We start from the raw sequence: 230,151 nt of genomic DNA, 5'->3' as shown, positions 1-230,151 counted from the left end.
ATCCTCACGCAGAGGGAAATCCTCTCCTATATCACCGAACCCGACCGGCGGGAAAAAGTGAAAGACTGGATGAAGAGGAACCCTTTTTGGATCCGCGATGAATCCTTTGCATATGAAGCACTCTCTTATTTCAAGCATGAAGAAGTCGATTTCGTTCCGATCATGCGGAATGACGCCGTTGTCGGTGTATTGACAAGCACCTCTTTCTTGAATATCCAGGACTCCAACTACCTGGATTTATCGTACCGCATCCAAAAAGCCGTTAAAAATGAAGATCTGGTTCAGCTTGCAACCGTTAAGAGTGAGACGTTCCAGCAATTCATCGGAGACCTCCTCATTCAGGAAAGTCCCGGTTATGACGTGTGTGAGGTCATCAGCAACTACAATGACCGCCTGCACAGGAAAATCATTCAATTGACGGAAAAGGAAATGCGCGAAGAAGGATACGGACGCGCTCCGATCAATTACTGCTTCATCGTCATGGGCAGCCAGGGCCGGAGTGAGCAGGGATTCCACACCGACCAGGATAACGGGATCATCCTTGACGATTACAGCCATTTATCGGACACGAAAAGAGTGGATTCATACTTCCAGGCATTCACTGAAAAATTAAATCAAAAGCTTGATGCATGCGGATTCCCTGAGTGCACAGGGGGGATCATGGCAAAAGAGCAAAAGTGGAAGCGTTCCTATACAGACTGGAAAAAAGCGATCGATGAATGGCTGCATGAAATTGACGCGCAGGAAGTGCAGAACACGACCATGTTCTATGATTTCCGTCCGATCTATGGGGATTATTCAATAGCGGAGGAAATCCGCCGTTATCTCGCCGAAAAATCAAAACGTTCACTCAGCATGCAGCAGCTGTTGAGAAAAGATGCCCTTCGCTTCAAGCTCCCTGTCGGACCACTTGGGAGGGTCAATCTGAAGCCGAAAAACCACTTATTCAACATTAAGAAATCCGGGCTCATGCAGATCGTCAATATGATCCGGATTCACTGCGTCAAATATGGGGTTAAAGAAGTGAACACTATCAAAAGGGTAAATGCCCTGAGGAACATGCAGGCTTTCCACCCCAGGGATGCCGAAAATGTCAAAATGGCCATGCATATCCTGTTAAGCCTGCGGACAAGGCAGAATCTTAAAGAGTTAAAAGAAGGCAAACCGCTCAGCAATGATATTGATGTGCGTGAATTATCAAAAGGTGAACGGCAAAGATTGAAGGAAGCCATCCAGATTGCGAACCGATTACAGCAAGTGATGGAAATAAGCTTTAACAGAAATCGGGTGGTCTGATGAATGATATCGGAATTAATGTAGGCTTTCGGATCATAAAATATTATTTATGGCAGCAGTTTTTCTTCCGTTCCCAGTTACGGGAAGAAAAAGCACGGCCGTCTTACTACAAAATCTCCGAAACCTTGAAAGAATTTGAAACTGAAAAATTCACTTTTCAAAAGAAACACTTAAATGACTGCACGTTCACTATTTTCGACCTTGAGACGACAGGATTTTTTCCCGAAGTCGGGGATGAGATCATTTCTATCGGAGCCGTGAAGATTTTCAATGGGTCTGTACAGGAAAAAGAAACCTTTTATAAAGTCATCGACCCGCTTCAAACGGTGTCCAGAGAAACCAAAAAATTCACGGGTCTGAGAAGGAAGGATTTCAAGCATGCTGTGAAATTCCCTGTCGGATTAAAGCAATTCCTTGAATTCGCCAAGGGAACGATTTTGGTGGCCCATCCAGCCAGTTTTGATATCAATTTTCTCCAAAAGCGCGTAAACAAATGGGAACTCCCCTCGTTCAATCCCGAATTCATCGATTCATTCGCTCTTGCAAATGCATTGATGCGGAGGAATGACTGTTATTTAGATGCGATGGTAGCGAAATTCGGAATCAGGAAAAGGACCCGCCATCATGCACTGAATGATGCCATCATGACAGCTGAATTATTTGAGGAACTGCTGAAGCTTTGCCATCTGCAGGGCGTTCACACTGTTCAGGCATTGCATGAGTGTATTGAAGGCCATAATTGAACTTTTTTATATAAGCAAAAAAGGACTCCCCGGACGTTACTCGGGGAGTCCTGCTTTGTTATTATCGGATTTGACCTGTACCATGCATCATATATTTGACTGTTGTTAATGCAGGAAGACCCATTGGTCCTCTTGCATGTAATTTCTGTGTGGATATGCCGATTTCTGCACCGAAGCCCAATGCTCCTCCGTCAGTGAAACGGGTGGATGCATTATGATAGAGTGCTGCTGCATCGACAAGCGTCATGAATCTTTTAGCCGTTTCTGCATTTTCAGTCACGATCGCTTCTGAATGTTTTGTACCATATTGTTCGATGTGATCTACTGCATCATCGAGATTTTCAACGACCTTCACGGCGATATCAAGGCTTAGATATTCGTTCGCCCAGTCTTCTTCACCTGCCGGCTTGGCACCGTCGAGGGCAGCTGTCACTTTTTCATCTCCGTGGATGGAAACATTATATCCAGCCAGTTTTTCAGTTAATGCATCTTTGTGTTCATTGAACCATTTTTCATGAATGATGACTGTTTCAGCTGCATTACATACAGCCGGACGATCGGTCTTGGCATTGATCAGGATGTTTAATGCCTTCTCCACTTCAGCCTCTTTATCGATATAAATGTGGCAATTTCCTACGCCGGTCTCAAGCACGGGCACTGTCGCATTATTGACGACTGCATTGATAAGGGCTCCGCCGCCGCGTGGAATCAATACATCGATATGCTCTTTCATGGTAAACAGTTCATTCGTTGCTTCACGGTCTGTTGTATTGATGAACTGGACCGCTTCTTTAGGGATGTCTGTCTGTTCCAATGCATCATGCATGACGTCCACAATCGCTTTATTGGAAGTGATGGCATTCGAACCGCCTTTTAGCACGATTGCATTCCCTGATTTCAACGCAAGCCCTGTTGCATCCACTGTCACATTTGGACGGGCTTCATAGATCATTCCGATGACACCCAGGGGTACAGTAACCTTTTGCACCTGAAGCTGGTTCTCCAGGGTCCAGTCTGAAACGACCTTGCCAGTCGGATCTTCCAGGTCAGCAACTTGTCTGAGTCCGTTTGCGAAATCTTCCACTCGTTCTTTTGATAGTGAAAGACGATCCATGAATGCTTCTTCGAATCCTTTTTCGCGTCCTCGTTGAAGGTCTTTTTCGTTTTCATCCAGAATGGTCTGGTAGTTTGCATCCAGGTGGTCGGCAAGTGTGTGCAGTGCTTTATTTTTTTGTTCGGTTGTCAGTAAGCTTAGAGTTTTTGCCGCTTTTTTTGCCATCATTGCCTGTTTTTTTACATCGGTTTTTTCAATTGTTAAAGTCATCAAATGCCTCCTGTTTTAGTTTAAGGAATTCTTGGATATTATATGGTAAACCGCTACACGCCGCTGTTGATTTCCGTGCAAGACTTCGCTTTCCGCGGGTGACCCGTGAGCCTCCTCGGCTTCGCCTGCGGGAAGAAAAGCGAAGGGGCTTTGCTCAGAGGCTTTGTCATAAGGCGAATCGGCCACGAAGGCGTTCTTTGCCTTCTTGGTCGAGTTGACTTATGACATTTGCCTCTAAGCCCTGTAGCTGGACAAGTCTCACATTGGCCACTTTTCCCGCAGGAGTCTTCGTCTTGCACTCCAATCAACAGCTGGGGTGCGGTTGAAATACATAATTGTCTTAAATCAAACGAACAATTGCTGGTGTTTATTGTTATAAAGTTCTTCTTATACCCCAACCGGGATTGGTACTTCGATGTGGCAGACGAGGTGGTCGATTTCTACTGCGATTTGGTCGTCTTTGATATCGGATGGGTTTTTGAGCTGGCCTGAACGGAAGTTGACCATTCCGAGTCCGATTTCTTCGTTGTTACTGTCAAGAATCCGAACGACTGCCCCTTTGTCGAAGCGTCCTTTTACCGTATAGATATCGTTGATTGTCAGGCTTTCTTTTCTTTCAAGGATCCGGTCTTTCGCTTCTAAGTCAATGGTGATTTCACCTTCGGGACCTGAATTGAATGCAATCCACTGCTTTTTGGAATCGAGATTCACTGCATCATCTGCAGATTCGAAATACGTACCTTTCGCTGTATGCTGCACAGCGTCATAGATGATGTTCGTATTGCCTGATTTACCAAGGAATGCAGGGATTCCGGATGCCATCGTAATTTTAAATGCATCAATTTTAGATCGCATGCCGCCGGTACCGACTGAACTTCCCGGTTCTCCGGCCATATCCTCAATGTCCTCGCTGATTTCTGATACACTTTCCAATAATTCGGCTTCAGGATTTTTCCGCGGATCGGAATCGTATAAACCGTCGATATCAGAAAGGATGATCAATTGATCGGCGTCAACCAATGCCGCGACTTTCGCTGAAAGCGTATCGTTGTCTCCGAATTTCAATCGATCCACTGTTACCGTATCATTTTCATTTACAATCGGGATGATACCGCGCTCGAGCAGCACATTGATTGTGTTGCGCGCATTATTATAGCGGTCTTCATCTGAAAAATCACTACGAGTAATCAGAATTTGAGAAGCTACGTATCCGTGTGAAATAAATAGATCAGAATATGCTTCAATCAATAACCCTTGCCCGATTGCGGCTGCAGCCTGCTTCTCAGGTAATGAGCTTGGGCGTGTCAGGCATCCGAGTTTACGGTAGCCGGCAGCGACTGCTCCTGAAGACACAAGTAATACTTCATGGCCGTCATCTTTCAGGCGCACCACTTCGTCTACCAGGCGTTCGAGCTTCCTTCTGCTCATTTCTCCGTGAAGACTTGTCAAAGAACTGCTTCCAATCTTGATCACAATACGTTTCTGCTTGTTTTCTTGGGACATTCAATCACTCCTAGTAAAAAGGTCCGCCCCTCGTCCCTTCATTGTGATGAGGGACGGACTTGTATTTCTGTTAAAGCTCCGTGCATTTATATAAATGGTAATTTTATATTTGAGGTTTTGTTTTTGCTTTTATTAGTTTGTCACGAGTTGACGGGACTGTAATTCAGAGCTGATTTCTTTCGATCTTTTTTCTGCTCCTTTTACAGCTTCTGAGATAGCTTTACCTCCGCCGAATTGTGCAAGTGCATCAAGGCCGGCAGCTGTAGTGCCATTTGGGGATGTTACGTTTTCTCTAAGTTGTGTTGGTGATTCTTCTCTTTCCAGCATCATTTTGGCTGCCCCGAAAATGGTCTGTGCACCGATTTTCCGTGCCATTTGAGGATCAAGACCGGCTTCTGCTCCTGTCTTTTCGATGTGTTCCATTAAATAATAGAAGTAAGCTGGTCCGCTTCCGGCAATCCCTGTGAAAATATCCATCTTGCTTTCATCGATCACATAAACTTCACCGATACTTGATAATAGTTCTTTCGCATTCATCATATCTTCTTCTGAAGTGAATCTGCCGGCACTGATCGCTGTCGCAGATTCTTTAAGCATACTTGACGTATTCGGCATCACGCGGATGACAGATTGACCGCCGGGAAGCTGTTCTTCCATGTGTGATGTCGTGATTCCTGCTAGCACCGACATGATGACTGTATTACTCTTGACGAGATGATTGATCGAATCCAGTGCTTTATCTATATCCTTTGGCTTCATTGCAAGAATCAGTATATCGATTTCGTTGAAGGGAAGTTCATCCTTCAATAATGTGCGTACACCGTACTTTTCATTGATTTCCTGAAGTTTCTCTTTGTTGCTTCGGTTTGAAACAATGATTTGATCTTTTGGGATCTTACCGCTTTGTACCGTTCCGGAAATCATTGCTTCAGCCATATTACCTGCACCAAGAAAAGCGATTGTTTTATTTTTCAACAAAAATATCCACTCCGTTTCTTTCATATTATAATGTTGTTTTCAGTTTTGTTTTTATTTTTAATGTTATTTTTTGTTTTAGATGTTTGTTTTGTTCTGTGCTTTGTTCACAACGTTTATAATCGTAACACGCTGGTAAATGATATCAAGGCGAATTCCGGAAGTAGTAAGGAATAAGCCGAAAAAGAAAGTGGAAGCGTTATCATTCCCATTTATGTCGTTCAAATGCCTTCTGAGGGCTTCAAATCACTAATAATCCGGTATAATCAGAATTATTGGAATGGAAGTTGGGGAATAAGCGGGTTTTTGAGGGGGTGAGTAGTCGGAGAATAGCCTTCTGGTTGGGGAATTTTTTAATTTTGTGGGTTGATCTTCGAATTTTGTGCGATAATCTTTTAATTTCGGCTGATAATCTTTCGAAACTGGCCAATAATCTTTTAATTTCAGCGATTATTCCGTCACTCGGAAAAATACTGTAAAAAAATACTCCCCCTTCACGTCCGCCTGCACACCCCAATCAAGCCCGGCATTCACGCCCCCACACCTCAATCACCTCCCCAAACACAACAAAAAAATGCACACCAGACGAAGAAACCGCCCAATGTGCATTCATTATTATTATTCCGTCACCTCATCCGAACTCTTCCCATTCAGGAAATCCTTCAAAGCCTGGATGTTTGCATCAAAGTCCAATTCGATGACTGAACCGACTCCCTGGTAGCTTGCGAAATCATAGGAGCCCTCAACCGGGATCGTCAGCTTGTCGATTTCAGCCTTGTTGCTTAACAAGACGTCCTTGACGAGCGATATTTGATCGAGTTTGCTCATGTTTGTCTGAATGTATGGCTGGATGGAACCTGCGAGTTTGGGCAGCTTCGTGACACCGCCGACGCTGAGTACCTCTTCCTTCAGAGCGGTGATGACTTTCTGCTGTCTCTCCACCCGCCCAAAGTCACCTTCTGCATCATGACGGAATCTTGCATAGCCCAATAACTCTTTACCGTTCAGCTTCTGTACCCCTGGCTGAAGCGAGACTCCGATGTTTTCAGACATCGCTTTCTCTACGTCCATTTCGATTCCTTCCGGGGCAAGAATATCGACGGATTGTTCAAATCCTTTGAAGTCAACCATCATATAATACTGGATGTCGATATCAAAGTTATGCTTAATCGTTTTGCGCAGCAATTCAGGTCCTCCGAGATAGAACGCTGTGTTCAACTTATAATTCTGGTATCCCGGGATTTCCACATAAATATCACGCATGAATGAAACCAGTTTCGTTTCATTGGTCTTAGGATCGACTTGAGCGAGCATCATGGTATCTGTACGGGATTTCTCTTCCCCTCTGCGGTCAACGCCCAATAGCAATACATTTATCTTGCCGTTTTCGTCTTTCACGCCATTGAATTTATAGTCTTTCATATTTTGTTCGCTGTCGGCCATTTGATAGCCTCTATAAAATTGAAAAGCGGAATAACCTACTAAACAAAAAATGATCAATAATAGCACTAATATGATTTTTCTGCCTCGTTTTTTCTTCGTTTTCTTGCGGTCGAGTCTTGATTCCATTGTTCCACCTTCTTTGCAAAATGAAATGGCAGCAAGCTATTGAAAGATTTTACTCTACATTTCCCGGTAACTCAATACTCAGGTTATGGAGCAGCATGCATGAATTACCAAAGGGACAAGAATATATAGTTTATACTACCATAATTGGCAGTATATTTCTCATTAATTTCGTGTTCAAGCCTCTGTGGTACATTCATGCTCAGAACCTGATCCGTTTATTTGATCCTAGAAGGTATTACCCCTGTAAATAAAGATTAAACCTCCGGCTGCAATAAAAAAACCGAGCCCCTATCCTTAAATAGAGACTCAGCCAACTATTTGCGCAAATCTTTCATGATCTTCCCGCTCTTTTCCTATACGATTCAATAGCTTTCTTCGTCGTTTCGAATACACCTTTTCCGATCAGGCGCCCGAGCGGTGTGACGCTCCCGGCAAATGGATAAGTTGTACCCTGGTGGGTCGATGCGATGAGGATGCTGTCAGTCGGTGTCCCCGTGGCAAGGGTGCCTGTCCGGTGATCAACGACATTCTGCTCCTGCATCGCTTTTACTTTCGCTTCGGTGGAAATGACCAGCGCCTCAATAAATGCTTCATCGGAAAGTCTGCCGTTCACGAACACCCATGTATTGACTGTGCCCGGCCTCAGTTCTTGGGGATACTCATGGGCTGCGGTCACATCCACTGCATTCCCTGCGCCTGCTGTCACAACGACAAAGATTGAATGGCCTTCCATCGAATACGAGTCATATGCCACATCTTCGAGATTCACCGCTGTCATCATTCCGACCGTAAAAGATGGATCCAGATCGTTTTCCATTAGGAAATTGATCATGTCCTGTCTGTAATCGGTGCAATCATAGTGGGGGGACACGTATCTGTTCACCACATTTTTATACCATCCGAATCCGGAGCCGGTCACGCCTGAAGACATACACTTCATATGGACTGGCGACCGATAGGTGATCATTTCAGGTGTAACATGCAGGAAAGCCTCCCCCGGCTGAGCTGCTTCCGCTGCCGAACTGTCTTCAGGAAGGATGACGATCTGCGGTTTGGCCACTTGGGGATGGGCTTGCTTATGTACTTCTGTATCGTATACTTCCCTGATATTTTCTTCCTTTAAAACTTCTTCCGGATGATCGACTATTTTCGTCTCACCCTTATTCAGCATGATGAGGCGGTCGCAATAAAGACTTGCCAGGTTCAAATCATGGAAAATCGAGATTACGGTCAATCCCTGGTCTTTTGTTTGTTTTTTCAATAATTCCAGTAAATTCTTTTGATAGGAAAGGTCCAAATGATTGGTCGGTTCATCGAGCAGGATGACTTTCGGTTCCTGTGCAAGCGCCTGTGCGAGATATACCCTTTGCTTCTCCCCTCCGGAAAGTTCGTCCAGCCTCCTGTCCTGAAGGGCTTCGACCCCGGTCTGCCTCAGGGCCTGGTGTACGATTTCTTCATCAAGTGGGGAAACCGACTTGAATAACCCATTTTGATGAGGGTAACGCCCCAGCATGACCGTCTCCTTCACCCTGTATGAAAAAGAGTGCGAGGTAATCTGGGGAAGCACGGCTGCAAGCTTCGCCAGCTCCTTGGGTGAATATTCATTCAACGGTTTCCCGTTTAATTGGATGGTCCCTGCAGTATGGGGAAGGATGCCGGACAATGCCTTCAGAAGAGTCGTTTTCCCGCTGCCATTCGGTCCAAGGATACCGAAAAACTCACCTTTACCGACATGAAAATCAATATTTTCCACAACGGACGCATCCTCATACCCAACGGAAAGTTGCTTTACATGAAGCATATTATCCCCCCTTCTTTTTAATCAGGATATAAGCAAAAATCGGAGCCCCAATCAAGGCAGTGATCACTCCGATCGGCAGTTCAGATGGACTGATGATCGTACGGGACACGAGATCGGCAGTCACGAGGAATGCCCCGCCGATGAGGATTGAAAGCGGCAGCACATGAGAATGATCGTATCCAATGATCCTCCTGATAAAGTGAGGGATCACCAGCCCGACAAAACCAATCGTACCTGATACGGCAACGGCTGCCCCTGTCAGCGTGCTTCCCGCAATCAGGATCAGGTATTTTCTCTTTTGGACCGAAATCCCTATATGACGGGCCTGCTCTTCACCAAAACTCATCCCGTTCAATTCTTTTGCGTTGAACATTAAGACCAATGTTCCCAGAAGAAAAAATGGCAGGACAATGAAAATATAATCCCATCCTCTCATCGATACACTGCCGAGCAGCCAGCCGATGATCTGCCGCAGCTCTTCCCCCGATAAAGCGATCATGAGAGAAATGACAGAGCCAAGGAATGAGCTGAAGATGATGCCTGTCAGTATGATCGTTTCAACCTTCATCGTACGGTCGACCTTCCTTGCAAACGCCAATACGAGGAATACAGTGAGCAGCGACCCAATGATACTGAGTACAGGCAGCGTGAACAAACCAAGAAACGGAAGGCTTATATTAAAAAAGAGAGTGACTACCGCTCCCACCGATGCCCCTGACGACATTCCCAGTGTATACGGATCAGCGAGCGGATTCCGCAGCAGCCCTTGAAAGGAAGCCCCGGCGACGGCCAGTGAGCCTCCCACAAGTAAAGCTAACAGCACACGCGGTAAACGAATGGAAAATACAATATTTGAATGCATGGGATCGACATCCGCAAGAGGGACTCCCGGCAGCCATTCAGCACTGATGATCTTGATGATATCCATGACCGGAACCTTTACAGTCCCGATCGATATCCCCGCCAAAAGCGCCAGGATGAGGATGGCCAGTGCGATCAGATAGATGACCCATATGTTATTCTTTGAAAATCTCCGGATAAACAGACTTGGCAATTTCCTCTACTCCTTCAACCAATCTCGGGCCGGTACGCGTCACGAGGTCAGTGTTGACATCATAAACCTGTTCGTTTTTCACTGCATTGACATCCTGCCATCCGTCTCGGCTCAATACTTGTTCATGATCACCGTACGTCGTGATGATAACATCAGGATTTGCGGAAATGACTTCTTCCTGGTTCACTGCAATCCAGCCTTCCTGATCTTTCATGGCATTTTCCGCATTGATTAGTTCAAGCATTTCATTGATGAATGTATTATTCCCGGTAGAATAAATATCCGGTGCCGGTGCCACCTCTACATATACCTTCTTCTTCTCTTTAATTTCCCCGGCCTTTGATTTTAATTCATCAAGGTTTTTTTTCATGGAAGCAATCAGCTCATTTGCATCTTCAGCCGTTCCGGTCAATTTCCCGATGTTCTCTATGATGGTATATACTTCGTTGATTTGCTGTGTATCACGCACCACATAGACGGCTACACCTGCATCACGCAGTTGATCCAGGCCTTCTTTCGCGCTTACCGCCGTGGACTCATGCGCAAGCACCAGATCGGGATCCAGGCTGATGATTTTCTCCACGTTGAATTCCATTCCGCCGATTTTCTCCTTCTCGGCCGCTTCCTCAGGGTAGTTATCAAAATCGGTCACCCCGACCACTTCTTCACCCAGTCCAAGTTCGAATAGTATTTCCGTATTACTCGGGATTAACGAAACAATCTTCTCAGGTTTTGATTCAAGCGTTATTTCATCTCCCAGGGCGTCTTTCACTGAAACGGACTCTTCGGCAGCTTTCTCCTCGGCACCCTGTCCGCCGTTCTGATTGCCTGGCTCGTTCCCGCAGGCAGCCGTAAATAATACAGACAGCATCAACATTAATAATAGACTGATTCTTTTCATTGTTCTCTCCTACTTTCTGTCATGATAAAAACCGCTTTCACTTTTCCAAATAAAAAAACATCCCCGGCCGTTATGGGGATGCTGTGTAAAATGCATATAAAAACAGATTGAATCCATGTATGCATGTTACACCTTCCTATCCGCGTAGTACCAGTGTCATTAAGATGTCAGGCAGGTCTCCTGGCTCATGGTCATTGCTTGCTGCACCTTCCCGTATTTTCATACAGTGGTTCCTGCAGCTTGCTCCCATTCACAGTGGCGGGACCGCGTTGGAATTGCACCAACTTCCCTTTTAAGAAGCGATGGAATAAGTTCTATTCCGCTTCACCCAAACATTCAACTATGTAATTTTCCGTTCACATGAATTATACAGGAGCATCCCGGTCCGGTAAATATCTTTTTGCCTCACAGATGCATCTTTTTGATTGTCAAACCTCCACGTGAAGTGATAAAATTTGTTCAACCTTAACTTTCTTTACCACATTAGAGCAGCAAACAGCTGCGGGAGGTTCTATAAATGACGAAAGAAATTCAACATGCCACGTTTGCCGGAGGATGTTTCTGGTGCATGGTTAAACCATTTGATGAATTACCCGGCATCATAGAGGTCGTATCGGGTTATTCAGGCGGCCATGTCGATCACCCTTCTTATGAAGATGTAAAAAAAGGGGACTCGGGACATTATGAAGTCGTCCGGATCACATTTGACCCTTCCTTGTTTTCTTATCAGGAGTTATTGGACCTTTATTGGCCCCAGATCGATCCTACTGATGAGGGCGGACAGTTCCATGATCGCGGGGATCAGTATCGCACAGCTGTCTTTTATCATAATGAACAACAAAAGGAAGAAGCCGAAGCTTCCAAACAAAAAATAGCAGACAGCGGAAAATTCCAAAAGCCGATTGTCACAAAGATTCTTCCGGCAGCACCTTTTTATCGCGCCGAAGAATATCATCAAAAATTTCACAAGAAAAATCCTAATGAATATAAACAAGACCGTGAAGTTTCCGGCAGGGATGAATTCATCGACCGCCACTGGCAGCGATAGTCCCGGATGACAAATCCTCCTTTCTTAAGACGGAAAGGGGGATTTTTCGTGAGAAAAGATCATTTGGACAAAGAACAAGCAGTTGGTTTTGAAGGCCCCGTCAATGCAGCTTCTTCGACCCATACCCGGATGAAGACAAAGTGAATGCAGTACAGGGCGAGGAAAGAAAACAAAAAGAATGATTTAGTTTAGCACGCGATGAATAGAATGATACCTTTTGTATAACTTAATGGTAAGGAACCGGGGAAATCCTCCACCAAGAAAAGCCATCAATCGCCAGATTTTCTCGGTTCTGACCTGCTAATCAAAACGTTTTCAGCAATCATCCCATCCATGAATCAAAAAAAGGAGGCGAAAAAATCGCACTCCTTTTTTTCTATTTTTTCAAGTAAGTCCAGCCTTCTTCTTGATAAACCTTGTTTTCCTTCATCAGTTTCCCGATCGCCCGTTTAAAGGAAGCTTTGCTCATATTGAAGCGTTCCTTGATTTCATCAGGCTGGCTCTTGTCCCAGAACGGAATGGCGCCATTACGCTGCTCAAGGTAAGAGAGGATCACTTCGGCATCATCTTGCATCTTTTCCTGTTTTAATGGAAGAAAAGAAACATTCAGGTTTCCGTCATCCTTCACATCAATGACTCTTCCTTCAACAAGCTCGCCGAGTCTCGGCTCTTGTTTCCGTTCATTTTCATGCACGAAGCAGCGATAGCCCTGTTCGGATAAAAAGAATGTACCCACTTTCAATAATCGGTATACCCTGCCCTGAATCTTTGCATTCAGCATTTCCCTTGAAGCTCGTCTCGATACTTGTTCAATGATATTCTCAGTGGCAAGTTTTCCGTAAAGACGGTCCTGCTTGTCGCGGTTCAATGACAAGAACAGTTGATCGCCGGGTTCAGGCCACAGGGAAAGGAACTTTGGAAGGTCGTCTGCGGAGACCAGAATATCCTTAGGGAGCCCTATATTCACGAACACTCCCAGGTCTTCCCGTTTATCCACTACTTCCGCCCATCCGTATGCTCCCACCTGTACCTTTGGGATGCGCATGGTCGCTGTCAGTCTGACATCCTTATCGTGATAAAGGAAAACTTTGACGGTATCCCCTTCTTGAATTTCTTCTGTGATTTCTGAATGATGCAGCAGCACGCGGTCCTCATCATTTGTTAAAAAGAAGCCGTACGGGACTTCCTGGTCGACATATAGTTCTTCAACCGTTCCGGGTTTCAGTGAAGACATGTTCAGATTCCTCCATTCAATTGGTAATAGCAACAGTCCGCTCATTACACGTGTATTGAATTAATATATCTTTTTTTCTTCTATGTGTATAGTGTCTATTTTCCGTAAAAAATAAAAAGTGAATTTTGAAAATACCAACATTTACAGATCAATGATTCAACTTCCGCACCATCTCATCCGTCGGCAGCAGGAATGTCAGCATTCCGAGGAGCGGCAGGAAACTGCACAAAATCATGACGAACCTTATCGAATAAAGATCCGCGAGCCCCCCGAAGAGAACAGCCCCTACTGCACCCATCCCGAATGCGAAGCCGACCGTGAGCCCTGAAACCATTCCGATCTTTTTAGGCAGCAGCTCCTGTGCATAGACAACGATGACACTGAAACTTGAGGAAATGATGAATCCTATGCAGAAGATGACGGGAAACACGATCTCAAGCGGCAGATATGGAAGCGCCAGGGTCAACGGGGCGGCACCCAGCATTGAAAAGAAGATGATATTCCGTTTGCCGAATCTGTCCGCTAACGGACCTCCAAGGAACGTACCGAGTACACCGGCAAACATAAAAGCGAAAATATAGGCCTGCGCCTTCTTGATGGATAACCCGTAATCTTCTATTAAATAAAATTGATAATAGTTCGACAGTCCTGCCCCATACCACGAACGGGCGAATACAAGAAATACTACCAGCACCATCGCCCACTTAATCTTATTGTGGATAGGTGAAGGTTTTGAAGAAAAAGTTTTATTATCACGTATTTTTATGGCTTCCGTCTCTTTCACCCGCTCTGAATACCATTTGGATACCTTCAATAAAACGAGCATACCGAAAATTGCTGCGATTGAAAACCACAGGGCCCCTTTTTGTCCGAATGGAACAAAGATAAAGGCAGTAATGATGGGTGCGAGCGACTGCCCCGTATTTCCGCCGACCTGATAAATCGATTGAGCCAGACCTCTCCTCTGGCCGGCAGCCATATAGGCAACCCTCGATCCTTCGGGGTGAAAGATCGCTGAACCAAAGCCGATGAACAACACAGAAAGAATGATCCATAAGAAATGCCCGGATAATGCAAAGCCTACAAGCCCCACTAAGCTGGAAAGCATACCCAACGGCAATAAATAGGGTCTGGATTTCTTATCCGCATAAAAACCAAAGACAGGCTGCAGCAAGGAAGACGTCATATTCAACGCAAATGCAATCCAGCCGATTTGCGTGTAGCTTAACTGGAGGGACTTTTCAATGATCGGGAACATGGCAGGTACGACCGCCTGCAGGATATCATTGATAAAATGTCCCGAACTGATGGCAAATAAAATTCCGTAAATGGTAGCATTTTGTTTATGTACTGATTTCAAGGCTGCCTGAGCCAAAAGATCTCCCCCTTAATTATTTCGGTATGCTAAATAGTATACCGAATCGTTAAGACACTGACCACCTGAAAAATGACTAATAAAAAAGCCGCCGAGTCTCGACTCGACGGCTTCATTCAGGTTCACCGCTTATTGTTGGCGGTCCGGGAATACTCTTTGGAAAGTAGTGCTTAATTCTTCACCAAGCCCTTTAATCGGTTTCCCATTTTGAAACTTATCGCCATATCCCTTCATTCTGTCAACAAAATCAGGATTGGCCGATACGTATACATTATCAAGCCCCGCATCTGCCTTTCTTACTTGTCCGGCAATCTTTTCTTCGAGGTTCTTACTGATGTTCCCTTTTTCACCATTCGCCAGCGTGACTGCAACATACGAGTTACGTGCCGTTGTGATGACATAGGCCTTATCCACTTCTTTCAAATCAGCCACATGATTGGCAGCTTCTTCTGACAGTGAATAATCTTCAGGCACTGTATCACGCATACCTGTATCATTCACGTTCATGTAATCCCTTGGTCTGTCCTGGTCGTAACCGACTCTTTCAAGGGCCCCATTATCGTAATTTGTGTTCATGCCCTGCTCGTTCATATTATCATTGTTGGTTCCGCAGCCTGCCGCCGCACCTGCAAAAATGACACCCATTAACGTTAAGACGATGTATTTCTTCATTGTGTTTCCTCCTTAACTTTTTTACTTTGAGTCATCCTTTTTACTATCTCCCTATTCGGGATTCTTATTCGCTTTTTCTCCCTTGTTTAAAGGGAAGTCATAATAGGGAATGATACAAGTAATTATTTTGGATCAGAGAAAATCAGCAAGGGGGAATGGAGATGGCACAGGCGGCACTGTGGGGAGGAGTGGCAAGTTTATCGTTATTCCTGGGTGCCTTATTGGGGATTTACTTTAAGATACCTAAGAAAGTCACAGCCTTTATCATGGCATTCGGGACTGGACTGATCATTGGATCAGCTACCTTCGATTTGCTTAGTGAAGCTGGCGGGAATGCCGATATCCTGCATATAACGATCATGTTTTTGGCAGGTGCGGCTGTTTTTACATTGTTTGAATTATGGATCAATAAAAAAGGCGGCAGTCAGCGTAAACGTTCACAGAAGAATCCGCATAATCACTCAGGACTGGCCATTTACATAGGGACACTGATGGATGCCATCCCGGAATCGATTATCATCGGGATCAGCTTCCTTGGCGGCCAGTCGGTTCAATGGGTGTTCATCATCGCCATTTTCATCAGTAATTTTCCTGAAGCATTATCCAGCAGCATCGGGTTGAAACTCGACAGCTACAGTACGAAGAAGATTTTGGTGTTATGGGGAAGTGTAGTGATCGTTTCATCCCTGAGCGCTCTCTTGGGGTACGTGTTCTTGGCGGATGCTCCCGAAAGCACCGAATATATCATCGGGGCATTTGGTGCCGGCGGATTACTCGCGATGGTTTCTTCGACCATGCTGCCGGAAGCATTTGAAGAAGGAGGACCGGTTGTCGGGTTCATTTCAGCTCTCGGCATCATCCTTTCGTTTATCTTCACCAATATTTCATAATAGAATGGCCGGCCCTCAAAACTCAGAGGGCCGGCCACTTATCATTCAGTATGTCATTTTGCCGTTCTCATTTTAAACCGGAGACGCTGCCATTGATAGCGGACGAAACATCCTATGCAGAATCCTGCAAGCGCAATGGAAGCCGCGGCCAGGACCATACCGGAAAACAGATAGTATCCTGTCGCCCAGCCTGCGCCGCTGCTGATAAGGGACGCTCCCAGACAACCCGACGCTATCCCTGCATTGAATCTTTGCTGGGCTGCATCTTCCTGGCGGTATTCAGCCGGGGCTTTCCTCAGAAACAATCTCCCTATCTGTATGACGGGATTATATTTTAACAGGACTCCTGCGAACACGGCCAAAAAAGGAATGAAAAGTATCCACGGCTCCGTCGTGATCCAGGAGATGATAACACTTGCTATAATGAAGATTTGATTGCTATCGACTAAAGGTTTAGGAATCGAATGGGTTGCATTCATTTAATTCATACCTTTCTGATTGGAATTTATGTATTTATAGTTTACTCCAAACGATGCAATTAATCAAAATAAAAAGCTGTCAATCACAGCCCATTTTAAAAATGCCCGCTCCCCCGTTACTGGTGAACGGGTTGACTTCATTCCTTTAAACGCTATCTTTTTGACCCGTACGCATGTTATAATCTTTTAGATTGAGTATTGGGAGGTAGTATGAATGATTCAAGTATCAGATGTAAGCTTACGTTTCGGTGACCGCAAGTTATTCGAAGACGTGAATATAAAATTTACCCCGGGAAATTGTTACGGATTGATCGGTGCGAACGGCGCCGGTAAATCAACATTCCTGAAAATCCTTTCCGGAGATATTGAAGCACAAACAGGGAATGTTTCGATGTCGCCTGGTGAGCGCCTCGCTGTTTTAAAGCAGGATCACTTTGAATATGAAGAATATGAAGTATTGAAAGTCGTCATCATGGGACATACCCGTCTTTATGAAGTGATGCAGGAAAAAGATGCTATATATATGAAAGAAGATTTCTCTGATGAAGACGGCATGAGAGCCGCTGAATTGGAAGGCGAATTCGCTGAACTGAACGGATGGGAAGCAGAATCAGAAGCCGCCATCCTATTGAAGGGCCTTGGAATCGGGGAAGATCTGCATGCAAAGCAGATGTCCGAGCTTACAGGCGGAGATAAAGTAAAAGTTCTTCTTGCCCAGGCATTATTCGGTAAACCCGATGTCCTGCTTCTTGATGAGCCTACCAACCACTTGGATATCCAGGCAATCCAGTGGCTGGAAGAATTCTTGATCAACTTTGAAAATACGGTCATCGTTGTATCCCATGACCGTCATTTCTTGAATAAGGTATGTACGCACATTGCCGACCTTGATTTTGGAAAGCTCCAGATTTATGTCGGTAACTATGATTTCTGGTATGAGTCCAGTCAGCTGGCACTTAAAATGGCTCAGGATCAGAATAAAAAGAAAGAAGAAAAAATCAAGGAGCTCCAGGCTTTCGTTGCGAGATTCTCAGCCAATGCTTCCAAATCGAAGCAGGCGACTTCCCGTAAAAAACTACTGGATAAAATCTCGCTTGATGATATCAAGCCAAGCTCGCGCCGCTACCCTTATGTTCAGTTCAAGCCGGAGCGCGAAATCGGTAACGACGTACTGAGAGTCGAAGGGCTGACGAAAACGATCGACGGAGTCAAGGTCTTGGATAATGTCAGCTTCATCATGAACAAAGATGATAAAATCGCTCTTGTAGGCGCTGATGAAATTGCCAAGACGACCCTCTTCAAAATCCTTGCAGGCGAAATGGAGCCTGACAGCGGTTCGTTCAAATGGGGTGTCACTACCTCTCAAGCTTATTTCCCTAAAGACAACACAGAGCACTTTGAGGGATCTGAGCCTACTTTGGTCGACTGGCTGCGCCAGTATTCACCTGAAGATGAAAGCGAGACGTTCCTCCGCGGATTCCTGGGACGCATGTTGTTCTCTGGTGAGGAAGTGCTGAAGAAGCCGAGCGTACTGTCAGGTGGGGAAAAAGTGCGCTGCATGCTTTCCAAGATGATGCTGAGCGGCTCAAACGTCTTATTATTGGATGAGCCTACCAACCACTTGGATCTTGAGTCCATCACAGCATTGAACAATGGATTGATCGCGTTTAAGGGAGCCATGATTTTTGCATCCCATGACCATCAGTTCATTCAGACGATTGCAAACCGCATCATTGAAATCAAGGATGGCGGAATCATTGATAAGCAGACGACTTATGATGAATTCCTTGAATTGAAAGCTTCTCAAAAAGCGTAAATTCGCATTTATTATAGGCAGGATTAAAAAAACCTGTGAAAACTTAATGTAATAAGATTAGCCTCTAAATACCGCTAATGATTTCCGTGCAGGACTCCGCTTTCCGCGGGTAGCTTGTGAGCCTCCTCCGCTTCGCCTGCGGGGTCTCACATTAGCTGCTTTTCCCGCAGGAGTCTGCGTCCTGCACTCCAATCAAACGCTGGTTAGAGCTAATACCTTCATGTATATTTAAACTAAAAACCCGAACTAATTTCACGAATTGGTTCGGGTTTTTTATTTACACTTTTTAATGCATTCTCTTTTTAGCCAGATATCCTTTGATCTGGAAGTAGGATATTTGGTCGGGCAGTTCTTCTTTTATTGGTTTCAGAGGCTTTTCTCCTGTTTTGTTGACCGCTGATTCGATCAGTGATTCTTCTTCATCGGTAAAGAAGCGGCTCCAGTCATCGAGCAGACCTTCTTCGTAGGAGCGGATGATATGGTTTTCAATCGTTGCCGTACTCATCCCCCGTGCTGAAGCAATTTCTTTAATATCCTTATCTTCGCTGAACATTTTGAACGTGACCATATGGGATGGCTCGTCCGATTGTCCCTTCCCCCTTGGTGATGGGGATTCAGCCGGCTCTTCTTCAATCTTACGGGTATAGTCTTGATTTTCTTCTAAGAAGGCTTGGATTTCCTTCATGAACAATTCACCGTAGCGTTCGAGTTTACTTTCCCCAACTCCGCTGACATTGAGGAACTCAGCTTCATCAGAAGGCTGCTTCAGGCACATATCATGCAGCGTTTTGTCTGAAAAGATGACAAACGGAGGCACCCCTTCCTCTTTTGCGATGGTTTTTCTCAAATCCCTCAAGACCTGGAACAGTTCGTCTTCATTCGATAAAGCTGGAGCAGGAGTGACTTGTTTCTTGCGTGTAACCTGCTTTTCCCCGATTAAGACTTCCCGTCCTTTACTTGAGACTTTAAGTACCGGATAGCTTCCTCCCTCTACATCGATGATGCCTTCTGAAATCAAGTAGTCAATGAAGAGGCCGACTTCCTTTTGCGACTCTCCCTTCAGCAACCCGTATGTCGACAGCTTATCAAATCTGAAATCAAGGATCTTCTTTCCCTTAGAGCCGGTCAGCACGCCGCTGATCATGGAGGTGCCGAAACGTTCGTTCATCCGGATCATGCATGAAAGCACCATCTGGGCCTTGACCGTGACATCCTCCGACTCCCTGTCATCAAGACAATTGCTGCAGTGGCCGCATTCATCCTCTGACTCTTCCCCGAAATAAGAAAGGATATAATTTTGAAGGCAGGTTTCTGTATGCACAAAATCAACCATGTCCCTCAGTTTCTGCAATTCATTATGATGCAGTTCCGGACTCATTACGTTCTGATCGATGATGTATCGCTGGGTCTGGATGTCTTGCGGGGAAAAGAGCAGTATGCATTCACTTTCCACTCCGTCCCGTCCGGCACGGCCGGCTTCCTGGTAGTACGCTTCCATATTTTTCGGGATCTGATAATGAACGACGTATCTTACATTTGATTTGTTGATCCCCATCCCGAATGCATTGGTGGCCACCATTACCATGATGGAATCATTTAAAAATGCTTCCTGCTGCTCGAGCCTGAGGCCATCGGACAGTCCGCCGTGATATTTCCCTGCCGACACTCCCTTTTTCACCAGGTAATCATGAACATTTTCAACTTCTTTCCGGGTTGCACAATAGATGATCCCTGACTGCTGGCTGTTCCTTCCTGCATATTGACCGATCCACCGTTTCCTGTCCTCGCCCTTTAATACATTAAAGAAAAGATTGTTTCGTTGAAAACCAGTCAATACTTTGTTTTCTGGGGGGATATGCAGATGGTTGAGGATATCACGTTGAACTTGAGGGGTTGCCGTGGCAGTCAAAGCAAGTATGACAGGTTGTGAAGATAGTTGATTCACTGCATCATAGATTCCCATATAGCTCGGCCTGAAATCATGTCCCCATTGAGATAAGCAGTGAGCTTCATCCACAGCGACCAGCGGTATATCCAATGAATTGAGATAGCGGATGAATTGCGGGGATTCCAGCCGTTCAGGTGCTATATACAGCAGTCTATATTCTCCGTACGAGAGTTCTTCCATCCGCTCTTCCACTTCGGCTGCACTGAGTGTGCTGTTTATGTAAGTGGCAGGTATGCCCTGGAATGTCAGCGAATCGACCTGATCTTTCATCAAGGAGATCAAAGGAGAGATGACAAGGGTGACCCCCTCAAGCATCAATGCGGGAACTTGATAACAAATTGATTTTCCTCCGCCGGTAGGCATGATGCCGGCTGTGTTCTTTCCTGATAAGACGTTCGAAATGATCACATCTTGTCCTTTTCTGAATTCTGAATACCCAAAGTATTGTTTGAGTATATCGTGAGCCTCTTTCAATCTCTTTCAGCCTCCTTTCATTTTGCTTCCTTTATTGTAATCTACATTTTTCGTTGTGCCAACTCATACACGGAAACAAAACGATCCAAAGGAAACATCGTCTCCCCGGACCGCTGTCTAACCGATTATTTTCAGTTTTTACTGTAAACTTTTTCACCTGAAGCCCATGTCTCTATCACTTGAATAGAATGAAGCTCGTTTTCAGCAACTTCCAGAGGATGCCGATCGAGAAGAAGGAAATCTGCCCTTTCACCAATCGTCAGTCTGCCTTGATTATGCTCCTCGTTCAATTCGATGAGAGTCGGTGTGGAGGTATAGCCGATAAAAGCTTCATCGACGGTAAGCTTTTCCTGGGGCTGCCAGCCGCCTCCCGGGTTTCCTTCAAAGTCAGTCCGATTCACTGCTGCAAAGATCCCTTCAAAGGGATTAAGCGACCCGATTGGCAAATCGGAACTAAGCGTAATGGGAACATTGTGGTTGAGCATACTCCTGAATGCATCACAATATGGCGCAAGCTCTTCCCCTACCCACTTTTCTTTCTTATCCCACTCACTGAGGAGAAATGATGGCTGCGTCTCAATGAATATATTAAGCTTCTCTAAACGGTATAAAAGATCCGGCCCAAGGGTTTGGGCATGAATGATCCTGTGCCGCAGGGTTTCTGTATTCGCCTCAGGCTGCTCAAACGCTGTTATCGCCTGTTCCACTGCCCTGTCGCCTATGGCGTGCACCGCTACCTGCATGCCGTTCTGCCCGGCAAGCGTTACAATATCATTCAGTTCCTGCTGTGAATAGACTGCATTCCCAGTCGTATCCTTTTTATCCCTATACGGTATTCTCATGGCAGAAGTATGAAGCCTTTGAGTTCCGTCAAGAAAAACCTTCACCGCTCCCACTTTTACTTTTTCCGTGCCTTCCCCGGTACGGAATGGATGCGAATCCAGATAGTCTTCCAAATGCTTCTTCTTAAAAATATAGTGATGCAGATAAGCCCTGATCGGAAGCTTTCCTTCCTTTTCCAAAGAAGTGTAGGCACTCCACAGCCGATCGAATGAACCGATGAAGTTCAAATCTTCGGTGTGGATGGTGGTGATTCCATGTTTGAGGAGATGGGGGATTCCGTAATGCAGTGCATCTATTGCATCTTCTGTGCTCCTGCTGCGAAAATGATGTTTGATAAAATGAACAGCCGTATCTTTGAAGCGCCCTGTCCAGTTCCCTTCATTATCCGTCTCTTTAAAGGAGTCAGGTATGTCAGAGAATTCTTCCTCCCGCTCCAGAAGATCCATTACTTTATGATTGACAACACACTCATGCCCGTCCTGATGGAGGAAAAACATATATGTATGAAGATGCAGTTCATCCAGGTCCTTTGCCTCAAGGAGAGAATCGCGGTCGGTGAATGAACTATCATTGAGTCCTCTCCCTACAACCCAGTCACCCTTTTCCATTTGGGGATAATGTGCACGCACTTCCTCCTTCATCTGTTCCCAGCCCGTAACGTGTCTGAGGTCCAATTCCCTTTTCATCAGGCCGTAGCGCAGGAAATGCATATGCGAGTCATGGAATGCCGGGGTCATGACCCTTTCCTTGCCATCCACGACATGCGCGCCTTTTTCCTCCGTCTTTCCTTTATGGATGTCTCTTATCTTTCCTTTTTCAATCACTACATGATGGATCCCGCCATCTTGCTTGAAATCCTGTCCATCATATAGGCGTACGTTATCAATGATCAATTCCAACATTCCTCCTTCGTTCTTCTATAGTTATTTCTACCAATATGAGAGTATTGATAAACATTGCGCGAAGCAAATAAAAACTGCAGAGGGGATAATCTCCTCTGCAGTCCTAAAAAAATCAGAACCACCTGAACTTGGTTTCTTCTGTCTTCTGTTCTTCGGCCTGGGGTCTCGCTTCAGGTCTTTCAAGCTTCCAAAAGCTGTCCCAAATTGAATGTTCATCCTTCTCTGGCATGATCGGCACTTCTTTTTCCTTTTTGTTTTTACCGGACATGGTGCTCCCTCCTTTTACGCATGTTACACTACATACTATTCAGGAACAAAAAAAGCGTTTTAAAATAATAAAAAAAAGAACCAATCAAATGATTGATTCTTTGCTTCATCAGGACGATTTCATCGTTGGGTGGGGATTATCCACTACCTGCAGTACTTTAGTCGATTTCTCCATATCAGCGTTGCAGAGCGGGCACTTAGGTGTGTCTTCGCTCTTGAAGTTATCCCTCATCCACCCTTTGCAATCAGCGGAAGAACAAGCCCAAATTTCCGTTTCCTCAGTTTTTATTTCTTCTTCTACTTGATTTCGACGACCAAAAGCCATTGAATGTCCTCCTTTAAGATAAGCAGGATTTCCATGCCGGGCACGAAAAAACTGATTTGTGGTATTGTAGCTCAAGACAAAATTATGTGGGTATATAATGAAAAGCCGGTTGTTGTGTAGGTATCATTCTGCGATTAATTCCATTATACCATACTTGCTTACATATTAATATATACAGCTGCCCGCTGGACTAGAACGCCACCCGGTGAGATGCATGGATTACTTTTTCTTTTTCGACCGCGATGAATCCGCAGGTGATCCGCCGGGAAGTTCTTTGTTAGTCGTTCCTTGCCCTTCTATCTGTGATGAACCTAACAACGCTTTTGATGGATCTTCTTTCTTTCTACTCATCTATCATCACCTCCGTCCTATATCATTTCCTGATTCTTGCTTTTTTATGTACAGACACCTTCCATTTGATCGGTTTCCACATGAGTAATGTCAACAAAGTGGGGGAATCTAAACTAAAACATGTCTAGGGTGATGGGAAGTGTTCAGACGCAAGAAACCTGACGGTAAAACTGAAGCCGGTGCTGCTCACAGCTATGAGTTAGAGACTTTAAAGCAGGAAATCTCAGCGCAGGTAAGCAGCAGCGATGATTTAATCTTTCGGATAGTGAAACCGGGGGACGAGCAGATCATCGTTATGTATTTCGAAGACCTGGTGAATACTGCAATCTTAAACGAATGCATCATCCGTCCACTTGAAGAGATGCAAGATGAGATTCATGCAGAATCAATCGCGAACAGGGTCAATATTGGAGGTATCACCCGCACCAATCAACTGACAGAAGTTGCCCGGCAGCTGGTGGACGGTCAAGCGTATATATTCCGGGAAAAAGATACATATGGAATCCTGTGTAATATTGAGGATAAAGCCACCCGCGGCTTGGAAAAGGCGGAAACCGAGTCACTTGTTTTCGGGCCGAAAATATCTTTTACAGAGTCCATTTCCAAGAATCTGAATTTGGTCCGTTCGAACATCAATGATCCAAAACTATGTGTAGAAACATACATGATTGGAACACGCACCAAGAAAAAAGTACAGATGGTGTACATCAAAGACATCGCCGACGAAGAAAATGTCAATACGTTCAGGCAGAGAATCACTGACCTTGAGATTGACAGTATAATCGATTCAACAGTCCTGTCCCAAATGATAGAGGATAATTCATGGACAGTGTTCCCGCAGTTTATCACTACTGAGCTTCCGGACCGCCTTACCGTCTCACTTCTGCATGGTAAGATCGGCCTGTTGGTGGACAGAAGTCCAACTGTGATCATCGGACCGTCGACATTCCTCAATTTTTTCGAATCAACAGAAGATATTTATATGAGATGGAATATGGGGACATTCTTGCGGATCATCCGGTTCATCGCGATTTTCTTCTCTGTCTTATTGACACCGGCTTATGTAGCCGTCCTCACATTCCATTACGAAGTCATTCCATCGGCTCTATTGGTTTCTTTGGGACAATCCCGTTCGAACGTACCATTTCCCCCTGTTTTCGAAGCGCTCCTCCTGGAATTTGTCATCGAACTGCTCAGAGAAGCCGGGGCGCGGCTGCCTACGAAAGTCGGACAAACAATGGGTATCGTCGGCGGTATCGTGATCGGGCAGGCCGCCGTCGACGCGGGATTCACCAGCAATATCCTGATCATCATCATCGCGATAAGCGCATTGGGGTCCTTTACCGCTCCAAGCTATGCCATTGGCACGGCTGTCCGGATGATCCGGTTCCCGCTCATTTTGATGGCCGGCCTTTACGGGGGAGTCGGAATTATGTTCAGCTTCTGTTTCATCTTGATTCATCTTTTAAAGATCACCACACTTGGCAGACCTTATCTGTCCCCCATTTATCCGCTCAGGTTTGCTGATTGGAAATACAGTTTCTTCAGGCTTCCTTATCAATTTTTAGTAAGGCGCCCTATGACCAATCATACGAAAGATTCATACCGCATGCCTGTCGAAAAGCATAAAAAGAAAAAAGATGTGGATGAATGATGCCAGGCTTGCCGGGACTGAATGATTAAACTGGAGTGAAGGAAAGGGTGAAATGCATGAAGGTCAATCCGGAACCCCAAAAAAATTTACTGTTCAATGCTTTTCTGGTCGCTTTCATCCTTCATACTGCCCAAGTTGGTGTAGGTATTGCAGGCGTCCCGAGGATCGTCTTCATGGAATCGAAGCAGGATGCATGGATCACCATCATCGCTGCAGGAATCGTGATGACCATCGTGATTTTCATCATGACGAGATTGCTTGCGTCCTATTCAGGTGCAGATTTATTCGGCATTCATTATGATGTATATGGAAAATGGCTGAGCCCTTTGTTTAACAGCGTGTATATCCTCTATTACTTAACAGTGACCTACATCATCATGATGAATTATACAGAAATGGTACAGGCATGGGTATTCCCGAAGATGCCGACTTGGCTCCTGATATCTTTCCTGGTGTTCTTGACGTGTTATGCGGTACTTGGCGGAATCCGGGTCGTAGTCGGTGTCACCTTCATCGGACTTCTGTTAACATTGTGGCTGGTACTGATGATTTATACCCCGGTCAAACATATGGACCTCAATCACCTTCAGCCCGTCTTCACCTCATCATTTAAAGAGCATATAACGGGGTTGTTCAAGCTCAGCTTTTCCTTGATCGGATTTGAATTGATCCTGTTCATCTATCCATATGTCAAAGAGAAAAAGGATGTCTTGAAATATGCGTTGGCCGGCTCCTGGTATAGCGTATTTTTAATGACCCTGGTCACTGCGGTCAGCATTGGTTTCTTCTCTCAGGAATCCCTTCTGAAGACGATTTGGCCGGTGCTTTCGATGTTCAAGATCGTAAGGATACCCAATCTTGAACGTTTTGAATTCATTGCTGTATCTTTCTGGATGCTCGTCATACTCCCGAATTTATGCATCTATTTCTGGACAGCAACAAGAGGGGTCAAGCGGGTATTCAATTTATCCCAGAAAAAAACCATCTATTGTTTCGCGGCCGCACTGATTGCCGGAAGCTTTTTCATTGATGATAGACTCATGATGAATACGTTTACTGACAAGGTGGGGACTGTAAGTTTTGTGTTGACGTTCATCTATCCTTGCATTCTTTATTTAGTCGTTAAACTAAAACAAGCAGTTACCAAGGAAAGGAGTTAAGGATGAAAAGATTCTGCCTGTTGACTTTGTCACTCATCACTCTCTTATTACTCGCAGGATGCGTTGAAAATAAATATCTCGAAAAATTAGGGTTGATCACCGCGGTCGGATATGATGAAAATGACGAAGAGAAATTAATTGGAACGCTGGTTCTATATCAATTCAACCCGGCTATGGAGGATGTTGAGAAGATATTAACCGGAGAAGCCAATACCTCTAAGGGGATTCGGTTAACTGAAAATCTGGATACTGATCACAAGCTGGCATCGGGCCAGCTGAGGATTGCCATTTACGGCAGGGAACTTGCTGAAAGCGGCATCTCCCAGCTGGTCGATACGCTTGAAAGGGATTCTGCAATCGGGAATATGGTATACTTGGCCGTTTCTGACACCACAGCAGAAGAACTGCTGAAATATCCCCTTGCTGAAAAGTATTCAAACAGAGGAACCTATCTTTATAATCTAGTGAGACAGAATGTGGAAAGTGAGCTCATGATCGCCCCCACCCTTCAGGAATTCATCACTGATTACGGCAGCGTCGGTAAAGACCCCATCCTACCTATGCTCACTTCTTCAGAAGGATCACTGGGAGTTGGAGGGTTCGCCCTCTTCCACAGGGATCGATTTGTGAAAGAAATAGACGAGGAAGATATGTTTTATATTAGAGGCCTCATTGAAAATTATCATTCTTCAGGAAGTCTCGAGGCAGGTTTAAAGATGGAAGCCTTTAAAGACCATCTTTCAGAGAAAGATCAATCCGGAATAGAAAAAGCTGACATGGGAGAAAAACTTTATTTCGTTTTTGACAGCATCCATTCCCGGCACAAAATCAAGGCAGCCAAGCAGAAAAAACCCCACTTTACTATAGAACTGGACATGGAAGTGCGTCTTCAGGAAGTCACAGAGAAACTAAAGCTTTCTGATCCCGAAGTGCATGCATTGGTAGAAAGGGAGGCTGCTCAATATATAGAGAAGAAAATCGAGAGTACCATCAAGATGCTCCAGGAAAACAATGTGGACCCGATTGGTTTCGGGATGGAATACAGAACGGTAAGAAGCCATGAATCCCTTACCCAGGAAGAGTGGGACAATCTATATAAAGATGCAGCATTCGACGTAAGCGTTCATATGAATCTCAAGAGGACCGGGGTCACTGATTAAAGATGAACAAGAAAGAAGGAATGCAGTATCGACCTGCATCCCTTTAATCGTTTTCAATCAGGACTTTTAATTCTCCTTTTAATTTTTCATCCACTTTCATCGGCTGTTCATCTTCAAATAAAATGATGCCGTGATAGATTTGCACATCATCGTCACATGCTTCACAGAATTCCATTTCTTCTGGATTCCAAAAGACGATTGATTGATAATTCTTGGTTTTGACATTGGGGAATTTATTTCTCAATCGTGAGATTTCTGTCTTATATTTTTGAATGGCCTCCGATTCCTTTTCATATTCCCATATTTTGACGATATCCTTTTGCCAGTCTTCAAAAAACCACCACGGCTCCGCATCGCTTCTGGTCAGAATCACTTTCCTTATTGGTTCCAATGCTTCACCCTCCTTATTCTTCCCAAACTATTTTACATCACTTCAAATGAAAATCAAGAAAACCGAATGGGTACTCCTTCATATTAATTAGACAAGTTCTCTCCCCTTCATGCATAACAATAAAACAATGGCTGTTCTATACATTTAATAAGGAGGAGAAAGTTTGAAATTTTTAGTGTTGAAGAAATCATCCCTTATCGTTATCTTTTTCACCCTTTTGATTATCAGTCTGGGATCCATCTGGGCTTACAAATCAAATTCATATCCTACGGTTTCAATGGATCCAGCCGATGTACAGACCTTCGAGCTGGTGACAGGGGAATTCAAGTCGAAGACCGACGATGGGAAAGAAATCGAATCCTACCGCTGGGATCCCGGTACAATCGTCGTTGAAAAGGATAAACGCATCCAGCTTCGGATTCATGGTGTAAACGGCAAAGCCCACCCGTTCCACATTGAAGGGACAAACATCAAAGGCACGGTTGAAAAAGGCAAAGAAACAGTTGTCGACGTCACGTTCTCCAAAGAAGGAACCTACCGCATCGTTTGTGAAGCACATACAACGATGGAACAAAGCGGCCCGATGATCGGGTATATCATTGTGGATTAAAAAAAGATACAAAGTCATAAATTAATACCGTTAATGATTTTCGTGCAAGACTAAGCTTTCCGCGGGAACTTTTTCGTCAAAGTGGTAACTGTCCAGCTTCAGGGCTTAGAGCACATGTATAAGCCAAACACCTCTGAGCAAAACCCTTCAGCTTTTCTGATAGGAGTCTTCGTCCTGCACTCCAATCAACCGCTGGATTATACTTAAATCTAAATCTCATTAAATAAATTTAAAACCCGAACCGATTTGCCTTTTATAATGCAAACCGGTTCGGGTTTTACTTTGGTCCCAGCCTTTTTCTTTTTTTCAATACCTGAGACTTCTAATATTCCCGTTCCCGTAATCTCATCATTGAAATACCTGCTATCACAAGGATGATCATATAAAGGAATAAAGGATAAAAAAAGGATGAATACTCCCATTCACTGTGATGATTCGATGCCAGCACCTGCTGTTTTTTATCGGAGCGGTTAACAGCATGCAGCTTGGTGGAAGCAATCTCTTCATTGTCTTCGTTAAATATGGTCAACGTGCCGTTCGTGTCGACCACTTCATTCACCGATTGGTTGAACGGCTTTGTATAATAGAAGTCTGATTGCAATTTGTAGGAGCCGTTTTCTGTTTGAAAGTCACTGTCCTTTGATACAAACGTCCTCGTAAAATGATTCAATCCGTAATCAAGAAGTGAGCGTGTATCCGCATATATGGCCCTTTTACTCTGTGCATCCATCGTTACGGCGACAACCGATACACCATCATTTTCGGCAGAAGTCACCAGGGTATGATTGGCTTCAGGTACAAATCCGTTCTTCCCGCCTGTCACTTCGGGATAAGGCATTTCTCCCTTGACCATTTTATGGTGGTTGTAAAGGGTGGTCTTCCAGCTTTCAGTGGACCATTCCAGAGTATCGATATCAAAGATATCCCTGAACGTCTCGTTTTTCATTGCATAGCTTGTGATCTTGGCCATATCGTAGGCGGTCGTATAATGATTCTTATCATAAAGACCATGGGGATTCTCGAAGTGCGTATCCTTAACCCCGACTTCATCCTTCAGGAAACGATTCAGTTTATCTGTAAATCCCTCAACAGATCCCTCAGTATGCTCCGCGATCGCGACGGCAGCATCATTCCCCGAGTTGACCATCAACCCCTGCAGCAGCTGCTCCATGGATATCCTCTCTCCCGGAAGCAGATAGACAGTGGATCCTTCCGTCCCGGCTGCCCGTTCACTGACAGTGACTGTTTCTTCAAGGCTGCTGTTTTCAAGCGCATATATAGCTGTAGCGATCTTCGTAATACTGGCAGGGTTCATTTTCTTATGGGCACCCTTGGAATAAAGAACGCTTCCCGTTTCTGAATCTATCAATACAGCCGATTTACTAAAAAGAGTATCAGGCTTTTTTGCTGTATTAGTTTGTGCCGATGCCATAGTCGAAAATACCCAGAATAGCATGATGGTCATCAGCAATAACGTTTTCTTCATATCTTCACACACCTGTCCCGTCAATCTACTAAACCATTTTATCAAAAAAATGATACTTTAATCACAAATCGTTCATTTGTTATATAATTGAAAGAATGATGTCAATTCCTTACAAAATAATTGCTTCAGTCCTTTTGGGAAGTATGCCCGTCCCCCCTACTTCTGGTACAATATTAGTAACTGCATGAAACTTTTTCAGTCACTTCAACGTATAAAAGGTAAGCATTCTATTAAGGGGTAGATGAAATGAATACTTTTTTGCACTTTCTCTTGAGAAGTGTTGTCTCCATTACAATCGGAAGTACCAGTTTTGTCGTGTATTTACTGGCGTTTGATATCGGCTTCCCGCTCACGCTGCTTGCAGGGGCCGCGACCGGTATCGCATCCTTTTTTACGATAAAGGAAATTCAGCGGAGCGTATGGCTGAATAAAAAAGGGTTGAGCAGAAAGGAATATCGGTACATCGGCAAGAATTTAAAAGAAGCGAAAGAAAAAGTCAAACGGCTTCAGAAACAGCAGCTTAAGGTGCGGTCGCTTGGCGCTTTCAAGCAGATCCTGGAGATCAACCGGCTGACACGGAAGATCTTCCAATTGGTCTCAAAGGATCCCAAGCGTTATTACTCGGCTGAATCATTTTTCTACTATCATCTGGATTCCGTTGTGGAACTGACAGAGAAATATACATTCCTTGCTTCACAGCCGGGCAAAAGCCAGGATACTTTCCTTTCCCTCCAGCAGACCCGCTCCACCCTGGATGAACTGATTGAATCATTGGAGAAGGATCTGCAGATGGTGGTGGCAGATGATATGGATCACTTGAAAATGGAATTGACTTTCGCTAACAAACATCTTACACAAAATAAAGATTTAAAATAGATGATGGAGGTTTTATGATGGAACAACGTCAAGAGCTTAACGAGCTGGATCAGCTCCTTTCCAATCCCTTCTCTGATGATCAGGATAGAAAAACCGAAACTGCGCCTGCATTATTGGACCGTCTGCCGAAAGAACAGCAGGCCAAGGCCAGACAACTTGCCGAGCAGATCGATTACAAGGACTACGAGGCGATCCTGAAATACGGAACCGCTGCACAAAACCAGCTGTCGAGCTTCTCCCATTCAATGCTTGAGCATGTGCAGAAGAGGGATATCGGGCCGATCGGGGATGTATTGAGCGACCTGATGAAAAAATTGGAGCAGATGAATCCCGATGAACTGAATTCGAAGCAAAAAGGGATCTTCAAAAAATTGTTCAGGAAAGTATCTTCTTCAATACAGGAAGTACTCTCTAAATATCAAAAGATCGGATCCCAGATCGACCGCATCTCTGTAAGACTGGAACATTCTCAGAAAACCTTGCTTGATGACAACAGGCTGCTCGAAACACTCTATGATAAGAATAAGGATTACTTTCAGGCACTGAATATTTACATCGCCGCAGCGGAAATCAAGCGGGATGAGATTCAGCACACCCTCCTTCCTTCACTCAGAAGAAAGGCAGAGGAATCAGGTGACGAATTGATTTTCCAGGAAGTGAACGATACGATGCAATTCCTGGACCGCCTCGACAAGCGGATCCACGACCTTAAACTGAGCAGGCAGATGACGATTCAATCCGCTCCGCAAATACGGTTGATCCAGAATACCAATCAGGCACTGGCGGAAAAGATCCAGGCGTCTATCCTTACAGCGATCCCGTTGTGGAAAAACCAGATCGCGATTGCCCTCACCCTCTTAAATCAACAAAAAGCGGTGACGGCCCAGAAGCAGGTTTCCCAGACGACCAATGATCTTCTGCTGAAGAACTCGGAAATGCTGAAAACAAACAGTATCGAAACCGCAAGAGAAAATGAACGGGGCATCATCGATGTGGAAACCCTCAAGAAAACCCAGGAAAATTTAATCGCCACAATCGAAGAGACATTAACCATCCAGGCAGAAGGACGCCAGAAGCGTCTCCAGGCAGAACAGGATATGGCTGTAATGGAACAGGAGTTAAAACAAAAGCTGATGGAAATCAAAAAATAAGAGGCGCCCGCGGGCGCCTCTTATTTTTCTTCACTAACCGCAATCTCATCGGTAATCGCATCGTACTGCTTTTCTGCAAGGGCAGAAGACAATTCGCTATTGAGCATTTAAACCCCTGTCATCGAATAATAGCTTCTACACACCAGGTGTGCGGCAGCTGCCTAAAGATTATTCGACAAGTTGCTTGAAAAACGGGTGAAGTGGCTCGTATTTTTAAAAAGTGGATTGTAAATCTTGAAAGTGGCTCGTATTTCTTAAAAATGGCTCGTAAATCCTGAAAGTGGCTCGTATTTTTCCTTCTGCAGGAATTTGGATGACTGGTGACCGCTCTTATCCTTCTTTTTAATCCGATACCAGCCCCAGCTTGAAGGATGGTACCCTTTATTCTCAAAAAAAGAAGAAGAGGAAACCAGGAACAGTCCCCCACTGCCAAAAAAGAGGGACGGACCTCATCACAAGAAGTCCGTCCCTCTCCATTTTCTGACAACGTAACGAATCCTGAATCCAGACAGTTCGCCCTTAGAAGAGGACGCAGGATCACGGGCTGCCCGCAGAAAGCGAAGTCTTGCACTCCAATCAAACGTTAGAAAATGAAAATTATGATGGTACCTTACTAAAATAAACCGAACTAATTTGCTTGCCAAAAGTCAAATTAGTTCGGTTTTTTTCAATTAGATATAAGATATTTCTCAGCGTCTGCATCAAGTCAGATGCTTTTATACAACAATTTACGCAGCAGCGGGAATAACACATCCGGCAGTTCCTCGATATCTGAAACAAGGATGCTGTAATTGCCGTAGATGTTCTGGATGGTATTCCGCTGTCCTTCATCAATCGGTCCATTCGATAGGAACACATTGATGACTTCGATTCCCTGCTTCCTTGCATCCAACACTGCTTCATGCGTATCGACGATCCCGTTTTGATCATATTCCATCGCTGCAGGTTCGCCGTCAGAGAAGACTAGGAGGAATTTCTGTTTCTCGTTCCTTCTTAAAATCCGCTCGGTCATCAATCGGATGGCAAACCCGTCCCTGTTGTCTTCTTCAGGCTCGAGCTGCATGATTTCCGCTCCTGAGGATGGCTTTAAAGAAGAAGTGTATTCCAATACAGGTTTCAGATAATTAGGCTGATGTGTCTTTGTTGCCCGATTGGTATCTTCCCAGAACCCGACCACTTCGTGAGGTACACGAACAGACTTCAAAGATTCATGGAATAAAGTGATTCCCAGCTTCGTTTGATCCATTTTATCGAACATTGAACCCGAACAATCGACAAGGAGGGAAAAGACTGCATCAATTTCAGATGATGGATTCTGCTTTTTATAGAACAGTCTCGGATTATCATCTGTCAGAAAGCGGAGCAGCTTCTTGTTCAAGCGTCCGAAGTGCAAATCAGACCGAGGCTGGATCCGTTTATGCTCCAGCGTCTTTTCAATCATTTTTTTCAGTTTTTTCTGTAAGGGAGCAATGGCTGATTTATAATTACCGTAAACACTCTGGTCTTCGGCTGTCGGTATGTCCGGGTAAAGGAAGTAAGGAAGGGCATATCGATTATCCCTGCCATACTTATTTTCCCCTCCGCCCTTCATTTCTTCATGTTCTTTCTCTGCTGCTTTTACATTCTGATATTGTTCTCTTTCGGTCTCTTGAGCCGATCCCTGCACCATCGCCAGGGCCTGGTCGCCATCGTCGCCTTCCCGGACGCCTTCACCCATGAGGTCTGACTGCGAGCCCTGATCCAGATCGAACTGTAAAAAGGATTCACCTTTGTCTTCTGTTTCTCTGTGCCAGGTGCGGAATTCTTCATCGATCACTTCTTCGTCACCAGTGCTTTCTTCCTCAAGGACATCATGGTTCGCCAGTGGATCCTTTCGTTTCATGTCTTCAAAGTTGTCGACAGGAATATCATTTTGTTCATGTGCATCTTCCGGGAGGTGAAAATATTCATTGAGCATATCTTTTCTCACAATCTCCTCGACCACATCAATGACCTGAAGGCAGATACCGGCTACATCGGAAGTCGAATTCGTTTCGTAAAATCTTGTGATTGCTGACTGCAGATACGGCATGGCCAAGTCGATCTCCTCATTTATTGCGGGTGCTTCCTCCAATGGAGACTTGGCATTCAATAATAAAAATAAAGCATTGAACAATGAGTCAGTGAACACACTTTTGGTCAAATTCACTTTTAATTGTGCCTGAAAATACTGCCGGTATAACTCTCTTCTTGTCTCAAATGCCTGCTTTGTCCCCGGTCTTTTGGATTTACAGATTTCCTCGAGGCGCAAATCCTCCCCCATGACAAACAACTGCTTCGCAAACTTGGGAATGGAAGTCTTTTTGATTTTTCGGATATAGTTCCCAACTGCTTCGTAATCAGTTTCTGTCAGGCTGCCGACAGTTCGCAGGTACACATCGCTTTTTAAGCCGTTGACTTCATCCATCCTTTTCCGATGATCCCAGAAATGGCTGACATAGACGATTTGCTGCTTATAATCCACATAAGAATACGGGGCGTATTTCAGTTCCATATCCCCGTTCCTTGAAAGTGTCTTGGCTAAATCCGCCATTTCCATAAATAGAAATGAATCAATGGTTTCATCGTTGAATTGTATGAACCTTTCCATTATCGATCCCTCACTCAAACAAGGTTTCCGCTATATTTTTTATAGCCGCTTTCTCCCTCTCATCTTCCAGCTTATCAATGATACCGCGCTGAATGGCGCGCTTTGCCGGCAAGTACACGGCAAGATCGCATGCATCAAGTAAGGCACGGATGGAAGCAGCCTCCTCGGAAACTTGACCGTTTTTCACCTGAACCAATAAATCAGACGACAGCTCGACGAATGTATGAATCAGCTTCTCATTTTTCAACTGGCTTTGACTTTTAATGACATCCTTCAGAACGTCTCCTTCAATATAAGGGACATCCACAACGACAAATCTGTTTTTCAGCGCTTCATTCAATGGAACTGTCCCTACATACCCCTCATTGATCGCTGCGATGACACCGAACTCAGGAGCTGCTTTTATCACTTCTCCTGTGAATGGATTCGTAATGCTTCTCCGGTAATCAAGTACCCCGTTCAATATAGGAAGGGTTTCAGGCTTGGCCATATTAATCTCATCTATATATAAGAGATGACCTTTCTTCATCGCCTGGATCACAGGTCCTTCAATGAATTCAATTGAGTTTTTCCCGTTCTTTTCAGAAATTGTCTTATATCCGAGCAATGCTTCTGCATCCAGGTCCACTGAGCAGTTGATGCTGTGCATCGGCTGCGAGAATATAGAAGAAAGGGTATCAGACAACTTGGTCTTTCCTGAACCTGTCGGGCCTTTCAGGAGCAAGTTCTTCCCCATTGATAAAGAGATGATGCTGTCTTCAATGATATGGCCCTCACTCGAGGAGTATCCTCCCTCACCGATCAGGAATCCATACTCTGTGCTGTTAAATAGATTTTTTCTTTCATTTATAATTTCGATCACCGATTGCGGCAATACAGTTTCGTGATTCATCCATGACATCCTTTCAAATGGTCTACTAGACACATCATACATGTAATAGCGCTTTCACTGCAAAAAAAGAATATCATTGGACTGCTGGGCATAATCAAAAGCGGAGGCGGCTCGTTCAGGAGCGACAAGCATAAGATGAACTTACCGGAAAGGCGCTCTTTGCCTTTTTGGTAAGTTTAGCTTATGACCTCGAGCTCCTGGCCGCCGCAGCTGGACATTCGAAAAGCGGAGGCGGCTCGCCCAGAGACGACAAGCATAAGACGAGAACCCCGAAAAGGCGCTTTTTGCCTTTTTGGGGTTCTTGACTTATGACCTCGAGCCTCTAGCCGCCGCAGCTGGACAATAAAAAACATCCTTGACGGATGTTTAAAAAGTCTATACCTTAAGGTCCATGCGGGTGAAACTTCGATGAGTGTGCATCCCTGCCTTTTGATAAACGATATTCGCATCTGTCAGGGATTCACTGTCTACGGACAGCGCTGCAGAGGTCATCCCCCTTTCCTTCAGGATAGTGAATGCATGATGCAGAAGGATCGTTGCGTACCCTTTGTTCCTGCAATCTTTCCGCACACCTAAATGGGTTATTTCACCCAACCCCGGCTCATCATTGACTGTACACATAATAAAGCCGATCGGATCAGCTTCTTTTTTCAATAAAAACCAGAGGCTTGGATCAAATGATTCCCTTTGAAATCTTTTCTTGAAATCTTCAAGGCTCGTTGGGTGGTAATCGAAATGATCGGAGAAAACATCTTCAAATAACTCATGCAATAGTATGGTTTCATCCAAACTGAAAGTCGATAACACCGGACCATCCTCTTTATAATGCAATATCCCGTTGTAATCCGATAAGTCCATTTTCATTTGGAACCAGTGCCTGACAGGAGTGAAGCCGTATTCTTCTAGAGTTTCACTTTCGGTTTCAAGATTGGCAGATAAAACGATGACTCTTTCATCTCTCTCGTTCTCTTTTTTACTGACAGCTGAATGAACAAGCTCCTTCAGCAGTTCATTCATCATGTCACCCATCTGTTCTTCAGGGGAAACCATCAGAAGAGACGGCAGACGGTGGTCTTTTACGGTCAAAAGTGAGAATCCGGTCAGCTTCCCGTCTTTCCAAAGGGCTTTACGGTCGTTTTCATCAATGGTCGTCAGGATTTCCCTTACTTCAAATTCGCTTGTCTGCCTCTCTCCGTACACCTTCTCTTCATACTCCAAAAATAACTGAAAGATTGATGGCAGATCTTCAAGCCTTGCAGGCCTGACTGTGTATGTATGCTCTCTCATTACAATCCCCCCAGAAAGTAAAAAGCTGATTCCCGTCCGTTTGAAGAAATCAGCTTTACGAAAATATTATTTTATTTCTTCGAAGTACTCTTTGTAGAAGCCGCCCATTTTGCCGCTTTCATCGATTACAAAATAATAATCTTCAGATTCATTTTTCACTTCGTATTCTTTGCCGATTTCCAGCACATTCGCCACTGTGTATTTCTTGGCATCGGTATGTACACATTTCACTTTTTTCACTGCACTATTTTCTGTCCATGTATGATGTATCATTAGAATCCTCCTAAATGCTTTTGTATTCAGTATATTCTTCCCCAAAGATTTGTTCAACAGCAAACTTTTTGCAGAATCCATTCTCTATTTCAGATTTATCCCCTATCCCCCTGTAAGGAAGCAGCAGGACATGGTATATTATAGGAGAATCCAACTCGAAAGGCGTCATTCAATGAAAAAAGCAATGCAGCAGATTCTTTTTATCGCCCTGCTTTTTCTCGCCTGGTATATGACTACCCACAGGCCGTCAGAAGAACAGTTTTATACCTGGCTTGAAGAGGAATATCAGATCGATTGTAAAGAGAAGGTATCGTGTAAGAGAAAGGCCGATGAAAATTCGGTTTACACCTTGATTGAGACTGGCTCTACGATCAAGAGAGGATACTTACTGTTTAATACAGTAGGCAAAATTTACGAGGATCAAAACGGCGATAGATTCACCATAAAGGCAATCGGGGTTTTTGGAGATTATTTCACAATTGTTGATGATTCATCCCCGCACAGTTAAACCGATTTAACGGATATCGTTAAATCGGTTCATTTATTTCGATACCTGATTCTTTTCCTGAGGAATGAAGGATACTTTTTCTTTAGAAATTTAAGCAGCACGTAAAGCAGGATACATGAAACAAGGACTCCAGCTATAATGCCTGCTTTCAAACTGACTTCTTCCACGATCCGGCGAAAACTCTTCGGAAAATACCTGCCAATCTGGAAGTAAACAAGGGCCCACACAAAAGCAGAAGGGGCGGCAAATACGATGAATTTTATAAGCGTGATGCCTTTCGCTGTGCCCGCGATATAAGGCATCACAAGGCGGACCCCGGGGATGAAATAACTAATGGAAATAGCGAATGATCCATATCTCTCGATCCAATTCTCACCCTTTTCCATGAGGAACTGCATCTTGCCGTTTTTGAACTTCCGGATCATCAGTCTTGTACCAAAGCGGTCACCTGCAAAGTATCCGAATATCCCATAGCTCAATAATCCGCTGTACATGAATAAAAACGAGGTGTAGGGATCGAAATGTCTCCACTCTGAAAGATATCCCGCAAAGGCAGCTGCTATTTCGTTCGGTACAGGTAACCCAAGGAATACGATCCAGCTGAATAGAAACATTGCGATATAACCGTATTGGTCCACCAGCTCAAGTAAGGTTTCCATCATGCACCTCGTTTCCATCCAAGAATGTACTGCATTTTACATGTTTAAAATATGGACAATAGATGCTCCAGAGAACGATGATTCTGTGTGAATCATTCAGAAGTTTCGGGGTCTTTCAACAAATTCCTGACCTGTTCTTCAACCATACCCAAATCAATGAGCTGCTGCTGCAGCTTTGAATGATAGGCTGCACTTACATGGGGAAGGCTCCCTCTTAGAATTTCCCTCGCATAGTGTTCAGGGGGGCGTACTTCATCAAATTTCGTTTTCACGATAAATGTGAGAACATCTTGATAAACCTCTCCGCCTATCACTACATCCACGAAAGCCGCCCTGTACCAGCCGGGAGCCACTCCTTCTCTTGTAAATAGATACTCTACCGCCTCTTGTGGAATATCATAGACGACTCCCTCCATCTTTCCGCCATCTTCTATGATATCTCCGCGTCCGCCGTCATCCACTTTGAAAAGATACTTCATGGAGTAGCCATCCAGGGAGCCCGCTCCCATGCATTTTTGAAAGTGATGATCCACTTTTGCAAGCTTGAAACGGTCGTCGTCCATACAGGATCCATACGCAAAATACAATATCCTTTCTGGCTTTTCCTGAATGAATCGGTGAACCTTCCAATCCCCTGAGGAAATTTCTGTTTGAAATAGTTTTCCTTCAAGTCCGTAGTAAACAAATGCTTCCACCGGCCCGCGGTCCGTATTCACTTGCTGCAGCTGCCGGTTGTACAGGTTGTCCTCCCTGCCTTCTATATAGTCCTCGATCTCGTCGAGTTTCGCGAGGAGCTCTTCATTTATCTTATATATTTCGCCATAAACGGTCCCTTCCCCTTCTTTAAGAGCAGGGTATCCCTTACCGGTGTCATATAATTTGCCTTGGGTCCAGGCTTGTTCATATTGTAATGGTGCATCTTTTAGAAGTGAATGATTTTCCTCGTGCCTTCTTAATGTTCCGTAAACGAAAACGTTCAAGCTGTCTCTCCCCTTTATCTGTAATGAATAGATTCATTTTATCAAATTCTGTTTGATTTTTCAGTGAAATGGTTTCTGCTATAGTTCTGGCTTTGAATACGCTTTTGATTTCCGTGCAAGACTTCGCTTTCCGCGGGTAGCCCGTGAGCCTCCTCGTCTTATACACGGGGACTAACTGCAGTTTCTGGGCTTTGTGGCCCATGTCATAAGTCGAACCGGCCAGGAAGGAAAAGAGCGCCTTCTAAGCCAATTTCTCTTATGCCACACGCCTCTCTTCAAAGCCCTCCCGCTTTTCTGATAGGAGTCTTCGTCCTGCACTCCAATCAATCGCTGGAATCGGTTTTGAATTTGGATAACTACTCAAATAAATCATTTAACTATTTGTAGAGACTTCCCTTAGTACATCTTGCCCTCAAATCAATCGCTATATCAAGCTGCAAGACATAATCAGGACAAAAAAATCCAAACTAATTTGAACCCTAAGATTCAAAATTATAGTTTGGATTTTTTTCGCCTAGCATTCTATTTCCCAATGTCTTCAAGAATGCACTTTAATATTCATTTATCCCTTGGGAGTGATTGCTTGTTGGGCTTGTTCTTTGAGTTTGAATTTTTGGATCTTTCCTGATGCGGTCATCGGGTAGGAATCTGTAAATTCAATGAATCTTGGAATCTTGTGGCGTGAAATTTTTCCGCTGCAGTAATCTCTGATCTCATCGCCGGTTGCGGAATGCCCTTCTTTTAGAATGATCCAAGCCATTACTTCTTCACCGAACGTTTCATCCGGGATTCCGATTACCTGAACATCGAGTATTTTCGGATGCGAGTACAAAAACTCCTCAATTTCACGCGGGTAGATATTTTCACCGCCTCTAATGATCATATCCTTAAGTCTTCCGGTGATCCTGCAATAGCCATACTCATCCATCACGGCGAGGTCTCCGGTGTGCAGCCAATTATCATCATCGATGGCCGCTTTGGTCGCTTCTTCGTTTTTATAATAGCCTTTCATCACGTGATATCCCCTGGTACAGAGCTCCCCCTGTTTCCCTGTAGGTACTTCAAGGTCGGTTCCCGGCTCCACAATTTTCACTTCCACGTTGGGAAGGGCCCTGCCGACTGTTTCCACCTTCAATTCGAGGGGATCATGGGTGCGGGTCTGGGTGATGACAGGCGAGGATTCAGTTTGACCATAAGCGATGGTGATCTCCTCGGCACCCATTTTATTCATGACATCTTTCATTACTTCTATAGGACAGTTGCTTCCTGCCATGATCCCTGTCCTCAGACTTCCGAGGTCATATTGATCGAAATCAGGCAGGTTCAATTCCCCGATGAACATAGTGGGAACCCCATGCAATGCCGTACACTTTTCATCTTGCACGACCTGCAGTACTCCAGATGGATTAAATTCCTGCACGGGTATCATGGCAGCACCGACGGTCACACAAGCAAGCGTCCCCATCACGCAGCCGAAACAGTGAAAGAATGGGACTGGTATGCACAAGCGATCTTCATCGGTCAATCTCATACAGCCGGCTACATTATAAGCGTTATTGACAATATTCGAGTGAGTCAGCATGACCCCTTTCGGAAAACCGGTCGTGCCCGAGGTATATTGCATATTGATGACTTCCCGGGGCGACAGGCTCCCCATCCTTTTATCCAGCGACTCATCATCCACTTCACTTCCCAGTGCCATGATTTCATCCCACTTGAACGTGCCTGGGAAATTCTTATCTCCCATCACAATGACATTTTTTAATTTCGGCAGTTTTTCACTATGTAATTTGCCAGGTTCAGAGTCTTTTAGTTCAGGACAGATCTCATAAAGCATATTGATATATGAGGCTCCCCGGTATTCTTCCATCAAGATGATGGTCGTGCTGTCAGACTGCCTTAATAAGTATTCGAGTTCAGCTGTGCGGTAATTGGTATTGACGGTTACCAGCACCGCCCCCATCTTACCTGTGGAAAACTGGCTTAAAATCCATTCAGGTGTATTTGAAGCCCAAATGGCAACATGTTCACCTTTTTCGATGCCAAGCTTCATGAAGCCCCTTGCTGCCTGTCTGCATTTCTCGTTCAATTCTTTATAAGTCCATCTCAAACCCCTGTCAGCATAAACCACTGCATCTTTGTTCGGCTGTATCCGTGCTTTTTCTTCAAGCAGTTCCCCAATGGTGGTCTCCAGAATGTCCGTCAATTCAAATATCCCCCTTTGAATGGTATCGCTTACATTAAAAAATATTATATGCGTGTATATTATCACAAAAATTTAAATTTTCAAACTAATATAATCTAAAAATCGGCCAAACTATTTCTTTAGACAAATAACCAAATAAATAAACCAATTTCAACATAATCTCTTAAAATGCTACTTTTGAAGGAATTTAATAAAAACTCTTTTCAAATAGGCCGTTTCTATGTAAAATATAGAGAAAATATAGAAAATTCTATATTTTAAACATTCCTAGGAGGTTGGTCATGAAAATCTTAAGTAATGAACAGTTAGTGGCAGCTTATCGAGATGCTGAGAAGCAAGGGAATGATCAAGATTGGATTCAGTTATTAAGAAAAGAGATCCGCATTCGAGGGTTGAAGCCTTTTAGGAAATCATGACAATCGTAAACAAGATAAAATAAAAACAAAAGATTCTCACCCCCTGAGAATTGTTGGTTGACAGACTCCCTTAAGGAGTCTGTCTTTTTCATTCACTACGTGATACTCCGCTTTTTCGAATAATGCTTCTCAAGCTGCTGCATTTGGCTGTAATCGAGTATGCCCATTTTATTCAAGACATACGCATAGTATATCAGTCTCTTTGCATGCCGGTCCTTCACGGCTCCATCCCCCTTTTTTGCCTCAGGAAAAATATTTTCTTATTTCTATATTTTATGCAGAAGGTAAAAATCAGTGAGGCCTGTCAGAAAAAAAAAGAGCCGGTACACATATAGTGTACCGGCAAACACATTCATCTATATTCAATAAGGTAAAACGATTATCCTTCCAGCAGTAAATCTTCAGGATTTTCAAGAAGGTTCTTGATTGTTGCCAGGAACCCTACCGCTTCTTTCCCGTCAATGATCCGGTGATCATAGGAAAGTGCGATGTACATCATTGGGCGGTTCTCCATGTTTTCTTTGTCGATTGCTACAGGTCGGAGCTGTATTGTATGCATTCCCAGGATACCTACCTGTGGTCCGTTTAAGATTGGTGTGGATAATAATGAACCGAATACTCCCCCATTGGTGATGGTGAAGGATCCGCCTTGAAGGTCGGACAGTGCAAGCTTGTTATTTCTTGCTTTTGTCGCAAGCTCCATGATTTCGCCTTCAATTTCTGCAAAGTTCTTGCGGTCGCAATCTCTTACAACCGGCACGACAAGACCATCATCCGTTGAAACAGCTACACCTACATCATAATATTTCTTAAGGACGATTTCATCACCGTCAATTTCTGCATTGACGTAAGGATATTTTTTCAGTGCGGCTGTTACAGCTTTTGTGAAGAAACTCATGAATCCAAGACGAACATCGTGATCTTCAAAGAATTTGTCTTTTTTGCGCTTTCTCAATTCCATGACGGCAGACATGTCAATTTCATTGAAAGTGGTCAGCATTGCTGCTGTCTGTTGTACTTCTACAAGACGCTTCGCAATGGTTTGTCTTCTGCGGGACATTTTTTCACGAACGACCGGCTTTCCGTCATCTTTCTTCGCAGGAGCTTTCTTTGCTTCCTGAGCAGGCTTCGCAGGTGCGGATGCCGGCTTGTTCTCATAAGCTTCGATATCTTGCTTTCTCACTCTTCCAAGCGGGTCTGTAGGTACTTGAGAAAGGTCGATTCCTTTTTCACGAGCAAGCTTACGGGCTGCAGGAGAAGCGATCGGACGATTCTTTTTATCGTCTTTTGATGCAGGAGCTTCTTCTTTAGGAGCTTTCTCCTCAGCTTTTTCCTCAGCTTTTTCCTGCTTAGGTTCCTCTTTTTCTTTGCTGTCTGCAGGTGCCGGAGCTTCCCCGCCTGCTCCCACAATCGCGATGACCTGACCAACCTCTACAGTGTCACCTTCATCGGCTTTAAGTTCTTGAATGGTACCCGCTTCTTCAGAAATCACTTCTACATTTACTTTATCTGTCTCTAATTCTACGATGTACTCGCCTTTTTCAACATAATCGCCAGGCTGCTTCAACCATTGAGCAATCGTACCTTCTGTAATTGATTCTGCCAATTCTGGAACTTTGATTTCTGCCACTGTGATGTCCTCCTCTTTCTTATCGAGTTAACGCTTCGTTAATGATACGTGCTTGTTCTTTTTTGTGTACAGTAGGTTCCCCTTCAGAAGGACTTGAACGTCTTCTGCGTCCTACATATTGAACGTCAACGCTTTCTGCTGCCAAGTCACGCAGTCTTGGTTCAACAAATGTCCATGCTCCCATATTCTTTGGTTCTTCCTGGATCCAGACCAATTCTTTCAGGTTTGGATATCTTCCCAGGATTTCTTCCATATCATTTTTAGGGAACGGATAAATTTCTTCAAGTCTCAGTATATGGAGCCAATCCGTTTCATCCATGCCCTGCAGCTTTTCTTCAAGGTCGATTGCGATCTTACCGCTTCCGATTACAATCCGCTCTACAGCTTCACGGTTTTCTCCCAATCCTTTTTGTTCGAGTACAGAATGGAATTCTCCCTCGGCAAGCTCTTCCGCAGTTACGGATGCGAATTGATTTCGAAGCAGGCTCTTAGGCGTCATGATGACAAGAGGCCTGACTTCTTCCTTTTGAAGGATCGCTGCCTGGCGTCTCAGGACGTGGAAATACTGTCCTGAAGTCGAGCAGTTGGCGACTGTCCAGTTATACTCTCCGCCCAATTGAAGGAATCTTTCAAGACGGGCGCTTGAGTGCTCAGGACCCTGTCCTTCATATCCGTGTGGAAGGAGCATGACAAGACCTGTTTTCTGACCCCACTTGGCGCGGCCTGCTGAAATGAACTGGTCGAACATGACTTGTGCCATATTAGAGAAATCACCGAATTGAGCTTCCCAAAGAACGAGGGTCTCAGGCGCAAAAACATTATATCCGTACTCATACCCGACAACCGCTGTTTCAGTCAAAGGGCTGTTATGGACAACGAACGATGCATTGCTTTCAGCGATATGGTGCAGCGGGATGTATTCATCCCCTGATTTTTCATCATGAAGGACAAGGTGGCGCTGCGCGAATGTACCGCGCTCAGAGTCCTGGCCGGTCAATCGAATCGGGGTGCCGTCTTTAAGGATGGATGCAAATGCGAGTGTCTCTGCATGTGCCCAGTCGATTTTCCCCTTGCCTTCGAATGCCTGGCTGCGTCTTTGCAGGATCTTTCCAAGCTTCTTGAACACATTGAAACCTTCCGGCCATTGAAGCAGCTCATCATTAATATGCTTCAGCTTATCGAATTCCACGGACGTATTAAGTTCAGGCAGACCGTTTGCCACGTCTTCCGGCGGTGCCATGACGGTATCAGGATCTTCATCCTTCGCCGGGACCTTATCGTAGGCGGCTTTCAGCACTTCTTCCACTTCGGAGTCCATTCTGTCGACTTCCTCCTGAGAGATGATCCCTTCAGAAATGAGTTGTTCGGCGTACAGTTTTTTGACATTCGGATGATTCTGGATGATGGAATACATCTGAGGATTCGTCACCATCGGTTCGTCCATTTCGTTGTGACCGAATCTGCGGTAGCCGATGAGGTCGATGACGAAATCCTTGCCGAATGTTTTGCGATATTCATAGGCTAAAACGGCAGCTGCCAGACAAGCTTCGGGATAGTCTGCATTGACGTGCACAATCGGCACTTCAAAGCCCTTGGCCGTGTCAGATGCATATTTAGTGGAACGGGAATCACGGCTTTCCGTGGTGAATCCAATCATATTATTTGCGATAAGATGGATGGATCCTCCAGTATGATAGCCGCGGAGCCTGCTCATATTTAATGTCTCGGCAACCACACCCTGTCCAGGGAACGCTGCATCTCCATGAATCATGACAGCATAGGATGATTCGGGTGATTGAACCGGATATCCGTTTTCTTCACGGTTTTCCTGTGCAGCACGTGTATAACCGGCAACGATCGGGCTCACTACTTCCAAGTGGCTCGGATTATTCGCCAATGTGACACGCGCCCTCGCTGTCGGCATCGCCTGCGGGGAAATCTCCCTGTCTGCTCCCAAATGATACTTTACATCCCCTGTCCATCCGAACGTAATGCCGATGGAGCCTTCTGATGGAATCAGGTCTTTACTTGGTGCATGCTGGAATTCTGCAAAGATCATTTCGTACGGCTTTCCGATCACGTGGGCAAGGACGTTCAGCCTTCCTCGGTGTGCCATCCCGATATTCACCGTTTTTGCTCCCGATTCAACGGAATAGCGGATCATCTCATCGAGCAGCGGCACCATCGTGTCCAACCCTTCGATCGAGAAGCGCTTTTGTCCTACGAATGTGCGGTGGACATATTTTTCAAATCCATCTACTTCTGCCAGGCGTTTCAATAAGGAAACCTTCTGTTCTTTGGACAGAGGTGAAAAATAAGACCCTGACTCGATTTTTTCCCTGAGCCAGTTCTTTTCTTGCAGCTCATGAACATGCGCATATTCGAATGCCAGTTTCTTTGTATAGACTTCTCTCAAGTGATTCACTGCCTGAAGGCCGTCTTTGATGTGGGACGGTGCATCAGGGCAAAGGAAATCAACCGGGATATTCTTCAGGTCTTCCTCGGTCAAGTCGAACTCTGACAGTTCGATTCTCCTTGTATCTTTATTGCGGTCATTGAGCGGGTTGATGTCTGCAGCCAAATGACCATATGTACGGATATTATCTGCAAGCTTGACGGCTGCGACCATTTTGCTGAGCGCAGTAGGCTGTGCAGGCAGGGTGAAAGAAGTGTCTGCTTTCTGAGCACTTGCCATCACTGCAGCATCTTCAGCAGTAGGAGGCCCCCATTGTTCAAATAACTCCCTTAGTTCAGGGTCTACTTCCGATGGATCTTCAAGAAATTGTTCATAGACCTCCATCACGTAGCCCAGGTTTGGCCCGTAAAAGGAATGCCATGGCTCGCCTTGGTTTGTCGATTGCTTTTTCATTTTGAAAAACCTCCAACTATTTGCCAGTTAGTATAATTTGGATATCGTGTATCCTTCCATTTCAACTTCAAACAAAATTGTTATGCAAGAATAATATTATTTAAGCACTAAAACGCTTACAGAGATATTTTATCACTGTGCAGTAGTAAGTTAAAGTCTTTATGTCAAATTTCTTAAAATTTTGTGTTCGACTTCATCTCCTGCTCATTTACTTATATTCCCATAATGATTTGTGAAAAATTTCATATAAAAACGACTATTCTGAAATAACATTTTATTAAGCGCTTTCTTATTCACTCTATTATAAAACGTTACTCCGGTAACTTTTTTCATAAACCATCTTACTACTCTTACTAAAAAAAACCAAATACTTTTTATCAAATTCAGTCTTTTTTATTGATTGTAAAGAATTCTATAGTGCAAGGTTCAATATTCCATTCCCGCAAAACTGAATCTTAATCTTTCTTCACCTGAACTCTTCGCCCATTTCTGCATACGATATATCAACCAATACTGTTTATAATGAACTGTCTAAGTAAGACCTTGTGCGCAAAAGAAAGGTGATGCTTATGTTTCCATGGAGCCTGTTCCCGTTCAATAAAGACATGAAGGAACAAATGAATAATATGAATCCTAAAGAAATTGACTCGTATGTACAGAATATGATGAAAAATATGTTTCCCGGCGGCTGGAGCAGCATGATGAACCCAAATGAAGCTATGAAAGGCCATCAGCCTTTCATTCATCCGATGGACAACGAATCTGCACAACGTGATCAAGCAGCCCCTTCCCAGCATAATCAAATACCCGTCAATATTTTTGAAACCTTTGAAGATGTTTACATCCGGATGAAGATCCCTAATGAAGAGTGGATGAGACAGATGAAGATTTATCACACTTCCAACCAGGCAATCATTGAGAATATACCCGAGCACGGTGACCGGCAGGTACTGACACTTCCTTCACTGGTCAAGAAAAAAGGGGCGGTGGCGCAGTATAAGGATGGGGTGCTTGAATTAAAAATCCCGAGAAGCATCGATATGCAGTACACAGAAATAGACGTCTCAGAAAAATACTGAGACGTCTATTTATCTTATTTGTGCTCTGATGCCCTCTTTAATGAAACACGGATAATCGTTCCGGCTGGATCATTCCCCGCTGCTTCGATCGTGCCGCCATAGTTATAGATCAATTTGGAGGCAATCGCCAGACCCAGCCCGTAACCGCCTTTTTCCCTGCTCCTCGCTTTATCTACCCGGTAAAAGCGGTCAAACACCTTTTGCAGGTCTTCTTCCGGTATTCCGATTCCTTCATCCTTTACTTCAAGTACGAGCTGTCTGTCCTGTTCGTACATCCGAACCTCTACACGGGTTCGTGTTTCGGAATACTTCACCGCATTATCCAATAAGATGACCAGTATCTGTTCCAGATGCCTTTTTAACATAAAAGCATCTGCAGTATCCTTGAGATCATCCTCGAGTGCAAAATCATAGTCCTCGTGAAGGAATGCAAAATCACGGATGATTTTGCGTGAAACCTCTTTTATATTCACTTTGGCGTTTTCATAATCCGCCAGTTCACGGTCGGCCTTTGATAACTCAAGCAGTTCTCCGACGAGGCGTTTGACTCTGTCAAGCTCCTCAAGGGAAACCTGTAATGATTCCTCCAGGATCGAGGGGTCCTTTTTGCCCCACCTGTTCAGTAAGGCGAGATGTCCCTCCAGGACCTGGATGGGGGTCCTTAATTCATGGGAAGCATCTTCCACAAACTGCTGCTGCTGCCTGAATGACCTCTCAATTTCGATCATCATCTTATTGAAGATCTGAGAAAGCTCACTGATTTCATCATGAGCGTTCGTCGCTTCCACTCTTCTTTGAAACCCATTTCGTTCAATGGAGCGCATCGCTTCTGATAATTTATTCAGCGGCCTGATGAAATTCCGTGCCATTAAGTAGCCGAGCAGGGCACTTAATAATAATGCTGCGACGCCGGTGAAGGACATCATCCAGAAGAGATTCTTCATGATACTTTCATAACGATTCAGCGGCTGGATGATTTCTACGTATCCATTGAATTGATTTGAACGAATCGGCGAATGGCCGATAAGGATCTTTTTATCATCAGATTCGATCAACTTGACTTCTTTATCCCTGACAGGCTGAAAAGGAATATAAAAAGCAGGCTCATTTTCCCCTCTGATCTCCAGGGCCTGCTTCCCATTACGGTTCAATATCCTGATTGTTTGATCTTTTTCTGCAATTTGCTTCATGAGGTCTCTGCTGTCATAAATATCCTGCAGTGTCACATTGTCCCCACGCTGTTTGAAGAAGACAGTGATTTCATCAAGGACCCTGCTGAAGTTATTCTCCTCTTCATCAAGCATCCATTTGTTAATGGCATGATATTGAAAGAAGCTGAATAGAAAGAAAGCGAGAAATATGGCGGATCCCGATGCCAAAGCCCATTTGATCTTCAGGGAAGTCGGTTTGATCCACCTCTTTAACTTGTTCATGACCTCATCACATATCCGGTGCCGCGGACCGTCTGGATGATGCTTTCTTCTTCCGGCGAATCAAGTTTATTCCGTAAATATCTGACATAGACGTCCACGACATTGGTTTCGACTTCCGTATCGTATCCCCATACTTTATTCAACAAGACTTCCCTCGTCAGAACAATATTCTTATTTTCCAGGAAGGCAAGCAATAAATCGTATTCCCTCTTAGTCACTTCTATTTCTTTGCCTTCTTTGAATACCTGCCTTGATTCCTTATACACAGTCAGGTTGTTGTGGACATATGAGGTTACCGGCGGCTGCGGGGCATCGATCTGGGTCCTCCGGAAAACGGCGCGGAGCCTCGCGAGAAGCTCTTCGATTGCAAAAGGCTTCACGATATAATCATCTGCTCCGCTGTCGAGGCCGGACACTCTGTCCATCACGCTGTCCCTCGCTGTGATCATCAGGATCGGCGTCTCCTTGCTCTGCCGGATCCTTCGACATACCTCCAATCCATTCAGACCGGGAAGCATCAGGTCCAGCAGGATCACATCCCACTCTTCGTTCAATGCCAAGTCCAGCCCGTCCCTGCCTGTAAACGCAAGACCGATTTCATATCCTTCATATTTAAGCTCAAGTTCTATGAAACGTGATAGGTTTTTTTCATCTTCGATTAATAAGACTCTTTTCATTCACTCACCTGCTATAATCACTGATCCGTTTATTTCTTTGAAAAAAAATCATTAAATGCATGGAAAATCTCAATTCCCTGAAACGTAAACAATGTCAAAGCCGTTATGCTGAAAAACAGGATGGGTATGAAGCGTATGAACATCATCATATCATTACCTCCCTTTTTTGCTCTAAGTTCATCATGCTCTCTTAAAATTAAAATCTGATGAGAAGATGATAAAATTACTCTAAATTAGGAGGTTTACATAATAAATTTATTATCCACTTAATCTCATGATAGTAAAAAGTGATGATGAAATGAATACGATGCAACCCGTGTTTAACTGTTTTCATTAAGTGGTACATATACCCATATACTGTATTATCCTGTTAAGAAAGGAATGATGTCGGTGACTTTCTGGATTTCGTTAGTTGTATCCTTATTAATACTATTAGCCATGCTTGAGGAAATCATTTATTTTATTCTCCGTACAAAAGTCATAAACGATAATCAGCCGGCCAAAGAAGGAAAAATAAAAACCTTTTACGAAAAGGTCAAAATAAAGCTTAGTCCTTCCTAGGATCAAGCTTTTTCTTTTTACTATACATACTTATGATAAGATAATAAACAATTATATTTTCTATAAAAATCGTATAAGAAAGGATGCTTGGGATGAAGATCGATTTGAATTGTGATTTGGGTGAAAGCTATGGGGCTTATACAATCGGGCAGGATGAAGAGATGATGAAGTATGTGGACTCTGTCAATATAGCATGCGGCTTTCACGCAGGTGACCCGCTCGTGATGATGAAAACGGTGGAGCAGGCGCTCTCGCATGGCCTTAAGATCGGGGCGCACCCCGGCCTTCCGGACCTGCAGGGTTTCGGGCGCAGGAATATGACCATCACTCCTCAGGAAGCGTATTCCCTTATTTTATATCAAGTAGGCGCATTGCAGGCAATCGTAAAGGCAAAGGGCGGGACGCTTACGCATGTGAAACCCCATGGTGCTTTATATAATATGGCTGCAAGGGACGCTGAACTGTCCCGCTCCATTGCGGAGGCTGTCCGTGATATCGATGATTCCCTTGTATTATTCGGCCTCTCTGGAAGCGAACTGACGAAAGCTGGGAATAAGGCGGGGCTTACGGTCGCACATGAAGTATTCGCGGACCGCACCTATCAGTCAGACGGCACACTCACCCCGAGGTCGCTTCCTAATTCCGTCCTTCATGACGCAGATAAGGTGGAAGAACAAGTGATGAGGATGGTCGAAAGACAGGAAGTAGTCACGGCAGGCGGTGAAGTCATTTCAATAGAGGCAGATACAATCTGCCTTCACGGGGATAACAGAGAAGGCGTCAGCCTGGCCAGAAGACTAAAGGAAAAATTGAGCTGAATGCTCAAGGAAGGAGATTGACAAATGAAAATAATGGAACTGGAAACCAGAAAGCGGGATGAAATGATAGAAGTGACTGACCGTGTTCAGGAGTTTGTGAATAAATCCGGTATAATAAACGGAGCAGTCATCATCCAATCCCTTCATACGACTGCGGGCATCACGGTAAACGAGAATGCCGACCCCGATGTAAAGACTGATTTTATGAGGCGCCTGGATGAGGTTTATCCCTGGAATCATACAAAGGACCTTCATGGTGAAGGCAATACGGCAGCGCATTTGAAAACGAGCACGACAGGTCATTCACAGACAGTCCTTATTAAAGATGGCAGGTTATTGCTGGGAACATGGCAAGGGATTTATTTCTGTGAATTTGACGGCCCCCGGCATCGGAAAATGGCCGTTCAAATTTTGGGATCCTGACTACTAATTAAAGACCCCGGTAAGAAATATCGGGTTCGGATTTCGAATACACTAATTGAATTAACACACCAAATCAGCAGTCCTATTCACAACTGAATAAGACTGCTTCTTTTTGTTGAAATAAATGGGGGAACAAAAATAAACGGTAAATCGGTCCTCAATTTCGAATCTTTTCAACATAGGGTCCTAAATTTTTGTCAGTAGAAATTCGGATGCTAATTGTTATACCAATTAGTGTGCTGCAAATGAATATTAATTGGCAGGTGGCGGGTGTTGTTTTTTTGAGAGGCGGATGAAGCAGACATTTTTTCATCCTTTATTGTAAATAACATCTGATTGTTTAAATAAGGGGAAATTTTTCCGTTGTCCTGCAGAATCGTACTAGGTTCGGGGGATATAAGAGTAGTTTTTTCCGTTAAGGCAAGGTAAAAGGGTCCTAATTCATGCTATTGGAGTAAATAGGGGGAATGTTTCCCCCTATTTACTCCATATTTCTTGCTAATTCCTTAATAAGAGGAATTTATCCCCTTATTTTGACAGACTATTTTATGAAGATTGCTAACCAGTGCATACCTTTGTAAAAAAATTCTTGGAGTATCTGTCTCCAAGCATTTTCCTATTCTGATTTTCCTGCCAAATTGCTTCTTGGGTTTGAGGCGAATATTTTCACTTTAAAACAGATCCCCCTTATTTAAAAGAACGGGGGCTTTTCCGTTATCATATAAACCTGTCCCGGCTTTCCTTACTCGGGATCATACAGGATTCCTTTCGGCCAAACCACTTGTACCGGTTTGCTGCTATCCACTTATAAACTTTATCCCTGATTGGTTTAGGAATAACCAGAAAAATGCGGAACCATTTCCAAGGCCGATTTAATCGTGATGCTGTCAGGAGTGCAGCCGTTGACTCCATATACACTTTATCATCCATGATCAACACTATGCTGTCGGTGGACGCCGGGATTTTGAACAGCTCCTGATACCTTTTTCCGGTTTCACTTTGCAGCGAAGCGAACTTAAACACCTTTTCGGGATCTCTTTGGATGATGAATTGAACAGAGCTGCTGCATAGATTACAGACACCATCGAATAAAATGACTGCCATTGTCTCATCACCCCTGACTTATTATTTCTCACATTCCATTAAATGTTCCGTTACATTATAATCTTCCACATTCCACATATTCTTTTTGAGACTTATATTAGTCAAGCAGCCATTGAACAACTTGAATTCCTCAAGCTGACTGCCTTCCATATGAAACTTTTTGATGATGGCATGGATCACGGCCCCGTGTGAAACAAGTAAGATTTTTTTGTCAGGGAACTCTGTACTGACAGCCTGCAAGCCTGCTTCGATCCTTCTATCAAGTTCCTCCCTGGACTCCATACCGGGAAAGATAAAGTCCGGATACTTCTCAATCCTCACTTCCCGTGTCAGTCCTTCACCGTCGCCAAAATATCGTTCCTTGAACTCATCCATTTCAATCATGGGCAGGTTCAGGTCTTTATTGATGATTTCAGCGGTTTCTTTCGCTCTCTTAAGGGAAGTCGTAATGACCCCATCCCACTCCATACCTTTAAGGAACTCCCTGCATTCTTCAGCCTGCTTTCTGCCGGTTTCATTAAGGGGGATATCCGTCTGCCCCTGCAGTCTTCCATGTAAATTCCAATCTGTCTGCCCGTGGCGCACGATGCAAATACTAGTCATGTCTTCCTCTTCCTTTCTATCAAAATACCTATTTCACTGATTTTATCATAACCACTACGGTAATGGATGATAAAAAATCAACGGGCATCGGATCATGAAACCGTACATCTCTAAAGGAAGATGTTTTGTTAACCATTTTTAGGGAAAACAAATAAAAAACAAGGAGGCAGTCAATCTATGAGACCAGAAGTCGGAACCCATGATCATAAAAAAGGATCTGAAATCAAAGAAATTTTCACTGATGCCCTGCAAAGGGACCTTTCAAGCGACGAGAATCTCCTGATCAACAAATGGGTGCAGCATTTCAATCAGGAAGAAAGGGCAACGATCATCAATATGATGAAAGAACTGGTAAATAAACATAAACGTCATGATTAAGCTTCCAGAGTCAAAGCCCTGACGTGACAGCAAAAAAGGAAAGTCCAATGTTTGGGACTTTCCTTTTTTTATTAAAGTTTATTAAAATATTTCTCTCATCAAAGATTGTCTGTTTGTTCCAACAGACGGTCAATATCGAATGTATAGATTGGTGAATGGATATCCTCTTGTGCAAGTTCTGCGGTATCTTCCAGTATTTCGTCGATATTCATACTTAAAATACCTCCCGGTTGTTAAAATGATCTTTGTTATTACACTATTCGTTGAAGCATGATCATTTTTGGGGGTGTATTTTAATTTTTTTAAGAAAACTGAAGAAAACTGTTGAATTACTACCAGACTTCTTTTTTGAGAAGGCTTCTGTTCTATGAAATATAATGTTTATCCTTATATTCCTGTACCATTTCTTCATGGCTCCGGACCATGTTTGGCGGCAGGTCATCAAGCGGGAAAAATTTCAAAGAAATGGATTCTGATTTCTCTGCTTTCATATGCCCGTGAAATTCGTTTGTGAAATAGGCGGTGGCAACGACGTAGAATTCATCTCCGTTTTCAGCTTTAATATATTGGTCTTTGCCGGAATAAACGTTTAGTAAGTGCAGTTCCCCCATTTGGAGGTTTGTTTCTTCCTTTACTTCTCTTCGCGCTGTTTCTTCAGTGGATTCTGCCAGTTCCATCAATCCCCCCGGCAATCCCCATTTACCGTTAGGGAATCGCCTTTGCTGCAGGAGTACCTGGTTATGGACATTCAGAATGATCACCACCGCCCCTGGCAGAATTACCGGCCTGGTTCCAATCAGCTTTCTTAAATCCTCTATGTATCCCATCATTTTCTCCCTTTCCAAAAAATAATAACCAATAAGGCTAATCTTATCGGGGTTGTCTCTGAGGTACAAACTTCCAATATTTCATGTAATTTCATTCTATAATTCACCATTTCACAAATTTAAAGTTCGAACTAATCCTCCCTCTTCAAATGCATTTAGTCCGGTTCTTCATTGTCTAAAACTTCTTTTTTATCTCAGCCTCATTTTTAAACGCTGCGTTCAACTAACACCCCGTTAGTTATACATAAAGACTTTCACATTATTTACATATTATATATTTGACGTGACAATATGCCATTATTTCTTACTTCTTTGTTCTAAAAGTACAGGTGCTATATTTAGTAAGATGGAAATAATCGTCAACACCCATAATGCCCTTTCCATACCAGGTACTACATCATCTAAAGCTGCCCAATCTTCCGCTCCTACCCACTCCGATACAAGACTGTATTCTGCACAAAGTGTTAAGGCTGTAAATGATAATCCCATCGCCATAGCAAGCTTATAATCCTTTCCTGTTAAATACATAAAAAAAGATTTATAAAAGTTACTACTATTGCAATGCCCCCTAAAATTACCCACATAACGATTCCTCCTTATGTTTTACTTTTCTTGTAAAAATACTGGTGACATCATCAAATCTTACTGATATTCCATACCTTGCAATAATTGTTCCATCCCGCATCAATCAGGATGTGATTCCTCATAAGTTTTATCAACCATTACGCATAGGACAACTGTGATACCAATAAAAAACACACTGTGGATTTCAAGGTGAAATACAGTGTGTTTTTCTTTGATATATACTTGTTAGCACCTCTGAAGAAAACCCGAAGTAAAATCTTCACTGGGTTAGCAAGTTTCGCGGCCCACCATTAATAATCTGTATTGTCCAGCTTTTGAGTTTGATCCATTCTTTCAAGAGCCTGCAGCAGCCTGCGGTCGTTTTCAGTTTTATGTTTCATGAAACTCATGGCTTTGAAGATGAACACAATCGTCAATACCGTAATAAATAGTGCGATTCCTATATACAAAATACTAAAAAGTCCAAAGAATACCCCGATTCCTTCCATTCCCATGCCTTGATCCATACTATTTCACCTCCCCTAAGTAATATATTGAAAATTCATCCAATAAATCAACTTATTAACAATCGTTATGGGACTTAATCATAACAGGTATTTAGACGGATAGAAAGTGACATACTTCAAATCGGTTGCCGTCAAGGTCAATAAATTCAAAATACGTCACACCATCATCTGCCTGAATTCCCCCTGCTTTCACTTGCCGGTCGATCAGCTTCAGTCTGGTTTCCTCCAGGGCATCGGAGAACAAAATGGTCCGCGTAGATGAAGAATGAACTTCCCCCTCCTGGATGGTGAGCGTTGTTTCACCGGAACCCACTTTGAACACAATATAGTGCCCGGGGTGGAAAATCTCCTCGAGCTCAAGTACCGACTTATACCATTCCCGGGCCCGGGCCAGGTCTTTGACTGAAATATGTATGGTATCTATTCGAGAAAACATATGTACTCCTCCTTGATTATGTTTAATTCTTCAATAATGTGAGGTGCCCTACAATTCCTTTGGCTTCCCATTTATCCATTGGCGGCAATGCTGTGACGGTAAGCGACCCTTTTTGAATCTCCGTCAAGCCGCTGTCACGGATGCTGAAGAATCCAGCCTTCTCAAGTTTCTCCAGTTCAGCTTGACTGCCTTTTAAGATGATTTTTTTCATTCCGGTTTGCAGCCACTCAACGAAATCCGGCTGGCGATCCATGAATGAAGATTTGGCAGAAACCAGCTCCAGGGTACTTAAGGTTGCAGCATGAGCAACTTGTGCAGCTGTTTTCCCCCTTGACATATTCACGTCTTTATTCACTACAAAGTATTGCACAAGGTCTCGTTGTTTATTGGTCATTCATACTCCCTCCTTTGACAAAATGATCATTATATTTATAGTAGCGTTTTTCTCAAAAGATGGGAAATCTAAAGCCATATCATTTTCTCCTGATTTTCACAATGGAATCCTTACTGACCGTCACCTTTACTTTCTCCCCGATCCGGAAATCAGTGTATCTGTCACAATCTACCGGATAAATTTCGCTGCGGTCGGCGTTTTTGAATTCTATTGCACATTTCTTTTGGGTTCTTTTCAAAGCTTTCCCTGAACTGATTCCTGTCAGGACCCCGGGGTTGTTACCGGGATAATATTTTTCTTCTATCGTCATCCATTTCTTCCCTTCGAAGTCATTGAGGACTTTTATCAACAGCAGCAGACTTACCAACAGCATTCCTAACACAACAAATTTCACATGTACTTTCTTCATGAACTCCCGGCCTTTCTGTTAAAATCAACAGAGCCATTATATGAACTTCAATCAGGAAAAATGACAGATCTCTTCTGTTGCATTGACCCCGTAAAGAAGTTACACTTCAGACTAACGAACGGTAGTTAGTTTACTGGAGGTTATTGTTTTGAATCAGAGCAATAAAATTGGAATCAAGAAAGCTGCGTTGCGCTTATTCAGCGAAAAAGGCTACGAAGATACTTCACTTCATGAAATCGCCCTTGCGGTTGGAATTAAAAAGCCTTCCATTTATAATCATTTTGATCATAAAGAGGATATTTTTTGTGCTGTATTGGATGATCTGCTGCTATCTGAAACAACGGAATATCAACATCTTCGGAAGCAAATGAAAATAGATGAGCCGAAAACGAACCTCAGGATGCTGTTTGATCTTTATTGCAAACGATTGATGACAACCGAGGAAGCGTTACTTTGGAAGAGGGTCACCTTTTTTCCGCCCCAGCAGTTCAAAGAAATGATCGAGGAAAAGTTTTTTGAATTTGAGAATGTGGTCACAGAGATATTATCTGGGATTTATAATGATGCCCGGGCCGCAGATATTCTCCGGGATGTGGATGGGGATGAATTTACTGCTTCTTTCTTCTGTTTGGTAGATGGTATATTCCTTGAACATCACTATTATAATGAACAAGTTTTCCGGCAGCGAATGGATGCGGTATGGAAAGTGTACAATCTGGGTATTTTCAAAGGGGAAGGAGAATGATCCATGGGTTGGATTTATGTCATCATAGGAGGCCTGCTCGAAATCGGCTGGGCCACTGGACTCTATTTATCAGAAGGTTTCACAAAACCCCTGCCCAGTGTCATTACAGGCGGTCTGATCCTTGTCAGTTTTTATTTTTTCTCTAATTCGATGAGACTGCTGCCGATTGGCACTGCTTATGCTGTCTTTACCGGAATAGGAGCTGCTGGAACGGCGATCGTTGGAATGACCTTTCTACAGGAGGATATCAATGTGATGAAAATTGTATTTATCTCCTCTCTTATTTTCGGTGTTATCGGACTAAAAATGAGTGATAAAGAAGAATCGGATGACAAGGAGGTTGAAGAATGGCCTGGATGATTTTGATTGCAGCCGGTTTATGTGAAGTGATCATGGTTACTTTTATGAAGCTCTCGGATGGTTATAAAAAATTGGTGCCGTCCATCGTGAGTTTTTCTGCAGGTGCACTGAGTTTTTATTTATTGTCCCTGTCACTTCTTCACCTACCTGTTTCTACAGGGTATGGCATTTGGACAGGGATTGGTTCTGCAGGAGCGGTTCTAATCGGGATGTTGTTTTTTAAAGAAGAAAAAAATCCTTCCCGGTTATTTTTCATCGGTTTGATTATCATCAGCATTATCGGGTTGAAAACTGTGTCATAAAAAAGTGTCCAGATTCTTCTGGACACTTTAATTTATGATCCCATTCCCAATGATTTCTGTTTCGATTTTCGGGGTAATGGTGATTTTCTGATAGTCTTCTTCCCAGTTGAGTTTCTCCCATGTCTTGGGGTGGAATGCAATCAGTTCCCTCCCGATTCCGAAAAGGTCGGAATTGGCGGTTTGGATCGTTTCTATGAGGTTTTCGGCACGCTTCTGCAGATCATGTTGTATTTTTTGGTTGATTTTTTTAACTTTTTTCTTATCGGTTAATTTATCAGCTGGAAATTCTACAATTGCAATGCCGGTTTTCATGCTGATTTCAACTTTTATGTCATAAGGGGAGTCAGAAATAATCTTCATTTTTGACTTGGGTTTTATCAGACTATAGGAAATGTAGTCATCCAGCGAAGACTTATTCTTTGTATCCATTTTCGAAGTGAATCTTGCCAGTTTCGCTTTTTTATTGGCTAGTGCAAGGAATAACGTGGATTGGGCAACACTTAGTTCCCCTGTCATGGAATGCTTATGGAAAAGTGCATTCCCCACTAACTGTATTTCATTGTTCTCGAGCGCCAGCAGGGGGAGCATGAAGTCTTTTCCTTCGTCAAACATGACCGTGCATATTGTTTGAAGATTGTGTTTTTCAGCCTCTGTTGCGCTTTCCGCGCTGCTGATCTGCTCCGCCAGGTATTCCGAAATAAGGGTATTCTTTTGTCCCAAAGTCGAAAGAAGCTCTCCCCCATTTCCTCTCGCAATGGAAATCTTAGATGAAATGGAGCTGGTGGGATCCCTGTAAAACACATCCAGGAACTGATAAATGTCTTTTTTCGCTAAATCCTCCCCGAGTACAAAGACCCTGTTCTTTGAAGGCTCGAAACTCCCATTGATTTTACGGTCCATTTTCATCCTGGTTTCCCTGAGTGTATTGCCGACTGCCTGCAATTCCACGTTGGTGGGGAACTCTCCCTGAAAGTCTCTTATTATCGCTGTCGTTAATATTTTGTTTTCATCTTCCAGATCAAATGCCGATGAATAGACAAGCCTTGAATCCTTCAGCAGCCTTTGATCCCAACAGCCTGTCAGACATACATGAAGTAAAAGTAAACTCATTGCCGCCTTCAGCTTCTTTTTCAAGCTCCCTCACTCTCCTTTTTCTTGAAGATAAACGAAACAGCCAATAGGAAAACGGGGATAACAATAACAAATAAATAAGATAAAATAAGAACCCACTTATTCACTATGTCCATCTCCGATAATTTCCCCGGTATCAGTGCGATACAATAGGAAGTCAGCCCCCAAAACACAGTGCAGTACCCTCTTTTAAGCTTCTTGAACTTCTTGAACAAATGACTGCAGCATTCGGTACAAAGAAATAAGTAACTGGTCAAAGAGGTAATGACGTTCACGACCCAGAATGATGCAAAAAGAAGATCGACCCTCTCCACCACTTGCAGGTAGAGGGATTTAACATAATAAAGAACGGGCTGAGGCACAATTTTTAATTCATCAGGACTGAAAGTGACCGTGCTGACGATTGTCAAGAACGTATATACAAGTGTCACGGACAGATTTGCCGCAGTGGCAGCTTTATAAATCGCCGTGCTTCCGTTATGCTGAAAATAAGGATACAGGATCAACAAAAGTTCAAATCCCAGCATGGAAAAATAAGCTTCCTTTGCCCCCTTCAGTATGGTCAATCCTCCGGATGCACCCATAGGGAACAAATAACGCCAATCAACTGGGTAAATGAACAGGACGACGATCGACACGATGACCAGCAGGACAATCAGGAAAGTCAAGACTACATAGACGTTGCTGATTTCCATTACCTTTTCTTTGCCCAGATAAAACCCGGGGATAATGAGCATTAACATTACGGCCCAGGCGGGTGTGAGAATGAGCGACCAGGATTTTATTATCGCAGTCGAATACATCAAAATGATGATGACGACAAGTACGCCGTAGATGAGGTATCCGAACGTGATAATTGTCGCTGCGAATTTACCGAGCAAGACTCTTGAATAGTCGAAAAGAGATTTCGAAGGAAATCTGCGTCCTAATAGCCAAATGATGGTTATCATCATTTGGACAATAGCACCTGAAACAAGCACCGAAATCCACGCGTCCCCTTTGGAAACAGAGAATACATTAAATGGAAGCCCGAGGATGCCTACACCAATCTGGGTTTGAATGATAAAGATGGATAATTGAAAGGAAGTAAGCTTAATCTGTTTTTTCATCTTTTTTCCATCCCCTTGAGCCTGACGATGCCCTCCATTTGTATCGTGCATTCACATCTTTTGGTCTCGTCTTTATCATCCAGATAGGTAACCGGATTAGAGTATCTTTCAATCTTCCGACATCCAAAGGTGCAATAGGATATAGGTAGTAGTTGCCGAGTGACTTTAATTTTGTCAAATGAATGAAGATGAGCATGAGACCAATCACGATTCCGTAAATTCCAAAGATAGCGGCCATCAGCATAAGAGGAAAACCTAAAATCCTCAGGGAGGTGCTCAGTTCATTCGACGGTATGACGAAAGATGAAATCGCTGTGATCGCCACCACTATGACCATCGTGTTGGAGACAAGGTTCGCTTCCACTACTGCCGTCCCGATGACAAGACCTCCGACTACACCGATTGTCTGCGCAATCGGATTCGGCAGCCTGATCGACGCTTCCCTCAGCAATTCGAGTGTAAGCTGCATGATCGCGGCTTCGATGAGCGGCGGAAATGGAACATATTCCAGAGAACTTTTGATCGAGAAGATGATTTCAACCGGAATGATTTCATAATTAAACGAAATGACTGCTATATAAAAAGCGGGAAGACAGAGCGCAAGAACGAAGCTGAATAACCGGACGATCCGAAAAAATGAACTGATGAACGACCGGTTATTGTAATCTTCTGTTGTTTGTAAAAAGCTGAAGAATGTAACCGGAAATATCAATACAGTAGGGCTCCCTTCCATCACGAGGGCGACCCTTCCTTCCATCAAGTTAGCCGCCACCCTGTCAGGCCTTTCGGTATTTAAAAACTGTGGAAAAGGGGAAAATGAGTCATCCTCCAGGAATTCTTCGAAGAATCCCGGTGATTGTATGGAATCAGCATTGATATAACTGATTCGGTTTTCAATAGTGGCCAGTAATTCTGGATTTGTCAGCTCTGAAATATATACCAGTGCATATTTTGTATTTGTCGTCTCCCCTATGTTTGCATACTTAACAGTTACCCGGGGATTAGATATCCTCTCCCTGATATAATGAATATTTTTTGTAATGCTTTCCTGGAATCCCTGGTGCGAACCCCGGATGACTTTTTCATTGATCGGTTCCTTGGTATCCTGGTCCACTTTAGGCAGGCAGACCAAATGCATGTCTTCAGACCCCTCTGATAAAATCAGACAGTGCCCGTCCACCATTGCACTCAAGGCTTCCTCAATGCCAGATGCTAAAATGATGGCATTGGCACTGATTACATTCTCAAGCTTCCCTTCTCTTTTCTCGTTAACTGGCTGAATGACATAGGTTTGCAAATTCTTATTATCAATGACGGAATCCACAAATAAAATAAACATGGATTTCTCATTGAAAGTTAGCTCTCTAACCTTCAAATCTTCAGTATAATATAGCCCTGATCTTATTTTATCTATCTTTTCATCCAGGGTGATGGTCTGTCCTTCTTCAGAAGGTATCAGCTGTTTCACTTTTCGCTTGTTTTTCTTTTCAAAACCACTCATCATAACACCTTCAATTGGGCTTGTTTCTAAATATTGTCTCCATGAAGGTATCAGTTATGCACTTCAGCCAAATAGACGTTAATCAGTTAAACGCACTCCATATCCATTCCATATATCTTTCAGAATCTCAAGAAATAATTCATTGAATTCTTCTATGTTTCCTGTATGATCCCCAAAACTTTCCGTTATCATATTTTCCAGCCGTTTAAGATCAAACTCCATCGTTTCGATTAAGGAAATGAAACGCTTTTTGTCTATCAGGACCGACCTCTGAGTTTTCAAGTTAAGGATGCATTCAATATCCTCTCTCACAGTTTCACTGAGATCAGTCCGTTTCAAAGTGGCAGAGATTCTGTTGGGAGGGAAGGCTTGCAATTTTGACACCCATAGACATGACAGGAACGGCCTGATGATATGGATATAGTCCTTTACATGATGGAAAGGCTTGTTTTCAAGGTGAATGATATTTTTCTTTGCCATTCTTACATAATGATGCAGCACTTTATATGGTGAAAAACTTTTATCTGCCAGCCGCCTGATTTTGTTGACGGTATCATGCTCGATATAAATGTTTTCCTCGGTTAACCATTCCAGGATGGAAGGATTCGATTTGTGAAGGAGAGTCAGAGCTTTTTTTATATCCCAGCCGGCCAATTCCACCTGAGGCAGCGCCTTTTCTATTACATCTCTTTTATTTTGAAGGGACAGATAATGCTGCACCCGATTTACATAGATGAACCTTACGTCGTAATCACTCGCTTCTGATTCATACCCCCATGCTCTGCTCCCCGCCTCCACTGCATAAATAATTTTTATGCCGTATTGATCTTCCAACTCTAAAAGACTGCTCACTATATGGTCCATGTGCACATCACATCCTCTCACTTGTAACAATTGATAGTAATTTATCCAACATGTGGATGAAATATGGCGGCAAAAATAATTTTATAGAATAATTCATATATATTCGGACATCTTAAGATGGACGGAGGTGATAAACATGACAAACAACAACCAAAAACCACAACAACAAAAAAATGAAGCTGAATTCGCTCAAGAGCAAAATGCAGCTCAACAAGCTCGTAAAGCTGCTCAACAGCAACAACAACAGCAACAACAGCAGCAGCAAAACGAAAACAATAAGTAATCAGACATATAATTCAACATCTGTATACTTAACAAAAGAGCAAGAGACCGGGTTAATCCGGTCTCTTGCTCTTTGTCTTGAGTATTTTCTAAGAAAATTATTTCATAGTGCCGGCATCTTTCACCTTTTTATTAAATGGTCGATAAGCAGCCAAAACAGCTGTACCGGCTGCAATCACATTGATCAAAGTACTTATCATTGGATGACCTGTAAAGCCGCCTTCTTCATAGAAATAGGTAAGTATCAACCCTGTGATGATGCTCAATACAATGCTCGTCCCGACAAAAACTCCTGCAAAGATAAAAAACTTCTTAAAATAGCTCCGCAAAACTCAAGTCACCCCTCTGTTGATATATATTAATGCCAGTAAGTATCAAATAATAAAATTATGTAAACCTCTAAATGTATTCATCAAAAAAACAGAGTACCTAAACGTACTCTGTTTGTAGTTTTACTATTTAATTACTTTTGAACGTTGGCTGCTTGTGGTCCACGAGCACCTTCAACGATTTCAAATGTAACGTCTTGTCCTTCTTCAAGTGATTTGTAGCCTTCACCTTGAATAGCAGAGAAGTGAACAAATACATCGTCTTGACCTTCAACTTCGATGAAACCGAAACCTTTTTCTGCGTTGAACCATTTAACTTTACCTTGTAGCATAAAACAAGTACCTCCCAGTGCAGATGCACATAAAAATATTACTATTCTTGCTTCGATTAAGTTTCAAGACGAATGTTCTTCTGCCCGAACATGATTAACCGAACAAAAATAATTATATATATTATAACAGACTGTCAACCAAAACTCAAGGAACGGATAAATTTATTCAACCATTTCCTTCTCTTTTGTGAAGATTTTTTTGATCATCCGTATTTGTCCGCGGTGATTGATTTCGTCCTCGAACACATGAAACCATTTAAAAAAATTGTTTCCCTTCTTGCCATACCACCAATCACTTTCTTCATACAGCCAGTTTTCCGGCAGATCCCTGAACTTGTTGTAGGTTCTGTCCCGGGTCTCGCTTAATTGCCCGAGATACTCACCGGCTTCCTTCCCTTTGATTACTTCGGCGGCTTTACCAAGGCTCAGTGCAGGTTCCAGCGAATCAGCGTACCGGTCGACCTCTTCATCACTTAAATTTTCAAAGGTAAGCGCCTGATAAATTTTTTCCACCGCATCAAAATGAGCCAGGAGCATCCCGATTGAATTCGCATCTTCGTTTACCCTGTAATCCAATTCTTCCACAGTAAGGCTTTCAACCTCCTGGATCGTAGTCAGTCTCGCATAATCCATCATGGATGCGAGCAGTCCAAAGTCCTTTTTAAGACCCTTTTTTTCCTTGATCAAAAAGATAGTATCGTCCATATCTATATCCCCTTTCTTATCCCACTTCTAAATATTAGATAAAAAGTGTTCAATTCCTTCCTCGATTGGGAAACAAAAGGTTCTTTCTGTAAAATTCCTATCCTCTTATTGAAAATAGTGGTTGGGACAAAACTATCAAGCCAGGGTTTAAAGGCGAACATTTTAGAGTGGAAACTAAACAACGCTAAAGATTTCCGTGCAAGACTTCGATCTCCGCAGCTGGACAAGTCTGACTTTTCCAGCTGCAGGGCTTAGAGGCACCTGTCATAAGACAAAACGACCAAGAAGGCAATGAACGCCTTCACGGCCGATTCGTCTTATGCCACACGCCTCTCTTCAAAGCCCTTCCGCTTTTCTAATAAGCTACTCTTCCCGCAGGAGTCTTCGACTTGCACTCCAATCAAACGATGAAAAGCGCAAAATCTTAAATACATCTCGAACAAATAAAAACCCGAAATAATTCGCCTCTTCCCATGCAAATTATTTCGGGTTTCACTTAGACTATATCACTTTTGTTTCAGCCTCTACTTCGTTTCCACTTTATGTATCACTTTATCATCCAAACGTCCGTTATCGTTAATCACTTCGATCGTGACCACTTTTTCTTCTTTATCCTTTATCGCTTTTATCAACTCATCGATTTTGTCAGGCTGCTTCAATTCGATGGTCGTCTCCACCTCATACTCTTCAGATTTCTTTAAATCCGAATCACTTTTCAATTCCTTATCTGTATAAATCAGATCCTTGCCAAGAGCATTCCTGATTGTGCTCCCTTGAAGGAAAAAGCGTGCCTGAAATGAAGTGTCTGCATCAAGATTACGATCGGTGAGCACCCCTTTGAACGTGACGGTGCGTTCTTCTTCGTCGATGATGACTTCACCGTCCGTAATCATCTCAGCTGCATTACGGTTACATCCTGATAAAATGATCAACAAGATCGTAAAGACTAGTATGTATTTTTTCAATGTTCACTTTCCTCCTGCATATTGTATATTGCTTCATACCTTACCCGTAGGGACGGGGGTTGTTTCTTTTGATTTATTCTATCATAAGATCGCATATGTAACTTCATATATCTTGGGGCATGTGAAAAAGGAGTGGTCGTTTTGGGGAATCAATGAGGAAGAGAGAATTCCATCGGATGCAGATTCATGTATGGTAAGTCAGTAAAATTCTCTCCGGCTGGATTAGTCCGCAGTAGAATAGAATGTTATTTCACCGCGACTTTCCGGGGCTGGTTGGCTTTATTGCAAACCGCCTTCAAAATAAACATTTTTTCCTGAACACTGAGCATTCTCCATGATTTGGCACGAATGATCATATTATTACCTCCAGTCATACATTTATTTGTTTATTATTTACCTCTTTTTAAACGGATGCAAACCAAACAAATGCCGACAAGAACACATGGAAAAATACTTTCTCAGACAAAACTCTTGCCGTAAGAAAGTATATTTGGAATAAGTATGTCCAATTTGGTAATAAAGTGTTGAAAATTATTTATTATCTGATATGAGCTTAATAAAGTGATGAAGAATCCTTGCCGTCAGTCCCCAAATGACTTTGTCCTCATAATAATAAAAATGTTCCTTCATTTTTCTTGCCTGAAAGTCATAATTTTCTCCGCCCGGGATGCTCTTATAGGGGAACCCCTTTTCAGGCTCCATCCGGAATTCAATATTATATAATTCAGGCTCCTTTTTTTGCAGTTCACTCAATGGAGAGGTAAAGATTTGTTCCACTTCCGCCTTGTTCGGGTCCAAATCCTCTACATCTGCATTCAGTATTCCAGCAAAAGGATAGATGATTGTACCAAAGGGGGAAACAAGATAGTCCAGCGGCTGAATACCGGAAATCGATTGTTGATCAATACCCAATTCTTCTGAAGTTTCCCTTATGGCAGCACTCTCTGCATCTCTGTCGGCCCGATCGACCCTGCCTCCTGGAAAGCAGATTTCCCCTGGCTGCCTGCGCATATTATATGACCTGACTTCAAACAAAATATGTGTTTCCCCATCCACTTTTATCAAGGGCACAAAGATGGCAAACTCACTGTACTCTTCACTCCCGAGGATTTTCGGAGTACGGCCCTTGATTGAATGCATGATTTGATCTGCGTCCATTCCTCCACCCCCAATTCACTATTCTCTCATTATAATATGAATCTTGAGGCGGACCAAATGATACGAAACTGCAAACGATTTTAAATGAGCCCTTATCGCTTTTCACCCTGCGTCAGGAATTCAATCAGGATTACTGTTCTCCCACTTCCTGATACCGTCGTCCTCAAGGATGCCAAGAGTTGCATCCGATATATCCGGGTCAGAGGTTAACTGATCCTGTATCACAAATTTAATGTCGTCAGCCTGCGATAACTGAAGACCCCTTTCAAGCTCAAGATACGCTTCAACATGATAATATCTGCCTTCCTGGATGATTCTCATTTTGTATATATCCACTACCTGTTCATGAGCAAGGATCATTTGACCCACTTTATCCTCTACGTCTTTAGGGGCTGCCACTCCGATCAAACCGACCATATTGTCATAGCCCACCCTGAAAGCAACAAATACCATCAGACACCCAATGATGATGGTGACGATTCCATCCAATAATAAAAAGGAGGTATAATAAGAGACAATAACCGCAACGAGGGCAAATACAGCCCCGCTCACAGCCACCAAATCTTCATAAAAGACGAGCCGTGTAGGAGGGGACGCTTTTTTTACATTCTTGAACGCTCCTGGTATGACTCCGAATCCTTTCCTGATATTCCTGGATTCTTCCCCGATTTCTTTCATGACTTTTACTAAAATCGCTCCGTCGATGATGATATTCAGCAGTAAAATGGATACATTGAGCAGGATCCCTTTCACTTTTGCCGGATGACTGATCAAATGGAAGCCCTCTTTAATCGTTTCGTATGCCATGATTGAAACCACAATGACCGCGATCATACAAAACAAGTTAATAACTCTTCCGAAACCTGTCGGGAATTTCTTTGTCGGTTCCTTTTCAGACAGGACACTGCCAATAAACACAAATCCCTGATTGACTGAATCAGCAAGTGAATGCATGGAAGATGCAAACATCGCACCGCTTCCGCTGACAAGATAAGCCCCGCCTTTTGCGATTGCGAGTACCGTATTGCCGATCATGGCATACAAGGAGGACTTATTGCCCTTCTTAACCAACTCCCATACTGATTGCTGTCCCATATCTTTCACCTTCTTCCTTCCAAATAAATATTGCTTCGTTTTTTAATAAGTCAGTTCCCTCATCAGGACAACATTCGTTCCCTCTAGTATCCCTTAAATAGTAAATTTCATTACTGAATTGACGAACGATATATGCTTACTTATACTGAAAAAACAGAGGAATTCTTTAATGAGAAAAACATCCTCAAAAGGAAATGGAGTTCAAAAATGGAGTTCATGATTCAAAATTTATCTTTTTACTTAATCCAAGTCGACGGCAAAGGCGAAGAAGCAGAAAAACATGTCAAACACTTTCAAACCCTGTCATCAGAGCAATACGAAGAAAGCGACCTGAAAACATTCCTGGATGGTGAGTTGACAAAGATCGTGAAAAGAAAGGTTGACCGTCACGCCAAGTCTGACTCAGCCCCTACGAAAATTGGCAGATTCATTGTTGAACCCGGACATGAGTTAACATCCAACCCTAATTACAATTTATTTCATAAAACAAGGTTCGCAGAGGACAAAGAGACATTCAGGGAAGCCTGTGACCAGCTGGCTCAAATGTATATCGAAACCAGCGCGGTCAGGGGCGGGGCACTTGTAATCGCCACCGCCAAACTCACCAAATTTTTCGATGACCCGTTTGTATTCATAATGAAGTGCGACTTCGAACCAAAGGTTGCCAGGATCACCGATGCATCAACACTGATACATAACGTCGAAATGGCCATCACCACTAAAAATATGAAATCGGTCCAATATCCTTTCATGCCGGAAGAAGGGATGATGGATGCCGCCGAACTAAAGATTCACCAGTCTTCCCATTCGCGTTACTTTGAAGATTTCCTGAAATGGGTGGAATTCGAGAAATCAATGCCTGAGATCGTCAAATCCCAGGTTTACGGCATGGTCAAAGAACATATTGAAGAAACATATAATGAAGAAAGTGATGAACGGGTAGAATTCGAGCAGGCGATGGAAGAATGGGCGATCAGTCCGAAACGGGAACTGCAAGAACGCTTTTCCACCGATCAAGTAGTGGAAGCTGCCTCCCAGATCGTCGAGCAGTCGCCCGATGTGGAGCTGAAAGTGAAGCTTGACCATGTATCGGTGAAAGCCCTCCTCTCTGACTTCGGAGACAGCATCCACCTGGCAAAAGTCAACGGCCGGTATATTCTGATGATCGAAAGCGAATCGGTGATGTTCGAAAAAGGATTTTCCCCTCTCGAATTTTTAAAACCGGATGAACTGCATGAAGTGATTCAGCGGATTCAGACGAAAGAATAATTCAATCGTTGATGTACAAAAGTATATTGTTTTTAGATAGACCACAGCTAATTTTGGCATTCAAATTAGCTGCGGTCTTTTATTGAAGAGAAGCATGATTTCTAAATACGAGTGCACATTTAAAGATGTTTAAGGGTGTTGGAAATTGTTGGAAAATCGGTAGTTCGCACCATCAACTGAGGAATATCGCACTTATATTAAAAATTTCGAAATTAAGTAAGAGGTGACCGCTTATAAAATGATTGAATACCCCTGCCAGGCTGAAATATTCCTTCGAATAAAACGCTTGAAGTCAGCAGTGTCAGTCATCGCTATGGGGATTCGACAGTTCGAGCAGAAAAGCTGAGTTTTCAAGCACAAATAACCTGATTTCGAGCACAAAACAACCAGGCTCGAGCAAAAGCAAGAGGTTTTCGAGCATAAAATTGAAAATCGGACCAATAACTCGTGTACATACCCAGCGCCGTTTGATGAGCCCCACTCCACAACAGAAAAAAATATTCTTCAATGCTTTAAGCATCATTGAACGGCCTTTCAACTAAAAGGTTCGCCATTAGGTTATTTATTTTCGTGCCAATCACCATCACTCCAGTTGCGTAACCAAACAGAATCACATAAAATTAGTAAGAAAATTCTATCTTTTAAACAGGAGAGTATTATGCTGAATCAAAATCAACTGAAGGAAATAGTGGCACTACAGAATATCTGTGAAGAACATGAAGGGATAACACTTAAATTAAACTGGGATATGCTTGAACACCGCACAGGTGAAAATGATGACTATTTTCTTTATTCAGGAGAAAATCTGATTGGATTTCTGGCACTTTACGGTTTCGGGGATCAATATGAATTATGCGGCATGGTCCATCCCGGACATAGAGGAATGGGGATTTTTAAAGACTTACTTAAAAAAGCCCTGATCTCTTTAAAATACCGCAATGCAGGGTCTCTGCTTATCAATATACCGGGCACCTCTGTTTCGGGAAAAACATTTGTTAAATCCATTGATGCTGATTATGACTTCACTGAATATGAAATGAAATGGGAGCCTGGAAGCCCGCTGGCACTTTCAGAGAGTGTGATGACCAGAGGAATGACTGAAGATGATATCCCGCTTTGCATATCGCTGGATATCGACTGTTTCGGACAGAGCCGCTCGGATGCGGAAGCCATGCTTAAACAAATGCTCACGGAGCAGGGACAGAAAAGCATGATGATAGAGGCTGACGGCGAGACTGTCGGAAAAATCCGCGTGCAGCGCATCAAGGGGCAAAGCTTCATCTACGGGTTTGCCATCGATCCCAAATACCAACGAAGGGGAATTGGGCGGAAAGCACTTTCTTATGTCGTTTCTGAAGAATCAAAATGGACGGACGACATCTTCCTGGATGTTGCAGCTGAAAACAGCCATGCTCTGAAACTTTATGAATCAAGCGGTTTTCGGACGATTTACAGTCAGGACTATTATCATTATAAGCTGTAAGCGAAGCAGGCTGAGATGTGATGAAACTTCTCAGCCTGCTTACATCAAGAATAAAACTTGTGCTGGATCGACCAGCTCCCCACATGGTCGATTTCCATCATCCCGTGTGAAAACATCGGCATCTTCCGCTTATCAGTGGGTGACCCGGGATTGAACAGCAGCACCCCGTCATGGTATCGCAAATAAGGGATATGAGAGTGACCAAAGATGATCATATCGACTTCATCTTTATTGAAGGCTGCCCTTGCTCTCTTTTCCGTTGTCTTCCCCTTGCCGTCCCCATGTACGATTCCTATCTTCAACCCCTGGATTAAGCATATCCGGCTTTGTGGCAATAAGCCCTTTATTTCCGGGTCGTCGGTATTTCCGTAAACTCCCAATAACTCCCCGAAGTCCGCTAACTCTTTGTAAGTCTCTGCACTCTGAAAATCCCCGGCATGGATGATGAACTCACTTTCCAATATATCCTTAATGAGAGTGTCTGGAAGCTTCCTTTTACCCTTCGGCAGATGAGTATCAGAAAGCACTGTAATTTTCATCGTACTCCCTCCTTGTTTCATGATATAAAAATGTACTGTCCTCTGAAGATGTTTCAATATGTACATATGGTGGAATGATTGTATTATCAATCTTAAAAGAGGAGATCCTATGACTTTTTCACTGCAGAAACAATTTAAACAGCCAAAAGGCATCCTGGGATGGATAATAGGCAAGGTAATGGAAATAGACAATCGTAAAATCAATAAATGGTCCATCAAAAAGATGCCGATCCGGCGGGGGGATCATATTCTTGAAATAGGTTACGGGCCTGGATACTGCATCCATAAAATCATCCAGAAATACCCCGGCTGCACGGTTGATGGCGTCGATATCTCCTCCACCATGAAAGACGCCGCGGGTCAAAAGAATAAGGACGCAATAAAAAAAGGAAAGGTTCATCTCATTGTCGAGGATATTTCTACATTCAAGCTGGATGACGAACGATATGATCACATCTTTTCAGTGAACAACTATCCTCTGTGGTCTGACCCAAAAAAAGCCCTATCCCATTTATATCATATGTTGAAGCCGGGGGGAACGCTGGTGATAACTGTCCAGCCGCGCGGTGATGAAGAAAGGGACAGCAGGGCACGGAGCTACGGCGAGCAAATCTCCAATGAATTAGAACAGGCGGGTTTTACTAATATTGCGATTTCATATAAGAAAGTGCGCCCCTCATTAACAGTTTCAGTAACATGCACAAAATGACGCCCTTTCGTTTTAACCTGACCCGGGGAGCCGGATTCTAATTAAAAAATAACAGCCAGCCCATTATTGGGCTGGCTGCTGCTTTTTACTGTTCTTCACTGGTATCTTCTGCACTATCTTCCGTATTGGATTCTTCGTCCATTTGTTCTTCGGTCCCATTGTCTTCTTCACTGCCGCTGCTGCATCCTGCTGCAAATCCGATGACTGATAATGACACTAAAAACATGACCAACCATTTCTTCATTGATTTCATTTTTCAGCCTCCTGGTAAGATGCATTTGTACTGCACCTCTATCATACCGATATTCCCTGGCTAAAAAAGGACATTTACCATTTATTAACTTATCTTTAGATTATTTTAACACCAATCCAACACAAATTAACTGAATACTGAATAATGACTATCTTTTTACCCCGCTCATTTTGGCCGCATCCATCAAACCCTTCATTTCAGTGAAATTACCTTCCTGAAGGAGTTCAATGATCCTGCTCCCAACAATGACGCCATCGCAGTCACGGGTCATCTCCCTCACATGGTCGGGGGTTGAGATGCCGAACCCGGCGAGTACGGGGACCTTGCTGTATTTTTTCAGTAACTGTAGATGCTTCCCGATGCTCTCATTGACTGCACTTCTTGCACCGGTCGTTCCGTTGATCGTCACGGCATATAAAAATCCTTCCGACAATCCTGCAAGCTCGGAGATCCGTTCTTCGGGACTTGTAAGGGTGGCAAGCTGGATGACCGCGATGCCATGTTCCTCAGCCGGTGAGGAAATGAGGTCCCTGTGCTCCGCAGGGAGATCCGGGATGATCACTCCATCCACCCCCGCTTCTTCACACCGCCTGAAAAAGTGCTGGATCCCGTATTTATAAACAGGGTTGATGTAAGTCATGAACACCAGCGGAATTCCGATTTCCTCTCTTCTCACTGTCAATTCATCCAATACTTGTTTAAGGTTGACCCCATTATCCAATGCCCTCTTGCCTGCCTGCTGTATGGTGGGTCCGTCAGCGACCGGATCTGAAAACGGGATCCCCAGTTCAATTGCGGATGCCCCTGCTTCTTCCAGGAGCTTCAACGAATCTATCAGATTCTCAATACCGCCATCCCCGGCCATGATATAAGGGATGAATATTTTATTACCGCTGTTCAGTTCCTTTTGAAATGCCTTTTCCAAGAATAATTTACCCATTTTGGTGTCCTCCTAACAACTCTTTTACCTGCTCGACATCTTTATCTCCCCTGCCTGACAGGCAAATGACGATCGACTCATCGGGTTTCATCTGTTTTGCCAATTTCACAGCATAGGCAACGGCATGGGAGCTTTCAAGCGCGGGGATGATCCCTTCGGTCTGACAGATAAGCTGGAATGCTTCAAGCGCTTCCTGATCGGTAATGGACGTATACTTCACGCGGTCGATTTCCTTCAGGTAGCTGTGCTCTGGTCCAATACCGGGATAATCGAGCCCGGCAGATACGGAATGGGCTTCCTGGATCTGCCCGTCTTCATCCTGCAGGAGATACATCAGGCTGCCATGTAAAATCCCGGGATTTCCTAGAGTTAAGGTGGCAGCGTGCTTATTGGTATCAAGCCCCGAGCCGGCAGCTTCAACCCCGTACAACTCCACTTCCCTGTCATCGATGAATGGATGGAACATCCCCATTGCGTTGCTCCCCCCGCCGATGCACGCCACGATGGCATCCGGGAGTGTTTGTTCCTTCATGAAGAATTGTTCCTTCGTCTCTTTCCCTATCACACTTTGAAAATCGCGGACCATTTTCGGGAACGGATGGGGTCCAAGCACCGACCCGATGATATAATGCGTATCTTCAACATTTGCGACCCAGTAACGCAGGGCTTCATTCACTGCATCCTTCAGGGTTGCGCTTCCGGCCGTGACACTGACAACCTTCGCCCCAAGCAGCTCCATTCGGAATACGTTCAATTTCTGCCGCCTGATGTCTTCTTCGCCCATGAAAATCACACACTCAAGGTTCAATAATGCACAGACGGTGGCAGTCGCTACACCGTGCTGCCCAGCGCCTGTTTCCGCGACGATTTTTCTTTTGCCCATCCGTTCTGCAAGCAGCGCCTGCCCGATCGTGTTATTGATTTTATGGGCTCCGGTATGATTGAGATCCTCCCTTTTCAGGTACAATTTTGCCCCGCCCAGCCGGCTTGTTAAGTTTTCTGCAAAATATAGCGGGTTTTCCCTGCCGACATAGTCCTTCAAATAATATTTTATTTTCCTTTGGAACGCTTCATCCCGGGATGCTTCCTCATAAGCCGTTTCCAATTCTTTTACCGCTGTCATCAATGTTTCAGGTACATATCTGCCGCCAAATTGTCCGAATGATCCTTTTTGATCCGGTTGTGCGTAAGTCATGATTATTCCCCGCTTTCTTCTTTTTGGATTAATTTTATTTCTTGGATGAAGGCTTTGATCATTTTGCGATCTTTTCTGCCGTCCCGTTCAACACCGCTCGAAACATCCACCATAAAAGGTTTAGTCTTCTTGATTGCTTCCTTGACATTTTCTTTCCTTAAACCTCCGGCAAGGATTAGACGATCTTTATGAGATTCATAGTCCGATAGATATTCCCAGTCGAAAGTGGTGCCGTTGCCTCCCCTGAATGGTCCCTTTCCGCTGTCCACTAAAAGGAGTCCGCTGCCGTATCTCTCCAGGGATTTGAGATCCCTTTTTTCCCTGATAGAGATTGCTTTTATAAATGGAATATGAAGCCCGCTGCAAAATTCCGGTGTTTCATCCCCGTGCAGCTGGACATAGTCAAGCTTCACCACATCCATCGCATGTTGAAGTTCGCTGGTCGATGCATTGACGAACACCCCTATCTTCAAAATATCTTTCGGGAGTGAATCTGCTATGGCAGCAGCCTTCTCGAGCGTGACCCTTCGTTTACTTTCGGCAAATACAAATCCGACGGCATCGGCGCCTGCGTCTGCAGCCCATTTTGCTTCCTCCTGTTCCCGGATCCCGCAAACTTTGACTTTTGTCATCTTCCATCCCCCTTTTTTATCTGCAGGGAAGACAGCACTCTGCCCGTATCATCACTTCTCATTAACGTTTCTCCTACCAGTACGCCATGTGCGCCGGCTTTTGCAGCCCGGATGCAATCCTCCACATGCCGGATCCCGCTTTCGCTGATCAGCACAACCTCCTCATTGTGAATCATTCCAGCCAGCCTTTCCGTCACATCAAGGCTGACTTCGAATGTCTTAAGGTTGCGGTTATTGATTCCTATGATTTTTGCACCGAGATCGAGTGCAGTCTTCATTTCTTCCTCATCATGAACTTCCACGAGAACTTCGAGCCCCTTATTTTCGGCGTAGTGGAAAAGCGACCGAAGAAGAGGGCGTTCAAGGGCTGCCACTATCAGCAGGATGATATTTGCCCCCGCATCCCTTGCGCGGTCAATCTGAATGGGATCAAGAATGAAATCTTTGCAGAGGATCGGAATCGATACTTCCTCCCTTACCCTTGCCAGGTCTTCCATCTTTCCTTTAAAGAAATGAGTATCGGTCAATACCGAAATGGCAGCCGCTCCGGCCCTTTCATATTCTTTTGCCTGTACAGGAGGATCCACCTCTGTCCTGATGTCCCCCTTCGAAGGCGAAGCCCTCTTAATTTCTGCAATCACCCCAAGCTTTTCAGCCCCCAGCAATGAATCATATAACTTGTTAACACCCCGGATATTCGCGTTTTCGTAGCGTTTATATCCTGATTTTTCAAGGCATTTGATTTCTTCCGCTTTCTTTTCTATTATTCTCTGAAGAATGTCAGCCACCTAAATCACCTGCTTCCTTTTCGATTGGCTGTACTCGACGAGTGTCTGAAGGGCGTTTTTCGCTTTACCTGAGGTAATGCTGTCCCGTGCCGCTTTGACGCCTTCGGCAACACTTGACACACTGCCGTGGGCATAAAGCGCAATCCCTGCATTGAATAACACTGTATCCAGATGGGCCCCTTCCTTACCTTCCAGTACATCGCGAAGGATGGCGGCATTCTCGGAAGATCCCCCTCCCTTGATCAAGCTGTTCGGATAATGTGGAAGACCAACCTCTCCGGCTGTCAGTGTAAAAGGCGTGATCCCTCCATCTTCAAGGAGGACGAGATGGTTCTCACCTGCAAGGGAAGCTTCATCCATGTAGTCCGCTCCGTTTAATACGATTGCCCTCTTTCTGCCAAGTTCATTGAGCACCCGTGCCATCGTCTCCAATCGATCTCTCCTGTACACTCCGATTAATTGAGTCTCCAGCTCCACAGGGTTCGTCAGCGGGCCGATCAAATTGAAGATGGTCGGTATTTTCAGTTCTTTTCTGACCTTCATGATCTTCTTAAGCCCGGAATGAATATGCGGGGCGTAAAGAAACGCAATATTGCACTGAGATAGCAGATCATTGATCTCATCTGCCCGAAAATCGAGGGATATTCCTAAATGCTCAAGCACATCGGCACTTCCGGTTCTGCTTGAAATGCTCCTGTTTCCATGCTTGGCAACCTTAATCCCTGCACCGGCCAGCACAAACGCACTAGTCGTGCTGATATTGAAGCTGTGGGAACCGTCCCCTCCCGTCCCGCAATTATCAAGGACGCCTCCCATGCTGCTTCTGACCGGCAGGGCTTTTTCCCTCAGCACTTCGACAAGCCCGGTGATTTCTTCAACCGATTCACCTTTCATTTTCAGCAGTGTCAGGAAACAAGCGATCTGACTTTCAGTCGTTTCCTCATTGAATAGCTGGTGTGCTGCTCTTCTCATCTCGTCTTTTTCTAAAGAATGTCCGTTAGATAGCTTTTGCAGAAACTCTTTCACGGTTATTCCCCTTTCTCATCTCATCTAAAAAGTTACTCAGTATTTTTTTTCCTGTATCGGTTCCGATTGATTCCGGATGGAATTGAACACCGAAAAGCGGATATCGTCTATGCTTGATCGCCATGATCTGGTTGTCATCCATCGAAGTGGCGGTGACCTCGAACTGCTGGGGGAGGGATTCCTTTTCCACAACCAGCGAGTGGTACCTCATCACGGTGAGCGGCTGGGACAGATATTGGAACACCCCATCACCGTCATGCCTGATCAGTGATGTCTTTCCATGCATGATCCTGTCTGCGATCACCACTTTCGCACCGAAGGCAGCGGCAATCGCCTGATGACCGAGGCAGACTCCGAGAATCGGCGCACTAGCGTGAAGATTCCGGATAATTTCGATGCAGATCCCCGCATCTTCAGGTGTTCCGGGTCCGGGGGATAAAATGATTCCCTCCGGCTTTAACTCCTGTATTCCCTCTAAGGTGATTTCATCGTTTCTTTTTATCAGGACATCCTCACCCAGCTCCAGTAAATACTGATACAAGTTGTATGTGAAGGAATCGTAATTGTCGATGAGCAGTATCATTTTCCCACCTCCAATAAAGATTTTGCTTTATTCATCGTTTCCTCATATTCACTTTTGGGGTCTGAGTCATAAACAATGCCTGCCCCTGCCTGGACGTAAGCCGTGCTATCCTTCAAAACGAGCGTCCTGATGGCCAGTGCGAAGTCCAGGTTTCCGTTGATCCCGAGATAGCCGATCGCCCCGGAGTAAACCCCTCTTTTCCTGCCTTCAAGCTCATTGATGATCTGCATAGCCCTTATTTTAGGTGCTCCGCTAACCGTCCCCGCGGGCAGGCAGCTTACCAATGCTTCCAGCGGTGTGATGCCATCCTTCAAGTTTCCTTTCACTTCAGATACAAGGTGCATCACGTATTTGTAACGCTCGACCAGCATATACTTCGTGAGCATGATGGATCCCGCCTCGCACACTTTCCCCAGGTCATTCCTCCCAAGGTCGACCAGCATTCTGTGCTCCGCTATCTCTTTTTCATCCGCAGACAATTCATGCTCCAATCGCAGGTCTTCATCTTCGTTCTTCCCCCGCCTCCTTGTTCCAGCAATCGGATTCGTCGTAATCTTCCTGCCCTGCACCTTGACCAGGCTTTCAGGTGAAGCCCCAAGAACGACATAATCCCCGAAATCTATATAAAACATATAGGGAGATGGATTGGACTGACGAAGCCGCCGGTAAAAAGTGAAGGAATCCCCCTTAAATGCGGCACGCATCCTTTGGGACAGGACAACCTGGAAGATGTCTCCCTTCCTGATATGTTCCTTCGCTGCTTTCACTTGCTGGATATAATCCTCTTCTGAAATCTGGGATTCAAATGTCACCCCGTTTAGCTCGACACCGTGGACATCAAGATGAACATTCGTTATTTCCTTCTCCACTTGAGCAAGCTTATTTTCAAGTTTCTCTTCATCCTCATCCTGTACCACCACAACCATTTTCTGCTCTGCATGATCAAACACGATGACCTTTTCATAAAACATCAGGTGGATATCCGGCATATCCAGTTCATCCTGCGGAACGGGACCGATGTTTTCGTATTGGCGGATCACATCATATCCGAGATATCCGACCGCTCCCCCGGTGAAAGGGAGGTCAAGGTCCATTTGCTCAACATGCGGAATCAAATCCTGGATGATTTTAATGGGATCGCCTTCCCTCTCTTCCCTTTCTCCTGTTTGGTGTTTCAAGATCTCCACCCGGCTTCCGGCCGCTTTACATTCAAGATAGGGATCACAGCCGACGAAGGAATATCTGCCTGACTGTTCATGCTTCAGTGAGCTCTCAAGAAGAAACTTCTTTGAACCCTTCAATGATTGAAAAAGCGATATCGGCGTATATAGGTCACCATTCAATTCCCTCACTGCATAATTGATTTCTCTTTGCTGATTCACTTGCCATTCCTCCATTCGAATTAGAAAAGTTTAAGCACCTCGTTCAGCTCCGGCGAACGCTTCTGAGCTGACCGGTGAAGTCGGTCTTTGACTTCAGAGGGCAGGGAACGTCTCGAGGGGCTTGGCGCTGAAGCTGGACAAATAAAAAAGTCCCCTATAAGCACAATATTATTGTGCTTATAGAGGACGATGCTGACCGCGGTGCCACCTCAGGTTGGAGTAAGAAACTTACTCCCTCTTCTTTTCGAATACGGGGTCATGAAAACCCGATATTCTATCCTTATAACGGAGGAAACCCGTATGACCCTACTGCATTGTTCAAGTCATCTCTCATAAGTCCATTCAACTTAAGCTATCCTGCCAGGGTCTCACCTTTCCCGGGCTCTCTGTAAAGCATCACTTAAGCTTACTACTCTTATTCTGCGATTTACACGATTAAGTTTTTGAAAATAAAAAAGGGCATCCCTATCCTTATAAAAAGGACGGAATACCCGTGGTGCCACCTTTGTTGACTGCTTCCCGCAGTCCACTCTTCCGCATCGAAGCCGGCCGGCTTGAATGCGTGTCTTTTGTAACGATAAGACATTCGCCAAAGCCTACTCTCCCGCAGGATTTCGGTTTGGAGGCTCGGAAGTCCATTCCCTGACGCATCCACACTGGTTCACACCACCCACCAGCTCTCTTTAGTGTCTGCAAAAGGTACTCCTCTTCGTCGAAGCCGTTCGCTCATTGAATTATTGTTTATTATACTAATTTGTTTCTTTGAAAATGTCAACATAAAATAAGAATTCTTTTTGTATTCTTATTTCCGCTTTTTGATTTCCGTGCAAGACTTCGCTTTCCGCGGGCGGTTAGTGAGCCTCCTCAAGCCGGGGGTCTCTCTTGTCCAGCTGCAGTGGTCTGCTCCCGTTTGAAAATTAACCTTAGGCTTTTGAGGCAAAAAGCGCCTCTAAAGCCTAAGAACATTTTTCAAAGGAGCAAAACGCCCACTTCCGCTTTTCTAATTGTCCAGCTGCAGGGCTTAGAGGCACATGTCATAAGCCAAACCGACCAAGAAGGCAAAGAACGCCTTCGTGGCCGATTCGTCTTATGCCACACGCCTCTCTTCAAAGCCCTTCCGCTTTTCTGATAGGAGTCTGCGTCTTGCACTCCAATCAACCGCTGGATATTTCCAGAATTAATTATAAAAACAAGACAAATAGAGTGCAAAGTTTATTTAATATTCACCATTAATGAATCACAGACTGGAACGTATCCGATATCCATGTAAATTTTGTTGGAAGTTGGATTCTCCAGGTCTGTGTAGAGAGTACAGAATTTATAGTCCTCCAGCAGTTTGCTGCTTAAGCCTGCTACGACTGCGGAAGCATATCCTTTTTTCCTGTATGGCTTTGGTGTGTAGACAAAGTTTACGGTGATCCCGTTGTCCGTCCATCTTCCGCCCCTTGCCATGGAAACAGGTTTTCCCTCAGCTTCCCAAAAGTATAGATAATTTTCATTTACGATCATATCTTCAGCACGTTCGAGTGCCTCACTTTCGGTGAGGGGGCGGACTCCGGTTTCTACAGTGAAACGCTGGATCCAATCAGAAAGGAGTGTGAGATGCCCCTCTTCCGGCTGTATTAATCTGCCTTCAGGGAGTTCGATTTCATTGACATGATCCATTTTATAAATGCGCTGATCCATGCCGATTTCGTGCTCGCATCCTTTTAAATTGCACCAGGCCTGCGTAAGTTTTTCTGCAGAAACTTTTTCAGAAACAAACCCGGGTACCTCGATCCCTTCTTCATTGAGCAGTGTATTCAGCTTTTCTGCAAGGGTGCTGTATTCCTCGTCATTTATTTTAAGTACAGACACCATATGATGCGGCGGTGTCATAATGAAAGCTCCTTTTATGCGGCCATCTTCATCCTCTGCGCTGACGAGAAGCGGGTCTTTGTATCTGCTTCCTGATTTTATACTGTTCAACAGTCCAAGCGGCAAATTATTTTCAGCTTCATTTTTCATTAGAAACGGATAGACCGTTTTGTAATACTCATTGATATTCTTGTATTTTGTCAGTTTCATTTCCTCACCCCTCCCTTAAAATTCTCCTTTTCTATCTGGAATTCCTTTTATTCTCAGGAACACCGCTTTTTTCACTTCCCTTCAAGTCCAAAAAAATGGACAGCCTTTTGAAAGACTGTCCAGAAATACACATTAAATAAGTTTTTGTTTCGTCAACAGTGATACTGTAACGTAGACGATAAACGATATCAGGATCGGGATGACGACTGTGTTCATGTCCAGGTAGTCGGGCAGGAAACTGTGGAACAGGATATAGGAGATCATCCCGGACAGCATGGAAGCAAGTGCTCCATAGGCATTTCCTGTCTTCCAGTACAGTCCGAGGACGATCGGCCAGATGAATACGGCTTCCAGACCGCCGAATGAGAATAAATTCAGCCAGATGATCAATTCGGGCGGGCTCAATGCCATAAGGAATACGGCAATCCCGATTAACGAAGTAACCGTCAAACTCATCCTTTTTACCTTTTTTTCATCGGCATTCTTATTGATATAATTCATGTACACATCTTTTACGATGGCTGAAGAAACAATCAAGAGCAGCGAGTCCACGGTGGACATGATCGCAGCCATCGGAGCAGCTAGGACTATGCCTGCAAGCCACGGCGGAAGGACTTCCAGCGCAAGCAGCGGCATGACCTTATCTGCCACTTCCACCCCGGGCATCACCGCCCGTGCCAGCACCCCGATCAGGTGCATCCCGAGCATGATGGTACCGACTACAATTGTCCCGATTACGAGGGCACGATGCATGGAGCGGGAATTTTTATAGCTCATCGCCCTGACAGCCACTTGCGGCAGACCGACAACCCCGACTCCGACCAGGATCCAAAATGACGATATATATCTTGCACTCAGCTCGCCATTCGCTCCATTTGGAGTCAGCAGGTTAGGGTTTTCCGCCTTCAGATCAATCATGATGTTTTCCATTCCCCCGCCTGCAATGATCGTCGCAATCAACAGGATGATCGTTCCTGCTAGCATGACGATCCCTTGTATTGCATCTGTTACAGCCACAGCCCTGAAACCTCCGACGATGACATAAATCAATACGGAAACGGCAAAGAGGAACAAGGCACTTTTATAAGACAGGCCTGTCAACGATTCAATCAATCTTGCTCCCCCTACCCATTGGGCAATCATCGCAGAGAATAGGAAAATGATGATGGCGAGAGCGGAAAGAATGGTTATGTAATGACTTTGATAACGTCCTTGCAAATAATCCACCAGGGTCACGGCGTTATATTTGCGTGACATGATGGCAAACTTTTTACCCAGGACGAGCAGGACGAAATATCCGGTGACCACTTGAGACATCGCAAGAAGGACCCAGGATAAGCCGTATGAGTAAGCTGCCCCGGGGCCTCCTATGAAACTGCTTGCGCTTCCATACGTTGCAATCATGGTCATGGCGAGGATGAAACCGCCAAGCTGTCTGCTCCCGAGGAAATAATCCTGAACGAAGGAATCTGCCTTTCCTATGTTTCTTGAAGAATAAACTCCAACAATAAAAATAATGACTAAAAATAAGATCATTGGCAATAAAGCCATACTATTCATGATATTCCTCCTCTTCATCATCAAAAGGAATATCTGTGAGCATATACCTGACAACGAAAATCACCAAGACCACCATAAGCAGAAAACCTGCTATACAGCTGTAAAAAAACCATGCGGGCATCCCGAAAATCCAATCATATTCTGAAACGGGACCGCCCCCGAGTCCAAACGCAAAGCCGTACCACCATAGAAAATTTATCACTGCCAGGACAATACCGATTATTGCTTCACGATGAGCGATATGAAATCTTTTGTCTTCTTTTTCATTCACTCTTTTTTCACTCCTTTATGATTCCGGCATACGCATCCTTTTACAATTTACGACAGGGGGCAGTGAATTGCAATAAAAAAAGACAATCCCGGATTCGCACTCCGGGATTGTCTTTTTGCAATTTATTAAAGGGGGGTAATCATGAACCATTCTCCAATATAAAAGAAAGAGGGGGAAACTCTTGTTTTTTCATTGAGAATGATTTTCAATATCATTGTAATTCTTATCAACTGCTTTGTCAACACAAAATATTAAATTATTTTTCTTGATTTCGTTCCCTGACCATAAGAGATGAATCTCTTTCATTCCCTCGTCTCCCTCCCAGTCTCCTGAATAATAGATAATTGATCGTAAACACGATCACGGCGGCGATTTCCAGATTGATAATATATACGACGCCATCCCCGAACCATAACAGCGGGGTTGTTCCTTCAGGAGGGCCTGCCAGGAAGAAATAGTTGGATCCGCTGAACTTGTTAAGGATGAAAATGGGGACGGCCAGACAGTTCAGAAGCCCCAGTCCATAAAAGATTGATGATTTCCTTACCTGATAACGATCGTGATAAAACAAAAACAGAACCATTAGAGGAATGGCCATATGATGAAGGAAATATTTGATATATCGATAGTGCGGGAATGAATATGGATTGTCGGGTGTGAGGAGTGCAAGAATGGGAGGGATAAAACCAATATAAAGAAAGAGATAGAAGAATTTGCTGTCACGTTTGAAGTAAAGATAGATGCCGATAAACGTGCTGATACTGCATAGATGAAGAGGCAGTGTTGACTGAATTGTCCAGCTTTCATTGACGAGCGACCATATCTGATAACTGATTTCTGAAGCACATAATATACAAACCAAGACTATACCGATCCATTTACTATTCCTGCTCTTTCCGTACCATTTTATCAAGACCGCGGCTGACAGGAAAAACAGCAGCAGCGTCACTACGTGTGTGAGTGAAAACAGTTGAAAGTCCATCATCTTATCCGGTGAAAACATAAGAACCACTCCCTGCTTTCATAAAGTCATGAACCTTTTTCAAATACGTCGAATCATAGAGCTTAAATCAACCTTCTGGAAGGAAATATTTGGTGTCAACAAAAAGGAATTGTGGTAAAATTCTTAATTGAAATACAAATATAGATAGAGAAAGATTGAGGGGGATTTTGGTGAAAGAAAAACTAAAGTCATTCGGTGTACCTTTATTGATCATGCTTCTGCTGATTGGTGCATTATTTATCCACCAATTACTGGAGGTAAAGAAACAGCCTCAGCCTGATTGGAGCCGTTCGGTACCGCTTGGCTTCACTTCTGAAGAACGCCCGCAGGCATTCTTCAACAAAGATACCCTTTTCCTGACTGACAACGGAAATGTGCATGGGCTGAAATTCGATGAACAACTGAATCTCTTGGAAGATTCTGCAGTGAATACAAAAATCACAAGGGGAAATCCTTTCTGGACTGACGGATCCCTCTTCATCCAGAAGAAATCAGACCGTCTGGTTGCAACTGAAAACAACAAAGATACCGTCATCACGGAAGAAGTGGACGGCATCAGCACTGGAAAGGAACGAGTATATTATTGGAGTAAGAATGAGCTTTTTTCACTGAATCCGGCTGATTTATCCTTCAATAAGGTACACACTTTCCCAAAAGATATAATGGAAGTTTATCAAGGGGATAATGGCAGCGCAATTGTACAGGTCCATCAAAATGATGCAACAGCTGTTCTACAGTATATGGATGAAAAGGATCGAATAGTAGGAAATCCTTTTGCATCGGTCAAAATCTCGACAAATCACCACATCGACGGCCTTACCTATGGGGTGCAGGGTGACGAATTGAAAATACTTTATAATGAAGAATTAAGGGCACAGGGTGTCTTAAGCTATAAGATCGTGAAACTTCAAGGATCATTGGATAAAATCGGAACAGAAACACTCAAACCACAAGGCCTCACTTTCTTAAACGCAGATTCCGGCGAGAAGCTTCAAGGACCCCGCTCTGCTAAATTGGTTACCATTGAAGGCAAGCCTGTTGTGTTATTCACTTCTGAAGGTCATAAAGCCAGTGATCAAAACTCTGTACGCGTGTACCTGGCTCCCTTCGAAGATAAATCACAACTTAATGCAAAAACAATCGGTACCACCAAACATTATTCATACCTGCCTTTCCAGTTAAATTCGAACAGCATTGCCTGGCTGGAATACGGCGGGGATACGTATGAATTATTCGGTGCTTCCAAAGACCCGAAAATGATTTCGGCCAGCGTCGAATTGAATAAAAGAAGTGTGAAGGAAGCTGTGAATAACACTGTAATGATGATCTTCAGCAGTGTCATCACGATTCTGATCTCCTTCTATTGGGTGCTGCCATCTTTGTTCCTGTTGATCCTTTTATATATGTTCAAGCCCAACATCTTTGAAAAAGACGGCATAAACTGGGTCGAATACGCTTCTATCCTGATCTTTTTGATCATGCCCCTTACATTCATGGGCAAGGCATTGAACGGATACTTTTATTTTGCAGCCCCGGAATACCTGACCTTTACCGGGAGCGGATATGTAGGTGTCACGGTCATCAGTCTGTTGACCGCTCTTATTTGGAAGTTTGGACGAAATCCTGACTGGGGGACGTTCGGGGGAGTCTTTTATTTCATGGGGGTATATATCCTTCTTTACGTCTCTTCGTTCGGTCCTTATGTCTTCAATTTATTTTGATTAATCGCTGCAATGAAACTGAAAGAGGTTGGGACAAAACTTTCAAGGCAAGGTCTAGAAGCGAACATTTCAGAGTGGACACTAAACAACGCTAATGATTTCCGTGCAAGACTACGCTTTCCGCGGGTAGCCCGTGAGCCTCCTCGGCAAGCCTGCGGGAAGAAAAGCGGAAGGGCTTTGCTCAGAGGCGTGTGGCATAAGACGAATCGACCAAGAAGGCGTTCTTTGCCTTCTTGGTCGGTTTGACTTATGACATGTGCCTCTAAGCCCTGCAGCTGGACAGGTCTCACATAAGCTACTCTTCCCGCAGGAGTCTTCGCCTTGCACTCCAATCAACCGCTGGGAATAGCTAAACTCCTAAATGCACTAAAAAAACCCGAACTGATTCGCCTTATCCCAGGCAAATTAGTTCGGGTTTCACTTAGATTGAATGACTTTTGTTACAGCCTCTTTTCATTCGTCTATATACTTCCAATCACTGCGTTTATAGAAATAGATATAAACGGACATACAAAGTGTCAGCCAGGCCCCCCCTGCTGTAAATCCCGCGATGATATCACTGGGATAATGCACGCCGAGATAAACCCTGCTCAATCCGATTGATAAAATCAATAGTGATAGGAAAAATACACTGAGCCATTTGTAGATCCGCTCATCCAACGCACGGAAGAGCATAAATGCAGCGGCACCGTAAAAAATGAATGATCCCATTGAATGTCCGCTCGGAAAGCTGTACCCTCCCTGCTCAATCAGCGCTTCTATATCAGGCCGGTCCCGTTTGAATATCCACTTTAGCAGCCAATTGAAAGCAGCTCCAAGGCCGACAGTCAAGGCAACAAATAAAGCCAGTGGATATTTTTTCATGAATAATAAGACAATGACAATCCCGATTGTACAAATGCTCAGCCATTTCACCCCGCCTAAAAACGTGATGGATGTCATCAATGTCGTCAGCTTTGGTGAAATGAAAGAATGGACGATATCGAAGACACCGTTGTCGAAACCGGCAATTTCGTTCTCCTTCCACTCTTCCAGGATCGAAACGAATCCCCAGGTAAATATACTTAAACAAACCAACGAGATGATAAAAAATACTGCCTTTTTCTTCTGCCGTTCCTCCACCTTATATCTCCTGCCCTCTTACAAATATTTATTGTGCTTTTTTCTTTTTGGTTGTTGCTTTCTTTTTTGCGGGTTTCTTTTTTTCTGTTTTCTTCTTTTCCTGTTTTTCCTTTTTATCCGGCTTCGTTGAATCGATTGATGCCTGCAGTGCTGCCATCAAATCCGTCACATTTTCTCTTGGAGCCTTCTCTTTGGCCGTTACAACCTTTTCCCCCGTCTGCTTCGATTCAATCAGCTGACTAAGCCTCTCACGGTATTCATCGTGATAGTTTTCAGGCTGAAACTCGGCAGTCAATTGTTCGATCAGCATGGTTGCAGTCTCCAGTTCCTTTTCTGAAATGTCATCGTTCTCAGGTACATTCGGTACGTCTTTCGACGGTCTCACTTCATCAGGATAATGAATCGTTTCCATCACAAGCGTATTATTATAGACCCTGACTACGGACAGCTGTTCTTTCGATCTCATCGTAATTTTGGCGATCCCGACTTTCCCTGAAGTCACCAATGCTTTCCTGAGAAGTGAATAAGCCTTCTTCCCGCCGTCATTAGGGGAAACAAAGTAACTTCTGTCATAGAAGATCGGATCGATTTCGTCAATTTTAATAAAATCCAATATCTCAACTGCTTTTTCGTCATTTGCTTCTTTTATTGCATTCAGCTCGTCCTCTTCCAATACTACAAATTTCCCTTTTGTCACCTCATATCCTTTTACAATGTCTTTATTATCGATTTCTTTATCACAGACCGGGCAGACTTTTTCATATTTGATGGGTGTGTGGCATTCTTTATGAAGAGATCGAAGCTTAATATCCCGGTCCTCGGTTGCGGAATGCAATTTGATCGGGATGTTTACCAACCCGAAACTGATGGAACCTTTCCAAACTGTATGCATTACAATACCCTCCTTTATTAATAGTAAATCCTGTTAGCTTTATCTTTTAATTACTTCCAGTGCTTCATTCACAAAAACATCTGGAAATAATCAGCGGGTTTCCCGGCAACACTATACAAAAACAGTCAAGGAGATGCCCAATGAGACCGATGCTGCCGACTCTCACAACTGAAGCTCCGCATAAAGGAAAATGGAGCTATGAGGTAAAATATGATGGCTTCAGGGGTATTTTAAAAATTGATGCATCAGGCGTCATTTCACTCACAAGCCGAAACAACAAAAATTTACTGCCTCATTTCCCCGAAATCAAAGCATACATAGCGGATTTGCTTCAAACCGCTTCCCTTCCCCTCCCCCTTGTGCTTGATGGTGAGATAGTCATGCTGCGTTCGGCATTCTGCAGTGAATTCTTTGAATTGCAAATCAGGGGAAGGATGAAAAGCAAACAAAAAATCAAGGATGCAGCAGAAGCGAGACCCGTCAAGTTTCTAGCGTTTGATCTATTACAAAGCGGGGAGAAACGATGGGAGGATTCCCCTTATAAGGAACGGAAACAGGCCCTAAAAAAGCTTTTTTCCGATGAAGGCATCCCGACTGCTCCAGATCCTGCAAACCCGGCTTCCATCCAGATGATTCCCTCCAATAAAGAATGGAGTGAAGTGTGGGGGAATGTCGTAAAAGAAGAAGGTGAAGGGGTAGTAGCAAAGCTACTCAACAGCAATTGGGAAGAGGGAAAACGGAGTCAGGCATGGCTGAAAATAAAAAACTGGAAAAAATGCTTATGTTTTATCACTTCCGTGGATGTGTCAAATGATTATTTTCACATAGGCGTATTTGAAGGAGAAGAAATTAAGAAAATCGGATTGTTTCATTTTGGTATTTCACCCGATGAGAAAAGGACGCTGAAAGAAATCATCAAAGCCAATCATTCCCGTAAAGAAGGCAGTCATTATTATATCGAACCGTCTATATGCGTGGAGGTTCTATATCTGAATTGGCACGAAGATCAATTAAGGGAGCCGCATTTCAACCAATTCATGTTCTCGACCCGGCCTGAAGAGTGTACGATGGAAAGGTTCTTACTGAATGAAGCAAGCCTTCCGTATAACGTAGTCATCACGCATCCGGACAAGCCTCTATGGGAAGAACCGCCTGTTGCTAAACTGGATGTCATCCGGTACCTCCGCCGGGTATCAGCTGTCATGCTTCCTTTTCTGGGCAACCGTCCATTGACTTGTATCCGCTACCCCCATGGGATGTACGGAGACTCTTTTTATCAAAAGAATGTCCCTGATTATGCGCCTGAATTTGTGGAGACATATAGACAGGACGGGATTGAATATATCATCTGCAATGGTTTGGAGACACTCATTTGGCTAGGGAACCAGCTGGCACTGGAGTTTCACATCCCTTTTCAGAAAACGGGGCAAGGGGATGTCAATGAAATTGTATTTGATTTAGATCCGCCAAGCAGGGAGGAGTTTTCCCTTGCAGTGAAGGCAGCCCTTGTCATGAAAGACTTATTTGAGGGCTTGAACTTAAGGAGCTTTGTTAAAACTTCAGGGAACAAAGGCCTTCAGATCTATATTCCGCTGCCGCCGGGTTATTCATGGAAAGACACCGGGGTTTTCACGGAATTCATTGCTCATTACCTTGTATCCAATTATCCCGATGACTTCACAATCGAGAGGTTGAAAAAGAACAGGAAAGGCCGGCTGTACGTGGATTACATTCAGCATGCTGAAGGAAAAACGATCATCGCCCCTTATTCATTGCGGGGGAATGACAAAGCCCTGGTGGCTGCGCCGCTGTGGTGGCATGAAGTGAACGAAGAGTTGACTCCCGAGAAGTTTACGATGAAAGAAGTGTTAAGGCGGTTAACAAAGCTCGGCTGCCCCTTCCGTGAGTTCGACCGTGTTAAGGAGCAGCAGCCCTTTAATGAAGTGATCTCATTCCTGCAAGGCAACTCTAAAAAATAAGCCTGGACGCATCTGTCCAGGCTCACTTCTTTATGCACTTGTGAATATCTTGCGATCGACGACTTTTTTGGCGTGATCTTGAAGAAGTCCATAGGCCGCTTCTTCGTTTAGGTCTGTTTGAGATAATATTTCGAAGTTTTCAGGCTGCGATAAGGTTAATTGGAGTTCAGCTTCGAACAGATAGGTGGCATTACCGATCAATTCCATGAAGTACTCACCGGTTTCTTTACGGTTCACCACCACCCGTACCTTTCCGCCGTTATTATAAACCTCGATTTCTTCGCCTGGTTCATTTCGGCCGAGAAGGCATGTGACAAGACTTGAGGCGGACATTGCTGTACCGCACGCATTCGTGAAACCTACTCCTCTTTCAAATGTACGGACATAGATGGACCCTCTTTCAATCTCGTGAACAAAACTGACATTCACCCCGTCCGGGAAAAGATTGTTTGGACCGTTGACCGTTTCTGAAATCTGTTTCTGTTCATTTGAAATGATGCTGGCTGCCTCCACCATACTGATCAGATGCGGGTTTGGTACGGCCAATACCGTGAATTGAAGACGATCGGATATTTCAGGGATCTTTTGATCGATCACTTGTGAATGCTCCATATTCATCGGTACTTTATCCAGTTCGAAATAAACCGGTGAAATTTCTACATTATAAGTAGGGATGTCGTCATAGATGCTGGGTGCTGATGCAACTTTCAAATCAGCCTTCATCGTTTCGATGACGATTGCATCCCTTCCTGTTAATTCACACACATATCTTCCCACGCACCTCAGCCCATTGCCGCACATGGAAGCTTCAGAACCGTCTGCATTAAAGACCCTCATGACAGCGTCGCACCGCTTGCTCTCAAGAACGAACAGGATTCCATCAGCACCGATCCCTTTTTGCCGGTCACATAACGACAAAGCCAGGTTCTGTCTTTCTTCTTCTGTAAAAGTGTAAGGATTGGACAGTTCATCAATCAGTAAAAAGTCATTCCCGGAACCATGGCATTTAAGTACATTTAGTTTCATCTCGAAGCCCCCCGTTACTTGCAATCTGCCAAACTATTCTTTATCATTTGGATAAGTCTAATGTCGGATTAGAAATCCTTTGTAATCAACAGCTGACAGTGATTTTAAAATAATTTATACTAAGCTTGCCATAAACGAATTCATTTGGCAATGTACTGTTCTATTCTCTATCAGTTTACTAAGTTGAATGCTCAATTGTGAAGCAGGAAGATCATGAGCGGGGTGGAAATGATATGGAGGAATTACAATTCAGATTTCAAGTGAAGCAGGTCAGTGATGCCGGGGATGAGTATGATTCCCTCGACGTTCTCACCTTTTGCAGGATCTTCAACGAAAAAAAAGACCTTCTTCACGAAGGCCTTTTCAGGGTCCGATTTAATTCAATGGGTATATACCCGTTTCCTGCTGACATCGCGAAGCAAGTCAGTTCAAGAAAAATCCAGCGTCTCCTGCTTATGGAGTTAAAGCGTTATATCAAACCGCAGAGGAAATTCCTGAAGCCTGGCGTTTATAAACCTGTCTGGTGAGCGATCAATGGGTAAGTTCATGTGTGAGCAGCTCTTCTGCCCAAAGGCATGCCTGCTGATAGCTTTCTGAAATTTCCTGCTGTGTCAGATTTAACACAGCCATTCTTTCATCAAGGTCCACCCATTCAGCCTTCTCGACAGAAATGACCAATTCAAGCATATCCTTCAACTCATTGGAGTTTCCAATCAATGCATCACATATTTCATCGTTCAATGGCAAATCCTCAAGGATCTTCATCATCGGAACAGATAGGATGGCATCCATCAGGGAGAACATCCCGGTCAGAAAATAGCTTGACGCATTGACCTTGCCCGTTAACTTCTTTGCAGTGAGCTCACACATCTTTGCCCTTATCAGGCATAAGGAAATTACTTCATTCTTCATCTTCTCCCTGCGCGTTGCCTGTTCCCTGACCGCCAGGACGTATATCCACCGTTTTATCTCCATCAAACCGAGCAAAACGATCGCCTGCCGTATAGAATGAATTTTATGCTTCGGTCTATACGCCGGTGAATTGATCAATTTCAACAGTTTATAAGAAAGCGAGAGATCCTGCTCGATCAGGCCGCTGATGACATCGATGCTTGGTTCTGCCATCTCAAGACTCTGAATGATGGAATAGTAGGAATGAAAATATACGGGAACATCATGGGATGCGATGATCTTCGGTTTGCTGAAGAAGTACCCTTGGAAGTAATGATATCCCCTCTCCCTTGCCTCCCGGTACTGCTGCTCGGTTTCCAACTTTTCCGCGATCATCTTATAACCGAGAAGCGGAGACAACACTTCAATCCTTCTTCTCATTTCCCCGGTTGTTGCAAGGAAATCGACCTTGATATAGTCGGCAGCCTTCATAAGCTCCTTGCAATAAGGATTCGATTCGTTGAAGATAAAATCATCCAATGCCACCTTGTATCCCAGTCTTTTAAGTTCCAGACAGATGTCCACTACATTCCTGCTCGGTTCTACCGATTCCAGAATCTCCACCACAATCTGACTTGGATTAAAATATGTAGGTACCTTTAAATTCAATAGATTTTCAGTAAAATTGATAAAACATGGTTTACCCGAAGACAGTGAATCTATTCCTATGTTCAGGAAACTGTTAATGATGACATCGGCTGTTGCTGTGTCCCCATCAATATCAGGAAACATATTCATTTGACTTTGTCTATATAGAAGCTCGTAGGCTGCCTTTTCCTCATTCACATCAAAAATCGGCTGCCTCGCCACAAACACTTCCATTCTTTCCACCCCTGCCTTTATTCACGCTTTGAACCAATATATGTGTTAAAAATGGTTATTTAGATACATTTTCCCTTCATAATATCAAGAAATTTGTGGAAAGTCTACATTATTTGTATATTCACGGGTGTATTACGTGTCCTTTGTCATATAGTGTTGCTTTCTTATTTTAGAAAAGAAGAAAGAGACGACAAGATGCCGTCTCTTTTTTTGGTAATCTATCAATGTATTGAATGAACAAAGAAGTTCATCAGGAATAATCCGGCAATGATGTAAAGCGGAATCGATACTTCCCGCGCTTTACCGGTAGCCATTTTTAAGATCGGATACATGATGAATCCAATGGCTATGCCGTCTGCAATGCTATAAGTGAAAGGAATCATCGCAATGATGAAGATAGCCGGAAATGCTTCCGTCAGATCCCTTAAATCCATATGACGGATATTCTGGATCATTAATCCGCCGATGATAATGAGGATCGGAGCGATCGCATGGTCCGGGATCCATTTCAAATAAGGAATGAACAAAACGGATCCAAGGAAAAAAACCCCTGTCGTCAGAGACGTTAATCCCGTCCTTCCCCCGGCTGTCATCGCTGCTGCACTTTCAACCGTTGCAACGGTCGGACTAGTTCCGAAGAATCCGGATGTAAATGCTGAAAATGCATTTGCCTGGAAGGCTTTCGGATACTTATGAGGCTGACCGATCATATCAACATGACCGTGGATCAGGCCAATATTCTCAAATACCAAAACCATTGTCACTGAGAACACTGCAATCCAAAACGGGATTCTCATGATCGAATCAAATGAAATCTGTCCAAACACCTGCCCGTATTCACTCCAGTGAAATGTGCTGCCGGATATGGACGGCTCGATTCCAAATAGGAAACCAAGCAATGTACCAAAAGCGATACTCCATAAAAACTGTCCTTTTACGTTGCGGATAAAAAGGAAAATCGTAACCAAAAAGGTGAGCACGGTAGCGAGCACCTTAAGTTCACCAAAGTCACCGATCGTGATGAGGGCTGAGTCCCCTCTTTGAATCAGACCGCCTTTTTCAAGGCCGATGAACATTAAAAACATTCCGAGACCGACCGTGATAGCCTCTTTTAATGTTTTTGGGATGGCTTCCGATAATACTTTTGAAAGCTTCGTAAACGCAATGATCATGAAGAGTATCCCGGAAACAACGACGACAGCTAAAGCTTCCTCCCACGTCAAACCTGAAGATTTCACCAGCGTAAATGTAAACATCGCATTGATGCCCATTCCCGGAACCAGAAGAATTGGCGCATTCGCCCAGAAGGCCATCACCAAACACCCAACAAAGGAAGCCAGTATGGTTGCCATAACTGCCCCTTCGAATGGAATTCCAGCTTCAGAAAGAATGAGTGCATTTACTGCGATAATGTACACAATCGTAAAATATCCGATTGCACCGGCCATTATCTCCTGCTTGAACGAGGTACCATGATCCTTTAACTGAAAAATACCTTTACGTTCCTTCATATAATCTTCCTATAAAACTGCCCTCTCCCTACCCGCTCAATCCCCAAAAGGGTGAGCCACAAGATATTATTGTAGCAAAAACGAGGGGGTTTGCCAATAAGAATAATTTGAGGCCGTACTATTATTGCGTATGGAATAATGATATCTTAGTATGCTGTCACACGCCCGTTCCATGGTTTCAATTAGCTGTCCGTCTATGCGGGGCTTGAAGATGTTCAGAATGAATGAAGTTGAATATGATTGTAGGAGACCGCCACCGCTTAGTCCTGACTTGATGACGATAACGTAAAGATTTTTCAATAAGTTGGTAGAAAAATGAGGAAAGTGGAACACATTTTACAAATGTTGCACGTAAATCTGGAAAGTGGATCGTATTTTTCAAAAATGGCACGCAAATGTTGAAAGTGGTATGTATTTTTGAATTTGGAAATATCCAGGTAACACCAGAGGGGTGTTTTCGAGGTGAATCCATCCGTATAGGGAAGATATAGTTCCGTGAACCCGTTTTTTGCTACCGGACAACACCCTACTCACTTCACAAAAAGAAAGCCGGTTCCCAAATGGCACCGGCTTTTTATCAATATTAATTATTTATCTATTTCACGAACCAGATTCGCCATTTCAATCGCCGAAACGGCTGCTTCCCATCCTTTGTTTCCTGCTTTTGTACCTGCACGCTCGATTGCCTGTTCGATCGTGTCAGTGGTCAGTACTCCGAAGATGACCGGGATATCTTCTTGCAGCGCAAGGCCGGCCACTCCTTTGGCTACTTCCCCGCTTACATATTCAAAGTGGGCAGTTGCTCCGCGGATGACCGTTCCAAGTGTGATGACGGCATCATATTTACCGGAACGCGCAAGTTTCTTGGCGATCATCGGGATTTCGAATGCACCCGGAACCCATGTGACAGAGATATCATTTTCTTCGATACCATGGCGCTTCAGTGCATCTTCAGCCCCGCCCAGCAGCTTGGATGTGATGAATTCATTGAACCTTGATACCACGATTGCTACTTTCAGACCTGTACCGACTAAATTACCTTCGTAAATTGTTTTCATTTTTCATTCCTCCATAAATTTTAGAATTAGAATTTTAATAAATGACCCAGTTTTATATGTTTTGTTTTCAGATACCTTTCATTTTCCAGTTTGGCCGGGATCTGTATCGGCACACGATCGACGATATCCAATCCGTACCCTTTTATGCCTGCGATTTTCCTTGGATTATTCGTTAACAGCTTGATGCGCTTTATGTTCAAATCCCTTAGTATCTGAGCACCGATGCCATATTCCCTCAGGTCTGCGCCGAAGCCGAGTTTATGGTTGGCTTCAACCGTGTCAAACCCTTCTTCCTGCAGCTTGTACGCTTTTAATTTGTTGATCAGGCCGATGCCCCGTCCTTCCTGCCTCATATACAGCAGGACCCCCTGCCCTGCTTCTTCGATCTGGGCAAGCGCCGTGGCGAGCTGCGGACCGCAGTCGCATCGGTTCGAACCGAAGACATCACCTGTAAGGCACTCTGAGTGCACCCTTACCAGCACGTCTTCATCTTCTTTCCATTCACCTTTGACGAGTGCGATATGCTCTTTTCCAGTCAGGTTCTCCGTATAGGCAACCGCTTTGAATTGTCCGAACTCAGTCGGCAGTTCGATTTCGACCTCGCGTGTGACAAGTTTTTCTTTGCTGCGCCGGTAGCGGATCAATTCTTCGATTGTAATGATTTTGAGATCCCATTTTTCAGCAATCTTCATTAATTCAGGGACTCTTGCCATTGTGCCGTCTTCATTCATGATTTCACAAATGACACCGGCCGGCTTGGATCCGGCAATCGATGCGAGATCAATGGCTGCTTCAGTATGACCTGCCCGTTTCAACACGCCGCCTTTTTTTGCAACCAGCGGGAATACATGTCCAGGCCGCTTGAAATCATCCGGCTGTGACAAAGGGTTCAGAAGCTGCTGTATGGTTTCCGACCTTTCGAAAGCACTGATCCCTGTCGTCGAAGAGCGGTGATCAATACTGATTGTAAACGCAGTTCCATGTGGATCAGTATTCTCATCCGTCATCGGAGAAAGTTTCAGACGGGTTGAGAGTTCTTCTGAAATGGGAGCGCAGATAAGGCCCCTCCCTTCCTTCGCCATGAAATTTATGACTTCAGGCGTCGCTTTTTCAGCAAGGGCAATGAAGTCTCCTTCATTTTCACGATTTTCATCGTCAACTACGATGACGACTTTCCCGTTTCTCAGATCTTCTACTGCTTCTTCGATTGTATGAAACATCTGAAATTCCTCCTCTGTTAATCAGCAAATCCGTGATTACTCAAGAATTCATAACTGATTTTACTACTTTCTTTTCGCTGTGCCTGTTCATAAAATCGTTGAAAATATTTGGCCATGACATCGCATTCCACGTTGACCTTATCGCCTGTCTTTTTTTGACCCAGGATCGTATCTCCCCGCGTTTGAGGGATGAGTGATACTGTGATGGAATCATCGCTCAGTCCAAATACAGTCAGGGATGTGCCGTCGATCGCAACGGACCCCTTCATAATGAAATAAGGTGAAAGTTCTTTCGGTACAGATATTTCAACATAGACGGCATTTTCAACTTGTTCGAGTCTTTTGATTGTTCCTATACCGTCAACATGCCCATTGACAAAGTGGCCGCCGAAACGTCCGCCTGCTGCCATTGCTCTCTCGAGATTCACACGAGACCCGGCCGTCAAATCCCTGAGTGTCGTCGCCTCGAATGTTTCCGGCATCACGTCGACTTGAAATCTGCTGTCAGTAAAAGACGTTACCGTCAAACATACTCCATTTATGCTTATGCTGTCCCCGATATGGACATCTTTCAAAATTTTGCGGGCAGATATGGAAAGCACCATCGACGCCGCAGCTTTTTTAATTTGATCGATTTTCCCGATTTCCTCTATGATTCCGGTAAACACTTCATCAGCCTTCTTTCATATTGGAGTATTTTTTTGGGTGAGCCGTTATTTTTATATCAGGCCCGAGTGTTTTCATGGAAACGATATTCATTTCAAGACCTTCCGTAATGGCAGATACTCCACTCCCGCCAAAACTGGTATGTGCATCCCTGCCGCCGATGAGCTTTGGCGCCATATAGATGATAAGTTCCTGAAAAGCTTTCTGTTCAAGAAAAGATCCATGGACCGATGATCCGCCCTCTACATATACGGACTGAATTGACTTCTTGCCTAATTCTTTTAATACTGATTGCAAATCGATCCGTTTCCCCGGAAGAGTTATCACTTCACACCCTTCTTGCAGATAAGGGGATTTATCCTCTTCCGTGACGGAATTACTTGTTATGATTATGGTCTTACTTTTTTTATCTCTTACAACATTGGACTCAAGTGGTGTTCTAAGGGTATTATCTAAAATAATTCGAATGGGGTTTTTTCCACCTTGGGGCAAACGGGTGGTAAGCTGCGGGTTATCGCGGATGATTGTATTGACTCCGACTAATATCGCGTCATGCCGGTGACGATCATAGTGGACATCGAGCCTTGATTCTTCAGATGTGATCCATTTACTGTCTCCTGAAGCAGCAGCAGTCTTGCCGTCAAGGGTAACGGCGGTTTTCAGCGTCACATAGGGGGTTTGATTCTTCATATAATGAAAGAAATCTTTATTGAGTTCCAGCGCTTCTTCCCGGCCTTCCCCTATATGAACCTCTACTCCAGCCTGCCGGAGCTGCTCTATTCCCTTTCCGGCCACAAGCGGATTCGGATCTGTCGTGGCAATGAACACCCTTTTGATTCCGCTCTTGATGATAAGCTGTGAACACGGCGGAGTCCTGCCATGATGGGAGCACGGTTCCAAGGTGACGTATATGTCTGCACCATCTGCCTTTTCACCTGCTGCAGTAATAGCATGGACTTCAGCATGTCCTTCTCCGGCTTTTAAATGGGCACCCATCCCTGCAATTTCACCATTTTTAACAACGACGGCTCCCACTGCCGGGTTCGGTGATGTCTGTCCCTTGGCGGCCGCGGCCATTGTAAGCGCAAGCTGCATATAATCTTTTTGTTCCATAAGTATACCTCCTCTCTCTATATAAAAATAAAACCCCAAGAAAAATAACTTGGGGAGATTGGCATGACAAATAAACATATTTAATGATACTATTCAGAAAAATCCAATCACTATGGTTCTCTGCTTTCCCATCAATAAATACTGCCTTTCCTTCTCCCATCCAGACTATCACTGTCGGCTTTGGAGTTTCACCAAATCCACCGTCTGACCTTAATCAGCCGGGTCACGGACTGAGAGCGCTATGCTCATCACCGCCGGTAGGGAATTCCACCCTGCCCCGAAGGAAACCATATTCGATTAACATTATTCTATCATAGTTTTCTTCCAGAGTTCACTCTCGATACTCATATCATTAAAAATTTGGACCATTTGGACCAAAAAATCAAAAAGGAATGTCCCTCCTTTTAGGAAACATTCCTTTCATTTAAATAAGTTTCCTGCATTCCTCGGCACAGTGGAAGCATGCTGCGGCACAGTCCTTGCAATGCCTGTGGTCGTGTGAATCACACTCTTTACCGCATGCCTCGCAGATATCAGCACAAAGTGCAAGGATGCCGGACACAAACTTGCTGCTCCTTTGGATTGCGTTGATTGCATATGAACAAATGCCGGCGCATTCACGGTCGAATTCAATGCATTGCATCATACGCTGTTCTTCCTTTAAGGACGCATGATAGCAGACGTTGCATGCCTCCATGCAATTCCTCAAGGCAGCCAGGCATTCTTTATAACTTGCATTCATATCCTCACCTCCAGTATCTCAATAGGATTCCCAATCCCTTAAAAACGATGACTATGAAGTAAGAAAATAATCTGAATCGACAAGCCATAAGAATACCAGCAGCCAGTCATCCGCTTCTGAATAAGCTTCAAAAAATGTAACATGGCTGTGATGACTGTCGAACAGTCTTTGGAAGCTTTGCGGAAGGAAGCCTTTCTGCAGGGAGAGCCGGTTTTTTCCTTTATAATTCAATATCCACCTCTTATTCCCTTTATACAAAAGGATCGTCTCGCCATTTTCTTCATTTACCCATTCCACCGCTGTCAAACTGTGATATTTGAGTCTGTATTCTATGTTTTTTTCCTCATGGGCAATGATGACCCGTCTGCTCCACTTATAAAGAGTGATAGGCATTTTATCTTTTCGCTGAAAAACATATTGCTTGGGACTATCGATGAGGGAGGTCCTCTGAAGAGAATAACTGGACCAGCCATTTGATTTTAGGTAATAGAAGGCTTCTTTCGTATTTACGCCTATGAGTGAGTGGCTTGAAACCGGAATTTCCTCATAAAACAGGCGGGTTGACTTCCTGATTTCCTTCTTGATGCTGCGGCTTAAATAGAGGTTCGTCATGGCGGGTATAAAAAACAGCAGCGGAAAGTAAAAAAGTTCTTCCACCACCAGGAGCATACCGACGCCAATCAGCAAATACATGATACCATGATAAAGCAATGTGTGCTGTTCGTTCTTGTATATATGATAAAGGTTCATGAATGCTCGTCCTTTCCACGAATCATTACCATATGTATGTTTGGAGAATAAAAAAAAGACCCATAATTCTTCCACTCCAATCAAATGCTGGAGAGGCTGACACCTATCTATACATTTAAACAGACACCCAACCATGCTACTTTCTCATTTATATTCCACACAAAATATTCCTTAACTAAATTAGCCGGAGAACCAGGTATTTTAGTTCGATATTATTCAGTGACTTTCGGCAAGGAACATATTGAAATAAAAAAGAGCGGCAAAATCAATGTGATTTGGCACTCTTTTTCACATGCTATATTTGATTCTACACTCGTCAGCCTAAAGCATGAATCCACAGTTTACGAGCGGATTGCTTCAGCGGGAGCGATTCCGGCCCATTTCAGGATATCACTATGCTTGTTCTTTGCATCCTCATATCCCTGCTCATACAATTCATCCAGCTTATTGGGGTCCTTTTCAATCCTGCTTACCTTTAAAGGCAGCCGGGGCTGGATGATGAGGGCCTTTCCTTCTTTCTCTCTTTCCTCGAGCTCTTTCACCGTCTGGTTGTACACCTGATAGCGATTCATGAGGGTTTTATGAAGTTCCGGGTAATGAGGGTATTTTCGTTTGATAAAGAATGAGAAACGAGACGGCTTCTTGTAATAGCCTCTATTCCGGGTGAGAACCACTATATTTTTCTTGAAACCATCTTCTTCCGCTTTGTGAATGGGGATCGGATCGCTGATTCCCCCGTCAAGGAGATGATATTCACCGTATTCCACAACTGGCGCAAAAAAAGGAAGAGAGCTTGATGCCCTTATGATCGTCAATATGTCTTCCCCATAATCATTTCGTGAAAAGTAACGCGGTTTCCCGCTGTGACAATCTGTGGCGCCAATGACAAACTCGGTTTCACTGGATTGAAAAGCTTTATAATCATAAGGAACCAGTTTATTCGGGATTTCGTCAAAAACATAATCCATACCGAATAATTCTCCGGTCTTCCAATAATTTTTCCAGCTTAAGTATCTTGGATCGCGGATGAAACCTATATTCACCTTCTTATTTCTCCCTGCCTGCCTGGAAATATAGGACGCCGCATTGCAGGCTCCTGCAGAAACGCCCGTAACATAAGGGAAATGCAAATCGTTTTCCAGAAAGTACTCAAGGACCCCTGCAGTGTATATGCCTCTCATTCCTCCGCCTTCAAGCACAAGTCCTGTTTGGTCAATCATCATGAATAATACCTCCTGGTCACTGTTGTAACAGATATAATTTTACTTCCTGCGGATAAAGCACCACATCTTTCAGCCGATGCAGATCAATCCAGCACGGAAGATAAGTTCCTTTACCGGACCGGTATTCTTCCCCTCTCCCACGGCCCAATTCACCTATATATTTTCCTCCAAAAAAATACTTTTGGGAACCATTTTGCTCAAATTCCAGTGCAAGAGAAAGACCTTCCACTCTGATGCCAAGCTCTTCTTCTGCTTCACGCCTGGCAGCCTCTTCGAATGATTCACCTTTTTCCACCCCGCCACCGGGAATGACAAAATATTCATCTTTTCCAATGGTCCTTTTAATAACAGCGATTTTATTTTGCTCGATCATCAGTATTCCTGCCCGGTTCCTCGTCATATAAAGTCCCCTTATTTAGCGATTTACGTAAGTTCTTTCCGTTTAAACAAAATCGGAGTCAGTATCAATAATAACAGACATAATCCCCCGGTACCCAGCATGGCAATGGTAAGATCGCCGGTCCATCCCTGACCGCTCACTATTTCCGGAATGTAGGAAGAAAGCCGTGAAGGAGACCATTTCATCTTATCTGGCAGCGACCCGGATAAAAAGCTGAGGATAATGGAAACCGCTACCGCTGAGAAAGCTGCTGACCCGGATGCTTTAACCAATGAACTGAAGAATAAGAGCACCGTCAACAAGAACGTCAGCCACATGCCGAATACGGCCAGTGACTGAAAGAAAGCCGCCGGGGATATATTCTCAAATAATAAGTTGATATAATACCAGGTGGAAGCGAGACCAAGGATATAGGAAGTCCATATAAGAAGAAGTGCCGCTGCCCATTTCGAGTATATATACGCATGAAAGGACACCGGCTTAACAAGAATCATCGCTGCAGCACCGCTTTTCCTCTCGCCTGAGACAATCCCCATGAAAGCAAGGACGATTACAAGCACTCCCAGCGTATTCATCTGGCCAATGGTGGACATAAGGATTTCTGCCGAAGAAGGAGGCGGGATCTTTATCACTGCTCCCTCGGGCAGATCCCCCAAAGACTTTAGAATATCGGGCAGATAATATGCGGTTAAAGGTTCGGTGACCCCAAACAGGATGAATACGATCGGCATCCAGAGCCACTTGAAATTACGGGCGGATTCAAACATCTCTTTTTTAAATAAAACCCATGCAACCTTCATTTATCTCATCACCTTCATAAAAAGTTCCTCTAAACTTTGATCGCTGCTCTCAAGGCGCACTACCGGCCAGTTCCCTTCGGCAATCAGGCGGAATAACCGGCTTCTTCCTTCTTCCAAATCTTCTACTTCGATAATCAGAGACTCTTTTTCTTCTTTTATCTGTTTGATCCATTCGAACCCCTGAAGAATATTCTTGTAATGTTCCGCTCTTCCTTTGAATTCAAGCTTCATGGCTGACGTCTGATGCCTCGCCTTTATATCGGACAACGGCCCCTGCTCGATCAATTTGCCGTCGTATAGAAAAAGGACATCATCACATACTTGCTCTGCATCATTCAGTATGTGGGTTGAAAACAGAATCGTCGTTTGTTTTTTTAATTCGTTCAGAAGATCCAGTACCTCCCTGCGTCCAAACGGATCAAGTGCGGAAACAGGTTCATCAAGAATCACGAGCTTGGGTTGATGAATAAGAGCCTGGGCAATCCCGAGCCTTTGCTTCATACCGCCTGAATATTGGCTGATCTTTCTGTTTTTTCCTTCATTCAAGTTGACGACCGTGAGTAATTCTTCACTTCTTTGACGTGAATCCCCCTTTGACAGCCCGGTGATTTCACCTGATAACGTTAAATATTCAATTCCTGTCATCCACTCAAAGAAAGAGGGATATTGAGGGAGATATCCAATGATTGACCGGATATCACCAGAATGCTCAGGAGTTGTGATACTCCCGCTTGTCGGCGGCGTCAGTCCCGTCAGTATATTTAAAGTGGTCGTTTTGCCTGCACCATTCGGGCCGATGAGAGCAGTACAATTCCCTTTCTCAAGTTGAAAGGATATCCCTTTGACTGCATGCTTTTCTTTATACTTCTTTTCAAGTGCTTTCACTTCAAGTACGTTCATCCATTTTGTCTCCTTCCAAATATGAAGTAGATGATCGGACCGATCAGGTTTATGAACAATACGACCAGAAGCCAGATCCATTTTGGTCCGTTTGTGTGCTTTATCCTGATCAGGTCGATGACTGCTGAGACCATAAGGATAAGTTGCAATATGATGAGCGGGGCAATCAGACCCCAGTTTATTGTTTGTAATGCTTGTTGAAGTTCCTGCATGTTTGTTTCCTCCTTTTGTTTTTCTAATGATAAGACGCATAGGAGGAAAAAACGTTCAAAGAAATTTCTCACTTTTATACGCAGTTGGTTCCCGTACATGACTTCTCATTCAGCAGGATGCCGGTATGCCTCTCGTCGCAGACGCTCCTACTGGATGCTATAGGGTTCTGTTTTGAGGTACAAAATATGAATGAACATTACTTTTCGTATATTGATTCGCCCCAAAATTAAGAAGCAAGAGAATCAAAATAGAAAAATGCTTGGCGACAGAAGTTATAAGCATTTATTTTCCCAAGATAAGCCCAGGTAGCGATCCTGGAATATACAATAATTTAATCAACTAAATTACTAAAATAAGGAGAGAAATTTCTTTTATTGAGGAGTTAGCAAGAAATATAGAGTAAATAGAGGGAACCATTCCCCCCTATTTACTCCAAAGCATTCAAATGGACCATTTTATCTTCCCTTAACGGAAAAAATTCCCGTTATATCCCCCCGAACATACTCCGATTCAGCAGGATAACAGAAAACACTCCCCTTATTAAAGAAATAGCAATCAGAAATTATTCACAATTTATCTGCCTCTCAAATATCAACACCGCCTCCTGCTGGTTATAAAACATTTGCTGCCACTAATCGGTATAACAATTAGCTTGTGAATAAACCCTCCAATTAAAAAGGGTTCATTCATTGGGAATTTTCCGTATGTTTTATTTATCCCTATATATATCAACAAAAAGAAGCAGTCTAATTCAGTTACGAATCGGACTGCTAATTGATGTGCAATTTAGTTTTTATATTTGAAATCTGAACACGCTAGCGGGATGCAGGATTTTTTAGTTCCCATATAGTTTGTTCATATTGGTTACTTCTTCTTTGACTGTTTGGAGCAGTGAGGGGGGTGAAATCACTCTTGCTTTGGAGCCGAAGTTCAGTATCCAGTTGACGAGTCCGCCGCTGATTCTTGCTTTAGTTGATAAGATGAAATGATCATCATCATACTTACGGATGTCTGCTTCCTTGCCGAATTTATCAATGATCACATTGATCAAGCCGTTATGGAATTTAACTTTGATCCACTCTTCATCGCCGGCAAACATATGAAAAGTGGATTGAACATACTTAGAAACATCAAATGATTCGTATGGAAATGATTCCTCCAGGATGGATACATTTCGCAGACGATCTACCCGATAATGGCGGATTTCGCCCGCCTCATAATAGTAGGCTATCAAGTAATAGAAATCATTTGCCCACGTAAGTGCATATGGCTTTACTTTGTAAAGGCTGCCTTCGTGGCTCAGATTAAAATTCTTGTCAATGTCATACCGGCCGTACTGAAAGGTGATGACACGGCGTTCTGAGATGGCCTGGTGAAGATCGTGAATCGCCAATCTGATATAGGGGCTTTCACTTTTTATTGAAGAATCGACTTGAATTTCATTTTGAAGCATTTTTCCCTGGTGGTTGCTGGTCAATTTTCTGATTTTACCGATCAGCTGACGTGTTTCTTGTTTTGTAATGAATTTTGCGGATACTACGGCGTCGACCAGCATGCGGAGTTCGTATAATTCGAACAGGCGATATTGATGACTGTAGTATTTTGGAAGCCCGTCTTTTTCCTGATTGATGGTGACATCGAATGAGTGATTGATAAGGTGATTGATGTCATCTTTCAAGGAGTTTTTATTCAGCTTTACGTCAGGACCGTAAATTTGTCGGAAACGGTGTATGATTTCATCGAGATTGAGTTCATGGTCTTCGTCTGTTTCCTGGCTGAAGATGGTCATGAGTCTGAGCAGTCTTTCTTTGTTATCGATCCGTGTCATGTTTTTCTTCCCTTCTTCCTTAAGCCTTGGGGTCTATCAAATTATGTATCTGAGAAGTTATTTTTATATAAACTATCAAGTTTAGGTTGTAATTGTCAATAGAATTCCAGATAAATGGGTAAGAGCTCACAGATTTGTGCCCGTGAGCTCTAAGAAAATTAATTTTGCCTTCTTATTCCGCTGTTGATTTCCGTGCAAGTCTTCGCTTTCCGCGGGTGACCCGTGAGCCTCCCTTCCATATTAAGGAGGAGGATCTGTCCAGCTCCAGGGCTTAGAGGCACATGTCATAAGCCAAACCGACCAAGAAGGCAAAGAACGCCTTCCAGGCCGATTCGTCTTATGCCACACGCCTCTGAGCAAAGCCCTTCCGCTTTTCTGGTTGGAGTCTCCGCCTTGCACTCCAATCAACAGCTAGTGTGTTGGAAATAACCATTCTCATTTCTCCCATAAGCAAAGAGTCCGGACGATGCTAAATCCATTACCTACTCAAATTTATTCAATCTGAAACCAAACAACCTACTTAATAAAATGTATGACTGTGGGGATTCGGTAGGTTTCTCCTTGGTAGGCTTTGATGGCGGCCAGGATTGTGAAGATCAGGGCCAGGATTCCTACGATAGGGGCAAGGACGAGTCCGATCAGTACGATCACGAGTATGGAACTGACGATTCCGTAGATTGTATAGGAAATGAGGAAGTTAAGGTATTCTTTCCCGTGGTAATCAATGAATTCGGAGTCATCTCTTTTCCAGAGCCATAGGATGATCGGTCCAATGAAGACTGTGAAAAAGCTTATTACATAAATGAGTGCTGCCAATAATCTTTCGTCTTTCGAGGGCATCTTATTCCCTCCTTTTTAATGATTATAAATGCCTCATCTATAGTTACGTTTTCCCTTTATAAAAGTTTCATCATATGGCGATCTTTTTCATGAAATGCTCAGCTTTTGAATATACGTTAAGTGAGGTGGTTTGTCCAACGTATTTCAAATGAAAGGTTCGATGCCAAAATGGATAAATTTGAAGCTTTTGTGCTCGGAATCATTCAGGGATTGACCGAGTTTCTTCCGATTTCAAGCACCGGACATCTTTTTCTGGGAAGGTTCGCCTTTGGTCTTGAAGAAGCAGGGTTGTTCCTTGATACGATGCTGCATATCGGGACTCTGGTGGCGGTGCTTGTTTTTTATCAGAAAGAACTTCTCCACATGATCAGGCATCCTTTCAGTAAACTGACTTGGATCCTTGTAATCGGAACAATCCCTGCTGTGATCGTCGGCTTGTCGTTTGAAGATTTTTTCGACTCTATATCGAAAAGCGGTTCTACGATCGGATGGGAATTTCTGGCTACTGGATTGATCATGTTCATGGCGGATGGTGTGAAGAACGGTCATAAGAAACTGGATGATATCAGCTATACGGATGCCCTTGTGATCGGAAGCTTTCAGGCGGCGGCCATTTTCCCCGCCTTATCCCGTTCCGGGCTTACCATAGCAGCGGGGCTTTTCCGGAAACTCGACAGGGAAACGGCTGCTTATTTCTCATTCCTTCTCTCAACACCGGCGATTCTCGGTGGAATTGTCTTTCAAGGCAAGGAAATGATGAGCGGCCATGTGGAGGCGATTTCGTTTTCAAGCCTTGCGGTTGGTACGGTTACCGCAGCTGTCTTCGGGTACCTCGCCATTGTTTCGATGGTGAATTTTTTAAAAAAGCATTCTTTAAAAATATTTTCTTATTATGTATGGGCATTGGGAATCCTGATTCTCGTTCTGCAATTCTCAGGAGTCATGTAGGAGGTATGGGATGAATCACGAGTGGTTGACCAATATTTTGACAATGTTAACGGATTTGGGATATATAGGAGTCGCACTTGCCCTCATGATCGAAGTGATTCCAAGCGAGCTTGTTTTAAGTTATGCGGGCTTTATGGTCAGTTCGGGAAAATTCTCTTTTATAGGGGCTTTTATGGCAGGGGTGATCGGCGGAACTGTTGCCCAGCTCTTTCTTTACTGGCTTGGGTATTACGGCGGCAGGCCATTTTTCAAGAAATACGGGAAGTATTTGTTTATATCTGAAAAGCATATCGAATCAGCGGAATCATGGTTCGAGCGTTATGGCACCATCGTCATTTTCACTGCGAGGTTCATTCCGGTAGTGCGCCATGCAATCAGCATCCCGGCCGGAATAAGTCGTATGTCCCTGCCTGCTTTCACTCTGTATACATTTGCAGCCATGCTTCCATGGACACTGTTATTCATGGTCATTGGAATGGAACTTGGAACCCACTGGGAACATATCGAAGTAATCGGGGTCAGATACATAAAGCCTCTCAGCTTCATTGCCATCGCAGCCACAAGTGTGTATCTGCTCTACTCATTTATTCAAAATAAAAAGAAGGCATGACTTCTTTTTTTAGGGAAAATTGATTAAAATAGGAGTAATATACCACTCGGAAAATGAAAGGATTAGCTATGAATTCCATACTATTAGTAAACGCCGTCATCTATCCGGTCACTTCCCAGCCGATCGCAAATGGTTCCATTTACATTTCAGATGGGAAAATCAAGCAAATCTACAATCATAACATCGATGTGCCTCCGAATATCAAAGTGATTGACTGCCGGGGGAAATACGTATTTCCAGGGTTCATCGATTCTCATACCCACCTTGGGTTATACGATGAAGGAACTGGATGGGCAGGTAATGATGCGAATGAAACAATCGAACCCATGACTCCCCACATCCGTGCCTTCGATGGCGTCTACCCGCTCGATCCAGGATTTACGGATGCACTGAAGTACGGGGTCACTGCCGTGAACGTAATGCCGGGGAGTGCCAATGTAATCGGCGGAACGACCTCTGTCATCAAGACACACGGATCCTCCATCCGTTCGATGATGATCAAGGAAACGTCGGGATTGAAATTGGCTTTGGGGGAAAATCCGAAACGGATACACAGTAACGGGAATAATGATTCGATCACCCGGATGGGTATCATGGGCATGCTGAGGGAAGCTTTCTTTTCAGCTAAATATTGTGACCAGCCAGAAGAACTGAGAGTGGCTCCCCTCGTTTCCGCATTGAAAAGAGAAATTCCTGTAAGGATACATGCCCACCGGGCGGACGACATCCTGTCGGCCATCCGCTTTGCGGAAGAATTCAATCTCGACTTGCGGATCGAACATTGTACAGAGGGGCATCTTATCGCCGATGAATTAAAAGGGAAAAACCTGATGGTATCGGTCGGGCCGACTTTTACCCGCCGGTCTAAAGTCGAATTGAAAAACAAGAGCTGGATCACGTATCAAAAATTGACCGGAGCCGGTGTGGGGGTATCCATTACCACCGACCACCCTTATACCCCTATCCAGTACCTGAATATGTGTGCAGCAATTGCTGTTCGTGAAGGTCTCGATGAGCAGAAAGCATTGGAAGGGATAACGATTTCGCCAGCCAGAAACCTCGGCGTCGATGATAGGATCGGCTCTCTTGAGGCCGGCAAAGATGCAGATTTGGTCATTTGGAGCCACCATCCTTTCCACTTCATGGCAAAGCCTGTCATGACCGTGGTGAATGGAGAAATCGCATATCAGAATTTGTAGAAATTTGTTAAAAATTTTTAGCGAAATTCATCATTTTCCCTATTCCCTTTTTGAAAAAATTCATATATGATACAGAAGGATATATATTTCCGATTACATTGTTCTTAAGCGCGATCTATTTATAATAGAGCGATTGTAATGGAGGGAAGGCAAAAGGTGCGCCACCAGTTTCTTGACTGGTCTTAGTGGGTTCGATTCCCACCCCGAAATTTTTTAGTTAACTTTTAAAAATTTCGAGGGTGGATTCGTACGCATGAAGACTGCCCTCAAGGAGGGTCTACTATGATCAAGAAACGTGAATTACATGAGTGTCATACTCTTTATGACCTGATGGTGCACCCGGATGTCTTCCCTTTTGTGCGTCAAAAAGCGTATTCCTATGAAGAATTTCTATTCTTGTCAAAACAAACGATAGAAGCTGAAGAACGCGGCGAATTGATTTCCAGGACCATTTTGGATGAATGGGGCAATGCCATCGGCACGATTAATTTATTCGATATCCAGGAAAACGCAGGCTTCCTTGGAACATGGATTGGCAAGCCGTATCACGGCAAGGGGTATAATCAGCCTGCAAAGGATGCATTCTTTTCCGAGCTTTTCTTTGAACTGGGCATGGAAACCATTTTCATGAGGATCCGAAAGGTGAATACCCGCTCCCAAAAGGCTGCGGAAAAACTCCCTTATGTCGTCAAAGCGAATGAATCGAGGAAATCTCTTTATGATCAATTAAATGCTCAGGAAGAGGTTTATGATTTATATGAAATCCCTAAAGATCTTTACACACTTTATTTATATCAGCTTCAGCAATCTGCCGAGGAAGAGCAGGCGCTTGAGGCGTAAGAAGAAGAAAAAGCAGCTGAACAAAACGCTACTTACACTGTCTTAAGACGAATATTATAGTTATATGCTCTAAACACCGCTATTGATTTCCATGCAAGACTTCGCTTTCCGCGGGTAGCCCGTGAGCCTCCTCGTCGCTTGCGCTCCTGCGGGGTCTCACATAAGCTACTTTTCCCGCAGGAGTCTTCGTCTTGCACTCCAATCAACCGCTGGATAGATTCAATACTAAATATAAGACTAAAAAACCCGAACCAATTTGCCAATTTTAAGGCAAATTGGTTCGGGTTTTACTTACTTTACAATACTCTTGTCCCACCCGCTTTTATTATATGGTTGTCAAAATGAAGCATGGATCATAAACAGTACTGTAAACGTTATGGCAAGTTTAAGATGCCAGCTTTTATCCTTCCTTTTAAAGCGCTTAAAGCCCATTATCATAAGGAAGAAGAGAATGATACTCGAGAGGGTTCCTGTCGTGTTCGTGAAATACCATTGAAAATCTCTGGTTAATGCCAAACACCCGTGCAGCACAACACCTGCAGAAGCGAGCAGTGCAAGCGGGACATGCCATTTCCTCAACAGCTTCCATGTATATTGGATGATGCACTTAAATTTAATACTTCCCCTTTTCATCCTCTTCAAGCCCTTCCACTTCAGCAATAAGAAAACAGGAAAGATGCTGAGGACGGCAAAATATACAATTCTTGCAGCGGACCCGAATTGTTCGAGGAATTCTTCGTAGGATTCTTCATCCATCCCCATAAGGACATCCCTATAAAATGAAATGAGGAGGATACCTGCACCCGCCAAAATAATGCTGCCGGCCAGATAAAGGAGTATCGACTTTCGTTCCCTTGGGTTTGGAATCGTATTGGCTAAAAAAAGAAGAGCGGGTGATTTGTCTGGATTTTGTTGTCATATGCTTACCTCTGGATTCGTTAATACAGTTAATATAATCCGTTAACATGAAAATTAAATGAAAGAAGGTGAAAAAAGTTTTTCCTAATCAAAACAGGAAACATTATGATAACCAACTGAAAAAGTTCTATACGTTCCGAGATGTGGGTTGTTCATAAAAAAAGAACTGAACACACGGCCTATCTGAAAATTCCAGACAAGCACCCCTGCGTTCAGTTCTTATATTTATTTTCATTACTTCTTTTTGGCGATTTTCTCAAAATACAAATTCCGGACAACAAACGTTTTATAGTTTTCCAATTTTCTCTTTTCGATTGGATGATGATTGATTCCCATTTTTTTAAGCTCTTGCAGGTACCATCCTTTTGAAAACTGATATGCCATCTCACTTCTCCCCTTCAACCATTTGTATACTATATGCTTGAAGGGCAGGCAAATGACTTTCTAACGCGCCATTGATGAAAGTTCCTCATACATGTCTTGAATGGTATATGCTTTTTCTCCTCTTTCCATATTACTGATCATTGTATCACTGTTTGTTTCCAATTCCTTGACTTTGGATAAGAAGCTTTCTTCGTTCAACTCTTCTTCTTCCAATGAAAGGGCATAGCCATGCTTCACAAAGCTGTTTGCATTAAGGATTTGGTCTCCCCTGCTCGCTTCCCTTGAGAGCGGGATCAGGAGCATAGGTTTTTTCAACGCCAGAAATTCAAAAATGGAGTTGGACCCGGCTCGTGAAATGACATAGTCTGTCATGGCCAGATAATGCGGGAGGTCTGCTTTTATGAATTCATACTGCCTGTAGCCTTTTTGTTTGTATTGCTCTTCGATATTCCCTTTCCCGCATATATGGATGATCTGGAACTTTAAAGAAAGTTCATCGAGATTCGCTCTTACCGCTTCATTGATTTTTCTTGCCCCAAGACTTCCTCCCATGATCATCAGCACAGGCTTATCATTATAAAATCCTGAAAGTCTCTTTCCTTCCGACGCATCACCTTTGAACAATTCCTCACGAATGATGGCACCGGCACATAACGACTTTTCCGCAGGGAGTGTCTTCACTGTTTCAGGAAAAGTGGTGAAAATCTTTGTAGCGAAAGGAACGGCCAATTTATTTGCCAGACCCGGCGTGACATCAGATTCGTGGATAGCTACCGGCACTTTTGCCATTTTTGCGGCCATTACCACCGGGACCGAAACAAAACCGCCTTTTGAAAAGATGATATCTGGTTTTGTTTTTCTGATGACTGACAAAGCTTCCATTACCCCCTTCATTACCCTGAAGGGATCGGTGAAATTCTTCCACGAGAAATACCGGCGGAGTTTACCGCTCGATATACTTTTGTAAGGGATGTGAGGGAACTGATCCGTGATGATCTCCTTCTCGATCCCTTCTTCCGAACCTATGTAGGTAATTCTCCAACCTTCTTTTTCAAAATGAGGAATCAAAGCTGTGTTCACTGTAACGTGGCCGGCAGAACCGCCGCCCGTAAATAAAATATGCTTGTTCATATATATGTACTCCTATCTCAATATAATCGGTATCATTTTAAACTATCATTATACACTTTATCAAAAATTCGCAGCGGATAGAACAATGAATCATCCATTTCCTTTAATACCCTCTATAAAGTTTCATACACTGGGGAATTTGGAGTTACTCGTGTTCCAGGAATTATGGTACATTATGATAGTGTATTTAAGGTTTATCAAGAAATACTACTTCAGCTGTCGTAAAGAAATTGACTAAGGAGACACTTAATGAAACAGACATACAATATAAAAGGAAAACTGGGACAGCTATCCATCATCCTTGTCCCTATCCTTGTCACCCAACTCGGCATGTTTGCGATGAATTTTTTTGATACGATCATGTCCGGACAATATTCTCCGACGGATCTCGCCGGGGTTGCCATCGGTTCATCCCTCTGGGTACCGGTATTCACCGGTCTGAGCGGGATTCTCCTGGCCGTGACCCCGATTGTTGCCCAACTGATCGGCGGAGGCAAGAAGAAGGAAGTCCCATACACCGTATTTCAGGGTGTGTATGCTGCCATATTCCTGTCCTTGATCGTCCTCATAATCGGATCGGCCGTCATGGATCCGATCCTTGCAGGCATGGATTTAGAAGAGGATGTTCACAGGGTCGCAAGAGAGTATTTGATTGCTTTATCATTCGGAATGGTCCCCTTATTCGTCTACAATGTTTTAAGGTCCTTCATCGATGCACTCGGTCTGACAAGAGTGACGATGTTCATCACCTTATTATCACTCCCTATAAATGTTGTATTGAATTATGTTTTTATATTCGGGAAACTTGGGCTCCCGGAACATGGCGGAATCGGGGCAGGCTATGCTTCAGCCATCACCTATTGGATCATCACGATCGTTGCATTCTGGGTGATTCATACGAAAAGTCCTTTCCGGGAGTTCTTCATCTTTAGGGCGATTCAAAAACCAAGCTTCACAAAATGGAAAGAAATCTTCAAGATCGGTGTCCCGATCGGCTTGTCGATCTTTTTTGAAGTAAGTATCTTTTCGGCTGTCACGTTATTGATGAGTGAATATACAACCGCAGTCATCGCGGCTCACCAGGCAGCGCTGAATTTTGCATCCTTCCTTTATATGATTCCTTTAAGCATCTCCATGGCCCTGACCATTGTCGTGGGCTTTGAAGTGGGTGCCAAAAGACTTAAAGACGCAAAGATATACAGCTGGATGGGCGTTTTGATCGCTCTAATACTGGCTGTGATTTACGGATTGATTCTTTATGCTTTCCGTATTGAAATATCGTACCTATATACAGATGACTCCCATGTACTTGAACTCATTGGTCATTTCCTTTTATACGCTGTGTTCTTTCAGCTTTCCGACGCGGTTCAGGCACCGGTACAGGGTGCTCTCAGGGGATATAAGGATGTAAATATCACGTTTATCATGGCATTGGTTTCTTATTGGGTGATCGGATTGCCGCTCGGTTACCTGCTGGCCAATTATACGGATTTCGGTCCTTATGGATACTGGCTTGGCCTGACTTCGGGCTTGACTGCAGGTGCAGTGACCCTTTCAGGCAGATTGCTTCTTATTCAAAATAGATTCAAAAAGGAATATGTGAAAGAAAAAGCTTAAAAAAGAGATTCGCCCGTTATGGAGCGAATCTCTTTTATTTATGGAATATTTTCCCGAGAACGTCTTTTCCCCCGGTTACCGGGATGATCGCACCTGTAATGAAATCAGATTCTTCCCGGCAAAGGAATTCAACGACCCTTGCCAGGTCTTCACCAGTACCTGGACGGCCGACGGGAGTGGAAGCATCTTTTTCTCTCTGGGCATGTTCGATTTCATCCTCTTTCCAATCACCGACAATATCGCCGGGACAGACCATATTGGCCGTGATCCCATTATGAGCTTCCTCGATTGAAATTGTTTTTGTGAAAGAAGCCAGTCCTGCCTTGGCTGCCGCAAAAGCAGATCTGTATATCCAGCCCGGGGAAGTTTCCACACGGTCGTAACCAAATGTAATGATCCTGCCCCACTTATTTTCCCTCATTTGAGGTATCAACAACCGGGTCAGGTAAAATACGCTGTTCAAATTCCCATTAACTATGTAATTCCATTCATCAGGCGAATACTCATCAAATGTTTTTCGCTCCTTTACATAGGGGCCGGCATTGTGGATCAAGACATCTATACCGCCTGATTCCTGATTGATAAGCTCCGTCATGTTCCTGCACTCTTCAGGATCTGAGACGTCACCCTTGACGGAAAAAACTTCATTCCCGTAAGTGTTCATTAATTGCCTTGCAAAATCATTTGCATGGACTTCATCCTGTCGATAATTTATGAATACTTTATAACCGTTTTTCGAAAATTCTATTGCGGTCCGGCTGCCTAATCCCTTAGCGCCTCCCGTTATAAGAACTGATTTATCATTGTTCACCAAAATCCACTCCACAAAGTCTTTATATTACCATACTAAGAATCATTGCGATGAAATGCAACTATTAGCTGACTCTGTTTTTCCGTACATCAATATTTATTTAATCGGTCTTGACGAAAAGAAAAAGCAGCCCCTTGATAAGAGGCTGCTCAGGTTGTTGATCCTTATTTAGAAATGAATTGCTGTGTCCAGTAATGACCGTCTTCAACGTACCCCACACCAATGTGAGTGTAGTTTGAATTCATGATGTTTTTACGGTGGCCTTCACTGTTCATCCAAGCTTGTACTACTTCTTCTGGAGTAGGCTGACCCATTGCAATGTTCTCTCCTGCAGATGAATATTCGATACCGAATTGCTTCATCATATCAAATGGAGAACCATAAGTCGGGCTGTCATGAGAAAAGTAGTTGTTTGCCTGCATATCGCGGGATTTTTCTTTTGCTACTTTACTTAGTTCAGCATCCACTTCAAGGGCAGGAAGACCTTGTTTTGCACGTTCCTGGTTAGTCAATTCAACCACTTTTTGTTCATACTCACTCAACTGGCCAGTTTCTGCCGTTGGTTCAGCTTGCTGCTTTTGCTCAGCTTGCGGCTGTGCCTGTTGTTCTTGAGGCGCAGGGGCAGCTGCTTCTGGTGCTTCAGCTTTAGGTGCTTGCTGCTCTGGTGCAGGAGCTTCAGCTTTTGGTGCCTCTTGCGGGGCAGGGGCTTCAGCTTTTTGACCCTGTTGTTGTGGAACCTGGCCATTCACACAATCTTGCAGATTGATATTTTGGCCTTGTAGATTGATATTCTGACCATCGACTCCATATTTTGATAGGATGTCTTGGATATATTTATTTAAATCTTCTTGATTACCGTTTAATTGAAGAGTCTGTACCTTCGTTTTTACTTGCTCCGGACTTGCAGCATCTGCACTTCCTGCTGCGAGCGGTGATGCTAATAATGTTAATGCTGTTGCTGCTGATAACATTTTTTTCTTGTTCATAAAGATGAATTCCTCCTTAATGAATGTGTTGTTTTCTTGCTGCACATTCATCATAACACCCTTTTTCTGTTACATTTACGGGAGGAAATGGTAATTGTGTTTGAATTGTTCAGTTTTGAAAAACAATTCATCCATCAAACTCGAAATCTATTATAAATAAAGGAATCACTAGATTAACTTACATTTCCGGCAAATGAATATTTTGTCTCACAGCTCTAAAATTTACCGAAAAATCAATGTTGACACCCAAAAAAAGCAGGTCCTTTTGTAACGGATATTACAAAACCGTTTCAAATACACAGGGTATTTCATCCCATAGACAAGCTTTCCTTGCATGGTTGTTTCCTTACTGCACTTATATATCCCACTACATTGAATCCTAAACTTTTTAATTGTCTCACACTCACATTGCACTCGACAGAAGAACTGCCGATCACGACAAGCGGTCCTTGTGGAATCTCATGATAATAACGCTTTAAGTAGCCGCAAGGGATGGCCAGCGCCTGGTTGCAGTTTGATTTATATGAATCCTGATAATCCCGGACGTCGAGTATAATATGGCAGTCACGCAGTTCCTTATCGCTCATTTCTTTGACACGAACGGGTGCATAACGATAGTACACCATATATATAAGAACGCTGAATATAGCTAAAGTAATAAACAGAAGCATTCTGCATCATCCTTTTTTCAATAATCTATGTTGTATTATATACCTTCAAGGGTATGAAGAAAAGAAAAAAGTCTCGAAACGAAATAATCTGAATTTAAAGGATCTGCAGATGATTACCCTTTCAGTTGATCGATCATTTGTATGTGTAGATCAAGCAGTTCCACCTTAGACTCCGATGATAAGCCGGATTCGAGAATACGTTTGGAAGCGGATATGTATTTTTCTGATATCGGCTTCCTGACACGCGGGTGGCTGTTTTGGTCAAGGAGCTCGCGTTTGATGGCTTCTTTCAGGATTTGTTCCGGCGACTGATTTTCATCAAATAAATCCCTGTTTTTCCAAACGGAACTGTACTCTTTGAGTAAAACTTGATAGGCAGCAGTATTCATGTTCATACTCCTTTACATAAATATTATCCAATTGAACATACTAGAAAAAAACAAAGAAAGGTGATTGTTATGACTACACCATATCGTTGTCCGAATTGCCGGACGAACCGCACTAGGTTCAATATCATCCAGCAAGTTCCGCAAAGCGTGAAACTGGATCCCCAGTCAGGACAAGTTGTCCAGCAATATGAGGAAGGTCATCTTGATCCTTTTCATCTTGCCTATAACGGACCTGAATTAAAGGTACAATGTGCCGCATGCGGACTTGTGGAAGATGAAATGACTTTCAAGAAGTTCGGGGAAAGCAATCATTAAGATGTAAGGGGCAGCCGCATAGCGGCCGGCCCCTTTCATTTTTTTTGAATGTGATCTATCGCTTGGAGTGACTGTAAAATATCTGATTTAGATAATTCTTCACCGATTATCACAAAATTGGTTTTGTATTTCATATCAGCCTGCATAAACAGGGGCATCCCATATGAATATTGAAACATCGCCGGATATTTTTTTCCTTTGAGCGGGATATATCCTTTCATTCTGTAGATGGTATCGGGCTGCTTTCTAACCCACTCCTCAAACTCTTCTCCATCTATTTCCCCTTTGAACGTGTAAACCACCGCCTGCAGGGAAAGATGCTTGCCTATTGATGCCTTGTCATAACCCTCCATTTCTATTTCGGGTGCCGCTGAAAAGATATCTTTCATCGAGACTTTCGCATAGTTGGTCATATATACTTTAGCCCGGTTATTAAGCTGTTGTAATTCGTAAATGAACATTCCCTGCTCCATTTCAGTCAGGAGATCCATTTTATTCGCAATGATAAACTGTGCATGTCGGATCTGTTCCCTCATAAGGTGCAATACTGAAGGACTGAATTGTGAACGTTCCTTCCATTGCTTGCCGTCCACTACCGTTATGATCCCTTTGAACTCAAACCTGTCAGCAAATAATGGGGACAGGATGGAATCCACTACTTCGACGGGGTGTGCGGCTCCTGTTGTTTCAATTATCAGCACATCAAATTGTTCGTTGACCAGAAGATCCTGTAACTGTGCTTCCAGTTTATCTGAAATGGTACAGCAGATACATCCGTCCAGAAGTTCTCTCATGGATGTATCTTCCTCCACGGCATCACTGTCAATCGACACGCTTCCCAGTTCATTCATCAAAACAGCGGGTTTTTTATTTTCATCTTTTAACGCCTGAAGTACATGTTTCAATAATGTTGTTTTTCCACTTCCAAGAAACCCGGATAAGATATATACTTCTTTCTTCACCATTGTTCCTCCCCACTTTTACTGCAATCTACATCCCTCCATTTTATATAAAACATGACCCAAATACAATGACATTGAACTGATTGTTCTAACGGCACACCGGAAAGCTATATAATAGTAGAAAGTGAAATGTCCAGTCTGCATTAACTCCTAATCGAAGGGTGGGGATTTCTTTGTTCTATGAAAAAATTGTACCCATAAAGCTGCGGGATTTCCTGAAGAACCCTTCCCATGAAACACTGAAAGACCTGCTGCTCCTCAACACTGGGGAAACTGATTATGTTGATTTCAAATCCGACTGGATTGAAGTCTCTAAACTTGCAAAACATGTCCTGGCCATTTCCAATTCAGGAGGCGGCTGCATCATCATCGGGGTCATGCAATATGATGATGGTTCATTAAAGTTAAAGGGGTTATCTGAGGAAGAGTTTCTTGACAAGGCGGATGTTGATAATAAACTTCAGCACCTTCTTCCAAAGTATCTTCGATATAGAACGGAAGATTTTATTTTCACCGGTAATATCCATCCCTTTTTAAATATGAAACGGTTTCAGGTGCTGATCATTGATTACGACCCCAGATACGTCCCTTACACTTCAATTGTAACGAGAGGAGAGCTGCGTTACGGAGCTATTTATGTGCGGCAGGGTACCAAAACAATTGAAGCCACAAATGATAAATTGGTAGATGTCATACTAAGAAAAGTGCAATCCGGCGGTTCGGACAGTGAGGAACGCTCCCTCCAAGAACACTTGGAACACTTAAAAATACTTCAATATGAATATGATCAATCTGAAGATGAAAAGTATAAGAACTATTTAAATCAATTGATTGGACGAAAAATGAAACGTATCGAGAACTTCCTGGATCTCGACTCCGCTGATAACTTCCCTCCCTGATCCACCCTTGCATTAGTGACTAAACTCTCTCAGGGCCTGGATATTGGTGGTTTCATCCATTTCCAAAACATCTCCCGCACCAGGTTTCGAGATGCTTTGGTAGCTGCCTTCCACCGGGATCCTTATGGTTTCGACGGAGTCGATCGGATGAAACAGAAAAGATAGTCCGTGCTTCATAACCTGGTCAATCGAAAATGTTGTCTCGACGTTTTTAAAACCATCACGCATCAACTCGATCGCAGTGGGAATACCCTTTCCTGATTTCAACTGCTCCATTATATTTTTTTCAGCAAGTTCAATGATTTCCTGCTGTCTTTCCACCCTCCCGAAATCACTGGATACATCCCCGCGGTAACGAACATATTGAAGTATTTCTCCACCCTTAAGCTTCTGCATGCCCGGTTGTTTATCCCACTTCCAATGACTGATCATCCCCTCGGTTATGGGAACCTGAACACCTTCGGGGAAAATGATTCCCATGATATTTATAAAATCTTGAAAGTTAAGATTCACGGTGTGATTAATTTCGAGATCAAAATTTTGTTTCAGTGATTTCTTTACAAGTTCATTGCCGCCCCACGCATAGGCATGATTTATTTTACTTTTACCGTATCCAGGGATATCCACATAGGTGTCCCTCATAATCGAGATGAGTTTTAGTGTTGGATGATTGGGTACATATTGAGCGACCATCAGCACGTCTGCCCTCTCTGCTTCATTTTTTCTTTGATCAGATCCGACTACAAGCACATTGATGGGTTTGCCTGCCTCTTCTTTACTTATTGGAAAGATGGTATTTGTTTTCTCCGTTTCTTTTGCGCTTTTTACATCTGCTTGCTTTTGAATTTCAGTCATTTCGGAAGGCTGCGTGGACGTATTCGTCGTTGCATATATGATGAATGTAATTAACAATACGATGGGAATGGCGGTCCATTTTCTAAACATTTCGATCACCTCATACTTTGTTATCATCATTGTTGGTCTTAGGGAATTCTTCTATACAAGTAAGTGTGAGGGAAATGTGTGTTCAAAGAAAAAACTTATGGGAATGTCTTTCGTGGTTATGTGCGAGGGAAAGTCCTCAAAAATAAAGGCATATTCTCAACGGAAATATCGTATTTTTCTTTCGAGAAAGGCGGGGGGAAATTCGTCATTTAAATAGGAATAATTTCAGTATAGGTTATAATACCGCTAATGTCCGTGCAAGACTTCGCTTTCCGTGGGTAGCCCGTGAGCCTCATCCTGTCCAGCTCCGGCGGCTAGCCCCTCGAGGTCATAAGCTAAATGGACCAAAAGGCAAAAAACGCCTTTCCGGCCCATTCATCTTATGCTTGTCAGGGCTGAGCAAGCAGCCTCCGCTTTTCTATTGTCCAACTGCAGGGCTTAGAGGCACATGTCATAAGTCAAACCGACCAAGAAGGCAAAATACGCCTTCGTGGCCGCTTCGTCTTATGCCACACGCCTCTGGGCAAAGCCCTTCCGCTTTTCGGTTAGGAGTCTTCGTCTTGCACTACAATCAACCGCTGGGGAGAGCTAAAACTAACTATACACTTGAACAAACAAATTATTTCGGTTTTTACATAGTCTATAAACACTTTTTATCCAAGCCGCTTTTTTTAAAGCTTTCTACCCATTAACGCAAGCAATAGTGGAATACTTTGTCGAATATGTTTATGTCGCAAAATAAATCTTTTATATCTATAGATCACGCATGTTCCAAACAACTTCTTCTCCATTATCTTTCCAGGTACTATGGTGGCGTATGAAACCAATCTTTTCAAGAACTCGAAAGGAAGCAATATTCCAAGATCCCACAGTTGCCCACAGACGTTGCCGCCCAGTAGCGGCCGCAGCTTCTATAATTGCTGATGCAGCTTCCGTTGCATAACCTTTTCCGTGGACTCTTTTAAACAGTTCATAAGCAATTTCCGGCTCCTCTATAGTAGAACGACCAATAATCAATCCACAATATCCAATTATATCTCCTTCATCTTTGCGTCGGATTGTAAGTGCACCTATACCACTTTCCAGTGCTCTATCGCGTAAACTGATAACATGTTTGCGAGCATCTTCAAGAGTCAGCTTATCAACTCCACGTTCCCCAACAAGTTTCCTATACCAAGATGCATCTGATTCCTCCCATATATTCATGTAAAGCCGTTCAGTTATTATTTCAAAATTCATTACCGAGAATCTACTTGTCATCTGATACCTCCTATTTAAGTGCTCATACTGTCACGAGAAACATTTTTTACTTATAAGTAAAAGATGAATATCATTTCACAAAAAGTGGTTCAATTATTAGTATCGAAGCTTAAACTCTATAGTGTCTTTCCCGTCTATTAATAATTCATATTCAATTAAAAAATCATTAACCCTCTTAGTTTAATGATTAAAATAAAGATCTTCTTCAACAATCTTGTACACATCTTTTATAAAAATAAAAACGCACTGTCAATTTCAATGTGAAATACAGTGCGTTTTTATTTGATATTTAATTAGTTGTACCCTGAAGTATACCCGTCAATTAAGATCCAAGAGGTTAAATAAATTATTGTTTATTTAGTACCTCAACCGCTTTTTTGAATTGAGGGTCGTTTTCTTTTAGTTTTTGGCGGAGCTGGTCCATCAGTTTGACGGTTGTTTCGCCTTTTAGTACGCCTGTTGAATCCAGTTCATTTTTTTCCTGGAACTTCTGTACGGCGGCTTTCGTATCTTCATCGTAATAGCCGTCAACATTTCCCGGATTGAATTCGAGGGCATTCAACATTTGTTCTGCCGCCTTCACTGTTTCGGACATGTCACTTTCTTTCAGCTCTTTATCAGGGTTGATATAAGGAAGCTGCGCGTAATCAGGCATCTTCACTTCGTAATCAGGTTTGATTCCTTTTTCATGGATCCAATTCCCTTTTGGCGTCAGCCATTTAGCCGTGGTGAATTTCATGTTCGAACCGTCCTCAAACTCTTCTGCGGTCTGGACAGTCCCTTTTCCGAACGTTTTAGTACCGACGAGCGGGATATTATTGGACTCACTTACAGCGGAAGCCAGAATTTCTGAAGCACTCGCACTTCCTTCATCTACCAGGACCGCGGTTGGGACTTTCACTTTTTGTCCGTCTTCTGCCACATATTTTTCGACTTTACCGTTGTTGTCTTCGACTTGGAAGAGTACTTCTCCCTGGGGCACAAAAAGGTTTGAGATCTTGATTGCCTGATCCAAGAGGCCCCCAGGATTCTGTCTCAGATCCAATACAAGCTTTTTCATCCCTTTATCCTGCATTTCATTCAATGCATTCACTAATTCTTTATAGGTATTTTCAGAGAAGCTTGTAATTTGGATTTCAGCGACACCGTTATCTTTCATTTCTGCGTATACCGTTTCAATCGGAATCTCGTCCCTTGTGATTGTCACTTCCATCGATTCTTCCTGACCTGGACGCTGAATGGTCAATGTTACCTTCGTGCCTTTCTCTCCGCGGATTAAAAGAACCGCCTCGGTAACAGACATACCCTGTATACTTTTTCCATCGACCTTCAAAATCTTATCATTGGGCTGCAGTCCCGCTTTTTCAGCAGGCGATCCCTTGATTGGGGAAACGATTGAAACATACCCTTCCTTCTCTTGAATTTCAGCACCGATCCCTTCAAAAGAAGATGATATGCTTTCCTGAAACTTTTTGGCTTCTTTCTCGTTCATATAATCGGAATAAGGATCTCCCACGCTCTCGAGCATGCCGTTGATTGCTCCGTTGACGAGCGTTTCATCCTTAAGATCCTTATAATAATTTTCATTTAATTTATCATATGCTTCATAAAGCTTTTTAAATTCGGATCTTTCTGTGACACCTACATTAACTGCCTTTTCATCCCCGAACGCCAATGCGAAGGTTGTAATTCCCGCTGTCGCGAATACAAGGAAAAAGAGAAGCATCACAAATTTGAACTTTTTTATTTTCAAATAACTTGTTTGATTTTCTTCTTGAGTGACTGATTGATCTGTTGATTTATCCTGTTCCAAGGTTTTCACCACTTTCATTGCTATGTATCAAAACCGTAAGTGCGATCATCCAGATGGGACAATCAGATAACTTCTTTATTCTATCAGCTTTTATAACTTAGTGAAAGGAATATCCATCACTATCCTTATGATGTGTCAAAATTGTCGTAAAAAAACCTACTGTACTTATTGCGAACAGGGAATATAAAAATGATTCCAACCCGATGATCGACCATCCTATTAGAAGAACCACACTGTCGATAACAAAAATCAGCTTTCCTACGTTGAACCCTGAACTTTTGCCGATTAACTGAGCGAGTAGATCCGTACCACCGGTTGCCGAATCAGCCCTGAGCATCAATCCGATCCCGATGCCGACAAACGCCCCTCCGATAAAAGCGCTTAACAACGGCGGAAGAATGTGCAAATCTTTCCATCTGTGAAAAAAATCAATCATAAACGAGGACAGCCATAACCCGTGGATACTGTTATAAAATAGCGGCCGGTCCTTTATGAAAGCCAAACAATAGAGCGGGATGCTTAAAAGAATGATGGTGAGTCCGGGTTTAAAGCCAAACCAATAGTGGAAAATGAGCCCGATGCCGATCATGCCCCCGTCCAGGAAGTGATGGGGCACGAAATAAAGGTTAATCCCTAAACCGACGAGAACGCTGCCTATTACCAGAATATAAAACCCTTTAAACATCCCTCTTCCCCCCTATCAGGTCCAGTTGGACAGACTCTTTTATTATTGATGTTTATGAGAAAAAGGGATGAAAAAGTCTTTTTATTTCAGCGGGACCCAAATTCCCCTGCAACTTTTAACGCAATAAAAAAACAGGAAGCGTATAGCTTCCTGCCTTTCACTTATATTTCTTTTACATTTTTAAAGTATTCTTCAAGTGACCAGTCATTTTCATATATGACTTTGGCGGCGTCTTTCCCTACGTATCTGAAATGCCAAGGTTCATACTGGTATTGTGTAATATCGACTTTATCTTCGGGGTAGCGGAGGATAAATCCGTATTTATGGGCATTGGCTGCCAGCCATTTGCCTTCTTTCGTTTGTGCAAATTCAATATTCACTTGGAAATCATTGCTTTGGCTTGAGATGTCCATTGCCAGTCCGGACTGATGTTCACTTTGTCCAGGAGGTGCAACGGCCATGACGGCCTTTTCTTTGCCGAACTGCTCAATTTCACGATTCAAGAGCATTTCCTGGTAATCATAAGAACGATAACCTGAAATAGCTGTGAGATAGATTTGTTTTGATTTCGCAGCTGCAAACATTTGCTCCAGGGCTTTTGCAGCTTCCTCACGGAGATGTGCCTTTTCCAGATCTTCGTTTCCGAAAACGAATGGAACTTCCGGACGCACTAAATCTTCCGGTTTGTACTCACCGAGAGCAAATTCCTTATTCACAAGTACAAGCTTATTAGCAGGGTTCTGAATGACCTGCTTGCCATCCACTACCTTCACTTGATTGAAGAATTGTGATTCCAACTGAAGTTCGGGCGGGACTGTCTCTTCCTCCGCGACTTCACCTTCATCCTCCTCACCTGGAGTTACCTCCGGGGATTCATTCATCTCTGAGCTGCTGTTTTCTTCTGTGTCCTTCGTTTCTTCGGACTGTTTTTCACCGAATAAATTCTGGGTCCATTCTTGTGCTTGCTGACACCCGGACAATATGACAAGGGAGCCGGCAATAACCAGTATGACCTTCTTCATACTTTCACCTAGTTTCTCTATATTGTTACAAACTACATATTAACATGGATTTACTGCCATGTAATAGGATAATCCTACTGTATTCAAGATTATTGCATAATAAAACTGCTTACCAAATAAGTAAGCAGTTTAAGAAAGCGTTATCTTTCAGAGTTATTCCTTGATTGCTGCTTCGAGAGCCACTTCAATCATTTCATTGAAAGTCGTTTGGCGCTCTTCGGCTGACGTTTCTTCACCTGTCAGGATGTGGTCGCTGACTGTCAATACGGAAAGGGCGTTGCGGCCATATTTTGCAGCCAATGTATAAAGAGCCGAGGTTTCCATTTCAATTGCAAGGATTCCATATTGAGCCCATTTTTCATGTTCCGCATTATCGTTATAGAACATATCCGCCGTGAATACGTTCCCCACTTTCAGACTAAGGCCTTTTTCTACTCCGCTGTCGTATGCGCGTTTCAGCAAATCGAAGTCAGCAGTCGGAGCATAGTCGATGCCGTTAAAGGTCAACTTGTTCATTTGTGAATCCGTTGAAGAAGTCATGGCAAGGATTACATCACGCACTTTGACATCCTTCTGGATTGCTCCGCAAGTACCTACGCGAATCAAATTCTGCACATTGTAACTTTGCATTAATTCGTTGATATAAATGGAGATGGATGGGACACCCATTCCTGTACCCTGTACACTGATTCTTTTTCCCTTATACGTTCCTGTGTACCCAAACATATTGCGAACTTCGTTATAACAAACAGGATTCTCCAAGAATGTCTCTGCTATATATTTAGCCCTTAACGGATCTCCCGGCAGTAAGACCGTTTCTGCAATTTCATTTTCTTTGGCATTAATATGTATACTCATCTTACAATTCCTCCTATTATAGACTTACTGAAGTACCATTGTAATCCTTTTCTTGAGCTTATGCAACGCTTCGGAGGTTCACGGATAGGAAGCGGAGGACTGGTAAAACTATAGATGGAAGGAGGTATGGTCATGACGAAGGAAAAAATGAGCAAGAAACTTAAGCAGGCCGTCCAGCATGCGAATGAAACAAACCCTTCCACCCGTTCGGGGACTCAGCCTAACTCTTCAAGAACCGAAAGGCTAAAATCTTAAAAAAGCACGGAGGGATCCTTTTGGGTAAAAAGCACCGAAACAGAATAAACTCGCCAAAGAAAAATAATCACATTCCTAAAGAAGCAATCGAGGCCGAACACAATGCCCATGCGAAAGAACATTCAACGGTTAACAGGAAAAGCGGACCCGGCCACAACCTATAATGAAAAAAGGAAAGACTCCATTCCGGGCGTCTTTCCTTTTTTTTCAATCAGTGGAGAAGGATCCGGTTGATCCTTTTCCAGCCGTTTGGCTGCAATCGATAATAGAAATGACCCCTTCTTCCCTCATCTATAAAAATGACATCACGGGTTGCCATATACCTGCCTTTGTAATCTGAGGGCAAGAGATCGGGTACATTAAAAATCCTGAATGTTTCATATAGTGCCTCTTCATGATTATTCGCTTCTATTGAAATCCGGTACACCTTCTGGTAGCCCTTGTCTTCCCCGTATTTTGGAGTTTGAAATACAGTGATGTCATAATTTGACCTCAGCATTCTGGGACGTTTGATTTTTTCAAGTAACAGCATATGAGCACCCCTCCGGTTAAGTAGTAATTAGTAGTATTAAACAAAGGGGCTGTCGAATCCTTCATAAAAAAATGAGAACCTTTGTCGAAACGTCCTAAATGAATTTGTCGATGGCTTCTTTCAGCTTTGAAGATAAGTGAGGCAGATCGCTTGAGCGGATCGTCATCTTTACCATTGATTCGTCCATTTCGAGTGCTTCAGCCAGGAACCCCCCAAGCCCTCTTGCTCTGCGGTCCACTTCAATCAACACATCTGCCTGTTCTTCAGACTGATTAAGGAACATCAGCTCGATTTCATCCAATGAGCGCTGATAACCGCCGCTTACTGGAACGAATTCAAACTCCTGAATGAACGGATATCTTCCCCTGAATCGGCGGGGAGCCTGTTCGCATTCGACCTTCCTTATCCTGAAACCAAGATCTTGTACAGATTGGAGAATGCCATTTATTAAGTTATGGGGAACGATTTCGATATAATCTTTATCTTTTGGATCCACCGAATTTTTTATATCAAGACCCGTTGCCACCCACACCCTTGTATTGCCGTATGTGATTGGCGTTTCAAATGGAAGAGTGAACGAAAACGGGATTTCTCTCTTTTCATTTTCCCCGATTGTGAATGGTTCTGATATTTGAACCTTTTGAATCGGAGCATAATCGGTATATTTTTTATCATCCGACTCACGGATATACGTAGTATAGAGAGTGAGATAAATCGAATCGATCGTCTGGGAAGTACTCCCCCCTTTGATTTCAACAACGCCTTTTGCCATTTCACCTGCTTGATAACTTGATTTTTCCAACTTCGTATCTACTGTTGCTGCACCGATTCCAATAGATGCAAATACTTTATTAAAAAACGACATGCCTATTCCTCCCTTATCATCTTCTTATTATATCTGATTTTCATTAGTTCCATATAAGCTTCTTCAGCATTTTCAAAAGAACCGTCACACCTGAAAAGTTTTTTAATTAATCCCCTTGTATCCGGGCTGATGTCCAGTTCTTCCTCCCAACTCCTTTGTCTCTGTTCAACCGGCTCGTAAGATGAATACAGAAGGAACAACAGAAAATGTCCCAGTGCATACAAATCACTTTTTACAGTCTTTTCCCTCATATATTCCTTGTGGAGAAGAGGAACTTCCGGATTATCTCTTTGAATCCTGCACGCAAGGCCGAAATCGATAATGTTTATGACTCCGCTAGCCCACAAGATGTTCGGGATCCTCAAATCCCTGTGTATATAGCCGCTCTTATGGATAACCATGATCAATTTCACCAATTGAATGCCTAAGTCTAAAGATTCTTCTTCTGAATAGGTTTTTCCTTCCTTAAAAATCAAATCTTCAAACGTCCTGCCATCCATCTTCTCCATAATGAAATAAGGTGTCTGTTTAAACACACCCTTTTCATATATTTCAGGGAACCGGGGATGGTTCAGTTCTTCAAGGACAGCTGTTTCATTATCAATGTATTTCATGGAATCGGAAAACCATTTTTTATAAGGGCGTATCCTTTTCAAGACAGCTTTATCCCCGGTATGGATATGCCTGACATCATAAGCGGTGCCGTAGCTCCCCTTCCCTAAGCAGGCAATGACCTCGAATTGATTGATTCTGTCTCCGTTTTTCCATTCTAATTCAAAGCCGTCAACCATCCTTCGAAACATAGACCAGATCATGATGTGCCCTAGCTGCTGAAAAAGCTTGAAAAGAAACTTTTACTCTTATATTTTTTCTTGTAGTGATGATGACCATAATGTTTATGCTTTTTATACTTCTTCCAATTATCACTTGAACTGTAGTAGTGCGGTTTAGAATGTGATCCTAAAAAACTCTTCAGTATTTTCTTTAGCACCCGAGGTTCCCCCATTCAAATTTATTTTACTGTAGCTATATATACGGTTATATGTTTCCTTTGGTTTCAAAAATAAAAAAGGTCCGCCCCCCGGCACATGTGAATGTGCCAGAGGGACGGGCCTTTTCATTCGAATTTATACGTCCTCTTCCCATTCTTCGTCAATGATGCACTTGGCAATCAGATACTCGAAGGTTATGTCCGCCAGTTCCTCAAGCTCTTCTTCGGAAGGAACATAGCCTCTTTGCACAAGTTCTTTCATGAAGAAGTCGGCAATTTCTTCAGTGTCGATAAAGACTTCTATCTCCCGCATTTGATCGCCCCCTTTGATTCTCAATTTATGATGCTGACAGCTTAGTTATGCCAGGAGAAAAAAGTTTTCATATGAGGTTCAGGACAAGCATACACTTTACCATTAAGATTAGAGGAGCGATTATATATGTTGACATTGATCAAAAAAGGCCGATCCACATTAAAAGATTTTGAAAGCGGCGAAGGGAAAATTGCAGCCTGTATGCAATGGGTTCTTCGTGCCATACTGATATCCTTCTTATTAATAAGTGTTCCGCTATTTTTATATATTATGTGGATTATTCCTTCTCTTTGACTGCCGAGTGAGAATTTGCGTGATTTTTCAACTGCTCAAGGACATGCTCCATTTTCTTTTTATACGTGGGATCGCGAAAGAAAAGATAAAGAGCTTTATAGTCATTATAGTAATCGAGCAGCTGGTCCACCCAGCTTGTTTTATGTGAAGGGGACTTAAGGAGTTTGGTCTTGGCATCCTTTTTATGAGGAAAAACAAAACCATACTTTTTAATAAACGCTTCCGCCTGTTCTTCATCTGCTACAAGAGTGATCTCATCTTCGTCTGCTTCCAGCCATTCCCCGTCGGTTACCCTCATCAATTCGTATATGACGTCTTCCCAGGCATCGTCCTTATAGCGCCAGATTTCAGTCCTGAATCCAACCACTTTAAATAAATCCTCTTCGTACCCCTTTACGATGACAAGATCTCCAAATAAAAATTTATATTCAATATCGATTTGTTCTTGTTCGAAAATATAACCGTCATAAGATTCCAGGAGCTCCAGTGCTTTTTCTTTGAATAGGCCTTCACTATCGTTTACTTCATAAAGGAATTCCCCATCCAGTTTTTTAATATTCGTAATTTTCCCTACTGTACCGTAGATTGTCACGACTACCGTTTCTCCTACCCTGAATTTAGGCTCTTTTCGATTCTTCATTCTCCCCTCACCCTTAATCGCCTTTTTTATATAATATGCAGTAATCACTGTAACGGGATACAAGAATTCGGTTTTCCGCTTCCCTCATCGAATCTGTACTCATACCTACCACCATCCCTTTGGACGTTTGGGGTAAAAATAAAAAAGACTGACTTCAGTTCAAAGATTCACTTCAGTCAGTCTTTTTTCTTATCCTTTTTCTTCTATTAGATATAGATCCCAGGCCCGGTCAAAGATGGTCATGCTCTCCAGGTATGAACCATTCATTTCGAGGTATGAACTGATTTCATCATAATCCCACGATTGTTTCGGGAAGCTGTGATCATCATATGCTTCATTGGCAAACCTCGTTATATCGTCTTTCGCTTGCGGCTGCCTGTGTTTCATTAAATAATGATAAAATGATTTCCTCATCAAACCACCTGTCCTTATAAAACTGTCTTTTTTAAAAGGATAGCGGATGATGGGGCATCCGTAAAGGCGGATGCTAAAACCGGAAATAATTTTTCTTAAGGAATTTTGGAATTTTCAAAAGTTCTTCGTACGTAAGCCGGTCATTGAGCTTTTTGGTGTCAATCAACATTAATTGATCTTCAATTTCATTAATGACATTTTCCTCCTGATATTCCATCCCGCATTTTTTGCAGTTGAGCACAGGGACCTGTTCTATTGTTATCGCCCTGGTGCCGTCCGGAAGCTCCCAGTAGACATTCCCTTTTTCATTCGTTACTTCTGCCTCACCGCACCACTCGCACCTGATTTTATTTTCCATCGGCACTATCTTCCTTTTTGACGGCAGTGTTTTCCATTTTCGCAAGCATGGCTTTATGCTTCTTTTCTTTCAGCTGATCCCGTTTATCCCTGAAGTTCTTCAATGAATGATGGGAAGGATCATCCTCGTACTGCTTTCTTCTCTCCAGCCTTTTTAAACCACTCGGGGTCAAAGAAGCATGTGTGTCATTCATCAGGCCGGCAATTCCTATGGTTGTATCTTTAATTTCTTCATCATGATAGATTTCCTTGAAATATTCATCCGCTTTTCCGGCAATATATCCCTGCGGTTCGGGATACGTTGAAATCACTCCCTCAAAGTTCCTGACAACGACTTTGGAGGCACTTTGGGAGATGAGATAGTTCGGCTGAAGGGATATTTTCCCTCCCCCTCCCGGAGCATCCAATACGAAAGTAGGCACTGCGTATCCAGATGTATGTCCCCTGAGACCTTCCATGATTTCAAGCCCCTTCGCCACAGGTGCCCTGAAATGCCCGATCCCTTCTGAAAGATCACATTGATAAATATAATATGGCCGCACTCGTATCTTGACCAGATCATGCATCAGTTTCTTCATGATAGGGGTACTGTCATTGATACCCGCCAGGATGACAGCCTGGTTCCCTACAGGCACTCCGGCATCTGCAAGCATTTCGCAGGCTTTTTTCGATTCTTCCGTGATTTCGATCGACGTATTGAAATGTGTGTTCAACCAAACAGGGTGATATTTCTTCAGTATTGTGCAAAGATTCTCAGTGATCCGCTGCGGGAATACCACCGGTGCCCTGGTACCGATCCTGATGATTTCAACATGCGGGATTTCCCGGAGGTTCTTCAGGATATATTCCAGGATTTGATCATTGATCAATAACCCGTCCCCTCCCGACAGTAAAACGTCCCGCACTGCCGGGTTCTCACGGATATATTCGATTGCGGCATCCAGCTGTTTTTTCGGGACACCCATGCCGATTTGTCCCGAAAAACGCCTTCTCGTACAATAACGGCAGTACATGGAACATTGATTTGTCACGAGGAAAAGAACCCTGTCCGGATATCGATGTGTCAAACCGGGTACCGGCGAATCCTCATCTTCATGAAGTGGATCCTCCAAATCATATTTTGTCTTATTGATTTCTTTTCCGATAGGAACTGATTGCATTCTTATGGGACATCTCGGATCATTTTCATTCATCAGCCAGGCATAGTAGGGTGTGATATTCAGAGGAATCGTCTTTGTTGAGATTCTTACCCCCTCTTCTTCCTCGGGAGTCAGATTCACTACTTTTTTTAAGTCATCAAGTGTTCTTATTGTATTTGTCAGCTGCCACAGCCAGTTATTCCATTGTTCCTCGGTAACATCCTTCCACAACTCAATATCTTTCCAGTCCCTCTTTGGTCTATATAGGTTCATCTTCAATTCATCCACCAACTTTCATAAAGTTTCACCATAAGAACCATATGATGGCCGGCCCACTCTATCTGCCTGGTCTTTTCACGTTGTTCCAGTTGGATTCAACGCCCTAAATCTTTTTCCCAAATATTCATATCTTCCAACTTATCGTAAATATAACAATTATTTGCGAGCCTTCCCCCATATTGATAGCCTAATTGATGAAATGCAGCATTCATCCCGAAGGAAAGGGCCCTGGCAATGGTATAAACACAGAATATCCCCCGCGACAGCAGCTCTTCCTCAAGCTTCATAATCAGACTCTTCATGAAGCCTCCCTTTCTGTACTGAGGCAGTGTTGCACAATCTGTCACTTCGGCATTATGATGCTGATCATCAATTTCTGCCGATGCAGCGCTGATGATCTGATTGTTTTCACGTATGCATACAAAAATAGTCCCATTTCCCATCGCATCCTTGATGTAATCGGGATCTTGCAGGGGTACAGGATAAACCTGAAAAACCTCTTTATACAGGCTGGCTAACTCAGCTGCATCCCCGCATCCCGCCAGCAAAATGGAATGATCATCGTTCTTTACGAAGGGCCGGACCCCCAGGCTTTGCACGGAGGATAGAATAGCATCTTCTTCACTCCAATGGTTACTTGATCGGCGTTCTTTACTCATAAATCTTGAGAGGAAATGAGCACGGTCCCCGTTGAAATAATGATGGATCATCCCTTCGTGCACAAACCCCTTTTCCAATAACGTCCTGAATTGATGTTCCCTTGCCTTAAATATAATTTTTTCACAAGGAAACGAAGCAGCCTTGCTTTCTACATATGTCAGCAGAGACGTGAGATCCCCCCGTACCATATCAACCCGGATCCTTTTATTCATCTCATCCAGATATAACGCAGCTGAAAGTTTTGACCGCTCGATTTTTTCATATTTCTGCATAAGCATGCACCCTTTTTTATCAACATATGACTCCGTCTGAGAGGATATGAAACAAACATCCCTTCAAAAATGAACAGCCAATCCTCCGTAGTTTATATTTATACCTTTGAATCACAAACAGGGATGGCCGCCCGAAGGTCAATCCTTGCCGTTACACCAATCAATAATGAACAAGGATAAAACCTCCGCGGCTTGAAATACTTTTTCCAATTCGATGTATTCATTTGCATCATGTGCAAGTTCTGTTTTCCCCGGACCAAAAACGACAACGGGAATTCCCCCGCCTTGATAAAGAATCCCGCCATCAGTTCCCCAGGGAGATGCTTCGATCACCGGTTCTGTACTCATGACTTCCTTAAATTTGGCTTTCAGCGAGATCATGATGGGATGTTCGGGTGACAAGTCACTTGGCTGCCACCTCCCGCCAAACCACTCAATTTCAACTGGATGATCCATAAACCAGGGATCAACTTCACCCAGTGCAGATAGGCATTCTTCAATTTCCCTTTCCACGTCATCCATTGTCTCCCAAGGTCCAACACCCACTCTCCCCTCAATCACGGCGAGGTCCGGTACCGAAGAAGGCCACTTTCCGCTTTCGATTTTCCCTATATTGATTGGTAAGGGGATGGGGACCTTTTCATACAATGGATCATGCACCCTCCCATTTCTTTCGCGCTCAAGATTTTTCAGTGCTGTCATGACACTGAACCCCTTTTCAATTGCATTAACCCCTTCGTACCTGGTACCTCCGTGAGCAGCTTTCCCCTTTACGGCAAGCCTGAACCACATCGAGCCCTGCTGCTTGGGGAATATTTTCATATTTGTAGGCTCGGGTATCACGGCACCATCCGCTGTATAGCCCCGCAATAATGCTGAAAGGGTACCGGTACCACCGCTTTCTTCTTCTATTACACTTTGAAAGATGATGTCTCCTTTTAATGGGCTTTCAAGTTCTTGTATAATTTCTATCGCCAATAACAGGGAGGCCGTCCCTCCCTTCATATCAGTTGAACCCCTGCCATATAATTTCCCGTCGATGACAGTGCCGCTGTAAGGGTCAACCTTCCAATCCGTTCTGTCTCCCTCTGGGACAACATCAATATGACCATTCAAGATCAGACTCCTGCCGCCACCGGTCCCTTTCAGAATAGCTGTCAGGTTTGGATTCCCCTTAAAATCAGTGCGGTCACACCGGTAAAAAAGATGCTCTTTCAGTTCGTGGTCCTGTACTTCCCAAATGTCGAGATCCATTCCCAATTCCCTGCATTTTTCAATGACGACGGCCTGAGCCCTGTATTCGCTCCCCCTCGTACTTTCCTCCTGAACCATCTTTTGAAGAAGTTCCACGGTACTTTTCTTTTTTTCATCCAATTTATTCTTTATCAGACGGTGTAAATCACTCACTTTTAGTCCCTCTCCTTTCCGCTTCTTAATCGATATAGAGTAAATCGGGGCTTGTCACAAAATCTGCTTCCGTGCAATCTTTGATTTCTTTTAACGTATAGGGACGGAATATTTCGACCAATATCAGCCGGCCTTGATTTATTGAAAAAACTCCCCTGTCTGTAATAATCATGGACACACACTGTTTAGCCGTTAAGGGGAGTGTACATTCTTTAACAAGCTTGCTGGCTTTATGCTTATCGAGGTGTGTCATTAATACAATCACCCTTTTCGCTTTGGAAGCAAGCTCTGTAGCCCCTCCCATGCCAGGCACTTTTTTACCGGGAATGATCCAGTTTGCCAAATCCCCTTTTTCACTTACCTGCAGAGAACCCAATATCGTTAAATCGATTTTGCCCCGCCTGATCATCGCAAAGGAAACAGCACTGTCTGTATAGCTCCCCCCGTTTACTAAAGAGACCGGGAACCCGCCTGCGTTGCATAAGTTTTCGTCTTCCTTCCCCTTTGGGGGAGCGGAACCTATTCCCACGATGCCATTTTCTGACTGAAAGACGGCTCCATACCCTGAAGGGAGATGATTGGGTACAAGGGAAGGGATGCCAATTCCTAGATTGACAGTCATTCCTTCTTTTACTTCCCGGGCAGCCCGCTTTGCGAGTTTATTCTTTATTCCCATATCCATTTCCAGTCGACTCCTTTAGAGGGTACAATATGATCGACGAATACACCGGAGGTCACGACCTCTTCGGGATCGAGCTCTCCTGTCTCCACTATTTCCTCAGCTTCTACAATGGTGATGTCTGCAGCCATTGCAACCAAAGGATTCGTGTTTCTTGCACTTTTGTCATAAATCAGGTTCCCAAATGGATCCGCTTTTTTTGCAAAGACGATGCCGACCTGGGAGGTTAAAGCGGACTCGAACAAATAAGACCCGCCGTCAAGATTTATCACGCGTTTCCCTTTGTTCAAGTATGGGTCGTCTACTCCGATATCGGTCAAGATTCCTTTAAGCCCCACGCCGCCTGCCCTGATTCTTTCAGCCAAAATTCCCTGAGGGGAAAATTCCACTTCAAGCTTGCCTTCACTCATCAAGGTTCCTGCAATCGGGTTCGATCCTATATGAGAGGCAATCACTTTTTTAACCCTGTTATCAGCAATCAGCTGGCCGATTCCTATATGAGGGAAACCGGTATCGTTGCCGATAATCGTAAGGTCTCTTATCCCCCATTCAAGAATGCACTTTATGAGTGAAGGGGGAGACCCCACACCGCCAAACCCGCCGAACATTAAACACATTCCGTGGAAAAACAGGGGCTGGATCTCTTCGTAGCTCCGTATTTTATTCAGTTTTTCTGACATTACGTACTTCCTCCCGAGTTTTTTCTATCGTCTGCAAGGTAGAACGTAACCGTTTGTATACTTCTTCGAGTTCCCGTTTAGAACTGTTCAACGGCGGAGCCAGTATAATGGCAGAACCCTTCCTGCCATCGATTCCGGCAGCAGCCGGGTACAGCAGGATTCCGTTTTCCACTCCCGCCGACACGACCGAAGAGGTAAAAGAACCCCCTGCTGCTTCACCTATCGGGTCAAATTCGATACCAAGCAATAGACCCTTGCCTCGTATTTCTCCCACAAATGAAAATTCATTTTTCAATTTAACCAGTAAATTTGTTAAATACGTACTTTTACTGTCCACACCATCAATGATCTTCTCAGAATCTATCAGTTTCAGGACAGCAAGAGCAGCGGCGGAAGACAGAGGATTCCCGCTGAATGTATGCCCGCTCATCACAACCCTTGTCCCATTTAAAATCGGATTCATCACACGGTCGGATATGAGTGTTGCCGCAATCGGGGAATAACCTGCGCTCAATCCTTTTCCCACTGCTGCAATATCTGCCTCTACCCCCCATTGCTCAAGGGCCATGAATGTACCGGTCCTTCCACATCCTGTCATGACTTCATCGGAAATGAACAAAATGTCATTCCTTTCACAGATTTCTTTAATGCGTAAGTAATAATCTTTAGGAGGAGTTATGGCGCCCCCTGCAGCCCCGATGATCGGTTCAGCCATGAAAGCGGCAATATTTTCCGCACCAATTCTTGATATCATAATTTCAAGCTGCTCGGCGCAGGCAAGTCCGCATGAAGGATACGTCTTGCCGAATGGACATTTTGAACAATATGGAGGCTCAATGGCCGGCCAATCCCCTATGACCGAATCGAAGCGCTCCCTCCGGACTGGATGACCAGAAGCAGATAAGGCCCCAAACGTGATTCCATGGTAGCTCAGCCACCTTGAAAGGATCCTCCGCTTGGAAGGCATGCCTTTTTCCTGCCAATGCTGCAGAGCAATCTTAATGGCCGTTTCCACTGCTTCGGAACCGCTGTTCACAAAGAAACTCCATGGATAGCCCGTTTTTTCATGAAGGAATGCTGCAAGGTCTTCAGCAGGCTGATTGCTGAACTGCGAACGATAGACAAATGCCACCTTGTTTCCCTGCTCTACTATTGATTGGATGATTTCTTCCATCCCATGCCCCAGATTAGCAGTGACTGCGCCTGAACATGCATCTACATATTCCCGCCCTGACTTGTCGTACAAGTAAATACCCTTCCCATAATCGATCATCGGATAATGATCACCAATCAAGGGTTTGATTAAATGTGAATGAGGCATATTCTCCCTCCCAAGACTAGAGTGTAAGCTCCCTTATCATTCGGCTGTTCATTAGATGAAAGTTCCCATACTTCATTCATATGTATGGAATCCCGAATCTTTCTTTGCATTTCAAAAAATATGAAACTTGATAGACAATCCTGACACAGAACGAAAAATAATACTAAAGTCCCGGTTTAACAGTTGAAATTCGACATAAAGTTACCTAAATAGACTAGATTAATCTGAATATTATAGGTAGAATAATGGTAAGTTCATCCTTTGATGCTACTTTTTTCACGTCCAGGAGGGGGATGCAGTGTTTAATAAAAAAGGTAAAAAACCAACCAAATTGCCTAAAGCGAAGAAAAAGAAAGCGGAAGGGCAAACAAAAAAGAAAGATCGGGGATTTCTTACATATTTCCGTACAATCCGCGGGAAAGTAGTGCTTTCATTTGGTCTATTGACCATCGTCTTATTGATTCTTGCTTCAACTTCTTATTACAATATGATGAAGCTGGAGAGTGAAATCAACACGCTGATACAGTACGACATGAAAGTGGATACGAAAGTGAAGGACTTATCGAAAGTATTGAATGACATTGAAATTGGTGAACAGGGATTTGTCATCACGGGAGCAGCCGGATTTTTGGCCCCTTATGATAATGGGAAGAGAGAAGTTGAAAACCATTTCAACGATCTGGCAAGCCTGTTGAAGGACGACAAGGAACAACTCGATAAAATGGAGAAAATCACCAAGCAATATGAATACTGGATTCAATTTGTTGACAGGGTCATAGAGACGAGGAAGGACGACGGGCTTGAAAAAGCGGCAGCACTGGTGGAATCAGGGACCGGTAAGAAATACCTCGACGGCATCCGCTCTTATGTCGATATGATTGTAGTAGATCAGGAAAAGGATCTTGCAATGAGGATCGATTCATTGAACCAGCAGGTAATGATATCCAAGATTGCGACAATCAGCTTATCCGCATTCGCTGTACTGCTCGCAGCCTTTTTCGGTTTTATTCTTTCTAAGAATATCAAAACCAATGTTAACAAAATCAGCCGTTCCATCCTTGAAATCGCCAACGCCGGCGGTGACTTGACGAAACGGATCAAGGTCAAGTCCAAGGATGAACTGGCCGGACTCGCGTCTGATACAAACCAGCTCATAGAAGGGATTTCCGTCTTGGTCAGACAAGTATCAGAAATGGCTGAAAATGTGTCCGCAAGTTCGCAGCAATTATTGGCATCCGCAGAAGAAACTTCTAGAACCATCACATCGATTGCCGAGACGTCAAGTGAAATTGCTGCCGGGACAGATCAGACAACCCTGAAGATGTCAAACTCATATGAAAAGATGAACAGCCTTGAAGAAGCAGCGCGCTTTCTCTTCGACCAGGCCGAATTGGTTAAACAGACTGCGAATGATATGAGGAGTGTAGCCGAAAAAGGAGGAGACTCCGTGCAGGCCTCCTCAACTAAAATGCAGAATATCGAAGAAACAATGGCCAATACAAGTCAAACAGTAGAAGCTCTTGGCAAGCGGTCCTCCCAGATCACCACCATTATCGGCACGATCACTGAGATTGCAGAACAAACCAACCTCCTCGCACTGAATGCAGCGATAGAAGCTGCCCGTGCAGGTGAACACGGACGGGGATTTGCAGTTGTAGCCGACGAAGTAAGAAAGCTGGCCGAACAATCACAAAAGGCTGCAAAAGGCGTGACGGAAATCGTACACAGTATTCAAGAAGAAGTAGATGAAATCATTAAACAAAACTCAGAAGGTGTGAAAGAAGTCATCGCCGGAGTGGAGATCACAAACGAAACAAATGCTTCCCTTGAAGATATCCTTAATCAGACGAATAAAACGACTGTTGTGGTGAATGAAATGGTGGATCATATACAAGCCACACTCGATCTGAGCCAGGAAGTCGCGAATTCATTTGCACAGGTAAATGAAATTGCTGTGGCAACCGCATCCAACACTGAGTCAACCGCAGCGGCATCCGAACAGGGGTCGGCTGCCATGCAGGAAGTCACTGCAAGTGCCTCTGAATTATCCCAGCAGGCTGAAAAACTTAAAGAACTTGTATCAAGCTTTAAAATATAGTCATCCTGAATAAATAAAAGGTGCCGAAGCAGACTGCTCCGGCACCTTTTGTTTCATCCAATTTATTTACAGTAACATACAGCTCCGATGATAATGAGCAAAATAAACAATACAACAATCAAAGCAAAGCCATTTCCGCAGCCTACTCCGCCAACTGGATATCCATAACCTGGGTGGCATTGAGTATATGCAGGTTCTACAGCACCTTTATACATATCTATCTCTCCTCATTTTTTATTTACAATGACAATGTATGTCAAGTGCCCGGCCACTGTTTGTGCATTTGCCCATTTTGCCCAAAAAAGAAAACGCATCGCTGGGGGAATTCTTAGTTTAGGTCCAAAAGCGAACATTTTAGAGTGGACTCTAAACACCGCTCATGATTTCCGTGCAAGACTTCGCTTTCCGCGGGTAGCCCCGAATGAAAAACTCCTCCATGCGCTAATGTTTTGGTTGGTGAACCAAAAATATTTAGCACCATAGAGGAGTTTTTTAATATTAGCTGAATGCTTTTTAAAAGATGCCTAGACTAGGGTTTTCTTTCCCATAAGAAAAGGGTGTGTCCACAGCCGCCTTGAAGCGGTGTACACACACCCTTTTACGTCTTACTCTGCAGTTATTTCCAACACTTCTTCTATGCCTGCCGTTACAGAAACAGCCTCTTTCTTAACCAGTTCACCCATGTTGTCTCCGTTTGTGAGGATGATAGGGGTAATCGTACTTTTCGCTTTTTCTTTCACCAAGTCCAGATCAAATGTAATAAGGGCATCCCCTTTACTCACTTTTGATCCTTCCGACACATGTGCTTCAAAGCCTTCACCATTCATGGAAACTGTTTCGAGGCCGATATGGATCAGCAGTTCAGCTCCATTTTTTGCTTTGATTCCGACAGCATGCTTAGTAGGGAAAAGCTGCATGATCTCCCCGTCCACCGGTGAAACGACCTTGCCTTCTGATGGATCGATTGCGATTCCATCTCCCATCATCTTCTGGGAGAATACCGGATCCGGAACCTCTTCCAGCGATTTGACCGTTCCTGTCAGCGGTGCAGATGCAACAACAGTTTTAGGTGCTTCCTCTTTTTTACCAAATAGTTTTTTCAGCATAAGACTTTCACCTTCCTATATTAAGTATTTACACATATGTACAGCTGTATAAACATGCAGATTTAATTTTAGCACATATGTGAAAGTACTCACAACAAAACCAGTTACTTAAAATAACTTCTTGTACTTACCGTATCCCTCTTCTTCAAGCTTTTCATATGGGATGAACCGTAGCGCCGCCGAGTTGATGCAATATCGCAGTTTCGCCGGACCCGGTCCGTCATCAAACACATGCCCTAAATGGGAATCAGCTGATTTGCTCCTCACTTCGGTGCGTACCATGAAATGGCTCCGATCCTCTTTTTCCTCAATTTCCGATTCATCGATCGGTTTTGTAAAGCTTGGCCATCCGCAGCCTGCATCGTATTTGTCCTTTGAGCTGAATAGCGCTTCTCCTGAAATGACATCAACATAGATTCCTTCTTTGAACTCATTCCAGTATTCATTTCTGAAAGGCGGTTCCGTCCCATTGTTCTGTGTCACTTCGTATTGGACTGGTGATAACTTTTTCTTGAGTTCTTCTTTATTTTTCATCATTTCTCCCCCCAATGTTCTTTTATAAATGACTTTCTTCCAGAACCATGGCTGTAACGCTCATAATGCACAGGGTTTTTCTTGTAGTAATCCTGATGATAATCCTCCGCAGGATAAAATTCCTTTGCAGGAAGGATGGCTGTTGCGATGGGCTTGTCAAATTTACCTGACGCCCCGAGTTCCTGCTTTGATTTCTCCGCTGCTGCCCTTTGTTCTTCATTATAATAAAAAATGGCGGTCTTATAGGAGTGGCCCCTGTCAAAAAATTGGCCGCCTGGATCTGTTGGATCGATCTGCTGCCAATACACGTCCAGTAATTTTTCATAAGGAAACACTTCAGGATCGAATAAGATTTGTACAGCCTCGTAATGTCCAGTCGTTTCAGAACATACTTCCTGATACGTCGGGTTCCGGGTGGTGCCTCCTGTATAACCCGAGGTGACACTTTCGATACCCGGCTGTTCATCGAAGGGTTTCACCATACACCAGAAACATCCCCCGGCAAATGCGGCCTTTTGTAACGTTTGCTCATTTGACATCCTCATCAACCTTTCATAGTGTTAATTAGACTTTTCCCTTTTTAAGAAATTTTAACTCATATAGGGAAAAAATCAAAAAGATTGACTCTGTAAAGAATCAATCTTTTAAACGTTATTTTAGCTTGCGCTGTTTCCCTATGTTTTTCCATTTTTTCCGTTCCAGGGATTCGAGCCGCTTGTTCCCTCTTCTTTCTGTATAAGCGATTTCCCTCTGAAGCTTGTGGTAATGATCCAATCGATTATGATCAAGCTCGCCTGCCAGGATCGCTTCCTTTATCCTGCAGCCCGGTTCACCTTCATGGGAGCAGTCATTGAATCTGCACGACAGTGCCAGCTCTTCGATATCACCGAATTTAGCAGACAATCCGTCCTGCCCCTGCCATAATTGTATTTCTCTCATCCCTGGTGTATCGATAAGGGAGGCCCCATTTCCCAACAGGAATAATTCCCTGTGCGTCGTCGTATGCCGTCCTTTATCATCACACCCCCTGACCTCTTTCGTTTTCTGCACATCTGCTTCAATGAGAAGATTTGTCAAAGTCGATTTCCCTACACCTGAAGAACCGACTAACGCCACTGTTTTACCCATTTCTAAATAGGGGTTCAACTGTTCGATTCCTTCTTTGGTGATTGAGCTGATGGTGAGGACCTTCACGCCGTATAATTTGTCCTCCACCGCTTTTCTCTTTTCGGCTGCATCTGTACAAGCATCAGCCTTCGTCAATACAACCACCGGATTCGCCCCGCTCTCCCAGCAGAGCAATAAATACCGTTCGATTCTTCCGATGTTCAACTCATCATTCAAGGAAGAAAGGATGAAAATTGTATTAATATTGGCAGCGATGATCTGTTCCTCCGCTTCCAAACCTGCTTTTTTCCTTGAAAATTTGCTTATTCTCGGGAATACTCTTTCTATGATATTACCTTCTTCATTAAGCAATACCCAATCCCCGACTGCAGGAAGACCCTCCCTGCTGACCGCTTCGAAGCGGAATTTCCCGGATATTTTACAAAGCAGGTCATCGGAAAAGGTCATCACCCTGTATGCGCCTTTTTGTTCGGTCACTACCCTTCCGAGCCTGGTTAGGCTTAAGTGTCCTTCCCCCAATGATTCCAGTTTATTCTCAAATAATTGTGTTCTGATCGTTTTCATCAATAGTCCTCCTAAAATAAAAAAATCCATTAGCGCTCTGCACGCCAACGGATTCATTCATAGGGTATAAGAAGACCACTAATTTAAATCACCGGTTAAAGCGGTATGCTGGCATGCAGAGACATATTTATACTGATATGCTTTTTGATTGATCATTTGTCTGCTCATATCTCATCACCCGCTTTCTGTAAGTTAAGTATATTATCGCTCAAAAATTCAGATGATTCAAGAAAAATTTTCTTTTTTTTGAGGAATATGTAAAAATGGGTACTTTCACCATTTTCCTTCATATGCATATTCTAAGGTGTTGAGAAAGATTAAAGGGGAGAAAGCGATGAGAAATCAACAGGATTACCTAAATAAGGCTTCATTATACGATTTACTGGCGGGATACTATAAATACAGTAACCCTTCCATGCATATCCATTATTATCAAAAACATTTAAAATATATGAATCTTGCCCTCCAAGCCCAGCAGAGAGAAATGAATCTTTCCAGCCAGCCAGCTTATGTCAGAGTGCTTCACGCCGTCCCCGATGCACCAAGTGTGGATATATATATCAATGCCAACCGTGTCTTAAGGGATGTGGCATTCAAGGATATCAGTGATTATCTTACGCTGCCTGCGGGCAAATATCACATAGATATCTATCCAGCCGGCACCGGCGTCAACACGCTGATCAGCAAAAAAGTTAAAATTGAGCCGGGCAAGGTATATACACTTGCTGCTGTCGGCTCCTCAAATAAACTGCAGCTGCTTCCATATATAGATGATCCGTCCGTCCCTAACGGGGAAACCAAAATCAAATTTATTCACCTCTCACCTGATGCCCCTGCGGTCGATATAGGTGTTAAAGGAGGAGACACAGTATTCCCGGACATTTCGTTCAAGCAGGCCACCGAATATTTAAATCTGACTCCGATGACGGTTAATCTTGAAGCAAGAATCGCGGGTACAAAAAATAAAGTGCTGGATATACCGGGCGTAAGTTTAAAAGCCAATCAGTCATATACCATTGTCGCCCTGGGATTCGCCGAGGGTGAACCCGGACTCGAAACTCTATTATTAAAAGGATAAAAAAGGATGACCATTTTGGTCATCCTTTTTTATTGAGCCTGATCTACAGGCACTAACAAGCGGAACATGATGTTGTCTTTTTCCAGATCAAATTCCTTTGCACGCACTTTAATATCACTTTTGAGTTTCATATCCTGAAGTGACACGTAAATCAACTCATCACTCGGCTGAATCTTAACCCATTCAGGAAAATTATATGAGTCCCTTATGACCTTCAAAACATATGATACAGGCAAGTTCAGGGCTCCAACTGAAATTGATTTCTGTTTAAGGAGGATATCCCCATTCTCCAGTGCCTTGGGTTCAAAGGTAAGCTTAAAATCCAGGTCTGATGTAAAAACAGGCACAGATCCATGTAATTCTACATCATCTTTTAATTTCACATCGTAGTCAACCGGACCTTTCAGGCCCTCTTCTTCAATATAGTGTTCAATGATGAGATTCAGGTCGTGCTTGTTCGATCTGACATCAAACCCCACTTCTTTGTCTGTATTATCTTTATTTAAGGGCAATTCATCGTTTTCGGCAGGAGCAAAAATCATGACTAATAATATGACGAGTCCTGCAATCAGCGCTCCTGATAAGGCAAAAAACCCTGCCTTCCATTTGTTCTTCATAACAGCTTCTCCTCTTCTGGCTATATATCGTTAATCGGTCAGTCTTGCAATTGTTTCCCCTTGTGAAAGAGTCTCAAACATTCGGTCCGCGATCAATTTATATCCTTCATCATTTGGATGGAAGTAATCTTCATAGAGCAGGGTATCCCCGCTGTCGATAAATAAATCGTCAATCTTTATAAAGAGCGTTTTATCATAGCTGCTCAATACCTGTTCGCTTGCACTGTTCCAATTGGAAATGATTTGATTTACTTCATCTATTTCAGAGAACCATGTATTAAATGGATTATACAGACCGACAAGCACGACCCCGGCATCCGGATTATAGCTTTTGATCGTCTTCATGATTTCAGCAAGCCTTTCTTGATACAAGCGTTTTTCTTCTTGAAAAACTTCCAGACTCAAATGAGATAGATTTTCCCTGAAAATCTTCATGACATCGTTTCCTCCAATAGTGATCATGACGACATCGGATTCTTCGATCGACTCTTTCACTTTGTCTTCTTTCAACCGTTTCAGCAGCTGATCTGTACGGTTTCCCCTAACCCCGTAGTTATGGAATTGTGCATTATTTATACCTTCCATAGATTCAAGGTGATCCTCAAGATAAGGAACATATCCTCCGCTTTTCGTGCTGTCGCCTACTCCCTGTGTGAGGGAATCCCCGATTGAGACGATTTTTAGATTTTTCGGTATGAAGTCTTCGTTTGGGGTCTCTTTATCCCATAAGGAAACTTCCCTTGTCACATGTTCCGCTGCATCTTCCATGGAACATCCCGATAATAGAAGAACAAAAGCAAGCATGAAGAAAGCTATTCTTTTCATCTGCTTCACCTCGCTTACACTTTAATATTATTATATCACGACAGTATATCAGTAAAACCTTTGTTAAGAATACATAAACGAATTGTAAACTGCTTTCTGATCATGAAAGTTCCTATATAGTAGTATATGTTATTAATTGTATATTTGAATCAAAAAGGTATTCAGGATTTTTCCAGTAATGTCAAAAACGGCGAAGGATCTCCCCGCCGTTCTGCGTTTTAATCTGTATAATACATAAACCCGATTGCCCCGATTCCTGTATGGGTGCTGATGACGGGAGTCGTTTCCCCTATCTCGAAATCATCAAACCCGGTCTTTTCTTTTATCTTATTTTTAATATTCTGTGCCAGTTTCATTCCATCCGCATGTACCAGGCCGACACCCCGGATCGTCTTCCCTTTGACGTCATCAACGAATTGGGAAGTTAAGTATTTTACCACCTGAGAATGACTTCGTACCTTTGCAACCGGGGTATACTCACCGCCTGCCAGTGATGCAATCGGTTTGATATTAAGCAAAGAGCCGATCATAGCCCGGCCCTTTCCGATCCTGCCGCCCTTTACAAGGTTTTCTAATGTGTCGACGACAACAAATAGATCTGTGTTATTTCGAATTTCTTCGATCGAGCTCAGGATTTCTTCAAGCGATTTTCCTGCTTTGGCAAGCTTGGCAGCTTCGATGACTTGAAAAGCAAGGCCCCTGGAAATGAATCTTGAATCTACAACCTTCACTTGTGAAGAAGACATTTCTGCAGCAGATTCTGCCGACCTTACAGTTCCGCTCATATTGCCGGTCATATGTATCGAGAGTATGATCGATCCATCTTTTCCTAATTCGTCGTATTTTTCCAGGAAAGCGCCGGCAGGAGGCTGCGAGCTTTTAGGGAGTTCCTTTGAATTCCTCATCTTTTCTAAAAAGCTCGAAGGATTCAGTTCAACCCTATCTAAATATGTTTCCCCATCGATGGTGATGGATAGAGGAACAACATGAATGTCCAAATCATTGATTTCTTTTTCTGTTAAATCTCCTGTTGAATCTGTAACGATTTTTATTTTGCTCAACTTAGCCACATCCTTCTACCATATCCCTTGTATTATAACGTTTACGAGTCAGGAATTAAATAGATTTTATCAATTGATGGTGTTTACGTTCCCAGAAAAGAAAAAGGCTGGATCCAGAGTGGATTCAGCGCAGGTGGTCATGCATTATTTTTCAACTCTGTATTGTGGTAAATTTGTTCATAATCGGACCATTTCATTGTTTTCTTCAGATGTTCCCTGAAACTGAATGCCGATCTGTTCGATTCGTCTTTGGAGATTTTCATTATGAAAGCATTTAATTTCAGATTTACTCTGAAGGAGAGCGGGCTGTCTTCCTTTAATACAGGGACTTCTAAGATTTTGACTTTCCTTCCATACTTTGATTTGAACTCAATGGTTTTTGTCAGCAAAGTATCAATCCTCTTTTATACCCGTTTGTATTCTTATTATACCTCAGGATGAAGCGCATATGATGTCTAATTTTGCAAAACTGAAAAAATTTGTGTTCAAGCAGGGCGGATACATTCTTTACTATCGTTTTTTGGCGAATTTACCATCATCGAAACCTCATAGCTCTTCATTTCATCCCCGGGATATGATCTTAATAGTGTTGAAGCTTCTTCAAACGGATATTTGTCCGTATCCAGCCATTTCTCAATATCATCATTATTTTTCAGCATGACCGGCATCCTGTCATGAACTGGATCGACCACGTCATTTGCCTTTGTCGTAAGGATGGTTGATGTAACCTTTCCATCACTTGTCCTGTCCCATAGTCCGGCAAAAACAAATGGTTCCTCACTCTTGAGAAGGAAGCGCACCGGAATTTTGCCATCTCTCCCTTTTCTCCATTCATAAAATCCATCCGAAAAAATGACCATTCTTCTTTTGTGCACCAATGAGCGAAAACTTGGTTTATCCAATAATGTTTCACTGCGCGCATTGATCAATGGTTTCCAATTATGCGTGTTTGCCCAGCCCGGAACAAGGCCCCACAACGTTTCCCCTGCCTTTCTTACACCGTTCTTGGAAATAAGCGACAGTACTTTTTGGGACGGGGCCACATTGTATCTCGGTGAAGTTTCTTCGATGAATTCATCAATCAAAAACTGGTTTACTAATTCTTCAAGCGGCGTCGAAAGAGAAAACCTTCCACACATAGATTTATCACCTCTGCAATATTTGTTTCTCCTATTACCGTATTCAACATCCCTATTCTTAAAAAGAGAGTAATCCAAACCACTCTTAAAAACAATATCTTTTGCAAAACGGTTGCAGATTTTGGTAAAGAGGATTACGATTAATACACAACATTTACTGTTCGTCAGAAAGGGTGTGTTCTTTTGACATATGACTTTGATTATTCAAATTGGAAAGAGGAACTTGCCAATGCCATCACCCATGGCATCGGCTTTATACTAAGCATCCCTGCATTGGTCATGCTGATCATCATATCCATAGACAGAGGTTCGCCGTGGCATATTGTCAGTTTTTCCATATTCGGGGCATCCATGATCCTTCTTTACTTATTTTCTACCCTGCTCCACAGCTTTAAACCCTCTAAGGCAAAGAACCTGTTCGCCGTCCTTGATCACTCGGCTATTTATATCTTAATTGCAGGGACATATACTCCGTTCATGCTTGTGAGTGTAAGGGGTGCTCTTGGCTGGACCCTTTTCGGGATCGTGTGGGGGCTTGCCGTAGCGGGAGTGGTATTCAAATGCTATTTCGTCGACCGGTATCAGGTGGTCTCCACCCTTTTTTATCTGGTTATGGGATGGCTTGTGATCATCGCCGTAAAGCCGCTTTATTTCAGTCTTTCCGGGGCTGGGTTCTCCCTGCTGCTAGCCGGAGGCATCCTGTATTCGGTAGGCGCCATCTTCTATGTATGGAATAAGCTTCCCTACAACCATGCAATCTGGCATTTATTTGTCCTTGCTGGAAGCGGATGTATGTATTTTTGTATTTTGCTTTATGTTTAAATTAAAAAAGTGCCTGGAACAAAACTAAAATATTCTCACTTAAAGGCCAACAGTTATAGCATAAGCCTTAAATACCGCTATTGATTTCCGTGCAAGACTTCGCTTTCCGCGGGCGGTTGGTGAGCCTCCTCGGCTTTTCGCCTGCGGGGTCTCACCTAACACGCTTTTCCCGCAGGAGTCTGCGTCTTGCACTCCAATCAACCGCTGGAAAGAGCTGAAAACAATAAAAAGTACATTGAACATGACTAAAAAACCGCACGAATTTGCATCCTAATTCGTGCGGTTTTTAATTAAACTAAGACACATTTTTGACTGTGTTCTTCTTTTACTTTCGGTCATATGTCATAAAGTAATAATCGTATGGGTTTTTGTCATCTTTAGGGCCTTTTTCCTTGCTTTTCAGTTCCCATTCTTCTTTATCAAAGGGAGGAAAGAAAGTGTCACCATCGAATTCTTCCTCTATTTTGGTAACATAAAGACGGTCTGCATAAGGAAGCATCTCATTAAAAATCTCGGCTCCGCCAATCACAAAGATTTCTTCCTCCTGACCTGCACCAAGTTGAGTTATCTTCTTCAGGTCATGTATAACATTACATCCCTCGGCCACAAAATCTTTATCTCTTGTGATCACAATATTCTCTCTTCCAGGGAGTGGCCTGCCGATTGATTCAAAGGTTTTTCTCCCCATGATGATCGGTTTTCCCATTGTCGTTTTTTTAAAGAAAGCCAGGTCAGCCGGCAGGTGCCAGGGAAGTTCATTGTTTTTTCCGATTGCTGACTTTGAGTCCATTGCTACGATAAATGAGATCATTACTTATCCCCTTTCAATTCCAATTATAAGATTGGAGCTGCATACGATTAAACAGCAACCGGTGCTTTAATGGAGGGATGAGGGTCGTATCCTTCCAATTCAATGTCTTCCATTTCAAAATCAAACACCGATTCGACATCGCTGTTCAGTGAAAGCTTTGGAAATGCCCTAGGTTCACGGTCAAGCTGTGTGGTGATTTGGTCAATATGATTGGTATATATGTGCGCATCCCCAATTGTATGGACAAAGTCCCCTACAGAAAGGCCGCATTCATGGGCGATCAAGTGGGTCAACAGTGCATAGCTTGCTATATTGAAAGGGATTCCGAGGAAGATATCCCCGCTGCGCTGGTAAAGCTGACAGCTCAATTTACCATCCGCGACGTAAAATTGAAACAGGGTATGACATGGCGGCAGTCCCATCATCGGGACGAATTCCGGTGACCAGCTGGATAAGATCAAACGTCTTGAGTCAGGATTGACCTTTATCTGTTCGATCAAGTCCTTCAACTGATCAATTGCCCCGCCTGAAGTCGTTTCCCATGCCCTCCATTGCTTGCCGTAAACCGGTCCCAGGTCACCAAATTTCTTTGCAAACTCATCGTCATTAAGGATACGCTCTTTAAAGTGCTCCATTTCCCTTTGATACAGTTTATTGAACTCCTCATCATTCTGGCTTCTCAATCCGAAATCCTTCATGTCCGGGCCTGAATATTCACTGCTCTCCACCCAGTTCTTAAAAGCCCATTCATTCCAGATGTTGTTATTGTGCTGCAGCAAATAACGGATATTTGTATCCCCTTTTATGAACCACAGCAATTCACTTGCCACCAGCCGGAAAGGCACCCGTTTGGTAGTCAGAAGCGGAAATCCTTTGGATAAGTCAAACCTCATTTGATAGCCGAAGACTGATAGAGTGCCGGTCCCTGTCCGGTCCTCTTTTCTGAAACCGTTGTCCAGTACATGACGGCACATATCCAGATATGCAAATTCTCCGTGTTTCATTGTCATCGCTCCTTCGCTGAATATAAATTTCGTTATGTATAGCAGAAGGATATACCTTCTGCTTAATTGTGTACTCGATCATCATTGAGAGTCAACCCAATGATTTAAAATATTGATACGTAGATGGAGCCTTTCTTTTCAATAGATTCCTTGAATCTTTGCTTAAATAATATAAAGCAAATGTTTCAGCAAAATACTCTTCCTGGTAATCTATGAAGTAAGATTGACCAGGAAATAAAAGAGGCGCCTCTTTTTTCCATATATGTGTAAACGCCATATCCGAGTAGGGATCGTTGATAACATATCGATCAATGCTGTGGGCAAGTTCATGTAATTCCAGGTTCACGGAATCATGCCCTTTTCCTTTTTCGCTATGTCCGATCTTTACCAGGACGAGTTTGGAACCTCCTATCCCGGGAACATCGTCCCAGGTCGTATCCTTATTCGTATATCCTCTTGGCGTCACGCCTTTTAAGTGACTGGTAGTAGAAAAATCCGTTAAATTCCTTTCGAATAAACGGACTTTTATCTCTTGATTATCGACAGCACTGAGTAAATGGCGTGGAATATGATCAAGCCTGCTGATGATGCCCCTCGCTTCACTTTTATCAAAATCTGTTTCCGGCAGCAGGACAATGTTCTCCAGCTGTTCTTCTGAATTTAATTTCATGGCGGTTTTAATGGAAGAATGCTTTAAAAGAATACCGCTGTAATTTGCCTGTGTCTGCTTCCAGACGATCAGAGAAGCTACGATCAGGACGAGAATGATGGATGCACGTTTCATGTAAGAGAACCTCCATTAACGACAGTTCTACTTACTATTCTACCATACTATTAGATTATCTTTTACGAAAGAATCCTTCCAATTCATCAGGTATCAACTGATTTGAGCCATAAAATAGCTGAGAAAAAACTAGTGTAGGTTCTTTATATCGCTAATGATTTCCGTGCAAGACTACGCTTTCCTCGGGTAGCCCGTGAGCCTCCTCGTCTCTGCGTTCCTGCGGGGTCTCACATGTCCAGCTCCGGCGGCTAGCCCCTCGAGGTCATAAGATAAATGGACCAAAAAGGCAAAAAACGCCTTTCCGGCCCATTCATCTTATGCTTGTCGGGGCTGAGCAAGCCGCCTCCGCTTTTCTATTGTCCAGCTGCAGGGCTTAGAGGCACATGTCATAAGCCAAACCGCCTCTGAGCAAAGCCCTTCCGCTTTTCTTATTAGCTACTCTTCCCGCAGGAGTCTTCGTCTTGCACTCCAATCAACCGCTGTAAAGAACTGACTATCCAAAAGTATATTCTAACAAAAAGCCCAAACTAATCAGCCCTTGAATAGGCAAACTAGTTCGGGTTTTACTTAGGCAAAAATTATTTTGTCCCAGCCTCTTATGTACATTTGTTCTATGAAACACTCATCCACTGAGGTGGAGTGTTTTTATCCCAATAAATGCTGCCTAAATCATGATGGGTCTGGAAATCATCATGGACAGTATGGTAGTGGAAATTGAAATAATAGCCGTCTTTGGGAGGATGATCTTTTCTTACGTGAAAACGGATGACATCTTCTCCCGATCTGTTATCGTAAATATGAAAGATTTTCTCTGTTTTTGCATAATGAGGAACTTCTGAGATGACGAGGAATGATAAATCTTCTTCATACTGTGAAGCGGTCTGCTCGATTGCGCGTTCCATCTTTGGAAGGATGACGCTCTTGAACTCATCTTCAATCGATGGCTTAATCTTGGCTCCGAATTTCAAGTATGAATTTTCCTCTGCCTTCTCCATTATCTGGTCCATAAAATCTTCTCTTGTCAGAACCGTTTCTTCTTGATGGACTTCTTCTTCCGAGCTTTCAACCGAGGATGGTTTTCCGCTTGTTTTGGCGAGAGCATGACCTTCCTCATTCAGGAATGCCTGCGAGGGTGAGACCAGTCCAAATGTAAGGATCGATATTAGAACAAAAAACGACTTTTTGAACCAAGTTGACATAGATAACGTCCCTTCCTATGTATTGCTTCTATTATTATACTATTTTTTACGTTTAAAAAGTGAAAAAGGTTTCATTTTTTTGTAGGATATAAAAATATTTCTGTGGTAGTATATTAATGAGGATATTTTGTTAGGAGGAGCACTAGAATGGATACTGGAATTATGATTAATATTGGTTATTTATTGTTATTGGGGTATTTTGTGGTTCTTGGGTTCACTGACTGATGTTAAAAAGCTGACAGGCAATGTTGATGCCTGTCTTTTGTTTTGTTCATCAAGTATTAAATTGTCCGTTACTTTCCGCTGCAGGCATAAGATTCCCCGGGGAGGAAGTCGACCCTCCCCGGCGTACCGCCTGCGGGTTAGAAAAGCGGAGGCGGCTCGTTCAGAGGCGACAAGCATAAGGCGAACAAGCCGGAAAGGCGCTCTTTGCCTTTTTGGCTTGTTTGACTAATGACCTCGAGCCTCTAGTCGCCTGAGCTGGACAAGTCTCGACTTTTCCTCTATGTCCCGTCGGAGTCAAATGCCTTCCGCTCCAATCCACTCAGTATTTTCAACACAATGTTCTTTCATTTTATTTAACTCACTCATCCAATCATACATAGTAAAAAGTATATTACAGCTCAATGACTCCAAAGTGAAATTTGGCTGAGGGTCTTTTGATGACGTGGAATCCGTGTTGGTCGAATAGTGGTGACTGGTAGTGGTTTTTCATGACGATTCTCTTACGGGCAACACGCTTTGCCTCTTCTATCACTTCTGCCGTCATTGGCGTATAGGCTGCCCAGTTCCTGATCGGATTGATGCCTGTTGAATCTGTGAGTGCTTCCTCGAACATAGGGTCAAAATAGACGACATCCATTGATTTGTCCCCGCAGTCAATCAATTTTTCTTCGAATCTCCCATAACAGACTTCAACTCTTTTCATCGCTTCGTTCAGTTCTTCAAGGGGGGATACCCAGTTTCTCAATCCTTCAGAAATGATATAGGCGATATACTCATTTGCCTCTATCCCTTTCACCATTCCCTCAGTTCCGGTTATATGACTTGCGATGATACTGTCTGAAGCAAGCCCAAGTGTACAATCCAGGAAACTCATCCCTTCCTCAAGGCTTGCCGCTTCCACAAGGGGATCACTTTCACCCCTCATTAATCTCTTGATCCGGAATGATGCTGAGTTAGGATGAAAGAAGAAGGGTTCTCCACTCTTTTCCCTCTCATGAAGCTCCAGGCGTTCTTTACCTGCCACCAGACAGTCCCTGCCCAGTCTGTCCATATGGTGGATCAGTGATTTTTTTCCCCGCTCAATATACGGAATCTTCAAATCGGAAGCGATTTGAAGCGCTTTTCCGATGACTTTCTCGTTCGCTCTCCCGCATGTTGTTACAAACAATTCGGTAATCTCCTTTATGATTCATTTTTTGTAAATGATAACACAAAAAGGGGGAACCCATGTTGAGTTCCCCGTGTATTCCTCAGCAATATTTGTCGAATGCAGAGGTCAAGTTTGAAATGATGTCTGCGATGTCATGATCTTCAATTTCTTCTCTTGGAATGAAATGAACCACTTCTTTCCCTTTCAGCAATGCCATAGATGGGGATGAAGGCTCATATCCCTCGAAGTATTCACGCATCTTCATCGTTGCTTCCTTATCCTGGCCGGCAAACACTGTCACAAGCTGATCGGGAGCTTTTTCATGATTAAGAACGGACTGTGTGGCAGCGGGCCTTGCAAGTCCCGCTGCACATCCGCAGACTGAATTCACGACTACCAGTGTCGTTCCTTCTGCATTCTCCATAAACTGCTCAACTGCTTCTTCGTCGCCGAGCTCCTTGAACCCCGCCTGGACAAGTTCCTGTCTCATAGGTTTCACTAGTTGTCTCATGTACTCTTCATAAGCCATTGACATGAATTAATTCCCCCCACTGTATTTTAAATTCGACTTTATATTAGTCCTGCATACGTGCTTCGGTCATTTGTTTCCAAACAGAACCTTTGGCTTCTTCTCCGCCTTCAATGCGTTCGATCGCCATTTTCACTTGCAGCTTCACTTCGAATTCCGGGTCATCTTCTGCTGCTTTTAAACCAGGAAGTGCTGATTCATCGCCTTCTTCGTAAAGAAACATAGCAGCACGCCATCTCACCAATTTACTTTTATCTTTCAATGCATCCACCATCTGCGGCATTGCCTGTTTGAATCCGAGATCGGATAAACAGTCACCTGCAGTACGGCGGACCGAAACAGATTTATCCTTAAGGCCCCTGTATAAATACGGCAATACCCGCTCGTCCTCGATCATCCCTAAATATACAACAGCCAAACGCCGGATCGACACTTTCTCATCCTCAAGTGCCTTTTCAAGGACAGGAAGATCTTCAAGGGAAGGGTCATCCATCGCTTCAAGCCTTTGATACCTGGTTTGCCAATCCGGCGCACCTAGGTCCTCCAGTGTGATTTTATGTTTATTTCGGCGGACAGGCTGTACTTCAGACCTGGTTTCGACTGCCTGTTCTGCGAGCCTTACCAGTCTTGAAACTGGATATGCAGCCGTCAATTCTTCTACAACATCGCTTCCAATATCGTCCAGCTCGCCATACCTTACACCATGCTCCTTCCACTTTCGGAGCAAAACTACATTGTCCCCGTCCTGCTGGGCATCTGCCAATGCTTTCATAAACTGCTCAGGAAGTGAAAAGCGTTTCTCCGTTTCTCCATCTGTTACCTTGACCTGCATGGGGATGCCTTTAAACATTTGCACGGAGACATTCACTTCACCAAAATGTTCTTCCATCCGGGATTCGGCCGATTCCTGGTGAGTCTCTTCACCGAATGCTTTTCTCACCTTCGGGAGGAGCTCCTGCCAATCGAACTTCGCATTTCTCTCAACGGCAAGGAAGTCTGCCACATGATAAACTCCCTTGATTCCGTCTATAAGAAGGATGTCTTTAATAATTGAAGGCGCACCTTCAGACTGATCTTTTTTGTAGTTATTACTTTTCCCAGCTTCAAGTTCCCTATCCAGGAGAATCTTCATCGTATTAGGGCTGGGCGTAGGTTCAATCGATACGATTTTCAAGATTAATCACCTTTCTGCCATCTCTATTTTATTCCATCATAACACAGTTAATATTCTGTAAAAAACAAAGCGCTTAATCAGCAAATTCAGAGAGATAGCTCCATCTTTCAATCAAGTGTTCCAGCTCGTCGTTCAATTGCTGGCTTTCATTCATCAATTCCTGTGCCCGTTCAAAATTGCTGCCTGCACGTTCAAGTTCTTCCTGCACGCTTTCCAGTTTCTCTTCAAGGGAAGCAATTTTCCCTTCAATTTCATCCCATTCGCGTTTTTCCATATAAGACAGCCTTTTTTTATCCTTCTCCGGCTGCTGATCCGTCAGCTTTGGTGCCGGGTCCTGTTTTTTCTCTTCTGCTGCCGACTTTTTCACTACAGCTTCGGCTTCCTCTAAATACTCTGTATACTCCCCAAAGTAGGTGCCGATGTCTCCTTCCCCGTTAAAGACGAGCAATTGGCCGGCCGTCTTGTCCAGGAAGTACCGATCATGGGATACAGTCACTACGACACCTGAAAAATCATTTATATAATCTTCAAGGACAGTCAGTGTTTCTGTATCCAAATCATTGGTAGGTTCATCCAGCAGTAGGACATTAGGCTTTTCCATCAGTAATTTCAGGAGAAACAGCCTCCGCTTCTCCCCGCCCGAAAGCTTGCGGATAAGGGTACCGTGAGTACTCATCGGGAAAAGAAAACGCTCAAGCATGGAGGTGACTGAGATCCTTTCTCCCTTATCCGTGGTGATGAATTCCCCGGCTTCCCGGAGATATTCGATCATCCGCATGTTTTCATCCAATTCTTCATGCCCCTGGGTATAGTAAGCTATTTTAACGGTTTGCCCTGTAATCAGTTCTCCGGTATCCAAGACGTCCGCCCCTGAGAGAATGTTAAGAAAAGTCGACTTTCCGCTGCCGTTCTTACCGACGATCCCGATTCTGTCACCGGGCTTGATTAAGTAATTGAAGTCTTTAAGTATCAACTTGTCATCAAAGGTTTTCGTTGCCTGCTTCAATTCAAATACCTGCTTGCCGAGGCGGTTCCCGCCGATTGCAATTTCCACTTGTGCATTGTCAGGGCCGGACGACATATTCTCCTGCAGATTTTCGAACCGCTGGATTCTTGCTTTTTGCTTTGTGGTCCTTGCTTTAGCACCTCTTCTCATCCATTGAAGTTCACGGCGATACAGGTTTTGCTGCTTCTCAGAAATAAGGCGTTCGTTTTCCTGCCTTGTCGCCTTCGCTTCTATGAAGGAAGCATAATTCCCGGTATAAGAATAGAGTTTGCCTCCAGCCAATTCGAACGTCCTGTTTGTGACACGATCAAGGAAATACCGGTCATGCGTCACGAGGAGTACTGAGCCTTTATATTTTGATAAGTAATCTTCCAGCCATTTAATGGATTGAAAGTCGAGATGGTTTGTAGGTTCATCCAGTATGAGAAGGTCAGGGGTCTCGATAAGCACACTTGCAAGTGCCACTCTTTTCTTTTGCCCTCCCGAAAGTTCATTCATTTTTTTTGAAAAATCATATATGCCCAATTTGGTGAGGATAGCCTTAGCATTGGCATTTGCCTCCCATGCATGGAGCATATCCATCCTCTTCTGTGCTTCAAATAACCGCTCCTGCAAAGTGGGGCTTTCAGGGTCACTTTCCATTTCCAGAAGGGCGGTTTCATATTCCCGCATGGCTTTGATCATTTTTGCCTCTCCGCTGAAAACCTGGCCAATGACGCTCAAATCACCGTCTATATCGGGTTCCTGAGGCAAATAAGCAATATGATAATCTCCAGGTGATGTAATTTCACCGGAATCATATTCTTCAATCCCGGCTATCAACTTGAGGAGACTTGATTTACCTGTTCCGTTGACACCGATCAGGCCGACTCTTTCCTTTTCAATTATAGAAAACGAGATACTGTCAAATAACGTTTTCTCTCCGTATGATTTTGACAGGTTCTCAGCTGTTAACATTCTCATTCTTGACCATTCCATTCTTTGTTGAATTGCTTCAGGAAGTGGAGCATGAAGTCATGACGATCTTCAGCAATGGCCTTCCCGGTTTCCGTGCACATCAAATTTTTCAACTTTAATAATTTCTCGTAAAAATGATGGATACCCGAACTTTTTCCTGTCCGGTATTCCTGAAGGGTCATTACGGACCTTTCTTCTATATCAGGGTCATATAATACCTGGCCTTTCTTCCCGCCATATGCAAATGTCCTGGCGATGCCGATTGCCCCTATGGCGTCCAATCTGTCTGCGTCCCTTACAATCATTGACTTTATGGAAGTCAGCGGTTTTTCATTTCCGCCTTTGTAGGAAATCGAGAAAATGATGTCGTACAGCTCTTCCTTCTCTTCTTCTTTTAAAGAGAGCATGGATACGTATCCATCAAGCTTTCTCTTCCCCTCTTCCTCAGAAAAATTAAGCTTATCATCAGGAACATCGTGAAGCAGGGCGGCCAATTCGATGATATATGTATCTGTTATTTTTTCCCGTTCTGCAATAAGCAGGGCATTTTTTCTCACACGTTCAAGATGATGCCAGTCATGACCAGAAGATTCATCTTTGAATTCCTGCTTTAATGCTTGTATCAGCTTATCTATTTCGTCCCGGCTCACATCATCATCACCTTTCTTTCTTATTGTAACAAAAAACGGGGCGTAACGATTAAAGAGATGACATATAAGCTTTACACTCATCCATCATCTCCATTTTTATCATTATCTGTTTTTTTCTTCTGACCAGCTGATCCCTATCGTGTTGGCTCCTGCATGGACATCGATGACCGCTCCCAGGGGGTACGCCCCGAATTCAATCTGCGGGTGGCTGGCTTTAAGTTCTTTCATCCATTCAAGTGCCTCATCGTGATTTAAGCCGTGAAGAATGGATACTTTCCTGATCTTCTTATGCTGAGCGGCGTCTCCGAGCAGACTGCTCATTCTATCCAGGCCTTTATTGATATTCCTCACTTTTTCTTTCACTTCAAGTTTCCCATCTGAAATCGCAAGGATGGGTTTGATCTTTAACATACTTCCAAGGAAGAAGGATAAACCGTTCATCCTTCCGCTCTTATGGAGCTGTTCAAGACTTCCCACCATAACATAGACTTCCCGGGTCTTAACCTTTTCTTCAATTGATTCCTTGATAACTTCTATGGATGCCCCTTCCTTATGAAGGGCTTGTCCATATTCAATCAGTTCAGTCAATGGGTATGTCAGCGTCTTTGAATCGATGCACGTAATGGAAGGAACGGTATCTTTCAGCAATTCAGCTGCCTGATGAGCAGAAGACATCGTACCGCTGAAGTGAGAGGAAACGTGTATGGAAAATATATGATCATATCTGCCCGATAGCTTCTCATATAATTCCTTGAAAGTGCCTATGGAAGGCTGTGAAGTTTTCACCTCTGTCCCTTCTTCTTTTAATTTCTCAAAAAGGTCCTGCGGAGATAAATCGATCCCATCCTTATACTCTTTCTCACCGATAAGTATATTCATCGGCACAACATACACATCTTTTTCCTCACATACGGATAGATCTTCAATATAAGCAGTACTATCAGTCACCCAAGCGATTTTCATCGGTACAGCCCCCTTAGTTACAGATCTTTTTTCTAAATGTCACATCACTTAAGAATATCAAGCGTCTCAATCGAAAAAGAAACCATGTGGATAACATCATCCACCATTTCTTCTGTTATGATTCTATTAAAGCTGAGAATGCCTTGGACTTTTGAAGGGTGGACGGAGGAGTGCACATCAATCCACTCCCATTCTTTATCCGGCCCCCATGCAGACTCCAGTTCACCCTTATGGTCATGCAATTCTTCTTTTCCGGAATAAATGAACCGAATATCCGCCCCGGCCTTGTTCTTTGAGCGAATGCCATTTCTTTCAGCTAAAAAATGCCCCATATCCGCCCTGAGTTCGAGAGTAATGGAACTTGTCATGTCAGGGAGGGAATATTCGATCACATAAGTTCGTTCATAATGAGCAAAATCGAATAAGTCCTTCCGGTCGAGGATGGAAATCTCCCCTGACAGATCAAAGTCGTACACTTCACCTTCAACAACCACCTTTAAGTTGTCAAAAGCCGTGGGATCAAACATACTGATCGCCTCCTCCCAAGTACATTTATTAGAAAAGTCCGGTGGCTTTGCCGTTCTCATCAACATCCATTTTCAAAGCAGCCGGCTGTTTCGGCAGTCCGGGCATCGTCATGACTTCACCCGTCAATGCAACGATGAACCCTGCACCGATCTTTGGTTTCAACTCCCTGATCGTTATCGTGAAATCCTCCGGCCGCCCAAGCCTGCGAGGGTCGTCCGATAAGGAATATTGAGTCTTCGCCATACATACAGGCAGATTTCCCCAGCCGTTTTTTTCAAATTCTTCAAGCTGCTTTTTGGCTTTCACTGAAAAATCCACTTCTCCGGCTCCGTAAACTTTACCGGCTATAAATTCAATCTTATTTTGAAGTGAGTCGGTCAATGAATAGAGGGGAGTGAATTCCTTATCATTATTTTCAATTACAGTTAATACTTTCTGAGCAAGGTCAAGTCCGCCAATACCCCCTTCTGCCCATACATCAGTCAGGGATACGGGCACCCCTTCTTTCTCACACCATGTATTCAGTGCTTCAATCTCGCTTTCTGTATCTGAAATGAACCGATTGATCGCTACCACATAAGAAACATTGAACTCATCAAGGGTTTCCATATGTTTTTTCAAGTTTGAAAGCCCCCGGTTCAAGGCTTCCAGATTTTCAGACTTCAACTCTTCCTTACTCTGGCCGCCGTGCATCTTCAAGGCACGGATTGTAGCCACAAGAACCACTGCATCAGGGGAGATGCCTGCTGCACGTGTCTTAATATTAAGGAATTTTTCTGCACCGAGGTCTGCACCGAACCCTGATTCGGTCACCACATAATCCGCAAGTTTCAAAGCAGTCCTGGTGGCGATGACACTGTTGCATCCATGTGCAATATTCGCAAATGGCCCGCCATGGATAAGTGCAGGAGTATGCTCGATGGTCTGCACCAAATTAGGTTTCAAGGCGTCCTTCAGTAATAATGTCAGGGCTCCCTCCACCTGCAGGTCTTTGACAGTAACCGGCATTTTGTTCACATCATAGGCCACAACCATCTTGCCCAGTCTCTTTTTCAGTTCATCTAGATTTTTGGAAAGACATAATACAGCCATGATCTCAGAAGCCACCGTGATATCGAATCCATCTTCTCTGGGTACACCCTGCATGGGGCCGCCGAGACCGATTACAACGTTTCTTAAAGCACGGTCATTCATATCAAGGGCACGTTTCCACACGATTCTCCTCGGATCGATATTCAACTCATTCCCTTGGTGTATATGGTTATCGATTATTGCCGCAAGGGCATTATTAGCGGTTGTGATACTGTGGATATCACCTGTAAAATGCAGGTTGATCTCGTCCATCGGAAGGACCTGTGCATATCCTCCGCCTGTCGCGCCTCCTTTCATGCCCATGACCGGTCCCAAAGAAGGCTCCCTCATGGCGATCATCGCCTTTTTATCCAACCGATTAAGTGCATCCCCGAGCCCTACCGTGACAGTCGATTTCCCTTCACCGGCAGGGGTGGGGTTGATGGAAGTGACCAATATTAATTTCCCATCGTTTAGTTTGTTCAGATTATGTATGGCTTCAAAAGAAACTTTGCCTTTATACTTTCCGTACATCTCCAGATCTTCGTCCCCCAAACCGATTTCCCGGGCGACTTCAAGGATTGGCTGGAGAGCAGACTCCTGTGCAATTTCTATATCTGATTTTAATTTCTTCGTTGTCAAAGTCATCGTATCCACCTTTTATATAAACATTAGTATTCATTCCGCTTACGATTACAAAGCCGGTATAACCGTTACCTTAGTATGCACTAAAAAAATCACCCCATCATGATGATGAACGTTTAAACATGAACAGCGTCATGAAAGTAAGTGCCTGTCTTAATTCATTTGAAAGTGATGCCGTCAAGCTTGCATCGACACCTTTTTTATATACCCATTCTTCATCGATTTTCTTCCAGCCTTTTTGTTCGGCCAGTCTTTCCAGTTCCCAGGGCATCATCGTGTTGCATATCGCTTCTTCGCCGCGGAGACGGGGAAAGGAATTTTCCCTTGGGTGTGCAGTAGGGCCAAGCAGTCCGATGCATATGTATCCTTCCTTGTCTGTGACTCTGTCAAGTTCATCTAGTGCAAGAACCGGAGATGCCGTCCATTCAATGGAATTGATTGCCATGACTGCATCAAATTCATTATCCTTGAATGGAAGTGATGCCAGGTCTCCCTGCACAAATTGCAGATCTTCACGTTCCAGCCTTCGTGCAATTTCCACCATATTTTCAGAAAAGTCCATTCCTGTCACCTTATATCCATTCTCGTTAAGCAGATGGGAGCCATATCCGTCCCCGCATCCCAGGTCACCGGTTTTCTTTCCTCTTTCTACTGTTTTAAGAAAGAAAGGGATCACACTTTTACGGCTCCCTGTCGTCCAGTTTTCCCTGCTTCGCGAGTGCCAATTACCGGCATTCTGATCCCAGCGCGTTCTGGCATTTGAGTGCCATTCAGATTTGTTCATCCTAACACCTCTGTCTGATTATTCTCTTACTCTATTTCTTCTTATTAAAACCGGAAAAATCCTTCTTTTTTCCCTATTTATCTTTTCAATTCAGCGCCCATTCCTTATGAACTGGTTCAGTTTTGACCATACTACTAGTGAAAACGATCGAGGAAGGAGGGCAGAAGATGGAAGAAATCACAAAAGTCCAGCGTAATTACCACGGGGATATCATAAGTTTTCAAACCTCGGACGGAAGGATCATTTCTTATCAAAAAGCCGTACTGGAAGCTGCTGAAGGTCTTCTTCAAGGTGTCGAACTTCATGAAAATGAATCGGGAGAGTACGAAATCTACTCAACGGACACGGCAAACAAAGGATTCGACGAATATCCGACGATATTTTGATAAAACATGAATATGTAAAAGGGCTGCACTGATTTTCATCGGGCAGCCCTTTTCTATAGTTTAGAATATAAATCTCATATTGAAAGTTGTCCGCCACCGGCACTTTCTTATTCACTTCGGCTTTGTACGTCTCTCAAGTCTTCAAGTCTTTTTTCTTCTTCTTCGAAAAACTGGACCAGGTCACCGATCCTGTCTATTGAATCCCAGCTGAGATGATGTTCAATTCCTTCTACGTCTTCGTATATATGTTCTTCCTTAACACCGATTACCCTAAGGAATTGCTCAAGCAGTTCATGTCTGTAAACTAAACGTTTCCCTATTTTATTTCCTTTTGGAGTCAGTACGAGCCCACGATATTTTTCATAAATCAGGTAATCATCTTTATCTAATTTCTGCACCATTTTCGTTACTGATGAAGGGTGTACGGTTAAGGCTTCAGCAATGTCCGATACTCTTGCATACCCTTTATTTTCGATTAACATATAAATTTGTTCCAAATAGTCTTCCATGCTTGGTGTAGGCATTCTGCACCCTCCAAATTCCCATAAATATCAATAAAAGTTTACTATAAGAAGAGAATGAATACAACCCGGATACTCCAATTAGCAAGCAGTCCTGCATCATCGTATGGGCAATTGGAAGCAGACACAGCGGGAGTATATGCATTCAACCGGGCATTCGAATCTTACCCAGATAAGTTTTTTTAAAATTTCTGCAAAATGCATTTCCGGGATGTTGACTCTAAAATCTTCATATTGTATAGTAAAGACATCATTGAAATGGAACGGTTTTTAGTGCTTCAGCAGTAGGAATCAACATTTCATGATAAATATTTTCCATGAGCACAAGAAGTGCTTGATTGATTTAGGAGGATTAGAAGAATATGCAAAATGGTAAAGTAAAATGGTTCAACAACGAAAAAGGTTTCGGCTTTATTGAAGTAGAAGGCGGAGACGATGTATTCGTACACTTCTCAGCAATCCAAGGCGAAGGTTTCAAATCTTTAGAAGAAGGTCAAGAAGTTTCTTTCGAAATTGTTGAAGGTAACCGTGGACCTCAAGCAGCTAACGTAGTCAAATTATAATCACTCATATATGCTAAAAGAGCGGACGATTTTTAAATCGTCCGCTTTTCCTTTTCTATCGGTGATTTTTTCACTGTAACTTTTCACCGTAGTGCCTGATCTCTTCCCCTACTGTACATTCTTTGATACAAAATCGATGTGCACGTGCTTTTCCGTATTCTTTACGGAAATATGCTTTTAGCAGGCAGTCTCTGCAATAGGTGTCAATCAGCTCATCCACTTTATCAACTGCTTGTCTGCGGTCCATACCCTCACTCCTAGACATTTACCATCTTAACGTTTTGTTTTATTTATAGAATATATTTTAGTGATTGAAATTATTCTATCCTTTTATGGCTGTGTACCTGCTTACCCAATAAAGCCTGATTGGCAAGTTTATCCGCCTCTTTGTTATCACTCCGGTTCAATACTTCGATAGTAACCTTCAAGTTCAGCTTTTCAATCTGAACTTCTATCCGGTCGAGCCACCTGTTTAACGCCTCGTCAAAGCATGGCCAGTCTCCTTCAAGCTGCTTCAATACTACCTGCGAATCCCCCTTTATTGTACAGGGTGCATTTTTTACCCCTATCTCTTCAAGAAGCAGAAGAGCATTATGAAGAGCTGCATATTCAGCTTCATTATTATTTTCCAGTTCTTCAAGTTTACCGTTTTTACGAATCCTGAATCGTTCATCGCCTTTTTCATAATAAACGACCATTCCGATGCCCGACAATACCGCGCTTTTATCAAATCCGCCATCAAAGTAGACGGTGATGTTTTGAGGCTCTTTGTCCAATTCTTTATTTAATTTGATGAACTCTTTTTTTGTCCACGAATTTTCCATTTCATCAATGATTTCCAGGTCGGTGATCCTTCCCGTCTTCATTAAATCATCAACATGGATCATCGTTTCTTTCCTGGGAAACCATGTGGATTCAAACCATATATCAGTGGCTGTTTTACTTGCATATTTGTACTTCAGCTTCATCTTCAACCTGATCACTCTCTTCTGTGTGAGTCTGATATTGTTCATCGTTTCTTTTATTTGTATAATGTAGAGTATTGTTTGTAAAGAGGAGGATTCCCATGTTTAATATCTGGTTTGGTCTTTTATTTGTTATTATTACATTTTCCCTGTTATTAATTATGTATAGAATGTTCGGGCGTACCGGATTATTTGTCTGGATCGGCCTGTCAACCATACTTGCCAATCTTCAAGTCGTTAAAACGATCGAGATATTCGGTCTCACTGCCACGTTGGGTAATGCCATGTATGGTTCAGCTTTCCTTGTGACTGACATTTTAAATGAACGCTACGGAAAAAAAGAAGCACAAAAAGCAGTTTGGCTCGGCTTCTTCACGTTGATCATTATGACTATTATTATGCAGATGGCCCTTATATTTCAACCCCATCCGGAAGATATTGCACAGGGAGCCCTGTCCACCATTTTCGGCCTGATACCGAGAATAGCAGCTGGAAGCCTTGCCGCATACCTGGTGAGCCAATTTACGGATGTATTTATCTTCTCCTATTTAAAGAAAAAGTTTCCGGGAGACAGGCAATTTTGGATACGCAATAATGGAAGCACCATGATCAGTCAATTATTGGATACTCTCGTATTTACCAGTATTGCTTTCCTTGGTACGTTCCCGTTCGATATCTGGCTGGAGATATTCATTACAACCTATTTATTGAAATGGCTGATTTCTATATTGGACACACCCTTTGGTTATATTGCCAAACGATTCCCGAAAGATATCAACTAATTTTTATTTTGAAGGAGTGAATGCCTGATGTTTGAAGTGAATATCGATGGAGCAAGTGCTGGTAATCCAGGCCCAAGCGGTGCCGGCATCGTCATTAAACAGAATGGACAAGTTAAGCATTTTTCATTGCCCCTTGGAGATATGGATAATCACCTGGCAGAATTCACCGCCTGCAAGAAAGCTCTGGAACTCTGTATTGAAAACAATGCGGACACCGTCTGGATCCGCAGCGATTCCCAGGCTTTGGTACATGCCGTTGAAAAAGAGTTTGTCAAAAGTCCACAATACAAATCGATGCTGCTGGATATTTTACGGCTGGCAGATCAGATTCCATTGTTCTTCATCAAATGGGTTCCGAGTAAAGAAAACAAAATGGCTGATGAACTTGCCAGGAAAGCCATTCACTTAAATGGATGATGGTCATTCATCGAATTCAAAAAGGAGGCCGCTTGGCACTCCTTTTTGTTTTGTATTCTTTCTTATCAATTAAGCAAGCCCTTGCTTAGTGCTTAAGCAAGCCCTTGATGGACCATCCATTTCAGGGCTTCTTTCCTGGAAGTTATCTTTTGTGAATGCAGGCGTTCCAATATAGACATATAAAAGCTTGAATCAAACTTTTTTTGTGCCTTCAGCGTGATTTCAATTGCACTGTTGACCAGCTCATCCGGTGCATCTGTATATTTTTTGCCGAAATAAATAAAACCGATTGCATCTTCCTGGAATTTAAATCCCCTGTTTTCCAAATCAATGAGAAAATCTTCTGTTGTTTTTTTCACTTGTCCCCTCACCCTAATTACAGTGTTGTCTTCTTTCATCTTACAAAAAATCTTTTTCTCTGCCTATCTTTTTTTGACATCAGAAACCCCAAAGATCCCATCACCAAACCCAGGAGGGCGCCTCCCACAACTTCCAGCGGCTGGTGGCCGAGCATTTCTTTCAGGCGCGTAGGCTTCTTTTCTTCAAACTCCACTGATTCCTTTTCGTGCGCTTTTCTGACCAGTTCATCCAGACTGTTCACTTTCAGTGTCAATTCTCCGGTCTGCCGCCTGATGCCCTGGGCATCGTACATGACAATCAATCCAAAAATAAAGGAAAGTGCGAAATCAATTGTTTTCATACCCTTTTTCAATGCAATGAAAGTGGTCAGCGAAGCGACCCCGGCACTGTGGGAGCTGGGCATACCGCCTGTTTGAAAAAACAATTCCGGTTTCCATTCTTTCCTTTTTATATAATGAAGGGGAATTTTGAATCCCTGGGCGAGCAGGATGCTCAGTAAGGCTGTCAGTATACCTTTATTCATCGCTATACACCTCCCTTTCCCTTAGTCTGTCCTAAAATTCATGTTTGCATGGGATAATTTAAGGGACAACACACAAAATAATCATGTAATCACCATGATTCAGGAGGCGAAGAAATGAGCAAAAACAACAATAAGAACAAAGGAAATACTGCATCCAGTGTCAACCCCCAGGGCAATGCTTCCGATACGGAATTCGCCCGGGAGCCAAAAAGCAAATTAGAAAATGCAGCGAAAAAGCTGAATAGAAAGTAATCATTGAAAAAAGTCAGGCTGCCTAATACCTGACTTTTTGATTGTTTAGCTTGTTGCGATCAATGATTCTGAGCTCATTAAGAATCTTCTAAGCACTTTCAATTCAAGTTCTTCTATATAGGAAATCGAAGTATGAGGCACTCTGCTCCAAACGGCGTTTTCTATTGTCAGCGGCAGCGGGACCTCACAATGTATTTCTGCAAGTTTCCTTGATATATGAAGCATGTCCAGATCACTTTCAATTTTCTTGCGCTGGGAAGGTGTCAGCTTATCCAGATTATTTAATATACCTGAAATGTCATTGTGCTCCTGAATGAGTTTAATGGCTGTTTTTTCTCCTATGCCTTTCACACCCGGATATCCGTCACTGGAGTCTCCCATCAGCGCCTTGACATCTATGAACTGCTCTGGTGTTATCCCGCGCTCTTCTATGAACAGTTCCTTTGTGTAGGTTTGATAATTTCCAAACCCTTTTTTTAAGAGCATGATTTCAATTCCATCATCAAGTAGTTGAAGCAGGTCTTGATCACCGCTCAATACGGTCACCCTGCGTTCCTTATGGTGTGCTTTTGCTAGTGTGCCGATGCAGTCGTCCGCTTCATACCCTGGAATCCCTACATTTGCAAGATTGAAGCCTTCCGCCACTTCCTTGGCCAGATCAAATTGAGGGATGAGCTCTACCGGAGGGGCGTTACGATTTGCTTTATAGTCTGTATATACCTCGTTGCGGAAAGTTTTGCTTCCCATATCCCAGCACACCAGTATATGGCTCGGCTTCACATGGTCTGCAGCCATCAGGAGGTGCTTCATAAATCCCTGTACACCGTTGGTCGGAAGGCCTTTTGAATTCATCATGAACTGGCCGGTGACGGCTGTGGCAAAAAACGAACGGAATAAGAGCGCCATTCCATCAATCAATAATAAGTGTTCATCTCTTTTCATCACTTACACTCCTGACTTCATCTATTTTGTCCGCTGTCTCACGGTTACTTATAATAAACAATCCATTAAGAGTATAACATATTTCAGCCCTCACCCCATTGGAAAATAGAAAAGGGGAGGCGGCTCGATCAGGAGCGACAAGCCTAAGATGGACTTACCGGAAAGGCGCTCTTTGCCTTTTTGGTAAGTCCATCTTATGACCTCGAGCTCCTAGCCGCCGGAGCTGGACAACCGAAAAGCGGAGGCGGCTCGTTCAGAGACGACAAGCATAAGACGAGAACCCCGGAAAGGCGCTCTTTGCCTTTTTGGGGTTCCTGGCTTATGACCTCGAGTCTCTAGCCGCCGGAGCTGGACAATAAGAAAACAAGCCTGAATTCACAGGCTCGTCCGCTTTGTTTCCACTTTATGATGCTCATAAGAAACCCAATCGCTGTAGCTGCCGGCATACAGCTTGACATCGCTGAATCCCGCTTCCAATAACGAGAGGACATTTGGCGTGGCAGTCACTCCCGACCCGCAATAAACAACGATGGTCTTATTTCTGTCCAGTTTTGCAAAGTGCTGGTCACTGCCTTGATCCAGGAAGTAACCTCTCCTCACTCCCTCTGTCCAGGGAATATTGACTGCTCCCGGAATATGACCCGGTATCCGGTCAATCGGCTCTTCTTTACCCAAATAACGCTCCACACTGCGGGAATCAAGTAAGATCCCGGGAATTTCCCCATCAGATATCCGTTCCACTTCCTCTAAGGATGCAAGCAATTCTTCGTTGAATGACGGGGTATAACTTTTCGTGTCATAGTCAGGAACGGACGTCTCTGTTTCATATCCTTCTTCCTTCCATGCTTTAAAACCTCCATTCAGCACGAAGATTTCTTCATGCCCAAGATACCGGAACATCCACCAGCACCTGCTTGCAAAAGCCCCTTCTTCCTGATCATAAGCAACGATGACCGTATCGTTATCGATGCCCGCACTTTCTATTTTTCTAAGGAAGTTTTTCATATTTGGCAGTGGATGACGTCCTCCATGCTCTTTCACATGTCCGGATAAGTCTTTTTCAAGATCAAAATAAACCGCACCTGGAATGTGCCCTTTCAAATAGGTGGTTTTTCCGGCTGATGAGTCCCCTAATGAAAAGCTGCAATCAATCACTCTCACCTTTCGATCGTGCAAGTGTTCCTTCAGCCAATCCACGCTCCTGACATTCCTCATCATGATATCCCCCTCTTTTTCATCAGATCCTTTACGGATTCCTTCGGTTCCCAGCAGGAAAATCGATAGTCGGTCCTGGTCTCGTAACCAAGACGGGAGCAAAAATAGGAAGTCTTTTTCGCATTCAGCTGTTTGCTGGCAGTGATATGAATACAGGTTGCACAACAATGAAACGGATTTACTTTCAAGCGGCTTCCCCCTCTTCCTGGTAAATCTTTCAGGACTGGTCAATCAGCGACTTCCACTCACTCCGGAGTTTTTCAATATCCTGGGTGGTACTCAGCGCTTCGATATTTGAATCGATCTGTTCAAATGCCTGCGATTTTGCTTCCTCTTTTAATTTCTTGAACCTTACATTAATGTCCTGCTGACTCCAGGATTTCATCTTTTCTTTTTCATTTTTCAGGTAGTCATCCGCAGGTCCATGAAGCCTCTTTACGAGCTCTTCCTGGATTTCTTTTTTTCCGCCTTTTTCGAGGAATTGTTTAGCATTCCTGAAAGTGGAGAAAGCCCCTTTGAAATGCTCGAGATCGATGTCTTTAAAAGCCTGTTGAAACTCGATGGCTTCCCCATTCCTGAATACCGGTGATGAAAGCAGAATTTCTTTTTCCAATTCACGAATATTGGACTCTATTTGATCCCAATGGGAATCAAGCTGCTTACCGATGAATTGAAGGATCCTCAAGGAAGTGGCTCTCAATTCCTGCGATAAATCAAAACCTACACTCGTTGTGAACTCCTTTAATCCGTGCTGCAGTGCTTTTGAATCGTTCGCTTCATTCATGAACAGGCCTGAGTGAAACGCCTCCTTAAAGAAGTCGGTAATCCGGAAAAATACCCGCTGTTTTAAATAATAGATCAATTCATCCAATTCCTGTTCTGTTTCCTGCTGGATGGCTGCGGCTGTCATTTTTTCAAGAAGTTCTTTTACTTCAGTTTTCGTCCGATGCAATTCCTCGATTTTCCGCTGTTTCAAAGACTGATCACTCGATGCCGCGTCGATATAATGCTTGAAACGCTTGATTCCTTTTTCCCATTCACTCATTGCTGAATCAACACTCATGCTGACAAGCTCATCCTGGATAAAGGAATTGAATGCCTCTTTGAAAAAGGTCATGCCATTGGAAGGGTTCTCTTTATCCTCCAGTGCCTGAAGGGATGAAACCCCGAAAATTCTCGGGAAGCGGATTCCATACTGAATGAGCTGCTCCCCGACATAGGAGATGACTTCTTCCTTTTCTTCTTCGTCCTTGGCGAGATCGATTGCGTTGACGATAAAGAACATTTTATCGAGCTCGAATGTGTCTTTCACGCGCCCCAACTGAATGAGGAATTCACGATCTGCCCGTGCGAAAGCGTGATTATAATAGGTGACAAATAGAATGGCATCCGCGTTTTTAATGTATTCAAATGCCACCCCGGTATGACGTGCGTTGATTGAATCGGCTCCCGGGGTATCAACCAGTGTGATACCTTTCCTCGTAATTTCACAATCATAGTACAAATCGATCGACTCAACGAAGCAGGATTTGTTTTCATCCGCTACATATCCTTTGTAATCATCCAAACCGACAGTGATTTCTTTGCCTAAGCGATTCTTGAATTCTTCGTACCCCTTATAAAACGCCGACAGGAAAGACAGGTGGATTTTTGCTTTCGCGTCACCTCCCGCTTCCCCAAGAAGGACTGGGATGATTTCAAAGGCATCCTCTAATGTTTCAATACGTTTGTCAAAGAAGGACAGTGAATGAGATATGTCCTGATAGAGTTGGGATTCGGATTTAATTTGCACTACTGCCGTCTCATGAAGATACTGATCCGTTACCGGCTTTATTCGGTTGATGGATGCAGTAGTCGGGTTCGGACTGACCGGTAATACCTTTTTACCGAGAAGAGCATTTGCAAAGGATGATTTCCCTGCACTGAAAGCTCCGAACAAAGCAATTGTGAATGTCTGGTTGGCAAGCCTCTCCCGCTTGCCCTCCAATATATCGGCAATCTTGCTGAACCCGTGCAGGTTGCCGAACACGCGGGTCATTCGGTCCAGCCTGTCGATTGCATCCTCCACGGATACCTGATTATCCTTCACTTCTCCGGAGTGCACTTCATTCTGATTATCTTCGCTTATACGTTCGCTTGCAGGCTCAGGAGGGTTTTCTTCCAACTCTCCTGCTTCAATGAACTCTTTTTCTTTTGCTACCCAGTCATTTACCCAGCCCTGAATCTTGTCATCTCTATTATCGGAATTCGAAATCCCTTCCAGCTTTTCTATCTGCTGGAACTTCTCCTCTTCCAAGAGGGCCCATTTATGCACATATACCGTTTTTTGACGGATTGCCTGCAGCTCCTCCTGCAGGCTTCTTGTTTTGCTTTTTGAATCTTCTTTCACGTGTTCCAGGAAGCTCTCCAGCAAATCGTTCGTTATTTTTCTCGCATCCCTCTTTAATTCTTCTGAGAGATTATCGCAATATTGAAGGACGTAATCCCCTGTCACCTTGGCCCCCGGCTTGATCAACCCAATTAAATAAGCCTCATCCACTTTGAGGGACAGCTTCTCCCAACCATTTAAAAGAGAAGGTGAAACAACATTATTTTTCTTCAGAAAAGACTTTCCGAGTGTCTTCAGATGCCACTCCAGCTGGGTTTCGATCCTGCTATTCACTTCTTCTTTGAAAATTTGCGCCCTGCGTTCTTTTTCATCTTCAGTTTTTTGTCTGCTGAACAGGAATCCGATTTTAAAATCCGGCTGCCGGCTTTCAAGAAATTCTTTCGCAAGGTCCCTTGTTTCAAAAGGCATGAGATACGCATTTTTCAAAATAGTGCTTCTCTCTTCCTCGAAAGCCTGCCTCAATTCGCTGACGTCGTTTTCTGATAGTTCGTCCAGAAGCCTTTCCTCTTTCTCAAGAAGAGTATCTTTATCTGCCCACTCTTCCTCTGTGACATGGTTTTTACCTTCTTCTTCAACCTGTTCCTGCTGATCTTCATACCAGCCGATATGCTCATGCACAAGCTGGGAAAGGGCTGACCGGGCGGAATCTTCGATCAGAGATTCCTTTTCCACGACCTGTTTATTTATGAACTCCCGCAGTTCTGCAACTTGATTATGGTCATGGTCAGGTTTCTTAAGACTTGTATAGAAGATGCCGTCAGGATCTACACCCCAGCTTGCAAAGGAATCCCTGACAGCCTCTTGGAATTTCCGGAATGGCAGTTCTTCCTCCTGATGTTTATCAATCTGATTGACCACCAGATATAATTTCACCCCATGACGCTTCAATTCTTTGGTGAATTGGAAGTTCACCTGCGACTGGACATGATTATAATCCATTACATAAAACACCGCATCCGCTAAATGGACAGCTGATTCGGTCGACATCCTGTGCGCGTCATCCGTACTGTCCACGCCCGGGGTATCCAGGACAGAGACCCCTTCAGGAAGGGTCGTTTTCTTTCTGCCTATTTCAACAGAGTATACATCTTCCCCGTTCCTGCAGAATTCTTTGATTTTTGAGTATTCATATGGCACCTTAAATAAGACTGGTTTGCCTGAATGATAATGAATCTTTGCATAGTCTTCCTCTGATTGATGCACTTTCACCAGATTGGCACTGGTCGGGATCGGACTGGAAGGGAGTATTTCTTCACCCATCAGGTAATTGATCATAGTCGATTTTCCGGCAGAAAAGTGTCCGCAAAAAGCCAGTATGAATTCCTGCCTGTAGATTTTTTCCGCCAGTCTTTCTACTTTCAGGGAACGTTCCTCGTCCCCTTTACTGCGGAATACTTCATCGTATCCTGCCAGTTTGTGGAGGATTGTATGTAAATGGGTGCTTTGCTGATCAGTGCGGCTCATGTGTAAGGTCCTTTCTGTTTCAAAAGATGATAACGCTTTTATTTTATCGCATTTACCCCAATTTCTCTATGGTTTGCTTTCGTTTATTGAAGAGAAATGACTTATTAACATCCTATTCAGGTTTTCTGTAATTGGAGAAAATAAAAAGCCTCCTTCGACTGAAGGAGACTTATCTTGTTGATTGTGTCGGTATAAGATTGGGTGCTGCGAAGGATTGGTTTTTGGTTTGTACAGATGCAGGTTTTGGAACCGGCTGTCTATCCTTCATCACATTAGACAAGACAAATTTCATTATGAAGCCATATGTAACCACTGTCATCATTATTAGAAACCATACCATTTCATTCGCCACCTTATTTTTAGTTTCAGGACATGCAACTGAGAATAATTTTCATCTTCAATTACATCCTATCAAAAACGATAATCATTTTCAATAAGAAATTTTATTTTTCTTTCTTTTCTGAGCCTATCCATCCAGGAGTCGAGAAATGGACATGTTCGTAATTCGTTTCCCGGCTCAGTGCTTCTTCCTCCACCGGTATCCGTGTTAAGAGGATCAGCTGATTGAGTACGGCAAAAATGATCAGTGTCCAATATGCATTGAATAAGAGGGGGATAATGGCTAACTCAACCGTGACAATAAGATAATTGGGGTGCCTGAAAAACTTATAGGGACCTGTGGCCACCACCTCTGTGTCGGGAAGGACGATTATTTTCGTATTCCAGTATTTCCCCAATGAGGAAATGACCCATATCCTCCCTGCCTGGGTAAGTAAAAACCCTGCAAGCAGGTATTCCCAAAGAGGATGAATCCCTGAATGAAAGAAACCTGCTTCTAATAGAAGGGACACAAAGAAAGCAGTATGGATTATCACCATGGCCCGGTAATGATTTTGTCCGTACTCCTTTGCTCCCCTTTTTTTCATCCATTCTTCATTTTTGCGGGCAATGATTAATTCCACCACCCGCTGCAAGGCCAGAACAAGAAAGAAAAGGATAAAAAATATCATCAATCCCACCTCATCAATACTAATTCCGAGCTGAATCCCGGTCCTAACGCTGTTCCAAGGCCGATATCGCCTCTCTGGCAATCATCCTGCAGAAATTCCTTCAGGACATAATAGATCGTCACTGAGGACATATTGCCGTACTTCCTGAGTGTTTTCAGCGCATGCCGGGTCATGTGATCATCGAACCCCAATGCTTCCTGATACGCCTCGATTACTTTCTTTCCCCCGGGGTGAGCCACAAAGTGTTTGATTTCTTCCATCTTTATCCCCTGTGCATGAATAAACTCTTCCACATTCGGCCTCAGCCAATTTGTGACCAGGGTTGGAATATCTTTTGAAAAAACGACATAAAGACCCTCGTTTTTAACATTCCAGCCCATGACATCGAGTGAATTCTTCAACGTAGTTGATTGTGTGGCAAATATCGAAGGCAGCGGACGTGCTATTTCATTTAGCGCAGAGCTCTCATCTCCACTAACGAGTGCACATGCCACTCCATCTGCAAATAATGAAGTACCGACTAAATTGCTTTTGGAACGGTCACCATGCTGAAAGGTCAACGAGCATAGTTCAATGGAAAGCACCAGTACATTCGCCTTTGGAAAAGCAAGGCAGTATTCATAGGCCCGGGACAGGCCGGCCGCTCCTCCAGCGCACCCCAACCCCCACACCGGTATGCGTTTGACATGGGATGAAAAGGGCAGGACATTCATGATCCTTGCTTCTATACTCGGTGTCGCAAGGCCGGTGGTGCATATCGTGAAAATGGCATCGATTTCTTCATAGTTGATCCCATTATTCTTCATGCATTTTTCAATTGCCCTGCTTCCCATTTCAACAGCATAACGGATAAACAAATCATTCTTTTCCTGAAAAGAATGATGTTTGGAAAACCAGTCAAGGTCACTGACAAAGTACCTGCTTTCTATTTCCCCGTTTTCGAAAATCGGCAGCAGGCGGTCTATATCCCTGAAGCTTTCTGAAAATAAATTCCGGGCAAATTCCGCTGCTTCGGATTGAGTGATTTTATAAGGCGGGATTTCTGTTTCAACACTCACTATTTTAGGCATTTCAACCATTCTCCTTATCGGATTTCCATGTAAGGATAGCATTACCAAAAAGTGAAAGAACATGTATAAACTTTCTTTTTCAGTGCAGAAGAAGATTTACAACGCCTAAAACTTTTTAGGTCTTTTATACTAGTGAACATGGTATAATAAATCTGACAAATTTCCGGAGGTTTCGACATGACGCTAACCAGCAGTATCACCGATCTATTACATCATTTCATGACTGCCCTAAAAAGTGTCGTCCCATTAAGCGTAACCCATGATGAACCGACCTTGCTAATAACACCGTATGAACATCAACATTTCACTGTTTCGATAGGAATGACCGGAGATGTCCAGGGAAGATTCGTCATCAACGGAACTGAAAAAAACTTTCAATCCCTTGCAGCATTTATGTTCGGAATGCCGCTAACTGGTGAGATGCTGGAGTCTTTTGCGGGAGAATTAGGAAATATGATTGTGGGAAATCTCGCGACCGCGATTGCAAGCAGCGGTCATAATGTGGATATTACAACACCGACTGTCATGACAGGAGAGGCAAGTATAATAGGGAATAACCGGGTCATACAGCTTCCGTTGACTGTCAAGGATGCAGGCCGGTTCCATGTTCTTTTAGTGACGGTTCCATAATTTAAGCGAAAAAAAGCGGGTATGGAGTAACCGCTTTTTTTAATTTGGCCTGAGTACATCTCGAATTTGAAACAGTTGTTACACGGTCGCATGGGGTATAGCATGGGGTATAGCATGGGGTGCGGCAGGAATGTGGAGCAGTTGATACTCGGTCGCATGGGGTACAGCAGAGGGCTATGGAACTATTGATATGCAGCCGGGTATAAAGAAGGTCGAATAGACGTTTTTGATAATATATTCTTGTTATTGATAATATGATGTGAGTTTTTGATAATATATTGTTATTTTTGATAATAAACTGTCCGTTTTCGATAATAAGAACAATCCCAGTCCACGATATACCCTCAATGACAGGCTGCCAACCTCTTTGCACCATAAGAATCCCAATCTATTTTATCGAATTGAACCAATATATAGTGAAATCCGTTTAAAAAGCATGATGATTTCCTCATTAGAAACGGGTCACGGTACCTGTCCCCACGACCCGCCCAATCAACCTCTTAAAATCCCTGAATGGTCATTCCCCCGTCAACAAACAATGTTTGTCCTGTTATATAGTTACCGGCATCCGAGGACAAGAACACTGCAGGGCCGACCAATTCCTGTAGTTCTCCTACCCTTTTCAGGGGGGTTACAGCTAAGATGTCATCAACATATTCCTTATTTTCAAGGAGCTCCTCGGTCAAAGGCGTTTTAAAATACCAGGGACCGATGCTGTTGACATTGATATTATGTTTGCCCCACTCAAAAGCCAGGACTTTTGTCATCTGAATCATCGCCGCTTTGGTAGAGGCATACACCACCCCTGTCCGGAGGGCGACATGCCCTGCAACAGAAGAGATATTGATGATTTTCCCTTTTCCTTTATCCTTCATATGTGATCCGATTTCCTGACTCATCATAAATGCAGATTTCAAATTGGTATCCATGATCGTTTTCCATTCTTCATCCGTCACTTCAAAAGCATTTGACCTGATGTTCATCCCTGCGTTATTAATTAAAATATCAATCTTCAACCCTTGATCTTCTATGTAATGCACAGCCTTTTTTATTTCATCCCTTGATGTCACATCTGTAGGGATGACATGGGCTTTTCTCCCCTTTTCCTGTATCATTGCTGCTGTCTCTTCCAAATCATTTCTTGTTCGCGATAAGAGGACCACGTCCGCTCCGGCTTCCGCCAGGCCTATGCTTAATGCCCTCCCTATGCCGCGGCCGGCACCGGTGATGACCGCTGTTTTATTATCAAGCGAAAAAGATGGTAAGTACATTCCCCACACTCCTGTCTATTTTTAATCTTCTTTATTTTATCACAATTTCTCATCGATCCGCCGCTCCACCCTCTTTGGTCCCCTGGCAATGCACGTTTATATGAATCTTCGTTTCTGCCATCAAACCGCAGACAGAACACTTTTGTTTCCTCGTATACAATTGACAGCATCTGTCGCAATAATACTTTTCCATTTTTACTCCCCCAAAAAATAGCCGTGATAGTTCAGTGTATGCTGAGCTTTTTTAGCTGGAACAGGAGAATATTCCCTTTTTAAAGTAATGATTGAAATGACATGTGACGAACTTCACATTTCTTTCACAATTATCACGGTTTGGTGTGACATTTATCACAGATGGACGTAATTCGAAGGGATTATGATTAAGGTAATCCAGAATATCACCTTTAACAGGTGAAAGGAGTGAACATGATGCCAAATCCTGAATTGAACAGAAAAACAAAAACCAAAGTGGAAGATTCATCAAGCCTTAAAGGGACTCTGACTTCCGTCCTGCTGCTCGGAGGGTTCCTTATACTTTCATGGATCGGTGTATTCTTACTATTCATTAATCGTTTTTAAAGCAGAAGGAGTGATTGAACATGCACATGCATCGTTATGAAAAATGGTGGTTGACCCTTGGAACCAGCTCTCTTATTATCTTTTTAATCATTTTGGGTATCAGTGCTTTTCACCAGGGCCATCAGCCCCCAAGCGCGAAGGCCTATATTAACCCTGAACAAGTGGACGTGATCGCACCTTTTGATGAACCCGGATTAAAGAAAGTCAAAGGGAAAGAATGGGATTACGAACTGGTCCTTGTGGCTTCCACTTTCCTCTATAATCCCGGGGAAGTAGAAGTGCCCAAGGGATCCAGGCTGAAAATCATCGCAACAACCAAAGATGTCATCCACGGGTTTGAGGTTGCCGGGACTAATATCAACATGATGCTTGAACCCGGATACATCAGTGAATATACAACAACATTGGATAAGACCGGCGAATTTTTAGTCGTTTGCAACGAGTACTGCGGAGTTGGTCATCATACAATGAAATCCATGATTAAGGTGGTGGACTGAAATGTCAGATCGTTTTATAAAAATTGACCGCAGAGATGGAAAACTTGCGATGGCACATATATATGTCGGTTTCATCGCACTTGCACTCGGGGGACTTGCTGGTCTGTTACAAGTTCTGGTCCGTTCCGGAACCTTCACGCTGCCTGCAGGGATCGGCTATTATCAAGTTCTTACCGTCCATGGCGTACTGCTTGGCCTTGTATTGACCACGTTCTTTATCCTTGGTTTTCAGCATGCTGCCATTTCAAGGACATCCGGCACCTATTCAAGCACATCCCGCCTGTTCGGATGGCTCGGTTTCTGGGTGATGCTGATCGGGACAGCGATGTCGGCAGTCATGATCCTTTTGAACGAAGCGACTGTCCTATACACGTTTTATGCTCCGCTGAAAGCTCATTGGATCTTTTATCTCGGATTGACATTTGTCGTTGTCGGCAGCTGGTTAGGCGGCACCGGGATGATCATGAAATATGCAGAGTGGAGAAAAGAGCATAGAGGAGAACCGAGTCCGCTCCTGACTTTCATGGCGGTCATCAATATTGTGCTTTGGATAGTAGCGACTTTAGGGGTCGCAGGCACTGTTTTATTTCAGCTGCTGCCATGGTCACTCGGTCTTGTCGATAGAGTCGATGTACTGATCAGCAGGACGTTATTCTGGTATTTCGGTCATCCTCTCGTGTATTTCTGGTTACTGCCCGCCTATATGGCATGGTACGCAATCATCCCGAAAATAATAGGGGGGAAAATCTTCTCCGACGCATTGGCCAGGCTTTCTTTTGTGCTATTTCTTTTATTCTCTATACCTGTCGGCTTTCACCATCAGTTGGTGGAACCGGGAATTGATGCATTCTGGAAATTCCTTCAGGTTGTTCTTACGTTCATGGTTGTCATCCCTTCATTGATGACTGCTTTCTCACTTTTTGCAACGTTTGAGATGTATGGACGTTCCAAGGGCGGGTCAGGGCTGTTCGGCTGGTTTAAGAAGCTTCCTTGGGGAGATGCACGATTTACCGTTCCTTTCATCGGCATGGTCGCCTTTATCCCTGCAGGTGCAGGTGGATTGATCAACGCTTCCAACCAGATGAACCAGGTTGTCCATAATACGATCTGGGTAACAGGTCACTTTCACTTGACACTCGCCACTTCAGTGGTTTTGACATTCTTCGGAATTTCTTACTGGCTGGTCCCTCACTTGACAGGACGAGTATTGACGAAGGCCATGAATAAAATGGCCATTGTGCAGGCTGTGGTTTGGTCAGCCGGGATGAGCATCATGTCCGGCGCCATGCATGCTGTCGGTTTATTGGGAGCACCAAGACGTTCTTCCTTCTCAACCTATGGAGATGCTCCGCAGGCACTCGACTGGATTCCCTATCAGGTTGCACAGGCTGTCGGGGGAACGATCCTTTTCATCGGAATCATTCTTGTGTTATACATTTTCATCAACCTCGCTTTCTTCGCTCCTAAAGGGGAAGAAGAATTTCCCGTCGGGGAAGTGGCCGGGGGTGCAGAAAAAACACCGATGGTACTCGAAAACTGGAAAATTTGGCTCACAGTGCTCGCAGCACTCATTCTGATTGCCTACACAGTACCTTTTATGGATATGTTCCAAAATGGCCCGCCTCCTTCAAAAGGGTTCAAGGTTTGGTAAAGTAAAAAAAGACCGCTTCAGGATTTTAATGAAGCGGTCTTTTTTTTAAAGTGAATAAACTTTGGTATATTTTTCTATGAGATAATCTGCAAGATAAGAAGCATTCAATCCTTCGCCTGTCACCTCTTCAAGGATCTCAAGCGGCTTTCTCATTTTTCCCCATTGATGAACATGATCGGTCAGCCACTCTTTGATAAGTGAAAGATCGCCTTTTTCGAGCATTTCATCAAAGTCGGGAATATCTTTTTCCATCGCTTTCTTGAATTGTGCAGCGTACATATACCCTAATGCATATGATGGGAAGTATCCGAAGCTGCCGCCTGCCCAGTGAACATCCTGTAGCACGCCTTCACCATTATTTGCAGGCTTGATTCCAAGGTATTCTTCGTACTTCTGGTTCCAGATTTCAGGCAGGTCTTTCACTTCGATTTCGTCATTGAACAAGCCTTTTTCAATTTCGTAGCGAATGATGATATGCAGGGCATATGTCAGTTCGTCTGCTTCTATCCTGATCAATGAAGGCTTTGATTCATTGATCGCTTGATAAAACTGGTCAAGATCCACTGAATCGAATTGTCCATCGGCATATTGTTTTAGCAAATCATAATTCTGTTTCCAGAACGAATAATTTCTTCCCACAAAATTCTCATAAAATAATGACTGTGATTCATGTATCCCCATCGATGTACCAGAGCATAATGGCGTCCCGGTCAGGTCTTCTGATATATTCTGTTCGTAAAGGGCGTGCCCTCCTTCGTGAATCGTGCCGAAAACAGCAGTACGCCAATCTTTTTCGTCGTATTTCGTTGTAACTCTCACATCGCCTGGATTCAAACCGATTGCGAAAGGATGAACGGTTTCATCAAGCCTTCCGGAATTGAAGTCATACCCCATTTGAGCAAGGATCTTCAAACTGAAATCCTTTTGTTGTTCTTTTGGGAAATGTTCATATAGGAATTCCGTCTTTGGTTTGTTTTCTGATTCTGATATTCTATGTACCAGTGGAACGATCTTGTCCCTCAATTCGCCGAATACCCTGTCTAGGATTTCTACCGTCACCCCTGGTTCATACATATCAAGGAGGGTATCATATTTATTGTTCTCATATCCCCAATAGCTGATGAACCGTTTCGTATAAGATACGAGTTTCTCTAAATACGGCTGAAACATGTTGAAGTCCGCTTTGGATTTAGCATCTTCCCAGATATTTTCTGCTTTTGATTGAAGAATGACATATTCTTTGTATTCGGATGACGGGATTTTTTTATTCCGGTCATAATCTTTCTGGCACTCCTCAAGCAATTTTTGTGTCATTTCATCCAGCTCATCCTTGTTTGGAGACAGCTTAGCGAGATAAGCAGCCATATCATTCGAAGTGGACATGGCAAATAATTCGGATGAAAGCATCCCGATGACTTCTGAACGCTGCTCCACACCATTTTTGGGAGCACCTGTCCGTAAATCCCAGAATAAAAGTCCAAGTGCCTCGTTATACGCTGTCATTTTCTTTACATAGTCGAGAAAGCTGTCTTTCATTTCTACTAATTCTTCTCTCATATTAAAGCCCCCTTAGTAAACATCCCCTCCATTTTATCATATTTTTCTGACAAATACTTCTAAAAGAATTTGCAATGGAGGGAAAACTAAAAATCATAGTGTAAGACAAAGATTCTGGAGCGTTCTCTAAACACCGCTATTGATTTCCGTGCAAGACTCCGCTTTCCGCGGGCAGCCCGTGAGCCTCCTCGGTCGTACCTCCCTGCGGGGTCTCACATTAGCTACTCTTCCCGCAGGAGTCTGAGTCTTGCACTCCAATCAACCGCTGGATAGAGTCACTTATGACGGTACATTCAAACAAAAAACCCGAACCAATTTGCCCCTCTTATAGGGGATATTAGTTCGGGTTTCACTTAGGCTAAAACATTATTATGTCAGCAACATATTAATTACACTTCCATTTTCATTTCGTCCACGGGGAGGATAGTTTGGAGCACTTTTTTGAATGCCGTTTCTTCCTCGTTTAATAAGATGTGAACCTTTCCGCTGTCTTCATTTGTACGGATGAGACGGCCGATTCCCTGTCTCGTGCGAAGGAGCATATATGGGGTGTCCACTTCCCCGGCAGGGTCCACGGCATGCTTTCGTTTAGCATCAAATACAGGGTCTTTAGGCGGGAAAGGCAGGGAAACGATCACTACCTGTGAAAGGGAATCCCCCGGGACATCGAGTCCTTCCCAAAGATGATACGAACAAAGGACAGAAGAGAGGTCATGCTGGAATTCCTCTACTGTAAGGCTGATTTCCTTGTCTCCTTCAAAAATTACTTTCCACGGCTGGCCGGACTCTTTTTTGTAATAAGCCCTGAAAGCGTCCATCTCTTCTTTTGAAGAAAATAACAGGAGTGATCTCCCTTCGTTCTCCCCGATCTGGTCAAGCGCATATTTAAATTTAGCTTCATCCCCGGGGAGACGATCAGCTATGAACATTTTCATCATATCATCGTATTCATATGGTGAATCGACTGAGAATTTTTCAAATTTCCCGATCCCAAGCGAATTTGCAACATATGAAAAATCATTGTTATACGACAATGTGGCTGATGAGAAGATGAACGGGATATTTTGCGAGAATACTTTCGTTCTTAGGATTTCTTCCACCAGTCTCGGCATAACGACAAACGTATGCTCGTCCTCCGATGCCTCGAGCCAGTAAATCCCTTTTTCATCTTCGAGGAATAATTTAAGCGAGTACTGAATCTGCTCTAGATACTCCTCTACAACCTTCAGTAAATAGTCATTCATCACATACATTTCAGATTCGAATACCAGCTCATTCAAAAGGCTCTCGATACTGTCTGTTAATTGTTTTCCCTGTTCCAGTACAGCGGATGAACGGTTGATATATTGCCTGGACGTCCCGATTTCCGACCAAGCATCCTTCTCTAATAGCGTGAACCATCTTTCATTGGCCATCATGATGTCTTCTATCTGATAAAGAGTAGACTCCCTCATATCTGAAGCCGATAATTTTTCAAGCAGGCTTTCCAATGTCTCCATCCTCATCCTGTAAGTCATCGCCTTCTGAGAGGCAAATTCCAAAAGGTGCCCTTCGTCAAAAACGACCGAGCTTGCCTCGGGGAGAAGCGGCAGCTGTCCTTCCCGCTTGCGGGAATCCTTCGTCCAAATATGTTCCATGTAGAAGTCATGGGAACATACGATCAGATCCGCCGACTTGCGATAATGCTCCCTGTGAAGGGTCTGGCCGCAGCGATGGCGGTAAACGCATGACATGCAGTCCTGAAGGGAATCCCACCCGATTTCATTCCAATCTTCATCAGGCAGATGTGCATACTCTTTACGATCTCCGTAATGCTTGAATTTGTTCATTGAGTTATTCTCATGGACAAATTCAGGCAGGCCCTCCCAGATGTCATGGAAGCTTTCATTCACGGAGAGTTTTTCCTCCAGTTTTTTTATACAGAGATATTGTTCCCTTGATTTGGCCAATCTGACATCTATATTCAGGTCAAGCGCCTTTTCCAGCTTTTCAATGTCACCGTCTTTTTTCACAAGCTGTTCAATCAGGGTTTCATCCGCGCAGGCAATGATGGCAGGCTTGCCGGTATATCTCGCATAGGACAAAGCGTACAGCAAATAGACCAATGTCTTGCCGGTGCCGACTCCAGCTTCTGCAAACATGACTTGTTTTTCTTTATATGCCTTATTTAGTTGAAAAGCCATGAAAACTTGTTCATCACGCAGGTCGAATCCTTTATCAGGCAGGATATCGTAGAATACATCCCCGATCCAATCTGAGAGTGCTTCGTAAAAGGATTGTTCTTTTGATAATTCGAAAGGTAGTTTTCTTTTCATAATGTCCTCCTGCATCCCTCTATACTGTGAATCTATTAAAAAGTCATCAGGCAGTAAAAAGCCTGTCACTTTCCTGCTCCACAAAAAAGAACGTTCCATCCAAATGGGATATTGCCATTTGAATGGAGCGTCCCTGTTTTAATCATATATTCTGTTTTGTCTCAGCAGTTCGTATTGAAATGCTCTGTTTAAATTCACCTTTGCGGCCATGAGGGTCTCTTGTATATTCTCTGTCCCCTCATTTTCATAAGCGATGGATGACAAAGAGCCCTCCAGTGCCTGATAAATTTTGTGATAATCCGTCAGAGAATGTTCCATCCTCTTTTCACTCCCCTAAAAATGATAGCACTATTATACGCAGGAAGCGCCGGATTTATTCATAATCATTTATTCAGGCTTTTCTTTTCTTGGCGGACGCGGTCCCCAATACTGATAATAATCAGTCCGGATGAATCCATTGAAGAGCTTGCGTTTCTTGGTGGCAGGCTTGCCGTAGAACCGTTCAAAGTCTTCGTGGGAAGTGAGCATATAGACAGACCATGTATCCAGTTTTTCAAATGCCTGTCCCATTTCTTTATACATACGCTCAACCTCCGGCCTTTCCCCCAGCCTTTCACCGTAAGGAGGGTTGCCGATTACCACACCATACTCAAGATCTGTTGTGAAATCCCTGACTTGCATCTGTTTGAACTTCACCAAATCCCCGAGCCCTGCCTCCAGGGCATTTTCTTTAGAAACTTTGACCATCCTGTGGTCGATATCCGTACCGATTATCTCGAGCGGCTGGTCATAATTGGCCAGATCTTCCGCTTCCATGCGGACTTTATCCCAAATGCCAGATGGTATGAAAGACCAATTCTCTGATAAAAATTCCCGATTGAACCCGGGAGCTATATTCTGTCCGATTAGGGCGGCCTCAATGGGAATCGTCCCGGAACCGCAAAATGGATCAAGGAAAGGGCGGTCAGGGTTCCACGTTGTCAATTTAATCAGGGCAGCGGCAAGTGTTTCTTTAAGGGGAGCCTCCCCTTGACCGATCCTGTACCCTCTTTTGTGGAGGCCTTGCCCGCTCGTATCCAGCGTGATGCTGGCTTTATCTTTATGAATCGCCACTTCGATCTTATAAAGCGGTCCTGTTTCATCCAGCCAGGATGTGCGTTTATATGCTGTCCTTAACCTTTCGACGATGGCCTTCTTTACGATGGCCTGACAGTCGGGAACACTGTAAAGCTTGGATTTGACAGACTTCCCCTGCACAGGGAATTCCGCATCTTCAGGCAAGTAACCTTCCCAAGGGAGCTTTTTGGTATTCTCGAAAAGTTCATCAAATGAATAAGCTTTGAACTCGCCCACCAGTATCTTGATCCGGTCCGCTGTACGAAGCCACATATTGGCCCTCGCAATCGCTGTTTCATCCCCTTTGAAAAGGACCTTCCCGTTTTCGACTTGGCATTCATACCCCAAGTCCTTCACTTCCCGTGCTACGATTGCCTCCAGTCCCATGGCTGCTGTGGCAATCAATGTATATGTACCCATTCAAAACACCTCGTCCGTCTCGATTCAATTACACAGTATGTTCGATTTCTTATATTTGTAAACTGCTGTCTTAGCCTCCTCCTTAAATAGAGGCTGAAAAACAAAAAGGACTGATGCCAAAGGTAATGTATACCTGAATGGATCAGTCACTTGGGTTTGTAGTCAAAAAGATTGTCTTCTCCTGAAATAGCGCTCTGTAAGCCATGTTTTGTTCCTTTGTACTGCAAGCGACTTGTCATCTCGTACTAAGGCGGTAATCATCTATCTACAAAGGGTTACCTTTGTCCCTTTCTTCGTTCGTTTCCTCCAAAAGGGTTCCCCTACCAAATTTGGGTTTCTCGCTCGTGGGGTTTACCTCGTTCCACTCCTGCCATTTCTAACAGGACTTCGTCACTGTGGCACTTTCAAGGTAGTCATACCATATCCGAAAAGGACGTAGGTATTTTCCCTGCCGTCAACTCAAGAACTTGAGCTGCCCTAGCTTATGAATTGGCTAGGCACGAACACTACGGGCATCTCAGCACCGTGCGAGCATGGACTTTCCTCTACAGCAGTAAGCTGCAGCGATTACCCAAACGCTATTAAGGATCAGCATTGTTTATTATATAATAATATCTTCTCTATTTCAACAGTCAATAAATGTCACTCGATTAATCGTAAAGCTTATTCCCGAAAACATGTTTCTCAAGGTTGGATAACCGCTTGAGAATATCGAAGTTTGTGGTGCCGGACGCTTGAGGCTGAGCCGCAGGACGCTTATTTGCTCCTTCAACCTGCTTCTTTAAGCGCAGATTCTCCTGTTGAAGTTCTTCTATTTCCTGATGAAAGGTTTCATAGTCTTTTATTATCAAATCAAGGAACTTATCTACGTCTTCGGACTTGTAGCCACGCATACCGCTTTTAAATTCTTTTTCCAGAATATCTTTAGCCGTTAACTTCACTTTATCTGAAATCATCACATTCACCTCTGCATTAATCTTTTTCATTTTTTCAAATTACCTTCACTTTGTCAATCATTTTAAAGAAAGCAGGAATCCTGCTTAATTATCAATAACAAACTCATTCGTTTTTCCACTGTTCTTCTTCCACTACCCATTGCAGATCCTGAAAGGAGATGGACCTGACTTCAAAATCAGGATTGCTTTCTTTATACCTTAAGGCTTCCTCATAAAAATATTTTGGTGAGCCTTCTTTTTCCTCATCGAATAATATAATTAGAACCTGTGTCTTGTTCAAGAATAAAATATTGCGGTTTCTGAATTGCTGCGGACTTTTGTAAGGTTCTTTGGATACAGAATCGACGAAATCAGCCTGACTGAGTATCATTTCGTAATATTCCTTATTACTTTCATTCCAGTTTTCTTCCTGATTGAGAAAGGGTGTCAGCACCGCCAGTTTCAATTCCGGGTATTCCTCCTGGAGGTCAAACACGACTTCGGCACCCCATAATTCCACACCCAGCTGCCCGCTGATCGTCACCCATTCGAGACCCTCGTCCAGCAGGGAAAGCAATTCTTTTCTTAATGCCTGTTTTATGTAATGAACCGCTTTATCGTCTTGCTTGAAAATTCCCAGCTCAAAGGATTTATAACCTGTCAGGCATGCAACTTTGCCCAAGATGCAAAACTCCTTTTAGCAGGCATACTATCCGGATATATAATAGTCTGCCCAATTCTTTACTGTCTATTGTAACATATTATCTGAATGTGTTCCTTTTTTATCTCATCTTAAAATAAGAATGGCGACTCCAACAAATTCCCATTTTGGATAAGAATCATTGAAGTCCCCAAAGTCGAATGTTTTACTTATTGCACTGGCATTGAATTAATATGGTCCGAATGGCGGGCGCGGGCGCGGGCCAAATCCTGGTCCACCCGGTCCTCCTGGTCCACCGCCGCAATTGAATTGCTGGTTTGTCACGCTGTCCACTGCGGATTGAGTTTTAGGGAAGTAATGCTTGTGCTGATATTGGATATTGTTTACTGTAGTTGTATGCTGCGGATGGATATGCGGCACCTCATAAGTGGTGAACGTTTGGTTTACGCAGTTTTTGGTTGGGTGCACAACTGCGGGAAGCACATGGCAGGGTCTAGGTCTTGGTCTACAAAACATAGTCATGTTCTCCTTTCATCATGTTTTCGATACATTAATAGCCTATGAAAGGGATAGAGAACATGTACTAATGAAAATACCTATTTTTAGTGTTTTGGGAATTACGCTGAATTATGGAAGAATATGATCTTTTTTACTTTTACATAAAACTGTAAAGAGTCTCAGAGTAATTCGAAAAGAAAAAGGCAGTTAAACCTATGACAACAAAGAATAAAACGAATATTGCACGGTACATTTTCATCATCCTATCTAAACATAAATAATTTCCACGCAATTATTCATTTTACATCTACTTGTGAAAATTCTCAATATATAAATAAGGATAATGGACCATAAATTTTCGATATTTTACTAGTTTAAAGAAATATTTTCAAATCAAGTTAAATGATTCCTCTCAACCTTTAAGGTGATGCGGTTTATCCTTTTATAAAGCTTTTCCAGCCTTTTTGCTTTTACCCCTTCCTCAGTGCAGTCTTCACTTAAGACCATTTCAAGTTCCCGGCATTTCTCCAGGGCCGTCACATAGTCCCTGTGTTTATGTTCATAGATTTTTGCCAATTCTTGAAGCACGACAGTTTTCATCCGGAGCGGACACTTCCTTGAGATCCCCTCCCATAATGATGCTGCTTTATCGAAATCCTTTTCTTTTTTATATTGGAAGGCAAGATGATGAATGGCATCAAGATGGGTTTCCCCTCTGTCGTTCACGATATGTTCAAAGCGTTCTTTCGCCATATCCTTATTTCCGGTATATTCAAGCCATCTGCCCGCCTCGAAGGTTTCCTGATCTGTGGAAGCCACCGATACTTCGAGCAGCTGAAAGGTCAAATGCGTGTATAAGCTGATCAAAGAAAGAATGTCCAGTTCATTATGTTCCATGACTCTCAAGATGCCTTCTGGATCCTGTCTTTCAATGAAGTCAAAATAAATCATCGGTGCAAGGTACCCGGGTACATCATCCACTCGTTCAAAGCCAAGCACCTTCCTTTCCACATTGATCAGTTTCACCGACTCCATTTTATGCTTAAAAAGCCTTCTGGATCCGTGATATAAATCGAAGTGTCCGAAAGACGGGAGTTTTGGGACATGCTCTTTGATCAGCGTATGCCTGGTCCTGACCTGCGGCCAATCAAAGGCTTTGCCGTTGTAGGTGACTAGAGCATTGTAATCCACTTGCTTCAGGAAGCTGTGATAAAGGGGGATTTCGCTTCCGGGCCTGGGAAGGAAGTGCTGGGTGACGACCACTTCATCCCCTTCGATCCTGCCGTGCCCGAGAAGGAAGATCGTATTGCCGACTCCCCCTCCCAAACCCGTCGTTTCAGTATCAAAGAAAAACAGGTCCCCGGGTGAAAGTCCTTTGCAGGATAAGGGATGGGTGCCGTTGAAATCCTGCCATGCGTCCACCGCCTTTAAAAGATCCTGGAACTTATATTTTCCGTGCTGATGCTGAAGATTGTACCTTTTTTCCCTTACCAGGCAAAAATCAGCATCCACAAAGTAAGACGTCGTCCCATGTTCCTTCCAAATCTCTTTAAATGGAAGATCCGTATTCGCGATATCAAGATTGACTGCTTTTTCCTTCACGTTTTCCGGCTCTTCCCTGACAATATGTTTTTTCATTCTGTTCAATTTATTTTTTAGAGACACCCAGGTCCCCCTCCCCGCTTTTACCAAAGAATAAAGAAAGCAGCTTCAATGTATCCGCTTTTGCCGTTTTCATGGAATGTTCCGTTCCGATGCATGATGGGCAGCCCGTCTGACACGGACAGTTTTCAATCAATCTTTTTGCTTCTGAAAGAATCTGCTCGATCTGCTCGTATACTTTTTCACTTAAGCCGATTCCGCCCGGATATCTATCATAAATAAAGATCGTCGGTTTTTCATTATGCGCGGCTTTCACCTGCGGTACCACAAATATATCGCTCGGATCGCACATGACGTAAAGCGGAATGATGGACTTTAAACTCTGTGCAGCACCGATCAACCCTTCCTCAAGGCGTTCCTGCGTAAAGGAGGAACTGTCGTTCAGGGATATCCAGCTGGAATTGGTATGAAGTTCTTCCTCGGGCAGATGGATTGGCCCCGAACCGATATTTTCATGAGTATCGAACTTGATTTTCTTGAAAATGGTGGCCATCGCCTGAACTGTAACATCCCCATATGCCGTTTCGCACAATCCCGTATTCCGTTCTTTGTCTGTTTCTAATACCCTGAGCTGAACGGCTAAGTTGGCATCGGTAAAGTAGTCGACGTCCACTTCCCTGACGAAAGCCTTCTTTTCTTCCCAATCCAGTTTCTCTACCTGATACTGAATTCCCTGATGCAGATAGATGGCTTCATCATGGAGCAGGGTCATGGCTGAAAACCGGTCCATTTCCCCGATGACCTTGACTGCTGCAATATCGGTTTGATCAATGATGATCACATTTTCCTGAGAGGCGGAACGAAGACTGATATTATGTGCCGGGAAGACATCGTTCATCCAATACCATTTATCCCCGTTCTTATGCAGAAGCCTCTCTTCTGCGAGGAATTCAAGAATATCCTCTACATCGTGTGAACCGAATTGTTCCCCTTCTTTGAAAGGCAATTCATAGGCAGCGCATTTAAGGTGGTCGATCAGGATGATCAAATTATCAGGATTGATCCTGGCTGTTTCAGGTGTTTGATCAAAGAAGTAATCGGGATGATCTATGATGAACTGATCCAACGGACTTGAGCTTGCCACCATGATCACCAGTGATTCGCCGTGTCTCCTGCCGGCCCTACCCGCCTGCTGCCAGGCGCTGGCAATCGTCCCCGGGTAACCTGTCATGATACAAACCTGAAGCTGTCCGATGTCCACACCCAGCTCAAGAGCATTTGTACTGACAACACCATATATATCCCCAGATCTCAGGCCCTTTTCAATTTCCCTCCGCTGGGTTGGAAGATAACCCCCCCTGTATCCGCGAATCGATTTTGCACCTAATTGACCCTTCACCAATTCCTGCAAATACGTGAGGATGATCTCCACCCGCACCCGGCTGCGGGCGAATACAATGGTCTGGATTTTATTCCTCAACAGTTCTCCTGCAATCCTCCTCACCTCCAGGGTCGCACTTCTTCTTATATTCAACGGTTTATTGACAATCGGCGGATTGTAAAAGACAAAATGCTTTTTTGCGCTCGGTGCCCCGTTTTTATCAATCAGTTCCATGTCAGATCCAGTCAGGTGCTCTGATAATTCCCTGGGATTCGCAATGGTTGCCGAAGTGCAGATGAATACAGGGGAAGCACCATAAAACCGGCAGATCCTTTTCAGTCTCCTGATGACATTGCTTACGTGGGAACCGAATACCCCCCTGTAGATATGGAGCTCATCAATAATTACATATTTAAGGTTTTCAAATAGTGATACCCATTTTGTATGATGAGGAAGTATCGCGGAATGCAGCATGTCCGGGTTGGTGATGACGATATGACCGGCTTTTCTTACTTTTTGCCTGATATTTGCCGATGTGTCCCCGTCGTATGTATAACTGTTGATGGAGGCACCGGCTTCGGAGATGATTTCATTCAGCTCACTTTTCTGATCCTGGGCAAGGGCTTTAGTCGGAAAAATATAGAGTGCCCTGGCATTCGGATCGTCCATGATCGTTTGCAGAACGGGCATGTTATAGCACAGGGTCTTACCCGAAGCGGTCGGCGTTACGGCTGTGAAACTTTTTCCTTCCATCGCCAGCCGGAATGCATCACGCTGATGGCTGTAAAGCTTTTCGATCCCTCTTCCTCTCAGCGCTGTCTTTATCCTTTCATCGATCATTTCAGGGATTTCTGTATACTTTGCAGGTTTTTCATCTATTGTATGCCAATGTATGATTTGTTTGTTGAATTGGTCGTCTTTCTTGAATTTCTCGATTAGTTCCTGAAGGTTGTTTTTCTTAAACATCTTCTTCACCTCTAAAGACCATTTTAGCGAATCTATGTTCGAATGTAAAAATAAAAAAATGACGAATTTCTTCGCCGTTATCATTTTCACCCAATATAATGCCGCAGTTGATTTCCGTGCAAGACTACGCTTTCCGCGGGTTACCCGTGAGCCTCCGGGGTCTCACATGTCCAGCTGCAGGGCTTAGAGGCACATCTCATAAGCAAAATCGACCAAGAAGGCAAAGAACGCCTTCCAGGCCAATTCGTCTTATGCCACCCGCCTCTCTTCAAAGCCCTTCCGCTTTTCTGATTGGCCACTTCTCCCGCAGGAGTCTTCGTCTTGCACTCCAATCAACTGCTGGAACAAATTAGTCATCATTGGTGGTTAACAATATACTCTTTTAAAATATACGCAAGTTTTTCCGGTTCTTCGAAGAGGCCCATGTGTCCTGATTCGGGAAGGACTTCCGAATGAATATGCGGCGCTTCGTGGATGAATACTCTCTCTTTAGGGATGACCCCGTCATGCTCTCCTGCTATAAGAAGGATAGGGAGATTGCTGTTTTTCAAAACATCCGAACGATCTGTTCTGTCCCTCATTGCTTTAAGGGTTTGAATGGCTCCGATCGGGCTGGTTTCATACCCTATCTCTTTCGCAGCATGTATTTTTTCTTTTAGTTCCTGTTGTCTCTCGGGGTTGAAAAGATTTGGAACTAGATCATCCACAAATGAATGCATCCCCTCTTTCTTGATCTTTTCAATGGAGGACAGCCGATTTTTTTTTGCTTCCTCACTGTCGGCAAAAGCGGTGGAATGGATAAGCCCGTATCCTTTTAATTTTCCCTTAAATAATTCTGCAAATGCGAGCGTAATATATCCGCCAAGCGAATGACCGAATAAATAGACATTTTCCAATTGCTTCTGATCCATGAAATAATTGATGTCTTTCGCCATATCTTCAATAGTGAATGCAGAGTCACTTATTCCCGATTGGCCGTGTCCTCTGAGATCGATTGTTATTACACGGCAGGAGTCAAGTAAAGGAACCACTTCCTGCCAATATGAAGAACTGCCGCAGAATCCATGAAGCAGGATCACAGTCTCCTCCCCTTCACCCCGGTCTTGATAAGCCAGATCGAACCCTCCAATGTGCTGCCTTTGCATACCATTTCCCCCTTTGTGGAATTTCTTATTACTTTTCCTCGGGTGACATGATTTTAAACAAAGGTGAGATAGGCACAATTGCACAATCAGTTCATACATTAATATGAAAAGATCTGACCTGACCGAAAGGAGATACCTTCCATGCACAGCCATTTTTCAAATGACCCATCAAAGAAAAACGGGTTTGGAGACCTGATGCAGTCAATGAATGAATTCTTTCACGAAAAACCTATGAGGGGCATGCTGCAGAGTATTGATGACTTCTTTACCTCTGCCTCAAACCCATTCAATTCCTTTCCTGTTGATTTTAAAGAAAATGATGACTATTACCTGATTACGGCAGAATTGCCTGGCGTTAAAAAAGAACAAATAAACCTGGAGGTATTCCCTAACTTTGTCACCATCACTGTAATCAATATGGAACTATATTCTGAGGAAAATACAAAAAGCCAAGTAATTAAAAGAAAACAGACGATGAACAGAAGCAGCCGTACCATCCCGTTTCCATCAGTAGTAAATGAAAAAAATGTTAAAGCTTCTTATAAGGACGGATTACTGCAAATAAAAGTGGAGAAGCAATCCGGAAAAAGAATCAGCATTGATTAAAATGATGTATGTAAGAAACCTGACTGAAGAAATAACAAAAAGAGCAGCGCCTCAGCTGCTCTTTTTGTTATATTTTTATATCTTGAATATACCGCCAAGCCCTTTCACAAGTGAAGAAACCTGGTTTACTGCGCCCATCATTTGCCCTGCAGTATTCATTGCTTTGTTGAAATCGAATGAGCCGTCCTGGGACTTGAACGAGTTCATGATGCTGCCCACTCCGGATTTGGAAGGTTTCGCCATAAAGGATGCCTTTGGATATGGATTAGCGTATTCCTGCTGCTGCATTGCTTTCATCTGATAGGGATTATATTCTTCATGTTGAAGAGGATTTTCAAAATATGGATTCGTGTAACCAGTCTGGTACATTTGATCGTTCGGGCGCACAGATTCGGGTGAATACTGAACTGGCGAAGTATAGTACTGACCTTCTCCCTGCATAGGCAAGTTTGGTAAAGGAACCATATATTGATTAGCAGCCTGATGTGGATTTGGATAAGGAAAATACGGTGTCTGATAACGAGTTTGATAACGATATGAATTCATACTTAGCCCCCTCCCATTTTTCGGTTACTACACAATATGAAAGTCTGGGTCATACGGTGAATGAACATATCATTTTCTTTCGACAAAAACCACAAATAATGTCGGAAGTTACATTATTCTAACAACTTAAAGAAAACGTTTTCTATGTTAGGATAATGAATGAAGAAGGATAAAAACTTGAAAGTATCGGGAGGAATTTATATGAACTTTAGTGAATTGTTAAAACAGTTTGAGAGTCAAAAACAGCAGCAGTCAGCCGATGGCCTGGAGCTCCTCATGTTAACAAAAAAACTATACATTTCTAATGAAATTTCTCTGCAAAATTATAAAGAACTCGTAAGGGAAATCAATCTGAGCTACGGTCACGCCGTTCCCTCATTATAAGTATGATTCAGGGCTTCCAGCAGGAAGCCCCTTTTTATTCTTATTCATCGGTTTCATCGGACAGATTATCCAGAATGGTTTGCAGTACATAGCGGACAGATTGATGATGACTGATAAACCTGTTATAACTCGATTCAGGAAAGAAACAATGCACAGACAGCATTTCAATATTGTCGTATGTATTCAAGACCTGTGGCGGGTGAAGATACTTTGGCCGCTCCGTTTCGATCCAGCTTAGGGAAAGTTCCTTCCACTTGTCATTTCTGTCTTTGACTTCATCTGCAAATGGTTTGACTTCCTTATAGAAGTCACCTTTCTCCCCTGTTTCCCGGCGTCTTTTGTATTCACCCATCATCTTTTCGACTAAAGCAATCAAATCTTCAGTCACAGAAATCAACTCTTTCATATTTAACCTCCAAACAGGGTAAGACAAAAATAAAAAGTAGCAATAAAATGCTACTTATAATAGTAAGTTTATGATGTCTTATACGATAATTCAAGCTTTCGGGCCGCAAATGAATGTTCTCTTCTATTGTGGAAAGTTTCCGCCCTGCTCTCGGCTGCTGCCACCTTGCATTCCAGGTCTTCGATTTTTCCAGCCAGTCTCGATTCTTCAGCCCTTTCTTCCATTGAAATTCGATCATAAATGCTTTGTTCGAGCTGGTTCAGGCTTTCCTCAATTTCAGCTAATTTCAACATAATATCTTGCTTTGGAAGCATATTTCTTCCCCCCGGCTTTTTTGGATTTAAGTAAAGAATTCTCTTTATAAAAAGCATTCCCTTCCCTCATGACAAAACTAGAAGCGTTTCGTCAAAGAAAGTGCATTTAGGACAACCGCCCCATTATTTTTCGACAGCCCCTGAATAAAACTGAAGAGAGCTCAAATAATAACAGCGGAGGTGTTCTTATGAAAACACAAAATAACAAAAACACAAAACAGCCTGCTGAAACCAACCAGCATCAAACAAAAGCATCAAAAGGCAACCCAAAACTGGAAGGCGAAAACAGACCTTCTACTTAACAAAATGCAAAGGCGGCTCGTTCAGCCTTTCATATGAAAAACTGCCGGTTCAATAATTGCCCGCAGTTTTTTTCTTTTTCATTAACAAGGATTTCAGACGCGCCACCTTCTTCATTTGTCCTTGTTTCCGGAAGAACCATTTTGTCATGAGCGGTTCCTCAGGCAGTTCAGCCTTCCTATACCATGAATTCTTCACCTTAGCGGCGCTTGACCAGTCTTCCGTGATGTCCCAATGGTGATTGACGTTATCATACACATCCTTCAGCGCGGGGGTATTTGTCCTCGCAAGTTCAGGTGCACAAAAACCCTCATAATCCCTCCTTGATCCCGTTGGATTTACATTGATGGCAAAATCATAAAAAGCTGGATGGTATTTTTCATGAAACAATATTCGATAAAGGATATTCCCCAATGTAATACGATCATCCACATTCCTGAAATCATGCACACTTGCCCCGAAGAGATCGCCGTTCCTGTTCGGAAACACGACAGAGCAAAAGTGGAGATGGTCCTCAATGAAGAACAAGCCCGACCGGAACACCTTCTCTTTGTATACGGGATGCTCGATCACCGGCTTCTGTATAAGGTTCTGCTCATTAATAATTTGAGATTGCACAAGTTTCGCCCCATCCCTGTGCTTCCAAAATTGTTCCCATTCTTTCTGGATAAATTCAGACACATGAAATTCCTTTAAAAGATGAAACATTTTCACTTCATTCAACGTCGAATAATGATAGATAAGAAGTTGAGGGAATGCATCCTGAAAAATTGCCCAATTGGCTCTTTCATATGTCATAAAGAGACTTTTCCTGGTTTCGGGATTCAGCAGCGCCTTAAACGTCCTTCCTTCTAAATCGGTCATATTCCATCCTGCGTTCCTTGAGACCATCGAAGCTAGAAACGCCCACTCGATTTCGGGGTGGTGAAGGAAAAAGCTTTGATAAGCGATGGTTCTTGTAATATTATCTTGATTGTAATGATCAACCATTCCCTGTAGAAATTTAACCCAGTCTTGATCACGTTTAAATTCTGATATATAGGGTAAAAAGCGATAGGTATTATTGAATTCATCCATTTAACATTATTCTCCTTTAGTCATATCTTAAGGAATTTGTAATCAATTATTCACACAAATTGGAGTGGTTTCTGTTATGATATAGTTTAGTCTGCGAGGTGTATTCCCATGAAATTCCATTATCCCAATGGAAAAAAATATACTGAATCGAAATCAGCCGTTAATAAACCGAAAGTCAAACAGGTTTCCTACAGTAACCGCGGGATGACACTGGAAGAAGATATTAATGAAACCAACCAATATTACTTGGTCCACAAATCAGCCGTCATCCATAAAAAACCCACTCCGGTACAAATAGTGGATGTCCATTATCCGGCGAGGAGTGCAGCTGTAATCAAGGAAGCTTACTTCAAGCAGCCGTCAACCACCGATTATAACGGTGTTTATAAAGGCAGATACATTGATTTTGAAGCGAAGGAAACAAAAAACAAAACCTCCTTCCCGCTCCAAAACTTTCATGAACATCAAATCATCCATATGGACAGTGTTCATGAACAGGACGGCATAACCTTCGTATTGCTTCGGTTTTCACTGTCGGAAGAAGTATATTTACTCCCTTTCCAACCATTGAAAGTCTATTGGGACCGTATGAAGAACGGAGGCAGGAAATCAATCAGGAAAGAAGAAATCGAAGAAAGCGGGTTCAGGATCCCATTGGGGCTGCATCCCAGGGTTGATTATTTAAAAATAGTCCATCAGTTATATTTTTAGATACACCAAAATGAGATAATCTATAGTTTATCTCATTATAGGTAGTAGAAATAAAATCTTAGACAATACTAAAAAGACAGAAGATTGAAAGCGAGGAAACAAAATGGCTGGTCAATATAAGTCAAGAGAAGAGAAGCGTCTAGCCCAGCAGAAGTCTAAACCGAAGAAAACAAAAAAAGGCTCTATGGTGAAACGTGTAATCATTTCATTATTTATTATAGGCATCATCGGCATGTTAGCTGGTGCAGGATTATTTGCATATTACGCATCCAGTGCTCCAAAGCTGGATGAAAAATTGCTTAAAGACCCGGTTGCATCTGAAATCTATGATATGAACGGCGAGTTGATCACAACTGTCGGGAAAGAAAACAGGGAATATGCTAACTTCGATGAGATTCCACAAGTCATGCAGGATGCAGTCCTCGCGACTGAGGATAACCGCTTCTATAAGCATAATGGAATCGACCTGATCCGCCTTGGGGGTGCTGTCATTGCGAATGTCACCGGGGGATTTGGTTCGGAAGGTGCCTCCACCATTACCCAGCAGGTGATCAAGGGTTCATTTCTGAGTCCCGATAAGACCCTGAAAAGAAAGGCCCAGGAAGCATGGCTTGCCCTTAAACTCGAGCAGGAATACACTAAGGAAGAAATCTTCGAGATGTATTTCAATAAGGTCTACATGTCCGGAGGAATACACGGCATGGCGACAGCAGCAGACTATTACTATGGCAAAGAGATCAAGGATATCAAGCTCCACGAAGCAGCTTTGATCGCTGGACTGCCTCAAAGTCCAAACAATTACAACCCGTTCAAACATCCTGAAAAGGCTGAAAAGAGAAGGAATATTGTGCTGTCCCTCATGGCCCAGCACGGTAAGATCAGTGAAAAAGAAAAAGAGGAAGCCCAAAAGATCCCGATCACTAAAGGATTGGTTTCCGAAGAAGAATTGGCAGCGGAAAATGGAAATAAATATCCCGCCTATGTAGATGCAGTTATCGATGAAGTCGAAAAAATGGGAGATTTCAATTTATTCTCGGATGGATTGAAAGTCTATACTACCCTGGATACAAATGCTCAAAAGCGTGTTGAGCAGATCCTTGCGGGTGAAGCGATCGATTTCGCCTATCCTGACCAGGCAGATGCTCTCATGCAGGCCGGCATTACCCTGATGGATACACAAACCGGGGAGATCCGCGCAATCGGCGGCGGCAGAAATACTGAAGAGTCAGTTCAGCGCGGCTTTAATTATGCCGTAGATACGAAACGCCAGCCCGGCTCGACAATCAAGCCGCTGCTTGATTACGGCCCGGCAGTCGAAAACCTGAAATGGTCGACATACCACATCCTCAAGGATGAGCCATATAAATACTCAAACGGCGCTGAAATCAACAACTATGACATGCAGCACAAAGGTGCCATCACGATGAGGGAAGCTTTATGGGATTCACGAAACGTGACGGCCCTCAAAGCATTCCAGGAAGTAGGACCGGAAAAAGCAGAGGAATTCGTGAACGGTCTCGGCCTTGATTTCGAGCATTACTATGAATCAGCATCGATCGGTGCCGTTTCACCAGGAATGAACTCTGTACAGATGGCCGGTGCATACGCAGCTTTCGGAAATGAAGGTGTATACAACAAGCCTCATGCAGTTAAAAAAGTTGTCCTCCGCGATGGTGAAACAGAAATCAAGCATGATGATAAACCGGAACCTGCGATGAAAGATTATACAGCCTATATGATTTCAGATATGCTGAAGAGTGTCATCGATCATCCACGAGGCACGGGTGCCCATGCAAAAGTCCCTGGCCTTCCGATGGCAGGGAAATCCGGTACAACCAACTATGATCAGAAAACGCGTGAAGCTAACAGCATTCCTAAATCACATGCACCTGATTCTTGGTTTGTCGGTTATACAACCAATTATACTGCAGCAGTATGGACTGGATTTGATCAACAGAATAAATATTCATTAAGTCCGTCAGACCGACACATTGCACAGTATATCGTCAAAGACTTGATGGGCTATGTTCATGAAGGTGTCGACACAGCCGACTTCAAGAAACCTGACAGTGTTGTGGAAGTACAGGTGGAAGAAGGAAGCAATCCGGCAAGACTGCCTAGTGACTACACGCCTGATGATAAGATCATCACGGAGCTTTTTGTAAAAGGAACCGAGCCGACAAAGGTTTCAAAAGAATACGATAAACTTGATGCTCCGAAAGGCCTGAAAGGGAAATACAATAAAAAAGATAAGACGATCACCCTTGCATGGGATTATGATAAGAAGAAAAAAGACGGCGTAACATTTGAAGTTTCAGTATTGATTAATGGTGCTGACAAACAAACGCTCACAACAACAGATAAAAACGGCCTGAACGTGGAAAACATCACATCCTCCGGCACATTCACTTTCGAAGTGGTTGCCGTCAAAGGTGACGAGCGAAGCGACCCCGCAACCGTGGATGTAAACGTGAAGGGCGAAAAAGAAGATGAAAAAGAAAATGAAGACGGCCAGGGTAATCAAGATGGCCAAGGTAACGAAAATGGCCAGGGTAACGGTCAAGATAACAATGGAGATGGAAACGGAAATGACCAAGGCGATGACGGCAGCACCGGTGACGAAGGAGACAATCCTCCTTCAGAAGATGACGGTACTGGTGGAGATGGTACTGGCAACGGTGAAGGCGGAACCGGTGAAGGAACCGGTGAAGGAGACGGCACAGGTACCGGCGACGGTGGAACCGGTGAAGGAGACGGAACCGGCGGGGGAACTGGAACCGACGGCGGAACTGGAACCGACGGCGGGGATAATACCGAATCCTCCCCTGGCTTATTCAATCAATAGAAATAAAGAAAGGCAGCACGGGAATCTCCCGGCTGCCTTATTTTTTGTTCTTATTTGAATGGTACATCGCCCTGTCCTTCGCAAACTGCTTATGCTGTTCCTGGAACAATCCTGCCAGCTGCACATAGGAATGATAAAGGCGGGGATTGTCCCTGATGAATGATAGTCTCTCTTCAATATTAACCGGTTTAAGAGAGAGATCTTCCATTTGCCTCTTCCATTCGTTTAATACAACAGGCTGGGAATTACTCCAAAACAGGATCATATAAAATAAAGCAATGCCTCTTTTCATGAAAAGCCGTTCAGAGCCATCTCGCAGCGTAAACCGTTCCTTGATGACATCTTGTACTTCATTCCAGGCGGCCAATATCTCCCTGACTGCCTGTTCCTCTGTTTCCCAAGGGAAATCGTTCCCTTCTCCCCCATTGTAAAATAGAATTTCCTGTGCAAAGAAGTTCCCCTCTTCCATATATCGCTCAGGGCAGACAGACACTTCTTTTTTCTCGAAAAAAAAGGAATCGGTCAGCTGGTCAGGGATGTTCAGGCGAACGACTGTCATATCTTTTCCTTCTTCTTCATCCGCTTCTGGCCTTCACGGCATAAGTCAAGAAGCGGGCAAATATCACATTGGGGGGATTGTGCCTTGCAATGATATCTTCCGAAGAAAATTAAGCGATGGTGAGTTTCAGACCATTCATCTCTTGGGATTTTTCTCATCAATGTTTTTTCGACTTCGAGAACACTGTCCTTCCATCTGCAGATACCAAGTCTTTTACTAACCCTCTCAACGTGAGTATCGACTGCAAGCGCGGGTTCCCCAAAGGCTACAGACACCACCACATTGGCGGTCTTCCTCCCTACTCCAGGAAGTTTGACCAGTTCAGAGTGTTCTTTTGGAACTTCACCGCCATATTCCGTAAGAAGTATTTCACATAATTTCTGAATGTTCTTCGCTTTATTGCGGTAAAGTCCAATGGAACGAATGTCCTGCTGCAGTTCTTCCAGTGTGACCCCCAGATAATCCTGTGGTGTCTTGTATTTTTCAAATAGCCCCTTCGTTACTTTATTCACTAATGCATCTGTGCATTGAGCGGAAAGCAGTACTGCAATCACTAACTCGAAAGGATTTTCATGCCGTAGTTCGCAATGCGCGTCGGGAAACATTTTTTTCATTTCATCCAGGCATATTTGTATCTGTTTTTTGTTCAGCACTTTTATCTTCTCCTCACTCTAATACTGATTACTTCTCTATATGTATTTTTATTTAGTATACACTGATAAAGGGACTGTCCCAAATTTCGGGTGCAGTCCCTTTGTATCATTCATTATTGTTCCAGCCAATTATAGAAAGGAACCGATTTCCTCTTTGGTGCAGAAGCGTCATTTTGAGCCTGCGGTTTCTGATGCATCCTGAACTTTTGACTTTGATTACGGGCATCTTCTATCGTTTTGACACCGTTTTTCTTCCACTCGAATAGAATCCGGTCAATGTATCTGAAATTCAGCTTACCGGAAATGACCGCTTCCCGGAGCGCAGCCTTGATGATCGTGGAATTATGTTCATCCTGGTCGAGCCACATACTGAGCGACTCACATTCAAGCGGTGAAAGCGGACGCCCGAATTCCTGCTCGAAAATCGAATAAATGTCAGCCTCTTCTTCCATTGACTTTTGCATCTGTTGCATCTTCGAAGTTTGGATGACAAAATCAGCAAGCTTCTCCCATAAAGGAACAAGCGAGTATCTTTCGAATAAGATCCCGTCCGGTGAAGCACCTTGATCGATCGTCAGGAACTGCTGCTGTATCAGTTTTCTTAAGATGGAGGAACAGTATTCCGCAGAAATACTCATATGTTCAGAAAGTTCCTCTGGTGTTGGAAAGCTGTTTCCTTTTTCGATTTGTCCGTAGATGTGAAGAAGAAGGACAAATTCGGATTCATTTAATCCGAGGGTATGATAATTAGATAGTAGTAATTGCGGGATATTCAGTGTCCCCTCTTCGATCCAGGACACCATTAGTTGTTTATAATCCATATACGGCACACCTCACCTTTTAGTATATCATGCTTATTATCTATGTCGATATGGATGTGTTCAGAAGAATTATTTAACACTTTAGGTACATTGAATACCGCTTTTGATTTCCGTGCAGGACTCCGCTTTCCGCGGGTAGCCCGTGAGCCTCCTCGTCACTTCGTTCCTGCGGGGTCTCACATTAGCTACTTTTCCCGCAGGAGTCTGCGTCCTTCACTCCAATCAAAAGCTGGATACAAATCAAATCCATGTTAAATATTTGTCATTCATGAATAAACGGCAAAAGAGAAAAAGCTGACTATAATCTGCATTTCTGCAAATAAAGTCAGCTCACATTTATACTTTATGGGTATAGACGGTTCAGGAGGCGTGGGAATGGGATTGTTTCTCTTACGTGTTCCACTCCGCTGATCCATGCGACTGTACGTTCAAGTCCCAGACCGAATCCTGAATGCGGGACAGAGCCGTATTCCCGCAGTTCCAGATACCATTTATATGCATCTGTCGCCAATTCATGTTCTTCAATGCGCTTTTTCATTAGTTCTGCATCGTGGATCCTTTCAGAACCTCCGATGATTTCCCCATATCCTTCAGGCGCGATAAGGTCTGCACAAAGCACTACATCGTCACGATCCGGGTCGGGCTGCATATAGAACGGCTTCAAGGATGTCGGGTAATGGGTAATGAATACAGGTTTATCATATGTTTCAGCAATCGCTGTCTCATGCGGTGCCCCGAAATCATCTCCCCATTCGATATCTTCGAATCCTTTTTCGTGCAATAACTTGACCGCGTCATCATAAGTGATTCTTGGGAATGGTGCTTTGATTTGTTCCAATTTGGACGTATCCCTTCCCAAACGGTCCAACTCAAGCTTACAGTTTTCAAGGACAGATTGGACGATATAAGAAACATATTGCTCCTGAACTTCCAGATTGTCTTTAAAATCATAGAAAGCCATTTCAGGTTCGATCATCCAGAACTCGATAAGATGACGGCGCGTTTTGGATTTTTCAGCCCTGAATGTCGGCCCGAAAGAAAATACTTTTCCGAGTGCCATGGCAGCTGCTTCCATATATAGTTGTCCACTTTGAGAAAGATAGGCATCTTCGTCAAAGTACTTGGTTGCAAACAATTCTGTAGTTCCTTCAGGAGCACTGCCTGTAAGGATTGGCGGATCGACTTTTACAAACCCCTCTTGATTGAAGAATTCATATGTAGCCCGGATGATTTCATTACGGATTTTCATGACCGCATGCTGCTTGCGGGAACGCAGCCACAAATGACGGTGGTCCATAAGGAATTCAGTTCCGTGCTCTTTCGGTGTAATTGGATAATCCACCGCTTCGTGGATGACTTCCACCGATTTCACCTGTAATTCATAACCAAAAGGTGAACGAGAATCTTCAGATACCACTCCTGTGACATATAAAGACGTTTCCTGTGTCAGCGATTTTGCTTTTTGAAAAATTTCTTCTTCCACTTCGCTCTTGACTACGACTCCCTGAATGAACCCTGTACCATCACGAAGCTGAAGGAATGCAATTTTACCACTTGAACGTTTATTGGCAAGCCAGGCACCGATCGTAACCTCTTCACCAACAAACTTACTTACTTGAGAAATTATTGTTTTCACGATTTTTCCCTCCAAAAAAACTAAGACGCTATATGTATCGTACTATATTATACAGTTCGAGTCGCTTTGTCGCAATAGATAGAAAAGCAGAGGCGGATCGATCAGAGGCGACGTGCATAAGTCAGGGCATCCTTAAAGGCGTTTTTTGCCTTTTTGGATGGCATGGCTTATGTCTCGAGCCTCTAGCCGCCGGAGCTGGACAGTAGAAAAGCGGAGGCGGCTCGATCAGCCGCGACAAGCATAAGATGAATGGGCCGGGAAGGCGTCTTTTTGCCTTCTCGGACCATTTAGCTTATGACCTCGAGGGGCTAGCCGCCGGAGCTGGACAAATAGAAAAGCGGAGGCGGATCGATCAGAGGCGACGTGCATAAGTCAGGGCATCCTTAAAGGCGTTTTTTGCCTTTTTGGATGGCATGTGGCTTATGACATGTGCCTCAAAGCCCTGCAGCTGGACAATACTAAATAATATAAGGGCAGAACGTGAAATACGACCTGCCCCAAGTGTGTTATTGACTTTTCTTTACAACGAATTCATGTATTCTTTCGATTGCCTGCTCCATGGACTCCAGGCTGGTTGCATAGGATAGGCGGATATTATCCTCAGAACCAAACCCAGATCCCGGGATGACGGCAACTTTTGCTTCCTCTAGTAGTGCTTGAACAAAAATATCAACACTTTCATAACCCGTGAGGCGTGCTGCTTCTTTTACATTCGGGAACAGATAAAAAGCGCCTTGAGGCTTGATACAGTCGAAGCCCGGGATATTGTTCAGCTTCTCGAAGACAATATTCAATCGCTCTTCGAATGATTTCCTCATGTTCTCAACAGGCTGCTGATCCCCCGTATATGCTGCCACGGCACCATATTGGGAAGTGGTCGTCGGGTTCGATGTAGAATGGCTTGCCAGATTCGTCATTGCCTTGATGACTGTTTCATTCCCTGCAGCATAACCGATTCTCCAGCCTGTCATCGAATGCGATTTTGAAACACCATTGATGATGATAGTCTGATTCTTGAGTTCTTCGGAAATCTCTGCAATGGAAGTGTGAGTATTTCCGTCATAAACGAGCTTCTCGTAGATTTCATCGGAAACGATGAGAATATTTCTTTCTAAACAGATTTGACCGATCGCCTTCAACTCTTCATCAGAATAGATCATGCCTGTTGGATTGCTTGGGGAGTTGATGATGACCGCTTTTGTTCTTTCCGTAATGGACTGTGACAATTGCTCAGGAGTAATTTTATAGGAGTTTTCCTGTTTTCCTTCCACAATGACAGGGTTTCCTCCTGCAAGCTTAACCTGTTCAGGGTAACTTACCCAATAAGGAGTTGGAATGATTACTTCATCCCCATCGTCCAACAATACTTGAAATAAAGTGTAAAGTGCATGCTTCGCACCGCTTGTCACGATGATTTCGGAAGGTTTGTAAGTCAGGTTCTGATCTTGTTTGAATTTGCTTATAACGGCTTCTTTCAACTGGGGGGTACCGCCAGAAGGCGTATATTTTGTATGTCCTTCAATCAGTGAATCATATGCAGCCTGGATGATGTGCTTCGGTGTGTTAAAGTCAGGTTCACCAGCTCCCAATCCGATTACATCGATACCCAGGGCTTTCATTTCCTTCGCTTTCGCTGTAATTGCCAAGGTAGTAGAAGGTGTTAATGCACTCACTCTTTTCGCTAAAGATACTTTCATCGATGGGTTCCTCCAATAACTTATAGGTTTTCTATCTTTTTCCACCATTCCCCGTTAGAGAATAGAAGATAAAAATAGTTTAAATTTTTCTGTTTATCCAAGTAGGTGATCTCCCATACCGGACCTACGGATTCATGACCTAATCGTACGGATAAGATTTCTTCAGGCTGCTTTTCATCTTTTAGTTTATTAATTGCCTGTTCTTTCGAAATACCATCAGCCCATTTTCTGACGATTATTTCTCCTTTTTTCTCAGGAACGAATGCAACCGATTTTTCACCATTTTTATCTTCTCCGGTGACCACGGTGTAAGATTTTGCTCCGTGATAAATCGTTTTTTTCTCGATTTCTTTCATTGCTGTCTCATTCAGTACCCGTTTGGACGCTTCATCAAATTCTTTCTCTACCGGCCCTCTGGCACTGTGATAGAGAAGAATGGACGCAATACCGGTAAGAATGACCGCTGCAGTGATAATAATTGTAATCCACTTTTTCATTTACAACCCTCATTATGTACGATAAATGGTCAGTACAGCCTGACTTTGATCTTCGGGATCCAGGGCCAGACCAAACATGTAATCATCTTTTTTTAATGTCCTGTTTAAGGCATCCACTACTTTATATAAATCGTCTGTGTACGAAATCTTGACCGTGGAAAGAATTTCAATTTTGCTCTCCAATACATTACCCTCCTTCTATACATCAGCCGCTTCCCAGGATGTTTTGTGCATAGCTGTCCTGATATCTCTATTCCTTACTAAACACTACTGACATTATAACAACATTCCCGCCGGATATGGTAGACAGAAACGCAAAAAACTTTATCCCTATAGTTTTTTCATCGAAAGCTGATGCTGTGATCAGCTTCCATCGGGCTGTTCTTTGAATGCTCCGTCATCTTGTTCAAAGGTAAGTACTTCATAATTACTTTTGTTGAATTTTATCGTGATTAAGCCGTGCTGGCCAGTAAGGTAGAGGTCAATCCACGCCTCATTGATTGCCTCAAGGAGGTCACCATTCAGCAATTTCTCTTTCGAACGATACAGAAGTGCAGTCTGGGGATCGATATGCTTGATCAGCGGGTCTGATATGCATTCTGTCTTTGAATGGAGCGGTATCTTGACAATGTTCACATTTTTTAAAGGTTTGCTCATGAATACGCCTTCTGCATGCTTGGACTGTGAACTCAGCCAAAGGAAGCGGTGATTGAAGAAAGTAAGCGAGAAATCAAGTCCTTCCTGTTTTTCATTGCCGTCGTGGATGACTTCCAAGTCCAGTTCTGGAGATAACCGATGAATATCCCCTTCATTCAAAATCTTCAACCCTGCCGTTTCAGCCTTCAAAAGCGGTTCGGAAAAGGAGGCTCCTGCCATGATTTCAGCAATTGAATATTTCTTCCTGAGTTTTAGAAGTGTATCCTCATATATTTCAGCTTCCTCCGTGATGATGACCGCTTTTATTTCATTAATGTTGATTTGATCCAGATAGTAGTACAGTTCTCTCACTTGGCTGCGGGGACCGGTGTTGATCAAATAATTGTCACCGGCAGCTAGGTGAAGGACCGCCACCTCTCCGCTCTTTAAAGGAAGGAAGCTGATTGCGTATTCATTTTCTGCCAGGTTAAGGTTCAATTCCGGTACTTTTATTCCGTAAATGGGCTGTGAAAAGAAAAGAAACAGCAGTAGTGCGAATATTACCCCTTTCATAATCCATGCCTCCAGTTTTCATCTATCCTCTATTTTGTGTTAAAGGATGGAATTTAACCAGAACGGGGGTACTGGAAGAAGAAAAACAATATAAAAAAAGACGAACCGGCTTTTCCTTAAAAAGGGCGGGTTCGTCTCCGTTTTTTTACAGCCAATCTTCTATCAGCTCAATCAAATCGAATAGATCTCCTTCTTTTACATTCATGGAAGGGATTGATTCTATAAAAGCATTGCCGTATCGGGTCGTTTTAATACGGCGGTCATACACAATGATGACGCCTCTGTCACTGCTTCTTCTTATCAACCTTCCCACACCCTGCTTGAAGCGGATGATCGCTTCAGGCAGTGAATGAGTTGAGAAAGGGTTTTTCCCATGTGCTTTAAGAAGTTCAGATTTAGCCTGGGTCACAGGTTCGTCCGGCGGTGAAAATGGAAGTCTCACCAGTGCAAGGCACGAAAGATCTTCCCCGGGGATATCCACCCCTTCCCAGAAAGAACTTGTGCCGAACAGGATCGCTTTATCGAAGCGCTGGAAATTTTTCGTCAGCCTCGTCCTGCTCCCCGAAGTGATTCCCTGTGCCATAAGGATATAATCTTCAAGCAAGCCGCTTTCCTTCATTAGTTCATACGTTTTTCTCAGCATATCATATGAAGTAAAAAGAATGAGCATTCTGCCTTTAGTAGCCTCGGCCACTCCAATTAAATGAGAACTGATGGATTCGATATACTCTTCATTTGAAACTTGCTGAATCTCAGGTACATCATTCGGTATAAATAGTGTGGCTGACCCGGCATAATCAAAGGGGGAAGAAAGTTTAAGCTGTTTAATTTCTTCCCTGTTAAGTCCTATTTCATTCAAGAAGTAATGGAATGAATCACTGACAGTCAATGTCGCAGAAGTCAGTACAATACTCTTCTTTTTTGTAAAAAGCTCTTCCTTTAAATTCCGGGCCACTGCGACAGGCTGGGCCTGAATAATTAGGCTGTTCGGCAGCGAGCGGGTATCTCCGTCGAGCCATAATACATAATCCATCATTTCTTTAAGGAACACCGTGCGGAAATGTTGATGAAGATCATCCCACTCGACTAAAAAGCTGTAAAACTCTTCAACCAGCGCTTTTTCGCTGTCTTTTAGTTTTATCTTTTTCTTTTTTATTGAATCGAGGATATCCTGAAATTCCCTTTCAATCGTCTTCATCCCTGAAATGACCCGTTCCATCGCCATATGGACAGGCTGCCAGTTCCTGCTTCTTTTCATCTCATCTGATATTCTCAGCTGTATTTTCTGTGCGCCTGTTCTTTTCTTGGCATGTTTGACAAAAACATTCGCAAGGACGGACATAGCTTCTTCCAGATCCTGATAAAATTGGTGCACAAGCGCATCAATTTCAAATGAGTAAAGATTTCCTTCTATTTCATATTCATTCATAAGGCTGGATAATCGTTTGAATAATTGATTCTGTTCAAGAGACCCGAGCTGTGAAGTCGTGAATTTAATGGAGAGATAATCCAACACGATCCCCAAATGCTGTCTGGCCGATTTCTCCAAATGATGTGCTTCGTCGATGACTAAATAATCAAAGGAGGGAATCAGATTACCCTTATTGATGATATCCGAAAGCAGCATCGAGTGGTTTGTGATGATAATATCAGCTGTCTGGGCACGTTTTCGCGCAGACAGATAGAAGTCTTTCGACACCCAGGGATCTTTGCTGTGCGGGAGGTGCCACCCGTCATACCGCAGCCTGTTCCAAAACAACTGACCCCCGGAGGTAAGATTCAATTCATCTACATCGCCGGTTTCAGTCCCCGTCAGCCATACCAGGATCTGCATCTTTGTCAGTACAACGTCATATTGGGGATCCACTTCCCTGAGTGACTGTTCGAATTTGAATAAATTTATGTAGTGATTCTTCCCTTTCAACAATACTGTCTGAAACGTGAATGGACTGATTGTTTCGAGAAGCTTGATTTCCTTTTGCAACAATTGTTCCTGCAGCTGGGTGGTAAAAGTACTGATCACCACTCTTTCACCAGACTGTTTGGCAAAATGCAGCGCCGGCCATAAGTATCCCAGTGATTTTCCGACTCCTGTCCCAGCTTCAATCACAAGATGCTTTCCTTCAGCGAATGATTGCCTCACTTCATCCATCATCTGGATTTGTACATCTCTTTTCTCATAGGAGGAAACATGGGTTGCCATGCTTTTCGTAATATCAAAATCAATTTTATCCACATTATCGGAACCTTGGTCAGGTTCACTTTTCTTACGAAGGGCAATCCCCCTGTATACCTCAAGTCCATGTTCGAGATCCTCGACATGCCTTTGCTTGTGGGAAACGATCTCATCAAACAGTAAAGACAAGTCACTTTTAAGATGCACGGAGAGCATTTGAAGCTTCTCCAGGGTCACCAGCGGCAGCCCGTGAAGTTCCTTTATAAAATGAAGCAGGATCTCAGCCGTTACATAGGCATCGCTGTCAGCCTGATGCGGTCTGACATGGCTCAATGACAGTGTATTTGAAAGCTCTGTAAGCTTGAAGCTGTCAGCTGAAGGCATGGCAATTTTGGCCAGTTCAACTGTATCAAAAGCAGGGCCTGCAAAAGGGTTATAGCCCGCCTCTTCAAGTTCTGCCTGTAAAAAAGAAAGATCGAATGTTACATTGTGAGCGACAAACACACCGTTATCCAATATTTCCAGAATTTTAGGTGCAATCTCATCAAACGAGGGTGCACCGCTGACCATTTCATCATTTATTCCCGTAAGCTCCTCTATGAATGGAGGAATGGGCTTGCCGGGGGAAACGAATGAGGTGAATTGATCCGTGATCTTTCCGTTTTCGATGATGACTGCTGAAATCTGTATAATTTTTTCTCCTTTGCGGGGAGAGTTCCCTGTTGTTTCCAGATCTACTACAACTAATTTGAATGGTAACATGTTATCTCACTGCCTTTATATTTCCATCTTCGTTCTTGCTCTATGATTTCTAGATAAGTGTACCACAATTCATTTCAGAAGGCTCATGATCTCATGATGGGTAAATCATTTAACAAATGAGTCCTAGATAAAATAGATAAAGCTACACCTCAAGTTAAACAATAAGGATGTAGATCTTATTACCGCTAATGATTTCCGTGCAGGACTTCGCTTTCCGCGGCTAGCCCGTGAGCCTCCTCGGCAAGCCTGCGGGGTCTCACATAAGCTACTCTTCCCGCAGGAGTCTTCGTCCTGCACTCCAATCAACCGCTGGAATCGGTATTGAATAGTAATAAACATAGACAACTCCATTCTGAAAAATGGCGGTTAGCACCAATGAAATTTGAGTAGAAAATTGAGAATAGGACTCGAAGACGAAAAGTAAAACCGAATGAAGGTTAAACTGGAAAACGTTCGAACTTACATCAAACAGCCTTAAAAACGATAGAGTAAACTACTCTTCCATTAGGTACTGACTCATTACCTTAACGTGTCTTTGAACACAAAAAACGAACTAACTTGAAGTCTTAAATTCAAATTAGTTCGTTTTACTAAAACTCAAACATTCTTGTCCGGGCCTATTCTAGTTTATGAATATACCGTCGCTTCGGGTTCGGTGCCGATCATATCAACGATTTGGTTGTTTTCGTTCATGATCGCCACTTTCGGGACATGGCTTTTCACTTGTTCTTCTGCTATCAGTTTGTAGGAAATGATGATGACGACATCCCCTTTTTGGACGAGCCTGGCCGCCGCTCCGTTCAAGCATATGACACCGCTTCCCCTTTCCCCCGGTATGATGTAAGTCTCAAGTCTTGCCCCATTGTTGTTATTGACGATCTGGACTTTTTCATTTGCTATCATATCTACTTCATCAAGGATATCCTGATCGATCGTGATGCTGCCTACATAATCCAGGTTTGCCTCTGTCACACGTGCTCTGTGAATTTTACCATTCATCATTGTTCTAAACATGCTGAATTCCCCTTTTCATCCAATGAAATGATGATGTTATCAATTAACCTTGCTTTCTCGAATTGTACTGCCACTGCCATGATCACTTCTCCTGACATTTCATTTACAGGGACGAGTTGTGGAAAAGAATATGCCTCCACATACTCCACCTCTCCGGAAGTCTCATTTTGAATGGTGTCCCTGACCTTTGAAACGACAGCGTCCAAATCCATTTTTTCGGATTCTATCATCTTCCCAGCTTCTTTAAGACTCTTATAAAGCACGGGGGCTTCTTTTCGTTCTTTTTCGGACAGATACACATTGCGCGAACTCTTTGCCAGTCCGTCTTCTTCCCGGACCGTAGGGACCCTTACAATCTGCACAGGGAAGAAGTAATCGTCAACCATACCTTCCACTACCGCAATCTGCTGGGCATCCTTCAGGCCGAAATAGGCTCTTGTCGGCTGCACTAAATGAAACAGCTTCGCCAATATGGTGACGACTCCGTCAAAGTGACCCTCCCGTTTCTTTCCGCAAAGCACATCAATGCGCTTATGCACGGTCATGGTGACGGATAATTCATCAGGGTACATCTCTTTAGCGTCGGGAATGAATAAGATATCGACGCCTGCATTTTCTGCGAGTTCCCGGTCACGGTCAATATCTCTCGGATACCGATCGAAATCTTCGTCCGGACCGAACTGCAATGGATTTACAAAAATGCTCATGACCACAATCTCATTTTGTTTTCGAGCCTCATCTGCCAGAGTGAGGTGGCCTTCGTGGAGGAATCCCATCGTTGGTACAAAACCGATCGAGACGCCTGAGTCTTTATGCTTTTGAATTTCATGGCGCAGTATATTCATGCTTGTAATGATCTTCACTTTTTACTACCCCCGTAAAGCATTTGCAATTCTTCTTCTTTCATTGTGAAAGAATGCTGTTCTTCAGGGAAGGATCCTCCCTTTACATCTTCTATATAGTTAACGATGCTGGCATTGATCGTTTCAGTAACGTTGCTGTATTGTTTGACAAACTTCGGAACCCTTCCGACACCATAAGTGATAAGATCATGAAAGACCAGAACCTGGCCGTCCGTGCCGCTTCCTGCACCGATACCGATTACAGGGATGCCGACTGCATCTGTTACCTCTTTTGCAAGCTGTCTGGGTACACATTCAAGGACAATGGAGAATGCCCCGGCCTCTTCGCACTTTTTCGCATCTTCAAGAAGCATCTGAGCTGTATGGGCGGTCTTGCCCTGCACTTTGTATCCCCCCAGGACACCTACGGATTGAGGGGTCAATCCTAAATGTGCCATGACAGGTATTCCAGCCTCCGTCATCGCTTTGATCCTCTCGATCACGACCCCTGCACCTTCTACCTTGACGGCATTCGCACCGCTATCCTGGAGGATACGAGCCGCAGTCCGCAATGTTTCCTCCCTGGAAAGATGATAAGTCATAAAAGGCATATCCGTGACAATGAACGTGCGGGACGCCCCTCTTCTCACAGCTTTCGTATGATGGATCATATCTTCAACGGTGACAGGAACCGTTGAATCATAACCTAAAACCACCATCCCGAGGGAGTCACCGACCAAAAGCAGATCGATGCCTGCTTCTTCAGCCAGCTTCGCACTTGGATAATCATAAGCCGTCAGCATCGTGAGCTTCTCATTTTCCCGTTTCATTTTTGAAAAATCAGTTGTCTGTTTCATTTTCTTCCTCCTTCTTTGCAGTCAGAGGTGACGAAACAAATATGAATGCACTTACATAATCGTATAAGGCCGTTTCAGCCTAATAAAAAAACCTCCTGAAAATGACAGAAGGATCCCAAGTGTCTAAATATTTGTTGTTTCGACCCTCTGTCCCAGTCCAATTTGGATCAAGGCAGATATTATTCAGTATTGAGATTCTTGCTCTTGTAAGGGTGCAGTTCTTTCGATACTGCCCACTCAAAATTATAACATAAAAAAACGGGATGGATATGAAGATATTTCTTCACTCATCCCGTATAATGACCATTAAATATTCACTTCGATATCCGCTGAATAGATTCTGTGTATGGTACCTTCGCCATCTTCTATTTTCAATACGCCTTCTTCAGTGATGCCTAGAGCCGTTCCTTCGATTGTACCGTTGATCGTGCGTGCCCTGATCCTTTTTCCAATCGAGACGGCATAGCTTTCCCACAGAAGTTTGATTGGTATGAAACCTTCCTTCATATAGAGGGAATACAATGATTCCATTTTTTCGAGGACTGTCTGCACCAGTTTAGACCTGGAGATCCTGGTCCCTTTTTCGATTGATAATGACGTGGCAATCTGGCGGATTTCATCAGGAAAATGATCAATCGAATGATTCACATTCATCCCGATACCGATGATGATGGAATTGATTTTGTCAGACTCAGCCTGCAGCTCAGTCAGGATACCGGTAACTTTCTTCCCATCTATCAGTATATCATTCGGCCACTTGATCTGGGGCTGGAGCCCCGTCACATCTTCAATTGCCTGCACTACTGCCACTGCAGTGATCAATGTGAATTGCGGTGCTTTTTGCGGCGGGAGATGGGGTTTCATGATCAGACTCATCCAAATGCCATTCCCGGATGAAGAATGCCATTCACGCATGAGACGTCCCCTCCCGGCAGTTTGTTCATCCGCGATGACAAGTGTACCTTCCACCGCTCCGCTGCCCGCTAAATCGTGTGCAATCTTTTGGGTGCTGGGCACCGATTCCTCATAATGGATGACTTGTCCCAAAGTCTTGGTATTAAGGCCCAGGCGGATCTTGTTTTCGGTGACACTGTCTGGTGTATCAATGATCCGATAGCCTTTTTTCCTGACAGCCTCCAATTTAAATCCTTCTTTTCTCAATTCTTCGATGTGTTTCCAAATTGCGGTTCGGGAACAACCTGCAATTTCAGCCAGCGCCTGGCCCGATAGAAATTCGCCATTGGATTCTGAAAATGCCTGAATCAGTTTTTTTCTGATGGATTGCATGTTTCCAGCCACCTCCTTATCGTATCATGATCATTTGTTATTTCTTCATTCAGTATTGCCTTTTCGATGCCCTCAAGAGTTTCCTTGACCCATGGACCGCCGGCTTTCCCGGACCAATTCATAAGGTCATTTCCTGTGACATTCAGTTCCTTGCGATCCTTTATAGGAAGTGCTTCATATTTTTCCAGTAATGATTCAATGGGTGAATTCGAAGAAAGAATGCAGTTGTATACTTTTTCAACATTGACTGCCCTTTCCAAACCTGAATGAAAGAGCAGCTCCCTCGTCCAGCCTTCTTTCATTCTTCTGGATAAAATATCCTTTTCCTTATTGCGTTCCTTAATCACCTTGGAAGGAAGCCTCCACATTTTCAAGAAAACAGAAGGATCTGCATCCATGCTAGCTGTTAAAAGCAGCCACATTTGATCGGCATTTAATCTTTTCACCAATGGAAGACGTGCTATTTTCCGGATGGCTTCAGATTCACCAGAAAGACCCGGCAGTTGTTTATATAGAGTGGATTGGATAAGAATCTCGAACGCTTTATCCCTGTAATGCCCGCTGATGGTCTTTTCGAATTCAATCGTCTTCCGCTCGATGGCGATATGGGACAGCAGATTCGAGTATGCCGTCAATGCCTCCCGGGTACCTGCTTCAAGCTCAAAACCAAGCTGGCTTACAAAACGGACACCCCTCAGCATCCGTAAGGCATCCTCGGAGAACCTTTCTGCAGGCTCTCCCACTGTCCTGATCAATTTCTGTTTGATATCGCCGCGGCCATCAAATGGGTCATATATGACACCCTCTGCATCCATAGCCATACTGTTCATGGTGAAATCCCTTCGCATGAGATCATCTTCAAGTGACCGGATGAATTCGACTCTATCAGGCCGCCTGAAATCATCATACCCGGATTCAGTCCTGAATGTGGTGATTTCGTATTCACCTTCCTTCTCGATGACCAATACCGTCCCGTGCTCGATACCGATATCGGCGGTGCGGGGGAAGATTGATTTTATTTCCTCTGGAAAAGCCGATGTTGCAATGTCCACATCATTGATCTGCCTGCCGAGAAGGTAATCCCTTACGGACCCTCCTACGAAAAAAGCCTGATAGCCCGCCTGTTCAATTTTCTTTAAAAGGGGGATCGCATCCTGAAACATCTTCGGGAGCATGTTAACACCTTCTTTTCTGTAAAGCGTATCTATACTAAGTCCCTGTATATCTGCTCGTATTGGCCGAGGATTTTCTTTGAGTGGAATTTTGTCCTTGCTGTCTCAAGCGCATTATCAGAAAGTGAACGGTGCAGGTCTTCATTACTCAAGAGGCCGATCGCTTTCGATGAAACTTCTTCAACATCTCCCACTTTACAGATATAACCGTTGAAACCTTCTTCAATCACTTCCGGTATCCCCCCGATATCCGTACCTATTGCCGGAACACCGCACGCCATTGCTTCAAGCGCGACGAGACCGAAACTCTCTTTCTCGGATAGAAGCAGCTTCAGGTCGCTGATTGAATAAAGTTCTTCAAGATTATCCTGTTTCCCCAGGAACAACACCCGGTCATTCAGACCTAATTCTTTCACCTGTCTGCATACGACAGTCATTTCCGGGCCATCGCCTACCAGCAGCAGTTTTGCCGGAATTTCTTTCTGGATAAGGTTGAAAGAGGCTACAACATCACTTACCCTTTTGACTCCCCGGAAATTAGATACGTGGATAATGACTTTTTCACCCTGGGCTATACCGTATTCTTTACGCAATTCACTTGAATCGACGGGCCTGTACACCCGTTCATCGATGAAATTATAGACCGTTTTAATCTCCTTATCAGGATGAATCAAATCATGCGTCTGGTCGACGAGTGCGTTCGAGACAGCCGTAACGACATCCGATTTTTCAATACCGAACCGAATGGCACCTGTCAATGACGGATCATAGCCGAGTACGGTTATATCCGTCCCATGGAGTGTCGTGACGATTTTAACGTCCCTGTCAGACATCTGTTTTCCCAATATGGCACATACTGCATGGGGAATCGCATAATGTACGTGCAGGATATCCAGGTTTTCACGCTTAATGATTTCAGCCATCTTATTGGCAAGCGCTATATCATATGGAGGGTATTGAAAGACTGAATACTGATTGACCTCAACCTGGTGAAAATATATATTATGGTACATCTTGTTGATCCTGAAAGGGATGCTGGAAGTGATGAAATGAATTTCATGGCCTTTTTCCGCGAGAAGCTTTCCGAGCTCCGTAGCCACTACTCCAGATCCCCCAACCGTAGGATAACATGTGATTCCAATTCTTAATTTCATACCTATTCTCCTATCAAGTCATGATGCAGTAGAAGTGTATTATAGGAGAAGAACCCTTCAGCATATCGGACTCCGGCATCCTTCCCCATCATTCTCTCCCTCGCTTCCACAGCTTCTATATAATTGTCGGTCAAGGGGGTGGCAACACCGTCTTTTCCCTCTGTGAATTGACTCTCGTAAGCACGCAGGCTTTGCAGCTTCGCTTCTATATGATTCTCGATATCAATGACAAAATGAGGCTTATGAAAACCGTTGATCATATAAAAATAAAGCTTGGCAGGTTTATGCACCGGGGTAGATGGATTATATTTTCGTATACCCGAAGAAAAATAAGCTTCCCTCACGAGCCTGGAAGCATTTCCATGATCGGGATGCCGGTCTTTCTCAAATGGTGCAAATAACGCTTTCGGTTTATATTTTCTGATGACCTCCACGACTTTTGATATATGTATATCGGTAAGAAGAATTCCCCTGTCAGGTATATCCAGTGTCACTCTTTCCATGACACCGAGATGCCCCGCGGCAGCCAGTGCTTCCTGTTTCCTTGTTGATACTGATCCGTTTGATGAAAGCTCTGCTTCAGTAAGATCGCATATGACGATTCTTTTGCCGGCTTCCGCATATTTAGCCAGTGTACCGCCCATGCCGATTTCAACATCATCGGCATGGGCACCAAAGGCAAGGATATCTACTTGTTCGTCTGCCAATCTAATCCTCCCTTTCCTTTTGGACGCCTCTCCACTCAATATCCCCTCTTTCAAGCCCTTTTACCAGTACTTCCGCTGTTCCCATGTTCGTCGCCAAAGGAACGGAATATACGTCGCACAATCTGATCAAGGCTGAAACATCAGGTTCGTGGGGCTGTGCTGTAAGTGGATCCCTGAAAAACAGGACAAGATCCATCTTGTCATTTGCAATATAAGATCCGATTTCCTGGTCTCCCCCGAGCGGACCCGACCGGAAACGATGGACTGATAATCCGGTTTCTTCCGATATTCTCTTCCCTGTCGTGCCGGTAGCAAAAAGCGAATGCTTCTCTATAATCGGTTTGTATGCTAAAACAAAACGGATCAAGTCATCCTTTTTTTTATCATGAGCAATCAAAGCGATATTCATTTGCTTCACCCCTTTACTCCAGAATATTTTCCAACCCATACACAAGTGTATCCAGCTTCATGACAATCTCGACGGATACTTTCACTCCCGACATGAAGCTTGCTCTGTTATATGAGTCATGACGTATGGTGAGTGTCTGCCCCTCTGCTCCGAACATCACCTGCTGATGGGCAATCAAACCCGGGAGTCTTACACTGTGGATATGCATTCCATCGATATCTGCTCCCCTTGCACCTCTTAAGGTTTCCTTCTCGTCAGGATGTCCCTGCACTTTCGCTTCTCGTACTTCCTTTATCATCTCTGCCGTTTTCACTGCTGTACCAGACGGCGCATCAAGTTTTTGATCATGATGAAGTTCGATGATTTCAATATCTCCGAAGTACTTTGCTGCCATTTGAGAAAACTTCATCATCAAGACTGCCCCGATGGCAAAATTCGGAGCGATGATGCATCCGAGTTTCTTTGATTCCGCTAACTGCGTCAACTCGATCAATTCATCCGGGGTGAAGCCTGTGGTTCCGACCACCGGCCTGACTCCATACTCCAGTGCGGTCTTTGTATGATGATAGCCTACTTCAGGTGTCGTTAAATCGATTAAAACGTGAGGTATATCCGATTCAAAACATTCTTTTATGTCTTTATAAACAGGAACGTCCAGGTTTGCTGCCCCTTTATGGTCTACCACACCGATCAAAGTAAAATGCTGCGTGTTTTGGACCAGTTCAACTGCCTCTTTTCCCATTCTGCCCCTTGGACCGGCAATGACCACATTAATTTGTTCCATTTTCGCCACCGCCTTCTTTTCTTGTCCAGCGATCTTTATCGCGGGTGTTAAACTTATTCATGACCCGATCATGAGCTTCCTCCAAGGAAATATCCAAAGAATTAGCAAGACAGATGAGGACAAATAATACATCTCCGAGCTCTTCTTCAACCGTTTTTTCCTTTTCTGTATGTTTCTTGGGCTTTTCACCATAATAATGGTTAATTTCTCGCGCAAGTTCCCCCATCTCTTCTGTTAATCTGGCCATCATTGCCAGGGGGCTGAAATAGCCTTCTTTGAACTGACTTATGTATTGATCAACTTCTTTTTGGAGCTGGATCATTGATTTTTCATTTGCCATATTAAAAGACACACTCCTTCATCATCTTTTATCATGTTAGCTAAATCTTATCACATTTACAAATTATTCGTTTAAAGGATTGCCACAATAATCCCCATCCTATATAATGTCTCTGTTATGAGACACTGCCCATCAAAGGAGGGACAACAAGGATGCTTGGTTTACGCTTTAAAAATGTATTTTTTATACTTTTGGGTGCAGCAATCTTCGCTTTCGGGCTCGTTCATTTCAATATGCAGAATGAACTTGCAGAAGGCGGATTCACCGGGATTACTTTGATTCTTTATTTCTTATTTCATATCGATCCTTCTTATTCTAACCTTGCACTGAATATTCCCCTGTTCTTTTTAGGCTGGAAGCTGCTCGGAAGAAAAGCCTTTTATTATACGGTTCTGGGAACGGTAAGTTTATCTGTATTCTTATGGATTTTCCAGCGGTATCAGATGGAAATACACCTCGAGGATGACTTATTTCTCGTCGCTCTGTTTGCCGGTGTCTTCATAGGAATCGGACTCGGAATCATATTCAGATATGGCGGCACCACAGGCGGAGTTGATATAATCGCCAGAGTGGTTCATAAATATGTCGGGTGGAGCATGGGGAAAACGATGTTCATGTTTGATGCAGTGGTCATCATTGCTTCCCTCATCACGTATCTGGATTACAGGCAGGCAATGTACACACTTGTTGCAGTATTCGTCGCTGCCAAGGTGATCGATTTCATGCAGGAAGGCGCTTACTCTGCACGCGGGGCGATGATCATCTCCGACCACCATGAGGAAATCGCTGCTGTGATCAATGAAAAGATGGACCGCGGCGTCACTGTTTTAAGGGGTCACGGTTCTTTCACAAAACAAGAACGGGAAGTCCTTTATTGCGTGGTGGGGAAAAATGAAATTGTCCGATTGAAAAATATCATTACGGCCGTGGATCCTCATGCTTTTGTATCCGTTACGGTTGTTCATGACGTACTCGGTGAGGGATTTACGCTGGATGCTGATAAGAATCCCCTGCACGACTGATAAGCACATCAAAAAAGCCAGGCATCAGCCTGGCTTTTTTTATAGGGGTGATTAATCTTCACCTTGCATTCCAGTGAAAATCAATACGAGCCTTAACAATTCGATTACCGCTACAGCGGCCGCTGCCACATAGGTCATTGCAGCTGCGTTCAATACTTTCTTGGCATGCCGTTCTTCTTCATTGCGGATCAGTCCGAGTGAAACGATCTGATTCATCGCCCGGGAAGATGCATTGAATTCAACAGGCAGGGTGATTAATTGAAAGACCACACCTGCAGCCATCAGGATGATGCCGAGAAGGAACATCCCGGTCATTTGAGTGAACATACCAATCAGCAGGAAGATCCATGACATGTTCGAACCGATATTGGCAACAGGCACCAGTGCATGACGGAAACGAAGAAAAGCATAGCTTTCAGCGTCCTGGATGGCATGCCCCACTTCATGGGCTGCAACAGCAGCGCCCGCAACCGAATGACCATGATAATTATCAGGTGATAATGCGACCGTTTTGGTCACAGGATTATAGTGGTCACTGAGGAACCCCCTGCCTTCCACTACTTTCACATCGAACAGACCATTTTCATCGAGTATCTTCCTGGCCATTTCCCTTCCTGTCATCCCCGATGTCGTAGCGACTCTCGAGTACTTTTTAAATGTACTTTTCACACGCAACTGCGCCCATATAGGAATGAGGGCAATGAGTAAGAAGTATACAAGAAAACCCATTACGAAAACCTCCAGATGTTCATATACCTAGATTTTATAGTGCGATATCAGCTATGTCAATTTTTTTGCCGCTCTGATTCACGTGAGTCCCTTTGACCTTTATATTTTCTCCAACCTACATAAGATAATGTAGAAACAATGATGCTTCCTGTTGAAATAATCACCCACCACAGAGAAGGATCGGCTTCATCTTCTTTTTTATTTTCAAACAGGTGCTCAAGATCCGTCTGAAGATTCGTCAATTCTGCAGTCGCTTCCGTGCTTTCCAGGATTTTCTGCCGGTAATGGTCAAGGTACGTAATCCTCGCATCCAGTGCCTGTGCCTGCTCGACAGGTATATCAAGCTTAATGCTTGGCTGGATGATATTATATTTGGCAAGGAACATATTCAGTTCCGAATGATATTGTTCGCTGTTCCCATTCTCTGCAGCTGTCTTCACGCCTTTGAATGCTTCCATGATTGGATCTTCCATTTCCACCCATAACGGCTGATAGTGGCTGGATAACGCATCCATGACCAGTCTGAACTTTGTTACAGCATTTACTTTTTGTTCAATCCCGGCATCCGCCTGGTTGATCGCCTCTAATGCCAGATTATGTGAAATCGTCAATATCCTTAACTCATCCATTGAAAATGATTGATGCATGCTTCCGGCGGCAAACTCTTCTGAGAAATAATTCAGAAGATGCTTTGCTTCTTCATATTTTCCTGCCTTAGTCAATTGAAGTGCCTGGTCGGCTATGTCATCGAGTTCATTCACCGGAGACGGAGCGTGATCTGCCAGAGATGGCTGCGGTATTGAAAAAAATAAAAATATGATAAATAGTGCTTTCATATGTTTCATACTTGTCCCCCCTAAAACTACTATTAAAGTGTATGAACGGGTGGACAAGAGTAGACCAAAAAACAATCAAATCTCAGGGGTTGATACTTAGACGGGGTGTCTTTTGGGTGAAATACCAGGCAAGCAGGATAGAAATGATACTTAACCAGAAAGTGAAGTACCCTATGTTCTGAATATAAAGGAATAATTTTGAATATACAGGGAATTGCATGTATACATAATCAATAATGTCATTATGTAAAGTCCAAAGAGCTCCGACCGCCAAATGCCAAATTTTCACCCGATAAAATGATGAGTACAGGATTCCCTGGACCGCCATGGCTCCGTGTGAAGCCATCAGCATGTACCCTTCCCATGGAAGCTCCCCGCTCACCCAAAGTGTAAGCAAGTTCATTACGACCGCCCAAACTCCATATTTAAATAATGTGACGATGGCAAGCACTTCAAAGATCGGCCAATTTTTTTTCATTAAAAATGCTGCAAGTACAAAACAGAAAAAGAGACTTGCAGTAGGGCTGTCAGGTACAAAGATCATGAACTGTTCAGGAGTATTTCTTAACTGTGCCATGTACCATATGTATCCGTAAATGGTGCCAAGCAAATTGATAATTAAAAGCATCCATAAAAATGTTTTGTCCCGCAGTATGGGATAAAGCCAGGAAATCATTTTGCTTCTCCTCTCTCAATTTCCATAGTAGAAAAAAAGAGCCAACGACTGCTGGCTCTTTTTAAAAACTATTCTGCTTTCAGACCGGAAATGAATTCAGCCAGTTTATCCAGCTCTTCATCCGTTCCTTTGAATAAACCAGCCGGCATGCCAGGCGGTTTACCGTTTTTGGCAATATCTTTAATCTCTTCAGGCTTTAATCCAGTACCCACCAGTGAAGGTGCAGCAGCACCGCCAGTCATGTTTTCACCATGACAAGTGATACAGCTGTTTTTCTCATCAGAGTAGATTTTATAGCCTTCAGATTCCTTATCGATTTCAGCTTCAGCTACGATCTTACCTTGTTCTTTAGCTGCTTCCCAGTCATGGGTAGCGACAGATTCCCAAGTAAGGAAATACGTAGCGGCAAGGGCCAAAATCATAAATCCGGTAGCAAATGGACGTTTTACAGGACGGCGTTCAGGTCCTCTGTCAATGAATGGCGCAAGAAGAAGTGCACCAAAAGCAATACCGGGAATGACGAATGCTCCGATTACATTATAAGGTCCGGATGCATATGTGTACTTAAGTAATTGGTATAAGAATAAGAAATACCAGTCAGGTAATGGAATATACCCAGTATCAGTCGGATCGGCAATACGTTCCAGCGGCGACGGATGCGCGATCGTCAAGCATAGGTAACCGATCAGGAAAACTGCCCCTACAAGCCATTCTTTCAATAAGAAGTTTGGCCAGAAAGCTTCTGTTTTCCCAGGGAACTCCGAATAATCTTTAGGAATATTCGGTTTCTTGTTTACAGGCACACGAGAATCACCTACAAACTTCATCCCTTTTCCTCGATGCATAGTGTCCCCCTCCTTTTTAAATAGGTTTTTCAGGTTTTTTTATTCAATCGAATCTTATAGCGGTCCAGAAATACCTTGCTTACGGATCATCAGGAAGTGGGCTCCCATCAATCCGAGTAAAGCTGCAGGCAGGAAGAAAACGTGAATGGCGAAGAAACGAGTCAGTGTCTGTGCACCGACGATGTGGGCATCTCCGGCCAGAAGCATCTTCACCTGATCTCCAATGAATGGTGTGGCACCGGCGATCTCAAGACCTACCTTAGTCGCAAATAGCGCTTTCATATCCCACGGCAATAAATAACCTGTGAAACCAAGGCCTAGCATTACGAAGAAGATAAGCACTCCAACAACCCAGTTTAATTCACGAGGTTTCTTGTACGCACCTTGGAAGAATACTCGCAGTGTATGTAAGAACATCATTACGATAACCAAGCTTGCTCCCCAGTGGTGCATCCCGCGGACGATCTGTCCGAAGGCTACTTCATTTTGCAGATAATAAACAGATTCCCAAGCGTTTTTGATATCAGGTACATAGTACATTGTCAGGAACATACCTGAAAGGATCTGTATCACGGTAACGAAGAATGTGAGTCCGCCAAAACAGTAAACAAACGCCGAAAAATGGTGCGCAGGGTTTACGTGTTCAGGAACTTCGTGATCCGCGATATCCCGCCACAAAGGCGTAATGTCCAAACGCTCGTCAACCCAATCATAGATTTTGTTCAGCACAGATTACGCCCCCTTACTTAACATATTTATTTGGTTCAGGTTGTCCAAGGTATAAAATACCGTCTTTTTCTTTTGTCGGATATGTATCCAACGGTGCCGTGGGTGGTGTACCAGGTATATTCTTACCATTTTTCTCATACAGACCACCGTGGCAAGGGCAATAGAACTTTTCTGGATTACTCTTGTCTCCACCCCAGTTGACCGTACAGCCAAGATGCTTACATACCGGTGAAAGAGCAACGATTTTTCCTTCCTTGTTCTTATAGACCCAAGCAGTCTGAGTTACTTCTGATGTGTACCACGCATCTTTCTGTTCATAAGAATAGTCGACACGAACAGGCTCATTTGTTAATTCTGACACTTTTTGTTTCGTCGCTATGAAGTCTCCGGCCGCTTCTGTCTTCAATACTGGATCTACAGCGAATCGAACCATCGGCATTAGCATTCCGGCAGCCATGAAACCGCCTACACCCGTAAGTGTATAGTTAAGGAATTGACGTCTAGATACACGTTGCTTGCTCATCCTTTTCCCCCCTCTATCGCGTAAGGTAAGTCCATCGGACATATTTCGCACAAATATAAAACTAGGACATAACTATGATATATTAAAGTTATTACAAGGTCAATAACTCAATAAACTAAAAGATGGATACAATGTGAAGTTTTTATGAATTTTTCTGCCATTTTTGTACAATAACATTCAGCAGTTGTTTCACTTGATCTTCCATGATCGAGTGTTTATACTGTTCGTCCAGATGTTCGAGCGGGATCGACGGAACCCATATCAGTTGGTCATTGAACTGCTGTTCGGATTTTTTCCAATTGCTGTCTGACGTAAGAAAGAAAACATGTTTTACCCCGCTGTCTTTCAGGCGTCTCCCCCATTCCTCGAGCTCCCCTGCCTTTTCTTCAGAGCTGCCCAGCAAATAAGTGAATGCCGGAGTCATGATCATGCGCCCCTTGAATTGTCTTTCCAGATGAAACGTCAATAAGGAAATAAATTCAGACTGTGCAGCAGAAGTTTTGATTTCCCTGGAAAAATCAATCGGGACAATAGGAATCACAGCGGTATCGATGTATTCTTTCTCAGTTTCAAAGACTTCAATATCTTTAACATTCCAATTCATTAAGTTCCCTCACTTTTCTATTCCTTCATACCTCCCATCATATCATTTTGTGTGCCTTCAATAAAAGGAAATTTCACTTATTCTGTAGTATGTACAAAATTATGGCAGGTATGACCCCAAAGAAAAAAGAATGAAGGAAACCCTCATTCTTTTTTCACAAGATTATTCAGTTCCTCCGTCAATGCATTGAACTTTTCCTTATCCCCGCTGTCCAACGCGGAATCGATTGCTTGAAGCAGCCGGTTTTTTTGAAATGAATGGAGACTTTCTTCCAGGAATTGTTCTGCCAGCAGCCGGTCTTTTTCATTGATCAGCAGATACTTCGGCATGAACGGGTTTTCTTCAAGTACCGCTGCAAATTGATAACTTGAATTCGCCTTACTGAAATTCAATTGAATATAAATATCTTCATCTTTATTTAAACGGATATCATGAAATGATTTTTCAGCATCTGTCGTCATGATGTTTTCCTTGTAGAATCGGAAAGGTACATCCTCCACGCAATGGGTCGACATGACCAGGCCTCGGGGACAGTATTGCGACTCTTCTACAAAATGGACTTTCTTCATTAATTGATCGTGGCTCATCAAATAATTCAATATCCAGACGCATTCTCTTCTTTTCAATTGATAACGATTTAAAAACCAGCGGATAAATTCTTTCTTCTCGTTGACAGAAACAGGGGTGGTCATTGGTTTCCCTCCTCTGCGAAATCCAGATTAAATTAAGGTCCGTGTACCGGGTAAAATCAAAAAGTGTGAATGAATGCACTTACCGACAGCTTTCTGTGTCACTTCGATGATTATCATTCTTGCAGTCTTGCGATGAGATCCTGCCATTCGTCATTAGAAGGATCCATATCCAGGAGTCTATTATATATTTCGACTGCTTCCTTCCTGAGTCCTTCCTCCATAAGGAATTGCCCGTATTCAATAAGGAAGTCTTCATGATTCTTAAAATAAGTATATGCAGCCCGGTATTGTTTTAATGCATCATTATATTGTTCAAGCCCTTCGTTTGCCTTTGCAAGATCCCAAGCCAGCTGTGGTTCTTCCTCACCCTCGGCGGCCAGCATCGCAGCAATTTCAAGCACATCATCGAAGCGGTCCTGGGTGAAGAATAACTTATTAATAAGCAGTGCCGCTTCCAAATACCCCGGGTCGAGCGCCAGTGCATTCCTCAGGTAAGCTTCTGCTTGTTCATCCAAACCAAGCTTAAGGGATATTTTTCCGCCGAACAAACTCAATTCTTTATTAAATTCGTCCTGTTTGATCCCTTCCCTTATCGTCTCCAGGCTTTTCTCAAGCTCTTCTTCATGCTCATAAGCTTTTGCAAGGAGCAAATATACCGAGTGATAATCAGGATCCAGCTCCTTGACAGATACAAGCTTTTCAATGGCCGTTTCATAGTATCCGGCCTGATACGCAGTAAATGCAAAACCGAAAAGCGTATTGATTTCCAAATGCTCTTCTATGGCTTTTTCATAATGGCCAAGGGCTTCTTCAAAGGAGCCTCCCACACTATAGGCCTCGGCAAGCCGCTGGTGAATATACGTTCCGCCGATTTCGGTGATCCCTTTTTCAACAAGCTGGGTGTAGTATCGGATCGCTTCCAGGAATCTGCCTGTTTCTGCATATAATTCAGCTAACCCGAATAGTATGACAGGTTCATCCGGCAGAAGTACTTTGGCTTGAAGAAGCTTCTGTTCACTTACTTCGAATAAACCCTGCATCTGATACAAATCAGCCATCAGTAACAGTGCACGGGGATAAGAACTGTCATCTTCTTCTATATGGGATAATAGCTCGATCGCATCTTCCTCACTGTCCATTTCGACCAGGACTTCAGCCAATTCGATGATCAGTTCGCCCTCCCCCGGATAATACAAGAGTAAATTTTCATAAAGCTCCTTTGCTTCATTCAAAAACCCCAGATGATGAAGCTCTTCAGCCAAGCTGAATTTCTCTTCGTGACTTCCAAACTTCAGGGTTTCATTAAAGTGACTTTTTGCATCTTCTAAATTACCTTCTTCCAAAGAAGTTAACATTTTTTCACTATGAGACATATTTATTTCCTTTCTATCATGCTAAGTTAGTACAGTCAGTTCGTTACATAAGCCTGTCAGGTAAAGAAACCCGGTGTCTGGATTTTGAGTTCTTTTCCCGCACCAGGATGGAAGCAGCTTTGTCCATTTAAATAGTGATACTTCCCTCTATTCATTGTACATTTTAAAACGTGACTTTCATAATGAAACAGACTATCGTCTAGTGACTCTTCCGTTTCTTTTTTCATATAGAGGTTATAACTTATTTCTCCACCAGGGAGAAAATTTCCTCTATGTGGATACATACCAATTTTTTTCAATTGTGATAAAGGAAGCGGGACTTTCTGCTTCATTTCTTCAGAAATATGGGGGATATTCTCGGAAGTCATCGTTTTTTGCCATATTCTAAGATGCTTCATCTTTTGCTTTTTGTCCAGTTTTGTCGTAAAAAAAGGGACAAAAGTAATGCGATAATCATAGAGCAATCCTTTAATCCACCCCCATTTGACAGAACTGAATGCATCCAAGTCATCCAGTACCATCCATATGACAGGCACTCTATTACGCTTACAGAGACGGATCACACCCGGTGTGATCAAATGGGCGGGAGCAAGAAGACCGATGGTGTAATCAATGGGGCTGCTAAGCAGGGTTGTTTTTCTCTCCTCCAGCTTTTTCAAAAATTCAAATTCATAGGTAATGGAAAAGGAGGTAAGGATCGTTGTACAGCCTTTTGAAATAAAATGACTTAAAAAATATGTTTTGAATGAGGGAAAATCAAAATCTGCAGGGAGGCAGGTGTCACATATCACATGAGACGGCGTCATAATGAAAGGTGAGATATTCATACGTATGTGATTGTAATATAAAAAGCTGTTACGGATTGCGGCTATCCTGTTATCTTCCACCAGCAAAGAAATCCTGAGGTTCGTTTCATCGGTGGCATATTGGGCATCTTCAATGATATATTTACTCATCTCTTCACCTTCCTTTATAGACAAGCTATGTAAAAAGGTGAGTGGAAATGACTCACTGACATAAGTTTAAGGAAGAAGAACAAGTCTTCTTCCTTACATGTAATTAATGGATTAACTTATCAAGATGATCAAAGAAGGCAGGATAAGATATGTTGATTGCTTCTGCATTCTCCAAAAATACCGGTGATTCGGTTATTAATGAGGCTACCGCCAACGTCATTCCGATGCGGTGGTCACCCCAGGAATCAACTTCTGCGCCACGGAGAGATGTCTTTCCTTTGATGATCATCCCGTCCTCCGTAGCTTCGATATCCGCGCCAAGTTTCTTCAGCTCCTGTACGACAGCATCGATTCTGTTCGTTTCTTTCACTTTCAGCTCTTCTGCATCTTTGATGACAGTCGTCCCCTGCGCCTGGGTTGCCAAGAGTGCAATGACAGGGATTTCATCGATCAAAGCAGGAATTAATTCACCGCCGATTTCTGTACCTTGGAGTTCTGAGTATTCGACCATGATATCCCCGATTCTTTCGCCCGATCCTGGGTTTTCAGTTATTTCCATTTTGGCACCCATCTTTCGCATAACCTCGATGATGCCTGTTCTGGTCTCATTCAAACCCGTATTTTTTAAAACCACCCTGCTGCCGCGTACGATGGCAGCTGCAGACATAAAGAAGGCAGCGCTGGAAATATCACCGGGCACATAGACATTTGCCGCTTTCAGCTGCTGTCCTCCGCGTACTTTGATAATATCTCCTTCTCTGTCTATTTCTCCCCCAAATTCTATGATCATCTTTTCAGTATGATCCCTTGTTCTCTCGGGTTCGATGACTTCTGTCACCCCATCTGCCTGAAGCCCTGCCAGCAGGATGGCGGACTTCACCTGCGCACTTGCCACGGGCAGTGTGTATCTGATTGCTTTCAAACTTCCTCCACGGATGGATAAAGGCGTGAAATTACCTTCTTCCCTCCCGTCGATCTTCGTTCCGAAAAGCTTCAGGGGATCGGTCACCCTTCTCATGGGACGCTTAGCGATCGATTCGTCGCCGAGCATGACGGAATGGAACGGTCTTCCTGCGAGAAGTCCCATCATCAGCCGGGTAGTGGTTCCCGAATTACCGGTATCGAGTACGTCAGAAGGCTCTGTTAAAGAGTCCCAGCCCTTTCCTTGAACGAGCACTTCGTCTTCCTCTATATCAATCTTCACTCCCAATCTGCGGAAACAGGAAATTGTGCTTAAGCAATCTTCCCCCATTAAAAAGTTATGGATCCTAGTTTCCCCTTCTGCGACAGAACCGAACATGACAGCCCGGTGGGAAATGGATTTATCCCCGGGTACTTGAAGTTCACCTTTGAGAGGTTGTGAAGGTTTAGTTAATTTACGTTTGTCCATAATGAGCCTCCTTAATCGATAAACAAATCGTATGCAGTTTTTTCTTTCAGGCAAACCACAGCACGTTCACGGTCTTCTATGGTTTGGAAGCTGATGACCAAAACCCCGTAGATGTCTTCCCTTGTTTCAAGGATCCGGATGTTGGTCAGACTGATTTTTTCCTCGGCTAAATAGGCAGTCACTTCAGAAATGATCCCCGGGTAATCCGGGACGTCTATATACAGATCATAGAAGGCAGGAATGGCACCTTTGGATAGAACCGGAAGCTCATCCCGGAATACCTTTGCCTCGTTAAAATAGTGAAATAATTTTTCCGCATCCCTTTCTTCAATCATATGGATGACTTCTTCCATTTCTATTTTCCACTTTTCCAAAATGTCCTTCAAGACCTGACTATTCTGCAAAGTGATGTCTTTCCACATCACAGGGTTTGAAGACGCGATTCTGGTGATATCCCGGAATCCGCCTGCAGCAAGCCTTCTTAAATAAGGGTGTTCCTCAGAAGAATCCTTCGCCTGATGCACAAGTGATGCAGCAATTATATGCGGAAAGTGACTGATCATCCCTGTCAGTTCATCATGCTCTTTCGGAGGGACGATAAGGAATTTTGCACGTGTGCCGCTCAGCCAGCTCTCAAGGCTTTTCATCTCACGCTCCCCCGCACTATCGGATGGGGTGAACATATAAAAGGCATTCTCAAACAGGATTTTCTTGGATGCACTCACTCCGCTCTTATGAGATCCCGCCATCGGGTGACCACCAATGAAGGTAATCCCCTTTTCACTCAGCGGGCGTGCTGCCTTCATGATTTGTCCCTTTGTACTTCCCGTATCGGTAATGATGACACCCTGTTTAAGGTCCGTATTATGTAAGATCTTCATTATTTTTTCCGTTTGGGTCACCGGTGTCGAGATGATGATAAGATCCGCTTTCTCAGCACCCTGCTCAAGTGACTGCACCATTTCATCGATGACACCGAGTGTGTTTGCAAGTCTCAATTCTTTATGATTCACATCATATCCAATGATTGATGCATGGGGATGTTCTTCTTTTATGCACAGGGCAAGCGACCCGCCGATAAGCCCCATCCCCACAATTAATACATTGCCTTCCATTCCCATTCTCTCCCTTTATCCTGAATCAAACTTTGGAAAAAAAGCCGGACAGGTCAATCGTGCTGACCCTCCGGCTGGAGTCCATTCAATTATCAGGATTGTTTTCTAACCGCAAGAAACTCTTTCATCAGTGAGATTAATTCTTCGTTCTGTTCACGGGAACCGACTGTTATCCGGACGCATTCCGGATAACCCAAAGCCCCGCCTGAACGGACAATGTATCCCTTGCTCATCAAGTATTGAAAAACTTCATCGCCGCTGAGTCCGAAATCAATCAGAATAAAATTCGCCTGGGATTTCATATATTTCAGTCCGATGCTTTCACAAAACTCATAAAATTGCTTGAGCCCTTCCCGGTTCTTCTCTCTGCATTTCTCAATGAATGCCTGGTCATCCATGGCAGCTGCTGCCGCACCCTGCCCGAGGGAGTTATTATTGAAAGGCTCTCTGACCGGCTCCAGTTTCCTGATCACGTCTTTGTTTCCAACCCCGTAGCCGACCCTGAACCCTGCCAGCCCGTATGCCTTTGAAAAAGTCCTCGTCACAACTAGTTGAGGATAAGAGTCTATGAGGCTGACCGAATCATGATAATCCGCTGCAGTGACATATTCATAGTACGCTTCATCCAAAACGACCAGGACATCCGAGGGAACCCTTTCAAGGAAATGGAGAAGCTCTTCATTACGGATGTATTCTCCCGTGGGATTATTCGGTGAACACAACCATACGACTGCAGTGGTCGCATCAATGCTGTCGAGCATTTTGGATAGTTGGTGTCTTCCATTTTCGTCAAGAGGGACTTCCCTTACCTCGGCCCCTTCGACAATCGCATTATGTTTATATTGCGGAAACGTTGGCGTCGCCATTACCGTGCTCTTCGAAGGATCCAAGAGAGCCCTTGAAATAATCTGAATCACTTCATCAGAACCATTCCCAAAGATGATCTGTCCGGGATCCACTGATAAATGGCCGGCAACTTTCATGCGTAATTGTTTGGCATACCCATCAGGGTAGATGGAATGGGATGAAACTTGTGCAGAGATGAACTCCTTTATTTCAGGGGAGCAGCCGTAAGGATTTTCATTCGATGCGAGCTTCACCACTTTTTCAAGTTTGAATTGCTCTTTTACGTCTTCCATCGTTTTCCCGGGCTGATATGCTTTTAGATTGTGCAGCTGTGATTTCCATTGCATATACAAAACTTCCTTTCAATCCACTGTCAGGTAATCTTATTCCTTACTCAACAAGTCCGGCCTTAAAGAAACAGCCTTTTTTAAATAAATATGCTTTATATCTTTTTGAGAACATGAAGTATTATAGTGAATCATGACTCTGATGCAGTATTTCAGACCTCCGGGAACATCCAATTCCTGCATGCACATCACCGGTACATACTTCCAGTCTTCGAATTCCCTCAATGCCCTGGCAGGAAATGCCTCCGTAATATCTGCTGTAGTCGATATGAAGACGGATGCCACCATACCAGGGTCGATTCTATTGTTAGCGATCATTTCATCCAGCAGCTCGTGAGTTGAAAGGAGAATTTCCTTTTCGCTATTCTCCTCAACGGTTGTTGCTCCCCGGATTCCCCTCATCACCATTCTCACTCTCCCTTTTATCCTTTTCTATTTTTCACATGCCCAATTTTTTACGCCGCGGATAAATGTATCTGCAGCTGTCAGGCCCTCTTCAGGCACAGTCACCAGGACCGGCTCACCTATTTCTTTTAACAATACAAAAACCGGCATGCCGTCTTTTGATTTTTTATCTTTTTTCATCTTATTCAAAAGTTGGGTGAATGTAATATGATCAGGGATTGTCAAATCATAGCCGATCGAGATGATCCAATTGACGAATTCCTTAAGATCGAAGGACAGGCTGCAATATTTTTCACTTAGGTATAGTGCATAAATCATCCCGATCATGACCGATTCCCCATGAGTCCGATTTCCATATCCGCTGGCACTTTCCACAGCGTGTCCATACGTATGTCCGAAATTCAGGAATGCTCTTATCCCCTGTTCTCTTTCGTCCTGGGAAACAATATCCGCCTTGACTTTAATTCCTTTGAGAAGACATTGCAGTATATACTCTTCCCGCAGCTCACTCACCGATGTAAAATTCGAATATAGTTCCCTGAGGAAATCTGCATCTGACAAGAAGGCGTGTTTGATCACTTCAGCGTAACCCGACCGCACTTCTTCGGCAGGCAGGCTCTTGAAATAATCCAAATCAAAGAATACACCATCGGGCTGGTAAAACTGACCGACCATATTTTTTCCCAATGGATGATTGATTGCCACTTTCCCGCCAACCGAACTATCGTGAGCCAGTATTGTAGTTGGTACGCTTATAAACGGGATACCCCTCATGAAAGTGGCTGCTGTGAATCCTGCAAAATCACCGATTGCACCGCCGCCAAATGCAACGACAAGAGCCTTCCTGTCCACATGATTCCGGAGGCCGTGTGAAATGGCTTCTTCGTATACTTTGAAGCTTTTAGCCTGTTCGCCGGATGGTGCCTCATAGACAGTCACCGGAAATACCCGCTCCAGCTCACTGGCAAATTGTTTTCCATATAGAGAATAGACGTCAATGTCAGCAATGATCCAGATGGTTGAAACTCCCGGATAGTTGGCGGAAATAAAATCGATGATATTCTGTGTCATTGCCTTTCCAAAAAGGACATCATAAGACTTGGAAGGGGTTTTCACTGTGAGCCTTTCCATTTTAAAATTCCTTCGATTCTTTTCTAAGATTCTCAACATCCCTTTGAAGCTTTTCA

General features: G+C 43.6%; 240 protein-coding genes, 1 other RNA gene, 1 pseudogene, 2 riboswitches and 2 other annotated features (2 of these 246 only partly in view). Of the genes and pseudogenes, 52 read left to right on the top strand and 190 right to left on the bottom strand.

Translation table 11 applies throughout. The features are described from left to right. Positions 1–1,296 carry the 3' portion of a DUF294 nucleotidyltransferase-like domain-containing protein gene (locus BHE18_RS12265; RefSeq protein WP_083573743.1) on the top strand. 618 nt of this gene lie to the left of the window's left edge, so the window shows 1,296 of its 1,914 coding nt (coding positions 619–1,914); the start codon falls outside the window, past its left edge; it ends in the stop codon at positions 1,294–1,296. Beyond that, a complete protein-coding gene (locus BHE18_RS12260; protein WP_071618833.1) occupies positions 1,296–2,039 on the top strand; it encodes a 3'-5' exonuclease in 744 nt (247 codons plus the stop codon). Before BHE18_RS12265 ends, BHE18_RS12260 begins: the two co-directional genes overlap by 1 nt. Before the next feature lie 61 nt (positions 2,040–2,100). Here the strand turns inward: BHE18_RS12260 and BHE18_RS12255 are convergent, their stop codons facing one another. The 7 genes from BHE18_RS12255 to BHE18_RS12225 all read right to left on the bottom strand — a co-directional run bounded on the left by BHE18_RS12255 (position 2,101) and on the right by BHE18_RS12225 (position 11,166). Continuing rightward, positions 2,101–3,363: a glutamate-5-semialdehyde dehydrogenase gene (locus BHE18_RS12255; RefSeq protein WP_071618832.1), complete on the bottom strand. Its 1,263-nt coding sequence runs from the start codon at positions 3,361–3,363 to the stop codon at positions 2,101–2,103. Between the two features lie 387 nt (positions 3,364–3,750). Continuing rightward, on the bottom strand, positions 3,751–4,866 hold the full coding sequence (proB, locus tag BHE18_RS12250; protein ID WP_071618831.1) for a glutamate 5-kinase: 1,116 nt from the start codon (positions 4,864–4,866) through the stop codon (positions 3,751–3,753). Between the two features lie 132 nt (positions 4,867–4,998). Beyond that, positions 4,999–5,844 (bottom strand): pyrroline-5-carboxylate reductase, encoded by an 846-nt coding sequence (gene proC / locus BHE18_RS12245; protein WP_071618830.1) that lies wholly within the window; start codon positions 5,842–5,844, stop codon positions 4,999–5,001. A gap of 615 nt (positions 5,845–6,459) precedes the next feature. Continuing rightward, on the bottom strand, positions 6,460–7,410 hold the full coding sequence (locus BHE18_RS12240) for an LCP family protein (RefSeq protein WP_071618829.1): 951 nt from the start codon (positions 7,408–7,410) through the stop codon (positions 6,460–6,462). Positions 7,411–7,741: 331 nt separating this feature from the next. Then, positions 7,742–9,211, bottom strand: coding sequence for a heme ABC transporter ATP-binding protein (locus BHE18_RS12235; protein WP_071618828.1), 1,470 nt, complete (start codon positions 9,209–9,211; stop codon positions 7,742–7,744). Position 9,212: 1 nt separating this feature from the next. Next, a complete protein-coding gene (locus BHE18_RS12230) occupies positions 9,213–10,265 on the bottom strand; it encodes a FecCD family ABC transporter permease (protein ID WP_071618827.1) in 1,053 nt (350 codons plus the stop codon). After that, on the bottom strand, positions 10,228–11,166 hold the full coding sequence (locus BHE18_RS12225; RefSeq protein WP_071618826.1) for an ABC transporter substrate-binding protein: 939 nt from the start codon (positions 11,164–11,166) through the stop codon (positions 10,228–10,230). The genes BHE18_RS12230 and BHE18_RS12225 overlap by 38 nt, the downstream gene beginning before the upstream one ends. Positions 11,167–11,319: 153 nt before the next feature. Continuing rightward, positions 11,320–11,513: riboswitch (cobalamin riboswitch) on the bottom strand. Positions 11,514–11,683: 170 nt separating this feature from the next. On the opposite strand from BHE18_RS12225, the gene msrA (BHE18_RS12220) reads away from it, so the two are divergent. Then, positions 11,684–12,214: a peptide-methionine (S)-S-oxide reductase MsrA gene (msrA, locus tag BHE18_RS12220; RefSeq protein ID WP_171910704.1), complete on the top strand. Its 531-nt coding sequence runs from the start codon at positions 11,684–11,686 to the stop codon at positions 12,212–12,214. A gap of 376 nt (positions 12,215–12,590) precedes the next feature. Here msrA (BHE18_RS12220) and BHE18_RS12215 read toward each other — a convergent pair whose 3' ends face one another. The 3 genes from BHE18_RS12215 to BHE18_RS12205 all read right to left on the bottom strand — a co-directional run bounded on the left by BHE18_RS12215 (position 12,591) and on the right by BHE18_RS12205 (position 15,495). Beyond that, entirely contained in the window at positions 12,591–13,448 is an 858-nt protein-coding gene (locus tag BHE18_RS12215) for a CvfB family protein (protein ID WP_071618825.1), read from the bottom strand. 148 nt (positions 13,449–13,596) lie between these two features. Further along, positions 13,597–14,808 (bottom strand): MFS transporter, encoded by a 1,212-nt coding sequence (locus BHE18_RS12210; protein WP_071618896.1) that lies wholly within the window; start codon positions 14,806–14,808, stop codon positions 13,597–13,599. A 144-nt stretch (positions 14,809–14,952) separates the two neighbouring features. Continuing rightward, positions 14,953–15,495 carry a YhcN/YlaJ family sporulation lipoprotein gene (locus BHE18_RS12205; protein WP_071618824.1) on the bottom strand — a complete coding sequence of 181 codons (543 nt, stop codon included), beginning with the start codon at positions 15,493–15,495 and terminating at the stop codon, positions 14,953–14,955. A 161-nt stretch (positions 15,496–15,656) separates the two neighbouring features. Between BHE18_RS12205 and BHE18_RS12200 the strand changes: the two genes are divergently transcribed. After that, positions 15,657–16,385: a ZIP family metal transporter gene (locus tag BHE18_RS12200; RefSeq protein WP_071618823.1), complete on the top strand. Its 729-nt coding sequence runs from the start codon at positions 15,657–15,659 to the stop codon at positions 16,383–16,385. Positions 16,386–16,438: 53 nt separating this feature from the next. Here the strand turns inward: BHE18_RS12200 and BHE18_RS12195 are convergent, their stop codons facing one another. After that, positions 16,439–16,864, bottom strand: a complete 426-nt coding sequence (locus tag BHE18_RS12195; RefSeq protein WP_071618822.1) for a DUF4395 domain-containing protein — start codon at positions 16,862–16,864, stop codon at positions 16,439–16,441. A gap of 214 nt (positions 16,865–17,078) precedes the next feature. On the opposite strand from BHE18_RS12195, the gene BHE18_RS12190 reads away from it, so the two are divergent. Continuing rightward, complete coding sequence (locus BHE18_RS12190) at positions 17,079–18,680, top strand: ABC-F family ATP-binding cassette domain-containing protein (protein ID WP_071618821.1); 1,602 nt, start codon at positions 17,079–17,081, stop codon at positions 18,678–18,680. 286 nt (positions 18,681–18,966) lie between these two features. Here the strand turns inward: BHE18_RS12190 and recQ are convergent, their stop codons facing one another. From recQ to BHE18_RS22905, 5 genes are all read right to left on the bottom strand, one after another. Further along, the gene (gene recQ / locus BHE18_RS12185; RefSeq protein ID WP_071618820.1) at positions 18,967–21,102 is read right to left on the bottom strand and encodes a DNA helicase RecQ; all 2,136 of its coding nucleotides are present in this window, start codon (positions 21,100–21,102) and stop codon (positions 18,967–18,969) included. 131 nt (positions 21,103–21,233) lie between these two features. Beyond that, on the bottom strand, positions 21,234–22,847 hold the full coding sequence (locus BHE18_RS12180; RefSeq protein WP_235860310.1) for an amidohydrolase: 1,614 nt from the start codon (positions 22,845–22,847) through the stop codon (positions 21,234–21,236). 112 nt (positions 22,848–22,959) lie between these two features. After that, complete coding sequence (locus BHE18_RS23240; protein ID WP_171910703.1) at positions 22,960–23,115, bottom strand: hypothetical protein; 156 nt, start codon at positions 23,113–23,115, stop codon at positions 22,960–22,962. Between the two features lie 108 nt (positions 23,116–23,223). Further along, positions 23,224–23,439: a cold-inducible protein YdjO-related protein gene (locus BHE18_RS12175; RefSeq protein WP_032088111.1), complete on the bottom strand. Its 216-nt coding sequence runs from the start codon at positions 23,437–23,439 to the stop codon at positions 23,224–23,226. 219 nt (positions 23,440–23,658) lie between these two features. Then, positions 23,659–23,790, bottom strand: a complete 132-nt coding sequence (locus BHE18_RS22905) for a YuzL family protein (RefSeq protein WP_141771865.1) — start codon at positions 23,788–23,790, stop codon at positions 23,659–23,661. A 139-nt stretch (positions 23,791–23,929) separates the two neighbouring features. On the opposite strand from BHE18_RS22905, the gene BHE18_RS12170 reads away from it, so the two are divergent. The 3 genes from BHE18_RS12170 to BHE18_RS12160 are packed head-to-tail and all read left to right on the top strand — an operon-like array spanning position 23,930 to position 27,764. Further along, on the top strand, positions 23,930–25,444 hold the full coding sequence (locus BHE18_RS12170) for a spore germination protein (protein WP_083573741.1): 1,515 nt from the start codon (positions 23,930–23,932) through the stop codon (positions 25,442–25,444). Between the two features lie 56 nt (positions 25,445–25,500). Next, a complete protein-coding gene (locus tag BHE18_RS12165) occupies positions 25,501–26,604 on the top strand; it encodes a GerAB/ArcD/ProY family transporter (protein ID WP_071618819.1) in 1,104 nt (367 codons plus the stop codon). 2 nt (positions 26,605–26,606) lie between these two features. Then, a complete protein-coding gene (locus BHE18_RS12160) occupies positions 26,607–27,764 on the top strand; it encodes a Ger(x)C family spore germination protein (protein ID WP_071618818.1) in 1,158 nt (385 codons plus the stop codon). A 43-nt stretch (positions 27,765–27,807) separates the two neighbouring features. Here BHE18_RS12160 and BHE18_RS12155 read toward each other — a convergent pair whose 3' ends face one another. Next, positions 27,808–28,155: a DUF1033 family protein gene (locus BHE18_RS12155; RefSeq protein WP_071618817.1), complete on the bottom strand. Its 348-nt coding sequence runs from the start codon at positions 28,153–28,155 to the stop codon at positions 27,808–27,810. 163 nt (positions 28,156–28,318) lie between these two features. Here BHE18_RS12155 and BHE18_RS12150 point away from each other — a divergent pair, with 163 nt between their 5' ends. Continuing rightward, positions 28,319–28,765 carry a cupredoxin domain-containing protein gene (locus BHE18_RS12150; RefSeq protein WP_071618816.1) on the top strand — a complete coding sequence of 149 codons (447 nt, stop codon included), beginning with the start codon at positions 28,319–28,321 and terminating at the stop codon, positions 28,763–28,765. Positions 28,766–29,087: 322 nt separating this feature from the next. Here BHE18_RS12150 and BHE18_RS12145 read toward each other — a convergent pair whose 3' ends face one another. Beyond that, positions 29,088–30,251, bottom strand: a complete 1,164-nt coding sequence (locus BHE18_RS12145; protein ID WP_071618815.1) for a D-alanyl-D-alanine carboxypeptidase family protein — start codon at positions 30,249–30,251, stop codon at positions 29,088–29,090. 246 nt (positions 30,252–30,497) lie between these two features. On the opposite strand from BHE18_RS12145, the gene BHE18_RS12140 reads away from it, so the two are divergent. Beyond that, on the top strand, positions 30,498–31,127 hold the full coding sequence (locus BHE18_RS12140) for a 5-bromo-4-chloroindolyl phosphate hydrolysis family protein (RefSeq protein WP_071618814.1): 630 nt from the start codon (positions 30,498–30,500) through the stop codon (positions 31,125–31,127). Positions 31,128–31,141: 14 nt separating this feature from the next. Beyond that, on the top strand, positions 31,142–32,278 hold the full coding sequence (locus BHE18_RS12135) for a toxic anion resistance protein (RefSeq protein ID WP_071618813.1): 1,137 nt from the start codon (positions 31,142–31,144) through the stop codon (positions 32,276–32,278). Between the two features lie 706 nt (positions 32,279–32,984). Here the strand turns inward: BHE18_RS12135 and BHE18_RS12130 are convergent. From BHE18_RS12130 to BHE18_RS12115, 4 genes are all read right to left on the bottom strand, one after another. Then, a complete protein-coding gene (locus BHE18_RS12130) occupies positions 32,985–34,907 on the bottom strand; it encodes a nitric oxide reductase activation protein NorD (protein WP_071618812.1) in 1,923 nt (640 codons plus the stop codon). Positions 34,908–34,917: 10 nt separating this feature from the next. Further along, positions 34,918–35,808 (bottom strand): ATP-binding protein, encoded by an 891-nt coding sequence (locus tag BHE18_RS12125; protein ID WP_440480390.1) that lies wholly within the window; start codon positions 35,806–35,808, stop codon positions 34,918–34,920. A 366-nt stretch (positions 35,809–36,174) separates the two neighbouring features. After that, positions 36,175–37,086 carry a GNAT family N-acetyltransferase gene (locus tag BHE18_RS12120; protein WP_071618810.1) on the bottom strand — a complete coding sequence of 304 codons (912 nt, stop codon included), beginning with the start codon at positions 37,084–37,086 and terminating at the stop codon, positions 36,175–36,177. Between the two features lie 66 nt (positions 37,087–37,152). Further along, positions 37,153–37,359, bottom strand: a complete 207-nt coding sequence (locus BHE18_RS12115) for a DUF6501 family protein (RefSeq protein ID WP_032088101.1) — start codon at positions 37,357–37,359, stop codon at positions 37,153–37,155. 172 nt (positions 37,360–37,531) lie between these two features. Here BHE18_RS12115 and BHE18_RS12110 point away from each other — a divergent pair, with 172 nt between their 5' ends. After that, entirely contained in the window at positions 37,532–37,867 is a 336-nt protein-coding gene (locus BHE18_RS12110; RefSeq protein WP_141771864.1) for a hypothetical protein, read from the top strand. Positions 37,868–37,896: 29 nt separating this feature from the next. Here the strand turns inward: BHE18_RS12110 and BHE18_RS12105 are convergent, their stop codons facing one another. The 3 genes from BHE18_RS12105 to BHE18_RS12095 form a co-directional block, all read right to left on the bottom strand. After that, positions 37,897–38,529 carry a DedA family protein gene (locus BHE18_RS12105; protein ID WP_071618808.1) on the bottom strand — a complete coding sequence of 211 codons (633 nt, stop codon included), beginning with the start codon at positions 38,527–38,529 and terminating at the stop codon, positions 37,897–37,899. Between the two features lie 89 nt (positions 38,530–38,618). Further along, entirely contained in the window at positions 38,619–39,506 is an 888-nt protein-coding gene (locus BHE18_RS12100; protein WP_071618807.1) for a gamma-glutamylcyclotransferase, read from the bottom strand. Between the two features lie 562 nt (positions 39,507–40,068). Then, the gene (locus BHE18_RS12095) at positions 40,069–41,703 is read right to left on the bottom strand and encodes an AMP-binding protein (protein ID WP_071618893.1); all 1,635 of its coding nucleotides are present in this window, start codon (positions 41,701–41,703) and stop codon (positions 40,069–40,071) included. A 290-nt stretch (positions 41,704–41,993) separates the two neighbouring features. Between BHE18_RS12095 and sda the strand changes: the two genes are divergently transcribed. Continuing rightward, positions 41,994–42,128 carry a sporulation histidine kinase inhibitor Sda gene (gene sda, locus BHE18_RS12090; protein WP_071618806.1) on the top strand — a complete coding sequence of 45 codons (135 nt, stop codon included), beginning with the start codon at positions 41,994–41,996 and terminating at the stop codon, positions 42,126–42,128. A 95-nt stretch (positions 42,129–42,223) separates the two neighbouring features. On the opposite strand, the gene BHE18_RS23775 is transcribed toward sda, so the two are convergent. From BHE18_RS23775 to BHE18_RS12080, 3 genes are all read right to left on the bottom strand, one after another. Beyond that, positions 42,224–42,349, bottom strand: coding sequence for a hypothetical protein (locus BHE18_RS23775; protein ID WP_268876315.1), 126 nt, complete (start codon positions 42,347–42,349; stop codon positions 42,224–42,226). A gap of 158 nt (positions 42,350–42,507) precedes the next feature. Continuing rightward, positions 42,508–43,758, bottom strand: a complete 1,251-nt coding sequence (gene odhB, locus BHE18_RS12085) for a 2-oxoglutarate dehydrogenase complex dihydrolipoyllysine-residue succinyltransferase (protein WP_071618805.1) — start codon at positions 43,756–43,758, stop codon at positions 42,508–42,510. A 19-nt stretch (positions 43,759–43,777) separates the two neighbouring features. Next, positions 43,778–46,627 (bottom strand): 2-oxoglutarate dehydrogenase E1 component, encoded by a 2,850-nt coding sequence (locus BHE18_RS12080; RefSeq protein WP_071618804.1) that lies wholly within the window; start codon positions 46,625–46,627, stop codon positions 43,778–43,780. 569 nt (positions 46,628–47,196) lie between these two features. Here BHE18_RS12080 and BHE18_RS12075 point away from each other — a divergent pair. After that, entirely contained in the window at positions 47,197–47,706 is a 510-nt protein-coding gene (locus tag BHE18_RS12075; protein ID WP_071618803.1) for a spore coat protein, read from the top strand. A 14-nt stretch (positions 47,707–47,720) separates the two neighbouring features. On the opposite strand, the gene BHE18_RS12070 is transcribed toward BHE18_RS12075, so the two are convergent. After that, positions 47,721–49,139: a HAMP domain-containing sensor histidine kinase gene (locus BHE18_RS12070; protein ID WP_071618802.1), complete on the bottom strand. Its 1,419-nt coding sequence runs from the start codon at positions 49,137–49,139 to the stop codon at positions 47,721–47,723. Beyond that, complete coding sequence (locus tag BHE18_RS12065; protein ID WP_071618801.1) at positions 49,136–49,816, bottom strand: response regulator transcription factor; 681 nt, start codon at positions 49,814–49,816, stop codon at positions 49,136–49,138. Before BHE18_RS12065 ends, BHE18_RS12070 begins: the two co-directional genes overlap by 4 nt. 653 nt (positions 49,817–50,469) lie before the next feature. Between BHE18_RS12065 and BHE18_RS12060 the strand changes: the two genes are divergently transcribed. Together BHE18_RS12060 and BHE18_RS12055 are read left to right on the top strand one after the other, a co-directional pair. Further along, on the top strand, positions 50,470–51,195 hold the full coding sequence (locus BHE18_RS12060; protein WP_071618800.1) for a LamB/YcsF family protein: 726 nt from the start codon (positions 50,470–50,472) through the stop codon (positions 51,193–51,195). Between the two features lie 24 nt (positions 51,196–51,219). Continuing rightward, positions 51,220–51,618 (top strand): secondary thiamine-phosphate synthase enzyme YjbQ, encoded by a 399-nt coding sequence (locus tag BHE18_RS12055; RefSeq protein WP_071618799.1) that lies wholly within the window; start codon positions 51,220–51,222, stop codon positions 51,616–51,618. A 717-nt stretch (positions 51,619–52,335) separates the two neighbouring features. Here the strand turns inward: BHE18_RS12055 and BHE18_RS12050 are convergent. Then, entirely contained in the window at positions 52,336–52,722 is a 387-nt protein-coding gene (locus BHE18_RS12050; protein WP_071618798.1) for a thiol-disulfide oxidoreductase DCC family protein, read from the bottom strand. Positions 52,723–52,743: 21 nt separating this feature from the next. Beyond that, entirely contained in the window at positions 52,744–53,325 is a 582-nt protein-coding gene (locus BHE18_RS12045) for a histidine phosphatase family protein (RefSeq protein ID WP_071618797.1), read from the bottom strand. A 177-nt stretch (positions 53,326–53,502) separates the two neighbouring features. Here BHE18_RS12045 and BHE18_RS12040 point away from each other — a divergent pair, with 177 nt between their 5' ends. Beyond that, on the top strand, positions 53,503–53,703 hold the full coding sequence (locus BHE18_RS12040) for a hypothetical protein (protein WP_071618796.1): 201 nt from the start codon (positions 53,503–53,505) through the stop codon (positions 53,701–53,703). Positions 53,704–54,068: 365 nt separating this feature from the next. Here the strand turns inward: BHE18_RS12040 and BHE18_RS12035 are convergent, their stop codons facing one another. The 6 genes and pseudogenes from BHE18_RS12035 to BHE18_RS12010 form a co-directional block, all read right to left on the bottom strand. Next, positions 54,069–54,530 (bottom strand): NUDIX hydrolase, encoded by a 462-nt coding sequence (locus BHE18_RS12035; protein ID WP_071618795.1) that lies wholly within the window; start codon positions 54,528–54,530, stop codon positions 54,069–54,071. A gap of 297 nt (positions 54,531–54,827) precedes the next feature. Continuing rightward, positions 54,828–55,114, bottom strand: a pseudogene (locus BHE18_RS12030) (hypothetical protein). A gap of 291 nt (positions 55,115–55,405) precedes the next feature. Then, on the bottom strand, positions 55,406–55,621 hold the full coding sequence (locus BHE18_RS12025; protein WP_071618794.1) for a hypothetical protein: 216 nt from the start codon (positions 55,619–55,621) through the stop codon (positions 55,406–55,408). A 91-nt stretch (positions 55,622–55,712) separates the two neighbouring features. Beyond that, the gene (locus tag BHE18_RS12020) at positions 55,713–56,057 is read right to left on the bottom strand and encodes a VOC family protein (RefSeq protein ID WP_071618793.1); all 345 of its coding nucleotides are present in this window, start codon (positions 56,055–56,057) and stop codon (positions 55,713–55,715) included. A 22-nt stretch (positions 56,058–56,079) separates the two neighbouring features. Continuing rightward, positions 56,080–56,451, bottom strand: coding sequence for an aminoacyl-tRNA hydrolase (locus BHE18_RS12015; RefSeq protein ID WP_071618792.1), 372 nt, complete (start codon positions 56,449–56,451; stop codon positions 56,080–56,082). A gap of 79 nt (positions 56,452–56,530) precedes the next feature. Further along, positions 56,531–56,860, bottom strand: coding sequence for a hypothetical protein (locus BHE18_RS12010; RefSeq protein ID WP_071618791.1), 330 nt, complete (start codon positions 56,858–56,860; stop codon positions 56,531–56,533). Between the two features lie 148 nt (positions 56,861–57,008). Here BHE18_RS12010 and BHE18_RS12005 point away from each other — a divergent pair, with 148 nt between their 5' ends. Genes BHE18_RS12005 through BHE18_RS11995 form a run of 3 tightly spaced genes read left to right on the top strand, consistent with a single transcriptional unit; the run spans position 57,009 to position 58,267 of the window. Beyond that, positions 57,009–57,605: a TetR/AcrR family transcriptional regulator gene (locus tag BHE18_RS12005; protein ID WP_071618790.1), complete on the top strand. Its 597-nt coding sequence runs from the start codon at positions 57,009–57,011 to the stop codon at positions 57,603–57,605. A gap of 3 nt (positions 57,606–57,608) precedes the next feature. Beyond that, positions 57,609–57,965, top strand: coding sequence for a DMT family transporter (locus BHE18_RS12000; RefSeq protein ID WP_071618789.1), 357 nt, complete (start codon positions 57,609–57,611; stop codon positions 57,963–57,965). Then, positions 57,953–58,267 (top strand): DMT family transporter, encoded by a 315-nt coding sequence (locus BHE18_RS11995; RefSeq protein ID WP_071618788.1) that lies wholly within the window; start codon positions 57,953–57,955, stop codon positions 58,265–58,267. The genes BHE18_RS12000 and BHE18_RS11995 overlap by 13 nt, the downstream gene beginning before the upstream one ends. A gap of 27 nt (positions 58,268–58,294) precedes the next feature. Here BHE18_RS11995 and BHE18_RS11990 read toward each other — a convergent pair whose 3' ends face one another. The 4 genes from BHE18_RS11990 to BHE18_RS11975 form a co-directional block, all read right to left on the bottom strand. After that, positions 58,295–59,401: a Ger(x)C family spore germination protein gene (locus tag BHE18_RS11990; protein ID WP_071618787.1), complete on the bottom strand. Its 1,107-nt coding sequence runs from the start codon at positions 59,399–59,401 to the stop codon at positions 58,295–58,297. Further along, positions 59,398–60,507, bottom strand: a complete 1,110-nt coding sequence (locus tag BHE18_RS11985; RefSeq protein ID WP_071618786.1) for a GerAB/ArcD/ProY family transporter — start codon at positions 60,505–60,507, stop codon at positions 59,398–59,400. The genes BHE18_RS11990 and BHE18_RS11985 overlap by 4 nt, the downstream gene beginning before the upstream one ends. Further along, entirely contained in the window at positions 60,491–62,008 is a 1,518-nt protein-coding gene (locus tag BHE18_RS11980; protein WP_071618785.1) for a spore germination protein, read from the bottom strand. Before BHE18_RS11980 ends, BHE18_RS11985 begins: the two co-directional genes overlap by 17 nt. Positions 62,009–62,086: 78 nt before the next feature. Then, positions 62,087–62,872, bottom strand: a complete 786-nt coding sequence (locus BHE18_RS11975) for a nucleotidyltransferase domain-containing protein (protein WP_071618784.1) — start codon at positions 62,870–62,872, stop codon at positions 62,087–62,089. Between the two features lie 136 nt (positions 62,873–63,008). Here BHE18_RS11975 and BHE18_RS23235 point away from each other — a divergent pair, with 136 nt between their 5' ends. After that, positions 63,009–63,155 (top strand): hypothetical protein, encoded by a 147-nt coding sequence (locus tag BHE18_RS23235; protein WP_171910702.1) that lies wholly within the window; start codon positions 63,009–63,011, stop codon positions 63,153–63,155. A gap of 97 nt (positions 63,156–63,252) precedes the next feature. Here BHE18_RS23235 and BHE18_RS11970 read toward each other — a convergent pair whose 3' ends face one another. The 6 genes from BHE18_RS11970 to BHE18_RS11945 form a co-directional block, all read right to left on the bottom strand. Next, a complete protein-coding gene (locus BHE18_RS11970) occupies positions 63,253–63,483 on the bottom strand; it encodes a hypothetical protein (RefSeq protein ID WP_071618783.1) in 231 nt (76 codons plus the stop codon). A 134-nt stretch (positions 63,484–63,617) separates the two neighbouring features. Continuing rightward, positions 63,618–63,815, bottom strand: coding sequence for a cold-shock protein CspD (cspD, locus tag BHE18_RS11965; protein WP_032088076.1), 198 nt, complete (start codon positions 63,813–63,815; stop codon positions 63,618–63,620). A 162-nt stretch (positions 63,816–63,977) separates the two neighbouring features. Further along, positions 63,978–64,520: a DinB family protein gene (locus BHE18_RS11960; protein WP_071618782.1), complete on the bottom strand. Its 543-nt coding sequence runs from the start codon at positions 64,518–64,520 to the stop codon at positions 63,978–63,980. 524 nt (positions 64,521–65,044) lie between these two features. Next, on the bottom strand, positions 65,045–65,485 hold the full coding sequence (locus tag BHE18_RS11955) for a membrane lipoprotein lipid attachment site-containing protein (RefSeq protein WP_071618781.1): 441 nt from the start codon (positions 65,483–65,485) through the stop codon (positions 65,045–65,047). 531 nt (positions 65,486–66,016) lie between these two features. Further along, entirely contained in the window at positions 66,017–66,643 is a 627-nt protein-coding gene (locus BHE18_RS11950; protein WP_071618780.1) for an NUDIX hydrolase, read from the bottom strand. A gap of 120 nt (positions 66,644–66,763) precedes the next feature. After that, the gene (locus tag BHE18_RS11945; protein WP_071618779.1) at positions 66,764–67,738 is read right to left on the bottom strand and encodes a cation diffusion facilitator family transporter; all 975 of its coding nucleotides are present in this window, start codon (positions 67,736–67,738) and stop codon (positions 66,764–66,766) included. Positions 67,739–67,945: 207 nt separating this feature from the next. On the opposite strand from BHE18_RS11945, the gene BHE18_RS11940 reads away from it, so the two are divergent. Together BHE18_RS11940 and BHE18_RS11935 are read left to right on the top strand one after the other, a co-directional pair. Beyond that, positions 67,946–69,007, top strand: a complete 1,062-nt coding sequence (locus BHE18_RS11940) for a DUF3900 domain-containing protein (protein ID WP_071618892.1) — start codon at positions 67,946–67,948, stop codon at positions 69,005–69,007. A 658-nt stretch (positions 69,008–69,665) separates the two neighbouring features. Next, on the top strand, positions 69,666–70,490 hold the full coding sequence (locus BHE18_RS11935) for a GNAT family N-acetyltransferase (protein WP_071618778.1): 825 nt from the start codon (positions 69,666–69,668) through the stop codon (positions 70,488–70,490). Positions 70,491–70,534: 44 nt separating this feature from the next. Here BHE18_RS11935 and BHE18_RS11930 read toward each other — a convergent pair whose 3' ends face one another. Continuing rightward, entirely contained in the window at positions 70,535–71,029 is a 495-nt protein-coding gene (locus BHE18_RS11930) for a metallophosphoesterase family protein (RefSeq protein ID WP_071618777.1), read from the bottom strand. Positions 71,030–71,138: 109 nt separating this feature from the next. On the opposite strand from BHE18_RS11930, the gene BHE18_RS11925 reads away from it, so the two are divergent. Next, positions 71,139–71,738, top strand: coding sequence for a class I SAM-dependent DNA methyltransferase (locus tag BHE18_RS11925; protein ID WP_071618776.1), 600 nt, complete (start codon positions 71,139–71,141; stop codon positions 71,736–71,738). A gap of 85 nt (positions 71,739–71,823) precedes the next feature. Here the strand turns inward: BHE18_RS11925 and BHE18_RS23230 are convergent, their stop codons facing one another. The 12 genes from BHE18_RS23230 to BHE18_RS11865 form a co-directional block, all read right to left on the bottom strand. Then, positions 71,824–71,991 (bottom strand): hypothetical protein, encoded by a 168-nt coding sequence (locus tag BHE18_RS23230; protein ID WP_171910701.1) that lies wholly within the window; start codon positions 71,989–71,991, stop codon positions 71,824–71,826. 148 nt (positions 71,992–72,139) lie between these two features. Then, positions 72,140–72,931 carry a tryptophan synthase subunit alpha gene (trpA, locus tag BHE18_RS11920; protein WP_071618775.1) on the bottom strand — a complete coding sequence of 264 codons (792 nt, stop codon included), beginning with the start codon at positions 72,929–72,931 and terminating at the stop codon, positions 72,140–72,142. Then, the gene (gene trpB / locus BHE18_RS11915; protein WP_071618774.1) at positions 72,924–74,126 is read right to left on the bottom strand and encodes a tryptophan synthase subunit beta; all 1,203 of its coding nucleotides are present in this window, start codon (positions 74,124–74,126) and stop codon (positions 72,924–72,926) included. Before trpB ends, trpA begins: the two co-directional genes overlap by 8 nt. Positions 74,127–74,128: 2 nt before the next feature. Next, complete coding sequence (locus tag BHE18_RS11910; protein WP_071618773.1) at positions 74,129–74,758, bottom strand: phosphoribosylanthranilate isomerase; 630 nt, start codon at positions 74,756–74,758, stop codon at positions 74,129–74,131. Next, a complete protein-coding gene (trpC, locus tag BHE18_RS11905; protein ID WP_071618772.1) occupies positions 74,755–75,546 on the bottom strand; it encodes an indole-3-glycerol phosphate synthase TrpC in 792 nt (263 codons plus the stop codon). The genes BHE18_RS11910 and trpC overlap by 4 nt, the downstream gene beginning before the upstream one ends. Beyond that, on the bottom strand, positions 75,547–76,572 hold the full coding sequence (gene trpD / locus BHE18_RS11900; protein ID WP_071618771.1) for an anthranilate phosphoribosyltransferase: 1,026 nt from the start codon (positions 76,570–76,572) through the stop codon (positions 75,547–75,549). Further along, entirely contained in the window at positions 76,544–77,155 is a 612-nt protein-coding gene (locus BHE18_RS11895; RefSeq protein WP_071618770.1) for an anthranilate synthase component II, read from the bottom strand. Before BHE18_RS11895 ends, trpD begins: the two co-directional genes overlap by 29 nt. Further along, on the bottom strand, positions 77,152–78,552 hold the full coding sequence (gene trpE, locus BHE18_RS11890) for an anthranilate synthase component I (protein WP_071618769.1): 1,401 nt from the start codon (positions 78,550–78,552) through the stop codon (positions 77,152–77,154). The genes BHE18_RS11895 and trpE overlap by 4 nt, the downstream gene beginning before the upstream one ends. 164 nt (positions 78,553–78,716) lie before the next feature. After that, positions 78,717–78,969, bottom strand: a binding site (T-box leader). 43 nt (positions 78,970–79,012) lie between these two features. Continuing rightward, positions 79,013–79,262: a binding site (T-box leader), on the bottom strand. A 487-nt stretch (positions 79,263–79,749) separates the two neighbouring features. Beyond that, a complete protein-coding gene (locus BHE18_RS11880) occupies positions 79,750–80,604 on the bottom strand; it encodes a GNAT family N-acetyltransferase (RefSeq protein WP_071618767.1) in 855 nt (284 codons plus the stop codon). Positions 80,605–80,736: 132 nt separating this feature from the next. Continuing rightward, a complete protein-coding gene (gene panF / locus BHE18_RS11875; protein WP_071618766.1) occupies positions 80,737–82,164 on the bottom strand; it encodes a sodium/pantothenate symporter in 1,428 nt (475 codons plus the stop codon). Next, positions 82,157–82,435 carry a YhdT family protein gene (locus BHE18_RS11870; RefSeq protein WP_071618765.1) on the bottom strand — a complete coding sequence of 93 codons (279 nt, stop codon included), beginning with the start codon at positions 82,433–82,435 and terminating at the stop codon, positions 82,157–82,159. The genes panF and BHE18_RS11870 overlap by 8 nt, the downstream gene beginning before the upstream one ends. Before the next feature lie 256 nt (positions 82,436–82,691). Further along, positions 82,692–83,438 carry a YwaF family protein gene (locus BHE18_RS11865; protein ID WP_071618764.1) on the bottom strand — a complete coding sequence of 249 codons (747 nt, stop codon included), beginning with the start codon at positions 83,436–83,438 and terminating at the stop codon, positions 82,692–82,694. A 170-nt stretch (positions 83,439–83,608) separates the two neighbouring features. On the opposite strand from BHE18_RS11865, the gene BHE18_RS11860 reads away from it, so the two are divergent. Further along, the gene (locus tag BHE18_RS11860) at positions 83,609–85,159 is read left to right on the top strand and encodes a hypothetical protein (protein ID WP_071618763.1); all 1,551 of its coding nucleotides are present in this window, start codon (positions 83,609–83,611) and stop codon (positions 85,157–85,159) included. 453 nt (positions 85,160–85,612) lie between these two features. Here BHE18_RS11860 and BHE18_RS11855 read toward each other — a convergent pair whose 3' ends face one another. Beyond that, on the bottom strand, positions 85,613–86,281 hold the full coding sequence (locus tag BHE18_RS11855; protein ID WP_071618762.1) for a phosphatase PAP2 family protein: 669 nt from the start codon (positions 86,279–86,281) through the stop codon (positions 85,613–85,615). Between the two features lie 28 nt (positions 86,282–86,309). Further along, the gene (ku, locus tag BHE18_RS11850; protein ID WP_071618761.1) at positions 86,310–87,173 is read right to left on the bottom strand and encodes a non-homologous end joining protein Ku; all 864 of its coding nucleotides are present in this window, start codon (positions 87,171–87,173) and stop codon (positions 86,310–86,312) included. A gap of 140 nt (positions 87,174–87,313) precedes the next feature. Here ku and BHE18_RS11845 point away from each other — a divergent pair, with 140 nt between their 5' ends. Further along, positions 87,314–89,152: a DNA ligase D gene (locus BHE18_RS11845; RefSeq protein ID WP_071618760.1), complete on the top strand. Its 1,839-nt coding sequence runs from the start codon at positions 87,314–87,316 to the stop codon at positions 89,150–89,152. 30 nt (positions 89,153–89,182) lie between these two features. Here BHE18_RS11845 and dapF read toward each other — a convergent pair whose 3' ends face one another. After that, positions 89,183–90,178 (bottom strand): diaminopimelate epimerase, encoded by a 996-nt coding sequence (dapF, locus tag BHE18_RS11840; RefSeq protein ID WP_071618759.1) that lies wholly within the window; start codon positions 90,176–90,178, stop codon positions 89,183–89,185. Positions 90,179–90,411: 233 nt separating this feature from the next. Between dapF and BHE18_RS11835 the strand changes: the two genes are divergently transcribed. Beyond that, on the top strand, positions 90,412–90,705 hold the full coding sequence (locus BHE18_RS11835) for a hypothetical protein (protein WP_071618758.1): 294 nt from the start codon (positions 90,412–90,414) through the stop codon (positions 90,703–90,705). Between the two features lie 4 nt (positions 90,706–90,709). On the opposite strand, the gene BHE18_RS11830 is transcribed toward BHE18_RS11835, so the two are convergent. The 15 genes from BHE18_RS11830 to BHE18_RS11760 form a co-directional block, all read right to left on the bottom strand. Further along, positions 90,710–91,951: an EAL and HDOD domain-containing protein gene (locus tag BHE18_RS11830; RefSeq protein ID WP_071618757.1), complete on the bottom strand. Its 1,242-nt coding sequence runs from the start codon at positions 91,949–91,951 to the stop codon at positions 90,710–90,712. A 221-nt stretch (positions 91,952–92,172) separates the two neighbouring features. Then, positions 92,173–93,462, bottom strand: a complete 1,290-nt coding sequence (locus BHE18_RS11825; protein WP_071618756.1) for an NCS2 family permease — start codon at positions 93,460–93,462, stop codon at positions 92,173–92,175. A gap of 587 nt (positions 93,463–94,049) precedes the next feature. Continuing rightward, on the bottom strand, positions 94,050–94,520 hold the full coding sequence (gene ribH / locus BHE18_RS11820) for a 6,7-dimethyl-8-ribityllumazine synthase (protein ID WP_032088047.1): 471 nt from the start codon (positions 94,518–94,520) through the stop codon (positions 94,050–94,052). A 26-nt stretch (positions 94,521–94,546) separates the two neighbouring features. After that, positions 94,547–95,740 (bottom strand): bifunctional 3,4-dihydroxy-2-butanone-4-phosphate synthase/GTP cyclohydrolase II, encoded by a 1,194-nt coding sequence (locus BHE18_RS11815; protein ID WP_071618755.1) that lies wholly within the window; start codon positions 95,738–95,740, stop codon positions 94,547–94,549. A 17-nt stretch (positions 95,741–95,757) separates the two neighbouring features. Beyond that, positions 95,758–96,408, bottom strand: a complete 651-nt coding sequence (ribE, locus tag BHE18_RS11810) for a riboflavin synthase (RefSeq protein ID WP_071618754.1) — start codon at positions 96,406–96,408, stop codon at positions 95,758–95,760. Positions 96,409–96,412: 4 nt separating this feature from the next. After that, a complete protein-coding gene (gene ribD / locus BHE18_RS11805; protein WP_071618753.1) occupies positions 96,413–97,519 on the bottom strand; it encodes a bifunctional diaminohydroxyphosphoribosylaminopyrimidine deaminase/5-amino-6-(5-phosphoribosylamino)uracil reductase RibD in 1,107 nt (368 codons plus the stop codon). Positions 97,520–97,663: 144 nt separating this feature from the next. Continuing rightward, a riboswitch (FMN riboswitch) is annotated at positions 97,664–97,808 on the bottom strand. A gap of 135 nt (positions 97,809–97,943) precedes the next feature. Next, the gene (locus tag BHE18_RS11800; RefSeq protein ID WP_071618752.1) at positions 97,944–98,261 is read right to left on the bottom strand and encodes a four-helix bundle copper-binding protein; all 318 of its coding nucleotides are present in this window, start codon (positions 98,259–98,261) and stop codon (positions 97,944–97,946) included. A gap of 51 nt (positions 98,262–98,312) precedes the next feature. Further along, positions 98,313–99,011, bottom strand: coding sequence for a hypothetical protein (locus tag BHE18_RS11795; protein WP_141771861.1), 699 nt, complete (start codon positions 99,009–99,011; stop codon positions 98,313–98,315). A 341-nt stretch (positions 99,012–99,352) separates the two neighbouring features. Beyond that, the gene (locus BHE18_RS11790; RefSeq protein ID WP_071618891.1) at positions 99,353–100,231 is read right to left on the bottom strand and encodes a patatin-like phospholipase family protein; all 879 of its coding nucleotides are present in this window, start codon (positions 100,229–100,231) and stop codon (positions 99,353–99,355) included. A 19-nt stretch (positions 100,232–100,250) separates the two neighbouring features. Beyond that, complete coding sequence (locus BHE18_RS11785; RefSeq protein WP_071618750.1) at positions 100,251–100,634, bottom strand: NUDIX domain-containing protein; 384 nt, start codon at positions 100,632–100,634, stop codon at positions 100,251–100,253. A gap of 23 nt (positions 100,635–100,657) precedes the next feature. Beyond that, positions 100,658–101,434: an ABC transporter permease gene (locus BHE18_RS11780; protein ID WP_071618749.1), complete on the bottom strand. Its 777-nt coding sequence runs from the start codon at positions 101,432–101,434 to the stop codon at positions 100,658–100,660. Beyond that, complete coding sequence (locus BHE18_RS11775) at positions 101,435–102,334, bottom strand: ABC transporter ATP-binding protein (RefSeq protein WP_071618748.1); 900 nt, start codon at positions 102,332–102,334, stop codon at positions 101,435–101,437. Further along, complete coding sequence (locus BHE18_RS11770) at positions 102,331–102,546, bottom strand: PLD nuclease N-terminal domain-containing protein (RefSeq protein WP_071618747.1); 216 nt, start codon at positions 102,544–102,546, stop codon at positions 102,331–102,333. Before BHE18_RS11770 ends, BHE18_RS11775 begins: the two co-directional genes overlap by 4 nt. Before the next feature lie 836 nt (positions 102,547–103,382). Next, the gene (locus BHE18_RS11765; RefSeq protein ID WP_071618746.1) at positions 103,383–104,375 is read right to left on the bottom strand and encodes a helix-turn-helix transcriptional regulator; all 993 of its coding nucleotides are present in this window, start codon (positions 104,373–104,375) and stop codon (positions 103,383–103,385) included. 516 nt (positions 104,376–104,891) lie between these two features. After that, positions 104,892–105,215: a DUF4870 domain-containing protein gene (locus tag BHE18_RS11760; protein WP_071618745.1), complete on the bottom strand. Its 324-nt coding sequence runs from the start codon at positions 105,213–105,215 to the stop codon at positions 104,892–104,894. Between the two features lie 168 nt (positions 105,216–105,383). Here BHE18_RS11760 and BHE18_RS11755 point away from each other — a divergent pair, with 168 nt between their 5' ends. The 4 genes from BHE18_RS11755 to BHE18_RS11740 all read left to right on the top strand — a co-directional run bounded on the left by BHE18_RS11755 (position 105,384) and on the right by BHE18_RS11740 (position 108,812). Continuing rightward, positions 105,384–106,163 carry an undecaprenyl-diphosphate phosphatase gene (locus tag BHE18_RS11755; RefSeq protein ID WP_071618744.1) on the top strand — a complete coding sequence of 260 codons (780 nt, stop codon included), beginning with the start codon at positions 105,384–105,386 and terminating at the stop codon, positions 106,161–106,163. A 10-nt stretch (positions 106,164–106,173) separates the two neighbouring features. Next, complete coding sequence (locus BHE18_RS11750) at positions 106,174–106,773, top strand: DedA family protein (protein WP_071618743.1); 600 nt, start codon at positions 106,174–106,176, stop codon at positions 106,771–106,773. A gap of 68 nt (positions 106,774–106,841) precedes the next feature. Then, positions 106,842–107,972 carry an amidohydrolase gene (locus BHE18_RS11745; protein WP_071618890.1) on the top strand — a complete coding sequence of 377 codons (1,131 nt, stop codon included), beginning with the start codon at positions 106,842–106,844 and terminating at the stop codon, positions 107,970–107,972. 282 nt (positions 107,973–108,254) lie between these two features. Beyond that, positions 108,255–108,812, top strand: a complete 558-nt coding sequence (locus BHE18_RS11740; protein ID WP_071618742.1) for a GNAT family N-acetyltransferase — start codon at positions 108,255–108,257, stop codon at positions 108,810–108,812. A 336-nt stretch (positions 108,813–109,148) separates the two neighbouring features. On the opposite strand, the gene BHE18_RS11730 is transcribed toward BHE18_RS11740, so the two are convergent. The 3 genes from BHE18_RS11730 to BHE18_RS11720 all read right to left on the bottom strand — a co-directional run bounded on the left by BHE18_RS11730 (position 109,149) and on the right by BHE18_RS11720 (position 111,245). Continuing rightward, positions 109,149–109,574, bottom strand: coding sequence for a hypothetical protein (locus BHE18_RS11730; protein WP_083573731.1), 426 nt, complete (start codon positions 109,572–109,574; stop codon positions 109,149–109,151). 390 nt (positions 109,575–109,964) lie between these two features. After that, the gene (locus tag BHE18_RS11725) at positions 109,965–110,114 is read right to left on the bottom strand and encodes a DUF2639 domain-containing protein (RefSeq protein ID WP_071618739.1); all 150 of its coding nucleotides are present in this window, start codon (positions 110,112–110,114) and stop codon (positions 109,965–109,967) included. A 60-nt stretch (positions 110,115–110,174) separates the two neighbouring features. Continuing rightward, positions 110,175–111,245, bottom strand: a complete 1,071-nt coding sequence (locus BHE18_RS11720; protein ID WP_071618738.1) for an undecaprenyldiphospho-muramoylpentapeptide beta-N-acetylglucosaminyltransferase — start codon at positions 111,243–111,245, stop codon at positions 110,175–110,177. Between the two features lie 249 nt (positions 111,246–111,494). Here BHE18_RS11720 and BHE18_RS11715 point away from each other — a divergent pair, with 249 nt between their 5' ends. Then, on the top strand, positions 111,495–112,862 hold the full coding sequence (locus BHE18_RS11715) for an MATE family efflux transporter (protein WP_071618737.1): 1,368 nt from the start codon (positions 111,495–111,497) through the stop codon (positions 112,860–112,862). A gap of 34 nt (positions 112,863–112,896) precedes the next feature. Here the strand turns inward: BHE18_RS11715 and BHE18_RS11710 are convergent, their stop codons facing one another. From BHE18_RS11710 to BHE18_RS11695, 4 genes are all read right to left on the bottom strand, one after another. Then, the gene (locus tag BHE18_RS11710; protein ID WP_071618736.1) at positions 112,897–113,673 is read right to left on the bottom strand and encodes an SDR family oxidoreductase; all 777 of its coding nucleotides are present in this window, start codon (positions 113,671–113,673) and stop codon (positions 112,897–112,899) included. Between the two features lie 164 nt (positions 113,674–113,837). Next, the gene (locus BHE18_RS11705; RefSeq protein ID WP_071618889.1) at positions 113,838–114,659 is read right to left on the bottom strand and encodes a CAP domain-containing protein; all 822 of its coding nucleotides are present in this window, start codon (positions 114,657–114,659) and stop codon (positions 113,838–113,840) included. 308 nt (positions 114,660–114,967) lie between these two features. Then, complete coding sequence (locus BHE18_RS11700) at positions 114,968–115,330, bottom strand: hypothetical protein (protein ID WP_083573729.1); 363 nt, start codon at positions 115,328–115,330, stop codon at positions 114,968–114,970. A gap of 113 nt (positions 115,331–115,443) precedes the next feature. Next, positions 115,444–115,719, bottom strand: coding sequence for a hypothetical protein (locus BHE18_RS11695; RefSeq protein ID WP_071618735.1), 276 nt, complete (start codon positions 115,717–115,719; stop codon positions 115,444–115,446). Positions 115,720–115,788: 69 nt separating this feature from the next. On the opposite strand from BHE18_RS11695, the gene BHE18_RS11690 reads away from it, so the two are divergent. Continuing rightward, positions 115,789–116,034 carry a DNA alkylation repair protein gene (locus BHE18_RS11690; RefSeq protein WP_071618734.1) on the top strand — a complete coding sequence of 82 codons (246 nt, stop codon included), beginning with the start codon at positions 115,789–115,791 and terminating at the stop codon, positions 116,032–116,034. A gap of 35 nt (positions 116,035–116,069) precedes the next feature. Here the strand turns inward: BHE18_RS11690 and BHE18_RS11685 are convergent, their stop codons facing one another. Continuing rightward, on the bottom strand, positions 116,070–116,999 hold the full coding sequence (locus tag BHE18_RS11685; protein WP_071618733.1) for a CobW family GTP-binding protein: 930 nt from the start codon (positions 116,997–116,999) through the stop codon (positions 116,070–116,072). 170 nt (positions 117,000–117,169) lie between these two features. Between BHE18_RS11685 and BHE18_RS11680 the strand changes: the two genes are divergently transcribed. After that, positions 117,170–117,895, top strand: coding sequence for an AlbA family DNA-binding domain-containing protein (locus tag BHE18_RS11680; protein WP_071618732.1), 726 nt, complete (start codon positions 117,170–117,172; stop codon positions 117,893–117,895). A 12-nt stretch (positions 117,896–117,907) separates the two neighbouring features. Here BHE18_RS11680 and BHE18_RS11675 read toward each other — a convergent pair whose 3' ends face one another. From BHE18_RS11675 to deoD, 6 genes are all read right to left on the bottom strand, one after another. Continuing rightward, complete coding sequence (locus tag BHE18_RS11675; protein WP_171910700.1) at positions 117,908–118,840, bottom strand: LCP family protein; 933 nt, start codon at positions 118,838–118,840, stop codon at positions 117,908–117,910. Positions 118,841–119,593: 753 nt separating this feature from the next. Next, a complete protein-coding gene (locus tag BHE18_RS11670; RefSeq protein WP_071618731.1) occupies positions 119,594–120,100 on the bottom strand; it encodes a GNAT family N-acetyltransferase in 507 nt (168 codons plus the stop codon). Positions 120,101–120,446: 346 nt separating this feature from the next. Next, the gene (locus BHE18_RS11665; RefSeq protein WP_071618730.1) at positions 120,447–121,931 is read right to left on the bottom strand and encodes a S41 family peptidase; all 1,485 of its coding nucleotides are present in this window, start codon (positions 121,929–121,931) and stop codon (positions 120,447–120,449) included. A gap of 79 nt (positions 121,932–122,010) precedes the next feature. Beyond that, positions 122,011–122,598 (bottom strand): YitT family protein, encoded by a 588-nt coding sequence (locus BHE18_RS11660; protein WP_071618729.1) that lies wholly within the window; start codon positions 122,596–122,598, stop codon positions 122,011–122,013. A gap of 161 nt (positions 122,599–122,759) precedes the next feature. Beyond that, positions 122,760–123,620 carry a M15 family metallopeptidase gene (locus tag BHE18_RS11655; RefSeq protein ID WP_071618728.1) on the bottom strand — a complete coding sequence of 287 codons (861 nt, stop codon included), beginning with the start codon at positions 123,618–123,620 and terminating at the stop codon, positions 122,760–122,762. 153 nt (positions 123,621–123,773) lie between these two features. After that, positions 123,774–124,478: a purine-nucleoside phosphorylase gene (gene deoD / locus BHE18_RS11650; protein ID WP_032088021.1), complete on the bottom strand. Its 705-nt coding sequence runs from the start codon at positions 124,476–124,478 to the stop codon at positions 123,774–123,776. A 132-nt stretch (positions 124,479–124,610) separates the two neighbouring features. Between deoD and BHE18_RS23770 the strand changes: the two genes are divergently transcribed. Then, entirely contained in the window at positions 124,611–124,733 is a 123-nt protein-coding gene (locus tag BHE18_RS23770; RefSeq protein ID WP_268876310.1) for a hypothetical protein, read from the top strand. Between the two features lie 211 nt (positions 124,734–124,944). Here the strand turns inward: BHE18_RS23770 and BHE18_RS11645 are convergent, their stop codons facing one another. The 13 genes from BHE18_RS11645 to BHE18_RS11585 all read right to left on the bottom strand — a co-directional run bounded on the left by BHE18_RS11645 (position 124,945) and on the right by BHE18_RS11585 (position 135,576). Beyond that, complete coding sequence (locus BHE18_RS11645) at positions 124,945–125,265, bottom strand: YodL domain-containing protein (RefSeq protein ID WP_071618727.1); 321 nt, start codon at positions 125,263–125,265, stop codon at positions 124,945–124,947. 94 nt (positions 125,266–125,359) lie between these two features. Beyond that, positions 125,360–126,130, bottom strand: coding sequence for a sporulation protein (locus BHE18_RS11640; protein ID WP_071618726.1), 771 nt, complete (start codon positions 126,128–126,130; stop codon positions 125,360–125,362). 2 nt (positions 126,131–126,132) lie between these two features. Continuing rightward, positions 126,133–126,945 carry a serine/threonine protein kinase gene (locus BHE18_RS11635; protein ID WP_083573725.1) on the bottom strand — a complete coding sequence of 271 codons (813 nt, stop codon included), beginning with the start codon at positions 126,943–126,945 and terminating at the stop codon, positions 126,133–126,135. A gap of 312 nt (positions 126,946–127,257) precedes the next feature. Continuing rightward, on the bottom strand, positions 127,258–127,434 hold the full coding sequence (locus BHE18_RS11630) for a YozD family protein (RefSeq protein WP_064563934.1): 177 nt from the start codon (positions 127,432–127,434) through the stop codon (positions 127,258–127,260). Between the two features lie 277 nt (positions 127,435–127,711). Next, positions 127,712–128,368 (bottom strand): hypothetical protein, encoded by a 657-nt coding sequence (locus BHE18_RS11625; RefSeq protein WP_071618724.1) that lies wholly within the window; start codon positions 128,366–128,368, stop codon positions 127,712–127,714. 189 nt (positions 128,369–128,557) lie between these two features. Beyond that, the gene (locus BHE18_RS11620; protein ID WP_071618723.1) at positions 128,558–128,782 is read right to left on the bottom strand and encodes a YozE family protein; all 225 of its coding nucleotides are present in this window, start codon (positions 128,780–128,782) and stop codon (positions 128,558–128,560) included. Between the two features lie 73 nt (positions 128,783–128,855). Beyond that, on the bottom strand, positions 128,856–129,140 hold the full coding sequence (locus BHE18_RS11615) for a YokU family protein (protein ID WP_083573723.1): 285 nt from the start codon (positions 129,138–129,140) through the stop codon (positions 128,856–128,858). Continuing rightward, complete coding sequence (ablA, locus tag BHE18_RS11610) at positions 129,130–130,551, bottom strand: lysine 2,3-aminomutase (RefSeq protein ID WP_071618722.1); 1,422 nt, start codon at positions 130,549–130,551, stop codon at positions 129,130–129,132. Before ablA ends, BHE18_RS11615 begins: the two co-directional genes overlap by 11 nt. 101 nt (positions 130,552–130,652) lie before the next feature. After that, positions 130,653–131,489, bottom strand: coding sequence for a putative beta-lysine N-acetyltransferase (gene ablB / locus BHE18_RS11605; RefSeq protein ID WP_071618721.1), 837 nt, complete (start codon positions 131,487–131,489; stop codon positions 130,653–130,655). Positions 131,490–131,627: 138 nt separating this feature from the next. After that, positions 131,628–132,896, bottom strand: a complete 1,269-nt coding sequence (locus BHE18_RS11600) for a peptidase (protein WP_071618720.1) — start codon at positions 132,894–132,896, stop codon at positions 131,628–131,630. Between the two features lie 25 nt (positions 132,897–132,921). Next, on the bottom strand, positions 132,922–133,584 hold the full coding sequence (locus BHE18_RS11595) for a 3-oxoacid CoA-transferase subunit B (protein WP_071618719.1): 663 nt from the start codon (positions 133,582–133,584) through the stop codon (positions 132,922–132,924). Continuing rightward, positions 133,563–134,255 carry a 3-oxoacid CoA-transferase subunit A gene (locus BHE18_RS11590; protein ID WP_071618718.1) on the bottom strand — a complete coding sequence of 231 codons (693 nt, stop codon included), beginning with the start codon at positions 134,253–134,255 and terminating at the stop codon, positions 133,563–133,565. The genes BHE18_RS11595 and BHE18_RS11590 overlap by 22 nt, the downstream gene beginning before the upstream one ends. Beyond that, complete coding sequence (locus BHE18_RS11585; protein WP_071618717.1) at positions 134,236–135,576, bottom strand: aspartate aminotransferase family protein; 1,341 nt, start codon at positions 135,574–135,576, stop codon at positions 134,236–134,238. Before BHE18_RS11585 ends, BHE18_RS11590 begins: the two co-directional genes overlap by 20 nt. Positions 135,577–135,874: 298 nt before the next feature. On the opposite strand from BHE18_RS11585, the gene BHE18_RS11580 reads away from it, so the two are divergent. Then, entirely contained in the window at positions 135,875–137,674 is a 1,800-nt protein-coding gene (locus tag BHE18_RS11580; protein WP_235860307.1) for a methyl-accepting chemotaxis protein, read from the top strand. Between the two features lie 62 nt (positions 137,675–137,736). Here the strand turns inward: BHE18_RS11580 and BHE18_RS11575 are convergent, their stop codons facing one another. From BHE18_RS11575 to rsgA, 5 genes are all read right to left on the bottom strand, one after another. Continuing rightward, entirely contained in the window at positions 137,737–137,889 is a 153-nt protein-coding gene (locus BHE18_RS11575; RefSeq protein WP_071618716.1) for a YjcZ family sporulation protein, read from the bottom strand. 390 nt (positions 137,890–138,279) lie between these two features. Further along, on the bottom strand, positions 138,280–138,780 hold the full coding sequence (locus tag BHE18_RS11570; protein ID WP_071618715.1) for a PTS sugar transporter subunit IIA: 501 nt from the start codon (positions 138,778–138,780) through the stop codon (positions 138,280–138,282). A gap of 108 nt (positions 138,781–138,888) precedes the next feature. Continuing rightward, positions 138,889–139,317, bottom strand: a complete 429-nt coding sequence (msrB, locus tag BHE18_RS11565) for a peptide-methionine (R)-S-oxide reductase MsrB (RefSeq protein WP_071618714.1) — start codon at positions 139,315–139,317, stop codon at positions 138,889–138,891. Further along, positions 139,314–139,853, bottom strand: coding sequence for a peptide-methionine (S)-S-oxide reductase MsrA (gene msrA / locus BHE18_RS11560; RefSeq protein ID WP_071618713.1), 540 nt, complete (start codon positions 139,851–139,853; stop codon positions 139,314–139,316). The genes msrB and msrA (BHE18_RS11560) overlap by 4 nt, the downstream gene beginning before the upstream one ends. A 112-nt stretch (positions 139,854–139,965) precedes the next feature. After that, complete coding sequence (gene rsgA, locus BHE18_RS11555; protein ID WP_071618712.1) at positions 139,966–141,006, bottom strand: ribosome small subunit-dependent GTPase A; 1,041 nt, start codon at positions 141,004–141,006, stop codon at positions 139,966–139,968. Between the two features lie 334 nt (positions 141,007–141,340). Between rsgA and BHE18_RS11550 the strand changes: the two genes are divergently transcribed. Beyond that, complete coding sequence (locus BHE18_RS11550; protein WP_071618711.1) at positions 141,341–142,084, top strand: DUF4397 domain-containing protein; 744 nt, start codon at positions 141,341–141,343, stop codon at positions 142,082–142,084. Positions 142,085–142,113: 29 nt separating this feature from the next. On the opposite strand, the gene BHE18_RS11545 is transcribed toward BHE18_RS11550, so the two are convergent. The 5 genes from BHE18_RS11545 to BHE18_RS11525 form a co-directional block, all read right to left on the bottom strand. After that, on the bottom strand, positions 142,114–142,701 hold the full coding sequence (locus tag BHE18_RS11545; RefSeq protein ID WP_071618710.1) for a YpmS family protein: 588 nt from the start codon (positions 142,699–142,701) through the stop codon (positions 142,114–142,116). Between the two features lie 30 nt (positions 142,702–142,731). Beyond that, positions 142,732–143,526, bottom strand: coding sequence for an SGNH/GDSL hydrolase family protein (locus tag BHE18_RS11540; RefSeq protein WP_071618709.1), 795 nt, complete (start codon positions 143,524–143,526; stop codon positions 142,732–142,734). 218 nt (positions 143,527–143,744) lie between these two features. Then, entirely contained in the window at positions 143,745–144,587 is an 843-nt protein-coding gene (locus BHE18_RS11535; protein ID WP_071618708.1) for a DegV family protein, read from the bottom strand. Between the two features lie 137 nt (positions 144,588–144,724). Next, on the bottom strand, positions 144,725–144,976 hold the full coding sequence (locus tag BHE18_RS11530; RefSeq protein ID WP_071618707.1) for a DUF2535 family protein: 252 nt from the start codon (positions 144,974–144,976) through the stop codon (positions 144,725–144,727). A gap of 96 nt (positions 144,977–145,072) precedes the next feature. Further along, complete coding sequence (locus BHE18_RS11525) at positions 145,073–145,726, bottom strand: SOS response-associated peptidase (protein ID WP_071618706.1); 654 nt, start codon at positions 145,724–145,726, stop codon at positions 145,073–145,075. Between the two features lie 183 nt (positions 145,727–145,909). Between BHE18_RS11525 and trhA the strand changes: the two genes are divergently transcribed. Next, the gene (gene trhA, locus BHE18_RS11520) at positions 145,910–146,548 is read left to right on the top strand and encodes a PAQR family membrane homeostasis protein TrhA (protein WP_071618705.1); all 639 of its coding nucleotides are present in this window, start codon (positions 145,910–145,912) and stop codon (positions 146,546–146,548) included. Between the two features lie 325 nt (positions 146,549–146,873). Here the strand turns inward: trhA and BHE18_RS11510 are convergent, their stop codons facing one another. The 13 genes from BHE18_RS11510 to BHE18_RS11450 all read right to left on the bottom strand — a co-directional run bounded on the left by BHE18_RS11510 (position 146,874) and on the right by BHE18_RS11450 (position 160,028). After that, a complete protein-coding gene (locus BHE18_RS11510) occupies positions 146,874–147,359 on the bottom strand; it encodes a dihydrofolate reductase (RefSeq protein WP_071618703.1) in 486 nt (161 codons plus the stop codon). Positions 147,360–147,406: 47 nt separating this feature from the next. Further along, on the bottom strand, positions 147,407–148,363 hold the full coding sequence (locus BHE18_RS11505) for a thymidylate synthase (RefSeq protein WP_071618702.1): 957 nt from the start codon (positions 148,361–148,363) through the stop codon (positions 147,407–147,409). A gap of 91 nt (positions 148,364–148,454) precedes the next feature. After that, the gene (locus BHE18_RS11500; protein WP_071618701.1) at positions 148,455–149,147 is read right to left on the bottom strand and encodes an anthrax toxin lethal factor-related metalloendopeptidase; all 693 of its coding nucleotides are present in this window, start codon (positions 149,145–149,147) and stop codon (positions 148,455–148,457) included. 611 nt (positions 149,148–149,758) lie between these two features. Beyond that, positions 149,759–150,346: a YpjP family protein gene (locus tag BHE18_RS11495; protein WP_071618700.1), complete on the bottom strand. Its 588-nt coding sequence runs from the start codon at positions 150,344–150,346 to the stop codon at positions 149,759–149,761. Between the two features lie 616 nt (positions 150,347–150,962). Further along, complete coding sequence (locus tag BHE18_RS11490) at positions 150,963–151,739, bottom strand: class I SAM-dependent methyltransferase (RefSeq protein WP_071618699.1); 777 nt, start codon at positions 151,737–151,739, stop codon at positions 150,963–150,965. An 82-nt stretch (positions 151,740–151,821) separates the two neighbouring features. Continuing rightward, positions 151,822–152,256, bottom strand: coding sequence for a BrxA/BrxB family bacilliredoxin (locus tag BHE18_RS11485; protein WP_071618698.1), 435 nt, complete (start codon positions 152,254–152,256; stop codon positions 151,822–151,824). A 40-nt stretch (positions 152,257–152,296) separates the two neighbouring features. Next, on the bottom strand, positions 152,297–153,424 hold the full coding sequence (locus tag BHE18_RS11480; protein ID WP_071618697.1) for a conserved virulence factor C family protein: 1,128 nt from the start codon (positions 153,422–153,424) through the stop codon (positions 152,297–152,299). A gap of 73 nt (positions 153,425–153,497) precedes the next feature. Beyond that, positions 153,498–155,393 (bottom strand): ABC-F family ATP-binding cassette domain-containing protein, encoded by a 1,896-nt coding sequence (locus BHE18_RS11475; RefSeq protein ID WP_071618696.1) that lies wholly within the window; start codon positions 155,391–155,393, stop codon positions 153,498–153,500. Further along, positions 155,390–156,118: an HD domain-containing protein gene (locus BHE18_RS11470; protein ID WP_083573722.1), complete on the bottom strand. Its 729-nt coding sequence runs from the start codon at positions 156,116–156,118 to the stop codon at positions 155,390–155,392. Before BHE18_RS11470 ends, BHE18_RS11475 begins: the two co-directional genes overlap by 4 nt. Positions 156,119–156,139: 21 nt before the next feature. After that, positions 156,140–157,000 (bottom strand): DegV family protein, encoded by an 861-nt coding sequence (locus BHE18_RS11465; RefSeq protein ID WP_071618695.1) that lies wholly within the window; start codon positions 156,998–157,000, stop codon positions 156,140–156,142. 44 nt (positions 157,001–157,044) lie between these two features. Continuing rightward, a complete protein-coding gene (locus BHE18_RS11460) occupies positions 157,045–157,527 on the bottom strand; it encodes a hypothetical protein (RefSeq protein WP_071618694.1) in 483 nt (160 codons plus the stop codon). Between the two features lie 28 nt (positions 157,528–157,555). Beyond that, the gene (locus BHE18_RS11455) at positions 157,556–159,247 is read right to left on the bottom strand and encodes a formate--tetrahydrofolate ligase (protein WP_071618693.1); all 1,692 of its coding nucleotides are present in this window, start codon (positions 159,245–159,247) and stop codon (positions 157,556–157,558) included. 97 nt (positions 159,248–159,344) lie between these two features. Beyond that, on the bottom strand, positions 159,345–160,028 hold the full coding sequence (locus BHE18_RS11450; RefSeq protein ID WP_071618692.1) for a class I SAM-dependent methyltransferase: 684 nt from the start codon (positions 160,026–160,028) through the stop codon (positions 159,345–159,347). 167 nt (positions 160,029–160,195) lie between these two features. Between BHE18_RS11450 and BHE18_RS11445 the strand changes: the two genes are divergently transcribed. Further along, complete coding sequence (locus tag BHE18_RS11445; protein WP_071618691.1) at positions 160,196–160,414, top strand: DUF3892 domain-containing protein; 219 nt, start codon at positions 160,196–160,198, stop codon at positions 160,412–160,414. A gap of 107 nt (positions 160,415–160,521) precedes the next feature. Here BHE18_RS11445 and mntR read toward each other — a convergent pair whose 3' ends face one another. Then, positions 160,522–160,938: a transcriptional regulator MntR gene (gene mntR / locus BHE18_RS11440; protein WP_032087985.1), complete on the bottom strand. Its 417-nt coding sequence runs from the start codon at positions 160,936–160,938 to the stop codon at positions 160,522–160,524. A 359-nt stretch (positions 160,939–161,297) separates the two neighbouring features. On the opposite strand from mntR, the gene cspD (BHE18_RS11435) reads away from it, so the two are divergent. After that, a complete protein-coding gene (gene cspD / locus BHE18_RS11435) occupies positions 161,298–161,498 on the top strand; it encodes a cold-shock protein CspD (RefSeq protein WP_007084796.1) in 201 nt (66 codons plus the stop codon). A gap of 70 nt (positions 161,499–161,568) precedes the next feature. Here cspD (BHE18_RS11435) and BHE18_RS11430 read toward each other — a convergent pair whose 3' ends face one another. Next, the gene (locus tag BHE18_RS11430) at positions 161,569–161,745 is read right to left on the bottom strand and encodes a zinc-finger domain-containing protein (RefSeq protein ID WP_071618690.1); all 177 of its coding nucleotides are present in this window, start codon (positions 161,743–161,745) and stop codon (positions 161,569–161,571) included. A gap of 70 nt (positions 161,746–161,815) precedes the next feature. Then, positions 161,816–162,466 carry a reverse transcriptase-like protein gene (locus tag BHE18_RS11425; protein WP_235860317.1) on the bottom strand — a complete coding sequence of 217 codons (651 nt, stop codon included), beginning with the start codon at positions 162,464–162,466 and terminating at the stop codon, positions 161,816–161,818. A gap of 98 nt (positions 162,467–162,564) precedes the next feature. Between BHE18_RS11425 and BHE18_RS11420 the strand changes: the two genes are divergently transcribed. Both BHE18_RS11420 and BHE18_RS11415 read left to right on the top strand, forming a co-directional pair. Continuing rightward, the gene (locus tag BHE18_RS11420) at positions 162,565–163,245 is read left to right on the top strand and encodes a queuosine precursor transporter (RefSeq protein ID WP_071618688.1); all 681 of its coding nucleotides are present in this window, start codon (positions 162,565–162,567) and stop codon (positions 163,243–163,245) included. Positions 163,246–163,272: 27 nt separating this feature from the next. Next, positions 163,273–163,662 (top strand): reverse transcriptase-like protein, encoded by a 390-nt coding sequence (locus BHE18_RS11415; RefSeq protein ID WP_071618687.1) that lies wholly within the window; start codon positions 163,273–163,275, stop codon positions 163,660–163,662. A gap of 92 nt (positions 163,663–163,754) precedes the next feature. Here the strand turns inward: BHE18_RS11415 and BHE18_RS11410 are convergent, their stop codons facing one another. Continuing rightward, positions 163,755–164,021: a DUF6123 family protein gene (locus tag BHE18_RS11410; RefSeq protein WP_032088382.1), complete on the bottom strand. Its 267-nt coding sequence runs from the start codon at positions 164,019–164,021 to the stop codon at positions 163,755–163,757. Between the two features lie 35 nt (positions 164,022–164,056). Next, positions 164,057–164,545, bottom strand: coding sequence for a divergent PAP2 family protein (locus BHE18_RS11405; RefSeq protein ID WP_071618685.1), 489 nt, complete (start codon positions 164,543–164,545; stop codon positions 164,057–164,059). Between the two features lie 114 nt (positions 164,546–164,659). Here BHE18_RS11405 and sspL point away from each other — a divergent pair, with 114 nt between their 5' ends. Continuing rightward, on the top strand, positions 164,660–164,797 hold the full coding sequence (gene sspL, locus BHE18_RS11400) for a small, acid-soluble spore protein L (protein WP_071618684.1): 138 nt from the start codon (positions 164,660–164,662) through the stop codon (positions 164,795–164,797). A gap of 45 nt (positions 164,798–164,842) precedes the next feature. Here the strand turns inward: sspL and BHE18_RS11395 are convergent, their stop codons facing one another. From BHE18_RS11395 to BHE18_RS11370, 5 genes are all read right to left on the bottom strand, one after another. Beyond that, positions 164,843–165,739 (bottom strand): 5'-3' exonuclease, encoded by an 897-nt coding sequence (locus BHE18_RS11395; RefSeq protein WP_071618683.1) that lies wholly within the window; start codon positions 165,737–165,739, stop codon positions 164,843–164,845. 375 nt (positions 165,740–166,114) lie between these two features. Then, positions 166,115–167,185, bottom strand: a complete 1,071-nt coding sequence (locus BHE18_RS11390) for a sulfurtransferase (protein ID WP_328585879.1) — start codon at positions 167,183–167,185, stop codon at positions 166,115–166,117. Continuing rightward, on the bottom strand, positions 167,172–170,807 hold the full coding sequence (locus BHE18_RS11380; RefSeq protein ID WP_071618680.1) for a dynamin family protein: 3,636 nt from the start codon (positions 170,805–170,807) through the stop codon (positions 167,172–167,174). Before BHE18_RS11380 ends, BHE18_RS11390 begins: the two co-directional genes overlap by 14 nt. A gap of 443 nt (positions 170,808–171,250) precedes the next feature. Beyond that, a complete protein-coding gene (locus BHE18_RS11375) occupies positions 171,251–171,817 on the bottom strand; it encodes an isoprenylcysteine carboxyl methyltransferase family protein (RefSeq protein ID WP_328585878.1) in 567 nt (188 codons plus the stop codon). After that, entirely contained in the window at positions 171,817–172,887 is a 1,071-nt protein-coding gene (locus BHE18_RS11370) for a type III polyketide synthase (RefSeq protein WP_071618679.1), read from the bottom strand. Before BHE18_RS11370 ends, BHE18_RS11375 begins: the two co-directional genes overlap by 1 nt. 177 nt (positions 172,888–173,064) lie before the next feature. Between BHE18_RS11370 and BHE18_RS11365 the strand changes: the two genes are divergently transcribed. After that, on the top strand, positions 173,065–173,517 hold the full coding sequence (locus BHE18_RS11365; RefSeq protein WP_071618678.1) for a chemotaxis protein CheX: 453 nt from the start codon (positions 173,065–173,067) through the stop codon (positions 173,515–173,517). Positions 173,518–174,017: 500 nt separating this feature from the next. Here BHE18_RS11365 and BHE18_RS11360 read toward each other — a convergent pair whose 3' ends face one another. After that, positions 174,018–174,788, bottom strand: a complete 771-nt coding sequence (locus tag BHE18_RS11360) for an SDR family NAD(P)-dependent oxidoreductase (RefSeq protein ID WP_071618677.1) — start codon at positions 174,786–174,788, stop codon at positions 174,018–174,020. Between the two features lie 426 nt (positions 174,789–175,214). Between BHE18_RS11360 and BHE18_RS11355 the strand changes: the two genes are divergently transcribed. Genes BHE18_RS11355 through BHE18_RS11345 form a run of 3 tightly spaced genes read left to right on the top strand, consistent with a single transcriptional unit; the run spans position 175,215 to position 177,515 of the window. After that, positions 175,215–175,367, top strand: a complete 153-nt coding sequence (locus BHE18_RS11355; RefSeq protein WP_440480389.1) for a cytochrome c oxidase subunit 2A — start codon at positions 175,215–175,217, stop codon at positions 175,365–175,367. A gap of 20 nt (positions 175,368–175,387) precedes the next feature. Beyond that, a complete protein-coding gene (locus BHE18_RS11350; protein WP_071618675.1) occupies positions 175,388–175,864 on the top strand; it encodes a cytochrome c oxidase subunit II in 477 nt (158 codons plus the stop codon). 1 nt (position 175,865) lies between these two features. Continuing rightward, entirely contained in the window at positions 175,866–177,515 is a 1,650-nt protein-coding gene (locus BHE18_RS11345) for a b(o/a)3-type cytochrome-c oxidase subunit 1 (RefSeq protein ID WP_071618674.1), read from the top strand. Between the two features lie 45 nt (positions 177,516–177,560). Here BHE18_RS11345 and BHE18_RS11340 read toward each other — a convergent pair whose 3' ends face one another. The 11 genes from BHE18_RS11340 to BHE18_RS11290 all read right to left on the bottom strand — a co-directional run bounded on the left by BHE18_RS11340 (position 177,561) and on the right by BHE18_RS11290 (position 190,111). Beyond that, complete coding sequence (locus BHE18_RS11340; protein ID WP_071618673.1) at positions 177,561–179,072, bottom strand: carboxypeptidase M32; 1,512 nt, start codon at positions 179,070–179,072, stop codon at positions 177,561–177,563. A gap of 389 nt (positions 179,073–179,461) precedes the next feature. Next, complete coding sequence (locus BHE18_RS11335) at positions 179,462–181,387, bottom strand: ATP-dependent DNA helicase (protein ID WP_071618672.1); 1,926 nt, start codon at positions 181,385–181,387, stop codon at positions 179,462–179,464. A gap of 138 nt (positions 181,388–181,525) precedes the next feature. Continuing rightward, entirely contained in the window at positions 181,526–181,705 is a 180-nt protein-coding gene (locus tag BHE18_RS11330) for a hypothetical protein (protein WP_071618671.1), read from the bottom strand. A gap of 69 nt (positions 181,706–181,774) precedes the next feature. Then, positions 181,775–182,923 carry a THUMP domain-containing class I SAM-dependent RNA methyltransferase gene (locus tag BHE18_RS11325; protein ID WP_071618670.1) on the bottom strand — a complete coding sequence of 383 codons (1,149 nt, stop codon included), beginning with the start codon at positions 182,921–182,923 and terminating at the stop codon, positions 181,775–181,777. A gap of 192 nt (positions 182,924–183,115) precedes the next feature. After that, positions 183,116–183,502, bottom strand: an RNA gene (rnpB, locus tag BHE18_RS11320) — RNase P RNA component class B. Positions 183,503–183,573: 71 nt separating this feature from the next. Beyond that, on the bottom strand, positions 183,574–183,879 hold the full coding sequence (gene gpsB, locus BHE18_RS11315) for a cell division regulator GpsB (protein WP_071618882.1): 306 nt from the start codon (positions 183,877–183,879) through the stop codon (positions 183,574–183,576). Positions 183,880–183,982: 103 nt separating this feature from the next. Beyond that, positions 183,983–184,540, bottom strand: coding sequence for a DUF1273 domain-containing protein (locus tag BHE18_RS11310; RefSeq protein WP_071618669.1), 558 nt, complete (start codon positions 184,538–184,540; stop codon positions 183,983–183,985). 207 nt (positions 184,541–184,747) lie between these two features. Then, complete coding sequence (locus BHE18_RS11305; protein WP_071618668.1) at positions 184,748–185,035, bottom strand: CotD family spore coat protein; 288 nt, start codon at positions 185,033–185,035, stop codon at positions 184,748–184,750. A gap of 375 nt (positions 185,036–185,410) precedes the next feature. Beyond that, complete coding sequence (locus BHE18_RS11300; protein ID WP_071618667.1) at positions 185,411–186,682, bottom strand: ribonuclease H-like domain-containing protein; 1,272 nt, start codon at positions 186,680–186,682, stop codon at positions 185,411–185,413. Then, positions 186,666–188,966: a DEAD/DEAH box helicase gene (locus tag BHE18_RS11295; protein WP_071618666.1), complete on the bottom strand. Its 2,301-nt coding sequence runs from the start codon at positions 188,964–188,966 to the stop codon at positions 186,666–186,668. The genes BHE18_RS11300 and BHE18_RS11295 overlap by 17 nt, the downstream gene beginning before the upstream one ends. A gap of 356 nt (positions 188,967–189,322) precedes the next feature. Next, positions 189,323–190,111 (bottom strand): alpha/beta fold hydrolase, encoded by a 789-nt coding sequence (locus BHE18_RS11290; RefSeq protein WP_071618665.1) that lies wholly within the window; start codon positions 190,109–190,111, stop codon positions 189,323–189,325. A gap of 141 nt (positions 190,112–190,252) precedes the next feature. Here BHE18_RS11290 and BHE18_RS11285 point away from each other — a divergent pair, with 141 nt between their 5' ends. Next, positions 190,253–190,717 (top strand): Hsp20/alpha crystallin family protein, encoded by a 465-nt coding sequence (locus tag BHE18_RS11285; RefSeq protein WP_071618664.1) that lies wholly within the window; start codon positions 190,253–190,255, stop codon positions 190,715–190,717. A 75-nt stretch (positions 190,718–190,792) separates the two neighbouring features. On the opposite strand, the gene BHE18_RS11280 is transcribed toward BHE18_RS11285, so the two are convergent. Next, positions 190,793–191,263: a YppG family protein gene (locus tag BHE18_RS11280; protein WP_071618663.1), complete on the bottom strand. Its 471-nt coding sequence runs from the start codon at positions 191,261–191,263 to the stop codon at positions 190,793–190,795. 201 nt (positions 191,264–191,464) lie between these two features. Here BHE18_RS11280 and yppF point away from each other — a divergent pair, with 201 nt between their 5' ends. After that, complete coding sequence (yppF, locus tag BHE18_RS11275; protein WP_071618662.1) at positions 191,465–191,647, top strand: YppF family protein; 183 nt, start codon at positions 191,465–191,467, stop codon at positions 191,645–191,647. A 40-nt stretch (positions 191,648–191,687) separates the two neighbouring features. Here the strand turns inward: yppF and BHE18_RS11270 are convergent, their stop codons facing one another. From BHE18_RS11270 to BHE18_RS11260, 3 genes are all read right to left on the bottom strand, one after another. Next, complete coding sequence (locus BHE18_RS11270) at positions 191,688–192,053, bottom strand: YppE family protein (protein ID WP_071618661.1); 366 nt, start codon at positions 192,051–192,053, stop codon at positions 191,688–191,690. A gap of 68 nt (positions 192,054–192,121) precedes the next feature. Further along, positions 192,122–192,367, bottom strand: a complete 246-nt coding sequence (locus tag BHE18_RS11265; protein WP_141771859.1) for a hypothetical protein — start codon at positions 192,365–192,367, stop codon at positions 192,122–192,124. A 351-nt stretch (positions 192,368–192,718) separates the two neighbouring features. Further along, positions 192,719–193,744 (bottom strand): DUF2515 family protein, encoded by a 1,026-nt coding sequence (locus BHE18_RS11260; protein ID WP_071618659.1) that lies wholly within the window; start codon positions 193,742–193,744, stop codon positions 192,719–192,721. 108 nt (positions 193,745–193,852) lie between these two features. Here BHE18_RS11260 and recU point away from each other — a divergent pair, with 108 nt between their 5' ends. Beyond that, positions 193,853–194,455, top strand: a complete 603-nt coding sequence (gene recU / locus BHE18_RS11255) for a Holliday junction resolvase RecU (protein ID WP_071618658.1) — start codon at positions 193,853–193,855, stop codon at positions 194,453–194,455. Between the two features lie 103 nt (positions 194,456–194,558). Further along, positions 194,559–197,300: a transglycosylase domain-containing protein gene (locus BHE18_RS11250; RefSeq protein WP_071618657.1), complete on the top strand. Its 2,742-nt coding sequence runs from the start codon at positions 194,559–194,561 to the stop codon at positions 197,298–197,300. Between the two features lie 37 nt (positions 197,301–197,337). Here BHE18_RS11250 and BHE18_RS11245 read toward each other — a convergent pair whose 3' ends face one another. The 19 genes from BHE18_RS11245 to BHE18_RS11150 all read right to left on the bottom strand — a co-directional run bounded on the left by BHE18_RS11245 (position 197,338) and on the right by BHE18_RS11150 (position 215,858). Further along, positions 197,338–197,859, bottom strand: coding sequence for a YpoC family protein (locus BHE18_RS11245; RefSeq protein WP_071618656.1), 522 nt, complete (start codon positions 197,857–197,859; stop codon positions 197,338–197,340). After that, the gene (gene nth / locus BHE18_RS11240; protein WP_071618655.1) at positions 197,856–198,512 is read right to left on the bottom strand and encodes an endonuclease III; all 657 of its coding nucleotides are present in this window, start codon (positions 198,510–198,512) and stop codon (positions 197,856–197,858) included. Before nth ends, BHE18_RS11245 begins: the two co-directional genes overlap by 4 nt. A gap of 113 nt (positions 198,513–198,625) precedes the next feature. Continuing rightward, positions 198,626–199,333, bottom strand: a complete 708-nt coding sequence (locus tag BHE18_RS11235; protein ID WP_071618654.1) for a DnaD domain-containing protein — start codon at positions 199,331–199,333, stop codon at positions 198,626–198,628. 343 nt (positions 199,334–199,676) lie between these two features. After that, the gene (asnS, locus tag BHE18_RS11230; RefSeq protein WP_171910699.1) at positions 199,677–200,969 is read right to left on the bottom strand and encodes an asparagine--tRNA ligase; all 1,293 of its coding nucleotides are present in this window, start codon (positions 200,967–200,969) and stop codon (positions 199,677–199,679) included. Between the two features lie 506 nt (positions 200,970–201,475). Beyond that, a complete protein-coding gene (locus BHE18_RS11225; protein WP_071618653.1) occupies positions 201,476–202,666 on the bottom strand; it encodes a pyridoxal phosphate-dependent aminotransferase in 1,191 nt (396 codons plus the stop codon). A gap of 20 nt (positions 202,667–202,686) precedes the next feature. After that, the gene (locus tag BHE18_RS11220) at positions 202,687–203,163 is read right to left on the bottom strand and encodes a cell wall elongation regulator TseB-like domain-containing protein (RefSeq protein WP_071618652.1); all 477 of its coding nucleotides are present in this window, start codon (positions 203,161–203,163) and stop codon (positions 202,687–202,689) included. 12 nt (positions 203,164–203,175) lie between these two features. Then, positions 203,176–203,346, bottom strand: a complete 171-nt coding sequence (locus tag BHE18_RS11215) for a YpmA family protein (protein ID WP_071618651.1) — start codon at positions 203,344–203,346, stop codon at positions 203,176–203,178. Between the two features lie 180 nt (positions 203,347–203,526). Next, on the bottom strand, positions 203,527–204,372 hold the full coding sequence (locus BHE18_RS11210; protein WP_071618650.1) for a hypothetical protein: 846 nt from the start codon (positions 204,370–204,372) through the stop codon (positions 203,527–203,529). A gap of 145 nt (positions 204,373–204,517) precedes the next feature. Continuing rightward, entirely contained in the window at positions 204,518–207,310 is a 2,793-nt protein-coding gene (dinG, locus tag BHE18_RS11205) for an ATP-dependent DNA helicase DinG (protein ID WP_071618649.1), read from the bottom strand. 627 nt (positions 207,311–207,937) lie between these two features. Further along, positions 207,938–208,324 carry an aspartate 1-decarboxylase gene (panD, locus tag BHE18_RS11195; protein WP_071618648.1) on the bottom strand — a complete coding sequence of 129 codons (387 nt, stop codon included), beginning with the start codon at positions 208,322–208,324 and terminating at the stop codon, positions 207,938–207,940. Next, positions 208,309–209,169 (bottom strand): pantoate--beta-alanine ligase, encoded by an 861-nt coding sequence (gene panC, locus BHE18_RS11190; RefSeq protein ID WP_440480391.1) that lies wholly within the window; start codon positions 209,167–209,169, stop codon positions 208,309–208,311. Before panC ends, panD begins: the two co-directional genes overlap by 16 nt. 14 nt (positions 209,170–209,183) lie before the next feature. Next, positions 209,184–210,023 (bottom strand): 3-methyl-2-oxobutanoate hydroxymethyltransferase, encoded by an 840-nt coding sequence (gene panB, locus BHE18_RS11185; RefSeq protein ID WP_071618646.1) that lies wholly within the window; start codon positions 210,021–210,023, stop codon positions 209,184–209,186. A 306-nt stretch (positions 210,024–210,329) separates the two neighbouring features. Then, positions 210,330–211,310 carry a biotin--[acetyl-CoA-carboxylase] ligase gene (locus tag BHE18_RS11180; RefSeq protein ID WP_083573718.1) on the bottom strand — a complete coding sequence of 327 codons (981 nt, stop codon included), beginning with the start codon at positions 211,308–211,310 and terminating at the stop codon, positions 210,330–210,332. After that, a complete protein-coding gene (locus BHE18_RS11175; protein WP_071618644.1) occupies positions 211,286–212,485 on the bottom strand; it encodes a CCA tRNA nucleotidyltransferase in 1,200 nt (399 codons plus the stop codon). The genes BHE18_RS11180 and BHE18_RS11175 overlap by 25 nt, the downstream gene beginning before the upstream one ends. A 29-nt stretch (positions 212,486–212,514) precedes the next feature. Continuing rightward, entirely contained in the window at positions 212,515–213,636 is a 1,122-nt protein-coding gene (gene bshA, locus BHE18_RS11170; RefSeq protein WP_071618643.1) for an N-acetyl-alpha-D-glucosaminyl L-malate synthase BshA, read from the bottom strand. Positions 213,637–213,638: 2 nt separating this feature from the next. After that, positions 213,639–214,343 carry a bacillithiol biosynthesis deacetylase BshB1 gene (gene bshB1, locus BHE18_RS11165; RefSeq protein ID WP_071618642.1) on the bottom strand — a complete coding sequence of 235 codons (705 nt, stop codon included), beginning with the start codon at positions 214,341–214,343 and terminating at the stop codon, positions 213,639–213,641. A gap of 1 nt (position 214,344) precedes the next feature. After that, complete coding sequence (gene mgsA / locus BHE18_RS11160; protein ID WP_071618641.1) at positions 214,345–214,752, bottom strand: methylglyoxal synthase; 408 nt, start codon at positions 214,750–214,752, stop codon at positions 214,345–214,347. Positions 214,753–214,765: 13 nt separating this feature from the next. Continuing rightward, positions 214,766–215,536 (bottom strand): 4-hydroxy-tetrahydrodipicolinate reductase, encoded by a 771-nt coding sequence (gene dapB / locus BHE18_RS11155; RefSeq protein WP_071618640.1) that lies wholly within the window; start codon positions 215,534–215,536, stop codon positions 214,766–214,768. Further along, the gene (locus BHE18_RS11150; RefSeq protein ID WP_411159537.1) at positions 215,523–215,858 is read right to left on the bottom strand and encodes a nucleotide pyrophosphohydrolase; all 336 of its coding nucleotides are present in this window, start codon (positions 215,856–215,858) and stop codon (positions 215,523–215,525) included. Before BHE18_RS11150 ends, dapB begins: the two co-directional genes overlap by 14 nt. A gap of 170 nt (positions 215,859–216,028) precedes the next feature. Here BHE18_RS11150 and BHE18_RS11145 point away from each other — a divergent pair, with 170 nt between their 5' ends. After that, positions 216,029–216,898 carry a YitT family protein gene (locus tag BHE18_RS11145; protein ID WP_071618639.1) on the top strand — a complete coding sequence of 290 codons (870 nt, stop codon included), beginning with the start codon at positions 216,029–216,031 and terminating at the stop codon, positions 216,896–216,898. A gap of 51 nt (positions 216,899–216,949) precedes the next feature. Here the strand turns inward: BHE18_RS11145 and BHE18_RS11140 are convergent, their stop codons facing one another. The 16 genes from BHE18_RS11140 to aroC all read right to left on the bottom strand — a co-directional run. Further along, entirely contained in the window at positions 216,950–217,627 is a 678-nt protein-coding gene (locus BHE18_RS11140) for a zinc metallopeptidase (RefSeq protein ID WP_071618638.1), read from the bottom strand. Between the two features lie 56 nt (positions 217,628–217,683). Beyond that, positions 217,684–218,472 (bottom strand): sporulation protein YpjB, encoded by a 789-nt coding sequence (gene ypjB / locus BHE18_RS11135; protein ID WP_141771857.1) that lies wholly within the window; start codon positions 218,470–218,472, stop codon positions 217,684–217,686. 73 nt (positions 218,473–218,545) lie between these two features. Next, the gene (locus BHE18_RS11130; protein WP_083573715.1) at positions 218,546–219,139 is read right to left on the bottom strand and encodes a DUF1405 domain-containing protein; all 594 of its coding nucleotides are present in this window, start codon (positions 219,137–219,139) and stop codon (positions 218,546–218,548) included. A gap of 68 nt (positions 219,140–219,207) precedes the next feature. Next, entirely contained in the window at positions 219,208–219,984 is a 777-nt protein-coding gene (locus BHE18_RS11125; RefSeq protein WP_071618637.1) for a menaquinol-cytochrome c reductase cytochrome b/c subunit, read from the bottom strand. 54 nt (positions 219,985–220,038) lie between these two features. After that, entirely contained in the window at positions 220,039–220,713 is a 675-nt protein-coding gene (gene qcrB, locus BHE18_RS11120) for a menaquinol-cytochrome c reductase cytochrome b subunit (protein ID WP_032087896.1), read from the bottom strand. Between the two features lie 13 nt (positions 220,714–220,726). After that, positions 220,727–221,236 carry a ubiquinol-cytochrome c reductase iron-sulfur subunit gene (locus BHE18_RS11115; protein ID WP_071618636.1) on the bottom strand — a complete coding sequence of 170 codons (510 nt, stop codon included), beginning with the start codon at positions 221,234–221,236 and terminating at the stop codon, positions 220,727–220,729. A gap of 142 nt (positions 221,237–221,378) precedes the next feature. Next, a complete protein-coding gene (locus BHE18_RS11110; RefSeq protein WP_071618635.1) occupies positions 221,379–221,840 on the bottom strand; it encodes a YpiF family protein in 462 nt (153 codons plus the stop codon). Positions 221,841–221,983: 143 nt separating this feature from the next. Beyond that, positions 221,984–222,532 (bottom strand): ReoY family proteolytic degradation factor, encoded by a 549-nt coding sequence (locus BHE18_RS11105; protein ID WP_071618634.1) that lies wholly within the window; start codon positions 222,530–222,532, stop codon positions 221,984–221,986. 113 nt (positions 222,533–222,645) lie between these two features. Then, entirely contained in the window at positions 222,646–223,905 is a 1,260-nt protein-coding gene (locus BHE18_RS11100; protein WP_071618633.1) for a tetratricopeptide repeat protein, read from the bottom strand. A gap of 56 nt (positions 223,906–223,961) precedes the next feature. Beyond that, a complete protein-coding gene (locus BHE18_RS11095; protein WP_071618632.1) occupies positions 223,962–224,861 on the bottom strand; it encodes a hypothetical protein in 900 nt (299 codons plus the stop codon). Between the two features lie 103 nt (positions 224,862–224,964). Then, positions 224,965–226,251 carry a 3-phosphoshikimate 1-carboxyvinyltransferase gene (gene aroA / locus BHE18_RS11090; protein ID WP_071618631.1) on the bottom strand — a complete coding sequence of 429 codons (1,287 nt, stop codon included), beginning with the start codon at positions 226,249–226,251 and terminating at the stop codon, positions 224,965–224,967. Positions 226,252–226,262: 11 nt separating this feature from the next. Then, a complete protein-coding gene (locus BHE18_RS11085; RefSeq protein ID WP_071618630.1) occupies positions 226,263–227,366 on the bottom strand; it encodes a prephenate dehydrogenase in 1,104 nt (367 codons plus the stop codon). Between the two features lie 92 nt (positions 227,367–227,458). Beyond that, the gene (gene hisC / locus BHE18_RS11080; protein ID WP_071618629.1) at positions 227,459–228,559 is read right to left on the bottom strand and encodes a histidinol-phosphate transaminase; all 1,101 of its coding nucleotides are present in this window, start codon (positions 228,557–228,559) and stop codon (positions 227,459–227,461) included. A 36-nt stretch (positions 228,560–228,595) separates the two neighbouring features. Beyond that, entirely contained in the window at positions 228,596–228,967 is a 372-nt protein-coding gene (aroH, locus tag BHE18_RS11075; protein WP_071618628.1) for a chorismate mutase, read from the bottom strand. 24 nt (positions 228,968–228,991) lie between these two features. Further along, on the bottom strand, positions 228,992–230,095 hold the full coding sequence (gene aroB, locus BHE18_RS11070) for a 3-dehydroquinate synthase (protein ID WP_071618627.1): 1,104 nt from the start codon (positions 230,093–230,095) through the stop codon (positions 228,992–228,994). Position 230,096: 1 nt separating this feature from the next. Continuing rightward, on the bottom strand, positions 230,097–230,151 hold the final stretch of the coding sequence (gene aroC / locus BHE18_RS11065; RefSeq protein WP_071618626.1) for a chorismate synthase. It continues 1,118 nt past the right edge of the window; 55 of the gene's 1,173 nt are visible here — the last part of the coding sequence; the start codon falls outside the window, past its right edge — the gene reads right to left on this strand; its stop codon occupies positions 230,097–230,099.

It is taken from the genome of Rossellomorea aquimaris, assembly GCF_001877785.1.
Classification (GTDB): domain Bacteria; phylum Bacillota; class Bacilli; order Bacillales; family Bacillaceae_B; genus Rossellomorea; species Rossellomorea aquimaris_A.
Note: the sequence above shows the minus strand (reverse complement) of the source record. Positions and strands in the feature narration are given on the sequence as shown.

Excerpts from the sequence above, each read along its gene's own strand:
- BHE18_RS12260 (WP_071618833.1), top strand. The coding sequence starts at position 1,296 with ATGAATGATATCGGAATTAATGTAGGCTTTCGGATCATAAAATATTAT.
- BHE18_RS12255 (WP_071618832.1), bottom strand. The coding sequence starts at position 3,363 with ATGACTTTAACAATTGAAAAAACCGATGTAAAAAAACAGGCAATGATG.
- proB (WP_071618831.1), bottom strand. The coding sequence starts at position 4,866 with ATGTCCCAAGAAAACAAGCAGAAACGTATTGTGATCAAGATTGGAAGC.
- BHE18_RS12240 (WP_071618829.1), bottom strand. The coding sequence starts at position 7,410 with ATGGAATCAAGACTCGACCGCAAGAAAACGAAGAAAAAACGAGGCAGA.
- BHE18_RS12235 (WP_071618828.1), bottom strand. The coding sequence starts at position 9,211 with ATGCTTCATGTAAAGCAACTTTCCGTTGGGTATGAGGATGCGTCCGTT.
- BHE18_RS12225 (WP_071618826.1), bottom strand. The coding sequence starts at position 11,166 with ATGAAAAGAATCAGTCTATTATTAATGTTGATGCTGTCTGTATTATTT.
- msrA (WP_171910704.1), top strand. The coding sequence starts at position 11,684 with ATGACGAAAGAAATTCAACATGCCACGTTTGCCGGAGGATGTTTCTGG.
- BHE18_RS12215 (WP_071618825.1), bottom strand. The coding sequence starts at position 13,448 with ATGTCTTCACTGAAACCCGGAACGGTTGAAGAACTATATGTCGACCAG.
- BHE18_RS12205 (WP_071618824.1), bottom strand. The coding sequence starts at position 15,495 with ATGAAGAAATACATCGTCTTAACGTTAATGGGTGTCATTTTTGCAGGT.
- BHE18_RS12200 (WP_071618823.1), top strand. The coding sequence starts at position 15,657 with ATGGCACAGGCGGCACTGTGGGGAGGAGTGGCAAGTTTATCGTTATTC.
- BHE18_RS12195 (WP_071618822.1), bottom strand. The coding sequence starts at position 16,864 with ATGAATGCAACCCATTCGATTCCTAAACCTTTAGTCGATAGCAATCAA.
- BHE18_RS12190 (WP_071618821.1), top strand. The coding sequence starts at position 17,079 with ATGATTCAAGTATCAGATGTAAGCTTACGTTTCGGTGACCGCAAGTTA.
- BHE18_RS12180 (WP_235860310.1), bottom strand. The coding sequence starts at position 22,847 with ATGTTGGAATTGATCATTGATAACGTACGCCTATATGATGGACAGGAT.
- BHE18_RS23240 (WP_171910703.1), bottom strand. The coding sequence starts at position 23,115 with ATGTCCGGTAAAAACAAAAAGGAAAAAGAAGTGCCGATCATGCCAGAG.
- BHE18_RS12175 (WP_032088111.1), bottom strand. The coding sequence starts at position 23,439 with ATGGCTTTTGGTCGTCGAAATCAAGTAGAAGAAGAAATAAAAACTGAG.
- BHE18_RS22905 (WP_141771865.1), bottom strand. The coding sequence starts at position 23,790 with ATGAGTAGAAAGAAAGAAGATCCATCAAAAGCGTTGTTAGGTTCATCA.
- BHE18_RS12165 (WP_071618819.1), top strand. The coding sequence starts at position 25,501 with ATGAAGGTCAATCCGGAACCCCAAAAAAATTTACTGTTCAATGCTTTT.
- BHE18_RS12160 (WP_071618818.1), top strand. The coding sequence starts at position 26,607 with ATGAAAAGATTCTGCCTGTTGACTTTGTCACTCATCACTCTCTTATTA.
- BHE18_RS12145 (WP_071618815.1), bottom strand. The coding sequence starts at position 30,251 with ATGAAGAAAACGTTATTGCTGATGACCATCATGCTATTCTGGGTATTT.
- BHE18_RS12140 (WP_071618814.1), top strand. The coding sequence starts at position 30,498 with ATGAATACTTTTTTGCACTTTCTCTTGAGAAGTGTTGTCTCCATTACA.
- BHE18_RS12135 (WP_071618813.1), top strand. The coding sequence starts at position 31,142 with ATGATGGAACAACGTCAAGAGCTTAACGAGCTGGATCAGCTCCTTTCC.
- BHE18_RS12130 (WP_071618812.1), bottom strand. The coding sequence starts at position 34,907 with ATGGAAAGGTTCATACAATTCAACGATGAAACCATTGATTCATTTCTA.
- BHE18_RS12125 (WP_440480390.1), bottom strand. The coding sequence starts at position 35,808 with ATGTCATGGATGAATCACGAAACTGTATTGCCGCAATCGGTGATCGAA.
- BHE18_RS12120 (WP_071618810.1), bottom strand. The coding sequence starts at position 37,086 with ATGAGAGAGCATACATACACAGTCAGGCCTGCAAGGCTTGAAGATCTG.
- BHE18_RS12115 (WP_032088101.1), bottom strand. The coding sequence starts at position 37,359 with ATGATACATCATACATGGACAGAAAATAGTGCAGTGAAAAAAGTGAAA.
- BHE18_RS12110 (WP_141771864.1), top strand. The coding sequence starts at position 37,532 with ATGAAAAAAGCAATGCAGCAGATTCTTTTTATCGCCCTGCTTTTTCTC.
- BHE18_RS12105 (WP_071618808.1), bottom strand. The coding sequence starts at position 38,529 with ATGATGGAAACCTTACTTGAGCTGGTGGACCAATACGGTTATATCGCA.
- sda (WP_071618806.1), top strand. The coding sequence starts at position 41,994 with ATGAAAATCTTAAGTAATGAACAGTTAGTGGCAGCTTATCGAGATGCT.
- BHE18_RS12080 (WP_071618804.1), bottom strand. The coding sequence starts at position 46,627 with ATGAAAAAGCAATCGACAAACCAAGGCGAGCCATGGCATTCCTTTTAC.
- BHE18_RS12075 (WP_071618803.1), top strand. The coding sequence starts at position 47,197 with ATGTTTCCATGGAGCCTGTTCCCGTTCAATAAAGACATGAAGGAACAA.
- BHE18_RS12070 (WP_071618802.1), bottom strand. The coding sequence starts at position 49,139 with ATGAACAAGTTAAAGAGGTGGATCAAACCGACTTCCCTGAAGATCAAA.
- BHE18_RS12065 (WP_071618801.1), bottom strand. The coding sequence starts at position 49,816 with ATGAAAAGAGTCTTATTAATCGAAGATGAAAAAAACCTATCACGTTTC.
- BHE18_RS12060 (WP_071618800.1), top strand. The coding sequence starts at position 50,470 with ATGAAGATCGATTTGAATTGTGATTTGGGTGAAAGCTATGGGGCTTAT.
- BHE18_RS12055 (WP_071618799.1), top strand. The coding sequence starts at position 51,220 with ATGAAAATAATGGAACTGGAAACCAGAAAGCGGGATGAAATGATAGAA.
- BHE18_RS12050 (WP_071618798.1), bottom strand. The coding sequence starts at position 52,722 with ATGGCAGTCATTTTATTCGATGGTGTCTGTAATCTATGCAGCAGCTCT.
- BHE18_RS12045 (WP_071618797.1), bottom strand. The coding sequence starts at position 53,325 with ATGACTAGTATTTGCATCGTGCGCCACGGGCAGACAGATTGGAATTTA.
- BHE18_RS12040 (WP_071618796.1), top strand. The coding sequence starts at position 53,503 with ATGAGACCAGAAGTCGGAACCCATGATCATAAAAAAGGATCTGAAATC.
- BHE18_RS12035 (WP_071618795.1), bottom strand. The coding sequence starts at position 54,530 with ATGGGATACATAGAGGATTTAAGAAAGCTGATTGGAACCAGGCCGGTA.
- BHE18_RS12025 (WP_071618794.1), bottom strand. The coding sequence starts at position 55,621 with ATGGATCAAGGCATGGGAATGGAAGGAATCGGGGTATTCTTTGGACTT.
- BHE18_RS12020 (WP_071618793.1), bottom strand. The coding sequence starts at position 56,057 with ATGTTTTCTCGAATAGATACCATACATATTTCAGTCAAAGACCTGGCC.
- BHE18_RS12015 (WP_071618792.1), bottom strand. The coding sequence starts at position 56,451 with ATGACCAATAAACAACGAGACCTTGTGCAATACTTTGTAGTGAATAAA.
- BHE18_RS12010 (WP_071618791.1), bottom strand. The coding sequence starts at position 56,860 with ATGAAGAAAGTACATGTGAAATTTGTTGTGTTAGGAATGCTGTTGGTA.
- BHE18_RS12000 (WP_071618789.1), top strand. The coding sequence starts at position 57,609 with ATGGGTTGGATTTATGTCATCATAGGAGGCCTGCTCGAAATCGGCTGG.
- BHE18_RS11995 (WP_071618788.1), top strand. The coding sequence starts at position 57,953 with ATGGCCTGGATGATTTTGATTGCAGCCGGTTTATGTGAAGTGATCATG.
- BHE18_RS11985 (WP_071618786.1), bottom strand. The coding sequence starts at position 60,507 with ATGAAAAAACAGATTAAGCTTACTTCCTTTCAATTATCCATCTTTATC.
- BHE18_RS11980 (WP_071618785.1), bottom strand. The coding sequence starts at position 62,008 with ATGAGTGGTTTTGAAAAGAAAAACAAGCGAAAAGTGAAACAGCTGATA.
- BHE18_RS11975 (WP_071618784.1), bottom strand. The coding sequence starts at position 62,872 with ATGGACCATATAGTGAGCAGTCTTTTAGAGTTGGAAGATCAATACGGC.
- BHE18_RS23235 (WP_171910702.1), top strand. The coding sequence starts at position 63,009 with ATGACAAACAACAACCAAAAACCACAACAACAAAAAAATGAAGCTGAA.
- cspD (WP_032088076.1), bottom strand. The coding sequence starts at position 63,815 with ATGCTACAAGGTAAAGTTAAATGGTTCAACGCAGAAAAAGGTTTCGGT.
- BHE18_RS11960 (WP_071618782.1), bottom strand. The coding sequence starts at position 64,520 with ATGGACGATACTATCTTTTTGATCAAGGAAAAAAAGGGTCTTAAAAAG.
- BHE18_RS11950 (WP_071618780.1), bottom strand. The coding sequence starts at position 66,643 with ATGGACGCAGATCAAATCATGCATTCAATCAAGGGCCGTACTCCGAAA.
- BHE18_RS11945 (WP_071618779.1), bottom strand. The coding sequence starts at position 67,738 with ATGGGACAGCAATCAGTATGGGAGTTGGTTAAGAAGGGCAATAAGTCC.
- BHE18_RS11940 (WP_071618892.1), top strand. The coding sequence starts at position 67,946 with ATGGAGTTCATGATTCAAAATTTATCTTTTTACTTAATCCAAGTCGAC.
- BHE18_RS11935 (WP_071618778.1), top strand. The coding sequence starts at position 69,666 with ATGCTGAATCAAAATCAACTGAAGGAAATAGTGGCACTACAGAATATC.
- BHE18_RS11930 (WP_071618777.1), bottom strand. The coding sequence starts at position 71,029 with ATGAAAATTACAGTGCTTTCTGATACTCATCTGCCGAAGGGTAAAAGG.
- BHE18_RS11925 (WP_071618776.1), top strand. The coding sequence starts at position 71,139 with ATGACTTTTTCACTGCAGAAACAATTTAAACAGCCAAAAGGCATCCTG.
- BHE18_RS23230 (WP_171910701.1), bottom strand. The coding sequence starts at position 71,991 with ATGAAATCAATGAAGAAATGGTTGGTCATGTTTTTAGTGTCATTATCA.
- trpA (WP_071618775.1), bottom strand. The coding sequence starts at position 72,931 with ATGGGTAAATTATTCTTGGAAAAGGCATTTCAAAAGGAACTGAACAGC.
- trpB (WP_071618774.1), bottom strand. The coding sequence starts at position 74,126 with ATGACTTACGCACAACCGGATCAAAAAGGATCATTCGGACAATTTGGC.
- BHE18_RS11910 (WP_071618773.1), bottom strand. The coding sequence starts at position 74,758 with ATGACAAAAGTCAAAGTTTGCGGGATCCGGGAACAGGAGGAAGCAAAA.
- BHE18_RS11895 (WP_071618770.1), bottom strand. The coding sequence starts at position 77,155 with ATGATACTGCTCATCGACAATTACGATTCCTTCACATACAACTTGTAT.
- trpE (WP_071618769.1), bottom strand. The coding sequence starts at position 78,552 with ATGGAGGAATGGCAAGTGAATCAGCAAAGAGAAATCAATTATGCAGTG.
- BHE18_RS11880 (WP_071618767.1), bottom strand. The coding sequence starts at position 80,604 with ATGAAACTGACAAAATACAAGAATATCAATGAGTATTACAAAACGGTC.
- panF (WP_071618766.1), bottom strand. The coding sequence starts at position 82,164 with ATGAATAGTATGGCTTTATTGCCAATGATCTTATTTTTAGTCATTATT.
- BHE18_RS11865 (WP_071618764.1), bottom strand. The coding sequence starts at position 83,438 with ATGTTTTCACCGGATAAGATGATGGACTTTCAACTGTTTTCACTCACA.
- ku (WP_071618761.1), bottom strand. The coding sequence starts at position 87,173 with ATGCATACAGTTTGGAAAGGTTCCATCAGTTTCGGGTTGGTAAACATC.
- BHE18_RS11845 (WP_071618760.1), top strand. The coding sequence starts at position 87,314 with ATGAGACCGATGCTGCCGACTCTCACAACTGAAGCTCCGCATAAAGGA.
- dapF (WP_071618759.1), bottom strand. The coding sequence starts at position 90,178 with ATGAAACTAAATGTACTTAAATGCCATGGTTCCGGGAATGACTTTTTA.
- BHE18_RS11835 (WP_071618758.1), top strand. The coding sequence starts at position 90,412 with ATGGAGGAATTACAATTCAGATTTCAAGTGAAGCAGGTCAGTGATGCC.
- BHE18_RS11830 (WP_071618757.1), bottom strand. The coding sequence starts at position 91,951 with ATGGAAGTGTTTGTGGCGAGGCAGCCGATTTTTGATGTGAATGAGGAA.
- BHE18_RS11825 (WP_071618756.1), bottom strand. The coding sequence starts at position 93,462 with ATGAAGGAACGTAAAGGTATTTTTCAGTTAAAGGATCATGGTACCTCG.
- ribH (WP_032088047.1), bottom strand. The coding sequence starts at position 94,520 with ATGAAAACAATTTACGAAGGTAATTTAGTCGGTACAGGTCTGAAAGTA.
- BHE18_RS11815 (WP_071618755.1), bottom strand. The coding sequence starts at position 95,740 with ATGTTTCATACAATCGAAGAAGCAGTAGAAGATCTGAGAAACGGGAAA.
- ribD (WP_071618753.1), bottom strand. The coding sequence starts at position 97,519 with ATGGAACAAAAAGATTATATGCAGCTTGCGCTTACAATGGCCGCGGCC.
- BHE18_RS11800 (WP_071618752.1), bottom strand. The coding sequence starts at position 98,261 with ATGAATGCAAGTTATAAAGAATGCCTGGCTGCCTTGAGGAATTGCATG.
- BHE18_RS11795 (WP_141771861.1), bottom strand. The coding sequence starts at position 99,011 with ATGAACCTTTATCATATATACAAGAACGAACAGCACACATTGCTTTAT.
- BHE18_RS11790 (WP_071618891.1), bottom strand. The coding sequence starts at position 100,231 with ATGATTGACCAAACAGGACTTGTGCTTGAAGGCGGAGGAATGAGAGGC.
- BHE18_RS11785 (WP_071618750.1), bottom strand. The coding sequence starts at position 100,634 with ATGACGAGGAACCGGGCAGGAATACTGATGATCGAGCAAAATAAAATC.
- BHE18_RS11780 (WP_071618749.1), bottom strand. The coding sequence starts at position 101,434 with ATGAAGGTTGCATGGGTTTTATTTAAAAAAGAGATGTTTGAATCCGCC.
- BHE18_RS11775 (WP_071618748.1), bottom strand. The coding sequence starts at position 102,334 with ATGAACGTACTTGAAGTGAAAGCACTTGAAAAGAAGTATAAAGAAAAG.
- BHE18_RS11770 (WP_071618747.1), bottom strand. The coding sequence starts at position 102,546 with ATGCAGGAACTTCAACAAGCATTACAAACAATAAACTGGGGTCTGATT.
- BHE18_RS11765 (WP_071618746.1), bottom strand. The coding sequence starts at position 104,375 with ATGACACGGATCGATAACAAAGAAAGACTGCTCAGACTCATGACCATC.
- BHE18_RS11760 (WP_071618745.1), bottom strand. The coding sequence starts at position 105,215 with ATGCCCTCGAAAGACGAAAGATTATTGGCAGCACTCATTTATGTAATA.
- BHE18_RS11755 (WP_071618744.1), top strand. The coding sequence starts at position 105,384 with ATGGATAAATTTGAAGCTTTTGTGCTCGGAATCATTCAGGGATTGACC.
- BHE18_RS11750 (WP_071618743.1), top strand. The coding sequence starts at position 106,174 with ATGAATCACGAGTGGTTGACCAATATTTTGACAATGTTAACGGATTTG.
- BHE18_RS11745 (WP_071618890.1), top strand. The coding sequence starts at position 106,842 with ATGAATTCCATACTATTAGTAAACGCCGTCATCTATCCGGTCACTTCC.
- BHE18_RS11740 (WP_071618742.1), top strand. The coding sequence starts at position 108,255 with ATGATCAAGAAACGTGAATTACATGAGTGTCATACTCTTTATGACCTG.
- BHE18_RS11730 (WP_083573731.1), bottom strand. The coding sequence starts at position 109,574 with ATGGGGATGGATGAAGAATCCTACGAAGAATTCCTCGAACAATTCGGG.
- BHE18_RS11725 (WP_071618739.1), bottom strand. The coding sequence starts at position 110,114 with ATGGCATATCAGTTTTCAAAAGGATGGTACCTGCAAGAGCTTAAAAAA.
- BHE18_RS11720 (WP_071618738.1), bottom strand. The coding sequence starts at position 111,245 with ATGAACAAGCATATTTTATTTACGGGCGGCGGTTCTGCCGGCCACGTT.
- BHE18_RS11715 (WP_071618737.1), top strand. The coding sequence starts at position 111,495 with ATGAAACAGACATACAATATAAAAGGAAAACTGGGACAGCTATCCATC.
- BHE18_RS11705 (WP_071618889.1), bottom strand. The coding sequence starts at position 114,659 with ATGAACAAGAAAAAAATGTTATCAGCAGCAACAGCATTAACATTATTA.
- BHE18_RS11700 (WP_083573729.1), bottom strand. The coding sequence starts at position 115,330 with ATGCTTCTGTTTATTACTTTAGCTATATTCAGCGTTCTTATATATATG.
- BHE18_RS11695 (WP_071618735.1), bottom strand. The coding sequence starts at position 115,719 with ATGAATACTGCTGCCTATCAAGTTTTACTCAAAGAGTACAGTTCCGTT.
- BHE18_RS11690 (WP_071618734.1), top strand. The coding sequence starts at position 115,789 with ATGACTACACCATATCGTTGTCCGAATTGCCGGACGAACCGCACTAGG.
- BHE18_RS11685 (WP_071618733.1), bottom strand. The coding sequence starts at position 116,999 with ATGGTGAAGAAAGAAGTATATATCTTATCCGGGTTTCTTGGAAGTGGA.
- BHE18_RS11675 (WP_171910700.1), bottom strand. The coding sequence starts at position 118,840 with ATGTTTAGAAAATGGACCGCCATTCCCATCGTATTGTTAATTACATTC.
- BHE18_RS11670 (WP_071618731.1), bottom strand. The coding sequence starts at position 120,100 with ATGACAAGTAGATTCTCGGTAATGAATTTTGAAATAATAACTGAACGG.
- BHE18_RS11665 (WP_071618730.1), bottom strand. The coding sequence starts at position 121,931 with ATGAAAGTGGTGAAAACCTTGGAACAGGATAAATCAACAGATCAATCA.
- BHE18_RS11660 (WP_071618729.1), bottom strand. The coding sequence starts at position 122,598 with ATGTTTAAAGGGTTTTATATTCTGGTAATAGGCAGCGTTCTCGTCGGT.
- BHE18_RS11655 (WP_071618728.1), bottom strand. The coding sequence starts at position 123,620 with ATGAAGAAGGTCATACTGGTTATTGCCGGCTCCCTTGTCATATTGTCC.
- deoD (WP_032088021.1), bottom strand. The coding sequence starts at position 124,478 with ATGAGTATACATATTAATGCCAAAGAAAATGAAATTGCAGAAACGGTC.
- BHE18_RS23770 (WP_268876310.1), top strand. The coding sequence starts at position 124,611 with ATGACGAAGGAAAAAATGAGCAAGAAACTTAAGCAGGCCGTCCAGCAT.
- BHE18_RS11645 (WP_071618727.1), bottom strand. The coding sequence starts at position 125,265 with ATGCTGTTACTTGAAAAAATCAAACGTCCCAGAATGCTGAGGTCAAAT.
- BHE18_RS11640 (WP_071618726.1), bottom strand. The coding sequence starts at position 126,130 with ATGTCGTTTTTTAATAAAGTATTTGCATCTATTGGAATCGGTGCAGCA.
- BHE18_RS11635 (WP_083573725.1), bottom strand. The coding sequence starts at position 126,945 with ATGATCTGGTCTATGTTTCGAAGGATGGTTGACGGCTTTGAATTAGAA.
- BHE18_RS11630 (WP_064563934.1), bottom strand. The coding sequence starts at position 127,434 with ATGCGGGAGATAGAAGTCTTTATCGACACTGAAGAAATTGCCGACTTC.
- BHE18_RS11625 (WP_071618724.1), bottom strand. The coding sequence starts at position 128,368 with ATGAAGAATCGAAAAGAGCCTAAATTCAGGGTAGGAGAAACGGTAGTC.
- BHE18_RS11620 (WP_071618723.1), bottom strand. The coding sequence starts at position 128,782 with ATGAGGAAATCATTTTATCATTATTTAATGAAACACAGGCAGCCGCAA.
- BHE18_RS11615 (WP_083573723.1), bottom strand. The coding sequence starts at position 129,140 with ATGGAAAATAAAATCAGGTGCGAGTGGTGCGGTGAGGCAGAAGTAACG.
- ablA (WP_071618722.1), bottom strand. The coding sequence starts at position 130,551 with ATGAACCTATATAGACCAAAGAGGGACTGGAAAGATATTGAGTTGTGG.
- ablB (WP_071618721.1), bottom strand. The coding sequence starts at position 131,489 with ATGCAGAAATATGAAAAAATCGAGCGGTCAAAACTTTCAGCTGCGTTA.
- BHE18_RS11590 (WP_071618718.1), bottom strand. The coding sequence starts at position 134,255 with ATGTCAGAAAAACTGAATAAAATACGGAGCTACGAAGAGATCCAGCCC.
- BHE18_RS11585 (WP_071618717.1), bottom strand. The coding sequence starts at position 135,576 with ATGCCTCATTCACATTTAATCAAACCCTTGATTGGTGATCATTATCCG.
- BHE18_RS11575 (WP_071618716.1), bottom strand. The coding sequence starts at position 137,889 with ATGTATAAAGGTGCTGTAGAACCTGCATATACTCAATGCCACCCAGGT.
- BHE18_RS11570 (WP_071618715.1), bottom strand. The coding sequence starts at position 138,780 with ATGCTGAAAAAACTATTTGGTAAAAAAGAGGAAGCACCTAAAACTGTT.
- msrB (WP_071618714.1), bottom strand. The coding sequence starts at position 139,317 with ATGATGAAAAATAAAGAAGAACTCAAGAAAAAGTTATCACCAGTCCAA.
- msrA (WP_071618713.1), bottom strand. The coding sequence starts at position 139,853 with ATGTCAAATGAGCAAACGTTACAAAAGGCCGCATTTGCCGGGGGATGT.
- rsgA (WP_071618712.1), bottom strand. The coding sequence starts at position 141,006 with ATGAAAACGATCAGAACACAATTATTTGAGAATAAACTGGAATCATTG.
- BHE18_RS11550 (WP_071618711.1), top strand. The coding sequence starts at position 141,341 with ATGAGAAATCAACAGGATTACCTAAATAAGGCTTCATTATACGATTTA.
- BHE18_RS11545 (WP_071618710.1), bottom strand. The coding sequence starts at position 142,701 with ATGAAGAACAAATGGAAGGCAGGGTTTTTTGCCTTATCAGGAGCGCTG.
- BHE18_RS11540 (WP_071618709.1), bottom strand. The coding sequence starts at position 143,526 with ATGAAAAGAATAGCTTTCTTCATGCTTGCTTTTGTTCTTCTATTATCG.
- BHE18_RS11525 (WP_071618706.1), bottom strand. The coding sequence starts at position 145,726 with ATGTGTGGAAGGTTTTCTCTTTCGACGCCGCTTGAAGAATTAGTAAAC.
- BHE18_RS11510 (WP_071618703.1), bottom strand. The coding sequence starts at position 147,359 with ATGATCTCATTTATCGTAGCAATGGACTCAAAGTCAGCAATCGGAAAA.
- BHE18_RS11505 (WP_071618702.1), bottom strand. The coding sequence starts at position 148,363 with ATGAAACACGGAGAATTTGCATATCTGGATATGTGCCGTCATGTACTG.
- BHE18_RS11500 (WP_071618701.1), bottom strand. The coding sequence starts at position 149,147 with ATGAAACGTGCATCCATCATTCTCGTCCTGATCGTAGCTTCTCTGATC.
- BHE18_RS11495 (WP_071618700.1), bottom strand. The coding sequence starts at position 150,346 with ATGTCAACTTGGTTCAAAAAGTCGTTTTTTGTTCTAATATCGATCCTT.
- BHE18_RS11485 (WP_071618698.1), bottom strand. The coding sequence starts at position 152,256 with ATGTCAATGGCTTATGAAGAGTACATGAGACAACTAGTGAAACCTATG.
- BHE18_RS11475 (WP_071618696.1), bottom strand. The coding sequence starts at position 155,393 with ATGAGAATGTTAACAGCTGAGAACCTGTCAAAATCATACGGAGAGAAA.
- BHE18_RS11470 (WP_083573722.1), bottom strand. The coding sequence starts at position 156,118 with ATGAGTGTAAAGCTTATATGTCATCTCTTTAATCGTTACGCCCCGTTT.
- BHE18_RS11465 (WP_071618695.1), bottom strand. The coding sequence starts at position 157,000 with ATGAAAATCGCTTGGGTGACTGATAGTACTGCTTATATTGAAGATCTA.
- BHE18_RS11460 (WP_071618694.1), bottom strand. The coding sequence starts at position 157,527 with ATGTTTGATCCCACGGCTTTTGACAACTTAAAGGTGGTTGTTGAAGGT.
- BHE18_RS11455 (WP_071618693.1), bottom strand. The coding sequence starts at position 159,247 with ATGACTTTGACAACGAAGAAATTAAAATCAGATATAGAAATTGCACAG.
- BHE18_RS11450 (WP_071618692.1), bottom strand. The coding sequence starts at position 160,028 with ATGAACAAATCTGAATGGCACTCAAATGCCAGAACGCGCTGGGATCAG.
- BHE18_RS11445 (WP_071618691.1), top strand. The coding sequence starts at position 160,196 with ATGGAAGAAATCACAAAAGTCCAGCGTAATTACCACGGGGATATCATA.
- mntR (WP_032087985.1), bottom strand. The coding sequence starts at position 160,938 with ATGCCTACACCAAGCATGGAAGACTATTTGGAACAAATTTATATGTTA.
- cspD (WP_007084796.1), top strand. The coding sequence starts at position 161,298 with ATGCAAAATGGTAAAGTAAAATGGTTCAACAACGAAAAAGGTTTCGGC.
- BHE18_RS11430 (WP_071618690.1), bottom strand. The coding sequence starts at position 161,745 with ATGGACCGCAGACAAGCAGTTGATAAAGTGGATGAGCTGATTGACACC.
- BHE18_RS11425 (WP_235860317.1), bottom strand. The coding sequence starts at position 162,466 with ATGAAGCTGAAGTACAAATATGCAAGTAAAACAGCCACTGATATATGG.
- BHE18_RS11420 (WP_071618688.1), top strand. The coding sequence starts at position 162,565 with ATGTTTAATATCTGGTTTGGTCTTTTATTTGTTATTATTACATTTTCC.
- BHE18_RS11415 (WP_071618687.1), top strand. The coding sequence starts at position 163,273 with ATGTTTGAAGTGAATATCGATGGAGCAAGTGCTGGTAATCCAGGCCCA.
- BHE18_RS11405 (WP_071618685.1), bottom strand. The coding sequence starts at position 164,545 with ATGAATAAAGGTATACTGACAGCCTTACTGAGCATCCTGCTCGCCCAG.
- sspL (WP_071618684.1), top strand. The coding sequence starts at position 164,660 with ATGAGCAAAAACAACAATAAGAACAAAGGAAATACTGCATCCAGTGTC.
- BHE18_RS11395 (WP_071618683.1), bottom strand. The coding sequence starts at position 165,739 with ATGAAAAGAGATGAACACTTATTATTGATTGATGGAATGGCGCTCTTA.
- BHE18_RS11380 (WP_071618680.1), bottom strand. The coding sequence starts at position 170,807 with ATGAGCCGCACTGATCAGCAAAGCACCCATTTACATACAATCCTCCAC.
- BHE18_RS11375 (WP_328585878.1), bottom strand. The coding sequence starts at position 171,817 with ATGATATTTTTTATCCTTTTCTTTCTTGTTCTGGCCTTGCAGCGGGTG.
- BHE18_RS11370 (WP_071618679.1), bottom strand. The coding sequence starts at position 172,887 with ATGCCTAAAATAGTGAGTGTTGAAACAGAAATCCCGCCTTATAAAATC.
- BHE18_RS11365 (WP_071618678.1), top strand. The coding sequence starts at position 173,065 with ATGACGCTAACCAGCAGTATCACCGATCTATTACATCATTTCATGACT.
- BHE18_RS11360 (WP_071618677.1), bottom strand. The coding sequence starts at position 174,788 with ATGTACTTACCATCTTTTTCGCTTGATAATAAAACAGCGGTCATCACC.
- BHE18_RS11355 (WP_440480389.1), top strand. The coding sequence starts at position 175,215 with ATGATGCCAAATCCTGAATTGAACAGAAAAACAAAAACCAAAGTGGAA.
- BHE18_RS11350 (WP_071618675.1), top strand. The coding sequence starts at position 175,388 with ATGCACATGCATCGTTATGAAAAATGGTGGTTGACCCTTGGAACCAGC.
- BHE18_RS11345 (WP_071618674.1), top strand. The coding sequence starts at position 175,866 with ATGTCAGATCGTTTTATAAAAATTGACCGCAGAGATGGAAAACTTGCG.
- BHE18_RS11340 (WP_071618673.1), bottom strand. The coding sequence starts at position 179,072 with ATGAGAGAAGAATTAGTAGAAATGAAAGACAGCTTTCTCGACTATGTA.
- BHE18_RS11335 (WP_071618672.1), bottom strand. The coding sequence starts at position 181,387 with ATGAAAAGAAAACTACCTTTCGAATTATCAAAAGAACAATCCTTTTAC.
- BHE18_RS11330 (WP_071618671.1), bottom strand. The coding sequence starts at position 181,705 with ATGGAACATTCTCTGACGGATTATCACAAAATTTATCAGGCACTGGAG.
- BHE18_RS11325 (WP_071618670.1), bottom strand. The coding sequence starts at position 182,923 with ATGGGTACATATACATTGATTGCCACAGCAGCCATGGGACTGGAGGCA.
- gpsB (WP_071618882.1), bottom strand. The coding sequence starts at position 183,879 with ATGATTTCAGATAAAGTGAAGTTAACGGCTAAAGATATTCTGGAAAAA.
- BHE18_RS11305 (WP_071618668.1), bottom strand. The coding sequence starts at position 185,035 with ATGTTTTGTAGACCAAGACCTAGACCCTGCCATGTGCTTCCCGCAGTT.
- BHE18_RS11295 (WP_071618666.1), bottom strand. The coding sequence starts at position 188,966 with ATGTTTAAGAAAAACAACCTTCAGGAACTAATCGAGAAATTCAAGAAA.
- BHE18_RS11290 (WP_071618665.1), bottom strand. The coding sequence starts at position 190,111 with ATGCAAAGGCAGCACATTGGAGGGTTCGATCTGGCTTATCAAGACCGG.
- BHE18_RS11285 (WP_071618664.1), top strand. The coding sequence starts at position 190,253 with ATGCACAGCCATTTTTCAAATGACCCATCAAAGAAAAACGGGTTTGGA.
- BHE18_RS11280 (WP_071618663.1), bottom strand. The coding sequence starts at position 191,263 with ATGAATTCATATCGTTATCAAACTCGTTATCAGACACCGTATTTTCCT.
- yppF (WP_071618662.1), top strand. The coding sequence starts at position 191,465 with ATGAACTTTAGTGAATTGTTAAAACAGTTTGAGAGTCAAAAACAGCAG.
- BHE18_RS11270 (WP_071618661.1), bottom strand. The coding sequence starts at position 192,053 with ATGAAAGAGTTGATTTCTGTGACTGAAGATTTGATTGCTTTAGTCGAA.
- BHE18_RS11265 (WP_141771859.1), bottom strand. The coding sequence starts at position 192,367 with ATGCTTCCAAAGCAAGATATTATGTTGAAATTAGCTGAAATTGAGGAA.
- BHE18_RS11260 (WP_071618659.1), bottom strand. The coding sequence starts at position 193,744 with ATGGATGAATTCAATAATACCTATCGCTTTTTACCCTATATATCAGAA.
- recU (WP_071618658.1), top strand. The coding sequence starts at position 193,853 with ATGAAATTCCATTATCCCAATGGAAAAAAATATACTGAATCGAAATCA.
- BHE18_RS11250 (WP_071618657.1), top strand. The coding sequence starts at position 194,559 with ATGGCTGGTCAATATAAGTCAAGAGAAGAGAAGCGTCTAGCCCAGCAG.
- BHE18_RS11245 (WP_071618656.1), bottom strand. The coding sequence starts at position 197,859 with ATGACAGTCGTTCGCCTGAACATCCCTGACCAGCTGACCGATTCCTTT.
- BHE18_RS11235 (WP_071618654.1), bottom strand. The coding sequence starts at position 199,333 with ATGGATTATAAACAACTAATGGTGTCCTGGATCGAAGAGGGGACACTG.
- BHE18_RS11225 (WP_071618653.1), bottom strand. The coding sequence starts at position 202,666 with ATGAAAGTATCTTTAGCGAAAAGAGTGAGTGCATTAACACCTTCTACT.
- BHE18_RS11220 (WP_071618652.1), bottom strand. The coding sequence starts at position 203,163 with ATGAAAAAGTGGATTACAATTATTATCACTGCAGCGGTCATTCTTACC.
- BHE18_RS11210 (WP_071618650.1), bottom strand. The coding sequence starts at position 204,372 with ATGAAAGGGGTAATATTCGCACTACTGCTGTTTCTTTTCTTTTCACAG.
- dinG (WP_071618649.1), bottom strand. The coding sequence starts at position 207,310 with ATGTTACCATTCAAATTAGTTGTAGTAGATCTGGAAACAACAGGGAAC.
- panD (WP_071618648.1), bottom strand. The coding sequence starts at position 208,324 with ATGTTTAGAACAATGATGAATGGTAAAATTCACAGAGCACGTGTGACA.
- panC (WP_440480391.1), bottom strand. The coding sequence starts at position 209,169 with ATGAATATACTGCGCCATGAAATTCAAAAGCATAAAGACTCAGGCGTC.
- panB (WP_071618646.1), bottom strand. The coding sequence starts at position 210,023 with ATGAAACAGACAACTGATTTTTCAAAAATGAAACGGGAAAATGAGAAG.
- BHE18_RS11180 (WP_083573718.1), bottom strand. The coding sequence starts at position 211,310 with ATGCAATCCATCAGAAAAAAACTGATTCAGGCATTTTCAGAATCCAAT.
- BHE18_RS11175 (WP_071618644.1), bottom strand. The coding sequence starts at position 212,485 with ATGCTCCCGAAGATGTTTCAGGATGCGATCCCCCTTTTAAAGAAAATT.
- bshA (WP_071618643.1), bottom strand. The coding sequence starts at position 213,636 with ATGAAATTAAGAATTGGAATCACATGTTATCCTACGGTTGGGGGATCT.
- mgsA (WP_071618641.1), bottom strand. The coding sequence starts at position 214,752 with ATGAATATCGCTTTGATTGCTCATGATAAAAAAAAGGATGACTTGATC.
- dapB (WP_071618640.1), bottom strand. The coding sequence starts at position 215,536 with ATGGAACAAATTAATGTGGTCATTGCCGGTCCAAGGGGCAGAATGGGA.
- BHE18_RS11150 (WP_411159537.1), bottom strand. The coding sequence starts at position 215,858 with ATGATCCAGCTCCAAAAAGAAGTTGATCAATACATAAGTCAGTTCAAA.
- BHE18_RS11145 (WP_071618639.1), top strand. The coding sequence starts at position 216,029 with ATGCTTGGTTTACGCTTTAAAAATGTATTTTTTATACTTTTGGGTGCA.
- BHE18_RS11140 (WP_071618638.1), bottom strand. The coding sequence starts at position 217,627 with ATGGGTTTTCTTGTATACTTCTTACTCATTGCCCTCATTCCTATATGG.
- ypjB (WP_141771857.1), bottom strand. The coding sequence starts at position 218,472 with ATGAAACATATGAAAGCACTATTTATCATATTTTTATTTTTTTCAATA.
- BHE18_RS11130 (WP_083573715.1), bottom strand. The coding sequence starts at position 219,139 with ATGATTTCCTGGCTTTATCCCATACTGCGGGACAAAACATTTTTATGG.
- BHE18_RS11125 (WP_071618637.1), bottom strand. The coding sequence starts at position 219,984 with ATGCATCGAGGAAAAGGGATGAAGTTTGTAGGTGATTCTCGTGTGCCT.
- BHE18_RS11115 (WP_071618636.1), bottom strand. The coding sequence starts at position 221,236 with ATGAGCAAGCAACGTGTATCTAGACGTCAATTCCTTAACTATACACTT.
- BHE18_RS11110 (WP_071618635.1), bottom strand. The coding sequence starts at position 221,840 with ATGAATTGGAATGTTAAAGATATTGAAGTCTTTGAAACTGAGAAAGAA.
- BHE18_RS11105 (WP_071618634.1), bottom strand. The coding sequence starts at position 222,532 with ATGACCACCCCTGTTTCTGTCAACGAGAAGAAAGAATTTATCCGCTGG.
- BHE18_RS11100 (WP_071618633.1), bottom strand. The coding sequence starts at position 223,905 with ATGTCTCATAGTGAAAAAATGTTAACTTCTTTGGAAGAAGGTAATTTA.
- BHE18_RS11095 (WP_071618632.1), bottom strand. The coding sequence starts at position 224,861 with ATGAGTAAATATATCATTGAAGATGCCCAATATGCCACCGATGAAACG.
- aroA (WP_071618631.1), bottom strand. The coding sequence starts at position 226,251 with ATGGACAAACGTAAATTAACTAAACCTTCACAACCTCTCAAAGGTGAA.
- BHE18_RS11085 (WP_071618630.1), bottom strand. The coding sequence starts at position 227,366 with ATGGAAGGCAATGTATTAATTGTGGGGATGGGGCTTATCGGCGGGTCG.
- hisC (WP_071618629.1), bottom strand. The coding sequence starts at position 228,559 with ATGCAATGGAAATCACAGCTGCACAATCTAAAAGCATATCAGCCCGGG.
- aroH (WP_071618628.1), bottom strand. The coding sequence starts at position 228,967 with ATGGTGATGAGGGGAATCCGGGGAGCAACAACCGTTGAGGAGAATAGC.
- aroB (WP_071618627.1), bottom strand. The coding sequence starts at position 230,095 with ATGGAAAGGCTCACAGTGAAAACCCCTTCCAAGTCTTATGATGTCCTT.